The organism is Halomonas sediminis (assembly GCF_044871105.1).
In the GTDB taxonomy this organism is placed as follows: Bacteria; Pseudomonadota; Gammaproteobacteria; order Pseudomonadales; family Halomonadaceae; genus Vreelandella; species Vreelandella zhuhanensis.
The window spans coordinates 1,545,804-1,775,323 of sequence record NZ_CP085246.1; the positions used below are offsets into that span (position 1 = coordinate 1,545,804).

The following is a 229,520-nucleotide window of genomic DNA, read 5'->3' on the forward strand; positions in this document are numbered from 1 at the left end:
AGGTGTATCTCGAGAAGGCCTTCGATGGCTACTCTGATGACAATTCCGGCAGCCCCGGCTGGCGCCCCGAGCAGCCGCTTCCCGTGGCCCGGGAGCTGGGCGGAACCAGCCTGATGTTTCTTTGCCATCCCACCTTGACCGAGGCAGAGATCGACAAGACGTGCGACGTTCTCAAGCGCGTCATGACAGCAGCCGCAATGCGCTCAGAACAGACACCGCAAAAAGAAACATGCTTATCGCGCTAATGGGGGTGCCTGCTTTTCAGGGGCATCCCACTCTTGCTTCTTCATGGAAGAGAAGTCTCCTCCTATGCTCATGACATTACTCAAACCGCTGTTTCGGCTGCCGCGGCGGCAAAAGCGCATGCTGCAGCTGGCGGCGGATAGTCTGCTGATCACCGTCAGCTTCCTGTTGGCGATGCTGCTGCGACTGGACAGTTGGGACTTCGTGACTGAGCCGAGAGTATGGTGGGTGCTGCCGGTGATGATTCCGGTGAGCCTGCTGATCTTCATCCGCCTGGGCTTCTACCGGGCGGTGATCCGCTACATGAGCATGAAGGCGGTGAGGTCCGTGGCGGTCGGGGTCGGGGTGTCAGCACTGATTTTAATGCTGGTCAACTATCTCTTCCAGCTGCCGGTGCCGCGTTCGGTACCGTTCATCTACGCCATGCTGGCATTGCTGACCATCGGCGGGGTACGCTTTGCGTTGCGCGGGCTCTACCTGCGTAACCAGCTGCGTTACAAGACGCGGGTGGTGGTCTATGGGGCCGGTTCGGCGGGACGCCAACTGGTGCAGTCGCTGCGCCATGGCACCGAGTACGACCCGGTGGGTTTCGTGGACGAGGCACCGCACCTGGAGGCGGCCTTCATCCAGGGGCTGAAGGTATATTCGCCCGGCGAGGTCAAACGCCTGATCAAGGACTACGGGGTCAAGAAGGTGCTGTTGGCCATTCCCAGCGCGCCGCGGGCGCGGCGCCGCGAGATCCTGGAGCGCCTGGAGCCGCTGGAAGTGCCGGTGCAGACCATCCCGGGTATGGCCGACGTTGTCTCCGGCCGGGCGCAGATCAACGATTTGCGCGATGTCTCGGTGGAAGACCTGCTGGGCCGTGATCCGGTGCCGCCGGACGCCTCGCTGATGGGTGCTAATATCACCGGCAAGGTGGTGATGGTGACCGGCGCCGGGGGCTCTATCGGCAGCGAGCTGTGCCGCCAGATCCTGCGCCAGCACCCGGCGCAACTGCTGTTGCTGGAGCTTTCCGAGTTCAGCCTCTATCGCATCGAGCAGGAGCTTGGGCAGATCGCCCGCGAAGAGGGCATCGACTGCCCGGTGAAGGCGCTGCTGGGTTCCGTGCAGTATCGCCACCGGGTGCAGAAGATCATGACGGCCTTTTGCGTGCAGACGGTCTACCACGCCGCGGCCTACAAGCATGTGCCGATGGTGGAGCACAATGTGGTGGAGGGGCTGCGTAACAACGTGATGGGCACCATGGAAACGGCCTGGGCGGCGGTGGAGGCCGGCGTGGAGAACTTCGTGCTGGTGTCCACCGACAAGGCGGTGCGGCCCACTAACGTGATGGGGGCCAGCAAGCGCCTGGCCGAGCTGGTGTGCCAGGGGCTGGCCAAGGCCCAGGCGGGCACGCGCTTCAGCATGGTGCGCTTCGGCAACGTGCTGGGCTCCAGTGGTTCGGTGGTGCCACTATTTCGCCGTCAGATTGCCGCCGGCGGCCCGGTCACGGTGACAGACCCTGAGATCACCCGCTACTTCATGACCATCCCCGAGGCCGCCCAGCTGGTGATCCAGGCAGGCGCCATGGCGCGTGGCGGCGATGTGTTCGTGCTCGACATGGGCGAGCCGGTAAAGATCGCCGAGCTGGCCGGCCACCTGATCCGGCTTTCCGGGCTCGAGCCGAGCTACCCGGGCACCGACGACGCCGATCTCAGCAGCGGTGATATCGAGATCCGCTACACCGGCCTGCGCCCCGGCGAGAAGCTCTACGAGGAACTGCTGATCGGCGAGCGCGTGGCGGCCACCCGCCATCCGCGGATCATGACCGCCAGCGAGATCGCGCTGTGCTGGGAAGAGGTGGAGGAGCTGCTGGAGAGCCTGTTCGATGCCTGCCGGTCCTTCGACGCTCCGCGAATTCGCGAGCTTCTTGAACAGGCACCGCTGGGCTATCAGCCGCAGAGCGAACCGGTCGACCTGATATGGGCACAGCAGATCCCGACACAGGCCTCGCAAGGCGATAAGATAACAGCGCTGCACCCCCAACCTGCCTCAACATGTTGAAGTCATCGTTGTTGAGCGTGGGCACCTCCCCACCAATATCGCACGGGTGAAGCCAGCTCCTACGGGGTGGTGGCAGTGGGGGTAGTGGGAGCTCGACTTGTCGGGCGAGCCTTTGGAGGTTGCGTGCATCAGTGGGACGCCAGTTCGTTGAAGAATGCCGGATTATCCTGGAGGGTCGCCAATACCTTGGCCGCCAAGCCGGTGGGATTGCGGCGCTTGGTTTCCCAGCTTTTGATCGTGTCGACGCTGGTTCCCATCGCATTGGCAAACTCGGTCTGAGACACCTGTAGCTTCGCCCGAATGGCCTTCACATCGGCTACCTCGTGCCGCGTGACACGGCTGGCCTGGGCCTTGTCCTGTTTGATGTCGACAGCTTCCTGCAGCGATGTGTGGAGTTCGTCAAAAATGCTCATTGGGAAGCCTCCCCTTTTAACTGGTGGGTCAGGGTTTTCAGTGTAGCCTTTTCGGCAGACGTCAAACTGTCTTTTGCGCTTTTGGGATAGGCCAGTATCAGATAAATGATGTCGGCGGTGGCCAGAAAGTAGATGACCCGAGCGCCGCCCTGTTTTCCTTGATGCCCCAATGCCATGCGGATCTTGCGCAGTCCACCTGTGCCTTGAATCAAATCACCTCTCTCTGGTTGAGCGATGAGGTCACGCTGGAGTTCCTTCAGCTCCTCATCCGTCGCCATGGCCTGGATCTGCCGGGTAAAGGTCGGTGTTTCAATAAATTCAATGGCATGACTCACGTCAGGCGTATCCTTCGGCCAGTGCATAAAATATGTGTACATAGTACATTATGCAGTAACGTACGTCGATAAGGCCAAGTGTCCACCTTCCGAGTGCTGATAGGCATTCATTTTGGATTGTTGACGCAGCAACAAGCGTTGACTGCTCTGCACAAGAGGAAGCAACGGGGCAGGTCAATCCATCATGTCTACCCGTCAACCCCACCCGGCTGATACAAAGTGGGAGGCCGCGGTTTACCGGGCGAGTTCTTGGTGTTTACCCCAGGCGCCTGCGGCGCCAATCGCCGGCTGAAGCCAGCTCCTACGGCGTGGTGGCAGTGGGAGCTCGACTTGTCGGGCGATGGGGTTGTTTCTGCTGTTCAAAATGGAAATACCCACGGCGTCAGAACCAGCACTGCTGTCGAATAGGTCAGGCTGACTGGCAGGCCGATGCCCTGGTGATTGTGACGGATTGGCAAAGCTTCAAGGCACCCGACTTCGACCTGATCCAGAAGAAGCTCAGCCAGCCCACCATTTTCGACGGGCGCAATATGTATGACCCCAAGCGCATGGCGCGCAAAGGCTTTACCTATTACTCTGTGGGGCGCCAAGCGGCATTTCTAGACCCAGCCTAGGGGAAGCATTGAACACTTATTCCTTCATTAAAACTCTCGCCGCCCAGATGCTGATGCCCTTGCCGCTGTGTTTGGGCCTGTTGGTGGTGGGCTTGTTGTTGCGCAATCGCTGGCGGCGCCTGGGAAATGGCTGCGCGCTTTTGGCGCTGCTGCTGTTGGTGTTGTTCAGCTGGGCACCGGTGGCCGATCGCCTCTTGGCACCGTTTGAATCCGCCTACCCGCCACTGCATAGCTGGCCGCAAGGGGAAACGGTAGACGCCGTGATGGTGCTGGGCGGCGGTTACCAGCCGCATCAGCCTTGGGTGGTTACCGGGCAGTTGAGTGACAGTTCCGCCAATCGGCTGTTGGAAGGCTTGAGGCTGTGGCACTTGAACCCTGACGCCCGTCTTATAGTGAGCGGCTCCAGTGGCGATGAGGACGTGGTACCCATGGCCCAGGCCTATGCCAACATTGCTCAGGATATGCAGGTACCGGCCAGTCAGTTGCATGTGCTGGATACGCCCACCGATACCGGTCAAGAGGCGCGCGCCGCCGCTCAATTACTGGGCGAGGGCAGTTCGCTGCTGTTGGTCACCTCTGCCTCGCACATGCCGCGCTCCATGCAGCATTTTCGCCAGGCAGGCTTAACCCCGATCGCCGCGCCGACGCATTATCTCGCCCTGCGCGAATCCGTCAGCTCCCTGGGTTACTGGGTGCCCGCCGCCAGCCATCTGCGCAAAAGCGAACGTGCCATCTACGAGGCGCTAGGCCTGTTGGCGGTACGCTGGGAGTAGCCGAAGATACCGACCCCAACCCCAACCCCAACCCCTCGCGCGATGAATCGCCCTCCCACCAATAAACCCCACCCGGCTGCTACAGGGTGGGAGGCCGGTTTACCGGGCGAGCCCTTGGTTGTTGCCCTTTGCAGCCAACCCCTCGCGCGATGAATCGCCCTCCTACCCCACAGATTCAACCAAGCCAAGTCGGCGCCCTGATGAATAAGCTGGGCTGAAAGCTGTTGCAGTTTAGTAGTCTAAAAACTACAATCCAGTCATGCTTGATATCAAACAGACAGATACCTACCGAAAATGGGAGCGCAAACTCCGTGATCAGCGCGCCAAGGCACTGATTGCCGCGCGTGTTTTCCGTCTGGCTAACGGCCTATCCGGGGACGTCAAGCCTGTTGGACAGGGAGTCAGCGAGCTTCGTATCCATCACGGCCCAGGGTATCGGGTATATTTTAAGCAGCGTGGAAGCGAAATCGTCATTCTTCTGTGCGGTGGCGACAAAAGTACGCAGCAAAGTGACATCGAAACAGCACAGCGTCTTGCGGCAGAATGGGAGGCGTTATGAGCGATAAGATCTATGATTACGACCCGGCAGCGGCCCTTGAAAGTGAAGAAGCAATTGCCGTGTTTCTCGCCGATGCACTGGAAACCGGTGATTCAGCCTACGTGGCCAAGGCGATGGGCGTCGTTGCACGCGCCAAGGGCATGACGGAGCTTGCCCGTGAGACGGGCCTTTCTCGTGAGCAACTTTACCGCTCATTCAGCGAGCAGGGGAACCCCACATTGAAAACCATGCTCGCCGTGACGCGGGCGCTTGGTGTCGACTTGACGGCTCGTCCTCACGAACCCGCTGCTTAAGTTTGGATTACTACCCAGGTGAGGGTGGTGTTGCCCCAGGCGCCTGCGGCGCCAATCGCCGGCTGAAGCCAGCTCCTACGCAAGCAACCCCTCGCGCGATGAATCGCCCTCCCACCCGATAATCAACCTCCCATAGTCAGCCAAGCCGGTGGCGGGTGCCATCCAGGCGCAGGGAGGTATTGACCCGCTAGACGCGCCGCTAGTCAAAGCCACCGTGCAAGCGGTAAATGGGAGCCTTTCGCTCGTGATGGCGATGGTGGGGTTTGCTATGTTGGCCTGCTTGAGGAGAAAGATCATGAGTGAGCAAGATATCCGCTGGCAACAACGGTTTGCCAACTTCAAAAATGCACACGCGCAGCTTGCTAGTGCATTGGCGTTGATGGAACAGCGCTCGCTCAGTGACCTGGAAAAGCAAGGCCTCATTCAGGCATTCAAATTCACCTACGAGCTTGCCTGGAACCTGCTGCGCGATTATCTCATTTGGCAGGGGGCGGCCACCATCGCTGGGTCAAGGGACGCGATTCGTGAGGCGTTCAAGCGTGAGCTGATCAGTGATGGCCATGCCTGGATGGCGATGCTGCAAGATAGAAATCGCACTGTGCACACCTACAACGAAGCCACCGCCAACGAAATTCTGGCGCATCTTAGTCAGCGTTATGCCGCCCTGTTTCGCGAGCTCAGGGAGACGTTCGCTGAATTGAACAGTGAGCAGGCCCAGCAGCTCGGGGAGCCTTGATCATGGCGGCACGGTTTGGTTTGTCACAAGACGATATCGAGAAGCTGTGCGGGGTGTTTGAACGCTATCCCCAGATTCAGCAGGTGGTTGTTTATGGCTCGCGTGCCAAGGGGAACTATCGACCCGGCTCCGATATCGATCTCACCATCATGGGGCATCTGGACTGGCTGACGTTCAATCAGCTGGAAATTGACCTCGACGACCTGCTATTGCCCTACCAGATCGACCTCTCGTTGCACGAGCACATCGACAATGCCGAGTTGAAAGCCCATATCGAGCGTGTAGGGCAGGTGCTGTATTCCTCCGCATCAGGTACGAAATAATAGGGCTGCCGCCGGCAGGAGCCCGACTTGTCGGGCGAACCTTGGATGTTTACCCCAGGCGCCTGCGGCGCCAATCGCCGGCTGAAGCCAGCTCCTACGCAAGCAACCCAAGAACCCTCGCCCATCGGGCGGGAAGTGTCAGAAGCGTGCTATCCTGATCTGACAATTTTTACCGTCGCCAGCTGGAGGTGTGCGATGTATGCGATAGAGTTTGAAGCCGATATCCGAGATGGCGTGGTCAAGATTCCAGATGAATACAAACTGCTGAAAAACGGACATGCCAGAATTGTCGTTTTGTATGACTCATTTGAAGAGAATGAAGTTACCGAGGAGCAGGTGGAAATCGATTTTTCTCGGGTTAAGGCGCCTTCTTTAGCTCACCGGGAGGGGGTAGAGTATCAAAGGAGCCTGAGGGATGAGTGGTAGCTACCTGCTGGACACCAATGTCTTCATCAACGCGATCCGGCATGGGGTTAGGTTGCCTTTGGCGAGCTACTCTTATTCGGTCATCACGGAGCTTGAGCTCTTGTCCTTTCCCGGGTTGCCTTCTGAAGAAGAGGCGTCTATCCGGTCCATACTGAGAAGTATGACGAGAATAGAACTGGGCGATGATATCAAAGATGAAGTTATCCGGGTGCGACGCGGCACTCGGATGAAACTGCCGGATAGCATCATTTCTGCTTCTGCGATTGTTACTTCTGCAACATTGGTAATGGATGATGCCAAGATGGTTTCCCAACATGCTGGGGATGTTGTTTCACTCGACGCGTTGGTAAATCGGTGAAAAAAGACGCCTTGCCCGTGTCTATCTACTTACTTTAAGCCTTTCCAAAAACCATCTGCAAGAAACCCCTCGCGCGATAAATCGCCCTTCCACCAATCAACCCCACCCGGCTGATACAGGGTGGGAGGCCGGTTTACCGGGCGAGTCCTTGGTGTTTACCCCAGGCGCCTGCGGCGCCATCGCCGGCTGAAGCCAGCTCCTACGGGGTTGTGGCAGAGGGTTTGGTAGGAGCCTGACTTGTCGGGCGAGCCCTTGGTGTTTACCCCAGGCGCCTGCGGCGCCAATCGCCGGCTGAAGCCAGCTCCTACGCAAGAAACCCCTCGCGCGATGAATCGCCCTCCCACCCGATAATCAACCTCCCATAGTCAGCCAAGCCGGTGGCGGGTGCCTTGCCGAATGATTTCAATGACCTCCTAGCCCAGATGCGCAAGAAGTGGGAGAAAGTCCGGAAAAAGCTCTCTGGCCATGTTTCGGGATTGTTCATTGAGTTGAATCCGCCTGGTGAGCTAGCCCCGGGTCAGCGCTATAGCGTCAACCTGTTGGCCTTGGTGCCGGTGGCGCACAAGGATTCGCTGAGAGAAGTGCAAGCGGATGTTCAGCGCCTGGAGGATTTGATGAAGGAACTTGGCATGGAGGTCAATGCAGCGGCGAAGGCCGAGGATGACATTTCCTACGCGGTGGTACGCCGTATGACCAAAATGCGCGGCATGCCCCGTACTTTTAGTGCGGGGAAGGATAGCGCGGGCGCCGAAGGCGCCCTATAATACTGGGTGGAATAACAGTTCAAGGTGCTCATGCAACGCCTCCAAGCCTTCAAATACGAGCTGATGCCCAACGGCGAACAGGTGCGCAAAATGCGCCAGTTCGCCGGCATGGCGCGGTTCGTGTTCAACCGAGGACTGGCGTTGCAGAAAGAACGTTACGAGGCGGGAGAAAAGAAACTGGGCTACGCCGCCTTGTGCAAAAAGCTCACCGACTGGCGCAACAGTGCCGAGACACCCTGGCTCAAGGACGGCCCGACCCATCCGCTCCAGCAGTCGCTGAAAGACCTTGAGCGCGCCTACACCAACTTCTTTGCCAAGCGGGCCGACTTCCCACGCTTCAAGAAGAAAGGCCAACGCGACAGCTTCCGCTACCCCGACCCAAAGCAGATCCGGCTCGACCAGGGTAATGGCAGGCTATTTCTGCCCAAGCTGGGCTGGCTGCGCTTCCGCCAGAGCCGCGAGGTGCTGGGCGCGGTGAAGAACGTCACCGTCAGCCAGTCGGGCGGACGCTGGTTCATATCGATCCAGACCGAACGCGAGGTGGAAGTACCGGCGCCCTCGGGCGGCGCGGTCGGCATCGACATGGGCGTGGCGAGATTCGCCACGCTCTCGGATGGAAGCTATCTCGCTCCGCTCAACAGCTTCAAGACGCACCAGGTGGCCCTGCACAAGGCGCAGCGCGCCCTGAGCCGCAAGACAAAATTCAGCAATAACGGGAAGAAAGCCAAGGCCCGCATCCAACGAATACAGGCTCGCATTGCCAACGCCCGCCGCGATTACTTGCACAAGGCTTCCGCCACGATCAGCCAAAACCACGCGCTTGTGGTGCTCGAAGACTTGCAGGTAGGCAACATGTCACGGTCGGCAAAGGGCAGTGTTGAGCAGCCGGGGCGCAACATCCGCGCCAAGTCGGGGCTCAATCGCGCCATTCTCGACCAGGGCTGGTTCGAGTTCCGGCGCCAGCTCGACTACAAACTGGCTTGGCGCGGGGCGCATCTGGTGGTGGTGCCGCCGCGCAACACCAGCCGCACGTGTACCGAGTGCGGGCATGTGGCCGCGGAGAACCGGGGCAGCCAAGCTCGCTTCGCCTGTGTCGAGTGTGGCTTTAAGGCCAATGCCGATCTTGTCGGCGCGATCAATGTGCTAAGGGCAGGGCATGCCCGGTTAGCCTGTGAAGTGAGCGGTGCAGTAAGGCCGCCAGCAGCAGGAACCCACCGAAGCGACTCAGGAAAGCCGTAGGCTGAGCCTGAGCGCCGTAGGAATCCTCTTCCTTTCCGCCCCAGGCGGCAGCTTCCTAAGAAGCTGAGGGAGAGGAGGATGTCAAGTCTATTTCACGCTCAGCGTGCCAGGCGTCGTAGGCCGCCTGGAGGCGCAGCCATAGGCCGGGGCCGTTACCGAATAACTTGCCGAGGCGTGCAGCCATTTCTGGCGATACTGGCTTGCGCGTGGCCAGGATAGCGTGCAAATGCTGGCGTGAGATGCCTAACATTTGCGCAATGGCTTTCTTGCTGTAATTCATATCCTCTAGCATGTCTTCGATCACCTCGCCGGGGTGCGGCGGGCAGCGGTTGGGGTTTTGCTTTGCGGTAATAGACATAGTGATTCCACCCTCTCAGTGGTATTGCTCGTCAATGGTATTGTTCGAAATCAACTTGGTAAACGTTACCGTCCTCAAACTCAAAAGTGAGGCACTTATTTGACTTGGCAGGAGGCCGACTTGTCGGGCGAGCCCTTGATGTTTACCCCAGGCGCCTGCGGCGCCAATCGCCGGCTGAAGCCAGCTCCTACGCAAGAAACCCCTCGCGCGATGAATCGCCCTCCCACCCGATAATCAACCCCCTAGTCAGCCAGGCCGGTGGCGGGTGCCCATGCTACACACCTGAAAAGCACGCTTTGCCAGATCAATGCCAATCGCCGTATGCTTATCGACAATCAAGTTTACTTTTTGTGTATGATTACCTTAAAAGTAAACCATAGGGTGCCATCATGCTGGGTCAACGCATTCATCAGGCGCGCCTCGCCACTGGTCTGACGCTTGAGGCGTTGGGCCAGCAGCTTGGTGTTTCCAAGGCAGCGGTTCAGAAGTACGAGAAGGGGACGGTGACCCCCGACTCTTCGAAACTGCTCAAGATCGCCAAGGCGTGCGGGGTACGCACAGAGTATTTCTTCCGCAAGCAGACGGTACAGCTGACCAACGTCGAGTTTCGCAAGAACCATGCCTTTGGCGTGAAGCGGGCAGAAGCTGTCCAGATCCGTGTGGCGGAAATGGTCGAGAAGCGCATCGCGCTGCTGAATGCCTTTCCCGATTCGCCTATCGCACGATTCTCGGTGCCTGGCTGTGTGCCCGAGCAGATTGTCGAGAAAGAGGCGATCGAGGCGGTCGCAGATGGCGTGCGCCATGCATGGGAGCTGGGCCTGAACCCGATTGGTGATCTGACCGATACCCTCGAAACACTCGGGTTACTGATTCTTACGGTCGACGTGGAGCATAAGGCGTTTTCTGGCATGACGGCCACGGCAGTGGCGGCAGACGGTCAGCAGTATCCGGTCATTGCGGTGTCATCCTACTGGCCTGGCGATCGTCAGCGCTTTACGCTTGCCCATGAGCTGGCCCATGCGCTGTTTGTCGGGCGCGTCGTGGACGCTGTTAGCGAAGAGCAGGCCTGTGACCGCTTTGCCGGCGCGTTTCTGGCGCCTCAAGAGGCGGTTATCCAGGAACTCGGTGAGCAGCGCAATCGTCTAGAGCCGCGTGAGCTTTATCGCTTGAAGCACGAATACGGCCTTTCCATGCGGGGGTGGGTGATTCGTGCCTTGCAGTGCGGTGTTATCCAATACGCTGTTTACCAGTCGCTGATGAAGCTGTTTTCCTCCCGGGGATGGAACCGAAACGAGCCTGGTGACCCACTGGTGACGGAGTCTCCGCAGTTATTTGAACAGCTGGTGTATCGCGCCTTGGCAGAGCAGCTAATCTCGGAGGCCAAAGCCGCTGAGTTACTCGGCATCCCGCGGATGCAGTTCTATCGTGAACGCTGGATGGAGCCGCTGGATGCTGCTGTTAATCAGTGATGCCAATATCATTATCGACCTGGAGGCTGGCGAGATACTGGCTACGCTTTTCAAACTCCCGTATCAGTTCGCGATGCCGGATATCCTCTACGAAGAGGAAATAGAGGAAGGCAGCCCAGACCTGATAAATATGGGCCTCAAGACATTGGTGGTCAGCGGCGAATATGTGAATTACGCAGAAAGGCTTGGTGAGCAATACGGCGATGAGCCGGGCTTCAACGACCGGCTCGCTTTGGCATTGGCCAAGCAGGAGTCTTGCCCGCTTTTGACCGGTGATGGCAACCTTCGCATGCTGGCTGCCAAAGAGGAGGCTGAAGCCAGCTCCTACGCGGTGGTGGCAGTGGGGTGGTAGGAGCCTGACTTGTCGGGCGAGTTCTTGGTGTTTACCCCAGGCGCCTGCGGCGCCAATCGCCGGCTGAAGCCAGCTCCTACGGGTGGCAGTGGGTTTGGTAGGAGCCTGATTTATCGGGCGAACCCTTGATGGTTGCCCTTTGCAGCCAACCCCTCGCGCGATAAATCGCCCTCCTACCAGTCAACCCCACCCGGCTGACGCCAGCGCCTACGGGGTTGTGGCAGTGGGTTTGGTAGGAGCCTGGAGATGCTTTCGACACGCGCCTACGCTAAGCTAAAAATTAAACATTTTTTTAAGCTAGCACCGTTTTCTAATCATTTTTTTTTCGGTTTAATCAAAATTCACCAACAAGGGCAACGATGGCGGATTGGATAGGGTACAGGTGGCTGGCGGCACAATATGGTATTGAGCCGGTGCAGGCTTTCCGTACCGACAGCGCCATTGCGGGTTCACGCTCCACGGTGCATGAGCATGGCTACGTACATGAGTTTTACGCCCCCTTGATGCGTCCTGCGGACAGCCTGCAGGGACACTTAACCTTCGCGCTAAAGCATGAGAGGGTCCATCTCGAGTTCCTGGCACGCCTGTTCACGGTTATCCCCAAACAAGAAATGAACAACTGGGTGTCCTCGGAGCCTTCCGGTCGCTATGCCAGGCGAGCGGGATTCCTCTATGAGTACCTTTCGGATGAGGCGCTGGATTTCCCCGGCGTTAGCGCGGGAAACTACGTTCCGGCCCTGGATGACACCCAGTATCTGACATCGCCTGCGCCCATCAACAATCCCCGCTGGCGGGTGCGCAACAATATGCCGGGTACTCGGGAGTACTGCCCCATTGTGCTACGTACCGAGCGCGTCAGGCAGGCTGAACAGTATGACTGTGCTGAACATCTGGCGCGCATCGAAGCGGAGTTCGGTGACGATCTATTGATGCGAAGCGCCGTCTGGCTGACGGTCAAGGAGAGTCGAGCCAGTTTTGCCATTGAGCACGAGCAGCAACATGCGGATCGCGTTCAGCGATTTGCCGCGGTGCTAGAAAAAGCATGTGGCCGTAGTGAACAGCCCTTATCCAACGAAGAATTGGAGGCCTTACAAAAGCAGATCCTAGGCCCGAGAGCGACGCGCTATGGCATTCGCCGCTCCCCCGTGTTTGTCGGTGAGGTCGAAGGATTCAATGAGGTGGTGCATTATATCGCCCCGCACTGGGACGATGTGCCATCCCTGTTGGATGGGCTGCGGGCATTCACCATACGGACCCAGGGGGCTCCGTCGCTGATCAGGGCAGCCGTGCTATCGTTCGGATTTGTCTATATCCACCCCATGGTGGATGGCAATGGGCGCATCTCGCGATTTCTGATCAATGACGTACTACGTCGCGATCGGTCGGTACCGGAACCCTTTATTCTGCCTGTCTCCGCGACTGTCACGAGCTCGGTCATTAACCGGCGCGGATATGATCAAATATTGGAGCTGTTTTCGCGCCCGTTAATGCAAAGATACGCGGGCGACTGGCGTTTTGGGACCGAACAAGTCGCTGAGGATGGGGTTCGCTATAACTTGGATTTCACTGCCTATTCGGATGCGCTACCAGCTTGGCGGTACCCGGATTTGACGGATCATGTGGAGTACCTTGCTGATGTGGTGCGTATGACTGTCGAGCAGGAGATGCCCAAGGAAGCCAGTTACTTGCGCGATCACCGCAATGCGCGGATACGAGTGAAAAGAGTGGTTGAAGGGCCAGACAGCGATATAGATCGGATCATTCGCTCAGTACGCGAGAGTGGCGGACGTGTCTCCAACAAGCTGTGCAAGGAGTTCCCGGTACTGCGGGACAAGGCGGTGGCCGAGGAGGTAGCCGAGGCGGTGCGCTCCATCTTCGATACATAGAATCCTGAAGGAAGTAGGGCAGGTGTACACCACCCGGCTGATACAAAGTGGGAGGCCGACTTGTCGGGCGATGGATGTTTCCCCAGGCACCTGCGGCGCCAATCGCCGGCTGAAGCCAGCTCCTACGCGGTGGTGGCAGTGGGTTTGGTAGGAGCCTGATTTATCGGGCGAGCCCTTGATGGTTGCCCTTTGCAGCCAACCCCTCGCGCGATAAATCGCCCTCTCACCCGGCAACCTCACCGGCTGATACAGGGCCGGCATGTCGCGCGATAAATCGTCCTCTCATCTATCCTCTTTTTAATTCAAAGGCGTGATCATTATGCGTAAATATTTCGGTACCGATGGGGTGCGCGGGCGGGTCGGGGAATTTCCCATGACCCCGGATTTTGCCATGCGCTTGGGCTGGGCGGCGGGCCAGGTGCTCGGCGCACAGGGCGTCAGCGAAGTGTTGATCGGCAAGGACACCCGCGCCAGTGGCTATATGCTGGAGTCCGCCCTGGAGGCGGGCTTTTCCGCCGCCGGCGTCAACGTTGCCCTGGTGGGGCCCTTGCCCACCCCGGCCATTGCCTATCTGGCCACCACCTTTCGTGCCAATGCCGGCCTGGTGATCAGTGCCTCGCACAACCCCTTTTATGATAACGGCATCAAGCTGTTTGCCCAGTCGGGGCATAAATTGACCGATGCTCAGGAGCAGGAGATCGAGCGCTGGCTGCAGCATGCGCTGGACGAGGGCATGACCTGCGTGAGCTCGGAAAAACTCGGCAAGGCGCGGCGCATCGAGGATGCCGCCGGGCGCTATATCGAGTACTGCAAGTCGCATTTTCCCAGCCGACAGAGCCTCAACGGCCTGAAAATCGTGGTGGATAGCGCCAACGGCGCGGGCTATAAGGTCGGCCCGGCGGTGTATCGCGAGCTCGGCGCCGAGGTGATCAGCCTGCACGATGCGCCCAATGGGGTGAACATCAACCATGAGTGCGGGGCCACGGATCTCACCAGCTTGCGTGCCGCGGTGATCGAAAAACGGGCGGATTTAGGCATTGCCCTGGACGGCGACGCGGATCGCTTGATGATGGTCGACCATACCGGCGCGATAGTGGATGGCGATGAGCTGCTGTTCTTGCTTGCCCGCGAGGCACAGGCGGCAGGCTACACCGGCGGCGTGGTGGGCACCCAGATGAGTAACCTGGGGCTTGAGCAGGCGCTGGCGGAGCGGGGCATTGCGTTCAAGCGCGCCAAGGTCGGCGATCGTTATGTGATGGAGCAGCTCACAGCCACCGGCTGGCGGCTGGGCGGCGAGGGCTCCGGCCACCTGCTGAGCCTGGACCACGCCGCCACCGGCGATGCGATCATTGCCTCCATCCGCGTGCTGGCGGCGCTGCTCGCCCAGGGGACTACCTTGCACCTGGCCAAGCAGGGCATGCGCAAGCTGCCGCAGACCCTGGTGAATGTGCGCTACCAAGCCCAGGAAGGCGTTGACCCGCTCGGCACGCCAGGGGTCAAGGCCGCCATGCAGGCGGTGGAGGCGCGCCTGGGCACCACCGGCCGGGTATTGCTGCGCAAATCCGGCACCGAGCCGTTGATCCGTGTGATGGTCGAAGCCGAAGACGCCGACCAGGCCAACGGCTGCGCCCAGGAAATTGCCGGCGCGCTGGGGTAGGGCGCCCCCCTATAGCCAGCCAAGCCGGTGGGAGGCCGACTTGTCGGGCGAGTCCTTGGGTTATTGCCCTTTGCCGCCAACCCCTCGCGCGATAAATCGCCCTCCCACCAATCAACCCCACCAGGGTGATACAGGGTGGGAGGCCGGTTTACCGGGCGAGCCCTTGGGTTATTGCCCCAGGCGCCTGCGGCGCCAATCGCCGGCTGACGCCAGCGCCTACGGGTGGGGTAGTGACAGAGTTGGTGTTGATCGGCAACATGCCTTATGGTTTAAGGCATGTTGCTGGATGAGGATGGTTTGTGATGGAAGCACTCGATATTGAGCTAGAGGAAGAGGTTGCCCTGCTGATGGGCGGTCGTCGTGGGGTCCGCACTGACGAGCTGATCCGGCAGGGTGTTCCGTTGGCTGCGCTGGAGCGTCTTGCGCAGCACGGCGTAGATGTCGCCCGGCTAGGAATCATCAAGCCCCGCACGCTTAGTCATCGTCGTGCAAAAGGTGAGGCCCTCTCTCCTGAAGAGGGTGACCGACTGTATCGCGCCAGCAAGATCATCCTGCTCGCAGAGGAGATCTTCGGGTCCCAGGAGAAGGCCGCCAAGTGGTTGAAGAAGCCACGGCGGGCGCTGGGCAACCTCAGTGCCCTGCAAGCCATCGCCACCACGCCCGGCTACGCGGCTGCCGAGGAGCTTTTAGAGCAACTGCGTCACGGCTTCGCTGCCTGATGGGGCGGGTATTGTGGCGAATTTCAGAGTTCAAGGATCTTTCTGGTAAATGGAACAATCATTTGGCTGTTACCCGGCTGTTTGGAGATGACTGGCTGAGAAAGGCCGACACACTGCTTATGCGGGTGCCGACGGCGATTGTGCCGCACAACTCCAACTTTCTGTTCAATCCTCTTCACCCTGACGCTGGCCACGTCGAGCTGACTCACTTCGAGTTCCCGGTCGATCCCCGTTTGTTCAGGTCGGCGCGATAACTCGTCCTCCCACCCGATAATCAAATCCCCAGCGGATCTCAAGGCTTTTCCTTTGTTTACCCCCCGTTAGTTTGCCTAACTTAAGCACTTCATCCACTATCCCGGAATATTCTAAGCCTCCTAATATTTTCAGGGGCATTGCTACATGGAGCTATGTGCGTGAGCGATGATTTTACTCAGATGGAAACTCAGCAGACTATCCACGAGCTGATCGCTCAGCAGGCGCCTCTGGAAAAAAGCCTGGAGGCGATTGCTCATTGGATCGGTATCCTTTTTCCCGGTGCCATCGTGGCTTTCATGCGCTTCAATCCCGCTCATCAGTCCTTGAGCCTCTATCCCGGCCAGCGCTTCTCCGAGCGCTATCAGAACCTGCTGCAAGACGTGCCGATCGGCCCTGGTTCGGCCTCCTTTGGCTGCGCGGCCTACCAGCGCCAACTGGTGGTGACCGAGGACATTCGCAGCGACCCTCGCTGGTCAGCGTTTCGCGAGGCCGCCGAGCACGAAGGCCTACGCGCCTGCTGGTCGAGCCCGGTGATGACCGCCAGCGGTGATTTGCTGGGAACCTTCGGCACCTATTATCGCCAGCCCGCCTTGCCTGATGAAGCGAGTCAGCGTCGTTTGCGCCAGGCCGCCGCGCTGGTGGCGCTGGCCATCGTGCGTGATCGCGATACCCTCTGTCATCGCACCTTGTCCGAATGGCACCGCTCGCTGTTCGTGAACCATCCGGACGGCGTCTATGAGTTTGACCTGGAAGGTTGCTTCCAGCGCAGTAATGCCGCCTTGTCGCGCATCTCGGGCTATCCGGAAGAGGCGCTGATTGGCCGGCATTTCAACGACTTCCTTGACCCCGGCTACCGTGAGTTCACCCAGGCCAGTTTTGATATCGCCCGACAAGGCGGTTCGCGCCAATACGAAACCATGGGTAAGCACCGCGATGGCCACGCCTATTATCTGGAAGTCCTGAACTTTCCCGTGTCCATTGATGGCGAGGTTGTCGGGGTCTACGGCATCTGCCGCGATATCACGCGGCGCAAGCAGGCCGAGGCGTCACGGCGCCTGCTGGAGCGAGGTATCCAGGCGACGCCTAACGGGATTGTCATGGCCGATGCCAGCAAGCCCGACATGCCGCTGGTCTATGTCAATGAGGCCTTCTGTACCCTGTCCGGTTACCCGCCGGAGGAAGTCCTGGGCCGCAACTGCCGTTTGCTGCAGGGGCCGGACACCGATGCAGCGTCCGTCGCCACCATCCAGCAGGCCATCGCCAGGTGCGATCGCGTGGATACCACGCTGCTCAACTACCGCAAGAATGGCTCGACCTTCTGGAACCGCCTGTCGCTGAGTCCGGTGCTCGACGACCAGGGCTTCTGCACCCATTACATCGGTACCCAGCAAGACATCACCCAGCATCGCGAACAGAAGGCCCAGCTGGCCTATCAGGCGACCCATGACCTCCTGACCGGCCTGGCTAACCGCACCGAGCTGGATAAGCACCTCTGTGAAGCCTTCGCCCGCGTCCAGCAGGAACAGGGCCTGCTGGTGGTCATGCACCTCGATCTGGACGGTTTCAAGGCGGTCAATGATGGGCTGGGGCATCATGTCGGCAACTTGCTGCTGGTCGCGGTGGCCGAGCGCCTGCAACAGCTGATAGCGCCGGGGCATACGGTGGCGCGTCTGACCGGCGACGAGTTTGCACTGCTGCTTCCCAACCTGGAGAGCATCCAGGCCGGCAAGGCCCTTGCCGAGCGGGTGCTGGAAGCGCTGACCATGCCCGTATGGGTCGCGGACAAGCCCTTGCACATCAGTGCCAGCATTGGCATTGCCTGCAACGACGCCACGCTGGAACAGCCCCATGAGCTGATGCAGCGCGCCGACCTGGCGATGGCCGAGGCCAAGCAGCAGGGTCGCAACACCTGGCACTGGTATCAGGGTGACGTCCAGCGAGTCACCCGGGAATCGGTATTGCTGCGCCAGGAGCTGCATGCCGCGCTGAGCCATGACCAGTTCGAGCTGTTTTACCAGCCCATTGTGGAGGCGGTGAGCGGTCGCATTCGTGGCCTGGAGGCGCTGATCCGCTGGCGGCATCCCGAGAAGGGCTTGGTTTCGCCGATAACGTTCATTCCGCTCGCGGAACAAACCGGTCAGATCATCCCCATAGGGCGCTGGGTGCTACGCCGCGCCTGCCAGGACGCCGCGGCCCTCTACGCGGCGGGCGAGCGGGGGATGCCGGTGGCCGTCAACATCTCATCATTGCAGTTTCGGCGTGACGGCTTTCTGGAGGACGTCCAGCAGGTGCTGACCGACACCGGCCTGCCGCCAGCACTGCTGGAATTTGAGATAACCGAGAGTGTGCTGCTGGACGGGGCCGACCAGGCCATCGAATTGATCAAACAGCTCAAGACCATCGGCATCCAGGTGGCTCTCGACGACTTCGGCACCGGCTTCTCAAGCCTGAGCTATCTGCGTGACCTGCCCATTCATAAGGTCAAGCTGGACCGGGCTTTCATCAAGGATATCCTCACCAACCGCTGCAATGCCGCCATTGTGCAGGGGATTATCACCATGGCGCACCATATGGAGCTGGTGGTGGTCGCCGAGGGCATTGAAGGGCGCGAGCAGCAGGAGGATCTGGTGCGTCGTGAATGCGATCTGCTTCAGGGCTTTCTTTTCGCCAAGCCCATGCCGTTAAAAGACCTGCTGAGCCTGCCCGACTTCCTGCCCCACCCATAACAACCCCCAGCGTCAGCCAATCGGGTAGGAGCCTGACTTGTCGGGCGAGCCCTGGGGTTTGTCCTTTCTGATAATGAAAACTAAGGCTGGGATGGTAGAATGCCGCCCAGCCTTTTTTTTGCTGTTTGGCCATCAACGGTCACTAACCCAATCTCGTTTCATTAATAGGTTCGTATGAATACCTTCCCGTTCTGGCTGACGCCTTATGGCGCATTGGCAATGTCGGCGGCAGTGTTGCAGCACCGCAGCCTCAAATGACATGCTTGAACAATATTTGGGTGTTGCTGTTCGGCGCCCTGTTGATCGGGGTGCCATGGGGCTATGCCGTGATCCCGTTGCTGGCGGGCGGCTCGTTATTGCTCTGGCTGGGCATGCGGCCGAGAAGCATCCGGCGCCTGCAGTGCCTGGACCGGGACGATGCCTGGCTGTGCCTGGCATTGCTTGTTTTTGGTGGCGTATGGCTCGCCGATGTAGGGCGTAGCGGGCACTGGCCGGTGGGCCAGGGCAACCAGGGGGTGATGCTGCCGCTCTGGCCGCTGCTGGCGGCGGCCTTTCTGGCAGGGCTGCGCTTACGGCCCCTGACGCCTGGGGTGTTATGGGCCGCGGTGAGTCTCGGCGCCCTGGGCGCGGGCAGCATTGCACTGTATGAACGCTTGATCATCGGGCATGCCCGGGCCGCCAACGGCATGAATGCGATCCCCTTTGGCAACCTTTCGCTGTTGCTGGGTGGGCTGTCTTTTATCGGCGCCCTCTGGTGCATGCGGGGCGCCAAGATCCAGCATAAAAGCCTGCTGGCGCTTACCCTGGTCGCGGGGCTGGCCGGCATGCTGGGCTCGCTGTTGTCCGGTACCCGCGGGGGCTGGATTGCGGCACCGCTATTGTTGTGGGTGATCTACCGGGCGGCCCGCGAGGTGCTGTCGTTGGCGTGCCTGCATCGGCTGGCGGCGGGGATGCTAGTGCTGCTGATCGCGGTGGTGGTGGTGCCGCAAAGCGGGGTGCGCGATCGCGTGGCGCTGGCGGTGAGCAATGTAGAGGCTTACTGGACCCAGGATGTACGTGGCACCTCGGTGGGGTTGCGCCTGGAAATGTGGCGGGCCGGCGGCAGCTTGTTTGTCGAGCGGCCTTGGCTCGGCTGGGGAGAGGGCGCGCTTGAGGTGGCGAGAGACAAGCTAGTGGCTGAGGGACGATTGCACCCGGGCATCAGCCAGCATGATCAGCTGCACAGCGACCTGATCGATACCGCGGCGCGGCGCGGAAGCCTGGGGCTGCTAAGCCTGTTGCTGCTGTATGGCGTGCCGATCGGGCTGTTCTGGAAACACCTGCGAGCGCCCGGCGCTGGCGCGGAAATACGCTTGCTTGCCGCCGCCGGCATGATGGTGCCGGTGGCGTTCATCGATTTCGGCCTCACCCAGTCCATGCTGCGCGATGCGCGTGGTCTGAGTGGTTATCTGGGCTTGCTGGTCATCTGCTGGACGGTGTTCAGGCAAGCTCAAGTCTCTGCGCCTGACGCCGCCTTGCGCAGGGGATCAGCGACTTGGTTATCGAAGCGCTGCACCGGATAAATCCCTGTCTAGAGACGCGAGATAAAAACCCCATGCCTGTAGCACTGCCTCGCCATTTGGCGATTTTACTGCTGATGACGGTAGCCACGTTGTTTGCTGCCAACCACGTCTCGGCACGGCTGGCCTTTGACGACGGTGCCGGGCTGCTGCTGGCCGTGTTGATGCGCTCCGGGGTGGCCTGCGTGATCTTGGCGACCCTGGTGATCGGGCAAAAAAAGCGCCTGCGACTGCCGGCGGGGACATGGCCATGGCAGCTGGCGGTGGGCTTGCTCATCACGCTGCAGAGTGTTTTTCTCTACTCGGCGGTAGCGCGCCTGCCGGTGGTGATCGCGCTGCTGCTGGTCAACACCTTTCCCATTCAGCTGGCGCTGATCAGCTGGGCGCTGGGCGGGCGGCGTCCGACGCTGCGTCAGTGCTTGTTCATGGGCACCATCCTGATCGGGCTTCTGGTGGTGCTGGATATTCCCACCTGGTTGAAAGAGGCGGAGAGCCTCGGCCCCGCCTGGACGCAAGGTATCGGTCTGGGGCTGGCGGCGGCGTTCTGCTTTGCCAATGCGTTGTGGATCACCGAGCACCGCTTAAGTGCGCTCAGCAGCACCGTGCGCAGCTACCTGACCATGCAGACGGTGTTTATCGCCATCATCATTGCCGGCATGCTGGGCGTTATGCCCGGCGGGCTGGCACTGCCGGCAAGCAGCACCGGCTGGCTGGGGCTGACGTTCTTGGCGCTACTTTACGCCACCGCCTTTTCGACACTGTTTATTTTCGTGCCGCGTCTGGACATGGCGCGCAACGCGCCGGTGATGAACGTTGAGCCGGTGGCATCGCTGCTGCTTGGCTACGTCGTGCTGGGGCAAATGCTCAGCCCCAGCCAGCTTGTCGGCGGCGCCGTGGTGCTTAGCGGCATCGTGATGATGGGGCTTTCAAAAGGTCGCTAATGTAGTGGTATTGGTAGGAAGGGCAACCCCGTAGGAAATGGGGGAACGGGTCCATCCCATTTCCTACCCTGTATCAGCCGGGTGGGGTTGACGGGTGGGAGGGCGATTCATCGCGCGAGGGGTTACCTGCAAAGGGCAAATAACCAAGGGCTCGCCCGACAAGTCGGGCTCCTACCTCATTACCAACCCCCTGGGGATCTTGACCGGGTGGGAGGGCGATTTATCGCGCGAGGGGTTGCTGCAAAGGGCAACCATCAAAAGCTCGCCCGATAAATCAGGCTCCTACCAATCCACAGCCACCCCCCGTAGGAGCTGGCTTCAGCCGGCGATTGGCGCCGTAGGCGCCTGGCCGTTCTGGATCACGAGCGCATGGTTAACGATTGCAGCGCTGACCGTCGCTAGCGGTGCGGCCCCGAAGGGCAATGGTCTATGCTATGAACCAACGTCCATTATCTCGGAGCAAGGCAATGAATCATCCGCAGCTCGATATGCCGCTCATCCGTAAGCGCCTGGAGAACCAGCGCCGGGCGCTGCTCGCTGAGAGTCTCGAGAGCCTGGCGTCTCGGGGGACTGTGATGCTGGATCAAACCGCGGTGGGGCGCCTTTCGCGCATGGATGCCCTCCAGGCCCAGGCCATGGCCGAGGCCGAGGAAGATCGGCGTCAGTTGCAGATCAGGCGCATCGACAATGCCCTTTTACGCATCGACAATGCAGAGTTGGGTGAATGTATCGAATGCGGCGAGTGGATCGGCACCCGCCGCTTGGAAAGCGATCCTACCTTGCTCAAGTGCATCGAGTGCGCAGCCTGAGGTCGTCCGACCGACGTTAGACGTCGATAGGGGTCACGCGGATCGGCAAGCCCTGACGCACGGCGGCGCCGCTGATCGGCTCCAGCCAGGTGCCGTCCACGTTGCGGGTCGGGTCCTTGAAGCCCAGGTCGTTGATGTTGATGCCTGCGCGCAGCCATTCGAGGTCGGGCTGGGACTCGCCGTCGATCACGTGGGGGGTGGCCCCCAGGTCACGGTGGCCGTAGCCGTGCTCGATGCCCAGCGCCCCCGGCATCACCCCCTCGCCGACCAGCGCCAGGGCCACCACGCTGCCGCCGGGACTCTCGATGCGGATGGTGTCGCCATGGGAGATGCCGAAGCGTTCGGCGTCCTGGCGGTGCATCATCACCGGGTTGTAGGGCTTGATCATGCGCAGTCGCTCGAGACCGATGGCGTAGGAGTTCATCAGGTTCGACTTGAACGAGAACGCCAGCAGCGGCCACTCTTCCTCGGTGAATACCTCGCGCATGGCGCGCCCGTCGGCCAGCGGCGGCCGGCCGTGGCAGGGCACGCCGCGGTTGGGCTGGCCACTCTGGGTGTTGATGCTGGTGCCCACCTGCTCGTTGTAGACGCACAGGGTGCGCTTCCAGGCGCTGGTGAGGTTCTGGCCCTTGAAGTGGTCCTTGAAGTCCTCGAAGCGCCCACCGCGGGCGTAGAGGTAGGCCACCGGACCCTGCTCTTCGGGTTTCAGGGTGCGCGCCAGGCGCGGCATCAGCGGTGCCAGGCCGGCATGCTGGATATCGCTCGCGTCGGCGGCGGGCAGTGGCTCGCCCTGCATGGCCACGTTGGCGGCGGCGCGCAGGAAGAAGTCCTCGGCACGGTTGAGCGGGTGCAGCTTGCCCTCGGCATCGGGGATGGCCTCGTCGCCGAAACCGGGCAGGCCCAGGCGCTTGGCGGTGGCGATGAAGAAGCTCTCCATGGAGACCGGCTCGCCTTCCGCGGTCTGCTGCTGGCGCGGTTCCACCACCGGCCAGCAAGCGGTGGTCATCTTGCCCAGATTGCCCTTCCAGGCACCGGTAAAGCCCCACACTTCGTACATCACCGAGTCCGGGACGATATAGTCGGCGTAGCGGTTGGTCTCGTTGAGGAAACCGTCGATGGCCACGAACAGCCCCAGGCGCTTGGGATCCTTGAGCTTCTCGGCGATCAGCGCTTCAAGGCCCGCCTGGCCGTAGATGGGGTTGGCCATGCAGCCGATCACTGCCTTGATCGAGTAGGGGTAGCCGTCCAGCGCCGAGGACAGGTGCTCGGTGAGAATGGGCGGCGCCAGCGAGCGCCAGGGAGCCCGGGCCGGGTAAGGATTCTCGCCGGCGGCCACCTTGCGCTGGTACTCGGAGGACTTCTCGTAGGGGAAACGCGAGCGGGAGAGAAACAGGCCCTGGGGGCCGCGCTTGCCGGGGAAGTTGGCCAGGTCGTAGCGGGGACCTTCGCCGACGCCGTTGAACTGGCCGCCACCCACGGCGCTGCCGCCCTTGCGGTTGTGGTTGCCGGCCAGCACGTTGAGCATCTGCATGCCGAAGGCGGCGTAGAAGCCGTTGCCCGACATCATGCCGCCGTGGGAGTTGGTCACCGCGCGGCGACCGTGGCTGGCGAAGCGCCGCGCCAGGTCGACGATGGTGGCCTCGGGGATGCCACAGTGCTCGGCGTACTCGGCCAAGCCGTGCTCGTTGGCGGCCTCGCGCAGCAGGGTCATGCTGCTCTTGACGCGCACGCTGTTGCCGTCGGCCAGCGCCACCTCGCGGTCGACGAACAGCTCGGCGGCCATCACCTGGGTGCCTTGCACCAGCTCGCCGTCGGCCACCACCATGGGCAGGTCGGCCTCGCTTCCGGCCTCGGCCTGGCCCAGGTCGCTGGCGCGCAGGAAGCGGCCGCGGCGCGGGTGGCCCTCGGTATCGATCACCAAATGGGTGGCGTTGGTGTGGGTCGCCTCACCGGCGGCCTCGGCGGCGGGCTGGCCGGGAAGCTCGAGGAAGTCCTTGGCGTAGCCCGCGTTGTCGAGCAGCCACTGGATCATGCCCATGGCCAGGGCGCTGTCGCTGCCCGGGCGGATCGCCACCCAGCGGTTGTGATCGGCGGCGTGGGAGACTGAGGCGTTGAGTGCCGGGTCGATCACCACGTAATCCAGGCTGCCGGCGGCGCGCGCCTGGGCGATCAGGCGGCCCTGGCGCTTGAAGGGGTTGCCGGCCTGGCTGGGGGCGGTACCTACATAGAGGATGAAGCGGGCGTTCTGGATGTCCGGTTTGGTATGGGCGTTCTTGGCCAGGTCATCCATCACCGCGCCAGAGCCCATGCGATAGGCCAGCCCGCAGTAGGAGCCGTGGTGGCCGTAGTTACGGGTGGCAAAGGCGTTGAAGGTGAAGCGCTTGAGCAGCGCGGAGCGGCCGTAGTCGGTGGCCTCCATTACCATCAGCTGGTTGGCCTTGGGGCCGTACTCGGGGTTCTCCGGGTCGATCAGGGTGTCGTGGTCATGGATGGCGCGTAGCCCATCCACGTTACCTTCGCCGAACAGATCGCCGCCCTCGCAGACCTCCTCGATCAGCTGCTCAAAGGAGACCTTCTGCCACTCGCGGCCGCCGCGACCCCCCACCCGCTTGAGGCAATGGGTCACACGGAAGGGGCTATCGATCTGCGCCATCATGGCGTTGCCGCGGGCGCAGGCGGTGGAACGGTTCTGCTGACCCTGGTCGCCATAGGCGCTCAGCCCGCGCAGCGCATCCACCACCGGGGTGCGCATCGGCAGGTGCTCGTCGGCGGAGAGCGGGTTGTAGGGATTGCCGGAGACGCGCAGCACCTGATCGGTGGCGTTGTCCACGCGCACCCGTACGCCGCACTTGGTGGTGCAGCCGTAGCAGACGGTGAAGGCCACACGCTGGTCGGGGTTGAGGGTCAGCTCGCCACTCTGGGGGTCGACGCTGTATTCCGGCGCCAGGGAGTTGCCGTGAATGCGGTCCTTCGGCTTCTCGCCCGCGCTGCCGGTGACGCCCTTGCCCATCTTGAGCAGCGGGTCGGCGTAGCCGGCGACGAAGGTGGCGGCGCCGCCAGCGGCGACAGCACCTTTCATGAAGCGGCGACGTGATTTGTCTACAGAAGACTTAGCCATGGCTGGGAGTTCCTTCAGAATTTTCCGCAGCGCTCTGGGCGGCGGGGTGTGCAGGGGCGGGGGTTACAGGTGACAGATCGGCAGCACTGCCGCCCTGGCGGGCCTGGCGCCACGGCACGAAGAGGTCGATCAGCAGGATGGCGGCGAGCCACAGGCCGAAGGTGCCGACGATGCCCAGGATGCCGGAGGAGCCGGCGGGGATGCCGTAATGGTGGAAGCCGGCGCTGTGGCGGGCCACGGTCTGCACGTCCATCAGCACCACCCAGCGGAACATCCAGCCCACGTGCAGGGCCACCAGACCGAGCACCCAGGTCCAGGCATAGAGTGCCGGGCGGCGCGGCGCAGGACGACTGAGCAGGTAGAGCACGGCGCCGAACAGGGCCAGGCCGGTCAGGCCGCCCCAGAGGGCGGTGCTGCGCCACTCGGCGCTGCCGCGCACCGATTCCATGGCTGCGGCCACCGAGCCGACGTCGGCGTTGATACCGTCGAGGAACCAGCTGCCGGCGACCAGGCCCGCCACCAGGCAGGCGCCCAGCATCACCTTGAGCATCTGCCTGCTGACCATGGTGCTGCGCTCACCGGCCACCCGGTTGAGCACCAGAATCAGCCCGGCGGCGGCGATAAAGCCGGTGGCCACGAACATCGGCGGCAGCCAGACGGTATTCCACAGCGGGCGGGCCTTGACGATGGCCACCTCGGCACCGGTATAGAGCATGATGCCGGTAGAGAGGGCGAGGGTTCCCAGGCCCACCAGCACCACCAGAGCGCGCGGAGTGGGAGCGTCACCCAGCGACAGCCAGCGGGCAATGAACCCTGCGATGCCGGGCGCCTGGCGATTGGCCTGCAGCGCCGGGCGCCAGGCCAGCCAGGCCAGCACGATCACGCCCACCACATAGAGCGGCAGGATCAGGCTGCCGACGGACATCCAGGAGTGAGTGTTGGCATAGGCGTAGAAGTGCCAGAAGCGCAGCGGCTGGTGCAGGTCGGCGAGCAGCGCCACCGGGGCCACCAGGGTGGTGGTCAGGCAGGCCAGCAGCGCCAGGCGCGCGGTGGGCAGCCACTTCTGCTTGCCGAATACCAGCGCCGGTGCGGCCAGCCACAGGGTGGCGTAGGACAGCGCAATCACGAAGAAGTACTGCACCGCCCAAGGGTACCAGGCGATATCATAGCGCGGGGCGAGCAGCTCAATGGTGGAATTCATAGCCCATCTCCTTGCCGTGGGGATCGAGGACGTCCAGGGCCACCGGCTCGGCCTGGGGACGGGTGACGAAGCGCTCGTCCATGCCGAGGTAGAAGACCTGAGGCATTGTGTTCTTCTCGGGCTGCAGCACCATCAGGGCGTCGCCGTGCTCAGCGATCATGCGGCTGATCTGGCTCTCGGGATCGCGCATGTCGCCAATGATCCGTGCGCCGCCCACGCAGCTCTCCACGCAGGCCGGCAGCAGGCCGGCTTCGAGACGATGGGCGCAGAAGGTGCACTTGTCGGCGGTCTGGGTGCGCTCATTGATGAAGCGGGCATCGTAGGGACAGGCGTTGACGCAATAGGCGCAGCCCACGCAGCGGTCGCTGTCGACCACCACGATGCCGTCCTGGCGCTGGAAGGTGGCCTCCACCGGACACACCGGCACGCAGGGCGGGTTTTCGCAGTGATTGCACAGGCGGGGCAGCATGAAGGTGGCAACCTCGCCGGTCTCCTGGTGCTCCACCTCGTACTGGGCGACGGTGGTGCGGAAACTGCCCAGCGGTGCGGCGTTCTCGATATGGCATGATACGGTGCAGGCTTGGCAGCCGATGCACTGGCGCAGATCGATAAGCATGCCGTAGCGCTTGGTAGGGTCGCCTTCACGGCGGGGCGGCTGCTGATTGATGCCCGCGTTGGCAACGCTCGATAGCGGTACCAGGGCAGCCCCCGCACTCAAGCGAGCCAGCTGGCCGAGAAGGGAGCGGCGAATGGGATCCATGGGGCCTCCGGTGGCCGATGAAGAGAGTGCTCCGCAGTGGTGCGAGCGCATTCGATGCCGGTAGGCTACTCTGCTCAGGACCCTGTAGCTTGACTTGCATCAACTAAACGTTAGCAGGCTTTTAATGTTGGCTTAATCTTCTATTAACTATCTGATTTAAAAATATTTTATCCGATTCTGTGTTCAAAAATATTTTGCCAGGCAGAACAGCTTTCTGTGCACCTGCCATGTCTTCGCTCTCGCGGGTCTAATGATTGTTTAGGACTCGGCTAGTGTCTCTCATCCTGACTTCATCGGCATATGCCAAGCTATGCCGGGAATTGATTTTCGCATCATGGAACAAGGAGAGGGGTATGCGCGTACTGCTCGTCGAAGATGACGCGCCAGTGGCCGCTGGCGTCGAGACCGGCTTGGCCCTGAGCGACTTCGTGGTCGATACCGTCACCACGCTGGTGGCCGCGCGAGGCGCTCTGGCGACGATCGACTATGACGCGGTCGTGCTCGACCGCCGTCTGCCCGACGGCGATGGGCTGACGCTGTTGCAAGAGTGGCGTCGTTCGGGCGTTGCGACGCCGGTGCTGATGCTGACGGCACGAGACGCCGTGGCCAGTCGCATCGAGGGCCTCCAGGGAGGGGCCGACGATTACCTGGTCAAGCCGTTCGATCTGGACGAGTTGACCGCGAGGCTTCAGGCGCTCCTGCGCCGTGCGGCAGGGCAGGTCGACCGCTCCCTTCGTCACGGTAATCTGGCCCTGGACCCTGTCGCTCGCAGTGTCACGCTTGATGGCGTACCGGTGGCACTGGGACGCCGGGAGTTGATGTTGCTGGAGGCACTGATCCGTGCTCGCGGGCGAATCCTGAGTGCCGATCAATTGAAGGATTGCCTCTACAGCATCGATGACGAGATCGAAAGCAATGCGCTCAACGTGCAGATCTATCAGCTGCGGCGCAAGCTTGGGCGCAACGTGATCGAGACGGTCCGAGGCATCGGTTATCGCCTCGGCGCACCGAGTGGCGATACGACATCATGAGCCTGCGTCTGAGACTTGTGGCCACGCTCGGGATGACATTGATGCTGCTGTGGGGAATCACCGCGGCGTGGTCGATGCGCGACCTGTCGAACCAGCTCGAGCACGCGATGGATCAGCGCCTGGCGCAATCGGCGCGCATGGTGGCGAATCTGCTGGATCGCGCCCCGGCGGCTGCATGGAATGGCGAGGAGGGCGGTGTAACGTCGACCATTCCCGCGCTCGAGGGTGTCGCTTGTCGCGTTTCGTCGCTGCGCGGAAAGATGGTGGCCGGCACGCATCCTGAAATGAACGACGTTCTTGCGATTGATGCCGAAGGTTACAGCTATCGCAATCACGCTGGGCAGCGCTGGCGTGTCTACACCCTGGTCGACGATGACAAGCGAATCACCGTGGCGGATCGCCTGCGTGAGCGGGAATCGCTGTTGGCACAGGTGCGCCGTGCCGCCTTCTATCCGTTTCTGCTTGCGCTGATCGGCAGCCTCATCGCCTTGTGGTGGGGCGTGACCCGGGGGCTATCGCCGCTTTCGAAGTTACAACGGCAGCTGAATTCACGCGACCATGACGACCTCTCGGCATTGCCCGTTCGCAGGTTGCCCGGCGAAATTCGGCCGCTGATCGATGGCTTCAACACCTTGCTTGCACGGACTCGGCGGATGCTCGAATTGGAGCAACGTTTCACCGACGATGCCGCTCACGAGCTGCGGACACCGCTGACCGCCATTCGCACCCATCTTCAGATCGCACGACGGGTCGAGGGGAACCAGCACCGGGAAGCAATGCGGCAGGCCGAGGCGGGTGTGGGACGGCTGACGAAAACGCTCGACCAGCTGTTGCTGCTAGCACGGATGGAGAGCGAAGAGATCACCCGGGGAAGTCTCGATCCCACGCCTCTCGAGGAGGCACTGGAAACCGCGATGACCGAAACCGGCAGTCGCGACCGTTGTCGTTACAATGAGAGGGTGAGCCGGATACACATCGCCCTGTCGGGTTCGCTACTGGTGATCACGCTGCGTAATCTGCTCGGGAATGCGGTGCGCCATGGTTTGCCTGGCGCCCCGATCGAGATTGAGGCGCAAGAATCGAATGGCATGGCGGTGATCAACATCATCAACCAGGGGGAAACCATTCAGCCCGAACAGCTTGCCCGCCTGACGGAGCGGTTCCAGCGCGGAAATCACCCCCAGGGTAGTGGCCTGGGGCTCTCCATCGTCGACGCGATCGTCACCCGTGCCGGTGGTCGGGTGACGTTCACGTCCGGCAACGGCATCGGGCTGCGGGTGTCGCTCCAGTTGCCGTCGAGTTGATCCAGTGAGGGGTCAGGGCGCGTCGCTACCCATGACGCGGCGAAGCTTGTCCGGCGTGGGAGCACCCATGACTTTGCGTACCTCGCCATCATCGTCCTGATAAAAGGTCACGGGTGTTGCGTAGAGTTGGCCGTCGCGCATCATCTGGGTGTTTTCGCTGACCCACTGTTCGCTTTGATCGCTGCCCGCGCTGTCCGGTAGGGCGCCGCTGCGAAAGTGCTCGGCGATCGCATCGCCGGGGTTATCTGCGCTGAGAAGCGCTGCTGCTTTTTCGGGGCTGTCTGCCTTGAGAATACCCACCATCAGATGGCGAATCTGAACCTTGCCGCTCTCGACCCAGGGTTGGGCGTCCTCCCAGAATTTGCGGCAGTAAGGGCAGTTGGGGTCACTGAAGGTATAGATCACGCGTGGTGCATCGACATCTCCATCGCGAACCCAGTGATGATCAGCCATCTGCTGCCAAAGCTCGGCGTTCCTGGGGCCGTTGACGAGCTGCTCCAGCCGCTGGGTAGAGACGTCTCGTCCCTGGGCATCGATCAGCGTGCCGACGATGGCATGCTCACCGTCCGTGGTCATATACGCCGCGATGGCCTGGCCGCGCATGCTGGCGGCATAGCCCAGGCCGTCGGGCGCGTCGAATTCACCGTGAATCGTGAAACCTTGCTGCTCCAGCGCTTTAATCGGCGTGGGCCAGTCGTTGTCGGCGGAGGCTGGCAGGCTCGCCGCCAGGGCGATGCCGACACTGAAGGTAGCCATCAAAGCGCGCCGTGGCGTCATGCGGGGATTGCGAATGTACATAGGGGTTGTTTCCGGGGTTGGAAAGATAATGGCTGGAAAGATAATGGCTGGAAAGATTATGGTTGAAAGGTTCATGGTTCGAGACGCTCGAGACTGCGATCGAGCGTGGCGCGGGAAAGCTCACCGAAGTGGGTGTCGATAAGCATGCCATCGGCGTTGTAATAGAGCGTGGTCGGCATGGCCATGGCGCCCACCTCCTGGCCGAAGGCCATGTTCGGGTCGCGATAGACGTGATCGAGTGCCAGAGACTCTCGCTGCATGAAGGTATTGATCGTGCCGACGCTCTCGCCCTGGTTGACGAACACGAACGTTATGTCGTCCCGCTCCTGCTGGGCCTGTTCGAGTATCGGCATCTCGCGACGACAAGGAGGGCACCAGCTGGCCCAGAGATTGATCACCATGGGCTGGTCGGCGTCTTGCAGCACGCCGGGCAAGCTCACCTGGGTACCATCGAGGACGGTCAGCGGTATCGACGGTACGGTCGCCCCTCGAGGGACCATCAGTGCCAGTACACCCGCGGTCAGCGACCAGACCAGAGCGCCTGATATCACGGCGATGCCGAGCGGTCGCCGCTCGCCAGGGTGGCGCCATAGCCGCCAGGCGAGATAGAGCGAGGCGATGGCAAGACCGGCCAGCGGCTCGAAGCCGCCATCGCGGATGTCCAGCCAGGACCAGAAGGTTTCGTAGCTCTCCCAGTATCGGGCGACGAAAACGCCCCGCGCCCCGACCACGCCGATGAGCAGGGCATTGAACAAGCGATCGCCGACACTGAGCTGTCGCCGGCGGCCTAGCCAGGCACCGACGATCAGCGCGACGACCATCGACACAACCAGCAACAGCTGTCCCAGACTCAGGCCGAGCGGGCCGATGGCCAGGCTGCGATCCAGGGGATTCATGAGCGACTCCCATTTGTGTTTTTGCCCGCTCGTTTGGCCTGATCGAAGCGGTCGAGAAAGGTTTCGGCGTTCAGTTCGCCGATGATACGGGCACTGCGACGTTCGTCCCCGTCGGGGCCGAACCACATCAGCGTCGGTGGGCCGACGACGCCAAAGTGCTGCATGATGGCCTGGTCATGAGCATCATAGTCGGTGACATCGATGCTCAGTCGTTGCACATCCTGTAGCTCGGCCTGGACGGTCGGGTCGGTGAAGACTTCCTGCTCGATCACCTCGCAGGAAATGCACCAGTCGGCGGTGAATTCGACAAGCGTCATCCGGCTACTTTCAGCGGCCTGCGCGATACGGGCGTCGAGCATTGCCAGGTCATTGACCTCATCGAACGCGAGCGGCTGGCCGGCGGGCGATACCGTCGAGGCATCGCCCGCCGAGGCGTAGACCGCCAGCGGTCGCCACGGATCATGGGCGCCACCCGCGGCGCCGATCAGTATCAGCGAGCTCCACAGAGCGATGACCGCTGCGCTGGCGGTCGCTACCTGGGGCACCACGCTCGAGGCGTTGGCGCTTCGTGCCAGGGCGCGGAGCGAAACGGCAAAGCCCAGCCCCAGAGCGCCCCAAAGGCCGAGGACGATGGCGTCCGGCACCACGCGAGCGACGAACCAGATCGCCATCCCCAGCAGAACGAAGCCGAAAAAGGCTCTGACGCGAATCATCCAGGCACCCGGCTTGGGCAGCAGGCGACTACCGATGGTGCAGATCAGGATCAGCGGTGCGCCCATCCCGAGGCCAAGCGATAGCAGCGCCGCACCACCCAACCAGGGATTGCCGCTTTCGGCGATGAACAGTAGCGCCCCCGCCAGCGGTGCGGTCATGCAGGGACCCACCAGCAGGGCGGAGAGCACGCCCATCCCGGCAACCCCTTTCAAGCGTCCGCCGCGTTGGCGCACCATCCGGGCATCCAGGCGCTGCCGCAGCATTCTCGGCAGCTCCAGTTCGAACAGGCCGAACATGGCCAGTGCGAGAAAAATGAAAAGCAGCGCAAACAGGCCGATGAACCAGGTGTTCTGGAACAGTATCTGCAGGTTGGCGCCAGCCATGGCGGCGGCAACCCCGAGTGCCGCGTAGGTGGCGGCCATGGGCAGAACGTAGGCGGTAGACAGCACGAAACCGGTCCTCCGCTGACTCTCTCCCGCCTTGCGCTGACCGACGATCAGGCTGGACAGAATCGGGATCATCGGCAGCACGCAGGGGGTGAACGTCAGAAGCAGGCCCATGCCGAAGAAGGCAGCCAGCGCCCAGACCCAGTTACTGCCGGCCAGCTGCGCCGCCAGTTGCTGATCTTCCGCCATCCCTGCTTCTGGATCGGAAACGGGACTCGATGTCGCGGTCGAGACGGGGGTCGTGTTCGTGGTATCGGAAGCCAGGTCGAAGGTCCGCTGCTGCGGCGGATAGCACAGCCCGGCGTCGGCGCACCCCTGCCAGTGGAGGGTTAGCGTGTCGACGTCACCGGGGCGCGTGGTCATGCTCAGCGCCTGACGGTAGACCTCGGAGCGACCGAAATACTCGTCCTCGATGGACTCCCCATCGGGCATGTCCAGCGATAGCTCACGGCCTTCCGTGTCGGCAGAGAAACTGTGGCGGTAGAGGTAGTAACCGGGTTCGATCTGCCAATCGATCGCCAGTTCATTGCCATCCTGAGTCAGCGTTGGCTTGAAGGCCTGATCCGGGGGAAGAAAATCCCCCTGCTGCCCGAAGGGAGCCTGGGCGGTGGCCACTGTGGCAATGCTGAGCATGGCCAGCATCAGTAGCCACCGCACGAGCCCCGTTCGCATGACCCCTTGCATTGGCCGCGTCTTTGGTCGCATTTCCATCACTCCTGATTTGATGCCGGCCAGGTTGGACCATGGGGATGAGCTGAAAATGAAGCTCGCTTGCTATCGCGGGCTCGAAGGTATATTCATAAAACAAATATCGTTATTCTGATGGAATTCGGCTGGCGTTATTCTGGCCTTACGGTCGCGTCATCAACCTATCGCGTCATCAACCTATCGCGAAAGAAATTAAAGCTTAAAATTGAGTATTGTCATGAACAGTAATCTAGTGTCATCAGGTTTAAAGAACAGTGTGATGGCAGTGCGTACTGCAGTAGCGTTAGGAGCCTGTATGTGGCCGTTAGTGGGATATGCAGACGCGGACGCTGTGCCTGAAAACCACCATGTGATTCCGGCCCAGGGCGACCTTATAGGCCAGGATTATCAAGTAATCGCCAATAAAGAAGATACGCTGATCGATATTGCCCGTACGCATAACGTTGGCTATGAGGAGATACGTTCCGCGAACCCCGAGGTGAGTATCTGGATGCCAGGTGAAGGCGTCGCGGTCACAATTCCAAGACGCCATATTTTACCTGACGTAGCGCGAACAGGCATTGTGATTAACGTCGCCGAACTTAGGCTTTATTACTACCCTGAGGTAGGGGAAGGGGAGACGCCGCGGATAGAAACGTATCCGATTGGAATTGGCCGCGAAGGCTATAATACGCCGCTTGGGATCACTGAAACGACCATTCGTTTGGAGCAGCCGGCGTGGTATCCGCCGCAATCGATGCGCCAGGAGGCCGCTGAGCGCGGAGATCCTGCCCCAGCTGTTGTTCCCCCAGGGCCTGATAATCCCCTAGGTGAGCACGCTATCTTATTGGATATTCCGGGCTACTTGATACATGGCACAAACCAGCCTGACGGTATCGGTATGCGCGCCAGTCGCGGCTGCATTCGGATGTACCCTGAGGATATTGGGTCGATATTTGATGACATCCCCAGCGGTACCCAGGTCAATATTATCGATCAAGCGATTAAAGTCGGTGCAGACGAAGACGGTGCTGCTTATGTGCAAGTCTTCAAGACATTTGCTAATGATGAGTCAATCACTGAAACATTAAAGGAAATGCTTGTTTCGCAATCACTTGTTGCAGAGGATGCCTTGGATAAACTCGATGACCAGCGATTAAGCGAACTGTTTGAGCAGCCGGATGAACAAGTAAAATCGTTATCGTCATTATATAAAATACCTAATGGAAACGGTGATGAACCAACTGATGGGTCAGGCATCCTGAAAGACTTTTTAACGCGAATCGAGTGACAGTACGCAGCGGCTAAGCCGCGCGTTTTCTAATAAAATACCCATTATACAAACTGTGAAGTAAGAAGCAGGGCGCAAGAAAGCAACGAAGTTGGCTGCTTTAAAAGGTGCTTTCACGACGTGCTTTCAAGCGTTCGCGCTTCAGGCTTCCAGTGTGCCTGCCGAAAGAATGCGCCATGGCGCTTGAACCGTCGTGCCGAGAATTGCTGCGTTATGTTGCCGCACCACCGGGGGCAGCCAATTCGCCTAAATGCTTTGGCAAGGTATAGTGGCCGCTGTTTTATTCCCTATGCAGATATCCTTATGCTTAAGCGCTTAATACCTGTGGTGATCCTGGCCCTCGGCATCGTCGGCTTTATGGCTTTGCGTTTGACGCGCCCTGAGCCTGCCCCGGCGGTGGCTCAGGAGCGCAGCTGGCCCGTAGAGGCGTTGTCAGTATCGCTCGTCGAGCATGTCCCGTTGCTGCCGCTATTTGGCGAAGTGATGGCACCCGAGATGATCAATTTAGTGGCGCCTATAGAAGCCCGGGTGGCTGCTCGCCCGGTCAGTGACGGGCAGCGAGTTGATGAAGGTGAATTACTGGTGGCGCTTGACGAGGCTGATCTTTTTCCACCGCTGCGCCAGGCCGAAGCAGAGGTGGCGGATCTTGAGGCCCAGCTGGAGAATCAGCGCATCCGCCATGGCAACGATCGCCAGGTATTAGCCCGAGAGCGTGAAATCCTTGCAAGTGCCAATCGTCAGCTGGAACGTAACCGTACGTTGGTGGCGCGGAACCTTACTTCTCAAGCCGATCTTGACGTGGCACGAGACAATGTTGCGCGCGCCCAATTGAATGTGACCAGCCGTGAAAGTGCGGTCGCCGAGTTTCCCTCGCGTCTGGCAAGTCTGGAAGCGCGTCTGGCACGCACTCAGGTGATGCTGGCGACAGCGCAACGCGACCTGGAACGCGGGCGTGCTCATGCACCCTTCGAGGGTAGAGTCACTCGTGTACAAGTAGCGCCCGGGGATCATGTGGCCGCCCGTGCCCCCTTATTGTCACTTTATCCAATTGACGGCTTGGAAATGCGCGCTCGCATCCCCCAGCGCTTTCGAGCGGAAATTGAAGAGCATCTGACGCAAGGCACACCGTTACTGGCCATAGCCGAGAGGGGCGAGCAGCGCTTTGTCCTTGAACGTTTAGCGGGGGAGAGCGACCCGACTGGCATCGAGGCAATCTTCTCGCTGGAAAGCCAAACTCATGGGCTACGCCCCGGGTCCATGGTGACAGTGCAGCTAGAGCGCCCTGCAGTAGCCAATGCGCTGGCGGTTCCCTATGCCGCTCTGCACGGCCCCAACTTACTCTACCGCATTAATGGTGATAATCGACTTGAGCGCCAGCGCGTTGAGCGCCTGGGAGAAATCCAGAGGGATGAAGGTGAGCGTTGGCTATTGGTGCGTGCTGAAGAATTAAATGAGGGTGACCGAGTGATGGCAACCCATTTGCCCAATGCCATGCAGGGACTGCGTGTCGAGGTGACTGATGGGCTGGTGGGCAAAGGGATAAACCCATGAACAAACGTAGAGGCCTGATTAATTTTTTTGTCCACCATAAGGTGGCGGCCAACCTGGTGATGCTGGTGATGTTGTTAGGCGGCGCCTTAGGCATCGCACGCATGAACATCCAGTTTTTCCCTACCTTCGCCCTTGATGTGGTCACTGTGCGTGTGGTGTGGAGCGGGGCCTCTGCTGAAGACATAGAACAGGGCATTACCAATCCTCTTGAGCAGAAGCTTCGCAGTCTCGATGACTTGAAGCGCATGACATCGACTTCGGCTCAGGGCATCGCCAACATTACCCTCGAATTCGTGGAAGACAGCGACCCGGTGCTGACGCTTGATGAGGTTCGCCAGCAGGTCGACAGCTTCACTAATTTACCCGCCACTGCTGAAGCGCCGGAGGTTTCGCGCCAGGCGCGCTATGAACCGGTGGCGCGGTTAATAGTACACGGTGATCTGGCGCCCCATGAGCTGCGCCAGTTAACGCAGCGTTTTGAAGACGAGCTGTTGATGAAGGGTATCGACCGAGTAGAAATTACCGGTCTCCCTGCACAGCAGATCAGTATTGAAGTACCGTCCGAGCGATTGCAGGAACTGGGGCTCTCACTGGAAGAAATTGCCGCTCGGGTTCAGGGGATGTCACGCGATTTACCGGCAGGGTTGCTGGGCCAGCAGGACAGCACGAGAGAGTTGCGCTCACTCGAGCAACACCGTGACGCCCTAGCCTTCGAGGACATGACGGTTCTCAGTAGTGACCGGGTGCAGCTACGTCTGGGTGATATTGCCAGGATTCACCAGGAGCCGCGCGAGAGGCAGGTCGAACTCGCCTATCGCGGTCAGCCGGCGGCCGAGCTGATTTTGCAGCGCGCCGAGACAGGTGACTCACTGGAAGCGGCTCGAACGTTGGACGCTTGGCTGGAAGAAGTGCGTCCAATCCTGCCATCTAACGTTGGGCTTGAGGTTTACGATGAGTCCTGGCAATTAATCGATGAGCGCATCTCGTTGCTATTGGGCAACGGCGCGACCGGCCTGCTGTTGGTGATTATCCTTCTGTATTTCTTTCTTCCAGCGCGCGTGGCGCTGTGGGTAGCCATCGGCATTCCCACGGCCTTTCTCGCATCCTTGGGCGTCTTCTGGGGCATTGGCGGCTCGATCAATATGCTGTCGTTGTTTGCCTTGATCATGGCGCTAGGCGTGATCGTCGACGATGCCATTGTTGTCGGGGAAGACGCTGACGCTCATCACCGTATGGGCGAGGAGTCTCAGTATGCCTCGGCTGGCGCGGCGCGGCGCATGTTATGGCCAGTGGTGGCATCATCACTCACCACGGTCGCCGCCTTTATGCCGCTGTTGATGGTGGGTGGGGTGATCGGCAATATCCTGGGAGATATTCCGGTCATCATGATCTGTGTCCTGATCGCATCGCTGCTGGAGTGCTTTGTCGTGCTGCCCGCGCACCTGCGCAACGCCTTTGCGCCAAGAGAAAAAAATAAGCGACCTGTCCGTGGCATCGCGCGGCTACGTGAAGGTTTCGAAACGCGCTTTGATGACTTCCGCGAAGGGCCGTTCCGGCGTTTCTCGGCGCTGACACTGCGCTACCGTGGCGCCACTCTTGCCAGTGCCTTGGCGATCACGCTGGTCACTGCCGGGCTTCTGGCCGGTGGTCGGCTGGGCTTCAACTTTTTCCCATCGCCTGAGTCTAGCGTGATGTATGCCAATGCCAGTTTCGTCGCGGGTACCGACCGTACGCGTGTGGCTGATTTTGTCGATCATCTGCAATCGACGCTGGAAGAGACGGATCAGGCCATGGGCGGAGGGCTAGTGCGGGTCGCAGTATCCCGTTATGGCGCTACCCAGGAAGGTGGCTCGCCTGGGCGCACGGGTGATGAGGCCGGATCGTTGATGGTGGAGCTGATTTCCCCAGATGCTCGCGACGTGCGCAATGCCGCCTTTATTCGCGCCTGGCGCGAGCGTATACAACCGCCGGCGGGTCTCGATAGCCTCAATATTAACGAGCGTGCCGCTGGCCCACCGGGACGTGATGTCAACGTGCGACTGACGGGGGACGACGCTGAAGCACTGCGCCGTGCCGCCGATACCCTGGGGCAAGCAATGGCAGGCTTGCCAGGGGTGATCAGTACGCAAGACGACATGCCGTGGGGGCGCGAGCAGCTGATCTACCGGGTTAATGCGTTTGGCCAGGTGTTGGGCCTGACCACCGATGCGCTGGGGAGTCAGTTGCGTACCGCCTTCGATGGCCAAGTGGTACAAATCCATCAGTCCGGTGCCGACGAAATAGAGGTAAGAGTGCAGCTGCCTCGGGCGCAGCGCGAGCGTTTGGCAACCCTCTCACGTCTGGCAATAACCTTGCCGGATGGCCGTCAGGTGCCGCTTTCCCAAGTGATGGACTTGGAACATCGTCAAGGCTTTGAAACCTTGCGTCATGCTGACGGTCAGCTGGCCGTGGAAGTCACTGCCGAGATCAATAGCCAGGCCACCTCGGCAGAGCAGGTGCTGGAAAGTCTTTCAGCAGAGCTATTGCCAAACTTGGAGCGTGAGCATTTCCTGAATTATAGCTTTGAGGGACGAGCGGCTGACCAACGAGAAACGTTGGCGGACATGCGTACCGGCTTAGTGATTGGTCTGGGGTTGATGTATGGTGTTCTGACGTGGGTGTTCGCGTCCTGGAGTCTGCCATTGATCGTCATGGCTATCATTCCTTTCTCACTTGTCGGGGCGCTGTTGGGGCATTGGGCGCTGGGTATCGATCTCACTATCTTGTCGCTGTTCGGCCTATTTGGGTTGTCGGGTATTGTGGTAAATAACGCCATCATATTGGTTAGCTTTTATCGGCAGCAACGCAAGCAGGGGCTGGCGATTGATGCCGCACTCAATGAAGCGGTAGTGCAGCGAGTACGGGCAGTGCTGTTAACCTCACTGACAACGATTGGCGGACTCTTGCCCTTGTTATTTGAAACGTCCCTGCAGGCTCAGTTTCTGATTCCCATGGCGACCTCTATCGCCTTCGGCCTGGGTGGTTCTACGCTGCTGGTGCTACTGGTGACACCCGTTCTGCTTTCATGGCTAGAGCATGGCCGCGAATGGTTGGCCCTAAAGCCGGTGCGGGCCGCCTGAGCTTGATCCGGCGGAGCCTGCACAAAAAAGCCACCCCGGAATCACCGGGGTGGCGCCAAGAACGCGAATGCGAGCTTTTTGCTTACTTGGGCAGTTTGGTTTTGCGCAGGTACGGGAAGATTGTCTCGTAGTCGCCGAACTTCGCCGTGGCGTCTTCATTGGAGACAGTCGGCGGAATAATCACGTCCTGTCCTACCGTCCAGTCTGCCGGGGTGGCGATGCCGTGCTGGGTGGTGGTCTGCAGGGCATCCAGGGCACGCAGCACCTCGGCAAAGTTACGGCCAACGCTCATCGGGTAGGTCATCGAGAGCTTGAGCTGCTTGTCCGGACCGATGATGAACACCGAGCGTACCGTGGCGCTGTGAGCCGGTGTACGGCCATCGGGCAGATAGGCTTCTGCCGGCAGCATATTGAAGAGCTTGGAAACCTTGAGGTCTTCATCGGCAATGATCGGGAAGTGGACATCGTTCTTGCAGTAGCTTTCGATGTCATCGATCCAGCGCTTGTGCTCTTCGACACCATCAACGGACACGCCAATCACCTTGGTGCCGCGCTTCTTCCATTCGGCATCCAGTGTCGCGACCGCGGCAAACTCCGTGGTGCAGACCGGGGTGAAGTCCTTGGGGTGTGAGAACAGGATTGCCCAGCTATCGCCAATCCAGTCATGAAAGCGAATCTTGCCTTGGCTGGTATCGGCTTCAAAATCCGGAACAACTTCGTTGATTCGTAGTGACATCATCGACTCCCTCTAAGTGGGTTGAAACCACCTGTATAACACGGGCGCAGCAAGGATTGAACAACACCTGGGCGAAGAAAGCCATGATAGGCAGGGGAGACCCCCACCTACGTGTTTGGCTGGCAACACTTCTTGGCCACATCATGGGATAGGCGTATGTGATCGTCCAACAGCGACCGTCCCGCAGCTATGTCACGAGATAACGCCAATTCCATCAGCTCACCATGCTGGACATTCAGCACCTGACGTACTTCAGGGTTAGGCGGAGCCAGGCGGCGATAGCGATCAAACTGGTCATGCAATTGCTCAACAAAACGCAGCAACCAAGTAGAGCCGCAGGGCGCGAGTAACGCACGATGAAAGCGTAAATGCGCGAATTCCCACTCTTCGACCTGCTGTGGCTGTTCATCGGCGCGCTTGAGCCGATGATGTGCCGCGAGTAGTAGCGATTCCCATTCTGCATCGCCTTTCTGGAATGCCTGAGTCAACGCCATACACTCCAGCTTGGAGCGCAGGTTGGCGATGTCATCCAGCTCTTCCAGATGTATCTCCGGTACCCTGAAGCCGCGCTGGTTTAACTGCTCCAGCAAACCATACGCTGCCAGTCGGTTAAGTGCTTCACGCAACGGGCTCAAACCCACTTGGTAATGGGTTTTCAAGGTGCTAATAGCTAGTTTTTCTCCCGCAGCGAAACGTCCACGAATAAGATCCTTCTTTAAAGCTTCGAAGGCTTGTGTGGAGGCAGTTGCATTCTCTGATTCCGATATCGACATAGTGCGCTACTCACTGATCATAAATGCTTGATGGTCTAGCTAGGTTGACGCTACCCAGATCAAGAGTCATAGTGATAAAAATCGTTTTTTAATATTAAAACGATTTATATCACAACAATCGATCGGATGTCGTATGCTTACGCCCTTCTCTCAGAATAACCCTTATCCCTCCCGCCGTAGTGCCACCTATGCCAAGCGGGGGATGGTCGCTACTTCTCAACCTCTCGCCAGTCAGATCGGACGCGACATGCTTGCTCAGGGCGGAAACGCTGTTGATGCAGCCATAGCCGTCGCCGCCGCCCTGACAGTAGTTGAGCCCACCGGGTGTGGTATCGGTGGGGATGCTTTCGCCTTGGTCTGGATCGCCGCAGAAAATGACGGGAAAGGTAAGCTTCACGGTCTCAATGCCAGCGGTACCGCTCCGGAAAATTTGACGCCCGAAGCCGTCAAGCAGGCCGGGTACGACAACATGCCCCTCTACGGCTGGACCCCAGTTACCGTGCCCGGCACACCCGCTGCTTGGGCGGAACTCTCTAGAAAATTCGGCAAGCTCGATTTTGCTACTCTACTCACACCCGCCATCCGTCTGGCCCATGAGGGCTTCCCAGTTTCACCAGTCATAAGTACTTTGTGGCAGCGAGCAGAGGTGACGTTCCGCCAACATGACCAAGCTTCGATGCAAGCCTGGTTCGATACCTTCACGCCTGAAGGTCACGCACCGCGCCCTGGAGAAATGTTTCGCTGCGAAGCCCAAGCACGTACGCTCAAAGCGCTGGCCGAGACACAATGCGAAAGCTTCTATCGTGGAGACTTAGCCGAGCAGATTGATGCTTTCTCGCAACGCACCGGTGGTTATCTACGCCGCAGTGATCTCGCCGCTTATCAGGCCGAGTGGGTCGAGCCTATTTCTGTTAACTATCGAGGCTATGACGTCTGGGAGATTCCCCCTAACGGACAAGGATTGGTCGCCCTGATGGCGCTTCGCATCCTTGAGTGCTTGGAGATTGATAGCCGGGACAATCCGCATACGCTGCATCAGCAACTCGAAGCCATGAAGCTTGCCTTCATCGATGGTCAGACCCATATCACCCAGCCTGAGTTCATGAGCCATCCGGTTGAAGCCCTGCTTAGCGATGATTATACGCGTACACGTCGCGCTCTGATCGGTGAGCAGGCGCTGGACCCGACTCCTGGCAAACCTACGGGAGGGGGGACCGTCTACTTTTCCACCGCTGATGAAGAGGGGAACATGGTTTCCTTCATTCAGAGCAATTACCACGGGTTTGGCTCTGGCGTGGTAATACCCGAAACCGGTATCGCGATGCAGAACCGCGGTCATAATTTCAGTCTCGACCCGGCGCACGACAACGTGCTCGCCCCTGGTAAGAAAACGTTTCACACCATCATCCCCGGCTTCTTGACCCGCGACGGCATCGGCCTCGGGCCATTCGGTGTCATGGGCGGCTTCATGCAGCCTCAAGGCCATGTGCAGATGATCATGAACTTGGTCGACTTTGGCCTCAACCCTCAGGCTGCTCTGGACGCTCCACGCTGGCAGTGGATGGGAGGTCGCCGCATCGGTATGGAACATAATTTTCCCATACACCTTGTTCGGGAGATGGCGGCTCGTGGCCATGACATTCAATTGGCCCACGACAGTACCGGCTTTGGCCGCGGCCAGATCATTATCCGCGATCCTGATACCGGCATTTATTGCGGCGGTACCGAGCCAAGAACTGACTCCAGCATCGCGGTGCTGTGACCATGCTCAAAACTCAAGGACAGCTTTTTCTCGCCTTCCTGCGCATTGGCCTGCTTGGCTTCGGCGGCGGGCCATCGATGATTCCGCTGGTCTATCAGGAGGTGGTTAAGCGTTACGCCTGGATGAGTGACGAGGAGTTCGCCGATGTTCTGGCCATCGGCAACACCTTGCCGGGCCCGATTGCCACCAAGATGGCCGGTACCATCGGTTACCGGGTGGGGGGGACGATGGGTTGCCTAAACGCCGTTCTTGCCGTGATCGGCCCGGTGATCTTAGCAATGATCGCTCTACTCGGCCTGTTCAGTCGTTATAGCGACCAGCGCTGGATGCAGGGCATGAGCCAAGGTGTAGTGCCGGTGGTGATGGTGATGATGGCTCAACTCACCTGGGACTTTTTCAAGAAAGCCAAGGGCAATCTGGGTTGGATCATCACCCTGTTAATGGGTGCCGTGGCTGGCGTGCTCATCTACTGGCTGGATATTCATCCGGGCATTGTGATCGGGGCGATTCTCATCGCGGCTCTGCTGCGTCCCGAGCATCAGCACAGAAAGGAGATCACTACTAAATGATCTATTGGCATGTCTTTCTGGCCTTCTTCATTCCTAATATCGTTGGCTACGGTGGCGGTCCGGCGATTATTCCGCTCATCGAGAACGAGGTGGTGGGTCGCTACGGCTGGATGACTTCGCAAGCCTTTGCCGAAACCTTGGCTCTAGGCAATGCCCTGCCTAGCCCGATTGCCACCAAGATGGCTGGCTATATCGGTTTTGAAGTGGCGGGTATCTCCGGCGCGCTGATTGCCACCTTTGCCACGGTAGCTCCGTCACTACTGATCATGTTGCTGGCCTTGGGTACGCTTTACCGCTATCGCGATTCGATCAAGGTTAAGTCGATGAGCCAGTGGGTGAGGCCAGTAGTCATGGTCTTGATGGGATATCTCACTTGGTCCTTTCTGGCCGAGAGCATTGAGGGTATGGGTGTTCTACATACCGCAATCATCGGGAGTATCGCCGCCGTACTTCTATTGAAGACTCGCATCCACCCAGCTTTCGTCGTCTGTTTCGGACTCGGTTACGGCGCTTTACTGCTTGGATAGGAGGACGTATCTATGCCTGGCGGTTCGACTTTCATGGCCAATGCCAGTCGGCAATGCAAAATCACGCCGCTGAGCGAGACCCTCATCAGATTTTGCGCGGGATACCCGGTACTTTTAGTGCCGGGAGGGATAGCGCGTCGTGCGCAGCACGACTCGGGGTTCCCCATCCGCGCCTCCTTTAGGCTTGAATCGTGGGTAACGGGTGGTAGCCGTAGCCATCACCACGTTGCAGCAGGGTGCAGTAGCGCCAGGAAATCCCCTGGATCGCACCCTGTTCGGTTTGAATATTGAAACTGCCGGTCTTGCGGATTGCCACGCGACCCGTGTGCGTGCCGGCCTTCTTACCGGTCGGGACAATCGCCCTGACCCTATCGCCGGTCTGAAAGCCCTGTACCTGCTTCTGGCGCATCAGGTAGCCACGCGGAAAACCGTACTTATCGAGCTGGGTGCGCTGATAGCTGCCACGCCCCATGGCCTTGATGACCAGCGTCGGTACTTGCCAACTCTTTAGGAACTCGACGTTTCCAACACAGGCCGCATCCAGGGCGTGGGTCTTGGGAATACCCAGGCGCTGGCGGTTGAACTTGGTGCGACCGCCGCTGCCCACGGCGACCGGCAGGCCGGTGGTTTTCATGGGACCAAACAGCGCCCAACGGGTGGCATTGACGGCAGTGGCATCCCGAAGCGGTAACTTGAGCTGGCGCTCTACGCGCTCAAGGCGAACGGCTGCCGACAAGCCGTTGGCCTTCAACCGTTTCTTGAGTCCCTTGTCGGTAGCGAAAAAGTCGGTAAGCCACTGGCTGTCCTTGGCGGTGTTGCAGTCGTGACAGGCGATGGTCAGGTTGCTCACCCGATCCGAGCCGTCCCGAGATCGGGGCACCACATGCTCAATCTCCAGCGGTGTATCACCGGTGCCGCAGTAGGCGCACGCCCGGCCCCATTTTTCGAGCAGGTATTCGCGCACCTCATAGCCAAGCAAGGTGCCTTGCTGATACTCGACCCCGGAAATCTCGGGGTTTTCCATCTTCTGTAGATTGAAGCGCACCAGCTCCATGCTCAGGTGCGTGACCGGTGCCCAACGGCACAGCTTGTCCACCCAAGCCATGGTGGTATCGACCCGGTGTTGCAAGCTGGGCGGCAGCCAGCCCTTCTTGCGCGTCCGGTTGTCGAAGCGTGGCTTGCGATGGCGCAGGTTCTTGCTGCGACGCCGCCGGCGAAAACCGGCCCGTTGCGCCAGTGCCTGACGAATCTGGAAACCTCGATGCACCAATTGAAACAGGCAAAGCACATGACGTATCGCCGGTGTCTGCTCATCCGTCGCGTTGTCTTCCAGGCGCATCAGCGCCAGGCCGGTTTCCTTGCTGCCCGGATCAGCGGCCAGCAGGGTTGGCTGCAAGGTGCCGTCACTCAGGCAGCGATCCCGCAACCGGATCACAAAAGGGGTCAGGTTCACCACCACCGCCCGACCGCGCTCCAATAGCAGGCGTGCGCGTTTTTCACTGCACGGCATCAATGGCTGCTTGTTCTTTCCCAATACGAAAACCGCCATGCGATCTCCTTCTAAAATAGAACCCTTACGGGCCTGGTGACGCAGGTCTTTCAACCTGTCTCCCCTCGGGAATGTCTGCAACCGGCTCCTGCGTTGCCGCAGCGATCAGAACCTTCGGCGCTTTACCTTTCACCAGCATGATCCTGATCTTCCAGAGCGCCGAACTGAGTGAAGCATTCGGCGGTGGGTCTTAACGACCTATTGCAAACGTAGCGGGTTGATTACCGCTTTCCCTGGTCAACCGGGCTTGTTTTCACAAGCCTCGTCCTTCAGAGGTTGTCGCAAATCTCCTAACGACTCATAACTAAACCGATGCTCAGCGACGTCGAAGGCTGGACGACATCATCACTCACACCCTGGCAGCCGCGATCATTTCCTTTGTTGCTAGGTAAGATAATCCCAGGCATCTCCACAACCGATCCCAGAGACGATGATAAAGGCTCAGCGCTACAGCGCGAGCCAGGTTGTAAGCCAGGGCATGCAAAGCAAACTCGCGTTTGACACCCGCCAGCCCACGGCGCCGGAAGCGAGACAGTCCCTGTTGCTGACGTAGCGCTGAAAAAACTGGCTCGACCATGGCCTTTCGCTGCCGGAATACCGCCTGGGCACCCGGGTGGGTCATGATCTGTTGCAGTGCCAGGCGTGCCTCGTCCTCCGGGTAACGTCTGATTCGGCGCCCCCGGACTGAACGGGTACAAGCGATCCGTTGCGGACAGTCCGCGCAGGTGACACAGGCATAAACCGACTGCTCACGCGAGCGTGCCGAGGCTCGCGTATGACTGATGAGCTGAAGCCGCTGCCCCGCTGGACAGTAGTAAACATCCTGTTCGGCATCGTAAGTGAACAGGTTTTTATGATACAGGCCCTTCGCTTTGTCAGTGGTACTGGGCCTGGGCGGGCAAAGCAGGCTGACATCACGAGCCAGTGTCGCGTTAATAACGCCATCATCAAAATAGCCGGCATCCAGCAGAAGCTCGCGTGGGGTCTTGGGTTCCACGCGCTCGCTCTGATCGATCAGCTCACCGACCACGCGCGTCTCGCTCGTGGGATCAACGGCGTGTGCCACGATGATCCGTGCCTCATTGGCCAGGACGGAGGGCGTATAAGCCGGCGCAAAGCCGCGTCCACGCTTCTGTCGCTGCATGGCGGCCTCTGGCTCCGTCAGGCTGACACGAACCGTATCGGTACGCTTGCCATGGCGCCGTCGTGCCGCGATCCTCGCATCAAGAACCTGTTCACAGGCGTGCGCTCTATCCAGCTGCTGCCGGGTCTCGTCCTGTTGCTCTAGAGGGGTCTGTTGATGGCGTGTCAGGGCGTCACTGACCCGGGTGCGTACCGCCTCCTCCCTGAGCAGACGATAGTGAGAGCAGGCAGCTTCGATCACAGTCCCGTCACCCGCCAGGCATGCGGTGGATGTCGCCGTCCTGGCCAGAACGGTACGTGTCAGCGCTTCGAAAAACTCCTGCGCCAAGGCCTGTTCATGCAGGCAGATAAAACGCCCGATATTGGCATGATCGGGAGCGATGCCTCCGGTCACCCACATGCATCCCAAGTCGACACGTGCCAGCCGTTCCAGCGCCCGCAGTGATGAGACCCCGTGCATTATCCCATAGAGAATCAGCCCCATCATCGCGCGTGGCGCATAGGGTGCACGTCCTGTGGCGGCATAGCGATCCTCGAAGGGTGTCCAGTCTTGGGCATCCAATAGGTCGGCCACCACAAAAGGAGCGCGAATTCCGGCCTGCCTCAGATGCTCTTCAAGCGGTGTCATGCCCAGGAAGATCGCCGTGGCATCACCGTGCAGAAAGCGTCGTCCCGACGAGGTTGCCGTGACGCGAGAGGATGGGGTGGACGAAGCAGGCGACACCTGAAAAAGCGAAAACTGCCTGTCATCAGGCGTGGGCATACATGCGGTCGTCACGGTAAGCTCTCAGGCAAAAGAGAAATCATTTTACGGCTTTATCCCTTTCGCGACACCCTCTTCAGGGCGAGGTAGTTGACGAATGCCGTTTTCAGGGTGGTGACGAAGGCAGAGTTACACAATGCGGTTCATGAGTACTGTTGTGATCATCCGGGGAATGCAGGGCCTGCCAGGCGTCATAAGTGCTGAGAAATATTTGCCCCGTTAATTGATTGATAAACGCTGTTTTCTTGAGTCGATCCATTACCGGGCCCTTTACTTCGGCCAGGTGCAAGGTGGTACCCATATCGTGAAGGCGTGCATTAATGGTTTCCAGGCTTTCCAGAGCTGACGCATCAATGACATTGACGGCCTGGCATGCGATGACTACGTGCCGAAGAGGCGGTTGCCCTGCAGCTATCGCGGTAACGGTGTTTTCCAGGTAGCGGGCATTGGCAAAGTAAAGGCTCTCATCTATTCGCAGAATCACAAGATGCGGGTCGGTTTCCACGGCGTGGCGTTTCACATTACGAAAATGTTCACTGCCCGGAACACGCCCCACCACGGCACTATGCGGACGGCTAGTACGATAAAGATGAAGCGCTAATGAGAGGCTCACGCCGGCTATAATGCCACTCTCGACGCCAATGCCAAGCGTTACGACGATCGTTGCCAGCATGGCGCTAAAATCGCTAAGCGAGTAATGCCAAGTACGCTGGATCGTACCGAAGTCCACCAATGATAAAACGGCGATGATAATCGTGGCAGCTAGGGTGGCGATGGGAAGGTAGGCAATTAAGGGCGTGAAGAAAAGAGTGACCAGCATTATGCCGACAGCTGTGAAGGCCCCAGCAGCAGGCGTTTCTGCACCGGCTTCGAAGTTGACGACTGAACGCGAGAACCCTCCGGTAACCGGCATGCCACCTGTAAAAGACGAAGCGATGTTGGCAGTACCCAAGCCAATCAGCTCCTGGTTCGGATCAATTTGTTGGCGACGTTTCGCTGCCAGCGTTTGTCCTACTGACACGGATTCGACAAACCCGACGATACTGATCAACAGTGCGGCGAGAAACAGCTCTTGCCAGACACCACTATCACCACCGGGCAAGGTGAGTGGCGGAAATCCAGAAGGAATGTCACCGACAACGGCGACGCCCTGATGATCCAAGCCGAATGCCCATGTGATGTAGGTTGTTACCCCAACGGCGAGGATCGGCGCCGCTTTGGTCAGCATATCTGCCACTCGAGCCGCTGTCCCGAGAGAGATAAGTAGTCTTTTTAACCAGCGACGCGTGACATGAAGGAAGGCAAGGACGCTTACACCGATTGCCAGCGTCGGTAAGTTAAGCTGGTTAACATTGGCCGCCATGCTTTGGCCCAAGGCTATTAGCGTGTGTCCGCTTCCTTCGATGCCAAGAATGTGTTTTGTCTGGCTGGCGGCAATGATCAGACCTGATGCGGTGATAAAGCCAGAAATGACCGGATGGCTCAGAAAGTTGGCCAGAAAACCCAGCCTTGCAAGGCCCATCAAGACCAGTATGGCTCCCGATAGCAGCGCCAATATGAGAGCCGCTGCCATGTATTCGGAAGAACCGGGCGTTGCTATGTTACCAATCGCAGCGGCGGTCATGAGTGAGACGACTGCAACAGGGCCTACGGCGAGCGTACGGCTTGTGCCAAACAGGGTATAAATGACTAGCGGCGCGATACTGGCGTAAAGACCCACTTCCGGGGGAAGACCCGCCAGCATCGCGTAGGCCAGTGATTGAGGAATCAACATGACGGTCACGATCAGTGCGGCGAGTAAATCACTGACCAGTGGTTTACGTCCGTAATGCGGCAGCCATTGTAAGATAGGGAAGTAGCGTCTTATTTGCATTGCATGTCTCACACGCTGCGATCGGTTGTGTTTTCTAACCTGTTGCGGTGCCCTTCAAGATCATGCCCGCGGCACGTACCGGATATCTTCGGCACGCGAACGTGAAAGCGCCGCCGTGAAGCGGGCGGCGGATCAAGGGATATCAATCCCAGGCGGCGCCTTCCAGGGCGTCGAGGGGGATTTTCAGGTAGCGGCGACCGTTGGCTTCCGGTTCCGGCAAACGTCCGCCACGGGTATTGATCTGCAACGCATGCAGAATCAGCTTGGGCATCGGCAATTCGCGGTCACGCTCGTTGCGCAGGGCGATGAAGTCGGCTTCATCCATGCCCACCAAGTGCGGATTTTCCGCCTTTTGCTGCTTCACCGTGCTTTCCCACTGCGGCTCGCGGCCATTGGGCATGTAGTCGTGACCGGTGAACAGGCGTGTGTCGTCGGGTAGGCTCAGAATCGCCTGAATGGAGTTCCACAGCGTTTTAGCGTCGCCGCCGGGGAAGTCGGCCCGGGCGGTGCCGAAGTCCGGCTGGAAAATCGTGTCGTGAATAAATGCCGCATCGCCGATCACGTAGGTGATCGATGCCAGCGTATGCCCCGGCGAAAACATTACCCGAGCGTCGAGCTCGCCTACCTTGAACGTATCGCCCTCGGCGAACAGCTGATCCCACTGACGACCATCGGTGGGGAAATCCGGCCAGTGATAGATGCCTTTCCAAAGTTCTTGAACGTCAGTGACGTATTTACCGATTGCGGTGGGCGCACCGGTTTTCTCTTGCAGGTAGTGTGCGGCAGAGAAGTGATCTGCGTGCGGATGGGTGTCCAGAATCCACTGCACCTCAAGGCCTTGTTCTTTGACGTAGGCCAAGAGCTCGTCTGCGTGATGTGTGGCGGTGGCGCCGGATTTCTCATCATAATCCAGTACCGGGTCGATAATCGCGCACTGGCGCGTGGCCGGGTCGCTGACGATGTACTGCACGCTAGAGGTGCGTGGGTCGAAAAACCCGGCAACATCCGGATGATTGGTGGCGGTGCTGCGAGAAAGCGAAAACGTTTGCATGTGTGCCTCCTGAAAATGACACGGGGTAAAACCACAGAGATGAAACTGACCGTGCTGGTCAGTGTACTCATTAAGGATAATGCTGCGCAATTAATATTATAAAGTTAGACCATAAAATTATATAAGAAAAGCTGGTCACAACTATAACTATAATAGCGTGGGTTTATCGGACCCCCTGTTCCACTGCCTTCACTGCTGCGCTTTTGACATGGATCATAGTGATGGTGGTTTAGGGTCTGGTGTCATGGCGTACCGCCCATTAAGATAGTGACTAATTACTATCTTTTGGAAATGCCCATGACTGCCAAACGTAACCTCCCGGCCGAGGCGCGCCGCGAACGCACCGTGGAGACGGTCATCGCTTTATGCGGGGAGGAAGAACCCGCCACATTGACCACCGGGCGCATCGCCCAGCACATGGGCGTCACGCAAGGTGCCTTGTTTCGTCACTTCTCCAGCAAGGCTGCCATCTGGGAGGCGGTGGTGGCCTGGGTGGCCGAGCGGGTAATGGCGCGGGTCAATGACGCCGCCAAGGGCATCGAGGATCCGCTGGCGGCGCTGGAGGCGATGTACCTGGCGCATGTTGCCTTCATTGCCGAACACCCTGGGGTGCCACGGCTGCTGATGGGCCAGCTGCAGCACCCTGGGTCAACGCCCGCCAGCCGCATGGTGCGCAGCTTGATGGGTCGCTATCACCAGCGCTTGTTGTGCCTGCTCGAGGAGGCCCAGCAGCGGGAGCAGCTGCGAGCCGGGCTCGACCTGGATGCGGCGGCGACCCAGTTCATCGGCACGCTCCAGGGGCTGGTGCTGCAATCGCTGATCGCCGGCGATGTGGCGGGTATCGTCGCCCGGGCACCCGCAGCTTTCGACCTCTACCGGCACGGCATCGCCATGAAGGCAGGGGGTGACTCATGCGACCTTTGATGCGGCGGCTGGGGCGGTGGCTGACGGTAGTCGTCGGTGTGGCCGTGGGCGCTGCGCTTCTGGTCCTGTTGGTGATCAACCGCCAGGCTCCCGAGCGCCAGGAAACAGCGGCTTCCGAGACTCCGGTGCGGATCATCGAGGCCCGGCCGTTGGCATTCCGCCTGGAGGCGCGCGGCCACGGGGTGGCGCGTCCCGCCGAGACCTGGCAGGCGGTGGCCAACGTGGCGGGGCGGGTGGTGAAGCGCCACCCGGAGCTGGAGAGCGGCACCCTGCTGCCCGAGGGTACCCTGCTGGTGGCGCTGGACCCCAGCCGCTATGAGCTGGCCATCGCCGAGGCCGAAGCGGAGCTGGCCAGCCTGGCCGGCGAGCTGGCCCAGCTTGAGGCCGAGGAGGAGAATACCGGTCGCCTGCTGGCGCTGGAGAGAGAGGCGCTCGCCCTGGCCGAGCAGGAACTGTCGCGCATCGAGCGCCTGGCCGCTAGCGGCTCGGTCTCCACCTCGCGGCGCGACGAGCAACGGCGCAGCACCCTGGGCCAGCGCCAGGCGGTGACCTCGCTGGAGAACAGCCTGGCGCTTGTACCTGCGCGACGCGAGGTGCTCCAGGCCCAGCGTGAGCGGGCTGCCGTACGCCTGGCCCAGGCCCGGAAGGATCTCGCGGATACCCGTTTCGTGGCACCCTATGACCTGCGTCTGGCGGAGGTGGAGGTGGAGCTTTACCAGTTCATCGGCACCGGGCAGCGGCTGTTCCAGGCCGAAAGTCTGGCCGCCGCCGAGGTGGAGGCGCACATTCCCATTGCCATGATGCGTCGCCTGCTGGGCGCGGTCCTGCCCGATGAACCCTTCGGTCAGGGGCTCGACCTGGATGAGCGCCTGGACTTCTCCGCAGTGGACGCCAAACTGGCGCTGGCGGGGGCGCCGGATGTGGGCTGGTCGGGGGAGCTGGTGCGCGTGGCCAGCGGGCTGGACCCGGCCACCCGTACAGTGCGTGCGGTGGTGAGGGTCGAGCATCCTTACCGCGATGCCCGACCGCCGGATCGTCCTCCGCTGCAGCGCGACATGTATGTACGTGCGCGGCTTACCGCGCCCAGCCCGGAGCTTCAGCTGGTGATACCGGCCAGTGCGGTGCACCAAGGTGAGGTGTGGCTGGTGGATGCCGAGGCGCGCCTCGAGCGGCGCGCAGTGAGCGTGGCCTTCGAACAGCGCGACCTGGCAGTGATCGCGGCGGGCCTTGACCCTGGCGAGCGCCTGGTGGTCGATGACCTGCCCGCGGCAATCGCCGGAATGGCGCTGGCGCCACGTCGCGACGAGGCCCTGGAGGCGCGCATTGCCGATCAGGCGCTGGGTGAAGGACAAAGGGGAGCGCAGCCATGATTCGCTGGTTCGCTGCCCATCCTACCGCGGCCAATCTGCTGCTGGTGCTGCTGCTGGCCGCGGGACTCTTTTCCGCCCCGTCACTCAAGCGCGAGACCTTTCCCGACTATCGCCCCGTGGAGGTGAGCGTCGAGGTGGTCTATCGTGGGGCCAGCGCCGCCGACGTGGAGGACGCCCTGTGCCGGCGCCTGCATGAGGCGGTGAAGGGGGTGGAGTTCCTCGAGGAGTTCATTTGCGTGGCCCAGGACAACCTGGCCAGCGCCACTGCCACCATGCAGGCCGCTGGCGCCCCTCTGCGCTTTCTCAGCGAGATCGACACCGAGGTCAGCGCCATCAGCGAGTTTCCGGCCCGGGCCGAGGCGCCGGTGGTGCGTGAGCTTCACCGCAGCGACCTGGTGGCGGCGGTCGCGGTGTCGGCCGACATGCCCGCGGGCCAGCTCGAGGAGTACGCCCTGCGCCTGGAAGAGCGCATCATGACGCTGCCCGGCGTGGCGGACGTCACCCTGCATGGCATGTCCCAGCGCCAGTGGCAGGTGGAGGTGCCCGGCGAGGTGCTCGGCCAGCATGGCCTCTCGGCCCGCGAGCTGGCACGGCGGATCTCGGCCCAGAGCCTGGACCTGCCGCTGGGCACCCTGGAGACGCCCGAGCGCGATATCCTGCTGCGCTTCACCGACCAGCGTCGCTCGCTTGCGGAGCTTTCGCGCCTGGTGGTGATGTCCGACCCGGCTGGCGGCGAGCTGACTCTGGGCGATATCGCCACCCTGACCGAGACTGGCGAACGCGAGGAAGAGAAGATTCGCTTCAACGGCGAACCGGCGCTGTTGCTGGAAGTGAGCAAGAGCCTGCGCGACGATGCCCTGACGGTGAAGGAGGAACTCGAAGCACTGATCCAGACGGAGTACCACCGCTTCGACGGCAATATCTCGCTGACCCTGACCCAGGACATGACCAGCATCGTCCGCGACCGCCTGCAGATGCTGGTGACCAACGGCCTCATGGGCCTGGCGCTGGTGGGGCTGGTGATGAGCCTGTTCTTCCGCCCGCGCCTGGCGCTATGGGCGGTGCTGGGGCTGCCGGCGGCGTTCATGGGTGCCTTCTTCGTCATGGCAGTATCGGGACTGTCGCTGAACATGATCACCCTGGTGGCCCTGCTCATGGCCATCGGCATCGTCATGGACGATGCTGTGGTCATCGTCGACAATATCGTTGCCCATGCTGATGGAGACGCCACACCCTTGGAGGCGGTGGTGGCAGGCACTCGCCAGGTGCTGCCGGGGGTGCTGTCGTCGTTTCTGACCACTGTGGTGGTGTTCGCGCCGCTGTCGTTCCTCGCCGGTGAAATGGGCGCGGTGCTGGAGGTGCTGCCGGTGGTACTGATCGCCGCCCTGGCGGCGAGCCTCATTGAGGCGTTCTGGATCCTGCCTCATCATCTCAAAGGCAGCGTGAAGCACCTTCCGCAGGGCCATGATTCGCGACTGCGCGCGGCCTTCGACCGCGGCTTCGAGCGTTTCCGCGAGGGCGTAGGGCGGCTGGCCGACCGGGCGATCCGCTTTCGCTATGCGGTGCTGGGGACGGTGCTGGCGGTGATGCTGGGGTCGGCCGGTTTCATGGCCGGTGGCCACGTCGGCAGCGAGGCGATGCCCGACATTGATGGCGATGTGCTGGAGGCGCGCATTCTGATGCCCCAAGGCACCCCCCTTGAGCGCACTGAAATGGTAGCCGCGCAGGTCGAGACGGCGATACGCGAACTTGACGCGCGTTACTCTCCCGAGCAACCGGCGGGGGCGGCGCTGGTCGAGGCGATTCAGGTACGCTTCAATCACAACCTCAGTGCCCGCGAGACAGGACCCCATGTGGCCACGGTCAGCGTCGACCTGCTCACCGCCGAGCAGCGTACCCTGACTCTGGACGTCCTGACCGAGGCCTGGCGCAAGGCGATCGGTGAGGTCGAGGGTCTGCAGCGTCTGATCATACAAGAGCCAGGCTTCGGCCCCGCCGGGGTACCGGTGGCAGTACGCCTGACCGGCGAGAACCTGGACGCCATGAAGGCGGCGGCATTTGAGCTGGCCGAGCAGCTTGAAGGCTACTCGGCGGTCTACAATGTCATGGACGACCAGCGCCTGGGCAAGCCTCAGCGCGCCTACTCCCTGGCGTCGGGCGCCCACGGCCTGGGGCTTACCGCCGAAGAGGTAGCCAGCCAGTTGCGCGCCGCCCTGCTCGGCGAGATCGCCGATACCCAGCGCATCGGCGAGCAGGAGATCGAGGTACTGGTGCGTCAGACCGAGGCCGACCGCGACAGCCTCGATGACCTGGCGGATCAGACGCTGATGCTCCCCGACGGCAGCCGGGTACCGCTCTCGGTGGTGACCGAGGTAGCCGAGCGTCGCGAATGGGCGCGTATCACCCGCATCGATGGACGGCGCACGGTCACGGTGGAGGCCAACGTCGACGCTCGTCAGGCCAGTGCTCAAGCCATCGTCGACGATCTGGTGGGCAGCGGCTGGCTGACCGACTTCAAGGGGCGCCATCCCCAGGTGGAAGTCAGCTTCGAGGGGCAGGTAGCCAGCTCCGCCGAGACAGGAAGCTCAATCGGCCGTGCCCTGCTGATCGGTCTGGTGGGTATCTTCGTGATTCTGTCGTTCCAGTTTCGCAGCTATGTGGAGCCGATGATCGTCATGCTGGCGATCCCGCTGACCTTCATCGGTGCCATCTGGGGGCACGTGATCATGGGCTACTACCTTTCCATGCCCTCGCTCATCGGTGCCGCCGGACTCGCCGGTATCGCGGTCAACGACGCCATCCTGCTGGTCCAGTTCATCAAGGGGAACCGCACAGCGGGAATGGCGGCCGCGGATGCCGCCGGCCAGGCCAGCCGAGACCGCTTCCGCGCCATCCTGATCACCTCGACCACCACCATCGCCGGCCTTTTGCCCTTGCTGCTGGAGACCAGCACCCAGGCGGACGCCATCAAGCCCCTGGTGGTGTCGGTAGTGTTCGGGCTGCTGACCATCACCGTGCTGGTGCTGCTGGTGATCCCGGCGCTCTACGTGCTATTCGACGACTGGGGCTGGACCTCAGAGACTTCGATGCCAACCACTCCCGTGTGAATGGCCATTTGGTGAAAAGCATGGCCTGGTACGACAATGAGTGGGAGTCTCCAGTTGGGGCGGGCAATGGATGCAGTAATCTAACTACATTATTGGTCTGTTTATAAATAGGAGCTGAGATGAGCCAGTCACATGCTTTGCTTGGCGATCCGAAACACGCTATTGATTTAGCGCTTTTTGGGGCGCTTGGCGACCTTGCCATGCGCAAGCTGTTTCCTGCGCTGTATCAACTTGACCGTGAAGGCTTAATGCCTGAAAGCACGCGGATCATGGGACTGGCGCGTCAAGAACACGATACAGCCGCATTTCGCCAACTGGTCAACGGTGCGCTGCAAAAGCGGCTAAAAAAGGAAGAGCAGGACAAGGAGAGCTTGACGCGCTTTTTGAGTCGGCTTGACTACCTAAAGCTTGATTTCACCAACGCCGAGGGCTTCGAGGCAGTGCGCCAGTGGCGCGAGGGTGCCAACCGCCCGATGGTGGTTTACCTCTCAGTGGCAGCGCGTATCTACGGCGATATTTGCCATAACCTGCAGGCCAGTGACAGCCTGGATGACGATACCCGTGTGGTGGTAGAGAAGCCGATCGGCTATGACCTGGCCTCGTCCAAAGAGATTAACGACGCCATCGGTGCCGTTTTCCCCGAGTCACGAATCTACCGCATTGACCACTACCTGGGTAAAGAGACGGTACAGAACCTGATCGCCCTGCGCTTTGCCAACCCGCTCTTTGGCACCCAGTGGAATCAGAACCATATTTCCCATGTTGAGATCACGGTGGCAGAAAAAGTGGGGATCGAAGGGCGCTGGGGCTACTTTGACGAAGCGGGCCAGCTGCGCGATATGGTGCAGAACCATTTGCTCCAGCTGCTCTGTCTTATCGCCATGGACCCACCCTCCAACCTGGATGCCGACGCCATTCGGGATGAGAAAGTAAAAGTCCTCAAAGCGCTGAAGCCCTTTACGGGTGAAGCCTTGGGACGCGACGTGGTGCGTGGTCAGTATATTGCCGGCACCAGCAATGGCCAGGCGGTGCCGGGCTACCTGGAAGAAGAGGGCGCTAACCCCCAGAGCCAGACCGAAACTTTCGTGGCCATGAAAATCGAAGTGACCAACTGGCGTTGGGCAGGCGTGCCGTTCTATCTGCGAACTGGCAAGCGGTTGCCCGAAAAACTGTCACAAATTGTCATCCACTTTCGCCAACAGCCACACTACATCTTCGACCCCGACCAGCGGGGCATTGCGTCTAACAAGCTGATTATTCGCCTGCAGCCAGAGGAAGGCATTGCACTTCAGGTGCTCACCAAAGATAGTGGTCTGGATAAAGGCATGCGCTTACGCCAAGGCCCGCTGCATCTGGATTTCAACAGCGTCTTCCCCAAAGCGCGGATACCGGATGCCTACGAGCGCCTGCTGCTGGAGGTGATGAAAGGCCAGCAGTACCTGTTTGTGCGCCGCGACGAGGTGGAACACGCATGGCGCTGGTGCGATCAGCTGATCGACGGCTGGAAAGCACGCGAAGCCGCGCCGCGCCGCTACCCGGCAGGTTCCTGGGGGCCGGTCGCCTCCATTGCCATGATTACCCAGGATGGCCGCAGCTGGTACGAGGATTATTGATAGGGGTGAAGGATGTCAAATACCATGATTGCTTGGAGATTCACTGATGACAATCGATAAACAGCTACCCTCAATGCGTACTGCCGAGCTAGACAGCATCTGTCTGAAAGCAGAGGTGATACCGGTAATCACCATTGAGCGCATTGAAGATGCCGTACCGCTGGGCCGCGCCTTGGTGGAGGGTGGCTTGACCGTGCTGGAAATCACCCTACGTACCGACTGTGCGCTGGAAGCGATCAAGCGCTTGCGTGAAGCGTTGCCGAGTGCCAGCATCGGCGTTGGCACCGTGCTGACCCCGGCGCAGTATCGCCAGGCCGAGCAGGTGGGGGCCGATTTCGTGGTTACCCCTGGTACCACTGAAGCGCTCTACCGCTACGGCATCGAAAGCCCGGTTCCGATGTTGCCCGGGGTGTCTACCATCTCTGAACTGATGACCGGTTGGCAGTATGGCTACCGTCGCTTCAAATTCTTTCCCGCTGAATCCAGCGGTGGCGTGAAAGCGCTTAAAGCCTTTGGTGCCCCCATTTCGGAAGCACGCTTCTGCCCCACCGGAGGTATCACCGTGGATAACGCCGAGTCTTACCTTTCCCTGCCTAACGTCATGTGTGTCGGCGGCTCCTGGCTAACGCCCAAAGCGATGGTAGATGCAGAGGATTGGGACGGTATTCGTGAACTGGCCCGCCAGGCAGCGGCGCGCTTTCACCACTGAATTCACTTGACCTCCTCGTTTTGCAGGGCCTCGGCGGCGCCCAGCAGGCCCGTCCAGGGTGCGGTGACCACCTGTATCGGGATGGTCCGGGTATAGGCGCTCATGCGTCCCTTGGCGTTGAAAGCCTCGAGGAAGCGGCTCTCGGGCAGCCACTCGAGTAGCCGTGGGAGGATGCCGCCGCACAGGGCGACCCCGCCGCGGGCTCCCATGGTCAGGGCGGCATCGCCGCAGACGTCGCCGAGGATCTTCAGGAATCGCAGCAGGGTATCCCGGGCCACGGGGTCGCCGTCCGCCGCCGCCTGGGTGACCTCGGCCGGGCTGGCATGGCGCGATGGGGCACCCTTCAGCGAGCAGTGGGCCAGGTAGAGGTCGAGCAGCCCCTGGCCGCAGAGGATGCGCTCCACCGAGACACGCCCATAGCGGTTGCGGAAATGCCGCAGCAGGTCCTGCTCGCGCTCGTCGGTGGGTGCGAAGCTTACATGGCCGCCCTCGGTGGGCAGCGGGATCCAGGCGTGGCGCCCGGGATAGAGCCCGGCCACGCCAAGGCCGGTACCCGGGCCGATCACCAGCCGTGCCGCATGGGGAGCCGCCTCGCCGAGCTGTACGTCCACCAGGTCGCTGCCGGCCACATGGGGCACGCCCAGCGCCTGGGCGGTGAAGTCATTGATGGTCTTGAAGAGGCTGAGCCCCAGCGTCTGCCGGACCGCCTCCCGGGAGAAGCTCCAGGGATTGTTGGTCATGCTCACCCGATCGCCGCGGATCGGGCAGGCGAAGGCCAGGCAGGCCTCACGGGGGGCGGCATCGCCTGTCAGCCCGACCCGGCCGAGGTAGTCGCGGAGCGCCTCGATCAGGCCCGGGTAGTCGGCACAGGGAAGGCTCCGGATGTCATGGGGCTCGAAGGTGCCCGACGTCACCAAGGCGAAGCGTGCATTGGTGCCGCCAATATCACCGATCAGGGCGGTAGGCGTCATCAGGCGTCCTCGCCGTGGATCTGGCCCTCCTGGCGCGCCAGGTCGTCGGCCTCGAAGCCACCGAACACCCCGGCACCTTCCTCGCCGCGCATCGCCAGGTGGCGAAAGCCACCAAACAGCTCGCGCCCCAGGCCCACGTGGTAGTGGTCGAGCTCGCCGATGCGCCGCTCGCGCCGGGCCCATTCATGGGCGTCGACCTTGACCTCGAGGCTTCCTCGGTCGGTATCCAGGCGCACGATGTCGCCGTCGCGCAGCTTGGCGAGCGGTCCGCCGTCCAGGGCTTCAGGACTAATGTGAATCGCTGCCGGTACCTTGCCGGAGGCACCGGACATGCGCCCGTCGGTGACCAGCGCCACCTTGTAGCCCCGATCCTGCAACACGCCCAGGAAAGGCGTCAGCTTGTGCAGTTCGGGCATGCCGTTGGCCTTGGGGCCCTGGAAGCGCACCACGGCGATCACGTCGCGGTCAAGCTCACCGGCCTCGAAGGCACCTTTCAGGTCGTTCTGGTCCTCGAAGATCCGGATCGGCGCCTCGACCAGACGGTGCTCGGGCTTGACCGCCGAGACCTTGATCACCCCGCGGCCCAGGTTGCCGTCGACCACGGTGAGACCGCCGGTGGCGGCGAAGGGCGCCTCCACACCACGCAGCACGTCCTCATCGAGGCTCGCCACCGGCCCCTCGCGCCACACCAGGCTGCCCGCCTCCAGGAAGGGCTCTTGGGTGTAGGCGGTCAGGTCGGTGCCGAACACCGTGGGAATATCGCGATGCAGCAGGCCCGCTCCCAGCAGTTCGCGAAACAGGTAGCTCGTGCCGCCGGCGGCCTGGAAGTGATTGATGTCGGCCTGGCCGTTGGGATAGACCTGCATCAGGCTGGGCGTCACCGCCGAAAGGTCGGTGAAGTCGTCCCAGTTCAAGGTAATGCCCGCCGCAGCGGCCATGGCAATCAGGTGCAGGGTGTGGTTGGTCGAGCCGCCGGACGCCAATAGTCCAACGACCGCGTTCACAATGGCACGCTCGTCAATCTGCTTGTAGAAGGGACGGTAGTTGCCGCCGGGCTCGGTGTTGCGAATCGCCTGCTCGGTGGCGTAGCGAGTCAGCGCCTCGCGCATCTCGGTGCCGGGGTTGACGAAGGAGGTGCCGGGAAGGTGCAGGCCCATCACTTCCATCATCAGCTGGTTGGAATTGGCGGTACCGTAGAAGGTACAGGTACCCGGGCTGTGGTAGGACTGCGATTCGGCCTCGAGCAAATCCTCGCGGCCCACCTTGCCTTCGGCGTACAGCTGGCGGATGCGCGCCTTCTCCTTGTTGGGCAGGCCGCTGGGCATCGGGCCCGCCGGTACGAACATGGCCGGCAGGTGGCCAAAGCGTGCCGCGGCGATGAATAGCCCCGGGACGATCTTGTCGCACACGCCGAGATAGAGCGCGGCGTCGAACATGTTGTGGGAGAGGCCCACCGCGGTGGCCATGGCGATGACGTCGCGGGAAAACAGCGACAGCTCCATGCCCGGCTGGCCCTGGGTGACGCCGTCGCACATGGCCGGCACGCCGCCGGCGAACTGGGCGGTGGAGCCCATGGCGCGGGCGGCGGCCTTGATGGTCTCGGGGAAAGTTTCCAGCGGCTGGTGGGCCGAGAGCATGTCGTTGTAGGCCGAGATGATGCCGAGGTTGGCCGAATTCATCAGCTTCAGCGAGTTCTTGTCCGTCTCGCCGCAGGCTGCGAAGCCGTGGGCCAGGTTGCCGCAGGAGAGCTCGCCGCGGTGCACGCCACGGCGGTGCTGGTCGGCCATGCGCCGCTCGTAAAGGGCGCGCCGCTCGGCAGAGCGCTCACGAATGCGTTGGGTAACCTCGGTAACAGTGGTATTTAAGGTGGCGGGTATTGAGCTCGGCATAGAGACCTCTGCGTGGTGGAGACGGTGAGGTAGTATTGTAGTTTTACTACTAATAAGTATGGCGGCAATTGACTTATAAATCGTATAAAAAGGGCGCCACTTGGGCGCCCAACATACATATAGCCTATACAGCTAAAGGTGTGTCAGTGATACCCTTCGCCAACCTTGACCTTGCCGCGGAACACCCAGTATGACCAGGCGGTGTACGCCAGCACCACAGGGATCACAAATATCATCCCAACGAGCAGGAAGAGCTGTGATTCCGGTGCGGAGGCGGCGTCCCAGATAGTATAGTCAGGCGGCACAATGACGGGCCATTTGCTGGCGATGAGACCCAGGTAGGTGAAAATGAAAAGCCCCAGCGCCATTACGAATGGCAAACCCTCTTGCTGGCGCTTAACCGAACGGTAGAGCATGGCGGCGCAGGCCATGGCCAGGATCGGAAAGACCCAGATCAGATGCAGCTGATCGAGCCAGCGAGCGCGGACTTCCAGACTGACAAGGGGCGTCCATAGACTGACAATGCCGAATACCACGAGTACTGCCAGCAGCAGTTTAGGCGCAATGCTGTAGGCCCAGGCTTGTACATGGCCTTCAGACTTGAGAATAAGCCACGTGGCACCCAGTAACGCATAGCCTGCCATCAAGCCTAAGCCGGTAAGAACGCTAAAGGGTGTCAACCAGTCAAGGGCGCCGCCCACGTAGACGAAATCCACCACCGCGAAGCCTTGAATGTATGCGCCGACCACGGCGCCTTGGGCAAAGGCGGCTACCGCTGAGCCCCAGCAGAAGGCGCGGTTCCACCAGTGGCGATTTTTCTTGGATTTAAACCGAAATTCAAAGGAGATGCCGCGGAAAATCAGCCCGGCGAGCATAAGAAAAACGCCGATGTAGAGCGCCGGCAAAAACACCGAGTAGACAAGCGGGAAGGCTCCGAGCAGGCCGGCACCACCGAGTACCAGCCAGGTTTCATTGCCGTCCCATATTGGCGCGATCGAGTTCATCATCACATCACGGGATTCTTCATCCGGGGCGAAGGGATACAGGATCCCCAGTCCCAGATCGAAGCCATCCATGAGCACGTACATGATGATGCCGAAGCCGATAATTGCTGCCCAAATCAAGGTAAGGTCGAGACCCATCATGCGTTAGCTCCCTTTATGTCATCCCCCTCAAGGGGGGTATGGGCCGCTGAGAGCGGACGTTTCGGACGTTCTACTTCATCGCTGTCCTTTTCATCGGACCCCGGGAGCATGCCTTCACCAATGACACGGCCCAGGTAGTAAATCCCGACCACAAACACCACGCCATAAACCGCCATATAGCCAATCAGGGTAAAGAGCGCCATGGCGCCGGTGAGCGAAGGTGTCAACCCCTGAGCATGTGTCATCAGGCCATAAACCAACCACGGCGCTCGACCGGCCTCGGTCACAATCCAGCCGGCGAGAACCGCGAGGAAGGGAGTGCCGATCATTGCCACCAATGTTTTCAGGTACAGCGGGCTTTCAAACACCCGACCTTTCCAGCGCAGCAATAGCCCGGTCAGCGCCACACCGATCATCAAGACACCAATCCCGACCATGACGCGGAACGACCAGAACACAATCGCTACCGGCGGCTGTTGCTCAGGTGCAGCTTCATTGATGCCGGGTACCTCGCCATCGGCGCGGTGGGTCAAGATGATGCTTGCCAGGTCGGGAATGCCGATTTCAAAACGGTTCGTCTGAGTGTCTTGATCGGGTATGGCGAACAGAAGCAGTGGCACATTGGACTGGGTTTCCCAGTTCCCTTCCATGGCCGCGAGCTTGGTAGGCTGATGTTCCAGCGTATTGAGACCATGGAAGTCTCCGATCACCGCCTGAGCCGGCGTCAGCACCAGCAGTAACCATAGGCACATGGAGAGTGCTTTTTTGTTCGCCTCTACATCACGTTGGCGCAGCAGGAACCAAGCGCTCACGCCAGCCACGACGAAGCCACCCGTGAGGAAAGAGGCCATGCCCATGTGAGTGAAACGGTACCAGAACGACGGATTGAAGATCGCTTCTGCCCAAGAGGTGATATGGAAGCGACCGTCGATTAGCTCGTAGCCGGCGGGTGTCTGCATCCAGCTATTGGCCGAGAGAATCCAGAATGAGGAGATAAACGTGCCGATGGCAACCATGATCGCCGCGAACAGGTGAACACCCTCAGGCACTTTGTTGCGCCCAAACAGCAGCACACCCAAGAACGCTGCTTCCAGGAAGAATGCCGTTACTACCTCGTAGCTAAGCACCGGACCTAAAAAGTTAGAGGTGGCCAGGGCAAAGTTGCTCCAGTTCGTGCCGAACTGAAATGACATGACAATGCCCGAGACCACGCCCATGCCGAAGACCACCGCAAATACCTTGGTCCAGAACAGAGCGAGGCGGTCCCATGCGGTGTTTCCGGTTTTATAGAATAATCCGTGTAAGAGGGCGATATAGGATGCCAGGCCAATGGTAAACACTGGGAAAATGGCATGAAAAAGAACTACAAAGGCAAATTGCAGCCTGGATAATAATAGGGGATCCAGCTCCATGATGACCTCCAACGCATGTCGCAAGGAAGAGATAAGCGCATCCAAGAATAAAGCCTTATTAATCAAGCGTATCAGGCATTTATTTTTTAACGGAATATGCTTATTACGTAGATCTATTTTAAACGAAAGGGGTGGGTTTAGTTAATATTTGTTAATGTTTGCGCCATGACGTATTGTCGCAGCCGTGCTGCGGGCGTCCTTCTACCAGTCTCAGGGTATGGGTAATACCGGGTGGGGCAGGAGCACCGTTACTGATGTCATGAACGAGATAGATAACGCTGCGCTCTTTTAGCCAGGCGTCTAAAGAAGCAGACAAGCGTTGTGCGGTGGGCTCATCAACGCTGGCAAATGGTTCGTCCAGGATGACCAGGTCCGGTTGGCATAGATAAAGACGCGCCAATGCGACTCGGCGTGCCTGCCCGCCGGAAAGTCGGCGTCCACCTTCCCCGACCCATGTATCTAACCCGCGGGGCAATGTCTGTGCCCAGGACGTCAGGGCGACGCGTTCAAGCGCCTGCCACAGGGCATCTTCACTGGCGTCTGGATTAGCGAGACGCAGGTTGGTCGCTAAGCTGGCATCCAGAAGTTCGGTTTGCTGCGTGAGCACCGCGACTCGTCGGCGCAGTGCCGCGTCGGGCCAGTCTTCAAGCGGTATGCCGCCAAGAATGATATGCCCTTGAGTGGGTGTAAGTTGCCGGCTGATGAGCATTGCCAGCGTGGATTTTCCCGAGCCGGATGCTCCCACAATTGCCCAGCGTTCGCCGGGTTTGAGCGTTAGTGACAGATTATCTAACGCGGGCAAGAGGGCTGTAGGGTAATGAACGCTAACAGCGTTTAATACCATTTCGTGGGCACTGCCCGGGTCGCTCGTGTCCGTTTCTCGCACCGGCTGACGCTGCGCCTCCAGCTGGTTCAACCTCTCCGCGGCACTTTTGGTCGCCCCAAACCAGGTAAAGGCGGCGGGTAGTGCGCCGAGCGCCTCGTTCATGGCCAGCACCGCCATGGGCAGCATCACCATCACTGCACCGCTGATGCTGCCCGCCTGCCACGCCAGCGCGGCGAGCCATAGCGTCATTAACGTGGCTGCGCTGACGAGCCATCCTTCCAAGGCATTGCCCAGCGCGACCCAGTGCCCCAGGCGCTGCTGGGCATGCTGCAATTGTTGCTCAATGGTGCTCAGCCGTTCACGGTGAATGGCCAAACTTCCGTACGCCTTGAGCTCTGCCAGGCCCTGCAGCTGCTCCATCGTGCGGCTGCGCAACGCCTCGAGCTGGCCGACGTGACGCTCGCTTTCCGTCAGGCCCAGTCGCGCCTGGCCGAGTGTCAGCCATAGCCAGCCAAGCAGGAGCAGTGCCGCGAGCGAACCGCCGGCTAAGGGCACGAACAGTGCCACCCCACCGCTGAGCAGCAGAATCGCAAGCAGCGCAACGGCAGTCGGTGCCAGCAGACGCAGATAGAGGCTATCCAGGGTGTCGATGTCGGCTGTCAGGCGGTTGAGCCAGTCGCTGGCGCGGCGCTGCGCCAGGGCACGGCTATCCAGGCCGGCGAGCACACCAAATAGCTGGGTACGCAGATCGGCGAGCAGGCGCAGTACGGTATCGTGATTATACAGTCGTTCCACATAACGGCTGACGGTCCGGCTAACGGCAAAAAAGCGGATCGCACCGCCAGGAACATACACCTCAAGCGAGGCGGCAACGCCAGCGGCGAGCAACAAACCGGTGAGGCCGGTGGCAGTAATAAACCAGCCTGAGACGGCGAGCAGGCCCAGCGCTGAAAACAGCGTCAGTGCCATCAGCATTGCCCCCAAACCAAGCCGTTTACGCCGTTTGGCGAGGACGGCCAGCCAGGGGCGGAACGTGACGGCCAGAGAATTGAGTTTAGCCATGGGGCACCTCCAGAACGTGGCCGTTGCGGATTTGCCAGTGGCGGTCGGTGAGGGCCATCAAGGCGGGGTGATGGGTGGCGATCACCAGGGTGCGCCCAGCATGACGCAGCGTTTGCAACGCTGCGATCACGTCTTGCTCGGTAGCTTCATCTAGACTGGCGGTAGGCTCATCGAGTAATACCAGTGGCGCTTGAGACAGGAACACCCGCGCCAGTGCCAAACGCTGTGCCTGCCCGCCGGATAGGCCGAAGCCGCGTTCGCCAATGGGGGTGTCGATACCCGCAGGTAGCCGTTTGATCAATTCGCCGAGGTGAGCGCTCTCCAGCGCTTGATGCAGGTCGTCAATGCTGGCTTGGGGCGCGGCCAAGCGCAAGTTATCGGCCAGCGTACCTTGAATCAACAGTGGACGCTGATCCATCCAGGCAAAGCGAAGCGCATCCGCCGGACGGCGCTCGCCGTCACTGGGCGCCACAAAACCTGCGAGCAGCTGTAGCAGGGTGGATTTGCCGCTGCCCGAAGCACCAGTGACGACAACGGTTTCTCCACGTGCCAACTGTTGCGTGACCGGCCCCAGGACAATTCCACGCCCAGGGTGCGTGACACTGGCGCCCTCCAGTTCGATGAGTGTATCGCTGGTATGAGGGGGAGTTACTGTGGTGTGGGCATGCCGGATGAAAAGAGGCTCGTTTAATAGATGGGTCAGGCTATCTGCGGCGCCCAAGGCAGCAGCGCGGTCGTGGTAGCGCTGCGCCAAGTTTCGCAGTGGTTGGAAAAACTCGGGCGCAAGCAGTAGTACCAGTAAGCCACTGAACAGGGTTAGCTCATCGGCGGGGCCATAGTCGATATAGCCTAACAGGCCAAAACCGACATAAATCGCCACTACCGCAATAGCGACCGAAGCAAAAAACTCCAGCACAGCGGAAGAGAGAAATGCTAAACGCAAGGTGCGCATGCTACGGGCACGGTAGCCTTCCGAGGCCGCCCGTACGCTCTGCTCGGCTTGACACGTTTGGCCGAATAGCTGCAGCGTAGTGAGGCTTCGCACGCGATCAATAAAGTGGCCGGAAAGGCGTGCCACTTCAGCGAACTGGTCGCGGTTCAGTTGCTCAGCACCCATGCCTACCAAGGCCATGAACAGCGGAATCATCGGCGCGGAGAGCAGTAAAAACAGGGCGGCTAGCCAGTCTTGCGTCAGTGTTATCATCAACACGCCGAGTGGCAGCAACATGGCAAGCCAGAGCTGTACGCGAAAGTGGGCAAAGTAACCGTCCAGCGCCTCCACTTGCTCGACCAGCTGATAGGATAGCGACGCGGAGTGGTAGCTCGCCAAGCGTACCGGCCCGAGAGCGGCTAGGTGATCAAGCAGGCGTTGGCGTAACTGCTTGCGAATCACCAGTGATGCCCGCTGGCTCAGCGTTTCTTGAGCGTAGGTGAGCAGTCCACGTAGCGGCAATAGTAGCAGCCAGATCACAAACAGCGGCGTGAGGCGCCCAAGCGGCTGTGCATTCACCAACAATGCGCTGGCCAGCCAGGCAAATAGTCCCATTTGCACCCAGGTCAATGCGCTGGCACCCACGCCGCTGATAACCGCCAGCGTTAAACGACGGCGCTGAGTCGCCGCAAGGTCATTCAGTAACCCTTTGGCAGTGAGCGCAGGCATGATAATTCCTTTAGCGATGTATAAGTTTGGTATCGCTATCAAGCCTACGACGAAAGTGACCCATCACCAAGGGGAGTGCGGCAAAGCGACTCGCATTGTGCGTCTCCCGGCCAGGTTAGAACGCTGGCGGTGACTCTTCCTGAAATATTTTTTCCAAGAGAGAGACTTACGTTCTATCTTGGTCAGTGTCCGTCGGCGACCTGCCTTTAAACCGTAAGATAAATTCACTTCAAAGCCATAATGGAGTTGCGATGAAATATTTTGAGAACTTTTTTCTCTGGATGCTGGGACTTTTTTTGCCCGCTTTTGCGTTGGCTCAAGCTCCAAGCCGCATAGGAAACGGCATGATGGATGGAATAATGTCGGGCATGGGCATCATGGCAATCTTTATGATGATTGTCTGGATTCTTCTGATTGTGCTTTTGGTGCTCGGGATATTGGCCCTGATCAAATATTTGCGAGAAAAATAATGAGCCAGAAAAAGCCGCCTATTATTTTGGATAGAAAGAGGGGGGTATAAATCACCACAATGGGGGGAACAGTGACCATGACTCAGGCACCCGCTAGCTTTGAAAAAATATTTTCCGATGAAACCGCCAGTATTGAAAATACAGCGTCCATCCCTCTTTCCATCAGCTTGGTTAGCGACAGCGGTTGCCAGGTTGAAATGGAGTTAAAGCCCGGCCAGGTGATCAATTTTTCCGCAGGCAGCATGGATGCAAATATCATTTTGCATAACGGTGATCCAGCTAACCTGCTGGTGATAAAACCAGGGCCGCCCTCCTGAACCTGTTATCCACGCAAAGCAGAGGAGGCTTGCCCGGCCGGAGACGGTCATGGTGGGCATGGCGCCTGCATCAGGATTCGCGCTTCTCGAACCAGTCCTCGGTGCCGCCCTCGTAGTCGTACACCTGAGTGAAGCCGGCTTCCTCGAGCTTTTTTGCGGCCTTGGGCGAGGCGTCGCAGTCGAAGTTGGCACAGTAGACCACGACCTTGCGATCCTTGCCGCCCGCTACGTCCTCGACCTTCTCGACGAAATCGTCATCCTTTACCGGGATGTTGATCGAGGTGCGGATGTGCTGCTTGTTGAAAGCATCCCGGGGCAGGACGTTGATCAGCACGAAGTCCTCGTGCTCGGTTTCGTTCATGACCTTCAGGTCGTCACGGGTAATGGCTTTCATGAGTACCTCCTGAAAGAGAATTTACAAACTGGAGCCATGGTCTGAAATTGAAACCATGATTCTGAAACATAGCAGCGGGAAGGATATTTGCAATTCAGGGTACGGCGACGGTATCGCGAACTGTACGCTTGATAGCGAAGAGGTCGTCTTACACCATGATTGCCTGGCTTGCGAAAATTGCTTTCCCATGGCGTCGGTGTAAGCATGCGTCATACAATAAAATCCTGACGTCGTGATTGTTGCGGGCATCATTACAACAAGAGGTGTTTTTCTATGCGCCCTTTAGAGAAGCCATCGTTTGACGAATGGCAGGCTAGCCTTTGCGCAGTTTGTGGTAGCTTTGAAACCCATCAAGATGCTAGCCGTCAATTTGTAGGGAATGTTTCCAAGCAAGACCTTGATGGGCTTGAAATTGCCCATATCACAACGAATGTGCAGCGCATGATTCATCGCAGGAGCCATTCGCATAATGATGATCGCTTCTGTTTTCTTGTCTTGCAGCGGGCGGGTACCGCAATTTTCAAGCAGTTTGGGGAAGAGGTCTCTTTGCACTCCGGTCACATGGTGCTGATGGACTCGGGAAGCCCGTTTGAAATTAACCCTCAGGGCCTGTCGGGTCAGGTCTCATTGCATCTGGATCGAGAAAAAGTATGTAGCATCTTGCCTGAGCGTGTGAAGAAATTCGGCAGGTTACAGCTGGGCTCGGTCAGTGGGCGCCTATTGCAGCTTATCGTAGGCCAATTGCTTATGGATACGCAGAAACCCCTGTACCAGGCGGAAGGGAGTTCGTTGCAGGACTCTGTCATACCTTTACTGAGGTCTGCGCTCCAGGGGGGTCATGAAACGCCACCGGTTTATCATCTTGAGGAGCTTTATCAACTGGCGACTCACGAGATTGAAAAGAACCTGCAAAGCCCTAAGCTGGATGCTGAAACCCTGGCGGTTCTCGTGTGCGTTTCCGTGCGAAAGTTGTACCGTTGTTTTGAAAACCAGGGCGAGTCCGTGCACGGTTATATTGTGAAAAGGCGTATCCAGCGTGCTGCGCAGGATCTGATTGACCCGAAACTCAACGTCCGCTCCATATCTGCTGCTGCCTACGAATGGGGGTTTTGCGATCCTTCTCATTTCAGTAAGGCATTCAAGAAAGTTTATGGCTGCAGTCCCAAGGAATATCGTGCCAATTTCCACATGCTACATTAAGTAATCAACGCCTGAAAAATAGCACCACACCAGACCGGCTTTAAAGCCGGTTTTTTAATGCCGCAAGGTTGGTTTTTCTTTGAGTGCAATCAGCACTTCTGCGTCGATTGGCAGGAAAGTACCGGTTTTTGGCAGAGATATACAGGCGCCGCAAGCCCATGCCAAGTACTTTGCATATGAGCCCCCTATTAAAACAATCAAGGAAGGGACGAAATGCAAGCAAGTCATATAAAGCAAATCTTGACAAGGCTGGCGACCAGCGGCTGTGCCTTATCAGTGCTGACAGTCGCCCCGGCTAGTTTCGCCTATGAAATGGCGGACCTGGGCGAATCCACTGTCAATATCAACGTGCAGGCGGTTTATGCTGCCTTTCACAGTGAGCGGGGCTATAACCAGTTCGGCAACACTGAAGATAAAGATTATGACTGGCAAGAGGGTTACCTTGAATACGGGTTTGAGTTGGCTCCCAAATCCTTCGAAAAAGGAGGCGTTTACGCTGAGCTAAGTGCCGTTACTACGGCCACTTGGGGAGATGGGGATGCGGCGGGCTTCACCATGGGGGACGAGAACGAGTCTGACATAGAAGATGCCTATCTGGGGTATCGCCATGATGGGGTCATGCTAGGTGGAAAGCCGTGGAGTCTGGATGTGTCCGCGGGTAGCCAGGTCATTCAGCTAGGGGATGGCTTTCTCATTGCCAGTGATGCCGTCAATTTCGGTAGTGGCCTGGGAGATGATTTCAATCGAGGCGGCGCCTACTATTTGGCTGGCCGCAAAGCTTTTGACCAAACCTTCCTGTTAAAAGCATCGAACGCTACCTGGCAGACCCAGCTGGGCTGGATCGAGTCGGATAACCGTGCCCAGGCCAACACCGAATTGGGAATCATGGCGCTTCAGCACCGCCATGACGCAGGATCGGTCGAATTGACCTATATCCGAGGGTTGGAAGTAGATGAAGCATTCGCGTCACCTACCCAGCTGGAGCGCGACGGCATGGATACTTATAGCCTGCGTTTCGAGCAGTCTCTGGGTAACGACAATACTACGATCCAGGGGGAATATGCCTACCAGACGAAATCCAGCAACGAGAATGCCTGGTATCTCGAGCCTGCCTACACATTTACCGATATGCCTTGGCAGCCGACGCTGACGCTACGTTATAGCCGTTTCTCCGAGGATTGGGATCCGCTTTTCTATGGATTTACCCGTGGCTTCGGCACATGGTTCCAAGGCGAAGTGGCGGCTAATTATGCCGGCCCTTTCAACTCGAACACCGAAGTCTGGCATCTGGGCGCTACCGCGCAGCCCACTGAAACGCTTTCTCTAGGCGCCTTGTACTTTGATTTCGATACGTTGGATACAAGCAACCAGCCTGATATGAGCGGCCAGGAAGTCAATCTCTACGCTGAGTGGTTTCCGAGCCAACATCTTTTCGTGATGCCGCTATTCGGCTGGTACCAGCCCGAGAAATCCGCGTCGCAGGGCGGGGTACAGCTGGGGGATGACGATACCAATGCCTATGCCCAGTTGATAGTCGGTACTTTCTTCTGAAAATCGGAGGTTTTATGAGTGATATGAGTATCGAGCGCCTTTCTGAGGTCGAGGCTTTTCTCAAGCGAGCAAGGGGCTCGTACATCGATGGCAACTTCATTGCCGGGGCTGGGAGAAACGTGGATGTGTTTAACCCAGCCACCGGTGAAACACTAAGCCAGATCAGGCTGGCTGACGAGACGATTGTCGATCGAGCCGTGTCTGTCGCCAAGGCCACATTTGATACCAAAAAATGGCGTGGCATGAAACCCGCTCAGCGTGAGCGAATCCTGCTGAAATTTGCCGATTTGCTTGAGAAGAACAGCGAAGAATTCGCTCAGATCGAGACCCTTAACCAAGGCAAGTCGATCAATATCACCCGCGCACTGGATGTCGGCTATTCGGTGGACTTCATGCGCTACATGGCGGGCTGGACGACCAAGATCGAAGGCAAGACGGTCGATGTTTCGATCGGCATGCCCGAAGGGGCGGAGTTCAACGCCTATACGATCCGTCAACCCGTCGGCGTGGTTGTCGGCATCGTGCCGTGGAATTTTCCGATGATGATCGCGCTATGGAAAATCATGCCGGCATTGGCCACGGGTTGCTCAGTGGTCATTAAACCGGCCTCGGAAACACCCCTCAGTGCACTGCGCCTGGCGGAACTGGCTATCGAAGCGGGCGTACCCAGCGGTGTGTTCAATGTGGTGGTGGGCTCGGGCTCCACCGCTGGTGCTCAGCTCTCGAGTCATCCTGATGTGCGCAAGGTGACATTCACCGGTTCCACGGCGGTGGGTAAGCAGATCGGCCATGCCGCCATCGATCATATGGCGCATTTCGCATTGGAACTGGGGGGCAAGAATCCGATGCTGGTCCTGGAGGATGCTGATCTGGACAAGGCTGTGCAAGGCGCCTTGATGGCCGGCCTGCTCAATCAGGGCCAGGTGTGCGCTGCCGCTTCACGCTTCTATGTGCACCGCAGCATTTATGACAGCTTCTGCCAACGCCTCTACGAAGCCATCTCGCAGATGTCCGTCGGGCCGGGCATGGATCCCACCACTCAGCTCAATCCACTCGTATCCAAGCGCCACCAACAAAGCGTTCTGGGCTATATCGACAAGGCCGAGCAGGAAGGAGCGAGGATTCTTCGTGGCGCTGAAGTGCCTGATGACGGGGGCTATTACGTCTCGCCTATCGTGCTTGCCGATGTGACTCAGGACATGACCGTGGCGCGAGAGGAAATTTTCGGCCCTGTGCTGTCGGTCATCGTTTTCGATGATGTGGATGAGGCACTCAGAATGGTCAATGACAGTGACTTGGGGCTGTCGGCAAGCATCTGGACCAATAATCTTACCCAAGCCATGCGCCTTATTCCTGAAATCGAGGCGGGCACTGTCTGGGTCAATACGCATGTTACGCTGGATTCGAGCCTGCCTTTCGGTGGCTTCAAGCAATCTGGGATTGGGCGTGAGTTCGGAAGAGAAGCCGTGGAATCCTTCACCGAGATCAAATCGGTGTGTATCGCTTACTAGCTGAAGAAGGACAACAATCATGAGCTATGTGCATAAAGGGCTTGGCGCGATCATGGCGTCAGCCAGCCTGTTCGCCATACCGGCAGTCGCCGAGGTCACGCATCCCCTCGACGGCCTTGAAGGTGAAGAGTACCAGGCAGTGACACAGATTCTTCGAGACGAAGGCAGACTCACCGATAGTGGGCGTTTCCCCTTGATCGAACTGGTGGAGCCCGACAAATCGTTTGTGCTCGATTGGGAAGAAGGCGACACCATCCCACGTACCGCGCGCGCCATCGTCAAGGATAAAGGCTCTGCTTATGAAGCGGTCATCGATCTCAACGAAGGCAAAATAGTTTCCTGGAACGAAACCGGCGGCCAAAGCATGCTGCTGTTCGACGAGTTCATTAAAACCATGGATCTGGCACTTGGCCATCCAGACATGGTAGAAGGGCTGCAAGCTCGAGGCCTGACCCCCAACGACGTTTTTTGCTTGCCGCTGACGGCGGGTAATTTCCTGACCGAGGAAGAGCAGGGCGGTCGCCTGATGAAGGTGCCTTGCTACCTGAACCCTGAAGCCTCCAACTTCTATGCTAAACCCATCGAAGGGCTGGTGGCGCTGGTCGACCTCAATGCAATGGAAGTGGTCGAGGTGATCGATACCGGAGCTATTCCCTTGCCCGAAGATCCCTGGGGTTATACCGATGAGGAAATCGACGAGCGTTACGGCTTGCGCGAAGAGTCCAGCCCGGCCGAGCTGACTCAACCGGGGGGGGCGAACTTCACCATTGAGGGAAGCCAGGTTGAATGGGACATATGGCGCTTCAACTACCGTATCGACAAGCGCCCGGGGCTCGTTCTTTCCAATATTGCCGCCAAGGATGACGACGACTGGCGTTCAGTGCTTTATCAGGCGCATCTCTCTGAAGTGTTCGTGCCCTACATGGATCCGGACGAAGGCTGGTACTGGCGCACCTACATGGACAGTGGTGAATATGGCTTTGGTCTATTTCTGACCCCGCTACGGCCAAGGGTCGACTGTCCTGCCCACTCCACCTTCCTGCCCGCCATGGTCCATACGGACACCGGCGAGCCGCTGGAGATTCCCGATGCGATCTGTGTCTTCGAGCGCAGCACCGGTGATCCCATCTGGCGTCACTATGAAATTTTCGCCCAATCCGAGGAAGAGGCCGTGCCTACCGAAGGCCGTCCCTGGACCGAGCTTGTGGTGCGTACCGCTTCCCAGATCGGCAACTATGACTATCTGATCGACTATGTCTTCATGCAGGACGGCCGCATTCGGGTGATGGTCGGCTCGACCGGACTGGACGCCGTAAAAGGGGTCGCCTCGAAGAGTATGAACGACGACACGGCTGAGCAAGATACCACGCACGGAACCCTGATCGCGCCGAATCTCGTTGCGCCGAATCATGATCATTTCTTCAATTTCCGCTTCGACTTCGACATCGACGGCCAGGAAAATACCTTCATGCGCACCGGAATCGTGCCGGCCACGGTAGAGGATGATGCGATTCGTCGGTCCATGTGGACGACTGAAATGTCAGTGCCGGAAACCGAAAAGGAGGCGCAGTACCGCGTCAACCCCAACACACCCGCCATGTATCATGTGACCAATACCAACAAGGAAAGTGGCCTGGGCCACAACCCGGGTTACATGATCCTTCCCAACAATAGCGTCGCTTACAGCCCGCTGGATGTGGTCAACGATGCGCCCGCTATCCGCAATGCCTATATCGACAAGACCTTCTGGGTTACCCCTTACGACAAGGCCCAGCGCTATGCCGGCGGCGAGTACGCCTTCCAGAGCACAGGAGAGGATACCTTGCCGAAATGGGCCGAGGAGGGACGCTCGGTCAAGGATAAGGATATCGTGGTCTGGTATACGATGGGCTTTCATCACATACCCAGAATGGAAGACTGGCCGGTAATGCCGACGATGTGGAAAGGCACGATTCTCTCGCCTTTCAACTTCTTCGACCACAATCCGTCCATCACGGTGCGCACTCCGGAGTAAGGTGTTAGCTAACTGCCTTTTCAGGTAAATCACAAAGCTCTGGCGAAATGCCGGAGCTTTGTGATTAAACAAGCCAAATTTTATTGGTTGAACACCCAATAAAATTTTATACCGTTATATTATTGAGTCTTAAAAACTGTTCAATTTAAAAAATTGTCAACATGACCTACGAGGCAGGTGCCAAATTAGCCGCTGCCACCAAGGTGCGAGTGTAAGAATGTTGCGGATTGGATAGTACCTCCAGGCAATCGCCTTGTTCCACCACCTGACCTTCCTTCAATACCATGATGCGATGGGCCATGGCGCGTATCACTGCCAGGTCATGACTGATGAACAGGTAGCTTAATTGACGACGATGCTGCAGCTCGCGCAATAATGTGACCAGCTGCTTCTGTACGCTGCGATCCAGCGCCGAGGTAGGCTCGTCGAGCACCAGTAATTCAGGCTCGAGAATGATGGCGCGGGCGATGGCAATACGTTGGCGTTGTCCTCCCGAGAATTCGTGAGGATAACGGGCTGCGCAGCTTTCGGGTAATTCGACTTCACGTAATGTCTGGCTGACCCGCTGGGTGATTTCCTGTTTCGAAAGCTTGGGATAATGAAAGCGTAGCCCTTCACTGATAATGTCAAACACCGGCATGCGCGGCGACAGGGCACCATAAGGGTCTTGAAACACCATCTGCAGCCGGTGGCGTTGGCGGCGAAGCTGATTGCCGCTTAGCTGGTCGAGGCGCTCAGCGCCCAACCTGATTTCACCTTGGCTGGTGGTGAGGCGCATCAGCGCCGAGGCCAGGGTAGTCTTGCCCGAACCGGATTCGCCCACGATTCCCAGGGTTTCTCCCGGCGTGATGTAAAGGTCAATGGGTTTGACCGCTTCAAAAGGTGGCGGCTGGCGTCCGAAGAGGCCTTTTCTGGGGCGCTTGAAGCTGATCGCGAGTGCTTTAGCTTCGAGAAGGGGCTGAACACGTGTCACCGGTACCGGACGGCCTTCGGGTTCGGCATCGATCAGCGCTTGGGTATAGGCGCTTTGGGGGCGGGTAAAGACCGCTTCCACCGGGCCGGTTTCTTGCACCTTGCCTTGATACATCACGCAAACCCGGTCGGCATGGCGCCGCACAAGGTTGAGGTCATGGGTGATGAACAGCATGCCCATGCCATAGGCGTCGCGCAGTTCCTTCAACAACGCCAGAATTTCTTGCTGTACCGTTACATCCAGTGCCGTGGTGGGTTCGTCAGCCACCAGCAAATCGGGCTGGTTGGCAATCGCCATGGCGATCATCACCCGCTGACGCTGGCCCCCGGAAAGTTGATGCGGCCAGACATCCAGCAGCTCATCGGGGCGCGGCAGCTTGACCTGAGTAAGCAGTTCGCGCATGCGCTGGCGGGCCTGGTTACCGCGCAAGCCTTGGTGTAAGCGCAAGGTTTCGCCAATCTGTTTACCGATGGTGTGCAAGGGATTGAGCGATGTCATCGGCTCCTGGAAGATAAAGCCGACGCGATTGCCGTGGATTTTCGTCCAGTCCGTATGCTTGAGAGAGTCAAGGTTGGTATCGCCAAGACGCCTATGCCCGGTGACGCGGGCATTGGGCGGCAACAAGTTCATCATTCCTAGAGCGGAAACCGATTTCCCCGAGCCGGATTCCCCTACCAGTGCCAAGGTTTCGCCGGGCTGAATATGCAGCGACAGGTTCTCGACGATGGACGTTCCATTAAAGGCAATGCTCAGGCGTTCGATTTCCAGCAGCGGCTTAGGCATGCGCCTGTTCCTTGTCTTGATCGGGTTGGACGCTATGAATGTGGCGCGGGTCGAAGGCATCACGCAAGCCCTCGCCAATGAATACCAGCAGCGACAACATGATGGCGAGGGTCATGAAGGCGGTAATGCCGAGCCATGGCGCGTGCAGGTTGTTCTTGCCCTGGGCGGCCAGTTCTCCCAATGAAGGCGCACCGGGGGGGAGGCCGAAGCCCAGGAAATCCAGGGCCGTCAGGGTGCCAATCGCCCCGGTAAACAAGAAGGGGATGAACGTGAGGGTCGCTACCATGGCATTGGGCAACACATGACGCCACATGATCAGGCGTGACGGTAGGCCCATGGCCTTGGCGGCGCGCACGTATTCCAGGTTACGTGCGCGCAGGAATTCAGCACGCACGATATCCACCAGACCCAGCCAAGAAAACAGCAGCATAATCCCCAGAAGCCACCAGAAGCCCGGTTGAACGAAACTTGCCAGAATGATCAACAGGAACAGTACCGGCAGGCCCGACCAGATTTCGGTAAAACGCTGGCCGATCAAATCCACTTTGCCGCCGAAATAACCTTGAATGCCGCCGATCAACACGCCCATCACCAGCGAGCCCGCGGTGAGTACCAGGGCGAAGACCACCGACAGCCGAAAGCCGTAGATCACCCTGGCCATTACATCGCGCCCCTGGTCATCGGTGCCCAGCCAGTGGCGGGCATCGGGAGGTGCGGGAGAAGGCCGGGTCATCTGCATGTCCAGCGTCTGATAGGAAAACGGGATTACCGGCCACAAGGCCCAGCCGTGTTCGCTGATCTGTTGTTGTATGAAAGGGTCGAGGTAGTCGGTGCGCGTCGGCAAGAATCCATCGAATTCGGTTTCGGGATAATCCACCAGCAGCGGTACGTACCAGTTTCCCTCGTACTGCATGACGATGGGTTTGTCGTTGGCGATAAGCTCGGCGAATACACTCAGGATAAACAGCACGCCAAACAGCCACAGTGACATATGCGCACGGCGGTTGGCTTTGAACGCTGCCAGGCGGCGCCGGGTAATGGGGGAAAAGCGGTTTGTCAAAATGCCCATCAACTCATGATTCCCGGGTGGCGAAATCGATGCGTGGGTCGACCCACACATAGGTAAGATCGGATATCAGCTTGAGCACAAGGCCGATCAGGGTATACAGGAACAGGGTGCCGAAAATCACCGGATAATCGCGCTGCATCACGGCTTCGAAACCCAGCAACCCCAGCCCGTCCAGCGAGAAAATCACTTCGATCAGCAGCGCCCCGGTGAAAAAGATGCCGATCAAGGCGGCGGGAATCCCGGCGATGATGATCAACATGGCGTTGCGAAACACATGGCCGTAAAGCACGCGACGTTCGCTGGCTCCCTTGGCTCGCGCAGTCAGCACATATTGCTTGTGGATTTCATCCAGGAAGCTGTTCTTGGTCAGCATGGTCAGGGTGGCAAAACTGCCGATGGAAAGGGCGACGACCGGCAAGGTGATGTGCCAGAAATAATCCTTGATCTTGCCCAAGGTGGATAACTGGTCGAAGTTCGGCGAGGTCAGCCCGCGCAGCGGGAACCAGTCAAGATAGGTGCCGCCGGCAAACACCACGATCAGCAAAATGGCGAACAGGAACCCCGGAATGGCATAGCCTACGATGACCAGTCCCGAGGTCCACACATCGAAGCGTGAACCATGGCGCAGTGCCTTGCGTACCCCTAGGGGAATCGAGATCAGATACACCAGCAAGGTGGTCCAGAGCCCCAGCGAGATCGAGACGGGCAGACGTTCCAACATCAGGTCGACCACCGGGCGATCACGAAAGAAACTGGTGCCGAAATCCAGGGTCAAGTAGTCGCCCATCATGCCCAAAAAACGCAGGTGAGCGGGCTGATCGAAGCCGAACTGCTGTTCGAGCTGTTCGATAAAACGTGGGTCGATCCCCCTGGCACCCCGGGATTCATCTTGCACCTGAACTTCCGCACCGCCCATGTCCATGCGCGTGCTGGCCATGGCATCGGCACCTTCAAAGCGGGCCAGCATCTGATCGATCGGCCCCCCCGGGGCTGCCTGAACGATGATGAAGTTCAGCAGCATGATCCCGAACAGGGTGGGGATCATCAACAGCAGACGACGTAAGGTATAACGAGCCACGTAGCATTCCTTTTACGGCTGGGTTGGCGTCGGTGACTCCGACCGCTGTCGCTCAGCGTCTTGTTGGGGATCCACCCACCAGGCATCGAGGTCCATGGCGTACTGGGGGAAGGGTTCGGGGTAGCCGAATTTATCCCATATCGCAATTCGGGTTTCACCGGAATGGTAATGCGGAATCACATAAAATCCCCATCGCAGGACGCGGTCAAGGGCACGGGCTACTTGATGGAGCTCTTCACGGCTGTCCACGGCAATCAATTCTTCTACCAGGGCGTCCACCACCGGGTTTTTCAGGCCCATGCGGTTACGGCTTTGCGGGCTGTCGGCGGCCTCGCTGGTCCAATAGTCACGTTGTTCGTTGCCGGGGTTATTGGATTGAGGGAAATGGCTGATCACCATGTCAAAATCGAAATTCCGCTGGCGGTTGAGGTATTGATTGATATCGACGATACGCAACGATGTTTGCACCCCCAGACGTGCCATGTTGCGAAGCATGGGCTGGACGACCCGTTCAAGGCCGGAATCGTAAAGCAGTACTTCCAGTTCCAGTGGCTGTTGCGTCTCTTGGTTGACCAGCACTCCGTCTTTAATGCGATAACCGGCTTCCTGCAGCAGGCTGAAGGCCAGGCGAAACCGCTCGCGCATGTCGTCGGGGCGTGCCATGGGAAGTGGGCTGGTAAAGACGCGTTCTGAACGATGCTCTTCGGCAATCTGTTCACTAAAAGGGGCGAGCAGGGCGAGTTCTTCGCCACTGGGCAAGCCCTGCGCTTCCATTTGAGAGTTCTCGAAAAAGCTTTCGGTACGCTGGTAGGTCTCGTAGAAGATATTGGTGTTCAACCAGTCAAAATCAAACGTCAGGCTCAGGGCTTCGCGCACGCGGGGGTCGCTGAATTTATCCTTGCGCAGATTGAACACAAAAGCCTGCATCATCGAAGGATTGACGTCGGGCACGGTAAGGCGCTTGACCTTTCCTTCGCGGTAGGCGGGAAAGTCATAGCCGGTTGCCCAGGTGGCGGCACGCGCATCGATACGAAAGTCGGTCAGCCCGGCCTTGAACGCTTCCCAGGCGATGTCGCGGTCGCGGTAATAGTCGAAGACGAGCCGGTCTATGTTGTAGCGGCCGCGATTGACTGGCAGATGTTTGCCCCAGTAATCTTCATCGCGTTGAAAGACGATACGTCGACCGGGATCCACCTCGGCTATTCGATAAGGGCCGGAGCCGGGATGTTGTGCCAGCGTCGGGGCGGTGAAATCGTGCGATTCCCAGTAATGGCGGGGCAGAATGGGTAGCTGGGCGACAATCAAGGGAAGCTCACGGGAGTCGGTGTCGCTGAACGTGAAACGTACCCGGTGGTCATCCAGGGCGACTGCCTTTTCGACCCCGGCATAATAGCTGCTGTAGAAAGGATTGCCTTTGTCGCGCAGTAATTCCAGCGTAAAGACTACATCGTAGGCGGTCACGGGCTCACCATCCTGGAAGCGGGCTTCCGGACGCAAGTCAAACTCGATCCAGCTGCGATCAGGCGCCAGTCGCACACCTTGGGCGAGTAGTCCATACAGGCTGAAAGGCTCGCCGGGATTTTCTACCATCAGCGTATCGTATATCTGAAAAATGCCGGTGGCGGGCGTGCCACGAATAATGAACGGATTGGTTGAATCGAAACTGCCCCCTACCGCGGTGCGTGTCAGGCTGCCCCCTTTGGGCGCTTGCGGATTGACATGCGGAAAGTAAGGGAAATCTTCCGTCAGCGCCGGTTCGTCATAAAGGGAAAGGGCGTGAACGGTTTGTATCGCTTTGCGAGGTACGTCGCTGTGCTCGATGGCTTCCCCCAACGCCATGTTGAGGCTCAAGATAGCCCCCAGGCTCCAGGGCAATAGAGCATGAAAAAATTGCGCAACGCATCGCATAGCGGCTTTCCTTTTAAACGAGGTCAATCACCTCAGCCCTCTGAAAGAGTCAGGAGCTGTCCCGGCTGTATAGTTTCCGGTCGTTCGATGCCATTCAGGCGTACCAGTTCCTGCTGATTGACCTTATAACGCGCCGCAATGGCGGAAAGGCTATCGCCCCGTTGTACCAAATAGGTATTACCATTTTCAGCAATCTGTTGGGTGCCGTTGTTGGTCAATCCGGCGAGCAGCGAAACATCGGCTTGTTCCGGTACCAATAGTATCCGCGCCAGTCGTGGCTGCAAGGTGCCATTAAGCAGGCCGGGGTTCAGCTCGGTCAGTGACGACGGGCTGATTTTCATCAGGCGTGATGCTTCTGCAAGACTCACCGGTTGGCTCAGTCTCACTTGAGTGAAGCCCGGTTGGGTATGAATATCAGGCAGGCTTACCTGGTAGTGAGCGGGGTCGTTGATGATTGCTGCAATCGCATACAACTTGGGCAGATAATGCATGGTTTCGGAGGGAAGCCGCAGGCTCCAGTAATCTTGACCTGGTGCGTGGCGTAGCGCCCGGTTGACCGTGCCGGCGCCGGCATTATAAGCCGCCAGTGAAAGCGTGAGATCGCCTTCATACCATTGGTCGGCTTGCATTTCGATGTAGTCCAGTGCCGCGGAGGTGGCTCTTAAAACGTCAAGTCGCCCATCATAACTGCCATTGCGCACCAAGCCCAGGGCATCGCCGGTTCTCGGCATGAACTGCCATAGGCCGGCGGCGCCACGATGACTGCGAGCGACGGGGTCAAAAGAGCTTTCTACAAAAGGTATCAAGGCCAGTTCGCCCGGCAAGCCGCGCTCAGCGACTTGTTGCGTAATCCATGCGATCCAAGGCCGGGCGCGCTCGGTAATTGCAACAATGTTTTCGGGGCTGGAGCGGTAGTGATCGATCCATTTCTGGACACGCGCTTGGGCTTCGGGAGGCAGAGGTTGCTTCTGCCATTGGAAGGTCTTGCGTAACATGCTCCAGGCATCTTGTTGCTTGAGTTCCAAGGTTTCCCAGAAATTCAGCTGGCGTGGCAAAACACTATTGAATCTTTCGGTTGTAGCTGCCTGGCTGGTGGCCGTGGCCGCTAGCAAGCCTAGCAGCAGCGTACCGCCGGCGCCCACCAAGAGGCGTTGGCGTAAAGTACGGTAGGTCATATAAGAAGATAATCCGTGTCAAAATGACGTTTAAAAGTGGTTTTTCCATTCGCGCAAGGTAGTGAACGTCGCCAGGTTATCGTCAGCTGGACCTTGTGTGCCCGCCGCTTGGCGTACCCCCGATGTTTCGGTGCGCAGGAAAGGGTTGATTTTTAGTTCGCGTCCAATCGTGCTGGGTAATGTGGGGCGTTCCAGCGCTCTGGCTTTACGACACTCTTCAAGCGTCGTCTTGACGTCCTGGTTGTCTGGATCGGCCGCTTGAGCAAACGCCAGGTTTGCCTGGGTGTATTCATGGGCGGCAAATACCAGCGTATCCTGAGGAAGGCGGGCCAGGCGCGTGAGAGCCTGTTGCATCTGTTCGGGTGTGCCTTCGAATAGACGCCCACATCCGGCGCAAAACAGGGTGTCGCCACAAAACAGCAACGGTGGAATGCCGGGGGCAAAAAAACTGATGTGATCGAGAGTATGGCCAGGTGTTGCAATGACATCGAACAAGCGGCCCATGACGCGCACCTCATCCCCGTCACCGACCTGTTCGTCAATGCCGCTAATCTGTGGGTTCTGGGGGCCGATCACGCGAGGCGCGTAGCGCTTGATAAGCTCTGCCAAGCCGCCGGTATGATCGTGGTGGTGATGGGTAATCAAGACGGCCTCGAGGGTGAGCGACTCGCGTTCAAGTAGCTCGATGACCGGTGTTGCTTCGCCTGGATCCACCACGCAAACGCCTTGACTCGAATCCTGTCTTAATAACCAGATATAGTTATCGCTTAGGGCGGGAATCGGTGTCACGCTCAGCATGGGCGAGATCCTTGGAGGCGGTGGATGAACCGTTAGCGGCTTTAGGTGCCAGCCAACACTACGATAAAGTGACTAAAAAACCTTAACTGTGGAGGGAAGCGCTTTTCATGTCAACTTTGACAACGGCGATGGAACTGGCCCAGTGCCTGAAAGATAATAGGCAATACTGGGACTCGGAGACGGGTCGAACTCAGTGGGAAGCGCAGCGTGCCTGCCTGGGGCCGGTGTGCGAAGAGCTTTTTGGGGGGCATAGCCTGGAAATGGGAATGGCAGGGCCGCTTACCACCATGTGCCCGATTCGCCACCCTCTTCGCTGGGCGCCGGTGCTTAGCATGGCCGAGACTGAACAAACCTTGGTGTGCCCGCCGGATGCATTGCCACTCCCCGATCAGTGTCTGGATTTAACCGTGCTTCATCATTGGCTCGAAAACGTGTCCAATGCCCATCACACCCTGCAGGAGGCCGCTCGCGTCACGGCAGATAATGGAAAGCTGGTTATCTTCGGTTTCCATCCTTTTGGCGTGGGACAATTGTCCCGACACCGGCCTTTTCGTCAACCCCAGATTCCCTGGAACGGCACATGGCGTACGCCGGCCGGCCTTCGTGAGTGGCTGGCGTTTGTCGATTTTGAAATAGAACGCGTAGACTATTGCTGCTTTCGTTGGCCAGGAGGCAAGGCAGGCCCTGAATTTTGGGAAACGTTGGGTAGGCGCTATAACTTGCCTATCGGAGAAAGTTACATGATCCAGGCAAGACGTCAGCAACAGCGGGCGTCGATCACGCCGCTGAGGTTCAACCTGAAAGCGCCGGTGCGCAATACGACCCAAGGGGCGACGCGAACAAGTTCCGAAAACCACGGCCGCCATGCGAGTCCCAGCAAGAGGAAGGACAACAATAGTGAGTGAGGTTCTCTATCAAGCCCAGCCGAAGGTCACCATTTATACCGATGGCGCCTGTCGTGGAAATCCGGGCCCCGGGGGATGGGGCGCCGTCCTGTACAGCGGGGAACATGAAAAGACACTGAAAGGCTACGAGCCGCTCACTACGAATAATCGTATGGAGTTGATGGCCGCCATCATGGCGCTACGTGAGCTGAAAAAGCCTTGCAAGGTGCTCTTGTGGACGGATTCGCAGTATCTTCGCCAGGGTATCACCCAGTGGATCGACAATTGGGTCAAGCGTAACTGGATGACCTCCGCGCGACAGCCGGTAAAAAATGCCGAGCTGTGGAAAGCCTTGCAGCAGGAAGCGGCTCGGCACGAGATCGAGTGGCATTGGGTAAAAGGCCATAGTGGCCACGCCGAGAATGAACGCGCCGATGCCCTGGCCAATGCCGCCATTGATGAGCATAACCGGAGAGTTGCCCATGAGGCAGGTAATACTTGACACAGAAACCACCGGCATTGACCCGCGGTCCGGCCATCGTTTGGTGGAAATCGGGGCGGTAGAAATGGTCAATCGGCGCTTCACTGGCCGAACGTATCATCAGTACATCAATCCCCAGCGTGATATCGGCCCGGAAGTGGTGGCGGTGCACGGCATCACCAATGAAAAGGTAGCCAATGAACCGGTATTCGCTGACGTTGCCGAGGCGTTTCTGGATTTCATTCGTGGTGCGGAACTGGTCATTCATAACGCGCCTTTTGACGTAGGCTTCATCGATCATGAGTTTACCCTGCTAAGCCAACGTCCTGGTGCGCCGGCATTAGGCTTGGTAGCGCAGCACTGTGGCGTGCTGGATACCCTCGTCATGGCTCGCCAGAAGCACCCTGGGCAGCGCAATAGCCTGGATGCCTTGTGCAAACGCTATGACATCGATAATGGGCACCGGATCTTGCACGGTGCCCTGTTGGATGCCGAGATTCTCGCCGATGTCTACCTAGCGATGACCGGTGGGCAAACCGCACTGACGCTTGAAGCGAGTACCGCCGCCAAGCAGGGGCCCGTCACCGCAGCCAACCAAGGGCTTGCCATTGAGCGTTTGAGTATTCCTGCCGGGCAGCTTCGCGTGATACGGCCAACGCAGGAAGAGCATGCCGCACATCTGGCTAAATGCGACGCCAGTGGTATTGATTGGCCGAAAACCGAGCTCCGCGATGCTTAAACGCATTATCCCCGCTTTGGAAACGCACGGACGCGTGATCCGGCTTGCCCGAGGGAAGGTCGCCCCCGCTTTTTTGCCGGAAAATGAAAATTTGCCGTTTTCTCCCTTGCAGCCGGCACAGCCATGGGCATCTACGTTGCAACCGTTATGCTACTGGCATGACGAACCTGTTGCGCTGAGTCTGGAAGATGCGCCGGGAGACGACTGGATTGATGGGCGGCGCTGGTTGGCGCAACTGCCCGAATCCTGGTTCGGGTTGGTTTCCACTGCCCTACAGGTCGCTGCCTGGCTGGAAAATCATCGCTTTTGCGGGCGCTGTGGCGAGCCTTCAAACAAGCTGGAGGCGGAATTTGCCATGCATTGCTACGCATGCGGGCATCGTAATTATCCGCGGATTTCCCCTTGTATCATCACCTTGGTGACTTGTGGCGAGGCAATGCTACTGGCACGCAGTCCGCGTTTTCAAGCGGGGCGCTATTCCACGTTGGCGGGTTTTATCGAGCCAGGCGAGGCGGCTGAAGAAGCCGTGCACCGGGAAGTGTACGAAGAAGTGGGGGTATATATTGACCAGGTTCGCTATTACCGTAGCCAGGCATGGCCGTTTCCGCATTCTTTGATGCTGGGCTATTTCGCTGAAGCGACCACACGAAGAATCCGTATTGATGGCGTCGAAATCAGCGATGCTGCCTGGTTTTCCCCTCGACAATTGCCTATTTTACCCCCCATCTTTTCGATTTCCCGGGAATTGATCGAAGTTCATCTCAATCGGTGGGCAGATAATACAGAGCTACAAAAGTAGCCCTGCTCCGCGCAGGGCATGTTTTCGCTTTCAACGACTCTCTCACTCGGAGGGAAAAAGCTGGGTAAGCTGAGTGGCCAGCATGACATTGCCGGTTGCCTTGAGCTTGCCAGTCATGAACGCGGTCATGCCGTTGACATCACCACTCATGATACCTTTGAGCGTGTCGGTGCTAAGGCGCAGGCTGACGGAAGGGTCTTCGTGTTCGCCTTCGTTAATATCCAAGGTACCGTCCTTGACTACCAGATAATGGCTGTCGGCATCGGTAAAATGAAACTGAAAAACCTCGTCCATATTGGTGGCGGCTTGCGGATTGAAGCGAGCTTGCAATTTTTCCAGGGTGTTGGTTGACATCGTTACGCTCTCTATCTGTCTGGTGATTTTAGTGGGGAGCACCGATAGGCGGTGACAGGGACTTGTGCGAGGTTATTTCAAACATTCGTTTCAATCAAGCGCTCTGAGGTAATATCGTTAAGTGAAGCATGCAGTTGCGGCTTTTACACAGGCTCGCCAAAGGAGAAGAGCATGAATGAATGGGCGGTTGATATAGGTACTTTCGTTGTTCAGGTAATTATCGTGGTGATGTTAGTGGGGGGAGGACTATTGCTCCTGCTGCGGTCACGTCATGAATCCAGTGAACAGCTGACATTGCACATCGAAACGCTCAATGATCAGCGTCGCTACCGTCGACGTCGGTTGGCAATCGCAGCTACCTCGCTTTCCCAGCGCAAAAGCTTGATCAAGTCATTTCGCCGGGACGATAAGGCCAAACAAAAAGGCAAAGGCGACGCCGCCAAGGGAGCTGAGCCCGCCAGGGTGTGGGTGCTGGATTTTCATGGTGATCTCAAAGCCTCGGCGACGGGGCATTTTGCCGAAGAAATCTCAGCCGTGCTGGATGTCGCCGAACGCCACGATGAAGTGGTGATACGCCTGGAATCCGGAGGAGGGCTCGTGCACGCCTACGGTTTGGCTGCTGCCCAGATGGATCGCTTACGCGAAGCCGGCCTCAAGACGGTAGTATGTGTGGACAAGGTCGCGGCCAGCGGGGGGTATCTGATGGCATGTACGGCCAGTGAGGTACGTGCTGCTCCCTTTGCGGTGCTGGGCTCAATCGGTGTAGTGGCTCAAGTACCCAATATTCATCGTTTGCTCAAGCGCCATGACATCGATGTGGAATTGCTGACCGCAGGCAAGTACAAGCGTACCTTGACGATCATTGGGGAGAATACCCAAGAAGGCCGGGAAAAGTTTATTGAAGACTTGGAGGATACCCATCGGCTGTTCAAGGAATACGTCGCCAAGCGGCGTCCATCCATGGACATTGAATCGGTGGCAACCGGCGAGATCTGGTATGGAAGCGAAGCGGTGGGTAAGGGTCTGATCGATGCGCTGGGGACCAGCGAAGCTTATCTGGTCGAGCGCATGCAAGCCTCGCGTGTGCTGTCGGTAAAGCTTGAACCACCCAAGACCATGAGCAACCGGCTGGGGCTGGCTATCTCGACCGCAGCAGAGAGCGTATTGCTCAAGGGTATGGGATTGCTGGAGGCGAGCCGTTGGCACAAGCAATGAGCCAAGCTGTTAACCGGCATTGCCTAGGCTAACCTAACGCTGTGCCGGTCTGCATGCGCTATTCCGCCGCATAATGCTGCGCCAATGCCTCCAGGATGGCATTGGCGCTTTGGCTGGTCAGCGAATAAAAGATGGTTTGGGATTCTCGGCGCGTGGTGACCAGACCATCATTGCGCAAGATGGCCAGATGCTGCGAAAGCGCCGACTGGCTCAATGCCAGCTGTTGATTGATCTGGGTGACCGATAATTCCTGGTTCGCCAGTAGGCACAATATCTGTAGACGTTTCTCATTGGCCATTGCCTTGAGCAGGCGAGTCCCCTGAGCAATGGCGTGACCGTCTTGTTGCAGCAGGCGCGAAGCGGCGTTGGTTGAAGAGGGCATGACGATCTCCCAGCCTATGGAATAATGACCCGAGGCATGGCGTAAGTGGTTGAGGAACCAGCGCTTATCGCGTGGATTACGTTTTTATCAATTATGCTTTAATGATCAATAATTTAATCTGCTATGTCCAAGCTATTGTTTAACGATGTATCAATGGTGTGAGTTCTTTTGATGTCGACAATCCTGCTTGGCTACTTGCCCCTTTAGTCGCTTTTTAGCCCATAGTATGAAGGTAAAGCGGCTGTTTTCTTTCTAGACTGTCAACAATCATTGCCATCTGGAAGACAAACTACCCATGAGCCGCTATCAACAAGAATTTACTCGTTCCATTGAGCAGCCAGAAACGTTCTGGGCAGAACAGGCGAAACGCATTCCCTGGTTCACGCCTCCGTCCACCATCCTTTCCTATGATGATCAACAGCATGCTCGCTGGTTTATCGATGGAGAAATGAATATCTGCCATGCGGCTCTGGATCATCATGTCGATCAAGGCCGTGGCGATCAGGCTGCAATCTATTGGGATTCTCCCGTCACCCAAAGCAAGAAGGTCATCAGCTACCGTGAAATGCGCGATCAAGTGGCTTATTTTGCCGGTGCGCTAAAAAATCTGGGCGTTGAAAAAGGTGATCGCGTCATCATTTACATGCCGATGGTGCCTGAGGCGCTGGTGGCCATGTATGCCTGTGCTCGGCTCGGGGCGGTGCATTCGGTGGTGTTCGGCGGTTTTGCGCCGCACGAGCTTGCGGTACGTATTGACGATGCCAAGCCTAAGGTGGTGATAGCGGCTTCCTGTGGGGTTGAAGTCAATAAGGTATTGCCTTACAAGCCAATCATTGACGACGCGATCAAGCAGAGCACCCATCAACCGTCAGCCTGTGTGATCTTTCAACGTGACCAGGGTGTCGCTGAATTGGGACCGAAAGACCATGACTGGACTGAGCTGGTAAAAGCCGCCGACTTTACCGATTGCGTCCCGGTCATGGGTACCGACCCGCTGTACATTCTTTACACCTCGGGCACGACGGGAAAGCCAAAAGGGGTAGTGCGCGATACCGCCGGCTACGCGGTAGCGCTTGCATATTCGATGGAAGCGATCTATGACATGGCGCCCGGTGAGGTCTTTTTTTCCGCGTCGGACGTCGGCTGGGTGGTGGGGCATTCCTATATCGTTTATGCCCCTTTGCTGCGGGGTTGCACCACGGTGGTTTACGAAGGCAAGCCGGTAAAGACCCCGGATGCCGGAGCCTTCTGGCGCTTGATCGAGGAATACAATGTCAAGAGCTTTTTCACCGCACCCACCGCGTTTCGTGCCATCAAGAAAGAAGACCCGGATGCCAAGCTGCTTGAGCAATACGATATCAGTAGCATGAAGGCCCTATACCTGGCGGGTGAGCGATTGGATCCACCGACATTCCATTGGCTGGATGATCTGCTGGATGTGCCGGTCATCGACCATTGGTGGCAAACCGAAACCGGCTGGCCGATTGCCGCCAATCCACGCGGCATCGAAGCCATGCCTACCAAGGCCGGTTCCGCCACGGTGCCGGTACCCGGGTTCAACGTTCAGATCCTCGACCGTGAAGCCGAGCAGGCCGAGCCCATGACCCAGGGCAGTGTGGTGATCAAACAGCCGCTGCCACCCGGTTGCCTGGTCGGTGTGTGGGGAGATCCCCAGCGCTTCCATAGTGCTTACATGGCAGCGTTCCCAGGTTACTACCTGACCGGTGACGGTGGTTTTTTCGATGAAGACGGGTACCTGTTCATCATGGGGCGTACCGATGATGTGATCAACATTGCCGGTCATCGCTTGTCGACCGGTGAAATGGAAGAAGTGGTCGGCGCCCATCCGGCGGTAGCGGAATGCGCGGTAATCGGCATTCATGATGAACTGAAAGGGCAGTTGCCGGTCGGGCTGGTGATTCCCAAGGATGGCTTCGATGGCGATGAGGCGGCGCTGGAAAAGGAACTGATCGCCTTGGTGCGGGATCAGATCGGACCGATTGCCTGCTTCAAGCAAGTGCTGGTGGTCAACCGTCTGCCCAAGACGCGTTCGGGCAAGATTCTGCGTAAATTGCTGCGCAATATCGCCGATGGCAAGGAGTATGGCCTGCCTTCTACCATTGACGACCCGTCGAGCTTGCAGGATGTGCATGACGCCATGCGTGAGCGTGACGTAGGTTCCTCCACCAAGGCGCAGCCCATCTGATTGCTTAAGGCGCGATGTGATTGTTCAAGGTCTACATAGCCTTCGGGCGAGAGTTCTATAGTCTTTTGCGCCAAGCTATCATCTTCTACCCCAAGCCACCTCGGCGCAGGTGGCTTTCTTTCGTCGATTGCTTGCGTATAATGCCAGCGCATCAAGCCGTCTTGGTTGTGTAGCAGTGCAACAAGTCGTCCTGTGTCAGGAGGGTTCCCTCACCCCTCTGTTGTTGTTCAAAAAGGATAACCTGCCATGTTTGTTTTATCTGAAACGCAGCGCCGCCGTTGTCTCGCCCTGATGGTCACCTTCCATATTGTGGTGATCGCAGCGAGTAATTATCTCGTGCAGTTACCTTTCACCTTGTTCGGATTGCATACCACCTGGGGCGCGTTCAGCTTTCCCTTCATTTTTCTGGCCACTGATTTGACCGTGCGGCTGTTTGGCAAGGAAGCCGCACGAGCGACTATCATGCGGGTGATGCTGCCTGCACTGTTGGTCTCTTACGTGGTGTCGGTCGTTTTTCCTCGCGGCAGCTTCGTGGGTATCGAGGCCTTGGGGGAGTGGAATCTTTTCGTGGCACGTATCGCCCTGGCCAGTTTCATGGCCTATGTGCTGGGCCAGCTGCTGGATGTCCAGGTGTTCGATCGCTTGCGCCACTTGGCGTGGTGGGTCGCGCCAGCCTTTTCCACGGTGTTGGGTAATCTTGCGGATACCTTCGCTTTTTTCTCCATGGCCTTTTACAACAGCCCCGATCCGTTCATGGCTGCCAACTGGGTTGAAATCGCCGTGGTGGATTACGTGATTAAACTGGGTATCAGCCTGCTGTTCTTCTTGCCGCTTTACGGCATCTTGTTGGCGTGGCTTTCTCGACGGCTGGTTACGTTGACGGGGAATCAGGATGTTGCGCCGCTTGCAGCTCGCTGACGGGCCATCGTCATAACCCAATGAAAGGAGTCAAGATGTCACGCCAAGACTCAGCGCTTTCCCTGCATTATCTGGATTCAGGGGAGCCGGAAGGAAATACACAGAACTCCTTGCCGTTAGTGGTCGTCCACGGCCTTCTTGGCAGTGCCGACAACTGGCGTTCGCATCTCAAGGTCTGGCAGGCGTCTCGCCGAGTGATCGCGGTTGACCTGCGCAATCACGGTCGTTCGCCGCATGCCAGTGGCATGAGCTACCAGGAGATGAGCGGGGATGTGCTGGTGCTGTTGGATCAGCTAGGGATCGAAAAGGCCCATCTTCTCGGGCACTCCATGGGCGGAAAGGTGGCCATTAGCGTGGCACGGCTGGCACCCCAGCGGGTGGCGTCCTTGCTGGTAGCGGACATTGCTCCGGTAGCTTATTCGCATGGCCATGACAGGGTGTTCGCCGGTTTGCGTCGACTCGAGGCGGGCAAGCCCAAGAATCGTCGCGAAGCGGAAGAGCTTCTGGCCGAGCATGTCGAAGAGCGAGCCGTGCGTCTGTTTCTAGCCACCAATCTGACACGCAATGAGGCGGGCATTCTCACCTTGCGTATTGGTCTTGATGAGATAATGGAGGGTTATCAGGAGCTTATGCAGTTGCCAGCAGGAGATCAGCCCTATGAGGGGCCGACCCTGATACTGCGAGGTGCAAACTCCGATTATGTCACTGACGACATGCTACCGGCGACTCGCGAGATATTGCCCCGCACAAGAGTAGTGACACTCAAGAACGCTGGCCATTGGTTGCATGCCGAACAGCCCGAAGCGTTTCAGGAAGCCGTGCGAGTATTTCTGGCGGCGCAATCTGACAGTGCCTGATTGCGCCGGTTCGATCACGCAAGCTCGACCACGTCGAGTTGATGTTGTTGGCTGTCGCGCAGAAAGCGATTGAGAATACGGTAGCTGTCGACATCAAATTGCGGAGTAGCCACTTGAAGGCGTCTTGCGGCCTCAAGGGTGAGGGCGCTGCCTAGGTAACGCCAGTGTTCCACGACATGCCAACCACCGGTCTTACTGGCAGGGTGATGCTCACCGATGGCAATGCGTCCTTGCCAAGGCCATGCCTGGAGCTGCAAGCGCGCCATGGCCTCCCGGGCACGCCGACTATGCTGGGGTAACGATTCCACGCCGGTGCAAGCGCCGCAACACTTGCCCAGCTGATTGGCAAAACAGCGCCCCCGGCCTTTTTCCAGACCTATCACCTGAGGGCATAACTGCTCCTCATCGACAATTTGTTTCAGCGCGTCGCGGGCTTTCCTGGCGCTGCGGAACAAGCCATACAGTGCCGGGCCTGACACCTGCTTGAGTTGTGTTTCATTGCTTAGTTGTGGCTGAAGCGATTGGGTCGGCCAATACCAACTGTACAGGTTGCCTTGGCGTCGCAACTGACGGTTCATGATGGGCATCAATTCCTTGATCAAGTGGGCTTCACGTAGCTGAGCCCCCAGGTCACCGCTGGCTTCTTCCCATTCGATATGTTGCACCTGCTGCGCCAGGCGCATCTCCTTGTCATTCTGATGATCGCGCTGGAAATGCCCCAGCACCCGGCTGCGTAGATTGACGCTCTTGCCCACGTAAAGCGGCAAGCGATTATGACCGTACAGGAGGTATACGCCGGGTGAGGAGGGGATGTCGTTGAGCAGATCGGGCTTCAGGTGAACGGGCAAGCTTCTATGTTTGCGTTCGGTTTCTAGCAGAGACCCCAGGGTTTCGTCGGGTAGGGTGGCATGCCAGTGTTGCCAGAGTTTCCATAAGGCTTGGGCATCGGCTTCGGCACGGTGACGCGAGGCATGGGGGATTCCATGCTGCTTGAGCAGCGCGCCCAGATTGTGCTCAGGTTGTTGTGGTGCCAGGCGACGTGACAAGCGCAGAGTACAGATCACCTCGGCCCGATAGGCAATACCGGCACGCTTGAATTCGTTACGCAGAAAACTGTGATCAAAGCGTGCATTATGCGCGACTAGCTGAGCCTCGCCGAGCCACTCCTGAAGGGCCGAAGCGATATCGCCAAACGTCGGGGCCTCCGCCAGCAACGCATCGGTAATGCCGGTTAATTCGGCAATAGCGGCAGGGACCCGGCATTCCGGGTAAATCAAGCTGCTCCAGCGGGCCACCTCTCGGCCATCCACGACTTTCAGCGCCGCGATTTCGGTGATTCTATCTCGGGTGCTACGAGTGCCGGTGGTTTCCAGGTCGATAAATACCAAAGGTTCGGTAGCTGGCATTGCTCAAGTATCGCCTCAAGAAAATCAACGTGAATGGGGGTCAATGGCCAGGCGTTCCACCGAATAAGGGGTATCGATCTGGCCTCTTTGATGAAGGAATGCCTCGAAACCGGCATAGCGCCGATAATCCAGAGCGGCCGGGCGCAAAGCCATGCGCCGCAAGATATCATTCCATGCGCCTTGATTGATCTCATTATCCAGGATGGGCTGTGCTTGAATCATCAATTGCCATGCCTCGTCCGGGTGTTCGATTATCCACTGGCTGGCATTTTCCAGCGCCGTCACCAAGTGCGATATGACGTCACGATCACGGTGCATTTTCTCGCTGTTGGCTAACAGAATCAATCCATCATAGTGAGGGATATCGAGTTTTCCCGTACGTAGCACTGTGGTGGCGACGCCGTCGTTGGCCAGCTGGGGTGGGAGAAAGTGAAAGAAACCATCCGCCACGGCATCCACGCGTTGTTCGCGTAAGGCATCGGCCGCATCGTAATGCAGGTTTTCCGGGGGATTTTCGGAAACCAAGGGCGTTTCCGGTATCAGCTGAGAAAGAACCATCTCGCGGCTATCCTGCGTAGCGAAACCGTAGTGCAGTGCAGCAAATTCTTCGCTATTTTCCGGTGGCTGGTCGCCAGCGATGATGACCGCCGTCATGGGGGTTTCAATCAAGGTAGCAATACGCACAAGCGGCGCCCCTTTATGCACCTGCAGGTGCAATTGAGGTTGCCGGCTCAAGGCGAAGTCCACTTCACCGGCGGCCAGTAACTTAGTGGGCACCGACGGATCTGCAGGCGTCGAAAGCGTTACCTGCAGCCCCTGTAAGCTGAAGAGATCACGTGCCTGCGCTATCACGAAGGCGGCATGCTGGGGGCTTAAATACCAGTCGAGCATGATGTCGATCATCTTGACCGGTGGCGGTTCTAATGGGTCTGGTGGGGTAAACGCCATCTCGGGAACTTCAGGTTCTTCCTCAATGGAAGGGGAGAACAGAAAAAAAGGAACCTCGACTTGGCTATCCAGGGTGAGGGGGGCAGCAGGTGCCTCGGCGGGAGTAGCCTCATCGGTTTGCTCGGCTAGCGCTGCCGACAGCGGGTAAGCGAGTGTCGCGACCAGGCTCAGCAGGATAATTCCCAAAGGAAGGCGTCCAGGCATGGGGGCTTGGCTCCAAGGTGGTTGTTACCTTGGAGTGTATCCGCTTGCGAAACGCCCTGACCAGCGCAACATAACACCTTCTTATTAAACCGCTTAACGTCGGCGTCGGTAAATTACGCGGGGCATGCGATAATGACTGCCTCGATGCATAGAGGGATCAGGCGCGATGGAGGCAATCAATACGCTTTTCTTGGTAAGCGGTTTTTTATTGGCGCTCAGCATTCTGGCCAGCCGTTTATCTTCGATCATGGGAGTACCCCTGCTACTGATCTTTCTGGCGCTGGGTATGCTGGCGGGAGAGGAAGGCCTGCTGGGGCTTGAATTCGATGATTACTCCTTAGCGTTTGTCATCGGGCATCTGGCACTGGCCATGATCCTGCTCGATGGTGGATTGCGTACGCGCTTGAAAACTTTCCGTGTAGGCTTCAAACCGGCGCTAACGCTTGCCACGCTTGGGGTGTTCATCACAAGCGGCCTGGTGGGCTTGATTGCCACCTGGATTTTCGATCTCACGCTGATCGAGGGCTTTCTGGTCGGCGCGATTGTAGGCTCCACGGATGCCGCGGCGGTGTTTTCCATGCTCAGCGGCCGCGGGGTCAATCTCAACGAAAGGGTGGGGGCTACCCTTGAAATCGAGTCGGGTACCAACGACCCGATGGCAATTTTTCTGACGGTCATGCTGGTGGAACTCCTAGTGGGTGATATCGGCGGCCCCCTAGAAACGCTCGGTTTTCTGCTCATGCAATTTGGTCTGGGCCTGGTGATCGGCTTGGGTGGCGGTTGGTTAAGTGCCAAGTTATTGCGTTGGCTGGACCTGGCGCCTGGTCTCTATGCCATGCTCGCCTTGGGGTTGGGTTTCAGTGTCTTCGGCCTGACCAGTGTGTTCGGCGGCAGTGGCTTTCTGGCGATATACCTTGCTGGTTTGATGATCGGCAATCAGCCAGGACGTCATCTCAATTTCATTCTTCCGGTACATGATGGCCTGGCCTGGCTGAGTCAAATCGGCCTGTTTCTAGTATTAGGACTTTTGGTGACGCCCAGTGAACTATGGGAATATGCGTTGCCAGCTTCGCTGGTGGCGTTGGCACTGATTTTTGTCGCTCGGCCCTTGGCGGTTCTAATCACCATCAAGCCTTTCTTCAAGTTTCGCTGGCGTGAAACCTTCTTTATTGCCTGGGTGGGGCTGCGCGGCGCAGTGCCTATTGTACTGGCGATATTTCCGCTCATCGGTGGCGTGGAAAACGCTTCGCTCTACTTCAACGTCGCCTTTGCCGTGGTTCTGATGTCGCTGCTGATACAGGGGGGATCGTTAACCTTGGTGGCTCGCTGGTTACGGGTGGAGGTGCCTATCGGCGTAACACCCAATCGACGTGGCCCCTTGGGCATCCTGCCCGAAAATGACTATGAAATGTTCGTCTACGAGGTGGAAAATAAGGACTTGGAAGAAGTGCCGATTCGCTTGCTGAGGTTTCCTTCCGGGGCCTTGATCTCGGCGCTTTTTCGTAACCATGCCATGCTACACCCCAAGGGTAGTACACGCTTGCATGCAGGGGATGTGATTTGTGTGATAGGACGTACGGAAGACTTGCCGGCGCTGAACCGCTTGTTCAATGGCGACTCCAAGCTGAAGCAGGAGCGCGCCTTCTTTGGTACCTTCACGCTTGATGGATCTGCATTGATGCAGGACGTCGCCCAGGCATACGGGCTCACCCTCAGCCCCGGGGAGCACGATATGACCCTGGAGGAGTTTGTCTCGCTTCGAGTCGGTGGTCATCCGGTAGTGGGGGATGATGTTGATTGGCACGGAATTCACTGGGTAGTCAGTGAGATGGAAGGAGGCAAGATCACCCGCGTGGGCCTGCGTCTTTATTAACCCCATTGACTCACGGAAAAATCCTGATAATATATGCACCACCAAGTCGGAGGGATGGCAGAGCGGTTGAATGCACCGGTCTTGAAAACCGGCGTAGGCTAATAACCTACCCAGGGTTCGAATCCCTGTCCCTCCGCCAAGTATTACGATTAAGCCGCTGATTTCAGCGGCTTTTTTTATGTCTGTAAGTTTTTGACCCACACTCTGACCCACACTTTTGAATTGGCCTTCACTGAAACGCATAGGATGGTGTTGGACAGTTTTTCCTACAGCACCGGGTTGGCCAAAGCAAATAAGCTGAACAGCTGCGCCTGGTTGGCTAGTTCCCTGTAGCGATCCTTCGCAACAATCGAAGAGGGTTATTGTCTTTCCTGACCCGCTTCATCTCCAGTGCTTGGCCGGAAGGTGCTACCACCATGATGATGCCCTTTACAAATAGCAGCCGTTTTTAGTGTGCCTTTCAAAACCTTGAAAGTAGTCTCAGCCATTCCTAGATTTTCGGTATGGCTAAAAAGATCGTATCCGATGAACTCTGGTCCCTTGTCGAGCCGCTGCTGCCACCGCCGAAGCCAAGGCCGCGTGGCGGCCGCCCGCCCATCTTCAACCGCGACGCCCTAACAGGCATCCTGTTTGTCCTGCGCTCAGGTATCCCTTGGGAGATGCTGCCGCAGGAGATGGGCTGCGGCTCAGGCGTCACCTGTTGGCGCCGCTTGCGCGACTGGCAGGAGGCCGGTGTCTGGGAGCGTCTACACCAGACGTTACTGGAACATCTTCACCATGCCGATCAGCTCGACAGCCCTTCGTGACTAGGCACGAAACCGCCCAGCAGGCGGTCGATTTCCTTGGCAGGCATCGGACGGTAGAAGAAGAACCCCTGGACGAGGTCGCAATGCATTTCGCGAAGCAATGACAACTGTTCGGCGTTCTCGACGCCCTCGGCCACCACTTCCAATCCCAACCGATGACCGATGAAGATGGCACCCTCCATGATGGCCCTATCCTTCGGCTGTGTGGGAGCGTCGTGGATGAAGGAGCGATCGATCTTCAGGGCGGTGACTGGAAAGTGCTTGAGATAGCTTAGGGAGGAATAACCGGTCCCGAAGTCGTCGATAGCAATGCGAATACCGCGATGATAGAGGCGCCGCAGGTCCTCGAGGACGGTCTCGTCGGCTTCGATCAGGATATTCTCGGTCAATTCGATGCCGATATCCCGCGGACCTAAGCCGTGACGCTGCAGGGAGTCCTCGAAGCTCTTGAGGGCATCGGGACGCACCAGTTGACGACCCGAGACATTGATGTCGATGCGGTGCTCATGAAATCCCTTGGCACGCCATTCCACCTGCTGGCGGCAAGCCTCTTCGATGACCCAGTCGCCCAGACGATGGATCATACCGGAACGCTCGGCCAGCGGGATAAACTCGGCAGGCGAGATCGGCGGGCCCTCGGCAGGCTCCCAGCGTATCAAGGCCTCGAGATTCTCTATTCGCCCACTGGCCGCCGAGACCTGGGGCTGGTAGTGGAGGGAGAATTCACCGTTATCCAGGGCTTCCTCGAGTCGCGCCGAGAGATAGTGCTGGCGAACCAGCTCATCATGGAGCTTCTGTTGGAAGAAACGTACAGCACCCCGACCATCCAGTTTGGCATGATTCTTGGCAACATCGGCATTACGGATCAATTCGCGTGACGATTCACCATTCTCGGGAAAGAGCGCCACACCCAGGCAGGCCGTGACCTGACGCTCCCGACCATCCAGGACGAAAGGTTCCCGAAAGACATTCTGGACATGACGAACGACCCGTCTGACATCGGGGTCCAACTGGACGCCGGGAAAGGCCAGCACGAATTCATCGCTAGAGACACGGGACACCAGGTCAGTGACTCGCTGGCACTCTCTCAGTCGCCGAGTCAGCTCAATGAGCAGGCGATCGCCCTGATCATAGCCAAGGGCATCATTGATCTCGACGAAGTGATCGATGTCCAGGTAGATGGTTGCCAGGCCATTGCCCTGGCGTCGACAGGAATCCAACAGACTGTCCATGTCGACCTCGAAGGTCTGGCGGTTAGGGAGATGGGTGAGCCTGTCGAAACGGGTGGCGAATTCCAGGTCACGGTGGGCGCGCTTTTGGTCGGAAAGATCGACATCTACGCAGAACATCAAGGGTGAGTCGGTATGCTCATTGAGCATCAGATGCTGCGAAAAGACCGATACCAGTTCGCCGGTTTTGTGCTTGAGCTCGAGTTCATCGGCGGGTATATCGACCCCTTCTTTGATCCAGGCACCATGCGCCTGGATCACCTCGTCACGCATGAAGGCAGGAATGATCAGATCTTCCAGTAACTGTCCTTGGGCTTCCTCAGCGGTATAGCCATAGAGACGAGTGCTACCCTCATTCCAGTAAATCACTCGCCGACCGCGATCATAACCCTGAACCGCCACCTTCGGCAGACTCTCCAGCAGGGCGCGGAATCGCTGCTCACTCTCCAGATATTGGCGGCGTACTAACTCGACTTCTTCCCTGCTGGCATCATGCGAATCGATGCCAGCAGTTGAAGGTGTCTTTGACACCTTCAACACGAGCGCACCGGAAAACTCCCTGCGGTTCTCCTTTAGGCGTTCCGGATCTCTGTGATGTCGGGAATCGCTGGCAGTCATGGGATCCACTTAAAAAAACACTGTCAAGAGCCATCATAATGGCAACAATAGGCAATTTGTTGTGATTATCCTACACCTATTTGTAGGAGATAACCTACACATATACGTCATCAATGGTTTGATCCTGTTTTCAAAAAAATCACTCTTTTTTAGTACATTTCTTTGACATATCCTTGCAAATCTTTTCATTTTCCTCCTGTTGACCGCAGTGTTTACAACGGCAACACCGGGCAATTACGCCCAGTTAACAGGAGAATACCAACATGAAACTCGATACTCTCAAGCACGGTTTCGACCTCACCTCCATGCCTGCCGATTCACTCGCCGATTATTGGAATCCGGGAGTGACCGAGGCGCTGAGGCATCAGGATTGGGCGAAAACCGATATTCGGGAGCGAATCGATCTGACCGCCTGGCAGGGGTTTACCGCTGACCTGCCGCGCGATCCCTATGTTAACCAGCGATGGAAGCGGATGTCATGGCTCGCCCTGAATGATCAGGGAGATGTCGAGGATATGGGCCAATGCCCCATGGCCCAGGGGGGGGACTTCAACGACGCGGAAAGCATGGCGGATCGCCTGCGGTACTATGATCCGCTGACTCGGGAATTCATGGTACGCCCCGATGTGAAGGCCTTCGTTCGCGCCTGGGCAAGGCTGTGGAGTATCGGTGCGCACGAACCCATTCTGATGCAGATCACCGGGGTTCGCGGAGAAGGCAACATCGACCCCCTTCAGGGACAGGGAATTCATGCCGATGGCTGCAAGGCCCTAAGCATTCTTGTCATCAATCGGGAAAACGTGGCGGGCGCCGAAAACCACCTCTACTCAGACAAGGCTGTCACGCAACCCTTGGTCGATATCACCCTGAATCCGGGTGATATCCTTCATCTGCGCGATGACCGGCTATTCCACAGTGTCGACGGGATCGAACAGCTTGACAGCGAGGCACCCTTCGAGCGGTTCATCATCATCATCAACAGCCGCTTCGTGGACGACTTCCAGAACCGGATGTTGCGTCGCCACTTCCCGGAAGCGGTTCTCAATGAGAGCTACTGACACTCTCGGTAAACTGAGAGCCTAGCAACACCAACGCCCCCGGAACTCCGGGGGCGTCTTGGTTGTGCGCCTGACTGGCGCTGATCCCGAGGGTGGTGCTGGGGGTGAATCTCCCCTGCACGCCCGGCAAGGGGAAGTGCTAGCCGACGACAAGGGTGTCTCCCGCGAGGGGGAATCTGAAGGAAGCCCGAGGCAAAACGCTGGCTCGACGGGGGCGCCTAGCCGAACAGAAAGCGGATACGAGGCGTCATGGCGGGGTGAGATGGCAACTATCATCAAAGCCCGCTACTTGCACGGAACGCTATGACGTATATCCGACAGGCATAAGCGGGAAGGTCGCACACCTTACCCTGGGAGGTCTGGTGGTCTGCCACCGTGCTACCGGCGTCGAGAGGCGACGGGATGGGCCACCAGACGTCAGCAAAGGCCATAGTAAGTGCCGGTTCACCGCGGCACCAAGGGCCGAACATGAAGAACCGCGGGTAGGCGATGATGTCTCGAGGATCGATCATGAAGACAGACCCTGGCGCTAATACCGTCACTCACCCAGAGGGGCAGGGCCAGTACCCTGAGTCCCGGCCGGTGAGCGTCGAGGCGATCCCGGCGTCGTCATCGAGGACGAAAGCCGAGCCTGCCCCGCTCATGGAGGCTGTCGTAGAGAAAGCCAACATGGCGCGGGCTTACCGAAGGGTGGTCGCCAACAAAGGGGCACCGGGTGCCGACGGCATGACGGTGCAGCAGTTGGCGGATCACTTGAAACAACACTGGTCAACGCTGTGAGCGGCTGCTGGCCGGTGAGTACCACCCCAGCCCAATCCGAGCCGTTGAGATTCCCAAGCCCAAGGGCGGGACGCGACAGCTCGGTATTCCCACGGTCACCGATCCAGCAGGTGTTGTTGCAGGTGCTGACGCCGATCTTCGATCCGGACCTCTCCGAATCGAGCTATGGCTATCGCCCCAAGCGCAGCGTCCAGCAGGCTGTCTCGGCGATGAAGTCCACGTCACTGCCGGGCACCGCTGGGTGGTTGACCTCGATCTGGAAGCCTTCTTCGACCGGGTGAGCCACGAACTGCTGATGGCCCGGGTCGCGCGCCGCTTCCGCGACAAGCGGGTGCTGCGCCTGATTCGTCGCTATCTGGAAGCCGGCATGTTCCAACACGGCCTGGGGCTGAGCCACGCCGATAGGGCACGCCCCAGGGCGGGCCGCTCAGCCCGCTGCTGGCCAATATCCTGCTGGACGACGTGGACAAGGAACTGGAGTGCCGGGGCCACAGCTTCTGCCGCTACGCCGATAACGTGCAGGTGTACGTCAGGAGTCGGCGAGCGGGCGAGCGCGTGATGGCCAGCCTGAGTGATTTTCTCGAGAGCTCGCTCAGATTGACGGTCAACCGCGACAAGAGCGCGGTGGACCGCCCCTGGAACCGAGGGTATCTGGGCTACACGCTGACCCGGCACAAGCTGGCACGGTTAACCATCATCACCAAGGCCAGCCTGCAGCGCCTGATGCAGCGTGTCCGCAAGATCCTCAAGCGTGGCAGAGGGCGCAACATCCGACGAGTGCTCGAAGAACTGGTTCCGGTCCTGCGTGGCTGGGCCAGCTACTTCAGCCTCGTGGATGTGAAACGTCCCTTGGAAGCACTGGGCGGCTGGGTCCGGCCACCGCAGCGCTCCGCATTATATCAGTGTAGCCTAAAATACCGCTCTTGGCCGAAAGCAGATAAAAAAATAACTCAGATGGAGCCACGGCGCTTATCGAAAGAAAGCGCCTTTTTTAGTATCGATTTTTCCCGCTCCAGGAGCTCACAACGGGCTTCCAGTTCCTGGATCCGCTGCTGCTCCGGGGTTAGAGCTTTGGACTTGGGAGTAACCCCGCCACGCTCTTCGGAGAGCTGCTTTACCCATCGCCTCAGGGCGTTTTCGCCGACATTCAAAGAGCGGCAGGCTTCGGTAACCGTGTAGCCTTGATCAAGCACCAGACAGGCGGCTTCCTGCTTGAACTCCGGCGTAAAAGATCGTCGTTTTCTGGTCATCGGACACCTCACTTATGGTGGCAATATTACCACCTACGTTGGTGTCCGGTTTCATTGGACCACTACAGACTGTATTGGACACAATTTCCAGGTAAGTGAACTAAGGGCCACCACGAGGCCCTTTATCTTCGAAAAGTCACGATGCGATGCCATATGTCGCACCGCTTGCTTACCTTGGGGTGTGACATGACCTCGGCCCGAGGTCAGTGCCCCGGGAGGGACTACCATGCCAACGCCCCGTGAACTTTCAGATTTGCTGTTCCATGCCGGCCCGATGGGTACCTGCTGCCGCGAGAATGATGCCTTCGACGAGTACGATCGCATCGCTCGCGATCTAGCCGGGCGCCTGGAGGAGGGAAACACATCCGATGTCGCGTTGCATGAGACGCTTCGCGAGTGGTTCGGTGACGACCTCGTCGAGCGTGTCGACCTGGCGAGTGTGATAAAGGCTCTGGAGCAGCTCAGCTACAGAACGAGAGAATCCTAAGGAGCCAGGCCATGCATGATACCCCGACCCTGCAGGAACGTTTCACCGGCTGTCTGCTCGGGGGCGCCGCGGGCGATGCCCTAGGCGCTCCGGTAGAGTTCATGAGCCGCCAACAGATCTTCAAGCACTTCGGTCCGGAGGGCATCAGCGAGTATTCACCGGCCTTCGGGGGGCTCGGCCGGATCACCGACGATACCCAGATGACGTTGTTCACCGCCGAGGGTCTTTTGCGAGCCGATGTGCGCGGCCGCTTGCGCGGCATATGCCATCCGCCCTCCATCATCGCCCACGCCTACCTACGCTGGCTGGTGACGCAAGGGGGAGAACCGACCGAGGAGATGCGTAGTACCTTGGATTACAGCCTGGAGTCGGCGCCGGGATGGCTGATCCAGCAACGCGATCTGCATCATTGTCGTGCTCCGGGCAATACCTGCCTCTCGGCGCTGCAATCCATGGCGAGCCTGGGGGACAAGGCCGTCAACAACAGCAAGGGCTGCGGCGGGGTGATGCGGGTCGCGCCGGTGGGCCTGTACCTCTGGCCCATGGGCGGCGTCGGGCGCGCCTTCGAGCTGGCATGCGAAGCGGCCGCCATCACCCATGGCCACCCCTCGGGGATCCTGCCTGCCGGTGTGTTGGCGGAAATGATCCTACAGCTTCTCCACGGCGAATCATTACCCAGAGCTCTCGATCTTGCCAGGACAGAGCTGCAGAACCACGACGACCATCTGGAAACGCTCCAGTTTCTCTCCACCGCCATCGAACTGGCTGATTCGGACCTGTCGCCAGAGCAGGCCATCACCTTTCTGGGTGAAGGCTGGGTGGCCGAGGAAGCACTGGCCATCGCCGTCTACTGCGCCCTTGTTGCCGAGGATTTCCGCCATGGCGTGATGCTGGCCGTCAATCACGATGGCGACTCGGACTCCACCGGTGCGATCGCCGGCAACATCCTCGGCGTGATGCACGGGATCAATGCCATCCCGGCCGCCTGGCTGGAACCGCTGGAACTGCGCGAGGTGATCACCGAGATCGCCCAGGACCTGCTGGCGGTGAACGAGTGGCATGTCGACGAGTTCGGTGGCAAGGATGACGACTGGGTATCGGAGAAATACCCGGGATTCTGAGCGCAACCGTCTATTGACAGTGACACGTCAGGTATTGCACTCGGTCATGATTCAGCATTTCGCAGGAGAATCTTCAATGGAACAACCCAAACGACTCCAGGACGCGTTCACCTGGCTTCCTCCGCAGCAAAGGATCGGGCGTTTCGGATTCCCTCTCGCTTGCGGGTCCATCGAGGAAAAAAGACCGGGCTTCTGGCTGGAATTATCGGGAGGAAGAAAAGAGGGCGACCTTTATTTCATCAATGACTCCGAGGATGTTCTTGACTATGTCAAGGCCGAACCGGCGGAATACATGACCGCTGATGAGGACACGCTCACGCTGGAAGCTGAAGGGGTTACCTATCACGATGTTCTTCCCCATGAAGCCGTGAAGATAGACGAGTTTGATGGGGTTTACGATCTAGACATGGTGTTCCAGATTAGTCTGGAAGTGAAGAGCAAGGCACATGGAAAGATGCGTATCCGCACACCATCAGAGAAAGGCTTCATCCCCCGTCAGGAGCTGCTTTGGGATAACGGTGACCCCGGAAAACATTTCGTGGTGGAACAGGCGTCTCACGAGAAGATTGAATAAAGAGGAAACGGTGATTAATCACTTCGTCACCGCAGAAGGACGTTCCAACATCCAGCACAGGAGACTTGCATGTATGACTTAATCGGCGATACCCACGGCTACGCCACCCCGCTGAAACGATTGCTCGAAACTCTCGGTTATCAGGAATCGCAAGGTCTCTGGTCGCATCCCGAGCGCCGGGTGATCTTTCTCGGCGACTTCGTCGATCGCGGCCCCGAGCAGATCGAGACCGTGCGCATCGCCCGAACCATGGTCGAGGCTGGCACGGCCCTGGCGGTGATGGGCAACCACGAGTTCAATGCCGTGGCTTGGGCCAGCGCGGATCCTGAGCGTTCCGGTGACTATCTCCGCCCCCATAGCGACAAGAATCGCAACCAACACCAGGCCTATCTGGACCAAGTGGTGGAGGAAAGCGAGCTTCACCATGAGCATATCGCCTGGTTCAAGACACTACCGCTTTACCTGGATCTCGATGGCCTGCGCGTCGTGCACGCTTGCTGGGATCCCAAGTCTCTCGACGTGTTGGGTGGTTATCTCGATGATCACCAGCGTATCCTGCCGGATGCCTGGCCGGAGCTGACCCGCAAGGGCACCCCCGCCTACGATGCCTTGGAGACCCTGATCAAGGGCCTGGAGATCTCGTTGCCCGCCGGCAACGAGTTTCTCGACAAGGACGGAAACCCTCAGCACAACATTCGTACTCGTTGGTGGGAACTGGATGGCATCACCTACCGCGATCTGGCCATGGTGCCTGCCGACGCCATCCACCAGATCCCCCACGACCCCATTCCCGAAGACGTGATGCCTGGCTATGAGGGCGACAAGCCTCTCTTCGTCGGCCACTACTGGCGTTCCGGCACGCCTGAGCCGTTGACCCGGCACATCGCCTGCCTCGACTACAGCATCGCCGGCCGGGACTTCGAACCCGGCGAGACACCCAAGCTGTGCGCCTACTGCTGGGATGGCGAGCATGAGTTGGATATCAAAAAGTTCGTATGGACGGAGCGCCATGAGTAATCAGCGACAGACATAACGGGACTGGACTCATGGCAGTGGATACCCTTGTAAGCCATATCAGCAAGGAGTTGTTTGATGAAGAAGGTACGGATACCGCTTTTCCCACTTATTATGCCCAGACTGCGGTGCTGAGAAAGGCATCGACGGGCGTGTTGCCAAGGCCGTTTGGGACATGATCCCGGCGATTCATGACCAGCTTGGTACGCCGCAGAACCCAGTGGATTGGTCAGACCCTGATACCTGGATCGTCGAGCGTCTGGAGGGTGAATGTGCGAAATTGGTCTTCGTGGTGTCAGGGTCAGTGGTGCACGCTCGCACGTCGCCCCGGCTACCGTCGCTGGTGTACCCTGACGCCATCACCTCCTCCTCGAAGAGCCGCGCATGACTCAGGCTACCTATTCGCCACTATCCCAGTTTCACCCGCCGATACGTCTGTTCGTAGTTGTAGAGGATCTTGGGATCGTTGGTCATCTCGGCCATGACCTCGAACGCGGGGAGTGCATTCTCCAGGAAGCGATGCTCGAGCAGGCCCAGGATATATACTGTGCTTGGGCTCGGCGCCTTCCTGCGGCACCGCGGCATGACCATCCTGGACGACGATTGTGGCCAAGTACCCCTTTGCCGCGTATTGGGTCGTGAAGGCAAGCAGTACGGCATCCTCGAAGCCCGGTTCATCTCGCAGAGGCAGCCCGTCGAGCTTGATGTCATCGAGACTACGTTTGAAGATCTCAGGGGGTTGCGGCATTGCTTTACCTACGGGGCGTCGGATCTCATATGGCTCTGGCTACCGGGATGGTGGACGAGTGCTGCCGCGCAACATGGGCGTAACCGGTAAGATGAGGTGCTCGGGTTGCATGTCCTTCTGGATCACCTGCTTCATCAGCAGTTCGGTGGCTTTCTGAATCATCATGTCGACGGGCTGCCTGACCGTGGTTAGGGAGTGGCTGGGCCAGGCTGCCATGGGCACGTCGTCGAAGCCGATGATCGAGACGTCGCTTGGCACCTCGAGTGTGAATTCATGACGCAGAACTTCCATGGCAGCGAGTGCCATCAGGTCATTTGCTGCGAAGAGGGCATCTGGAGGCGTGGGTGAGCTGAACATGCGGCGGGTTGCCTGGCAGGCATCCTCGTAGCGATAGTTACCGATTTCGATCACTGGACAGTCCTGGTTCATGGAATCCAGCCCCTCGAGGAAGCCTGCCTCACGCTGCTGGTGGGTTGATGAGTCCGGCAATCCACCTAGGAAGGCAATGCGTTGATGGCCCAGGGATGCTAGGTAGCGTCCGGCCCATAAGCCTCCTTGAACGTTATCACTGCCCACCTGACTGATACCGGCATAGTCCACCGTGCGGTTGATGACGACGACCGGTATGCCGAAGTCGTCCACCAGCCGGGCCTGGCTCTGGTTCATGGTGATGGCCAGCATCAACACACCCTCGACTTGGCTGCGAATAATGTCATCGAGAACAGCGTCGAAGTCACCACTCGGTGGGGCAAAGAACATCAGCAGGTGATATCCCTGTGCCTGAAAGAAGCGTGAGGCCTTCTCCAGCATGGAACTGTAGAAGGGGTTTTCCAGGCTGTAAGTCACCACAGCGATGGTACGACTCGAGCGGGTGATGAGCGAGCGGGCGATCGTATTGGGGCGATAGCCCAACTCGCGCGAGGCGTCCATTACCTTCTTGCGCGTCCCCTCCGAGACCTTGGCGTTGGGAGAATAGGTACGGCTGACAGCAGATTGCGAGACACCGGCCAATCGGGCGACATCACGCGAGGTAACGGATTTTCTTTTCATCGATTCGCTTGTTGTCCGGGTCGAAGGGGTGGCTGGGTCTACGATGGTGAGGAATCGACGTGCTCCTGAGAGCAGAATGCGTCGATCTTCTACACATAGACACGGCTGTTGTCCAGCCCTGACTGCACTTCCGCGTTCCTTAGAAGCCGACCTGATCGGCACCTTTGAGCTGCAGCATCTCGCGCGCCTCGTCGGGGGTCGCCACCTCGAAGGAGAGGCCCTCGAGAATCTCGCGGACCTTGGTTACTTGGCTAGCATTGCTCTCGGCGAGCTTGCCCGGTGCAAGCCACAGGGAGTCCTCGAGACCCACTCGGACATGGCCCCCGATGGCTGCCGCCTGGGCGGCGATGCGCATCTGGCTGCTGCCGGCCCCCAGCACGGACCACTCATATTCATCGCCGAACAGCCGGTTGGCGGTGCGGCGCATGTGCATCACGTCTTCTGGATGGGGACCGATGCCACCCAGGATGCCGAATACGCTCTGTATGAAGATGCGACCCCCGACGATGTCGCGATCCATCAGGTGGCGCAGGCTGTAGAGGTGGCCAATATCGTAGCATTCGCATTCGAAGCGAGTACCGTTCTTGCCGCCGAGCGTCATGGCGGTCTCGATGTCGGCAAAGGTGTTCTTGAACACCAGGTCACGGCTGTTCTCAAGGTGAGCCCGCTCCCATTCGTGCTGGAAACTGTCGTAGCGGTTGAGCATGGGAAACAGGCCGAAGTTGATCGAGCCCATGTTCATCGAGGCGAGTTCCGGTTTGAACTCCATGGCCGGGCGCATGCGCTCCTCCACGGTCATGTGCGGACTGCCGCCAGTGGTGAGGTTGATGACCGCATTGGTGGAGGCCTTGATGCGCGGCAGGAAGCGCTCGAAGACGGCAGGGTCTTGCGTGGGCTTGCCGTTATTGGGATCACGTGCGTGCAAGTGAAGGATCGAGGCACCTGCCTCGGCGGCGGCGATGCCGGCCTCGGCGATCTCTTCCGGGGTGACGGGCAGGTGCGGTGACATGGAGGGAGTGTGAATGGCGCCGGTCACGGCGCAGGTGATGATGACCTTGCGTTGGGTAGCCATGGAAATATCTCTCCTAGTGGGTGTCGGGGATCAGGAAGGGTATAAGCTGCGCTGATGGGCCATCAGCGCCATGAGATGACGGTCGCGCCAGGCTTGCCGGTCAGCGAGGTCATCGGTCGGTAGCCTCTCTCGGCGTTCTCGGTCCAGAGCGGCCAGCGTCATGGGATCCCAGGGATCGTCGTCCCCACGCTGGCGATCGACGTCGCGGTACAGAGGGCCGTAGCGATGGCCATAGTCGACCACGCCGGATGGGGCATTGAGATCGATGGTCTCGAAGGGACCCATGAAGGACCAGCGTAGCCCCAGTCCGTGCTTGACGGTCTTGTCGAGGTCCTCGGCGGAGACGTAGCCGTCACGGAACAGGCGCAGTGCTTCGTTGAGTAGGGCGCCCTGCAGGCGGTTGAGGATGAAGCCCTGGATCTCTTTGCGGACCAGAATCGGCGCCTGCCGAGCCTGCTCCATGAGGTGCATGGTGAGGTTCACCGTTGCCTCGGACGTGGTCGGGGCGGGGGCGACCTCGACCAGCGGGATCAAGTAGGGCGGGTTTACCGGATGCGCGACCAGGCAGCGTTCGGGGTGGCGCAGGTGGTCGGTGAATTGCGAGGCGGCGATCCCGGAGGTGGAACTGGCCAGCACGGTATCCTCGGCCGCCACTGCCTCCAGGTCGGTGTAGATGCACCGCTTCGCCTCGACGTTCTCGGGACCGCACTCCTGGATATATTCTGCGCCTGCCATGGCGCGAGCCAGGTCGCTCTCCGTCTGGATGAGGGATAGTGGGGCTTCCACGTCCTCGATCAGTCCAGCCTGCTGGAGATCATCAAGCGACTGGCGGATAGCCTCCCGGGCCTTGTCCAGGGCACTGGCATCCACGTCATGGAGGGACACGGACATACCGGCCCGGGCGAAGACAATAGCCCAGGCACGGCCGATCAGGCCGGCGCCGACGATGCCTATGCGAGTTGTCATGAGGTGACTCCTTTGCCTGTCACAGAGATTCGACGTTGGCGCAGACGCTCAGCGCCTGACCCGAGATGTTGGCGCCACCCGGCGCCGACAGAAACAGCGCCATAGCGGCGATGTCAGTGGGTTCCACCATGCGTCGCAGAGAGATCTTGGAGAGGTTTTCCTGCTCCATTTCGGCGTAGCTGATCCCGCGCTTGGCGGCGCGATCCTCAATGACCTTCTCGATGCGTGGCCCGCGCACGATGCCGGGCAGGATGGCGTTGACCCGCACTCCCTCAGGGCCGAGTTCGCAGGCTAGGCTCTTGGTCAGGCCGACGACGGCCCATTTGCTGGCTGCGTAGGGGGTGCGATAGGCAAAGCCCAGGCGGCCGGCGACCGAGGCCAGGTTGATCATCAGTCCCAGGCTCTCGCGCAGAAGCGGAGCAGCCCGGTGGGCGACTCGGTACTGACCGTTGAGGTTGATGTCGATTGTGCGGGTCCAGGCGTCGTGGCCGATCTCGTCGATCCCGGCGGTGGGCCCGGCAATACCGGCGTTGTTGACCACCACGTCGAGCCCGCCTAGGGCGGCAGCATCCTGGAAGAGCCGTTCAACATCCGCTTCCTGGCTAACATCCGCCACTGTGTGGGTGATGCCCTCGGGCAGGGCGGCCAAGGCCTGGGTGTCGATATCGCAGACATGCACTCGGGCGCCGGCTTCCTGGAAGGCCTTGGCAATAGCCAAGCCGATGCCATTGGCCCCGGCGGTGATTAGCACTCTAAGGCCGTGGCGTGGCACCAGGCTTTCTATGACGGTCATGGGATTCTCTCCTTGAAGGGACTTACAGCGAAGGTAGCCAAGTGGACAGGAATGGCAGCAGGCTGATGATCAGCAGATTGATGAGTACGATGCCGACGAAGGGCAAGACGGACCAGGTGAGGCGAGCGATACTAATATTGGCAATCTGGGATGCCACGAAGAGATTGAGGCCGACCGGTGGGGTGAACATGCCCATGGCCAGGTTGACTACCATGATGATCCCGAAGTGGACCGGATCGAAGCCGAAGCTGATCGCAATGGGTAATAGAATCGGCACGAAGATCAGGATCGCCGCAGCCGCCTCGATGAACATCCCTGCGAACAACAGCAGGAGGTTGGCCAGAATGATGAACAGCAGTGGGCTGTCTATGGCCGAGATCGCGAACTGGGAGACCATGTCCGGCACCCTCAACCGTTGAAGGATGCGGCCATAGAGCCCTGCAGCGCCTATGATGCTCAGCACGATAGCGCTGGTGACGGCAGATTGCTTGAGAATGCCGACCAGGCTGCTCAGCTTGATTTCCCGATAGATGACGAAGCCGATCATGAAGGAGTAAGCCACCGCGATGACTGCGGCTTCGGTCGGTGTAAAGATACCGCCGTAGATGCCGCCCAGGATGATGACCGGCATGAGGATCGCCAGAATCGCCTTGCGCCCGGCAAGCAAGACATCCTTCCAGGTACTCTTTTCGATACTCCCCCCCAGGCCGTTGGCCTTGGCGAAGAAGTAAGCAAAAATCAGCAGGGTTAGAGTGACCAAGATGCCCGGCAGGATACCCGCGATGAACATGTCTCCCACGGACACATTGGCGGCAATCCCATAGAGAATCAGTGGGATGCTGGGCGGGATGATGACGCCAAGGGCGCCGGAGGCGGCCTGGTTGGCGGCGGTATAGCCTCCAGGGTAGCCCTTGGCCAGCATTGCGGGGATCAGGATGGCGCCGATGGCCGCGGTAGTGGCCGCGCCCGATCCTGAGATGGCCGCGAAGAACAGCGAGGTGACGATGGCCACCATTGCCAGGCCACCTGTCATGCTGCCAACAAGGGTGTTGGAGAAATCGACCAAACGCTGGGAGATACCACCGCTCTGCATCAGAAAACCCGCTAGGATGAAGAAGGGAATCGCCATCAACGGGAATGAATTTACTGATGCGATGAGCTGCTGGGGAACGATCAGCATTGGTGACAGATCACCGTGCCAAACGGTAACGGCAGAGGCTAATCCGAGCGAGAAGGCAATGGGCACGCCGATGACGAATAGCGAAATCAGCAGAAGGAACAAGAGCAGAGCCATGGTCAGTTCACCTCTTGCTTGGGCTGGTTAGGTATGTCGAGTGCCTCATCGAGCAACAGCCCCAGGCTGTTGATCATGATGACCACGCCTCCCGCAGGAATGGCCATGTATGGCCACATCATGGAAATACGAGTACTGGGCGCGGTCTGACTGGCGACCCGGTCCATCAGGTCGTAGCCGTACTTGATCATGATGAAGGCGAATAGGGCGGAACACAGGATGACGGCAATCCGCAGCAGGCGCGCCAGTTTTTTTCCGGCGTGTTCCAGCAATATGTCCACGGATATCAGGGTGCCCTTGCGATAGGCATATCCCACGCCGAGAAAGGTCAACCAGAGCATGGCAAAGCGGGCGATTTCATCGGAGAAGAACAGCGGGCTCCCCACCACGAAACGCGCGAATACCTGCCAGAAGATGAGCACAGTCATCACCAGCAAGAGCCCGGCCAGTATCCAGCCGATCAGGCGGTTGAATTCATCGATGGCTCTGTGGGCAAGCAATAGATAAGACTTCATGGCTGCCTCATGTATAAGAAAGTTGCCCGCAGGAAGCCTTGCCGCCTGCGGGCATCGTGGGCTTAGTACTCGAAGTTGATGGCAGCGTTAACCAAGTCTTCACCGATGGTGGGGGACCAATCCTCAAGGACGGGTTCGACTGCTTCACGGAAAGGGGCGAGGTCTGGATGGGTCACGGTCATGCCTAGTTCCTCGAGTAAACCGAGGTAACGTTGTTCCAGCTCCTGGCTGGCTTCACGCTGAACAGGCAAAGCAATCTGGGCCGCTTCCAGGATGATCGCTTGGTCTTCCTCGCTGAAGGAATTGAAGAGGTCCAGGCCCATCATCAGTGGCGCCGGCGAATAGACGTGCTGTGTCATGTTCAGGTAGTCCTGAACTTCATAGAAGTTAACGTCATAGATGGTAGGTAGGGGGTTTTCCTGGCTATCCATCACACCCTGCTGGAGGGCTGTGTAGACCTCGGTCCAGGCCATGGGCGTCGCATTGGCACCCAGTGCTTCCCAAGTATCGACCTGGACCCGGCTTTCTTGGGTGCGATGGTTAATACCTTCTAGATCACTGGGGTGTTCGATCGGACGCACTGAATTGGTCTCGTGGCGAAAGCCATTCTCCATCCAGGCCAGGAACTTCACGTTCATACCTTCCTCGGCCAGTTGGGCGAGCTGCTCGCCATATTCACTGTCCAGGAAGGCATAGGCATGTTCGTGGTTCTGGAAGACGTAGGGCAGGTCGAAAAGCATGAACTCGTCGACGAAGCCCCCCATCGGGCCGGTGGAGGAGATGCCGGCATCGATGATGCCAAAGCCCATGCCCTCGACGACTTCGCGCTCGGCACCCAAGGCGTTGTCGTAGTGGGGCTCGATGACTAGGCGGCCTTCCGAAAGGCGCTCCAGTTCCGCACCGAACTTGAGTACGCCGACTCCCTGCTGAGACTCGGGTCCCAACGGAAGGCTGAGATTGATAATGCGCTCTGGCTCGGCATGCGCGGTTGCGGATAAGGCCAGGGCGATGGCACCGGCGAGGGCGGAGAGAGTGAAAGTCTTGGTGGAGGGACGCTTCATGCTGAACTCCTGATGTTGTTCCAGCACGTGTGCTGGTTGTGTTGTTGTTGTGAAGTGTGGGTAGGGCACTGCGACTCGAAGGTCGCAGTATTGTTATAAGCTGCAATGCATACGTATGCAAAAAAGGGCTATCGTATGTGTCCTTGTTTACCGCATAACTTATTAATAAAAAAGTAAATATACTTTAGTTTTAGAGATGATTACGTATGCATAAACCTCTGAAAGGAACGTAATGAGTAAGGGAGTATCGCCACTGTCCGGCTACGCAACGGCTGGTTCAAAGCAGTGGTAGTCGTATCGGTTATCCAGGGGTGTCGTCGGGTCTGGATTCATCGAGGTGTGGGTGCCATGCCTTATTGCTTGAATTCAGATCATGAGCACCATTCAATGAGCAGGAGGCGCGCCTCGCCCGCCCAGTGACAGCCAGTTGCTGAATGATTGTGTTCGTGTGATCAGCCGGCTGGCCAAAAGCAACACTGATACCGACCTGAACACCCGCTTTACGGACAAGCGTAAGGCGGCAAAATCACTGGTGTTTCGGATATTCAACGCGAAAAAGGCGACCAAGGATGAGTTCTATCCCGACTTGCTGAAGATCGCACGATTGGTAGTGACGCATGCGGATCATTGACGGGGCGGAAGCTTCCGCATCCTGCCAGAAATGGCTGGACGCGCTGGCGCACTACAGAGATCTGACAGTGCGTGTGATCGAGCATCGCCGAGATGCACGGTAATTCGACGGACATGCACCGTAAGCGTGGCCGCCACCTTGAGCACCTGTTCGCGCTCCCGAGCCTTAGCTCCGGTGCCCTCGTTAAGCCTACGCAATAAGTGTGGGATCCAGGTGTCTCGGCCAGCGAGGCAATCAACGGCGAGTAGATCCGAGCACCGACATGGCCGTGGTAAACCGAGCCACCCTGATGATTGGGAACCTCGATCATTAGCCCATCGATGTCCAGTGTCAGATGCTTGGGGCGCTCACCGCCGTTCAGCGAGGTCAGTCGCCAGACCGCCAACCGCAGCAGGCTCTCATGCCAAGTGCCGTGGTGACCCAGGCACGTCAGCCGCCGCGACAGCATGGATTGAGACGGCCCAGCCAGTACGCTTGTGGGGAGTTGAGGTCGTTGGCCATCGAGGTGATCTTCGTTATCCAAGAGACCAGCAGTGTGAGCAATGTCAATTAACTCAGCTAGATAGATTTTATGGACCGTTTACATATGTAAGGCTGGTTTCCCAGCTTTTCGCGCTTTGCTCTATCGCGTGTCTTACCCCCTCGGCATCACCCGACTGGAAGGCGGCATAGATCGTCTTGTGATCATTGAGGGCAGTTGCCGGCCGTGTTTGCATCGACGTTTCGAGGGCGGCCTCGATTAGCTCCAGCAGCGTCTGGCCGACTCGAATTGTCATTGGGTTGTGGGTGGCATGCAGGATGGCGCGATGGAAGTTGACATCGTGGCGTGATGTCTGCTCGCCGTTGGCGATCGCCTCGGCCATGTCGTCAATAGCCTTCTGGATTCGCCGATGATCCTCATCGGTGGCGTTGGCCATCGCTTGTAGCGTGTAGGCGGGCTCGAACATCAACCGGAATTCAAGTACATCGCGCGTCATGCCACGAGCGAGAATCATACCGAAGGCCATGGGGTCGACCAGTGGCTCACCCGGCTCACGACGGATGATTGTGCCATGGCCACGTCGCACCTCCACGATGCCGATCGCCTGAAGCATCTTGATGGCCTCGCGTACGCTCGATTTGCCGATGCCCAAGCTCTGGGTCAACTCTGTTTCAGAGGGCAGATAATCTCCCGGCTTGAGGTCACCACGAATGAGGGCGGATTTGATCCGCTCCAATATTTGAAAGGCAATGGAGCTGCGTTCGATGGAACCACCGAAGCATTCCGGCTGCTCCGGCGTAGCGGTCGGGTTGGACAAGGTGTTCATAAATGGGGTCTCTTGCTGACGTTCGGCTACGAGAACATGGATCGCTGGCGTGCTGAGCCTGGTCGTTTGTGGCGCGACATCTATGCAATGTGGGCATGAGACAAATGGCGCTTGCATCTCGACATGAGCTGAGTCTAGCATGACTCAAGACGTCAGACATCAGATGTCCTATCAGTGAGCAGTGGATGGGGCGAGAAGAGCGTTGAGATGACTTGCGGTGGTGGCCCATAAGGGCGAGAGCAAACCAGACTTGGTGCTATGCCATGACGAAACGACGCATCATCGTGTTGACCACAGGAGGCACGATAGCCAGCAAGCCTAGCGTGAATGGCCTCAATGTATCTGGGGCCATGTCAGGCGAGTCTTTGCTGGGGAGCGTATCTTTGCCGCAAATGCGAGACGTCGAGATTGAGGTTCGCTCGATACTGCAAAAACCTAGCAATGCCATCAGCCTGGACGATCTGGTCGAGATCAGTCGCCAATGTCAGGCGTTGGAACAGGATCCGGGTGTGATCGGCATCGTCATCACGCATGGTACCGATACGCTGGAAGAGACAGCCCATTTCCTTGATATCACACTATCCCTTCAGTCATGTGCCTTGGTCGTGACCGGCTCGCAACGTGCTCCGCACGAGGAGGGCACTGACGCCTTTCGAAACATCGCCAATGCCATTACCGTTGCCGCAGAGCCCTGTGTGAGAGGCATTGGCGTAACGGTCGTCTTCAACGAGTCCCTGTATGCCGCACGCAGTGTTCGCAAGCTCAACAGTTATCGGGTGAACGGCTTCGGCGCGCCGGATGTTGGCGCGCTGGGGTACGTAGATGGCCAGCGGGTCCATCTCGCTCAGGTTCCGTGGCGTTCAGCGCCACTTCCACTTGGCGAAAGCCTGCCGCGCATTGACATCCTCTCCAGCTATCTTGATGCCAGCCCTCGACTCGTCGAGGCCGCTTTGGCCAGCGGCGCACAGGCGCTGGTGGTGGAAGGCCTTGGCCGTGGGCATGTGCCACCAGCGTGGATGGAGGTCATCGGCGAGGCGACGCGCGGTGGGGTGCCGGTTGTCGTGGTATCTGGCTGCCATGAAGGGCCAGTCAATACTCGCTATGAGTTCCCCGGAAGTCTGGCCAGTCTTCAGGCCCATGGGGCCATAGCCGTCCGCGACTTGAGTGCTCGCAAGGCGCGTCTGACCCTTGCTGTTCTGCTTTCGACTGATAGTCCGGAGGGCATTGCCGCTCGCTTCGAACAAGCGATGTCCTGATCCTGTTGAGTCGGTGTTCCGTTTCGACAGGCCTTTGAATGCCAAGCCAGCGCTTGGCTCCACAACGATAGATAGGTACAAACAATGAACAATAAGTTGACCAAAGTATCACTGGCGGCCGCGATCGCGGCAGTGTCATTGGGGATCAGCCAGGCACAAGCGGCGGACTTCAACTTCACTTTCGCCCACGTCCTGATCGAGGACACACCGAATGGACAGGCGGCGCTGCGTTTCAAGGAAGAAGTCGAGGAAAAGTCGGACGGACGTATCAGCATTGAGGTCCTGCCTGCCGCGCAGGTCGGTGGTGACGTCGAAATCATCGAGCAGATTCAAATGGGGCTGGTCGACATTGGCATCCCGCCAACGGCCACTCTAGGTAACTTCGAACCGCGCATGCAGATCCTGGACCTGCCGTTCCTGTTGCCCAATCACGACACCATGGTCGAGGTACTCGACGGTGACGTTGGGCGTGAGATCCTCGATACGCTCAATGACGACAACATGTATGGCGTTAACTTCTGGGGGGCTGGTTTCCGACATATCACTAACAATGTCCGCCCAATCGAATCCCCGGAGGATCTTGAGGGGATTCGCATGCGGACCATGCAGGCACCCATCATTATCTCGACCTATGAAGAGCTGGGCGCCAATGCGACGGCCATGGCCTTTACCGAGGTCTACAATGGCCTGCAGCAAGGAGTAGTCGAAGGGCAGGAAAACCCGTTGGCCAACATCTATACCATGCGCTTTTATGAGGTGCAGGATTACCTATCTCTCACCAGTCATGCCTATCACGCTTATGCGGCAGTGATTAACAACGATTCATGGAACTCACTGCCCGAAGATCTGCAGGAAGTGATGATCGAGGCATTCGATAACGGACGCCAAGCGTCGCGTGAACTCACGCTTCAGGATGAGGAGCATATTCTTCAGGAAATCGAAGATGAAATTGCGATCAACGAGATCACAGACGAAGCCCGTGAAGACTTCATCGAGGCAAGTATGCCAGTGCATGAAGAGTACAAGGACATCGTGACGGCAGAGCTTCTTCACAAAGTCTACGACATCGTGGGCATCGAGTATTGATCTATGTTAGAAGCGCTCAATAACTTCATTGATCGCTTGGAAAAGTTGGCGATGGTCGCTTTCATGTCGATTGCGACCATCATCACCACGTTCCAGGTCGTCTACCGCTACGGCTTCAATAACTCGCTTTCTTGGGCAGAAGAGGTCGTAATCTACTCCATTGTCTGCATGAGCTTCGTCGGCGCCAGCATGGGTGTTCGCCATGGGGTTCACATCTCGGTGGACGTGCTCAATGCCTTCGCACCACCTGCAGTCAATCGCTGGCTTCATATCCTCACGGGCGTTTTGGGCATCGCTTTCGCCATTGCACTGGCCTATCTGGGATTCAGGCTTTTCTTCAGTACTCTCGAACGCGGAATGTTGTCTCCCGCAATGCGCATGCCCATGGCATGGGTCTACTTTCCCATCGGCTTATCAGGTGTGTTGCTGATCATTCGTTATTGCTGGGTGATCAAAGAGAACTGGCAAAAGCCACCTGCCACGATGGCCGAAGAGCTCGCTGCTGAGAAAGACAAGCTCGTGTGATGGTCGTCCTGTCCACCGCGACTACCTGAGGAAACCTCATGATTACGGCCTTGTTGCCCATCTTCTTTGCTGTATTGCTGTTGGGGCTGCCGATCTTCGCGGCGCTGGCCTTTGCCGTGATACTTGCCATCCAGTTCTTTGGCAACACCGATCCGGTGATCGTGCCCATGCGCATGTTCTCGGGCATGAACAACTTCTCGCTGATGGCGATTCCCTTTTTCATTCTTGCCGCCGAACTGATGCGCATTGGCGGTCTATCAGACCGCCTGATCGATCTCGCCAAGGCGCTCGTCGGCTGGGTGCCCGGCGGACTGGCGGCGGCGACGGTACTGTCCTGTCTGTTCTTCGGTTCCATCTCGGGGTCGAGCCCGGCCACGGTGGTAGCCATCGGGAGTATCATGTTTCCAGCCTTGGTGGCGGCCGGTTATGACAAGCGCTTTGCGATTGGGGTGATTGCCACCGCGGGTACCCTGGGGCCTATCGTGCCGCCCAGTATTGCGCTGATCATCTACGGCTCGGTCACCGGAACTTCGGTGGGGCGCCTTTTCGCCGCCGGACTCCTGCCCGCCATTCTGATTGCTTCGATCCTCATTGCCTATTGCATCGTTTACGCGTCCTTCAAGGGCTATGGTCGCAGCACCTTCCCATCGCTGCGTGAGATCGGTTCGGCGTTCAAGGCGGCGGCTTGGGGATTGGGCTTACCGGTCATCCTGCTGGGCGGGATCTACAGCGGCGTTTTCACACCCACGGAGTCCGCCGCCGTGGCCTGCATATACGGCCTATTCGTCGGGATGGTGGTCTATCGGAAGATTGACGTGAAGAACCTGCTGTCGACGCTGAACAGTGCGGGACTGATGTCGGCGTCCTTGTTGCTGATCACCGCGGGGGCATCAGCCTTCTCTTGGTTGCTGGCGATTACCGGGGCACCGACACAGCTGGCGAGTGAGGTTCTCTCCTGGACCGAAGACCCCATCCAGGTCATGGCGCTGTTCAACGTGGTCATGATCATTGCCGGCTTCTTCCTCGACAGTGCCTCAGCCATCATTGTGCTGTCGCCGCTTCTGCAGCCCATTGCCGCCCAGGTTGGCGTGGACTCGACGCATTTTGGTGTTATCACGCTTATCAACTTCTCGGTCGGCATGATTACTCCGCCTGTGGGCCTTAATCTCTTCGTGGCAATGGCCATCTCCAAGATGACATTGCCGGAGGTGTTCAAGGCATGTCTGCCGTTGATCGGCTTGATGTTGCTGTCGCTGGTGATCATTACTTACGTACCCTGGATCAGTACCTACCTGCCTGATTTGATTTACCGCTGAGGAGTTGACATGACGGAGTTATCGCAACTGCGTGAAATCCTGGATGGTCAGCACTTTTGGGACGATGTCCAGGCGCTGGCGACCATCGGGGCCCTGGAGCCCAAGGGGATTCGACGACTGGCACTCGACGCCCAGGACAATCGTGCTCGTCTGTGGCTCGCTGAGCAGGGTCGCTCATTGGGTTGCGAGGTATTTTTCGATGCCCTAGGCAATCTCTTCTTGCGTCGCGAAGGGCAGGATACCTCCCTGGCCGCGCTGTTGATCGGTAGCCACATGGATAGTCAGCCACTGGCCGGCGCTCATGACGGGGCCTTGGGGGTGCTGGCGGGCCTTGCGGTGTTCAGAACCTTGCAGGAGCAAGACATCAAGCATCGGCGCTCGCTCGAGATCGCCTCCTGGACGAACGAGGAGGGCGCTCGCTTTGCCCCGGGCGCTTCGGGGTCCTCCTGGTTCGCCGGGCAGCGAGAGTATGACGATATCGTTGCCGCCCTGGATGGTGATGGCGTGCGCTTCGGTGATGCTCTTCACGAGTGCCTGACTCTGCTAGAGGGCAATGGCCTTGTGTACCGCCCGGCCCCCTTTGTCCCCTACGCCTTTCTCGAGCTTCACATCGAGCAAGGACCAGTGCTGGAGCAGCTGGGCAAACCGGTGGGGGTCGTCAGCGGGATCCAAGGTGTCAACTGGTATCGCATTGAAATCGAGGGAGTGGCCAATCATGCCGGTACCACACCGCGTCAGGCGCGCCGGGATGCATTCGATGGTGCCCATGAGCTGGTGTCTGCGCTGAAGGTGGCGATACGGGAGCAGGATGATGATCTGCGTTTCACCATCGGCAAGTTTTCCCTATGGCCTGATGCTGTCAATACCATTGCCCAGCGGGCCACCTTTACCATCGATCTGCGCCATCCAACACAAGAGGTACTGGATGTGCTCGACAGTCGGTTCCATGCCCTAGCCGAGCGGAAGTGGAGTGGCTGTGAGGCCACCCTCGAGGTGACATCGCGGGTGGCGCCGGTGGCCTTTCCCGAGCATCTGTTGGCCGTGCTTCGCGAGAGCGCCCACAGTGTCTGCGCAGAGGCACCGGAACTCGTCTCCGGTGCCTTCCATGATGCCATCCATCTGGCCCATGTCTGTCCGACGGCCATGCTGTTCACGCCCTGTCGAGCGGGCATCAGCCATCACCCCGACGAGCATATCGAGCGTCAGGATGCCGACATTGCGGTGCGTGCCTTGGCCGAGGCGGCATCCCGCCTGTTGGGTTAGTCGGCCTGTTGCGGCATTCGATGTGCCTGCTCAACTCCATACCGTACTCATAAGAAGGCCCTGCCATGATGCACACGTCCCCGATCTTTCTTCCGCTGCGAGAACAGCATGACCGGCTGCGCGTTGGCTCGCTGAGTGCTGTCCAGCTTGCCGACGCGGCAATTGACCACCACGCCAGTCGCGGTGACCTTGATCATGCCTACTTGACCTGGAATGGCGAGGCCGCTAGGGAGATGGCCCGCGCAACTGATAGCGTTCTTGCCAGTGGCGGTGACACGGGTCCCCTGATGGGGGTCACGGTATCGATCAAGGATATCTATGCGGTGCCGGGGCTGCCGACCTATGCCGGGTCCGCCCGACGATTGCCGCGACACTGGGAGGAGCCGGGTCCCATGATTTCGGCGCTGCTGCGTCAGTTGCCCAGTGTAATGGGCAAGACCCATTCAGTGGAGTTTGCCTTCGGTGGCCTGGGCACCAATGCCCATTGGGGGGCGCCTCGCAATCCCTGGGATAGAGTCCACCACCGGACACCTGGCGGGTCCAGTGCCGGCGCAGGGGTATCGCTAGTCAACGGGACGGCAGGCCTGGCGCTAGGGACGGACACGGCAGGCTCGGTGCGTGTGCCTGCCGCAATGACCGGCGTGGCAGGCCTCAAGACAACGGTGGGGCGCTGGTCGACGGCGCAGATCGTGCCGCTGTCCGCCACTTTGGACACGCCGGGATTGCTGGCCCGCAGTGTCGACGATCTGGCCTTTGCCTTCGATGCGCTGGACGGTTCGCTGACGGCCCGATCGAGTGGCGTGCCAGCGCGTCCGTCACTTGCCGATCTGACCTTCGGGATACCGGAGGCCTATTTCTGGGAGGACTGCAGCCCGGGCATCGCCGAGTCCGTTCAGGCCGCCATCCGTCAGCTTGAAGCCGCGGGTGCCCGCATCGTAAGCCTGGATCTGCCACGCACGGATGAGGTCTTCACCCTTTTCCAGCAGGGTGGGCTGGCGGCGGTCGAGTTGGCAGCCTTCCTCAAGACCCAGCTACCGGAGGCCATCGACGGTCTGGATCCCAATGTGGCGGCCCGGGTCAAGGCGGCCGATGACATCCCCGGCTGGGAATATGTCCGGCGCTGTGACGTGCTCAAGTCGCTGACGGCAAGTGCCGCTGACTGCCTGACGCGTGTCGATGCCCTGCTGACCCCGACCGTGACGCTGACGCCGCCGACCCTCGAGAGCCTCGAGCCGGAAGGGGCCTATCCCAAGGCCAACATGCAAGCCCTGCGCAATACGGTGGTGGGGAACTTCATGGGCCTCTGCGGGCTGACACTGCCGGTGGGCAAGGACGATGCTGGCATGCCGGTAGGTTTACAGGTGCTGGCCGGACCCTGGCAGGACGCGCGGCTGCTGGCCATCGGCCAGGCTATCGAGGCCGAACTGGGTAACAGCCTTGCCATTCTCGGTGCCCCTCCGGCCCCGTGACATCAGCGTGACACGGTCACGGCATCCGGTGACCCTTCAGCGTGAGAGGAGTGCAGGCATGACCGAGCTCGATGACACCACCATTGACGCCTTCCGGGCCCAGATTACCCGAGGGGAATGTGAGGACCTGGCTTGGTGGCATGCCTGCCAGGCACGGATCGAGGCGCTTGAAGCGGACGTTCAGGCCTGGGAATACCTCATGCCGCCGACGTCGACCGCGATTCTGCCGTGCCCCGGACAGCTGTTGCGCGGTGTTCCGGTGGGCATCAAGGATATCATCGACACCGCTGACATGCCGACCACCTGGGGGACCGGGGGCTATCTCGTCTCGCCGGGGGCTGTTGTGGATGCCGCTGTGGTCACCCTGCTCAAGCATCAGGGGGCCATGCCGCTGGGCAAGACTGTCTCCACCGAATTTGCCTACTTCACGCCTGGCAAGACGCGCAATCCGCAGGATCTCTCACGAACCCCGGGTGGCTCATCCAGTGGCTCGGCGGCCGCTGTAGCGGCCGGTATGGTGCCTCTCGCCCTAGGGACACAGACGGCCGGAAGCATCATTCGTCCGGCGAGTTACTGTGGTGTATTCGGCTTCAAGCCCACCATCAATACGGTGTCCTTCTCGGGAATCAAGGCCTTTGCTCCCTCGATGGATACGCTGGGCTGGTTTGCCCGACACATCGAGGATATCTGCACGACTTTCACGGCCTTGACCCGCTCTGACGTCATCGAGGCACTACCCGATCTCGGCGACATCCGCGTCGGGCTGCGTAACCTGCCGGGTGACAGGCCGCTAGACCCCGATGTAGAGCAGGCTTTGTCCAGTACCGCCAGGCGCCTGGAACAGGCCGGCGCCAAGGTGTTTGCGTTGCCCCTGGATAGTCGTTATGACGATCTCGTCATGCATCACCAAGTGGTGCTGGCCTATGAAGCGGCGCAGACGCTGGCCAGTGAATTTCAACAGCATGGCGAGGATATGGGAGCCAGACTGGTCGAGTTGATCGAGCAGGGCTTGGCGACATCCTATGCCGACTATCGGGCGTCCCTGCTAGCGGCCGAGCAGTGTAAACAGGCACTGTCGAGGGTGTTTGCCGATGAGGTAGATGTGATCCTGGCAGCGAGTGCCCCAGGAGTTGCCCCGGCGGGCCTTCATGCCACCGGGGATCCAGTTTATTGCCGGGCCTGGACGTTGCTCGGGGTGCCGTGCCTCAACCTGCCACTGAGCAAGGGGCAAGACGGACTACCCGTAGGGGTGCAGCTTATCGCTGACCGCTGGCAGGACGAACATCTCCTGTCGATTGCACAAACGCTCATCAATGCACTTGGCATGCAGTGAACGGCTTTCATGGTCTGCTGCGTCTTCTGCGGCAAGCCGTCTATCGGTGTGACAGGGTCCAGGGCCACGAGTGCTGGCAGCGCTTCCTATACATTGCCATTGATAACCACGCAACTGGAATCTAAGGGAAGGTCATGTCGGTCGTATGTATAGCCAGCTGGCGATAAACGGACACATGCGGTATCTCTCGCATAGTGTAAGTGAAGCGGTGGAGGGTGCGGGCTGGTGAATAAACGTTATCGGGTTGTCCCGTTGGATATTAACGTTTTCGACTACAACAAGATTTGAATCACTGAGTTGAAGGTCAACGTTTGAGCGGCACATGAGGCCTTGGGATTGGTACGAGACTAGGTGTTTGGTCCCGGAGTGTAATGGTTTATGCAAGCCAGGCATACCATGGCGCGAAAGCTACTGGCGAGCTTGTCATAGCGCGTAGCGACGCGCCGTAGCTCCTTGAGCCAGGCGAAGCCGCGTTCAATCACGTTTCGCTCCCGGTACTTGGTCATCATGCCACCTCGACTCCGCCCCAGGGCATGGTCTACGGGTTCTTCCTGTTCCCCCTTTTTACCCCCCTCCAGAGGCGGCCCGGGTGGCGCGGATCAATGTCGAATCGATCATCCAGGTGTCCAGGTCCATCAGACCATCCTCGCGATGCTTGAGCTGTAGGCGTGCCAGCACGGCGTCGAAGGTGCCACCATCACGCCACTGACGGAATCGGGCATACACCGTGGTCCAGGGACCATAGCGTTCCAGCAAGTCGCGCCATTTGGCCCCCGAGTACAGGACCCAGAAGATGCCATTCAACACCTGGCGGTCATCCCGCCTGGGCCGGCCCATCTCCTAGGATGGTGAGACGATGTCCTTGATCAGCGCCCAGCTGTGCTCGGAGAGTTCGTAGTGTCCTGCCATACCTCACCTATGCGGCTGTAGCATGGGCAATCTACTTTTCGTAAAAAATCCAGCACGATACAACAAGGTAGGCTATACGAGTATATAAGCGGAGACCCGGAGAAACTGGAATGAGAAAATTTAAACTGATAGCAAGTATTGTAACGGCGATGACCGCCCTCAATCTAACAGCGGCTCACGCTGAGGAGGTGACACCTCTGTTTCCTCTGCCATTTACCCCGGACTTCACCCGAGGGTCTGGCTGGGGAATTGCTCTTGGCTTGGGAGTTGAATACGAAACAGCCTACGCTGGTTCGGACGAATATGAATTTGAACTGGATCCGGCCGGAGCCATCCAATGGAGAAAGAGAAACCACCTTTTCTCTTGGGAAGGGCTGGAACTGTCATGGACGACTCGCCAGAAGGATCAATGGTACATCCAGGTCGACTTGGGTTTCGATGGTGAACGTGAGGAAGGTGATTCTGATGACGGCAGGCTGGACGGCCTTGATGAGAGGGATGATGAGTTTACTGGCACTGGTGAGGTCAGGTATGCCTTTGATGGCGAGTGGCGAAATTATATTGGTACGCGGATTTCTATGGGAGATAGCGATTTCGGTGCGCTGGGGTTCCTTTTGGCCGGGCACCGGTTCGGCTCCCAGCAGGACGGAAGCGGAACAGAAACTATTGTCTATGTCAAGTTTGGTGACAGTAACAACCTGAATAGAGAATTTGGAGTTAGCCCATCAGAAGCCACAACATCCGGACTTGCAGAGACGGATTTAGATAGTGGCTACCGCTCTACCGGCCTTCGACTTGTTGATCGACGCTATTTGAGCGAGCATATTCAAATCGTTTCCGGCCTGGAACTGGAGTATTACAGCAGCGATGTGCGAGATAGCCCCATTGCCCGCGAAGACTTTGCGGCGGAAGTAGAGCTGGCTATGGTCTATCACTTCTAAGCATTGCCACCTAGGTGTGTGGTCCCGAAGAGTAATGGTCTATGCTACGAACTATTATCGTAGGATGATCCATGGCTCAGATTCTTCATAAACGCGCCACGACCACGCACGCCATCCGAACAGACATACAGCGATCGACGGATTCGGTCGCGGCACTAAGTCGTCGCTACGGTCTCAATCCCGAAACCGTGCACAAGTGGCGTGACCGGGATACCGTCGAAGATACCCGGATGGGGCCAAGGCCCCTCGTTCCACGTCACTGACATCGCTGGAAGCCGCCGCCGTCACCTTCCGGCAGAAGACCTTGCTGCCACTTGATGATTGCCTTCATGCCCTTCAGCGAGACATCCTTTCGCTAACCCGGTCGAGTCTGCATCGGCTTTACCAGCGGCATGGCATCAGTCAATTACCGAAGGATAGCGGGCACAAACGCGAGAAGAAGCCATTCAAGCGTTACCCGATCGGTTACCTGCATATCGACATCAGTGAAATTCGGACGGGCGAGGGCAAGGCCTACCTGTTTGTCGCGGTGGACCGAACGTCCAAGTTGCAATGGCAAAAAGAACCTGAGAGGTTTTATGATAATCCTAACCAGTACTTTGCGGGACCAAACACCAGAGAAGGTATCTCGCCGGAGCTCCCTGCTGATTGTACTGCTATGAAAGCTAGATTCTTTCCCAAAAAGCACTTACCTTGTGACACTAGGTCCTTGGGTTATAAATAGAGTTGTCGATTGATGATAATCATTTGCTGTTAGCAGTTTTTTTCATGTCTTTGTTCTCCATCCTAGCCAGAATTTCTTTGGCACTATCGAAAATTTCTTTCTTCCAGTTCTCCGGACTCAACACTTCCACGTTAGCCCCCATGGCCATCAGCCACCAGAGGGTTTGCTGATCATCGGATACCTGGGCTTCCAGGTGTTGCCAAAGGCTATCAGCGACGCCTTGGAATCGGAACGGTAAAGCACTTTCTGCTCGGGGAAAAGAGTGGATGCTGCCCAGATGGCTTGCCCCTTTCGACAATAAAGCGCACCGGCGCTTCTTCGATGTGCCAGTTCATTCCGGCTTGTTGCTGCCAGACGTCCAGCGGTTGGTTGCGGGAAAGCTGTTGCCCCAGGCCATGCCAGGGGGTATCGCCAACGTAGGCCATTTGTTCAACGAGATGTGCCATGAAAATGACTACTTTAAAACACGAAAACGCCGGCGGGTAGCCAGCGCATCAGGTTGGATAAGAAAGAGGGTTAGCCGCCAAGCGGCGAGAGGATCAGGAGGGGAGGCCACTGAGAGCGTCGGCTGACGAAAAGCATAGCCGCACGACAAGCACAGCCAGGGCGTGCCTTCGCCGGGCGGCATCCACTGAGAGAAACAGCGTTGCACGGCAAGAGAGCCCGCTAACCCACCGGTACTTGCGCCCATGACCGCCATAGGTAATTTGGCAAGTGGAAAACGCGAAGCAGGGTCAGGGGTGCCATCAGAGCTGAACGCGCGATAGGCGCCAACGGCTCCACCCATCAGTGCGCCACTGGCAATACCGAGGTGCCGGGCTATCTCGAGGTTGAGCGTGCGTGTGGCTGTGCAGCGTAAACAAGGTGGGGGCATAGAGCGCACTCCTGTGAATGAGAAGGTCCCAGGGGCTGGGGGTCACAGGAGTGATATAGGTCTCAAATAATGTTGAGCACAGTTTCCCCAGTCTGAAATCCGCAGCCCAATCGGGAGCAACAACGACATAGCGACGATCAAACTTTTGCGCAGCCTTGATCGCATTGACGCTCCAGCCAAGCAGGGCGATATAGCCCTTGTTCGGATCCTTGGGGGTCTCGGTTCATTTAACCGAGTCCATTTCTGGATCACGCCAGGCTGCTACCGCTTCGGGTAATTGCTTTTCTGATGTTATCGACATTCGATGTTCACCTTTGCTGGTTAACCCAGACTGATTGCGCCGACATTGGAGCGCACCAGGTGAACTGAGCTGCAGTCAGCGTTATTCTTGTTCAGAGGCGTTTGAGTAAGCCAGCACTAGGGGCTGACGGATCCGGCTCGCCATCGCCTTGCCCCGAGCGCTGGCGACCATTCCCGGCATCGACAGCCGCCTGCAGCGCTATTTCCAAAAGTTCGAGAATGCCCAGCAGGCGCTGGATGCGGTTATCGAGGACCTGAAAGGCGGTCGCGACATGCTGCATCGTGACAACCTCACCCTGAACGATGACCAGCAGGCCCTGCGCGATATCCTGCGCGAGCTGAACCGCCAGATCGCCGCCGATGATCCGCGGCGTCGCTTCCTCGAGGAAGAACTGCTCTTTCCCCTGCGTCAGCGTATCGTCGACCTCCAGCCGCAACTGGCGGTGAGCCAGCAGGGCGTGCTGGCGCTGGAAGTCATCAACGTCACCGTCTCGGCCCTCACCGTGGCGGTCTGTGGCCATGGCCAACCAGCGCTTAGTGCTGGATCGCATCGAAGCCCTCAACACCACCACATCGCAGATGATCGGCGGGACCGCCAAGGCGCTGCGCCAGCAAGGTGTGGATATTCAGAAGCGGGCATCCGGCGCGATGCTCGACGTGCAAGTGCTCGAGGAGGCCTTCGGCGAGGTGATGGGCGCGATCGATGATCTCTCGACCTATCGTCAGGAGGCCCTGCTCCGGCTGGATGAGCAGATCGACCTCCTGGCGACCCTGTCGCAGCAGGGCAATGCGTCCATCGAGCGTCTCCGAGAGGGTAACGAGGCACAACCGCGGAATGGCCGCTTCCGATAAGCCCGCGCCGTGACTCGCGCGGTCTGAGCGCAGTTTCGCGTCGGCGGCAGGGATGTTCTACGCTTGGGAAGAACTCCATGACATGGCCGACCCGAGGAGACCCCGCCATGACCAGCCAGCCCTTTCTTACCGACATCAAGACGATTCGCGACCGTGCCCGCCAGCATATCGAAGACGGTGCCGTCACTGCCGGATACAACGCCGATCGCGAGACGGTGATCCGGCTGCTCAACGAAGTACTGGCCACCGAGATCGTCTGCACGCTGCGTTACAAGCGTCACCAGTACATGGCGACCGGCCTCAGCGCCAAGGTGGCGGCAGACGAGTTTCAGGAGCATGCCAGACAGGAACAACAACACGCCGACTGGGCGGCCGAGCGTATCGTCCAGTTGGGCGGTGAGCCTGATTTCTCGCCAGAAGGCCTGGTGTCGAGGGCACATGCAGAATACGTGCCCGGCGAGAACCTGCGGGACATGATCAAGGAAGACCTGATCGCCGAACGCATCGCCATCGACAGCTATCGTGAAATTGCCGCCTATCTCGGCGACCAGGACCCAACCACACGGCGCATCATCGAGGATATCCTCGCCCAAGAGGAAGAACACGCCGACGACATGCAAGGCCTGCTCGAGGGGCTCGACGCCCTGCAACGCAACAACGCCTGACCGCTGAACTGTATTCGACAGGAAATTGACGCTATGTCCAGCCCTGAGTACAAGCAGAAAGTCGGAAACAGCCTTTGAAAATTCACAATAGGTGTGAATCTTGAATTCCAGGTAGATGAGGCGAGGCTTTTCTTGATCTGGGTCATTTCAGAGTGACTTTGAATTTTTGAGCGCTGCTAACTTAACTTAGATGAATTCACACCTAGGTTAGGGAAGTTACCTTGGCGGCATGGGGTGACGAGCAAGGATACGCTCGATATGGCCAGGAGGCCTTGCCCCATACCTGTTTCCATTGTCCTGTTTTCTAGCCTGCCCGCAGGGCGATTTTTATTTCTAGCTCCTCTCAGCTATTTTCTCCCAACTCTAGAGAACGTTCATGATTGACCAATCCGTTCGCATTGACCTCGCTGATGGGTCTTCCTGGTACTTTCCTTCGGATACCACGTTGAAGGAAAGGGCCGGCCTGGTGCTTTCACATATTCATGCCACGCTCAAAGATATTGAATTGAACTACGATAACGTCCGGCATATAACCGACGACCGACGGCGTCAGTTGCTCAAAAAACTTACCTATGAAATGGACTTTGCTACGGGACTGCTGGAAGAAGCAGCCTGATTCCTTTCTGTTTGTTCTCCTTGATTATCCACCTCAGTCAACCATCAGGCCGTTTCGGATGCTTCGGTGGCATCGCCAGTGACGTGTCGCCATGTCTCATCCGTTCGAAATGCCGCAGTTCTCACGTCCTGCCTTCGGAAATATTGCACTGCACAAAAAACCCTGCTATTGTGCACTGCAACAGAGCGGGAATCTCCCGTTCCATCGCATTCAGAACCCGGAGGTTCTCATCATGACCAACGCATTTGACACCAAGCAGATCACTAATCAGTTCGAATCCATGTTCTCCGGTCCGGCTCGCGCCTACGCCGAGCTTTCCATGAACTATACTGAGAAGCTGGTCAACGCCCAGCAGGACGCTGTCAAGGCTTACTCCGAGACTAGCCTGACGCAGCTGCGCAACCTCATGAACGTCAAGGATGCCGAAGGCCTCCGCGAGTACATGGAAGGCCAGCAGCAAGTCGCCAAGGACCTGACCGAGCGCCTGAAGGGCGATGCCGAGAAGGTCGTGGCCCTGCAGCAGGACTTCGTCAAGGATAGCCAGAAGCTGACCGAAGAGAACGTCAAGCAGACCCAAAAGGCTGCTGAGAGCAACGTCAAGCAGGCGGCTGACACTATCAATACCACCGCCAAGACTGCCAAGTCTGCCTGATCCAGGCGCTGGCCATGCCGGCGCACTGAAAGGGTAATATCAAGGGCCGCCGATCACCGATCGGCGGCCCTTTTATGGGTGCGCCAGGCATGGCGCGCAGCGCCTTGACTGGCGCTGTTCTTGGGGGTGACCCCGGCCCCTACCTGATTCTGTATGTTTTTAACCCACACTTTTGCATTGGCTTCTGTTGAAACGCACAGGATGCCTTTGGACGAATCTCCCTTTTGGGACATCGCAGTCTGTGGCTTTTGCTGCCACCTGAAACTGCTACCAGCTCACTAAAATCGCGTATTTGCTTATGTAGGAATGACAGAAGCCTTCGAGTCCGCTACTGTCGTTATAAGCGTTGCAAGCAAGCCTCTGACGCAGGACGTGGGCTTTTAAGCAATGCCAATTGTTTTCTGTGCATTTAGTTTTAATGGCATATGTAGCTAAACGACCCAAAGCGGCCATCTCGACAAAGGCATCGAGCATCTCGGTCCGTGTTATGCCGCATGCACTATAATTGGTGTTATATTGCCGAATTATACTTAGTATTATGGTTTTTCAGTAGATTTAGGTAGGAGGCGGCGTGCGGCTTAATATTGTTGAACGCGCGAGCGTGCTCAGCCAATATCAGGGCGTGCTGTCTAATGCCTGTTAGCAGTAACATATGCCAGCAAATCAATTGGCGGATCGGAGCAAAAATGAATAAGGCGAAAAATATTTCTGATTGGATAGGGCGTGCTGTTTATGGGCTCATCAGCTTGAGCTTGGGGATTATAAGTCTCACAATGATGGGCGTTGCCTTATGGGATATATGGCTCTCGTTACACGAAAAGACCTTGCTTATTGCAGCCCTTCTTAATGCCATCGGCTTGATCGTGATTGGAATGGCTGTTTTTGATGTGTCCAAATTCTTGTTGGAGGAAGAAGTTTTCAGCAGCAGTGCTACGAAGTCGCCTGAAAAACAGAGGGAGGCTTTATTAAAGTTTCTCGTCATAATTGCCATTGCTATAAGCCTGGAATCCCTAGTGTTCATTTTTGACGCCGGGTCAAAAGACATTACTACGTTGATCTACCCCACTTTCTTGTTAATTGCAGCTATTTTGTTGGTAGTCGGTCTTGGTGTATATCAAAAGTTGACTCGTGATGAAGTCACATAGCCACTATACAAAACGTTATCACGGTTTCTGCTCGAATATTGCCGTAGCATGATTTATTGGTGATAGCACACGCATGGAGACCAAGAACAAATAGATGACAGCTAACAATTGGATCAAGTTGACGTATTCCGCGTTGCTCCATGCGCAACTTACCTGTGGCGTTACATCAGCTCTCGCTGAAATTCCGCTCATGGCCGAAGGGCGCGGAGTAGCTAGGTTTTGTACGAAAAGCCTTATCTGCTAATTTTAGCTATGCAAAAGCAGCATAGGGGAAAGCAATGGTCGGACGTTACGAGATCTCAGATGACGGCTGGGCACAGATTGAAGATATCGTGTCACCCCCTCAAACCATGGGCAGACCCAGGCGTGATGACCGACAAATGCTCAATGGCATCTTCTGGGTATTATGCTCTGGCGCCAAATGGCGTGATTTACCCGAGCGATATGGTCCTTGGTCGACGGTGTATGACCGGTTCCGCAAGTGGCGTGATGACGGCACCTTTGAAGCGGTTCTTTCTCGCTTGCAGCTCAAGTTACGTGAAGATGGGCTTATGGACCTGGACACGTGGATGATCGATGCCACTTCCGTGCGGGCCACACGCGCTGCCGCTGGAGGCGGTAAAAAGGGGGCTCGAAAGAACCGCTAGATCATGCGCTTGGCCGTAGTCGCGGGGGGTTAACGACCGGGGGGTTAACGACCAAAATACATTTGGTTTGTGATCGCCATGGCTGGCCGCTGGCGTTCACGCTGTCTCCTGGTCAAGAGGCAGATTCTCGGCACTTCGTTCCGACATTGGAGAGAATTCATCTACCAGGTAACGTCGGGCGACCACGCAAACGTAGTCGCTATATGGTGGCGGATAAAGGATATGACAGCGATGAGTTGCGTCATTATTGCGACAGACACGGCATGAAACCCGTGATTGCTCAGCGCAACATGCACCGAAGAACACGGCCTGGGCTACCCAGACGGTTCGATCAACCCAAATATCGGCAACGGAATGCGATAGAACGCTGCTTTGGCTGGCTTAAAGAGTTACGCCGCATCGCCACACGCTATGAAAAGCTGGCAAGTAGCTTTAAGGCGATGGTATGCGTGGCATGCATCGACCGTTGCTTGCGAGCCAACTTTTCGTACAAAACCTAGTCTTTGGTCATCACCAACCAGCCCTCAACTGTTTCGGCACCATACTCTTCTTTCCAGGCCTTCAGTGTCTTCTGGTTGCCGCCGCGGGTCTCGACGGTTTCGCCTGTGTTTGGGTTCTTGTAGATCTTCAGCTTGCGCTTGGTACTGCTCGTGCTCTTGGCATTACTGTCAGCGGATTGGGTTGGACTCAGCTGCTTGATGACGTCAGCGGCGGACTTGTCGAATTCGCGCATCAAGTTCTCAAGGTGGTTCTTGAAGTCCATCTCGGTCTTGAGGCGCTCGTCGTTCTTCAGCCTGTCCAGTTCTTCCTCAAGCTGCTTTAGCTGCTGTTCTTTCTGTAAATAGGTATTGAGAATCGACACGGATTATCTCTCATTGGTCAGTGTTCTCGTAGATTATGGTCGCAACACACCAAAGATTAAATCAATACCAACCAAATTCTCTGTGAGGCTTGGTCAAGCTAGGATGGTCCGTTCAGCTTTTATATAACTGCCACAGAAAATATTCGGCGGTGTCAATGACAAGTTACTACACTATCATCTTTATCCCCTGCGAATAGAGGTGCAGTTATGACGGTACTCTCACAGCGGAGCCGGAATGCAGCAGCAGAGTTCGCACTGGTGGAAAACTTTTTCCTCCGTTCAAGCTACGGGGAAGCAAGGAGCGCCGCAGGGGCTTGCGATTTCACCTTCGGTAATCCCCACGAGATGCCACTTGCCGGTCTTGTGGAGACCCTCGCACGGAACCTTCAACCGCAGAATCCGGAGTGGTTTGCCTACAAGATTAGTGAGCACGAGCCGCGGACCTTCATTGCCAAAGCGCTTTCCAGCGAGCTTGGGCTTGATTTCGAGCCCGAGGATATCGCGCTGACGCATGGCGCTTTCGCCGCCATTGCGCTCGCCTTTCGCCTGGTGCTTGACGCAGGCGACGAGGTGGTCATCCCGGTTCCCGGCTGGTTCTGCTACGCCTCGATGCTGAGGGCTGCAGATCTCGTCCCGATCAAAGCCGGCCTGAGCGAACCTGACTTCGACCTTGACCTGGAAGCGATCGATGCTGCCATCACTCCTAATACGCGCATGGTCGTCGTCAACAGCCCTCACAACCCCACTGGCCGGGTGTATCCGCAAGAGCAATTGCAGGCGCTCGCCGATCTACTCGACTCTGCGTCCAACCGTATAGGCGCACGCATCTGGCTGCTCTCGGACGAACCCTACCGACGCATCCGTTTCAACAACGCGCCCTTCGTGAGCCCGGCTGCGCTCTACCCATGGACGTTGATTGACTACAGCTACGGCAAAGTGCTCCTTGCTCCCGGCCAGCGGCTCGGGTACCTGGCGATCTCACCCCGTCTCCCGGCAGAGCAGCGTGCGGAACTGCAGGGTGCGACTTTCTCCGTCCAGATGTCGATGGGTTGGACCTTTCCTAGCGCGCTCATGCAGTATTCGGTAGCTTCTTTGGAGAATGTGTCGATTGATCTTGATGCCCTCGCCGCGAAGCGGGATCTAATGCTCCACTCGCTAGAGCAGTGGGGCTATCAAATGGTTCATCCGGAAGGAACATTCTATCTGTGGGGTGAGGCTCCTGGGGGCGACGCGCTGCGCTTTATAGAAACCCTGGCCGCGCGATCCGTGTTCGTGTTGCCCGGCACTCTCTTTGAGCGGCGACGCCACTTTCGGATCAGCCTGACGGCCAACGTCGAGATGATTGAGCGGGCTTTGCCGATATTTCGGGACGCCGTAGGGTAATGGCTTGTTAGTACTAAGTCACAAATAATTATCGAGAGACAGGGTTATGGTCCGCTGGCGTCTTACCCAGTGATAGTACTGGTAGCCGCGTTCGTCGCTGGCAATAGGGGATAAAGCACAGCTATCGCCGTATTTCAGCTAGGTAGAGAACGGCGGGCCTTGCCCACCCAAGTTCAGCAACAGGATTTTTTAGCTGATGTCGGCGCAACGCGACCAGCAAAGCGTAGGCAGCCATCACCAGCGTGATATGGCGATGCCAGGTTCGTACCTCATATTGATCCAGTCCCCGTTGTGATTTGCTTTTCTGGAAACGGCGTTCGATATTCCACCGGGCCCCAGCTGCCAGCTCGAGGTCTTCGAGTGACGTACCGCAGGGCGCAAAGGTTAAATACGCCGTCATTTCCTGGGGCCGATATCCAGAGAACGTCGTACCAGTACCCCCTCGCTACCAACCCTCGAAAGGCCCAGATTCACCGGCAGAGATACCCCCTCATACTCACGGGGCCCCTGGCTAACCCGCCCCGTCGCTGAACGGGGTCCAGCAGGCCGCCCACTTTACGTTGTTCCAGCCCCTGCCAGACATACGCTTTACGGCTGACTGCTATCACATAGCCTTGACCACGCTCCTCCAGAGTCTACGCAGCTGAAAGAACTCGCCATAAACGGCATCTCCCGTCACCCAGCGGGCCGTGACGCCGCTATACAACGTCCGGTTCAGCATGTGAACGTTCAAGGGGAAGAAGAAAGTTAATACTGCGGTTATTTAAATTTAGGAGTCAAAAACTCCGTGTCACTTTGGTTTTACTCGAGTGTAGGCAGATCTATATCAACTATGCTGAAAGACCGCTTCTGGCCGGATGCCGGTCTTCAGGCTACTCTAATGGAGGAGGCAACTGACGACCCAAAGCGGCCTTCCCAGGAATTTTGAACTGTTAGCCCCCGAGAGAAAATGTGCGATGAACTTGGTTGTTCGTCAGGAGTTATCTTCAGATGCTGCGGCCATCCACGACCTAACGCGCGGTGCGTTCCTCAACGCACCGCACACGGCGCATACCGAACAGTTCATTGTTGATGCCCTGCGTAAGGCTGGTGCCCTTGCCATCTCGCTCGTGGCTGAGCAGGAGGGAGAAGTCGTAGGCCATGTGGCGATATCGCCGGTTTCGATCTCGGATGGTTCTGAGGGCTGGTATGGGCTCGGCCCAATCTCGGTCAAGCCGGAACTTCAAAGAAAAGGCATCGGCAGTCTCCTCATGCAGAGTGCTCTGCGTCTATTGCAGGAGCAGGGCGCGGCGGGCTGTGTATTGGTGGGAGATCCAGCGTATTACTCACGTTACGGCTTCAAGCCTGAATCCAGCTTGATACTGTCTGATGTGCCACCGGAGTATTTTCAGACATTGTCGTTTGGACCATCGTTTCCCAGCGGAGTGGTCACGTTCCATGAGGCGTTTGGTGCACGGGGCTAACAACGGTGTGGAGCCGATGTGGCAAAGCAGCGCAGCTCACCCAGGGCATTATATAAGAATGTGACAAAAGACTGCTCTTGGCCGTGGGTGGAAAAGTGACTGGTTATCAGTTGCTGGGTCACGATCAACAGAATGACTAGACCGTAAAGAAAAGGCACCCAGGACGGAGGAGGCGCCGTCCAGAGGACAGCGAGACTGAGCCCGAAAAGTATGAGACCAATCGACAGTACCTGAAGTGCAAATGCCAGCGTGCCCGCTGTCGGAAACAGAGCGAGCCAGCCCAATAGCAGGGCAGGCAGGAGCAACAGGGTGAGTTGCGTGATCCAGGTCATCATTTTGTCCTTGCTTCTTTTCGCCAAAAAGCTCGACGAGCATGACGAACCTACAGACGAGTCCGGTTACAAGAACGATCATCATTCTGCTGTATTATGCATCGGTAATTGCTCAGGCAAGAACCTCCTCCACCGGGCGGCGCAAGGATCGTGGCGTTTCAGGCCCACGACCGATTCTCACTATCAGATCCGGCCGTCGATTCCCGACACCGAGAAAACGGGCAAACTCCGCGCGTAAGGGTGCCACCTCAACCGGCTGGTTAATAAAGGCCGTTCTTAAATCCAGCGCAGTTGCCTGCAGGGCGAGTCGCTCATAGCAACGGCCCGACTCAATCCAATGGGGTTTGTCGTCGATATCGGAAACCAGTACGGCAATGGCAGATGAGCTCCGTATGTTCCGGCCGTCTTTCCGGTTCTGCTTTTTCGCAGAGAGCCCGAAGCGCATCGCCAGCAATCCAAGCCAGCGAGGCACCGCGGGATTACCCATGGACGGTCCATACAGGCCGTCACTGCTGGTTACTGCCTCTTGCCCGTTAAAGCGAATCCAGGATTCAAGCTCCCGGGCCCATGCAGCGTCGCCAAATTGGGCGGAGTTGCCTTCAGCCACGTAACGGGCTATCTGCTCTTTTTGGTCAGCATCAGTGAACAGCTTGATGGAGACGCCCTCGCTCTGGCCGGCTTTCTCCAGCTGCTGCAACTGCTGGGCGGAGAGTTGCGATCCATCGTATTCCACCCGGCTACACTGCCTTTTGGGAATGGCTTCGAACAAAGGTGACCGAAAGGGGGGCGTTTCCTCAAAATTAATTTGTACACCAAAGGTCGAGGCGTCGTAGGAGCAGTGGCCCTTTAGCCCCGCGGCTTCCGCTGCCAGCAACAGATTCTCGGCGGCACAGCCTAGGCTCGCATAGAGGTGGTGGTCATCGGGATCTACAGCGGGACAACGCCGTGACAGATCTGGAAAAATCCGGATCCGATTCTGTTCCAGTTTGAAGATCCAGGGCTGGGTGTTGTGGCTGGATGCGGCCAGGGTCGCGTACCGCACTAGGTTTCTGTAATCCGGCGCCACTGTTCCAGGCTCAGGGGGCTGCCAGATCTCCCTGACTTTTTCTGAGTAGTCCATCGTGACTTTCTCCTTTAAAGAACGGGGTGAGAATGGCCTCGGTGATCTCGGCTTCCACCCGCATAAAGCTTCCCTCTTGCCCCATCATGCCAATATCTGAATTGATCTGTACGGCGATCGCGATATCGTAATCCGGGTAATACCTGAGCGAAGAAACATAGCCGGGTATCCAGCCCCGGTGGCCACGGACCTCGCCAAATTGTTCCGTTGGCTCGATGACCACACCAAGTCCATAGGTGACCTCCGGGCGGTCTTCGCTCATGGGAGCGCCGGTCATCATGGCTTTGAAACTGGCCTCGGAATGCAGCTGGCCAGACCAGAGGGCCCGACCCCAACGCGCAAGATCGCCAGCGGTGCTGACGAATCCGCCCCCGGCATCCTCCACAGCCGGGTGCCAAACGAGCCGGCCATCTTCATCCATGGTGCGCTCAGGTAACCCGAAAGGGCTCTCTATACTGGTGATACCCGTTGCCAGCCCTGCTATATGACGCTGGTCGGATGGCATGGTTGCCTCCAGATTTAGCGGTTTCAGGAAGTGAATCCTGACGTAATCCGTCCACGGATGGCTCGTCACGGCTTCTAGGACCCGTGCAGCCAGCAGGTATCCGGTATCTGAGTACGCCCAGCCTTTTCCGGGAGCAAACAATGACTCCATGTCCAGTATCAGATTGATCAGATCCTGGGTGTCAGGTGCCTCCGCGCTGGTGCGGGACCGCTGGAATAGTCTCTGGAATGCCGGAAGGTAGACATGGTCGGGCAAACCACCGGTATGGGTCAGCAGGTGACGCAGCGTTAGAGTTTCGTGATTGGGAAGCCGGTAGAACCATTCCTGGTTACCAAGCCAGGTCGATATAGGCGAATCCAAATCAAGCTGACCGTCTTCGGCAGCGCGCAGTATGGCCGCAGCGACGAAGGACTTGCCGATACTGGCGGCCAGCATGCGACTATCTGGCGACATAGGCGTCTCACTGTCCGGATCCGCCATGCCGACGGCCAAGGCATGAGCCGTGTTGCCAGGACCGGCCCAGGCAACTGTCGCCCCCGGGAAACCATGGCACTCCTGCAGGTTCGACAGCACCTGGCGAACTTTGTCTTCGGTGACGCCGGGGGCCAACCCCGACAGCCCTGCGAGAACGATCAATAACCAGACCCGGATCATGTCTAGGCTTTCGAGCGGTTGGTTGGTGGAATCACAGCGGTGGAGGCATATTTATTGGAAAACATCGCCTCCCGCCGAAAAACCAGAATCAACACCGAGACGCCAATCAGAACATAGGTATCGTAGGGCTGGGCATCTGGCCATAGCGGGTTGATAAGCTGGAAGTGGTAAAGCATGGGCCACAGGAGGCTGCCGCCGGTGCGGTTGAAAATGGGCGTCACGATAAGACTCAGGCAGATGTTGCCGATGAAGAAGGGCGCAAAGCCCCACCCGCTATGAACCGCGCCACTGAGGTAGAATGCCGGCAGGTGCCAGAAGCCCCAGACCGCGCCAATCAGAATGGCAGCCCAGACCGGGGCCATGTGGCGCTGGAGCACGGGCAACGCCAGCCCCCGCCAGCCCAGTTCTTCCACGGGTCCAAGGAAAAGCATGATTACCATGACCATCAGGACGGCCATTGTGCCGTCCGAGAAAATCGGCGACAGCAAGGGCGCACCCTTGATGAACGCCCCCAGGAAGAAGACGTTCGGAATACCGAAAATAATGAAAAGCAGCCAGCCGGCGGGAATGCGCCATATTCGTAGACGCTGAAGGAAGTGCTTCAGGCCGGTCGTACCCCGGCGATGAAGGATAACCGCCACGGCGGCGATGGCGGGTGCCCAGACGGCCAGAAAAAACAACGGGTGCGTCCCCGATATCTGTCCCAGAAATCGGACGGCGAAATCGTTGAAGAAAATATAGAAACCCGTGATGCTCCAGGTGATCAGGAACGTCATCAGGACAAACGGGATCAGCGCCTTCAGGTCGATCCCGTCTTGTTCGGGGTGCTCGGGAATCATAGGTTGCCTCACTTTCAGAACTGCCGGCTGATCCTGAAGAACATGGATGGCTGAGTGGTAGTCCCCGGTTCTTTGACGAGCAGGCTGTCGGCGGGCTCGCCGATCAATTCAGCGACCTCCACGGCTAGCTCTGCCACATACACCGGAGACAGGTAATCGATGAGCGCGCCCTCCACATAGACATTACTGAGTGAGGCGTCCGCCGAAAATGTTCGACCCCAACACTTGCTGCCTCGGAGGAACTTACAGAGAACCGTTCGTCATTCCATGCTTTGTCGTTCCATCTAGCCCCACTGCCGATCAAATATAAAGTTTAGGCGCTATACCCATCCCCTTAGCTTTGCTGCAATGTACGGTGCAAAAGCCGTTGCCGCGAGGATGATAGGCCAGATGTTGCCGCTCCTGAATGTATAGGCCTCAAACAAAACGGACCACGACTTGCCTTGCCAGAGCCCAAATGAAAACTCAAAGGCAACCGTGAGTGCGACCCAACCCAACCCAACGAACCAAAACTGCACGGGGCAGCTGATTTGGAGCCAAGGCAGCGATAAGTACGCCACACCCATGATCAAGGCCGAAAGCAGCAACCCGCTAAGCACTAGTGCGGCCGGGGTTCCGAGCTCGGGTATAAGTACAAACTCGCGCAGTGCACCATTGATCACAGCTAAAACGAGGATGCCGATCCAAATCACCAATGTCTTTAAAGCGACTACCGTAAGCATCGATTGCTCCTATAGCGCTTAACAGAGCTTATATAAGTATCAAGAGCGGTTTTTTAGGATTCCCCAAAATGAACGGTTTGTCCTGAAATGATGGCATTACAGATAATAGAAGGGCTTGGGCGTATATGCACACGTTCTGAAAGGCCGCTTTTGGCCGATAACGACGGTCTATGCTAGGCCGTCGTTTGAACACATCAAGCTTCCGTCTGCTCTGCCATTTCCAAAGCATCGTCTACCTCTATCCCAAGATATCTGACGGTGCTTTCCAGCTTCGTGTGACCCAGAAGCAGTTGCACCGCTCTCAAATTTTTCGTGCGACGGTATATCAGCGAAGCTTTGGTGCGACGCATCGTGTGCGTGCCATAGATTGACGCATCTAAGCCCTATTTCGGTGACCCAGGCTTTCACAATACGGGCATATTGCCGCGTAGAAAGATGCTTTGCGCTATTTATTCGGCTGGGAAACAAGAAATCTCCGTTACTGAGCTGAGCAAGCTGTATCCAATCCAAAATAGCGGTACGGGTTTGCTCGGTTATTTCGAACTGTACAGGTCTATGCGTTTTTTGCTGCATCACAATGGCTCGTGGGGATATACATGCACCATGCGCTATATCCCGTATTCGTAAATTGACGAGGTCGCAGCCCCGTAATTTACTATCGATGGCCAGATTAAAGAGAGCGAGGTCTCTCGTATTTTTGGCAAGTTGCAGCCGAACACGGATGGCCCAGATATCTCTAAGACGCAGAGGTGCCTTCTGACCAACCAGCTTGCCTTTATTCCAAGGTGTTAAGGAGATTTCAGTAGAAACGTTCATGGCATGATCCTCCATCGGGTGGAGGTCAAAGAATGGGTCAATTCAAGCTTAACGTGTGCTAAGGCTAGTCAACAGGCGATGTGCGATCCAAAGCGGCTGTCGCTACAAAATCAGAGAGCACATTAGCTCAAGAATCGATGAACACGGAGGGCGGCTGTGGCGCGCGGTTCACCGTTAACGAGAAGATATCCGGTCGGCTATAATGACCGGCCACGTCCAGGGAACGCCGCGATCGAAGGGCCGTTTCGATCTCGATTTCCGCATACAGTATCCCTTTCTCTCGGTTCATGGGTCCTGCCGTGACGTCACCCGTCGGGGCAATGACGACGGCATTGCCCACATTGATCCACTCTTCCGGCGCATAGAGCCTGTTACGCTCGGGAAACGTTTCGGGAATATCACTTCCCTGGATGGCGGTAGCGGTACTGATCACCCAGCAGCCACCCTCCTTGGCGATGTGGCGAAGTGTGGCAAGACAGGTATCGCTCGAGTCCCAGGTCGGATTGATGAAAATCTCCATAGCCTGGGTGTAAAGAGCGTAGCGTGCCAACGGCATGTAACACTCCCAACAGATCAAGCTGCCAATTCGTCCAGCAGGCGTTTCGATCACCTGGAGTCCGCTGCCATCACCCATGCCCCAAACCATGCGTTCGGGGTTGGTTGGCATCAACTTGCGGTGGCAATTGAGAATGCTGCCATCCGGACCGATAAGCACAACGCTGTTGAACAGGGTCGTGCCACTATATCGACTATCGATTTCATTGATACCCACCACCAGGGTCAGGGCATGGCGGGCCGCTGCATCCTGCAATGGCGTTAGATGACCGGCTCTTAGGTCGACAGCGTTATTGCGCAGTTGCGCATGAATTTCACTGGTCAAGGTCATGTCACCCCCCGGTTTGAGTCGCCAGATCCAGGTCGGATAGCCGGGAATATAAGCCTCGGGAAATACCAGAAGAGTCGCTCCTGCCGCAGCCGCCTCGTCGATCATTTCGAGCATTTGCTCGATGGTAGTGTCTCGCTGAAGCATCACTGGAGGTTTCTGAATGACTGCAATCTTCGTTACCATGACGGTGATCCTCAGGCATAGCGCGGATAGTTCAGAGCGCCAACGCAAGGGCGCACACTGATACTAGGATTTTGATCAATAAGAAACAAAAACAGAGATTTATCACGTAAACGGCCTTCAGGCCGGGAGGATGTTCTGGTTAATACGGAAGAGGTTTGTCGGATCGAACTTCTTCTTGAGTGCCACCAGCCGCTCATAGCTCGCACCATAGGCGAAGGCAATGCGGTCGGTTTCATCGCCGGTCAGGAAGTTGACGTAGGCGCCTCCACTGGCATACGGCTGTGATCGGGTGAAGAATTCACGCGCCCAGGCAATACAACGTGCGTCCTCGGCAGCCGTCTCCCAACGGGCATGCACGTTCAGCACGTAGTTGGCATCGCGGTTCGAGTAGGCCATTGCTTCGGGTTGCGATCGGCCCGTTTGACCGCCTATCGTGCCAATAAATATCTCGCACTGTGAAGACGGTAGGGCACCCGCGTACTCGATGATGGCATCGATCGGCCCTTCGTCGAGCGTCGCGAAATTATGAGACTTCCAGTAGTTGCGTGCTCCCGGGGTTAACAGTGGGTCGAAAGCCTGTTGCCAGTCGGTGTAAGGCTGCACACCGATATGCTCGCCGTATGGGGTACCGAACCCTCGCAGCGGCTCGATGTGTTTCTCGCCTTCAACGGGATCGCCTGCGTAGCAAATGGCAAGAGCGACGATCTTTTTCCCGTGGACTGCCTCGGGCAGGAAGGGCAAGGGAGGCGCCTTGCGTGTAACCATCCACACGTTGAGTTCGTCCGGCATTGTCTCGGTGAAACGGGCGAACTGCGTGATGACCGATTTCGCCTGGTCGAAGGGAAAGACGATGAGACCGCACAATACATTCGGGCCTACGGGATGCAATTGGTACTCGAAGCGGGTCACGATACCGAAGTTTCCGCCTCCCCCGCGAAGCCCCCAGAAAAGGTCGTCGTTTTCCGATTCACTGGCGTGCAACTGTCGGCCATCGGCGGTAATCACGTCCATGCCGAGCAGGTTGTCGATGGTCATGCCGTACTTTCGGCTGAGCCAACCGAATCCCCCGCCCAAGGTCAGACCGGCCACACCCGTGGTGGAGTTGATGCCCAGCGGGGTCGCGAGACCATACGCTTGGGCAGCGGCATCGAAGTCCGCGAGCGTACAGCCTGGCTCGACATACCCGCGCTGAAGTTTCTGATCGATGGTTACTTCCTTCATTAACGCGAGGTCGATCATTACGCCATCGTCACAAACAGAATTGCCCGCAATGTTGTGACCACCGCCACGAACGGAGAAAGGCAAGTCGTGTCGGCGTACGAAGTTTAGGGACTGGACAACATCGTCAGGTGACGTGCAGCGGGCAATCATGGAGGGCCTGCGGTCGATCATGGCATTCCAGATCTGTCGCGTTTCCTCGTATTGCATATCCTCTGGAAGAATCACGCTTCCCGAGAAATCGGCCTTTAACTCCTCTATTGCGGTTTGCGAAAGCTGGATCATGACGACCACCGTTACGTATGCTCGGGGACGCGTCGAAGGCGGCGACGGGCGGGAAATTGAGGAAAACGACCCGGCTGGCGATTAACCCCATCCTCACAGCGACCCTTTGGTGGGCATTTCGTCAGTCTACAGTCACAGTATAGGCAGGTCTGTCAATAATCGCGCCGGTTTATGTGGTCGATTATTGAGAATCTTGGCCATCGCTACAGCCAGTCCCGCCGAGGGGTACCACGTCGTCGTGCAGCCCAGCGTACTACGTGCTGACTGAAAGCATTCCGGCACTCCCTCAAAGCAAATGTCCCCGGGCTGAGCAGGTCAGAGCTCTGCGATCCGACCTGCTCACTGGTTTCATTCATCGGCGAACTCGCGCTGCTGCGGACGTTCACCCACTGGCCACATGACATGGGCGTAGGGAGAGTCTGGCCACATCACGTAGGGCCCGTCAGTGTCTGGCATGGTAGGCAGACCTTGCAATAGCGTCGAGTCAGGCACAATGAGCATGACATGGGGACCTTCCACTACCCACTGGTTGTCAGGGGTTGGGGTGCGTGCCGCGGGATCGATATTGCTGGCGCCGCCGTCGGGAGAGTCTCCTGCGAGCATGTAGGATGTGCCAATCTCCGTTACCGGTGGCGCCTCCTCTCCGTTCATAAGGGCCTGCATCCACTTCATGAACTGCTCATCGTGGCACATCGGTCCAGCAAACCCCGGCGGTCCCGGCAGGCAGGTGTAGTTACCGCTACCCTCAAGCACCACCTCACCGGCAAGGTCGATCACTGTCGCGGTCCGCGCGACCTGGGGCGGGGCAGCACTGAGGGCCTCTTCAATGATGGCACGGGTCTCGGCCTGACTGCGCCCCGACTCCGTGCCCAGGGCTGGGTCAGACAGGCCCAGGCTCCCGATGATCATGGCGGATATAGTGGCGCCGCCGAACCGGATCGGATGATTGCTGCTATCTCGTATTGTCAGCATGACTGCTCTCCTGGTTCTGGTGATCAGACTGACGCAACCGTCACCGGTCGCGCGGCCTCACCGGGAAGGTTCGGCATGTTTATTTATAGCACCAGATCAGTCTTGCGGAGTGAGAAAGCAATGAGAATTCCGTGTGGCCTCATACGATGCCCCATACCGGTACGCGGGGTTGGCTCTGGCCGCTAATGTCTCGCCCTATGTTGCTCGGCTTGGATGGGCATTTCCCCTTTCACACATTAGGGCTTACTGATTTTTTATGGAGGATAGTTTTCAGCTTCCACCAGTGTTCATTGTTGAGCATCAGGGCTTGCTTAAAGACTGCTCTTGGCCGAAAGCAGATAAAAATAACTCAGATGGAGCCATGGCGCTTCTCGAAAGAAAGTGTCGTGGCTCTATGTTGTCGTGTCATATAATCACTTAGATCCAGCCCCGCTCCGCAAACGATATATGTCCCTCACTCCCCACCACATGATCAATCACGCGGATGTCCATCAGGCCTAGCAGTCTGTCGGATTAAGGGACGTAAATCGCAGAGGTGATGACCCCACTCTGGTTTCTTCGCGGGATAAGCGGTCATGTGTCGGGAGAGGCGCCTTCACTCTCCACGACATCATCTTGTGCCGCTTCTGGTCATGATATCAGGGTAAGGGGCGCCTTATCCTACCGTCAGGCGGTGCATTCGCTTGATGTTCCAAGCCATGGTCGCTAGCCGCCATTCGCCGTACTGGTAGGCGTTATTGACGACTTGGTGTTGATCGGATGTCAAAGAAACGAAGCGCCGGGCCATGATATACCCCTCTGATGAATCTTCGCTTATTTATGCGCGAAAACTTATACAGAATCACTTATCAGCAATGAGGCAACGGTGGACGCCGGCCAGCGAAGTGACCGTCTTTCTGCAAGGCAGATTGTGAAGCAACGCCTGATAATCAGGTCAGGGCGGTCAGTCGAGGCAGGCCCTTCAGGAGCGTGAACCACCATTTGTCGGCAGCATCACCTGTTGAACAGTTGAGTCACCGCGATCTGTCGAAGAGAGGTGTACGTCGAGCACCTACTTTACCTCACCCATGTAAGCTTCGGCCTTGCCGCGCTTGCGATACAAGGCGGCGTCGGCCCCGAGGTTCTCGGTGAGTCCAGGCACCAGGAGCGAGGTCCAGGTATCGGCATTCTCGGCGGGTCCGGCATTTAGGTGCCAACTACGTTGAAAGATAAGGCCGACGAAGTGTCGATAATTACAAACGATATCGAAACTAGGATTTTCAGCTTAATTTCAGCTTTTACAGCTATGATCAGTGTCGTCAAACGATTTGAAAACATGATCGAAATATGATGTCTCGATCAGTTGCACCACGCTCGGTCTCACCCCTCTCTGCTCTATTGTTACGGGGCATAACATCATAAGACTTGGATCTATGAAGATCGGGCCACCAAGTTGATTCAAGACATCAAGACGAGGGGAGTGACTCCATGGCTCAGCACCTGCACCGACAAGAACATCCATATCACGGTAATCGGAGGAGAAAAACCATACCTCCCCGGAACTAAGCCACCAACGGCCGTGTCGACGGCGTCCCCATGGGCATGCCTTCCCGCGGCGTATTCCAGCAAAGCAAAGGAGATACCAGCATGAAACGCAAATCAATACGGCCATGGCTCAACTCCATGGTGGCGGGTGTGGTGATGGGTGCATCGATCGCCGCGATGGCAGCCGGTAATCGCGCCTTCGTGCCGATGGGCTCGACAGATGCCGTCGGCGTTATCGACCTGGAAAGCTACCAGGTGACGTCCACCATGCCGGATACCCTCAATACACACGGTTCGGCATTAACACCGGACGGTAGGTACCTGGTTGCGGGCAGCCTCACCCCACGCGATATCGAGGAAAGCGTCAGTCGTCCGGAGGACATGGCGGAAGACGAACATGCGGCCCATCACGGTGGGGATGGGAAGGCCCCGACGGATGAGCAGAGCACCGGCCTGCTGTATGTAGTGGATACGACTACCCATTCCATCGTGCGAAAGCTGGAAGTCCCCGGTCCGGTTCACCATGTGCTGGTGACGGCCAATGGCCGCTATGCCGTCTCCACTCATCCCATGGGAGGTGGCATCAGTATCGTTTCGCTGGATTCCGGCCAGCTTGTCGCGACAGTGGCAACCGGACCGGCCCCGAACTACGTCACCGAAACCGAAGGCGGCCAGTCGCTGCTGGTCAGCAACACCGGGAACGGGACGGTCAGCGAGATCGATACCCAGAACTGGTTCGTTGAACGAAACATGCGGGTCGGTGGCAGCCCGGGGCATATGGCCCTATCGCCTGACAATGAGCGGCTCTACGTCAATGATGATTCGGCTGGGCGCGTCGTGGCACTCGATCTGCCTACTGGCAGCGTGGCGGATGAATATGACGTAGGCGAAGCCCCCCATGGCGTCGGCCTGAGCCCGGACGGTCGGACTCTGTACGCGACGAGCCAAGGTGACGACCGGCTCGTGAAGATCACACTCGAGGACGGGACTCGGCAAAGTATCGACCTGGCCCCGGCCCCCTACCATCTGGCGGTGGCTCCAGCTGATGGTCGGTTGCTTGTCACCAGTCGCGAGGAAAGCAAGCTCTGGGTACTCGATCCGATCTCTCTCGACGTCCTGCACACCATTCCACTTGATGGGATAGGCCACCAGATATCTCTGGACCCGCGATAGGATTACAGTCTTGCTACCGATTGTGAAGGACACATGACAGGTAGCACACACCAAGGGGGTCATGGCCACGCCGGACATATGCCTTCTCCGCGGTGGGTGGCGTATTGGTGGCGATCATCCACCGCCAGACTCGCTCGCCGTCCGGCAGAGGAAGATTGCAGCTTCGGCTGGTATCGCGCCGAGATCATCGAGGCGCTGGTCAATGGGAGCTTTCTTCTCGGCCTGGTCTGGAAGGAAAGCCGGGGTGACCTGAATGTCAAGGGAGCCCTATGGCACATTATTTGAGGACGTCATTTTAACCGAGACCGCGGTTCTTACCCTGTCTTTCTGAAGCACGCGTACAGGAACTGTTGGGTCTTGGCTCCTGGTGTCCGGTGGTATTCAAGACTATGGGCGTGGGAAAGCGTGAACTGGGCGGCAAACAGGTGTCGGTAATGTCTGTCGCGGAACAGTTAACATTGATGAGTTCAAGGAGATCACCAGGTATCTGTGACCTGAGGCTCTCGATCCTGCAATAACATTGCGATTGGATCTTGTGCCTACTACCTTGACCTTGGGCTACGCGTAGGTTGTAAGCTCATAATGAGTGTTCACAGCGCCTTTCCCAACTTGAGAGGCGGTGTTTTTGCCATCAGCAAGATGAGGAGAAAAACCATGGTCAAGTACAAGCAGCTAATCGCCATCGCGCTGGCCGCCGGCCTGGGCATCGCTGCCAGCGGTGCCGCTTCCGCTCAGGGAATGCCTCAGGGCGGCCAAGGCGGCATGGGACCCGGCATGATGATGGGCGGCCAAGGCGGCATGGGTCCCGGCATGATGATGGGCGGCCAAGGCGGTATGGGACCCGGCATGATGATGGGCGGCCAAGGCGGCATGGGACCCGGCATGATGATGGGCGGCCAAGGCGGCATGGGACCCGGCATGATGATGGGCGGCCAAGGCGGTATGGGACCCGGCATGATGATGGGCAACATGGCCGAAATACTCGACGAGGAGCAGTTGAGCTCCCTGCGCGAGATGCGCCAGGCGCATCGTTCCACCCAGTTCGAGCGTATGGGCGAGATGATGAACCTACGTGACGACATGATGAGCTTGATGCGGGCGGAACGCCCGGATCCGGAGGAGGTTAAAGCTCTTCATGGCCAGATGGCCACCCTGCGCGGCGAGATGATGGCGGACAAGGTGCGCATGCATAACCAGATGCAGGATCTTCTGACTGACGAACAGCGCGAGCAAATGCAGCGGAGCAACGCCGCGCAGTAATGCCAGGCATAGTGATGCCCGCCGAGCGGCGGGCATCACTATGCCTTGTCACTCCAGGATGTGCTGGATCAATAGCGTCGAGCGCACTGCCGACACACAATAATCCCGTGATGATGAAGATTACTCCATGACCGCCTTGGCTCCTGCCACACCATCGAGATAAACGACTACGCCATTAGGGCCGCATGCCCTTCGAAGCAGAGTGCATAAGAGGAAAACAACGATGAAGCCGATGATAGTGGCGGTAGCGACATTGATGATCTCTGTGGCATCGCATTCAGCGACGAGTCAAATGGGTGGCATGAGAGGAAACAGCATGATGGAGGAGGACCATATGATGGGCGGAGCAGGAAGGGGAGATATTTCCAGGCTTCGTTACCGCTACTTCATGCGCTATGGAATTGACACGACTTACGCTAAGAAATCCAACCCTCTTGACCCCACTCATGATGTTCTTGAGATGGGTGAGCGACTGTACACGAATAATTGCGCGTCATGTCATGGGGAGTCTGGGCCCGCTGCCGATTCGCTAAATCCCAAACCAACGAATATTACAGCCTTTAGCAGGATGCCCATGGCAAGCGATGCTTACTTGTATTGGACCATTGCGGAAGGTGGGGCTCCCGTGGATTCGGCAATGCCAGCTTTTCAGCAGAATTTAGAGGAAGAAGAAATCTGGTCACTCATCACCTACTTGCGAGTGGGATTATGAACATCCTCTTGCCTCTTGATTCGATAACTCAACTAAGTGACTCTGCATAAGTTATGGTATATAAAAACGAAGCTTAACAAGGGAGATGCGCCATGTCTCGACGCTTACGCTTCGTTTCTTTGACATCCGATCAACACCAAGTCATCAATGACGCCTACCAGCACGGTGAAAAGCAAGTTTCAGGACAAGACGGGGAAGGTCGTCAGCCAAGACACGTTGTGTCGCACATTAAAAAAACGGCAACAGTTGTAAGCGGGTACGCCGTTCATTGACGGCACGGCGTGCAAGAAAGATGCCGACGCATTCGCCGTCGTATCCACAGGACTCATAGGCTCCTCTGATAAGGGATGAGATTGCTCTTTCAGTTGACCTTTCCCCTGGTTTAGGTCCGCCTTCAATGTGCCGGCCTGGCCGGTACCGGGAAAGATCCACCTAGATATCGAGCCGTTGCGCGAAGGTTCAGCTCAACATCGTATTCCTTGGCATCCAGGCCCAACGTCCCCGATTCGCTCGCTTTTACCCCGCCATCACAGCCGGTAAGCAGGAATCCTGCGCCCATCATGGCACGAAGCACTGTGCGACGATGGATTTTGGCTTAGCTCATCATTTGCTCCGCAGATATTTGATCAGTGCCAGGATGGCAAGCACCAGTACTACAAACAGAAGAATCCAGATAAACATCATGACGATTCCCATGATGCCCATGCCTGATGTCATCCAGCCATCCATCATGTGGCCGGGTGCCTGGGCCAATGCAAGGAGGGGGAAAAACAGCCCAAGCATCAGGGTAAAAAGATTATTAAAATATTTCATTACAATACCTCGTTGTTTTGGCTTGACCGTGGTAGTCCCACATCTTACTGATAGTAGAAAAGTCGTCTTCCCCGGCTGGGGAAGGCGAGGCGAGCTTCACTTATGAGTTTACAACCTATGGCTGGCCCCCATGTCAAGGTGTGAGATGGATGACAGTATTTTTTGTTGGGTTCAGCCTGTGTTCAGGTTTGTGCGTTACAAGTGAGCCTCCCTGGCTCAACTCAAAGAGGTAATATCATGCGCAAGATACTGCTGGCCTTGGCACTGGGCCTGACCACGACGACTGCTTTCGCTGGCTCTGGGCACGGTGGCTCTCAAGCTGCGGTGAGCGATGCCGACATCGATCGTACCATCCGCGTCGAAGCGGGTGACATGTGGTTCGACTCCGAGAATCTCGACATCGCGCCAGGTGACACCATCAAGTTCGAAATCGTCAACACCGGCAACCTCAAGCATGAATTCGTCATCGGAGATCCCAAGGCACAGGAAGAACATCGCGAAATGATGCAGGCGATGATGGGAGGCGGCCACGCAGATGGCGGCCATGGTGAAAGCGGCAATGGTGGCCATGACATGGCCCAGGGGGCGCAAGGCGGCAACATGCCAGCCGTGACCATCGCGCCGGGCGAGACGGCAGAACTCGTCTGGACTGCCTCTCAAAACGTCGATGACCTGGAGTACGCCTGCAATATCCCGGGGCACTATGAGGCCGGCATGTACGGCAACTTCGATATGCAGGGATGATTCTACCGCATGAAACTGTTGCTTCTCGAAGATGACGACCTGCTCGCGGAGAGTTTGGCCGAAAGTCTGAAAGACAACGGTTACCTTGTCGACCTGGCCACTTCACTGGAAGAGGCCAGGCCGCTCATGGCGACCGAACACTATGAACTCGCGATCCTCGACCTTGGCCTTCCAGACGGTTCCGGGCTGGATCTGCTCAAGCAGTGGCGCAAGCAAGGCCAAGGCTTGCCGGTGCTGATCCTCACCGCGCGCGACACCTGGGCGGACAAGATCGTCGGCCTGGAGGGCGGTGCGGATGACTATCTCACCAAGCCCTTCCACGAGGGTGAGCTTCTCGCACGACTTAAGGCGCTGCTACGCCGTCGCTCCGGCAGTATGTCGCAAGAATTGTTAATCAATGGGGTAAGCCTCGACGAAGCCAACCAGTGCGTCAGCATCGATGGGGGTTCTTGGCAACCGCTGACAGGTACCGAATTTCGATTGCTGCGCTACCTGATGCGCTATCCCGATCGTGTCCACTCGAAGGAGAAACTGATCGATCAGCTCTATGCCCTGGAACAAGATGCGGCCGCGCCGAACCTGGTGGAGGTCTATATCGGTCGCTTGCGGCGCCATCTCGGCAAGTCGATTATCGAGACGCGGCGAGGGCAGGGGTATGTTTTCGTTTCGCGTTGACCAACGCAGCTTGCGCTTCCGGCTGCTGGCCTGGCTATCCGGTATTGCCTTGCTGGTGACGGGGGCGACGTGGCTCCTGCATGGCATCCTGTTGCAGGATCTGGCCCGCGACTTCCTCGGGGAGCGCCTTGAGCGGGAAGCCGAGTATGCGATTGAGCAGTTGCAACAGGAACGCCACGCTGTTCCGGTGGCACTGGACTCGGCGAGTCGAGGCTATCAGATCTTTCACCATCTCTATGTGCTACGTCTCGGTGGCGATACGACTGCGTCGGACCCCCGCTGGCAGAATGCCCTGGCCCCCCTGCTCGATGAGGCAGTCGATGCCCTCGTCGAGGTAAAGGAGGACGAACAACATCTGCTCGTCTACCGACGTCACTTCACTCTAGACGGGGAACCCGGTGTATTGCTAGTGGGTGAGGATTTTTCACGGGTTGAAGCGGGTTTGCAGCAACTTCACTGGTGGGTCGCCGGTATCGCCGCGGGGCTGCTGTTGCTACTGATTACCCTGAACTTGCTGGCGGTCAACCGTGGACTGATACCACTATCTCGACTTCGAGACCAATTGGAGGAACTCCGGTCAGGAGAACTTGAGCGGCTGTCCCTGGAGGTGCCGTCCGAGCTGGACAGCCTGGTCATACAGCTCAACCGCTTCATGGATGAGATCGACAATCGCCTGCAACGCTCCCGCGACTCGGTGGCAAACCTGTCTCACGCTCTCAAGACGCCGCTCTCGGCGGTAACCCAAGTGCTGCGGGGCTCGCGCCCCATCGATGAGGCTCGTCGCCAGAAGCTAGTGCAGCGTCTCGAGGAGATTCACGCCCAACTGGTTGTCGAACTCAGGCGCTCGCGTATCGCCGGCCCCCACGCTGGGCGTATGTCTGATCTGCATCGCGATTGCTCTCGGTTGATGGAGATGTTTCGCGGGATTTATCCGGACAAGCGATTCCATCTGACCCTGCCGGAAGATAGGGACCGACGCGTCCCGATCGAGTCCCAGGATCTCTCCGAGATGCTCGGCATCGTGCTCGACAATGCGGGGAAATGGGCGACCAGCGAGGTGATCTGCCGAGTTACGGTGGATGAAGTGCTCAGGATCACCGTCGAGGATGATGGGCCAGGGGTTGCATCGGAAGACCTGTCTAGCCTTGGCCAGCGAGGCATGCGCCTCGACGAGCGTCAGCCCGGATATGGACTGGGCTTATCGATACTGATGCAACTCATGCCTCGGTATTCAGGGCAGGTAAGGTTCGACAACAGTCCTCTGGGTGGCTTGAAAGTCGAACTGACGATTCCCCTCAATGAATGTTTGATGTGATCGCCCTTGTTCAGCAGTGATTCAGCTTCTTCCGTCAACATGGGCTTCCTAAGACATTGACGGGAGTCACACATGGCAAGATCCAGAGTCATCACGCATCCACTGTCACGTCGTCAGATCCTGAAAGGCGGTGCGGCACTGGGGCTGGGGTCAGCGGCAGCCCTTGGCTTGCGTCCCAGCTGGGCCAGTCCTTGGGGACGGACCAACGTCTATTCCAAAGGAGTCGAGGAAGGTCCCGAGGTGGCGCTTGCCATCCGTCGTGAGTCGATTCCGATCGTGGGTCAGGAGGCCCGTCCGATCAGCATCAACGGTACCAGCCCGGGCCGCTGATTCGCCTCAAAGAAGGCCAGGATGCCATTCTCAAGGTCACCAACTTGATGGAGGAATCGACATCCATCCACTGGCACGGCCTGATCCTACCGCCGGAGATGGACGGCGTTCCGGGGGTAAGCTTCGCCGGGATCGAACCCGGCGAGACTTTTACCTATCGATTCCCCGTTCGCCAGAACGGCACCTACTGGTATCACAGCCATTCCGGCCTGCAGGAGCAGCTCGGCCATGCCGGGCCGCTGATCATCGATGCTGCCGAACGTGAGCCTTTCCGCTACGACCGTGAGCACGTGCTGCTGCTCACCGACTGGACCTTCGAGGAGCCGACGTCGGTCTTCCGCAACCTGAAGACCGCCGAGGGCTATTACAACTTCCAGGAGCGCACCATCGCCGACTTTTTCGCCGATACGCGCGGGAAGGGCTTTGCGGCGACGGCCGAGATGCGCGGCATGTGGGCGAAGATGCGCATGAGCTCGCGCGACATCAGGCAGTACCTATATACCTACCTGCTCAATGGCCACTCGCCCGAGGAGAATTGGACGGCGCTGTTCAAGGCCGGTGAGCAGGTTCGCCTGCGAGTGATCAACGGCTCGGCCATGTCCTATTTCGACGTGCGTATTCCCGGGCTGAAGGCGGCCGATGGCCAACCGGTGCAGCCGGTACCTGTCGATGAGTTCCGCATCGGGGTGGCCGAGACCTATGACGTCCTGGTCACGCCCGAGGACGACTCCGCCTACACCATCTTCGCTGAAGCCATGGACCGCAGCGGGTATGCGCTCGCCACCCTGGCGCCTCGCGAAGGGATGGCCGCGGAAATCCCCGATCGTGGTATGCAGGGCATGGATCCCTCCAACATGCAGGGCATGTCGGGTGAACAGAGCAGAATGAATGCCACCGGCATGCTGGCGGCGGGAGCGTGAGCTGGAACTTCACCTCACTGGCAACATGGAACGCTACATGTGGTCCTTCGACGGCAAGAAGTTCAGCGAGTCAGGGAGGTGACTGGCCCCATTCACTTCACCAAGGACGAGCGCCTGCGACTGATCCTGATCAACGACACCATGATGGAGCACCCCATCCATCTCCATGGCATGTGGATGGAGCTGGAGAACGGCCAGGGCGAGCTCATCCCTCGCAAGCACACCCTGAATGTCAAGCCGGGTGAGCGCGTCTCGGCGCTGATTACCGCCGATACCGAGGGCAGTTGGGCCTTCCATTGTCACCTGTTTTGTCCTGCTGGTTGCGACAACACTTTCCGTTGCCCAGGCAGATGATGGTTACGATGCCCCGGCTGGCTGGCTGGCCGTCACCGGTCGTGGAACACAACAAGGGCATGGCGCTGTTCGACCGGCTCGAGTATGCCGTGCCCGACAAGGGGGAAGAGGCGCTGGTCTGGGACTTCCAGGCCTGGTACGGCGGTGATGTTAATCGCGTCTACCTCAAGTCCGAAGGCGAGAACGTTCAAGGCGACGGTGAGGATGCCGAGTTCGAGTCGCTGGAGCTGCTCTACAGTTGGCTCATCGCCGATTTCTGGGGAGCTTCAGGGCGGCATCGGCTACCAAGGCGGGGTGTTCTCGGATGACCATGCCGAGCGCGGCTACGGAGTAATCGGCCTGCAGGGGGTGATGCCCTATGGGATCGAGACTGACGTGGCGATGCAGGTAAGCGACGAAGGCGACGTCTCGGCGAGCTTCGAGGGGGAGTATGTCCTGCGCCTGACTCAGCGCCTCTATCTTCAGCCACGTACCGAAATTGCCGTGGCCGCGAGTGAAGTCGAGGAATTCGGGGTAGGCGAGGGGCTCAATTCGGTGCGAGTCGGTATGCGCCTGGGTTACGAGGTGACTCGTCGCTTCGCGCCTTACATGGGGCCTACTGGGAAAACAGTACGGGGATACTGCCGACCTCTCGCGTGCCGACGGTGATGCCACCGAAGATACCGGGGTCGTAGCCGGGGTAAGGCTGATGTTCTAATCATCATTGTATTTTTCGATGCTTGCGCCACCGAAAGGTGGCGTTTTTTTACCCCTCTTCGTCATATATTCAGCTCTGTTTCAAGTTGCACCACTATCATGACATTGTCACCAAAAAGGAGAGACCTCTACATGAAACTCAAAGCAATTACATTTGGAATGATAGTGGCAAGTATGTTCTCAATGCCCGTCCTGGCCAACATGGGAGCCAGCGCCCAAGAGCTGTCGGTTCTGGAAAGAGGAACATCCTCTACACAGATCCTGGCGAACGGCCAACCGAAGCGCTTCGAGATCAGCATTGATCAGCCCACTACGTTGAAAGTGTCTAGCATGCATTTCCCGGGGGTATCGAGCCAGGGCAATCAGATCAAAGCGACATTGGATGACGATGCCGGTGCCCGTGTGGCGGAAGCATCCAGCCCGCGAGGCCACTTCCAGCTCAATCAACAGCTGCAACCTGGAAATTACCAGCTGGAAGTCTCGGGAAATCCAGCGATGTCAGGCGCTCAAGACAACAGTAATCGATACGAGCTCCACGTGACATATTAAAATCAGCCAGGAAAAACTCAGTTTTATCATCGGGGCCAGCTTAAAGCTGGCCTTTTTTATGGAGAAACGATTTTTCTCAGCTTGTGGCTGGCCAGAGTAATTATCGCTCTATATTTCTCAGATTTGACCAAGGTCAATTGTTGATCAGCCTGTATTCAGGCTGCGTTCAGGTAGGGAGTCCAGAATGATCATAGCGATGAGATTGAGTCCTTGGTGCCGACCTACGCAGGAGCAAGTCAATGTTAGGCGACTAGGCGCCACGAGGAGAACACCATGATCCCGTACCCACAAATCGATCCAGTGGCATTTTCCCTCGGACCGGTACAGCTTCATTGGTATGGCTTGATGTACGTCGTGGGGCTAACGGTTGCGTGGTGGCTCGGGCGGCGCGCCTCGGTCTGACCCATGATGATGAGGTATGGGCCGTATGCACAAGCATCATGGACATGGCAATAGGCCAGGTAAAGACTGAAATATGCTCTATATTGCACTTTCTGGAGGTTTGTTATGAAACATCGAGAGCACCGGTTGGGAGTCTCAAAAAATACCTTGGTCACTCGGAATTTGGCAATTGAACCTAATGAATCCGAGCACATTGAAGATGCTGTTTATGATATCGACCAGCTGTATGGAATGGATGAGGTGTCATACGAGGAAAAGCATGGGCATATTCGCCTAGCCTATGATGCCACGCGGCTTTGCATTGATGATGTTGAAAAAATCTTGGAATCGCATGGGGTCGATATTAGCTCTAGTCGGTGGAATCGCTTTAAGGAGGAATATTATCGCTTTGTTGATCAAAACATAAAAGATAATGCAAAGAAGGAGCCTTGGAGCTGCCATTGAATGGTAATGAAATCCATGCGGTGAATAACCTTAAATGTGAACGCTACATGAAGCATCATGCAGTCCGCTTACTCCCAGAGCTTCATGTTCCTATTACTTGAATTCAGTCCTATCAATTAGATAGAACTGCTGCCGACCGGCCATTTCAACATTTGGTAATAACGCAAGCAGGGGGTTGAGTTCAAAAATACTGTCAGTCCATCAAACCCCTTGACCTTTGGGTAACCTATAGGTTGTAGGCTCATAGCTGAAGCTACCCCAAGTCAAAAAATAAGGCTTCTCTATCATCAGTAATGGGAGAGGAAATACCATGGTTAAGCACCAGCAAATCCTTGCCATCATTCTGTCCGCCAGTGTGGGTATCGCAGCTACTACTAATGATGGGCGGCTCCGGCATGGGCATGATGCAGCAGGGCTCCCAAGGGCCTGAAGCCGTCGACCATGACGCTCATCACTGAGCTTTTTCCCATTGAGTTTTATTATCAAAAGGAGGCATGGATGAGCGACAAGGCCACTACCATTACCCTGACGGTGCCGGGCATGGGCTCGGATCACTGCGCCGGCATTGTGCGCAAGACCCTTGAGCGTCTCGACGGCATCGAGGATATCAAGACCAATATCGCAAGCCATCGAGTCAGGGTACGTGTCGATGAAGAGGAGGGGCCTGATGGTGATGCCCTCAAGGAGGCCGTGGAGGGTGCAGGCTACGACGTCAAGGCAGTGCACGACGAGCGTGAAGGCGAGGAGGAGGAAGGTGAGGGCAGCCGCATCGAGCAGGATTACCTCGAGCAGGCGAGAAAGCGCCTGATCATCGCCGCCATCCCCACCACCCTGATCATGATCCTGATGATGGTACACATGTTCTGGGTGGCGATTCCGGGATATCTGGCAATCATCGCCGTGCTCGCCTTTCCCGTGGTGTTTCTCTATGGGGGTGCAGCCACCCACAAGGCTTCTTGGCGCTCGTTGAAGAACGGCACCTTCAACATGGATGTACTGATCTCCATGGGCAGCCTTCCGCCTTATGTGCTGGGGCTAATCGGCTTCTTCTACCCCATGACCTCCTTCATCGAGATGGCCGCCACCATCATGACCTTCCATCTGGTGGGGCGCTATCTCGAGGCCATGGCCAAGGGCCGCGCTTCCGAAGCCATCCGCCGCATGATGGACATGAGCGCCAAGACCGCCCGGATCGAGCGCGACGGTGAGGAACGAGAAGTACCGGTGAAGGAGCTTTCCCCCGGTGACATCATGCTCGTACGCCCCGGCGAGAAGATCCCCACCGATGGTGAGGTCGTCGAAGGTGAGAGCCATCTGGACGAGTCCATCGCCACCGGCGAGTCGGTGCCAGTCTACAAGAGCGAAGGCGATGCCGTCATCGGCGCCACCATCAACAAGGAGGGACGCCTCAAGGTGAAAGCCACCAAGGTGGGCGGCGATACCTTCCTTTCTCAGGTGGTGAAGCTGATCGACGAAGCCCAAGGCTCGCGGGTGCCGATTCAGGAATTTGCTGATCGCATGACCGGGCGCTTCGTACCGGCGGTGCTGGTGATAGCCTTGGCTAGCTTTCTGGTCTGGCTGGTCGCGGGCGATGCCCTGCGCCCGGTTCTCGAGTGGGGGGCGACCTTCCTGCCTTGGGTCGATCCTGTGGCACCCACCCCCATCCTTGCGATACTGGCCGCCATTGCGGTGCTGGTTATTGCTTGCCCTTGCGCCCTGGGCCTTGCCACACCCACGGCACTGATGGTGGGATCAGGGATCGGTGCCGAGCGCGGCATCTTGATCCGCTCGGGCGAAGCCATCCAGACCTTCAAGGATATCCAAGTGATCGTCCTTGACAAGACCGGCACTATCACCCGGGGTGAGCCTGAACTTACCGATGTGGTCTCTGCCGAAGGGGTCGAAGAGACGCACCTTCTGACCTTGGCGGCAAGCGTCGAGGATGCCTCGGAGCATCCCATTGCCCGGGCCATCGTCGACGGCGCGCGAGCGCGCGACGTCAAGCCCGAGCGTGTCAGCAGCTTCGAGTCTACCGGCGCCCGGGGCGTCTCGGGCAAGGTGGGCGATGAAAGCGTGCTGATCGGCAACCGCCGCCTGCTGGAGGAAGAAGGCGTGAGCGGCCTGGATAATCTTGAAGAGGCCAAGCAGGAACTCGAGGATCAAGGCCGTACTGTGGTGATCGTCGCTGCAGACGGCAAGGCGATGGGGTTGGTGGCCGTGGCCGACACCATCAAGAAGGAGTCCAAGCAAGCCATCCGTGGCATGCATGACTTGGGTCTGCACGTGGTGATGATCACCGGCGACAATGAACGTGCGGCCCGGGCCGTGGCCGACGAGGTGGGCATCGACGAGGTCCAGGCCGAGGTGCTTCCCGATGGCAAGGTGGACGCCATCAGGAAGCTCCAGGACAAGTACGGCGACCATGTGGCCATGGTGGGCGACGGCATCAACGACGCCCCGGCCCTCAAGCAGGCCAATGTGGGCATTGCCATCGGTGCTGGGGCAGACGTGGCCATCGAGGCGGCGGACGTGACCCTGGTGCGCGGTGAGCTCACTGCCGTGGTGGATGCCATGGAGCTTTCGAAGGCGACCTTCTCGAAGATCGTGCAGAACCTGATCTGGGCCAGCGGCTACAACCTCGCTGCCATTCCTATCGCCGCCACCGGCCTTCTGCATCCCATGATCGGCGTCATCGCCATGACCGCAAGCTCGCTGTCTGTCATCGGCAACTCTCTGCTGCTCAAGCGGCGCTACGCCCGAGCGAAAACGCAAGGAGAGTCGAAATGAACCGTCAGAACTGGTTCATGATTGCATGCCTAGTGCTGATGGGCGTGGCCATGCTCATCGTGCTATGGCGCGGCAATCCCTTCGGCACCAGCACCTGGCTGCTGCTCCTGCCGATGGGGCTTTGCCTGGGAGTGCATCTCTATGTGCATCGCCATGGCCGCGACGAGTGAGACCGAGGCCCTATGATTTTCCATTAAGGGCCTTCGTAATGCCGAGTACTTTTATAGAGGCGGAATACCGCCTCTTTTTCATGGAATGATTACAGGTCTCGAGCTCGGTTAATTTGCTGAGCTAGGCGCATTGCTTCGTGTTCCTCCAACTTTAAGAGCTCGTTAACAAGTTCCCGGGCTTCGGGGATATCGGCTCGTCCTTCAAGGTAGCGATAAAGCGCGATGACCTGATCATGCAGGGAAAAGATTTCCCGGCTGATATCATCGAAGCTCATCTCGGCATAAGGTGAGCTGCATGCCTGGTGCGGGGTGATGGGGACATGTGACAGGTAATCATAGACCCAGGTGTGCAAGGCCTTTGGGTCGGCTTGTTTCTCGAAGTTGGCCACGGTCTGTCCCAAGGTAGCCTCGTGATCCGCTAGATATTCCAATAACCACTTGGCCCGGGCTTCCTCTTGTTGGGTGGCACAGTGCTTCAGGCACTCTGCTAGATAGGCATGCAGCTGCTGAGTCCATTCGATAAGGTCTTGAAAGGTTTGGATCTTCATCCGACGTTCTCCATTGAAAGTTTGCTCTAAGAGTATTTGCTGTGAACCGGCTTCAGCTCGGTTTCTCATTTTACTTGGCAGCCCCCAGCCGTAAAGGCTATGAAACCCCATTTCGGACAGTTTGTCTCGTATGGTGCCAGCAAGGCTCAATATCGAGACAATTGACTCGATTACATATCCTGCTGGATGTTTATCATCAGTGAGACCTGCTATTGATACCAGGCGAAACTCAGCAACGAGATTGCCATTTGGTTGATCAAGCTGACTCATAACCAAAAACTTCGGGGCGACTCAACCGGCCCCTTTGCTACGCTGGTTACACAGCGCGGGCTGACCAACCACGGTGCCAAGTTTTGACAAACCGGCTATAGCTGGAGATCGGCACTACAGATACAGAGGGCATTCTCTTGCACCACACCTATGATTCTCCAGCACAGGCGAAGGCGAAAAAGCTGAACCAGCATTGTGTCTGCGCCACTCTCGATCGGCCAGAAGTGGTTCGCAGTCTAGCCAACCAGCTGGGGGATAATGCGGACGAGATGCTTTCCAGTGCAGCCTGGCATCACTTCTTTTCAGATGCTGCGGTCTTTGTTCCCAGCCAGGATCTGGATCACATGATGGCCATTGCCCGAGCCTTGGAAGCTGCTACCGCGCTTCCCGACTATCGTCGTCGCGTGCTATCCAGAGCTCCTCAGAGCGCCCAAGCCGACCCTGGTCCCATGGGGGCCTTCATGGGCTATGATTTTCACCTCAGCGAGGAGGGGCCCCGCCTCATTGAAGTCAACACCAATGCAGGGGGCGCATTTCTCAATGCTGCGCTCGCACGAGCCCAGCTGCAATGCTGCAGCGGAGCTACTCGGGTGGCCTGGGCCGAAGACTTTGATGCTGCAGTCATCGCCCAGTTCGAGAATGAATGGCGCGCCCAGCGGGGCAGTGGACGGCCCAAAAGCATAGCGATCGTCGATGACCAGCCTACCGAGCAATACCTCTATCCTGAGTTCCGACTGGCACAACAGCTGTTCCGAGATAATGGAATTGACGCCCTCATAGTCTCTCCCTCTGAACTCAGATATGAGTCAGGTGTGTTATACAGCGGCGACAAGCGAATCGACATGGTTTACAACCGCCTGGTGGACTTCGCCTTGGAAGCGCCCGAGCACACCGCCTTGCGCTCGGCTTGGCTGGACGGAGGCGCTGTCATAACCCCAAACCCATTCGCACATGCCCTGTTTGCGGACAAGCGCAATTTAGCAGAATGGTCTGATCCCTCTACCCTTCAGAATTGGGGCTTGAGCCCTGAAAACGTCGAGCTGCTTCGCTGTGGTATTCCGCGCACCGTTAACGTTGCCGCTAGTAATGCGGATGATCTTTGGCAACAGCGGCGGCAATGGTTTTTCAAACCTGTAGCAGGTTATGGCAGCAAGGGCGTTTACCGGGGCAGCAAACTCACCAAACGCACATTTTCCCAGATCCTAGAGAGTGACTATATTGCTCAGGCGTATGTGCCGCCCTCGGAACGTCTGGTTCTGGTCGATGGCGAACGGAAAATGCTCAAGGTAGACGTACGCCTGTATACCTATCGCGGCAATCTGATCCTGGCTGCGGCACGGCTGTATCAAGGGCAAACCACAAATTTTCGTACACCGGGCGGCGGATTCGCACCCATACTCCTTGAACAGAATTGACACAAGACGCCACTATCGGTTCGATGTTTGAGGTTTAGCGTTACGAATAAACTAAGCGGGTGGAACTTGAGACCGCCGACCCTGAGTTTTTAATTTATAAGATGATTGGCTTGTATAGAGAATCTGCGCAAGGGGTCCCAGTGCCGCAAACGTTGCGTTTTGCTTTTCTACCCGGCGCAGCAGGACAGCTGTTTCACGTCTTTGGTAAAAGTCTGTGCACAGAGCTTGAGGCCTTCGACCATGGTCAGGTAGGGAAATAGCTCATTGCCGATGGCCTGCACCGTCATGCGGGCGCGCAGCGCCATCACCGCTGTCTGGATCAGCTCACCAGCTTCCCCCGCTACCACTTGGACTCCCAGCAACTGTCCTGTATCGCGTTCAGCCACCATCTTGATGAAACCAGCGGTGTCGAAATTGACCAGCGCTCGCGGCACGTTCCCCAAGTCGAGCACGCGGGTCTCCACGCTGAAGCCTTGCTTGCTTGCCTCGGCTTCTGTCAGGCCAACGGTGGCGACCTGGGGGTCGGTAAACATCACCGCCGGCATGGCGCTGAGATCAAGGAGCGCTTCTCCGCCCGCCATGTTGACGGCGGCCCGGCTGCCCCCGGCGGCAGCGACATAGACGAACTGCGGCTGATCGGTACAGTCCCCGGCGGCATAGATGTCCGGTACCGATGTTTGTAGGTGCTCATCCACCAGAATCGCGCCACGCGCGGTTTTCACTCCAATGCCCTCCAGATTCAATGCCTCGGTATTGGGTGTCCGTCCGGTAGCTACCAGCAGTTGGTCCACCCGCAATATCCCGGTATCGGTGTCCAGCACGAACGCATGGTTGACGTAGTCCACGCGACTGATTTGGGTCTGCTTCAGCACTTCAATGCTCTCACGGCGAAACGCTGCTTCCATAGCTTCACCGATGGCGGGGTCTTCCTGAGAGAGCAGGCGGCTGCGAGCCAGCACGGTGACCTGGCTACCCAGCCGGGCGAACGCCTGGGCCAGTTCCAGGGCGACAAATCCGGCGCCGATCACGATCATCCGTTTGGGCAAGGCGTCCAGTGCCAGCGCGCTGGTGGAGGTCAGGTACGGCGTATCGGCCAGCCCCGGTATCGGCGGTTCTGCCGGACGAGCGCCGGTGCCGATGAAGGCGCGATCGAAGCGGACGGTCTGCTCGCCGCCTTCATTCAGCTTGACCGCCAGGTTATTGGCATCGACAAACCGGGCCTCACCGTTCAGGACCGTGATGGCCGGATGGTCGCGCAGGATTCTTTCGTACTTGGTGTCACGCAGTTCCTCGACACGCTCCTGCTGTTGCTGGAGTAACTTCGCTTGCTTTACCACCGGAGTCTGGGAGCTCAGCCCCTCATCAAAGGGGCTCTCCTTACGTAGATGCGCAATATGCGCGGCGCGAATCATGATCTTTGAGGGCACACAGCCGGTATTCACGCAGGTGCCGCCGACAGTGCCACGCTCGATCAGAGTGATGCGGGCACCGTGCTCGGCCGCTTTCAGGGCGGCTGCCATGGCCGCGCCGCCGCTGCCGATTACGGCGATGTGCAAGTTCTTGTCATCTTTCATGAGGGAGATTCCTTGAATGGGGTGAGGCGTTGCCACAACAGGCGTCATATTGCTTCTTGCGCCACAGCGCATACAGGATCAGGCCGATAAAGATGGCCAGAGCGGATACCAGTCGGCCGTATCGGGAGAGATAAGAAGACCGGGGTCGGCATGGATAACTAGCCTCGGCAGCACGCCCTTTGTCATGTCACTACGGCCATCTCATGTGATGGCCATCGATCACAAAGGTGTGCCGATGCCGGCCTCCAGGATGATGGTGGGGATGGTGATGAGGCTCCGGCCCCTCCCATCCTTCGTGTTCGTGCCGGTGGTGCTCATCGTGGTAGTGCAGGTGGGTGTGGGTCAGGGAGGCGTGCTCATGCCCGAGGACCATCGGATCATGGGCTCGCCAGACAAGGGTCGCGAGCCCCGTCGCCGCCAGCGCTATCGTCCCCAGCAGGGCGAACGTTCCGGTCAGCCCCAGATGAGCCCCCATCCAACCCGCCAGCGGATAGGTAGCCAGCCAGCAACCGTGTGACAGCGAGAACTGCGCGGCAAATAGTGCCGGCCGGTCCTCCGGCTGGCACGAGCGCTTGAGCAGGCGCCCGGTGGGGGTCATGACGAGCGAGGCGCCGGCCCCCAGTAGCAGCCAAAGCCCGAGCAGCCCGGCGAACCCGGGGTCAAGCAGGCCCAGCGAGAGGCTCAGCGTCATCAGGACGCCGCCCAGTAGCATGATCGGCCGCTCGGGCACCCGATCCAGAATCTTGGGCAGCAGCAAGGCCACCAGCATGGAGCCCCCGCCGGCCGCGGCGAAGGCCAGGGCCACCTCACGCTCGCCCAAGCCCAGGACGGAGCGCACATATACTACGGTGTTGACGATCTGCATGGCCCCAGCGGCCGAGACCGCCAGGTTCAATGCCAGCAGCCCGCGCAGCCGGGGTGTCTTCAGGTAGATCCGCACGCCGTGGGAGACTCGCCGCCAGACGCCGGGTGTTTCTTCTACGGGACGAGGCGAGGGCAGCGTCACCGATACGACCAGGGCGGCCGAGAGCAGGAACGCCAGGGCGTTGAGCAGGAACAGGACGTCGAAGCTCATCACCATCAACAGCGCCGCCGCGGCCACCGGGCTGAGCAGGTTCTCTAGATCATAGGCGAGGCGCGACAATGACAACGCCCGCGTGTACTGCCCCTCGTCTTCGAGGATGTCGGGGATCGTCGCCTGGAAGACCGGCGTGAAGCCTGCCGAGCAAGCGTTGAGCAAAAAGACCAGTACATAGATCTGCCACACCTCGGTGACGAAAGGCAGCGCGCAGACCACGGCCGCACGAAGCAGGTCCAGGCTGACCAGCAAGGCGCGCCGCGGCAAGCGCGCCGCATAGGCGCCGACCAGCGGGGCGATGCCCACGTAAGCCACCATCTTGATCGCCAGGGCCGTGCCCAGCACGACCCCCGCCTGCCCGGCGGCCAGATCATGAGCCAGCAGCGCCAAGGCAACCGTGGTCAGGCCGGTACCGACAAGCGCAATGACCTGGGCTAGAAAGAGATGTCGGTAGACGCGGCGGGCAAGCACGTCGAGCATGGGATCTCCTCAAGAGGTAGTGGTGCCTATAAGGCCTTACAGGTAGCGGGCGATCACCTTGAACTCCTCGATCCGGGCACGCTGCGCCTGGTTCTGAGGGCCAAGGGCTTCCTCTAAGCAGTGATCGATGTGGTCCTGCACCAGGGTCCGCTTGGCCTGCTGAATGGCCTTTTCCACGGCGTGGAGCTGTTGCGCGATGTCCAGGCAGAGACGCCCATCCTCTATCATCTGGGTCACGCTCTGTAGGTGACCCCGAGCGCGATTCAGGCGCTTGATGATATCAGGGTGTGTCTGGTGGGTATGTGATGTCATCTTCTTTTCCTTTATTTTATTCCTATCCCCCTGGAGGGGATGTTAAAGTATCGGCGGCATGTTACCAATGCCTTTTATGCAGGTATTTGCCTATTGTTCTTTTATCCTGGTTTATCTTCCATGCCCAATCAGTGGCGTCAACGTCTGAGCTATTTGATCTTGCTTCTGCTGATCGTTCCCGGCCTGGTTACAACCAGTATCGGCGAGGCGCGTGCCCATGGCCCGCTGAGTGTGGCCGGTGGCGTTGAGACAGTTCATCAGAATAACGTGCAAGACGGACACGTTCATAACCATGAGGATGGTCGCCACCTTCACCACGAGAGTGGTAGCCACTTCCATGAAACAGTCGATCGACTCGCAACAGGCATAACCCTTGAGTCGACGTTCCATAATGACTTGCGAGTCAGTGATCAGCATGGCATTCCGCTGCGCCGCGTCTACCGCCTGGAGAGACCCCCACGGCCGGTCATCGCTGGATGACTGGGGCCGTCCGCTGGACGGCCGACTATTTATGACAGACCCGTGGAGGTTGCATGTTTCCATCCCGAATGAGGAGTGCGCTAGGCCTGCCCGATATGGCCCGATGCCACGCCCTAGTCCTTCTCACATTGCTGGTAATGCTCCTGGGCGCCAGTGGCGATGCTTTTGCCCACGCCGTTGCCGAAGGCGACAAAGGGTATATCCAGGAGATCTATGGGATTCACCTGATCTCGTTCGTCTATCTTGGCGCCAAGCACATGGTGACCGGGTATGACCATATCCTGTTTCTGCTGGGGGTGATCTTCTTCCTCTATCGGATGCAACATATTGCCATCTACGTCAGTCTCTTCGCCATTGGTCATTCCATGACCATGCTGCTTGGGGTTTACTTCAACATCGGCATCAACAGCTACCTCATCGATGCCATCATCGGGCTCTCCATCGTCTACAAGGCGCTGGACAACATCGGCGCCTACCAGCGCTGGTTTGGTTTTCAGCCCAATACCAAGGCGGCAACGCTGGTCTTTGGCCTGTTCCACGGCTTTGGGCTGTCGAGCAAGATCATCGAGTATGAGGTCTCTCCTGACGGATTGGCCCCCAATCTTCTGGCGTTCAACGTCGGGGTAGAGGTCGGCCAGCTGCTGGCTTTAAGTGCCATTCTCATCGTCATGGGCTTCTGGCGACGCACAGCCGGATTTCTGCGCCACGCCTACACCGCCAACATCGCCATGATGTGCACCGGCTTCATGTTGGTCGGCTATCAGCTCACCGGCTATTTCATTACCTAATTCAGGGAGTCAGAGATGTACAATACCGATCTTCCCGCCCGTGCCGACCTGCCGTCTACGGGCAAATTACTGCGTTCCACATTGTTGGCTGCTGTGGTGGCCAGTGTCCTATTAATTACCGTGGTATTGCCTGCAGAGTACGCCATCGATCCTATCGGCGCGGGACGTCTACTGGGGCTGACCGAGATGGGGAAAATCAAGAATCAACTGGCCGAGGAAGCCGAGCTCGACCAGGCCAATGCCGAAGCCACTGCCGATCAGTCGACGTCCACCTCGGACGGCGATGTCAGCCAAGCGACTTCCGTTGTCCAGGAGACGGTGCAGCCCGAGGCCAGTCAAGCACTGGTTGACGCTTCGCCCTTCGAGGAAGCAGCCGCCTGGCGCGATGAGGTGAGCTTCACCCTGATGCCGGGCGAGGGCACCGAGTACAAGCTGACCATGGAGGAAGGCGCCGTCGCGACGTTCGCTTGGGCGTCCAACGGGGGAGCGCTCAATTTCGACACCCACGGTGACGGGAGTGGAAACTTCATCAGTTACGAAAAGGGACGTGGCGTGCCCGAAGACGAGGGCGACCTGGAAGCAGCCTTCACCGGCAACCACGGCTGGTTTTTTCGCAATCGCAATGACAACGACGTAACAGTTTTGTTGCGTGTGGGGGGAGACTATGGGGAGTTGAATAAGGCTCTCTAAAGCATTGGCCCCTAGCGCTTAGAAGAGCGCTAGGGACTTTACTCTTACTATGTAATGGTCCAATGAAACCGGACACGTGACTCCGAATCCTGTTGCGACGTAAGCGAGGTAAACAGTTTTTATCGGATCCATTAACTTAGGTTATTTTCCAGGCGGTACTCCGGCCAGGACTTCGAACTCGGGGAGACACCCAAGCTGTGCGCCTACTGCTGGGATGGCGAGCATGAGTTGGATATCAAAAAGTTCGTATGGACGGAGCGCCATGAGTAATCAGCGACAGGCATAACGGAACTGGACTCATGGCAGTGTGGAAGTCGTAGCTTCTGGTAGAGCAATGTCCTGACTCGCTTGTGGGCGAGCCAGTAAGAAGCCTTGAAATTCGTCACACCCCATATCGCGCAAAGCATCCATCTCCACCTGATCTTCCACCCCTTCAGCAAGGACGCACATGCCGAGTTCATGGCCCAGTGTGATCATGGCGTGGCAGATGGCTCGATTATGTCTATTCCCGGGCAACCCCTGAACGAACTGTCGGTCGAGCTTGAGGCGCTGTGCCGGCAGGTCGCGCAGATAAGCCATTGAGGTGTGGCCGGTACCGAAATCGTCCAGGGCCACCTCGACGCCAAGGCAGTTCAAGGTCTTAATCTGCTCTTGGGCGATGCCTATGTTTTCCATCAAGGTACTTTCGGTGATTTCCACTTCCAGGCTTCCCGGCGGCAGATCATGACGGTGCAAGAGTTCAGTGATGGTGTCGATAAGCGAGCTGTCAATGAAATGCTCTGCACCCAAATTGACGGCAATGCGAAGCGGCCATCCGGCTTCACGCCAGGCAGCGGCCTGAATACAGGCCTGGTTCAGGGCAAGATTGCCTAACGGAATGATCATTCCACTGCTTTCCGCCAAGGGAATGAAATCTCCGGGCGATACCATGCTGCCGCCGGGTTGTGGCCAGCGCATCAACGCCTCGGCACCACAAACCTGGCCGTGGGCATCATGTTGCAATTGGTAGTGGAGAATAAGCTCTTCATTCGCCAAGGCAGCCTTGAGGGCTTGTAAGCGCTGATGGCGCTGGCGTACCGAGGTGTTGAGTTCTTCGATGAAAAAGTGATAGCGCTGACGTAGTTGCCGTGCCCGGTTGGCGGCAAGGTGAGCGTGACGAAGCAGGTCACCAGCGTTATCGGCATCCTCGGGGCCGACAGCAATGCCCGCTACTATCTGACATTCAAGTGTTTGATCTTCAACCGCCATGGGAGCCTGGAGCTGGCTCAGCCATTGACTGGCCTGGCTTGCCAAGTCGTCAGCTTCGGGAGAAAGCGGCAGCAAGACCGCGAAGGTATCCCCATCCAGCCGCGAGGGTGTGGCATTGCTATCGACATGGGTGACAAGCCGCTGTGCCAGTGCACGAAGCACTTGGTCACCTCCCTGATGTCCGAGCATGCCATTGATCAGGCGAAAGTTTTCCAAATCCAGCACGATCACGGCTACCGAGTGCTGGCGAACTCGCGCTTCACACAATGCTTGGGTGATCCGATCATCGAGTACTTGGCGGTTGACAAGTCCGGTAAGGGTATCGAGACGGTTACGCTGTTCGAGCTCGGCTTCATAGCGCTTGCGATCGGTAATGTCGATACCATATACATTAGCGTAATCCGCCTCTGGAATTGGAGTCAGGCTCAGGAGCAGACAACGGCTGTCAAGCCAGAGCTCCTCTTCATGCACACGACCGGTAGCCAAGGCACTATCCACCTTGAGTTGCCAGTGTTGGGGCGCCTGTTTGTTGTCAGCCCACTGGGCGAGCAATAGGGCACTTGCCGGGTTGGCATACAAAAGTTCCCCCATCGCATTCAAGCGCAGTACGGGGTTGCGATTCTCGTCGGGAAAACGGGCGAGGCTGGCCACCCTTGCCTGAGCCTCACGACGTTGCTCAATTTCCTCGCGCAGGAGACGGTTGGCATCCTTGAGCGCCTGAGAACAGCTGGCCATGTGCCTTGAAATGTTGAACCACTCTTTCCATGCCATGGCATTCAATCTCCTTGCCTGGAGGGTGCAGCGTGAAATGTCTGTTCAGCTTAGGCCATACTATTGGAAATATTCGGTCGTTCAAGACATCCACTTGCTGGGTCAGCGTGGCGGTGATCTCGGCCAAGGCTTCCAAGCGGTGATGGATTATTGTCGGCTGCTCGACTTACGTTGTCCGAAAGCTTGTTGACTTCCATTGCCACCACGGCGAGTGCCCTGCTGGCGCGTAGTCTGCGTACGCTGGTAGTAAGAGTTCGCCAGCAGAATGCCTCCGCTCAGTCCATTGCCGAAACCCTGAGGAGCGGGCACGGTGTGGCATCCCGGACGGTCAGCTGCGTATTGCCGGCATCTCGGGCACCTCGGCAGGGGCGATGAACGCTGTGGCACTGGCTGACGGCTTCACCCGCGACGGCCCTGAAGGCGCGCGTGGCGCTTGATCACTTCTGGCAGTGCATGAGCGAAAGCGCAAAGTACAGCCCGCTGAAACGGATGCCGATCGACGTGTTGATGGGCAATTGGGGACTGGAGAACAACCCCCTGTATCACGCCATGGATGTGCCCTCACATATGGCCTCACCCTATCAACTTAATCCGATGAATATTAACCCGCTGCGCGACCTGGTGGAGGAGAGCATCGATTTCGACATGGTACGTAAATGTACCGCGTTCAAGCTATTCATCTCCGCGACCAATGTGGAGACCGGCAAGGTCAAGATATTCCCGCGCAAGGCGCTGACAGCGGACATGGTGATGGCTTCGGCCTGCCTGCCCGATCTCTTTCAGGCGGTCGAGATTGACGGCGTACCCTATTGGGATGGTGGCTACATGGGTAACCCGTCGCTGTTTCCCTTTCACGGCGCGACCGACACCAACGACATCATCCCGGGTTCCACCATGCAGGTTAGTCGAGAGTCAACTGGTCGCTTCACCCTCAGCTTCACCCTCAGCTTCACCTTCGGCTTCGCCAGTTTCTGCCATCATGTAGTAGCCGCTTTCCGTGGCCACATCCGAATAGATGGCATGGACTGCCGAGCCGCCCGCAACCAGGGCGAGAACGGGTACTGCATAGGCAAGCCCCCTAGATAGGTTGTCGAGAAGAGTTTTTCGCTTTTCGTCTGACATAAAGCCTCCTGATCCGAAATATCGGGTTTGTTCTAGTTAGCGGTTAGGCCTGATTGCCTTTGGCCAATAGATAGAGGGCAATCATCACCAGGGTCACCTGAAACATCATGCCGCCAAGTGGGTGAGACGAGGTAGCCATGAAGTGCCACTGTCCCCAGTGCACCATGAAGATGGCACCGAGCAGGATGGGGATCATGCCGAGGGCACCCAGCCGGGTGATGACGTCGCCTAGGCGACTGGCCATCAACCCGCCCAGTACTACAAGCAGGCCGGTGCCGATCTCGCCGAGAGCCACAAGTCCCCCAAGCATCACGGGCAGGCCCATCATGGTGGAAAATTCGCCAACGCCTCCGCCCATGAACTTGTCGATTCCCATGTAGAGAAAGACGCTGGCAAGGCCTAGGCGCAGGAACCAGTGGGCATGACGTTGAACAGGAGAGGCGTCTGCAGGACGTGAAGTGGCGTCATCATTCATGGTGTTGTTTCTCCTTGGTGGTGCCATTGGCTCTAGTTGTTGCACTTGAGTCTTTGTCGTCAAAACTCGAAAGTTCTTACAGCTCCTGATGGTTATTTCTCGAGGAAGCTTTCATTAAGGTAGTTTAGGATTTTGGTGTCTCTCAAGGTCGTTTAGGATTTCGGTGTCGGGGCGTCTCGACTACACTGCCGGGGAGCACTAGCTCTCAATGACGCTGCTTTACTGAGCTAAGTTGGGGAGGTGTGCATTCCGTGCGGCCCGTACCTGAAAGCTATGGCTTTCGGCAGCAAGTCCAGAATAAAATCTGGTGGGGAGTGTGAGGATGGAAGGATTTGGTCACGGTCAAAGCCTTTTGATAGCCGCCTTGTGCGGTTTTCTTCTGCTGGTTGCCATGGTCCGCCACTATGCGCCGCGCTCGGTGCTGCCAGCAGAATCCTGGTTGCTGGTCGTCGGTATCGGCTACGGACTGCTAGCCGCTGAGGCGGCGGCATTTCCAGCCATCCGTCTGAACCCGGAGCTTGTGATCGGCATGCTGCTGCCGGTGCTGGTATTTGCCGAAGGACGGCATCTGCCAATCGGTCTTGTGCTGCGTGCCGCCAGTCCTCTGGCGCTTCTCGTCCTTTTAAGCATGCCCCTTGCCCTGGCTGTCATCGGCCTGCCCATGGCCTGGCTTGCGGACATTCCCTTATGGCACGGCTTGCTGTTTGGGGCGGCCGTGGCGGCTACCGACCCCACCACGGCGGGACCCGTGCTCGGGCGTTTTGATATCCCGAAACGTCTCGAACTGCTGATTCAGGGCGAGTCCATCTTCAATGACGCCATCACCGTCGTGGTGTTCACGGCCCTGGCTGGCGTGGTGATCGGAGCCGGGGACTTCTCACTGGGTGAAATCACCATCGCCACGCTGCGTAGCATGCTGCTGGCGGTGCCCATCGGCCTGCTGACAGGCTGGCTTCTGGGGCTGCTGGTGCGTCACTGGCAGGAACAGAACTGTATGCCGGGGCTGACCCTGACCTTGGCGCTGCCCATCGGTACCTTTCTTCTGAGCGAGCAGCTGTTGCATGCCTCGGGCATCATTGCGGTGGTATTCGCGGCCCTGGCCTTCAGCCACAATCGGCGCCGGGAAACAGAGGAAAAGCGCGAGCTCTATGACGACTTCTGGGAATACCTGGGCGAGCTTGGCTCAAGCGCACTCTACTTTGCCTTGGGGGCCGCCATGGGACCACAGCTGCTGTCGCTGAACTGGCGCCTTGCCCTAGTCATTCCTTTGTTACTCGCAAGCCGGGCCCTGCTGATCTATGCCACGGGTCCGTTGCTTCGCCTGCAGGGTTGCTCGCTGCCGACCAGCTGGCGACATGTGCTGATGCTCGGCGGTCTACGGGGAGCGGTGCCGGCGGCACTGATACTCATGTTGCCCCTTGACTATGCCTACCGCGATGAGTTGCTGGTAATGGGCTTCTCGCTTGTCGCCTACAGCATTGTCGTGCATCCCGTGCTGCTCAAGTATTACCTGGAGAAAGCGACCATTGCTGAACTTCCGGCACCGGAAGTGCCAGCTTCCACCCGACCGGAAGCGGTCATGGCGGACATGTCGCCCTGGCTTTCCAGGCGTCTGGATGCCAGTGCCTGGGGTGCGGCGGCCATTGCCGGCGTGATTGCTGGTGTGGTCTTTCTAGTCCTGGAAATGACCTTGGTGCCTCTTTTTCAGCAGACGAGCCCCTGGGTGCCGGTGCGCATGATGGCCGCGATCGGCCTTGGTGCCGAGATTCTGCAGTCGCCGGCGAACATTGCATTGGATGTGGGCCTTGCTGCCATGGTGGTGCACTTCACCCTGTCATTAATCTATGCCTGGCTGCTTGCCCCCTTTTTGGAGGGCACCAAGCCTTTCACGGCTATGCTTAGGGGTGCTCTGTTCGGGCTTGTGATCTATGCGGTCAACTTCTATCTGTTCACGATTCTCTTTCCTTGGTTCGAGGAAGCGCGCACCTGGCTTACTATTGCGGCACATCTTATCTTCGGTGCCGTGCTTGCCACGAGCTACTGCCACCTGCGTGATGTTGCAGATGGGCGGGCTGCGGATAAGAACCTCGTAGTTGAAGATGGTCCGGATATCGCCGGCAACGATGGGCGTGAAAAGCGGTGACAGGCTGGCGGAGCTTGAGCAACGCAAGTGCGATGACCATCGGCAGAATGTCGGTTTGCGGGTACCTTAGCCTTTCGTGTTCCCTTTGTTGGGTCGAAAAGTTGGCTCAGTAGAAGGCATCGGAGCCACTTGGCTGAATCCGTGCCTTTCAGAGGTTGTCGCAAATCTCCTAACGACTCATAACTAAACCGATGCTCAGCGACGTCGAAGGCTGGACGACATCATCACTCACACCCTGGCAGCCGCGATCATTTCCTTTGTTGCTAGGTAAGATAATCCCAGGCATCTCCACAACCGATCCCAGAGACGATGATAAAGGCTCAGCGCTACAGCGCGAGCCAGGTTGTAAGCCAGGGCATGCAAAGCAAACTCGCGTTTGACACCCGCCAGCCCACGGCGCCGGAAGCGAGACAGTCCCTGTTGCTGACGTAGCGCTGAAAAAACTGGCTCGACCATGGCCTTTCGCTGCCGGAATACCGCCTGGGCACCCGGGTGGGTCATGATCTGTTGCAGTGCCAGGCGTGCCTCGTCCTCCGGGTAACGTCTGATTCGGCGCCCCCGGACTGAACGGGTACAAGCGATCCGTTGCGGACAGTCCGCGCAGGTGACACAGGCATAAACCGACTGCTCACGCGAGCGTGCCGAGGCTCGCGTATGACTGATGAGCTGAAGCCGCTGCCCCGCTGGACAGTAGTAAACATCCTGTTCGGCATCGTAAGTGAACAGGTTTTTATGATACAGGCCCTTCGCTTTGTCAGTGGTACTGGGCCTGGGCGGGCAAAGCAGGCTGACATCACGAGCCAGTGTCGCGTTAATAACGCCATCATCAAAATAGCCGGCATCCAGCAGAAGCTCGCGTGGGGTCTTGGGTTCCACGCGCTCGCTCTGATCGATCAGCTCACCGACCACGCGCGTCTCGCTCGTGGGATCAACGGCGTGTGCCACGATGATCCGTGCCTCATTGGCCAGGACGGAGGGCGTATAAGCCGGCGCAAAGCCGCGTCCACGCTTCTGTCGCTGCATGGCGGCCTCTGGCTCCGTCAGGCTGACACGAACCGTATCGGTACGCTTGCCATGGCGCCGTCGTGCCGCGATCCTCGCATCAAGAACCTGTTCACAGGCGTGCGCTCTATCCAGCTGCTGCCGGGTCTCGTCCTGTTGCTCTAGAGGGGTCTGTTGATGGCGTGTCAGGGCGTCACTGACCCGGGTGCGTACCGCCTCCTCCCTGAGCAGACGATAGTGAGAGCAGGCAGCTTCGATCACAGTCCCGTCACCCGCCAGGCATGCGGTGGATGTCGCCGTCCTGGCCAGAACGGTACGTGTCAGCGCTTCGAAAAACTCCTGCGCCAAGGCCTGTTCATGCAGGCAGATAAAACGCCCGATATTGGCATGATCGGGAGCGATGCCTCCGGTCACCCACATGCATCCCAAGTCGACACGTGCCAGCCGTTCCAGCGCCCGCAGTGATGAGACCCCGTGCATTATCCCATAGAGAATCAGCCCCATCATCGCGCGTGGCGCATAGGGTGCACGTCCTGTGGCGGCATAGCGATCCTCGAAGGGTGTCCAGTCTTGGGCATCCAATAGGTCGGCCACCACAAAAGGAGCGCGAATTCCGGCCTGCCTCAGATGCTCTTCAAGCGGTGTCATGCCCAGGAAGATCGCCGTGGCATCACCGTGCAGAAAGCGTCGTCCCGACGAGGTTGCCGTGACGCGAGAGGATGGGGTGGACGAAGCAGGCGACACCTGAAAAAGCGAAAACTGCCTGTCATCAGGCGTGGGCATACATGCGGTCGTCACGGTAAGCTCTCAGGCAAAAGAGAAATCATTTTACGGCTTTATCCCTTTCGCGACACCCTCTTCAGGCAGAGGAGCATCATCGAGAAATTCAAGAGAGCGCACCGGCATGGCAAACTTGATGCTACGCTTATCCAGCTTCTCCAGTAGCGAGAAATTAATTGCTTGCTGGATATCCATATAGAGGTTGTAGTCCGCGCTCAACACGTAATAGACGACTTCGTACTTCAGAGCGTAGTCATCAAACGTGCGTAAATGAGCCCGGTCGAAACGGGTCTTTTCTACCGCCTCAATGGCTTGTTTGGCCAGTGATGGGACCTCACACGCTTTTTCTACTGGTGTCCGGAAGGAGATGGCCAAACTGAACACCACACGCCGCTCGCTCATTCGGCTGTAATTGTGGATCGTTTGTTGGAGCAGCTTTGTGTTTGAACAAAGGATCTGTTCTCCACTCAAGCTACGGATGCGAGTGGTTTTCATACCAATATATTCAATCGTTCCGGCAATGTCGTTGAATACAATAAAGTGGCCTGTCTTGAACGGTTTATCCACGCCGATAGATGCCGACGCGAACAAATCGCCGAGCAATGTCTGTACCGCAAGGGCTATGGCAATGCCCCCAATCCCCAAACTTGCGACAAAGGCGGTAATATCCACGCCTAGGTTCGCTAGAACCGACAGCAACACAACGGCCCATAGCATGATGCGAAACATCATTGCGACCATGGTCACTGTCAGTTGGTTATCCTGTCCCGCTTTGTCCTTAATGGTTGAATCTTTCCAAAAAGCGATAGCGGCATCGACCCAAAGACCGAACTGTAGCGCGAGAATCAGGAACCATAGATGACTGACTCGAGCTTCCCAGGCGGGATTCAGCTCAACAATAGCCAGGCCGATCTGCAAGGCCATAGCCGCGATAAGCAGGTGGCTTGTGTGCTTGAAGACCTCGGCGCCGTAGTGGCTCCAACGTCCTTTTCCGCTTGAAAGCCAATTGATGACCCGAGCAATGACGGCTCTCATCAATATCCGAAGCGCGACATAGCTGACGGCAGCGATACCTATCACCAAAGCGAAGTTCAGGAAAGCCGGCTGGGAGATCCATGTCTCCCAGGTCCGCCACGACGCCCAATTAAACATACATGATTCCCTTCTTATGCAGCATAAGCCTGACAGTATGGCTAATAAGTTAGATCATGCTTAGCGAGGCAACACCTATGGCCAGTGAATGGCTTGCTCTGCTTTGTATATATATTTTCCTCAATCCGGCTGCTGATGACAGCAACAACAATAGGTAAGGACAGGACTGCCGGCTGGGAACTTGTGCTTTTCAAGACGTCTAGTTCTGACGTACCTGCTTAGCAAGCGCCGGTACCACCTATTTGATCATCAGGAGCCTGGCGGGTACGCTCTTTTTACTAGATGCCTGCCTGTGACAGTTCGACGAGCTGGCTCCACCGAAAAGAGCGAATGGTAGGCGCTAGTGGCTCTGTAACGTTTCGATGTGAGGGTGCTCACCGCTCGGAAGATATCCGAGACCAGGGCTGCAAGCGTCGAATGTGGTGCTGCTTGATCCGACATAGCACTGAGAAGTTGCTCGCGGCTGTAGACGGGCAGCAGAAAAATAAACCTCCTGCACCAGGAAGTATGCTCTGATGCTACAGCAAATTCTGTGCATGGAAGACGGTCCGAACCCCCTGACGTTCCCGAGAGGGTGCCCTGTGACCTCCATGGCCGCCCGGGTGCAGCCAGAGGGAATTTCGTATTACCTTGATCTGGGTGCCAGCGGGATGATCACTAAGCCCTTCGATTCCTTGATGCTGGCAAGCCAAATCAATGCTCTTTGGCAGGTCAGAACGCCATGACCTTGCCACAGGAAGCCCTGGCTACTCCCAAAGCATTCCCCGCGCAGCCGTTGCTGTTTCTGCTCGAGGATGATGCCCTGGAGCTTGTACACCTTGAGCACGCCCTGGCAAAGAGGGGCTACCGGGTGCAGGGCTTCACGCAGTCCATGGCCTTCCGGGAGGCATTGAGCGACCCATACGCCGAGGAGCCGGCCGCGGTGATCATCGATATGATCCTCGAGGATAGCATCCTGCAAGGGACCGAGCTGTTCCGGGAACTCGGCCTCGGCGGAAGCGATGGGATTCCCACCGTGGTGATCTCGATGCGCGACGACCTCGAGGCAAGGCTTGCCGCCCTGCGAGCCGGGGCCTGTCGCTACCTGACCAAGCCAGTGGATTCCGGAAATCTCGCTCAGCTGCTGGATACCCTGAGCGGGCGTCAGCCAGCCACGCCCTACTGCGTCCTGCTGGTGGATGACGATCCTATGCTGCTGGAAAGCCAAACGCTGATACTTGAGCACGCCGGCATGGATGTTTTTTCCCTAGACGAGCCAATGGCGCTGCTCGAGGCCATGGCGCAGTGCGCGCCGGATGTGGTGGTGCTCGATGTGCATATGCCCGAGGTAAGTGGCCCCGAGCTTGCCGCCATCCTGCGCGAACAGGACAACTATCTTGAATTGCCGATCCTATTTCTTTCCACGGAAACCGATTTTCAGCAGCAACTTCAAGCGCTGAACCTCAGCGACGACTTTCTGGTCAAGCCGGTGGTGCCCGAGCACTTCATCGAGGCGGTGACAGTGCGCGCTCGCCGCAGCCGCCAACACGGCGCTATCCGCAAGCGCCTGGAAATCTCATTCTACGAACGCGAGCGCGAACACCTGGCGCTCAATCACCATGCCATCGTCAGTGTTGCCGATGGTCGCGGCCGGATCACCGAGGTCAACGAGCGTTTCTGCAAGCTGAGCGGCTATTCGCGGGAGGAACTTCTGGGACAAAACCACCGCATCGTGAAATCCGACGTTCATCCGCCGGACTTCTATCATCAGCTATGGCAAACCATCAGCAGCGGCCGGGTATGGAAGGGCGAGATCTGCAATCGCGGCAAGGATGGCCACCTCTACTGGGTGGAGTCCACCATTACTCCCTTTCTTGATGATGCAGGCAAACCTTATCAATATGTCTCTATCCGCACCGACATTACCCGACTGAAACAGACAGAGCTGGATCTCAAGGTACACGAGCGCGGACTCACCGCCACCCTAGAAGCCACCCAAGACGGTATCCTGGCGGTCGGGCCCGACCGCCGCGTGCGTTTTGCCAACGACCGCTTCTGCGAGCTCTGGGGGTTTTCTCCGGACCAAGTCGCCAAGGATTCCTCAGAAGGGCAGCTTCTGGAAAAGGCAAGCCGGTTGCTGCGGCAAGGCGAGGGCTTTGCCGCACACGTCGATATGCTCTACCAAAGCCGAGACATCCTCCACGATACCCTCGAACTTATTGATGGCCGCTTTCTCGAGGCCTTTTCCCAGCCGGTGATCGACGATGACGCCATCGGCCGTGTATGGAGCTTTCACGACGTCACTCAGAGCCGGCGCGCCCAGGCCGAGGTGGAGCATCATAAGGAACGCCTGCGTCGCGGTCAGATGTACGCCAACATCGGCACCTGGGAGTGGGATATTCAGAGCGGGGCACTCTACTGGACCGAGCGGGTCGCGCCCCTGTTTGGCTACCGGGAAGAAGAAGTTGAGCCTTCCTACGAGAACTTCATCCAGGCAGTGCACCCCGAGGATCGGGATGCCATGAACGAGGCCATTCGTGCCGCCATCGAGGATGGAGCGCTCTATGAATGCGAGCACCGGGTGGTATGGCCTGATGGCAGTGTGCGCTGGCTGCTTGAGCGCGGGGCTGTGCTGCGTGACGAGAAGGGCGAGCCTCTGCAGATGCTTGGCGTGGTACAGGACATCGATGCGCGCAAGCGTGCCGAACTCGCCCTTGCCGAGCGCGAACGCGAGCTCCTCGAGGCTCAGCACATGGCGCATATCGGCAGTTGGCGACTCGATCTGATGACCGATGAGCGGATCTGGTCGGCGGAGGTCTACTGCATTTTCGGCTACTCTCCACACGACGTCATTCCTTCCACCGAGGTATTGAAAGCGCGCATTCATCAGGAGGATCATGTTCGGCTCGAGGAAAGCCTTGAACGCGCAGGGGAAACTGGCGTGCATGACACGACCTACCGCATCCTGCGCCCGAGCGGAGAGATGCGCCATGTGCACGAGCTGGCTCGGATGGAGCAGAACCAGGAAGGACAGCTTTCGTTGCTGGTCGGCACCATCCAGGACATTACCGAGCGGGTTGAGGCCGATCGGGAGCTACGCGAGAGTCAGGAACGCTTCATCTTTGCCGTGGAAGGTGCCGGCGACGGCGTCTGGGACTGGAATGCCCACAACGGCATCATGCATTTCTCGCGGCTTTACATGGTGATGCTGGGCTACCGGCACCATGAACTGGCTCATCATATCGATACCTGGGCCAAGCTTGTGCATCCGCAAGACCTTTCCCATGCGCAGGATTATTTCGAAGGTCGCTCGAAGAGCTACAGCATCGAGCTGCGTTTGCGTTGCAAGAATGGCCACTACAAGTGGATACTTTGCCGCAACACTATCGTTGCCCGGGACACCGAGGGGCGGCCGAGCCGGGTGATCGGTATCCACAGCGATATCGACGCCCGTAAGCAGGTAGAAACGGCTCTGATCAACGCGCGAGAGGAAGCAGAGCGAGCCAATCGCGCCAAGTCTGAGTTCCTCTCCAGCATGAGCCACGAGCTGCGTACCCCGCTCAATGCCATCATCGGTTTCGGTCAGCTTCTCGAGTACGAGGAAAGCTTCGACGAGGACCAACAGGATAATGTCGCTGAGATTCTCAAGGCCGGACGCCACCTGCTCGTGCTAATCAATGAGGTGCTCGACTTGGCCAAGGTGGAATCAGGGCATCTGGACCTTTCACTGGAGCCTGTCTCGGTGGCCGAGGTGGTGGAGGAATGTCTTGGCTTGGTGCGTGGCCAGGCCACCGAGCGTGGCATTCGGATCAGTACTCAAGGCCTCGAGAATGGCGTGGTGCGGGCTGATCACCTACGGCTCAAGCAGGTGCTGCTCAACCTGCTCTCCAATGCCGTCAAGTACAACCGCGAGCAAGGAAAGATCAAGGTGACGCTCGAAATGTCTGGCGATGATGAGCACCTGCAGATCCGGGTCTCCGATACCGGCAAGGGCATTGCGCCTGAACACCGGATAGCCCTATTTGAGCCTTTTAACCGTTTGGAAGCGGAGGGCAGTCCTATCGAAGGTACCGGCATCGGCCTGACCATCGCTCGCCGTATCACTGAACTCATGGGGGGGCGCCTGGAAGTGGAAAGTGAGCTCGGGGTGGGCAGCTGTTTCTGCATCGAACTGCCTGAAAGCAAGTAACAAGATGAGCAGGTTTGACGCCGACATACGCTGTCTACTCCCTATCGACAAGAGATGGAGGCTCATGTTTTACATGCCTGATATGGATGAGAACTACATCAAGACCAGCGGTATTATCGTCATCGACGACGAGCCCGCCAACCTCAAGCTCATGGGCCGGATGCTCCGCGCCGAGGGTTACCTGAATCTCCAGCTTATCGACGATTCACGGGAGGTGGTGACTCGCTACCGGGAGGTGGGGGCGTCGCTGATCCTGCTCGACATCAATATGCCTCATCTAGACGGTTTTGCGGTGCTTGAACAGCTCCAAGCCCTTGATGATCCTCTTTTGCCGCCGGTCATCATGCTTACCGCCCAGAGCGACCGAGAATTCCTGCTTCATGCCCTGTCTCTCGGTGCGCGGGATTACATCACTAAGCCCTTCAATCGTGCCGAGCTGATGATGCGAGTACGCAGCCAGCTCGAGGTGCATCTGGGAAAGCGCATGATGCACGAGCAGAACGTGGTACTTGAAGAAATGGTGCGTCTGCGCACCGAGGAAGTGAGCCGCACCCGCCTTCAAGTAGTGCGTCGCCTGGGGCTCGCCGCGGAGTATCGCGATGAGGAGACTGGCGAGCACGTTCTGCGCATGAGCCGCAGCTGCGAGTTGATTGCCCGGGAGCTGGGTTGGAGCGAAGATCAGTGCGAGCTGATGCTGCTGGCAAGCCCCATGCACGACATCGGCAAGATCGGCATTCCCGACCGTATCCTGCTCAAACCCGGCAAGTTCGAGCCTGATGAATGGGAAATCATGAAGACCCATGTGACCATCGGTGTGCGCATGCTTGAGGGCGATGACTCGGACCTGTTGCGTCTGGCGCGGGATATCGCCTTGGCCCACCACGAGAAGTGGGACGGCACCGGCTACCCTAACGGCACTGCCGGCGAGGCGATTCCCCTTTCGGGAAGAATTGCCGCCATCAGTGATGTCTTCGATGCCCTGACCTCACCACGCCCTTACAAGCGGGCCTGGCCGTTGGACGAGGCCCTTGCTTTAATCGAGGAAAATCGCGGTAAACACTTCGACCCCGCGGTGGTGGATGCTTTCTTCAAAGTGCTGCCGGAGATTATCGAAGTACACGAACATTACCGTGATCGCAACGAAGTATCTTCTTGAAAGAATTTATAAAAATTTATTAAAGTAAACTTAAGCATTGCCGGTAGCTACTTAACAAGGTGCAGAGAGTGTCGTGAGGGAGGGTGTTGTTGCTAAGGATAGGGCAAACCACATTGCTCATTATTACCACCTACGTTTATCCGGTTACCGAGCCGGATTCAAGACACACTGACCCCCGTCAGCGTGTCCTTGGCATCGTCCTGCCCCTAGTCGAAAAACGTGAATGGGCCACTCAGTGGTCGATCAGCAGTATTTCCGACTCGGCGCTGGATACTTGAGTCTTGCATAATTACCGAACGACGGTGACCGTGCATTCCGCCTGGCGCACAACATTTAGAGCTGTGGAGCCCATAAAAAAGTGGTCAGGAAACCCCGGTCGGTTGGATGAGACGATAATACAATCAATATTGTGCCGCTTGGCAAATTTAACGATCTGATGTGCGGCGTTGCCTTCCACAATGTGAATGTCATAATCATGGTTGCCAATCTTGCGTTGAATGCTTTCCCTGATACGCTGTGCCGTGGTTTCGCGATAATTGTTCGGTAGTGACGGTGCAATATAGGGCGGGATCCGCTCCATAACAGAAATAATCTGTATGGTGCTGTCTTTGTCGCCTAGTTTGCGTGCGACCTCGATTTTCTGCAGGACATTCGAATTGTTGTCGGCTGCAGTGGTGATCAGAATGTTCTTGTACATGGCTTGTGCTCTCGGTGGACTTAGGCGGCGATGCAGTGTCTCCCGTCACGACGCTCGGTCGTGTCGACAAGGGCGGCCGTCATTAAATAGCCGCCCCACATCCGTGTGCCTGGTTTGATGTTTAGCACCCTGCTTCGCTGAACTCGACTAGCGGCTGATTGTAGGTGTTAATGTCGTTACGCTCGCCTTCACGCCAGATGAAGATATTGAACAGGCCGTACAGGATGGCGATAATGGGCGTGATGATGGCGAGGAACGTCCAGCCCATGTAGTCCCACGCGGAAACGTTCAGAACCCCCATGTAGTAGGCGCCTCCCAACCCCCAGGGCACCAGCGGCGAAGTGACGGTGGCCGAGTCTTCACAGGTACGCGAACATACCGATGGCAGGATGTTCAGCTTGCGGTAGGCCGGTACGAACATCCGTCCTGGAATGATGATGGCAATATACTGGCTGGCTGAGAACAGGTTGGTTGCCAGCGATGCAACGACGTGGGTGACAATCAACCCGCGTGAATTGCTCACCAGTTTGCCCATTTTCTCCAATATCACCTCGAGCATACGGGTTTTCTCCAGTAGGCCACCGAGGCTCAAGCCGATGAAACCGAGTGAAATGGTCCACATCATCTCTTGCAGGCCACCACGGCTGAGCAGGCTGTCCACCGCTTCGACACCGGTTTCTGACACATAGCCGTAGTTCATGTAGTTCATCATGCTGCCCAGCGAAACGCCCTGAGTGGCCACGGCAAGTCCTGCCCCCAATAGGCTACCGATGACCATAACGGCCAGTGCATTAACGCGCCGATAGGCCAGAACGACCACCACCAGCGGTGGGATAAACGTTAGCAGACCGACAGAGAAGTTCTCGCGGATACCTTCCAGCAGTTCCGTTGTGCGAGAAATATCAGCCCCTTCGCCTTCAAACTGCATGCCGATGAAGAAGAACAGGATAATGGTAATGATCAGCGCAGGACCGGTGGTATAGAACATCGAACGGATATGGTCGAACAGGTTGGCTTCAGCCACACCAGCTGCGAGGTTGGTGGAGTCCGATACCGGCGAAATCTTGTCACCAAAAATTGCCCCGGAAATTACCGCGCCGGCGGTCATAGGCGGTGGAATATCCAGTCCGCTGCCGATACCGATAAAGGCCACGCCGAAGGTGGCGGCGGTGGTCCATGAGCTGCCTGTTACCAGCGACGCCACGGCGCACACGATCACGGCGGTGAACAGAAAGAGGGACGGGTTGATCAGCTGCAAGCCATAATAGACCAGTGAGGGGATGGTGCCGGAAGCAATCCAGCTGGCCACCAGTACCCCGACCATCATCAGGATCAACATGGGTAGCATGGCAATCTCGCAGCCATATAGAATGCCCTTCTGGATATCCTGCCAGCTGAAGCCGGAGACCAGCGCGATGATGGCACAGACCACGATGGCAAAGATCAGCGAGATATGGGTCACCCAATCTTCACCAAGCAGAAAAATCTGTGCAAACATCATGAAGCATAGAAAGCCGATGCCAATGATGGCTCCCAGAAACGAGGGCCGTTTGTTTTCATCATTCGTTGTTGTTGACATTGTTGTTCTCCGCAAGGAGTTAGTGTTGCTTGCCGCCCTTGGTAAGCGGCGTCCAGGTGTCTTCTATCTGCAATACATCTTCAAGCAGGCTTGGCGGTTAACAGCGTTCCAGAATGATGGCGATTCCTTGCCCACCGCCAATGCAGGCCGCTGCGCAGCCGTAGCGCTGCTGGCGGGCCTCAAGAAGACGGCCAAGCGTACCGGCGAGGCGGATACCCGTTGCACCGAGTGGATGCCCCAGCGCCATGGCCCCGCCCCAGATATTGACGTTAGCCGGGTCAATCACAAGCTCGCCCATGGCATGTAATGGCACGGCGGCGAAGGCTTCGTTGATTTCCCACACCGCGATATCCTGTGGCGTTAACTGTGCCTGTTCGAGGGCGCGCTGAATGGCAGCAGCGGCACCGGCGCCCATCTCTTCAGGCATGACGCCGCAGTCGGCGATAGCCACCACCCGCGCTAATGGGTTTATGCCATGCTGGTGCAGGGCCTGTTCCGACATCAGCAGCGTGGCGGCAGCCCCAGAGGTCAGTGGGGAGCTATTGCCTGCGGTCACCACGCCGCTTTCCATAAATACCGGTTCAAGTCCCGCCAGGCGTTCGGCGCTGGTATCGGCGCGGATATTGCTGTCCTCGCTGACTAGCTCGCCAGTGGCGTTGTTCAGGGCCAGGCGCTCAGCATCAAAATGGCCCGCAGCGTTAGCCGCAGCGGCGCGTTGGTGGGAGCTCAGGGCAAGGGCGTCCATCGCCTCGCGAGAGATACCGGCCGCCTTGGCCAGCCGCTCGGCGGTCAGCCCCATGTTGAGCACCACATCCAGCGCCAGCCAGTCGGCTTTTTGCAGAGTCGGTGGGCTGGTCAGCACGCCTTCCTTGAACAGCGCTGGGCCCATGGGCACGCGGGTCATGTTTTCCACACCGCCTGCCATGCCAACATCGACGGCACCGACCTGAATTTCCCGTGCGGTGTTGCGTAGCGCGGCAAGGCCAGAGCCGCATTGCTGATCAATCTGGCGGGTAGCGCATGCCTGGCCATGGGGGCCTAGTCGCTCAGCAAGCCACAGGGGGTAGCGCCCACCGAAACTCCACTGCTCCTTGACCGGCAGGGCGCAGCCGATACTCAAATCCTCCACCGCCGCGCCGTCGACGCCGCTACGTGCCAGCAGGCCGTCAATCACACTGGCCAGCAGGACATCACTGCGGGTGTCTGCCCAGCGGTCTACGTCGAGCTTGCGAGGATGCGCGCGACTGAAAGCGCTGCGCGCATAGTCGGCGATATAAACATCTCTCATTGTTTTGTCTCCTGGTGTTCTGCCATGCGCGCCCAGCGATGGATGAACAGGGCATAGGTGGTCAGTACGTGGCGGATCGAGTCGATGTCAACGCACTCGTCCACTCCGTGAATGCGCTGGGCGATCGGGCCGTAACAGGTACCGTTGATCTCACCGGAAACATGGAAGGCCCGTAAATCGGTGGTGCAGGTGGAGACATAGTGGGCAGGCGGCTCGCCCAGCAACGCTTCATGGCATTCCGATAGCAACTGAATGCCAGGGGTGTTGAGATCGACCATATGTCCTTCGGAACGAAAGCCGTGGAAGCTCACCCTGGGCGGTGGCGTGGCGTCGTCAAGCTCGGTATGGCGAGCCATCAGGGTATCGCGCACCCGCTGCATGGCATCATCGGGTGACATGCCAGGAGGAAAGGCGACACGTCCTTCAAGAATGGCGTGGGCAGGTACGCTGGAGGCCCAGTTGCCCGCATCCACTCGGCCAACGCTGAGGTTAAATGGATGAGGGTGGTCGACGTAAAACGCCGGCCGTGGCAGGTCGTTCATCTCTGCTTCCAGCGTTTTTAGTGCTGGAAAATATTGCTGCAGGGATTCAATCGCATTGCGTCCAGCGCTTGGGTCAAGCACATGGGCAGGCACGCCATCCAGGCGCATTCGAAACCACAAGACGCCTACCTGTCCGGCATAGATCTGGGCACCGAAAGGTTCCGGAATCAGCACGAAATCACCGCTGTAACCCTGATGCAGACAGGCCAGTGTGCCGTTGCCGGTGCATTCTTCCTCGATGACGGTTTGCAGCGTGAGCGGGAAGTTGATCTCGACCCCCGCTCGACGCACGGCCTTGACCGCCATGGTCATGGCGGCAATACCGGCTTTCATATCGCCGGCCCCGCGGCCATACAGCCAGCCGTCTTTTTGCCAGGGCTCCCAGGGTGGACGCGTCCACATATCGGTGGGTTCGGCGGGCACCACATCGAGATGGCCGTTGAACACCAGATGCGGACCTTGCGCGCCGGGGTTAAGGTTCGAGATGAGATTGTAACGACCAGCGCTGGGCCACTCGGTGGGTGCCCGATGCGGGTGCTCGGCGAAGCCGGGGGCATCGAGTGGAACACGGGTCACCGGCAGGCCAAGGCGTTCAAGATGGCGCTCCATGGTTTCCAGCACCCCTTGCTCCTGTCCGAGCACGCTATAGCCGCGCACCAAGTCACTGGTGAGCTCCAGGGTGTCGTCCATCAAGGCTTCGCAGCAGGCAATAATGCGTTTTTCGGTAGCGTCGAGCATCAGAATCTCCCGAGCCGTGATTCATCAATCAATAGCGTGGCGTCGGTCGCCTCGCGCAGCGCCTCGACGCTCAACCCTTCAGCGATTTCCACGACGTCAAGCCCTTCGGGGGTGACGTCCATCACCGCTTTTTCGGTGATAATGCGTGAAACGCAGCGGCTGGCGGTCAGGGGTAACTGGCAGCGGGAAAGAATTTTGGGATTGCCGTGCTTGTCGTTGTGCGAACACAGCACCACTAGCCGCGCGACTTTCTGAGCAAGCTCCATGGCGCCGCCAATGCCGGGCGAGAACTTGCCGGGGATTTTCCAGTTGGCCAGGTTGCCTTGCTGGTCGACCTCGAAGGCACCCATAAAGGTGACATCGACACGGCTGCGCCGGATCATGGCGAATGAAATGGCGCTGTCGAACACGCTGGCGCCAGCGCGGGTGGTGATGTAAGTACCGCCGGAGTCGATCATGTCGTTATTCGGCTGTTCGCCGCTGTTTAGTAGGCGACAGCCCAGCACGCCGTTTTCGGAATGCACCAACACATCCATGTCGTCGGGCAGGTAGTGGAACAGCCGTGTCGGTAGCCCGATACCAAGATTGACAATCTGGCCATCGATGACTTCACGGGCGGCACGCGTCAACATACGCTGCTGATCAGAGATCATGAGGGCGAATTCCTTGCTGGCTTGAAGCGCGGTCGACCTGCACCACTTGGCTGACAAAGGCGCAGGGGGTGTGAATGGCGTCGATGGGCAGATCGCCGGGTTCGTCGATGCGGTAGGTTTGGGCAATCACCCGGTCGGCGGCCATGGCCATCAAGGGGTTGAAGTTACTTGCCGTTGCGCGATAGATCAGGTTGCCGTAGCGGTCGGCCCGCTCGGCGTGAACCAGCGCGACATCTGCCTGCAAGGCGGCTTCGATCCCCCAAGTCACCCCATCCACGTCGATACTGCGGCGCGTCTCGGCGATCTCGGTGCCCTGGCCGATATCGGTCAGAAAGCCGCCGTGGCCAACGCCTGCGCAGCGGATCTTTTCCGCTAGCAGTCCCTGAGGATGAAAGCTCACTTTGAGGGTTCCGTTATTCATCGCCTCGATAGCAAAGCGATTCAGCCCGAGGTGAGATGTAATCAGATGGGTAACTCGGCCCGCTTCGATCAGCTTGCCAATACCGATACTCGGTTCGTTGGCATCGTTTTTGATCAGCGTCAGGTCGCGCTGGCCGCTAGCGAGCAGGGCGTCGAGCAACGCAAACGGCGTGCCCGGCGAACCAAAGCCGCCGACCATGATGGTGGCGCCATCAGGGATGTCAGCTATGGCTGCTTCAATGTCACATACTTTTTGGTTCAGTAGCGTCATGGCGTGCGGCTCTCCCTAGACAGTTGTGCGGGCGGTGCAGCAGGCGTGGAAAGCGCCTGCTCGAAACGCATCATGGCGCGCTCCAAGCGTTCCAGCAGGGTCTCGACTTCATTGGCTTGAATGGTCAGCGGCGGGCAGACCAAAAAGTGATCGCCGGCTATGCCATCCAGCGTGCGGCGTGGGTAAATCAACAGGCCTTCTTGCTTTGCCAGCGCAGTGATCTGAGCGAAACGGTTCTGCTCGGCAGGGAAGGGTCGGCGCGAGGCGCTATTGGCGGCCAGCTCAACGCCCCATAAAAGGCCTGCGCCGCGAACATGGCCGATCCAGTCGTAGCGATCGGCCAACGCACGAAGCCCGGCTTCCAGCTGCTCACCACGTTGACGGGTGTTTTCCAGCAGGTTGTCGCGCTGGATTGCCTTGATCACCGCAAGACCGGTGGCGCAGGCCAGGGGGTTGCCGGCATAGGTGTGACCGTGCTGGAAGCCACCGCTGGCCATCACGGCCTCGACAATGTGGTTGCGGGCGAGCATGACGCCAATCGGGTAATAGCCAGCCCCCAATCCCTTGGCAGTGACCAGAATGTCAGGCACCAATTGATAATGTTGGCAGGCAAACCAGGTGCCTGTACGGCCCACACCGGTGAGCACTTCATCGGCGATCAGCAGGCAACCGAATTCATCGCACAGGGTGCGAATTCCTTGCAGGTAGCGCTTGCCCAATAGCCGCGCACCGGTGCTGGCACCGCCTATCGGCTCCAGTATAAAGCCGATCAGTGATTCAGGCTCGGCGGCTTCCATGGCGGCACGAGTCTCTGCCAGCACACGGTCCACATGGGTGTCGTCATCGCTATCCTGATGGCGATAGAAATCAGGCCCCGATACCTTGATAGAGGCGTGGGTCATACTAGTAAAAGGGGCTTCCAGGGGCTGATAGCCGGTCATGCCCAGCGCCCCCATGGTGCTGCCGTGGTAAGAGGGGCGCAGCGAAATAAACCGCTGGCGCTGGGGCTGGCCCCGGGCAACAAAATACTGGCGTGCCAGTTTGAGGGCAGATTCCACCGCCTCAGAACCACTGGAGATGAAAAATACCTTGCCCAATTCAGCATCAAACAGCTCGACCAGTTGATGGCCAAGCGCTAGGGCTGGGGCATTTTCAAACTGAGTACGGTAGGTGAAGGCTACCTTATCCATCTGGGCGAGCATGGCGTCACGGATATCTTGGCGGCCGTGGCCGAGGTTGCATGAGATGGCCCCGGAGCAGCCATCCAAATAATCCTTGCCCTGGGTATCCCAGATCATGACGCCATCAGCATGGCTGACTTCCGGCAGGGCAGGACCTATCTGATAGAACAGCGGAGAGTCGGTCATCAAGGTTTCCGTTTTTCGTTGTGGTAACAATCAGCGTCAACGTGAAAATAACGTTGCCCTTGCAGTCTAAGCAGCCCTGGTGTTACATTTCAATATATGATTGTTTATCGATTTTCAATGAGTAAAAGTCATGCCTGAAGTTACCATTAACTCCTTAAAAGCATTGGCAACGTTCAAAACGCTGTTTGAGGTGGGGAGTGCCTCAGGCACTGCACGGCTTTTAGGGATTACTCAATCAGGGGTTAGCCGCTCGCTGGCTCAGTTGGAAGAAAACCTGGGCATTCAGTTGTTTTTGCGTGAAAAGAACCGTCTGATTGCCACACCGGAAGCGCGTGAACTGTATGACGAAATACTGCGTCTGATGGGCAATATTGAAGAGCTGCGCCATAGTGTGCTGGCACTCAAGGAGTTTGGTACGTCACGGCTACGCATTGCGGCCATTCCAGGGCTGAGTTTTGGCTTTGTGCCACGGCTGGTGGCGATGCTGCTGGCGGAAAATACCCATGTCAGTGTCAGTCTGGACATGATGTCCAGCCATGATGTGCAAATCGCAGTGGAGTCCAGCCACGCCGATATCGGCTTTATTACCTTGCCAGCCACCTCTCCGCAGCTTTTTACCGAGACGCTGTTGACTACCGACGCTGTGTGCTTGGTGCCGGAAACGAATCTACTTTCCGAACGTCAAGTCGTCGATGTCAAGGAGCTGCGCGATCAGCATCTGGTAATCAGTAACCAGCCGAGTATCAGCACCAATCCCCTGCTTGAGCTGGTGACGGCTCATGGCGTGAGAATCGCCGGCAAGACCGAAGCGAATATCGGGACAATTACTTCGCTGGTGGCGAACGAAGTGGGTATCGCCGTGATCAACCCGATCACGGCTGAAGACCAATTGACTTATCAGGATCGGGTCAAGATACTGCCCTTTACACCGAGTATCTCGTTCAGCTTTGGTTTGGTTTATCGCGCTGAGTGGCAGCAGTCCAAGGTGCTGGCATTTCTGCGTGACAGCGCCAAAATGCTGTTGGCGGATGGCTACGGTTAGGCCAGCTTCACCCAGTGGCAGCCATGGCCGTGGGCGAAGTAGCCAAAGGTAGGGGTAGGTACCGGCAGTGCTGATGACACAGTCACCGGATTGCGTCGGAAAGCGCTAGCAGGCTATCGGCACCGGCATCCACCAGCATCGCCTCAAGTGGAATCTGCTTCTGTAAGAACGGCATCTTCTTCTCCTTGGGGTCGAGCGGTGCATTAATATGTAGCTCATCTCATATGGGCGGCGTTTGTTCTTCGCACGACGCACGGGCAGAGTGGTTAGGGTTACTGTGTTCTGGATGCTGGGGCAGTGCGCTTGAGCATCACGATGACCACGGCGGCTAAGGTCAGCAACAGGGCGATAAAGACTCGGGGGCTAAGCGGTTCACCCAGCAGCATGATGGCGCTCGACACTCCCACGGTAGGAATGATCAGGGTAGAAATGGTCGCCTGTGCAATTGTCAGCCGATTAACGTTCATGAACCACAGCATCTGCGCCAGGGTGATCGAAAACAGCAGATGATAGCCAAGCGCCAGCCAGGTTGATGTCTGCCAGGCTGATGGCCTGGCCATGGGTTCCAGGGCAATCATCATGATAATCATGGGAATGGCACACAGCACAAACTGCCACCCCGTGATTACCACCGCATGGCTTTCCCAGCCGCCGCGCCGCTTGATTAACACGGTACCCAGCGCCCATGACAGCGCCGCTCCCAGCATGATCAGCGGTCCAATCAGCCCTTGTTGGCTGCCACCGCTCAATGCCGAAGGCCCCAGCAACACCAAAAGACCCACCTGCCCGCATGCAAGCCCCAGCCACTGGCGTTTGGAGATGCGCTGACCGAGCAGCCACCAACCCAGCAGCAGTGCCCAGCAGGGCATGCTGAACGCGATGATGGCGGCTTGCGAGGTCGGCATGTGCAACTGGCCAAACGCGGTGGCCAGGTTGAAACCCAGAATGGTGAACAGGCCTGTTGCCGCCAGCCAAGGCCACTCTTTTGACGAAACGGCTAGCGGCAGGCGCCGCCAACGTGCCCAGGAAAGCAGCAAGACGGCACCGGTGGTGAAGCCGATAGATCTGAGGGTAAACGGGGGGATATCAACCAGAATAAAACGCACCGCGGGCCAGTTGCCGCCCCAGAATAGCCCGATGGTAACGATCAGCAGGATGGTAGATAACTGTCCGCTATCGCGTAGCTGAGCGAAGTGTCGTTCAATCCCGGAAAAGATCATGGTGCCGCATCCGGCAGGACTTTATGGCGATTGAGCAGGGTGTGCGGGTCGAGTGCCTTTTTCAGCGTGCGCATCAGGGCGATTTCGGCCGGCGTGCGCGATACATGTAAATAGCGGCGTTTATCCAGACCGATGCCGTGTTCGGCCGAAACGGAACCTCCCATTGCGGCTAGCGGCGTATAAACGAGCGTTTCTACCGCCAGCTTGGTGTCATCATCGGCGTTGCCGGTGGCGATGGTGACGTGCAGGTTGCCATCACCCAGATGGCCGAAAACGACAACCCTGCCATCCGGCCAACGCTGGATTACCTGCTGCTCCAGGGTGCGAACATAGTGATCCATCTCGGGAATCGGCAAGCTAATATCGAAGGTGAAGCGTGGATTGAGGTGATGCAGCAGGCCTTCGATATCCTCGCGAATCGCCCATAAACGCTCACGCTGATGGTTGGTATTGGCAATCACTGCATCATTGATATGGCCGTTTTCAAAGGCAGTTTCGATGGCGGCTTCAAAACGCTGCGCGGTGGTGTTTTGATCGTTGCCGAGGGTCTCGATCAGCACATAAAAAGCGGCATCGGTGGCCAAAGGCGGGGCATGGCGTCCGCTTTCTTCAGTGAGCAGCGCATAGTGGCTGTGCCACATGACTTCAAATGCCGCCAACTGATCGCCCAGCGTCTTACGCACGAACTGCAGTAACGCGGTCAGGTCGCTGAAGGTCTCGCAGGCGACCATGGCGGTTTGCATGGCCAGTTGCTGAGGCTGCAGCTTGAGCACCGCGCGGGTGACGATGCCCAGCGTGCCCTCGCTGCCGATAAACAGCTGTTTGAGGTCGTAACCGGCATTGTTCTTGAGCATATGGCTCATGGAGCTGACCCGTGTGCCATCTGCCAGCACCGCTTCCAGCCCCAGCACCTGGTCGCGCATCATGCCGTGGCGAATCACCCGTACGCCGCCTGCGTTGGTGGCAATGTTGCCACCAATCGTGCAGGAACCACGCGCGCCCAGATCCAGCGCGAATTGCATGCTAGCCTCGGCGGCCGCTTCCTGCACCCGCTGAAGCGGCGTGCCCGCTTGTACGGTCAAGGTGCTGCTGATCGGGTCGATGGCGTCGATCTGGTTCATCCGTTCCAGCGAAATCGCCAGTTCGTCAGGGCTCGCCACGCCGCCGCGTACAAGCCCCGTCAACCCGCCATGAGTCACGACCGGTTGGCGAGCCCGATGGCAGGCTGTCATCACCCGAGAGAGTTGCTCGGCATCTGCTGGGCGCACAATAGCGCGTGCCCGGCAGGGTGCTGCTTGCATCCAGTCATCGCGGCGGGCGTGCACATCGTCACCCACCAGCAGGTGTTGGTCGCCGACGATAGCGATGATTTCTGTGAATAGTGCATCCATTTAGGGCCTCGCTATCATGATGCGATTTCGGTTGCTTCCGGCCGACCTTCCGGGCGACCGGGAATCGCGTCAAGCAACTGGCGGGTATACGCCTGCTGCGGGGCGAGGAAGATATTGCGTGCAGGGCCTTGTTCGACGATACGGCCATGCTGCATCACGATAATGTGATCACATATCTGGGCGGCTACCCGCAAATCGTGAGTGATGAACAGCAGCGATAAGGAGAACTTCTGTTTGAGGTCTTCCAGCAGCTCCAGAATCTGTGCTTGAATCGAGACGTCCAGCGCGGAGACAGCTTCATCCGCGACAATCAGTTCCGGCTCCAATGCCAGCGCGCGGGCAATGCCAATACGCTGGCGCTGCCCGCCGGAAAATTCATGAGGAAAGCGATCAGCGGTGTTGGCCAGACCTACCAGTTCCAGCAAGTCATCCGCCTGTGCCAGGGCTTTCTGCTTGGGTATCCCGTTGGCAATCGGACCCTGAGCGATCGCCATGCCGACGCGCGTGCGTGGGTTGAGCGAGGCGTAGGGGTCCTGAAAAATCATCTGCACACGCTTGCGTTCGCGGCGCAGTGACTCTCCGTGGAGCGTCATGAAGTCGGTACCGGAAAGACTCATTGTGCCGCTGTCCGGGGTTTCAAGGCGAACAATGCAACGGCCGAGGGTGGATTTTCCCGAGCCGGATTCGCCTACAATGCCGATGGTTTCTCCCTTGACCAGCGAAAACGAGACATCGTTGAGGGCGCGCACTTCACGGGCGGGCTTGAACAAGCCGCCTTTCGAGCGGAACACCTTGTTGAGGTTTTTGACATCAAGCAGCGGGGTGTCGGTTTCAGCGCCCCGTGCTTCCGGCACCACATCGCTGGGTATCGCTTCGATCAAAGCACGCGTGTACTCATGCTGCGGGTTGGCCAGTACATCGCGGGCCTCACCGAGTTCGACAATCTTGCCCTGGCGCATCACGCAAACCCGGGTCGCAATTTCAGCCACCACCCCAAAATCGTGGGTGATAAACATCACCGCCATGCCGTGGCGCTTCTGCAAGTCAATAATCAGGTCCAGAATCTGGGCCTGAGTGGTGACATCCAATGCTGTGGTCGGCTCATCAGCAATCAATAGCTCCGGCTCGAGCGCCAGCGCCATGGCAATCATCACCCGCTGGCGTTGGCCACCGGAAAGCTGGAAAGGGTAAGCGCGAATGGCTTTTTCCGGCTCCGGAAGCCCTACCTCCGTTAACAGTTCAAGGGCCTTGGTAGAGCGCTCTGCGCCACTCAACTGACTGTGGGCTTCGAACACCTCGCTAATCTGGGCACCGACCCGCATCAGCGGGTTCAGTGCGGTCATCGGTTCCTGAAAGATCATGCCGATGCGTAGGCCACGCAGTTCCCGGTGCTGCTTTTCAGTTATGCTTAGCAAATCCTGGCCAGCAAAGATCGCCTTGCCGTCAACTGGGCGTACGCCCTTGGGCAGAAGGCCCATGACCGCGTTGGCGGCCATGGATTTACCAGAACCGGACTCACCCACCACGCAGAGGATTTCCCCGCGTTGTACATCGTAACTGAGATTTTCAACGGCATAGGCTCGGTCAGCCCCCTTGGGTAACGCAATGGTCAAGCCTTGCAAGCTCAGCAAGGGGGTGTCGGTTGTATGATTCATGTTATTCCCCTCGTTCATGAGCGTTCTCGGCTGAGTTTCGGATTGAGTGCATCGTCGAGACCTTCGCCTACCAGGTTAAGGGCCAGTACGGTCAGCAGAATGGCCAGCCCCGGGAAGAAACTCAGCCACCAGGCTTGACGAATCACCGTGCGGGCAGCGCCAATCATGTAACCCCATGACATGACGTTAGGGTCGCCAAGCCCCAGAAATGAAAGGGATGATTCCAGTAGGATGGCGGTCGCCACCATTAATGACGCCATCACGATGATGGGCGACATGGCGTTAGGCAGAATCTGGCGCAGGATGATGGTGCGGTTGCTCTGACCCACCAGGCGCGCCGCCTCGACGTATTCGCGGTGGCGCAACGACATGAATTCGGCGCGCACCAGGCGGGCAACCGGCGGCCAGCTTACCAGCGCGATGGCCAGCACAATCGAGGTCACGCTGGGCTGCATGATGGCCACCAGAACAATCGCCAGCGCAAAGTTGGGAATGATCTGGAAGAACTCAGTGAAACGCATCAAAGCGTCGTCCAGCAAGCCACCGTAATAACCAGCGATAGCCCCCAGCGGCACGCCAATTACCAACGCCACAAAGGTTGATACCAGCCCGATCAGCAGCGACACCCAGGCGCCGTGCATGAGGCCTGCGGCGACGTTGCGGCCCATGGTGTCGGTTCCCATCGGGAAGCCGTCCAATTCCAGCGGCGGCAGGAAGGGGCGCTGCACCATACGCCACGGTGATTCAGGAAACAGCAGCGGTGCGGAGATCGCCATCAGGATAATGATGGTCAGTATGATCAGTCCGACCAAGGCACCACGATTCTGGACGAAGCGGGCAAAAAAATTCATGACGCCTCCTTGATGCGCGGGTCAACCAGGCCATAAACGAGGTCGGTAATGATGTTGAATAAAATGACCAAGGCAGCGGAGAAGAAAAAGATGCCCAGCAGCAGGTTGTAATCGCGTTGCATCAGCGCCTCGAACATCAGACGACCGATGCCCGGCCAAGCGAAGACCGTTTCGGTGAGAATGGCGCCGCCCACCATCTGCCCGGCTTGCAGGCCCGCTAGGGTGATAATCGGTAGCAATGCGTTCCGCAGTATATGCCGGCGTTGAATCACCCCCGACGCCAGGCCTTTGGAACGCGCCGTCTTGACGTAATCCTGCTGACTGGCCTCGAGCATGGAGGTGCGCGTCATGCGGGTGTAAATCGCCATGAAGAACAGAGCCAGGGTAGTGGCGGGAAGAATCAAGTGTTTGCCAATATCCAGCGCCAACGCGAAGCCGGTATATCCGGTGCCTACGGAGGCAAAGCCATAGGCGGGCAGCCAGTCGAGCTGTACCGAAAACAGCACGACCGACATCAGCGCGACCCAGAACAGCGGGGTAGCATAAAACACCAGCGCCAGTGCCATGATTACCGATCCACTCAGTTTTTTGGCCCGTGCCGCGGCCATGGAACCGGCCAGAATACCCAGCCCCAGTGACATTACGAACGCCGTGCCGGTCAGCAGCAGGGTAGCCGGCATGCGGTCCATGATCAGATCAAAAACCGGCATTTGCTGACGGTAGGAATAGCCAAAATCAAGCGTGGCAATGCCTGATATGTAACGCCATAGCTGGACGTAAAGTGGTTGATCCAGCCCGAACTGCTCGCGAAGCTGGCGCAGAAACTCCGGATCGGTGGCGCCCGCTTCACCGGCCATGACGGCCGCTGGATCACCGGGCGCCATTTGAATCAGGAAAAAATTGAAGATGACAATCAGAAATAGAACGATGACGGCTTTCAGAAGCCGCATGATGATCAATCTGGCATAGAGCATGCCATTACCCCCGTGGCGACATGATGCGAGAGTCGGGCGGCGAAGCGCCGCCCAACGTCGTATTACCGGTCAAGCCAGGCGTTTTTGAAGCCGTCGTTAAGACCTATACCTGTGGTGACAAGGTTCTTTACATCACAGCTGTAGATGGTGGGAAAACCGAGTTCGAGCAGCCAACCAACGGGTACTTCGTCGTGAAGAATTCCCTGAACCTCGTGGTAGTACTCTTCACGCTTGTCGTCGGGATACGCGGTAGCCGCCAGATCAAACAGCTCATCAACCCGCTCGTTCTCATAGCCCTCTACGTTGTTCCACGGGGATCCTTTAGCGATATTGCTGGAAATGTAGGTTCGCGAGATACCCAGTGCCGGGTCGCCGTACTGGAAGAGATAGGTAAAGGCAAGATCGTAATCCCATTCCGCTAGACGCTGGTTCCAGCCGCCCACGTCCGTGGCTTGGGTGCGTATGTTGATGCCCACTTCCTGCAAGTTCTGCTTAACAGCTTCAGCCCAACGTACCCAGGTCTCGCCGTAGGGAATTGGCAACAGGCGTACCTCTTCACCGTCGTAGCCCATCTCGTCGAGCAGTTCACGGGCACGTTCCGGGTTGTGGTCATACGGTGGCAGGCTGTCATCCTGGAAACTGGCGTTGGAGCCAAATGCTGACAACGGCACCTTACCCAAGCCGTTCCACAGCACATCGCGGGCAAACTCGCGATCCAGCGCGTACATCACCGCCTGACGGAAGCGCTTGTCGGCCATGGGGCCTTCGCGGTTGTTGATCCACAGCATGGCGAAGGGGCTGAAATACTCGTGGCCTTGCTCGGTGCGGCAGGTGTTATCGAGTTCGCTCAGGCGCGGTATATCGAAGTTCTCGACCGAGTTGGCCGGTAGCACATCCACCGTGCCGTTTTCGTAAGCAATCGCGCGCGACGAGGCATCCGGGATGACGTGCCAGTTGATGCCATCCAGGTACGGTAGCCCTTGCTCGTAGTAATCCTCGTTTTTCACCAGCTGGATAACGCGACCACGATCCCAGCTCTCGAACTTGAACGGACCGGTGCCAATCGGGTGATTGTTGGCTTCGTTGTCGCGGAAATCGGTGTCCTCATAGATGTGCTTAGGCATCATCGGCATGGTGCCCGCTTCAAAGGCCAGCAGGAAAGGACCGAAGGGGTTCTTGAGGGTAAAGACCACGGTGTGATCGTCAGGGGCTTCGATGCTCTCCACGTGGGAAAGAATCGTGCGGGTGCGCGGGTTCATTTCACGCAGATAAACATCGGTGGAGAACACCACATCTGCAGAAGTGAATGGCTTGCCATCGTGCCAGGTCGCGTCTTCGTGAAGATTAAAGGTGTAGATCAGACCGTCATCACTGACCGTCCAGTCATGGGCTAGCTGCGGCATGGGGTTGAGGTCGGTATCGTAACGCAGCAGGCTTTCATAGATATTGCCGGAGACTGTCTGGGTCGGTGCGTTCTGGTGAAGGCCCGCGATGATGCTGGGCGGTTCAGGCTGGATCACGGTGTTGATGATGCCGCCTGAGCGTGGCTCTTCAGCCCAGGCATAAGTTGCCGCCATGGAAGCAGCCGCAATGGCAAGTGTTAAGGTTTTTTTCATGGTCTTCCCCGTACTTATGAATTGTTGGTGGGAAACATTGGCTCAGTGGAGCCGGGTATTAAGGCATCCCTGTCTTATATCAATCGTCTTATCCATTGCGGTTAGCCGCGCGTAGCAGCGTATCACACAGCACTTGTGTGGCGATGGCGCAGTGCGCGGGTTCCACATCTTCTCGCTCGTTGTGGCTGATGCCGTCTCGGCAAGGGATGAACAGCATCGCGGTGGGTGTCACGTAGCTGACATTCACCGCGTCGTGGCCGGCACCGCTCATCATGCTGAAAGGCTGATGACCCAACGCCTCGGCGGCGGTGGAAAGATCCTTTACCAACGTTTCATCAAAGCGGGTGACCGGCATATGCCAAAGCACGCTGATGTTTGCGCTGACGCCCTCGCGTTCGGCGGCGGCTTGCACATGGGCGCGCAGAGTGTCATCGAGTGCCTGCAGCGCACGTTCATCGGTATGGCGCACGTCCACGTACAGGGTCACCGCGCCAGGAATCACATTGCGCGACGGCTCGGCAACCTGAAAATCACCGACAGTCAGGCGCGATGTGCCTTCGGCGTCGTCGAGCACGGTCTTGCGCATGGCTTCCACAAAGCCGGTGGCGGCCATTAGCGGGTCGTGGCGGTATTCCATCGGCGTCGGGCCAGCGTGAGCGGAATCACCAGTAAAGGTGATATCGTACCAGCGCAGCCCTTGTACGCCGCTGACAATACCGACTGGCAAGTTTTTCTTCTCCAGTATCGGGCCCTGTTCGATATGCAGCTCCAGATAGACAGCAAGCGGCAGGTCGTGGCGGGTCAGCGCGCCCCTATGGCCGGATTGATCGAGTGCTTCACCGAGGCAAATACCGTCACGGTCCTGTGCGGCGCGAAAATCCTCAAGCGATAGTCGCTCGGTGTAGACGCCGCTACCGCCCATTGCTGGGGCAAAGCGGCTGCCTTCTTCATTGGTCCAGTTCACCAGCTCCAGCGGCCGCCGAGTGGTAATGCCCTGATCGTGCAGGGTGCGAAATATTTCCAGTCCCGCCAGTACTCCCAGCACGCCATCAAAGCGCCCGCCGAGTGGTTGCGTATCCAGATGGCTGCCGACGGCCACAGGAGAAAGATCGTTCTCCAGCCCGGGGCGGCGAATGAAGAGATTGCCTGCCTGATCGGTGCGCCATTCACAGCCCAGCGCATCGGTCCACTCAAGCAACTGCTGGCGACCGGCCAGATCCTCCTCGCTCAGAGTCAACCGTCGGCTGCCACCGTTGGGTGACGGCCCAATACGGGCCATTTCCATCAGCGATGACCATAAACGTTCGCCGTCGATCTGCGGGGTAGTGGGCGAGCCAGAGCGTTGTGTGGACATGCAACTTTCTCCTTGCTGATCAATGAGTCCGGCGTTGCTGGTGATGGGCAGCTACGCCGCTTTGCTGTAATCTTCTTTAGAATTTGCCGATGATGTTTCTGCCGCCCACGGGAGCTCCCTACGATGAGGTCTGTACATGACACCCTCGACTGGAACCTGCTGCGTACGTTTGTCAGCATTGTTCAGGAGAAAAGCATCAGCCGTGCTGCGCAGCGCCTTAATCTCTCCCAGCCCGCAGTGAGCCTGGCGTTGAAGCGGCTTGAGTCGCATCTTGGGCAGAGCCTCATTGAGCGAGGCAGCCATCGCTTTCGCGTTACGGAAGCCGGAGAGCTGGTCTACCGCGATGCGCTGGAAATCTACGCCAACGTGGCGCGGCTCAGCGTCAAAGTGCGCGATAACGCCCCTGAAGTGGCCGGGCAGATCACTTTGTTTCTGGTCAGCGGTATTCAGTGCAGCTTTCTTGACGACGTGTTGAGACGCTTTCATCAGCAGCATCCACGCATCACTTGCGAGGTGACCGTGCTGTCGAGCCAGAACGTGGTTCAGTCGATGGTGCAGAAAATGGGCACGGTGGGTGTGAGCCTGCTGCCGCATCCGGTGGAAGGATTGAATAGCCAGCTGCTGGTACATCAGCGTTATCGGTTCTTCTGCGGCCGGGCGCATCGTTTCTTCGGTAAGCAGAACCTGTCGCTGCAGGCGCTCAGCCATGAGCCGTTCGTCTCGTTCACCAGTGCTCAGCTGTCCGGTGCCTTGGCTGGCATTGCGCTCTTTCGCGCCAGTACAGGGCTGGTGGGGGATATGGTGGTTACGTCGAGCAGCCTGGAAGAGATCCAGCGCTTCGTGCGCAGCGGTTGGGGCATTGGTTGCCTGCCGGAACACACGGTTCAGGCGGACGTCAAAAATGGCCGGCTTTGGCCGCTTCCGCCCTATGAAGGCATTCCCAATATTGACTTGCATCTGATATGGCACCAGGACTCGCGCTTTTCCCAAGCGGAGCGCGTGTTCTTCGATTTCCTGCACCGTGCGATGGCAGAAGTGCCCATCGAGCAACGGCTGCCGTGAAGCAACCGCTTGATAAATATTCATTCGGCTCACCTGTTATCGTTTTTATGGACGTTTTTATCGACATTGCCGGCGTGTGCTGCTGAGCCTTTAGTATTATTGCGGCCCTTTCTTATTGCTGGCCAGCTTGGCTGACCTGTGACGCATATTTTGAAACTTGTATCAGTCATTTTTTTTAATGTTTCTTACAAGTATCACCCGGTTTTCCATAAGACAATTTTTATATTTTTATTCTTTGTATTAATTTAATTAATGCAAAGACTCTCTTTGTTTTTCCTTGCAAACCGTATTAAAAGATGTGAAACATTAAAAAGAGTTGTCTTTAGCAGAGCGCTTGGCAGGCAGGTTTCTGGATTACTTTGATGGCGCTAACATGCAGATAAATGAAACGAAAATTTAGAAAAAGAACATTAAAAATCGGTAAGAGCAGTTTATTACAATGATAATGGAGCAATGTCATGCTGACTGATCAGGAGCAGAAAATCCTCTCCTGCTGCGATGCACTGTTCGATGAAACTCTTGAGTTAACAGAGAATTTGGTGCGAGCCTACAGCGTGCTCGGACAAGAGCAAAGTGCGCAGGCAGTGATGGATGACTGGTACCGCAAAGAAAATTTCAACGTCACTCATGTGCCGCTGAGAGAGACTGCCTTGTCCTTTGGGGACGATACAGATCATTTGGAAAATACAGCCCATGTAGGCGATAAAGACCAAGCAAATAATAGCGCTGAAAACACGATTGCTGGCCGGCTTAACAGGTCAAATATCTCGTCTTATAGCGCGTCTGCGTCACGCCATAACGTGATAGCAACATTGAATGAAGGGGCAAGCGGGCCTCATCTCGTCTTCAACGGGCATCTCGATGTGGTGCCCGCCGAGCCAAATAAATTGTGGTCGCGCCCCCCGTGGGAGCCCTGGAGAGACGAACACGGCTGGCTCTATGGCCGTGGTGCCGGTGACATGAAAGCCGGTATTGCTGCCATGTGCATGGCGGTCAAAGCGGTCAGGCAGGCGGGCGTCGAGATTCATCACCCCGTAACGCTGCAAACGGTGATCGAGGAAGAGTGCACCGGCCACGGGGCATTGGCCTGCGTGAATGCCGGTCACACCGGCGATTTTGTACTGATACCGGAGCCCTTTGGCGCCCATATCATCTCGGGGCAGGTCGGTGTGCTGTGGTTTCGTATCAACCTGAATGGCGTGCCCGCTCACGTGCTGGACACAAGCGCCGGCACGAATGCAATTGAAGTTGTTATCACCTTGTTCAACGGGTTGAAAGTGCTGGAAACGGAGATCAACGCTGCGCCACGTCATCCGTTGTTCAAGGATATCGACAAGCCCTTCAACCTTAACCTTGGCCGTATTAATGGTGGAGACTGGGCCTCCAGCGTGCCCGCTTACGCCAGCGTCGAGGGGCGTATCGGTTTCCCGCCCGGGATCGCGGTGGACGACATCAAGGCCAGGGTGAAAGCGTGTGTCGAGGATCAGGCAAGTAAGCTGGGGGCGGGCATTTCCAATCTTGAGGTGGTGTTTCACGGCTTCTGCTCAGAGGGCGTGGAAGTCGATCTGGACGATAACGGGGTACGCCTGTTGGGGCAGTGTCATCAGGACCTGACCGGCGAAGCGGCCACCACAAAACCGCTGACCTGCACCACGGATCTGCGCGCATATAAGGTTCATGGTGGCATCAACGGCACCTGTTACGGGCCGATCGCCGAAAACTTTCACGGGGTTGATGAGCGCGTTGATATCGAGTCCATCCGCCACGTGCTGAAAACCTATGCCTTGTTCCTGAGCCGTTGGGGCGCGAGCGCCTCACATGACCGGTAACCTCGTCGTTGCTGGTATCCCAAAATTGCCGTCTGTTATTCTCCAGCGCCGCCGATCAGAGAGGAATTGCCGTGAAGTGCTTTTACCATCCAGAACAGCAACGCCATGCGCCGCTCAGTTTTCTGCTCAGAGGGCGTCAGGCTGCTTCGCCGGAAGGCCCGCTGCGCGCCGAAATGCTGCTAGAAGGGCTTGGGCTGCTGGGTATCGAGACGCTGGCACCGGTGGCCACGTCGCAACTGCACAAACGGTTGTCGCGGGTGCATACCCCGCGCTATCTGACCTTTCTTGAAACCATTTATGAGCGCTGGGCCGCGCTGCCGGATACCGCCGAGATGGTGGCGCCCAACGTGCATCCTTGCGGCCAGGGCTATCATTATCCCCGCCATCCGGTGGGGCAGGCGGGCTGGCACATGCACGATATGGCATGCCCGCTGACCGCCGATACCTACGCCGGCATCATCGCCAGCGCCACCAGTGCTGAAGCCGCGACCGAGGCGGTGCTGGCAGGAGATGGGCAAGCTTATGCGCTGTGCCGGCCGCCGGGGCATCACGCTGGGCCGGACCGCGCGGGCGGCTTCTGTTTTGTGAACAGCTCGGCGCTGGCGGCGGAAATCCTGCGTGAAAAGTACGCACGCGTGGCGATTCTAGATGTTGACCTTCACCACGGTAACGGTACACAGGATGTCTTCTACGCCCGTGGCGATGTGTGGACCGGCTCGGTGCACGCCGATACGGCGGACTTCTATCCGTTCTTCTGGGGCGGAGTGGATGAAATCGGCGAAGGCAATGGGCAGGGTGCCAACGTCAATCAGCCCTTGCCACTGGGCAGTGACGGACCGATGTTCATGCAGGCGCTGGAAAAATTGATCGATGTCATGCAGGCGTTCAAGCCACAGGCGCTGGTAATTGCGCTGGGCCTGGACGCCCACAAGGATGACCCGCTGGCTGGGCTGGCGCTGGAAACAGAAGACTTTGGTCTGCTCGGCAAGCGTCTGGCAGAAATCCCGCTACCCACGGTAGTGGTGCAGGAAGGCGGTTACCCCACCGAGCATCTGGGCCGTAACCTTGCGGCGTTCATGGACGGCTTTATCAAGACGTAACGCTCTATCAAGATATAACGCTTTAAAAGGTACTGGCAATCTGTCGGGCTATAACCTGATGAAATACTCGCCCCCTGCCACCCTCATCGGAACATCAAACGGAAGCACCGCCTGACCACAGGGGAAGGTGTGCCCCTTACCCTGATAGCACGCCCAACAGGGTCAGAAGCGACACATGACCGCTTATCCTGCGAAGAAATCAGAGTGGGGCATTACCACTGCGATTTACGCCCCTTAATCCGACAGACTGCTAGGAGTAATTCCATGAATAACAAACATGCCGGCCAGGTCATCGTTGATTCTCTATCGTTGCATGGCGTCGAGCGCGTCTTTGTGGTGCCAGGAGAAAGCTACCTCGCTGTATTGGACGGTCTGCACGATTCACGCATCGCCACCGTGGTGTGCCGTCACGAAGGCGGAGCGGCCTACATGGCCGAGGCCCACGGAAAGTTCACCGGACAGCCGGGTGTTGCCATGGTGACTCGCGGTCCCGGGGCGGCCAATGCCTTCGTGGCGTTGCACACCGCCTGGCAGGACGCTGTACCCATGGTGCTGTTCGTGGGACTGATTCCAGTGGCTGATCGCATGCGCGAGTCCTTCCAGGAGTTTGATCCCAATGTCTGGTTTGGTACCCAGTGCAAGCGGGTGTTTGTGCTCGACGAGGCGGAACGTGCCTCCGAGGTGGTGGCCGAGGCCTTCTTCGCTGCGCGCTCCGGACGTCCCGGACCTGTAGTGGTGGGCCTGCCCGAGGATGTCATCACCCATGCGGTGAGTGGTCATCTGCATCCGGCGTTACCGGTGGCGGAGGGAGGGATCTCACTCAAGGAGTTGGAAGCGCTCAAGGCTGAGCTGTTGGCAGCCAACAAGCCACTTCTATTCATCGGAGGCCAGCGCTGGACTTTTGAAGCTGCTGCACGCCTGACGCGCTTCGCCGAGCACAACAGCATACCCGTGGTGCATGATTGGCGCGCCGCTGACCGGGTACCTTTTGATTCGCCAGTTAACTGTGGCTCGCTGGGCTACGGCCGCACCGCGATGACGCTTTCCATGTTCGAGGAAGCTGACGTGTTGGTGGCGGTGGGGACTGTGCTCAGCGACGTGACAACCGAGGGTTTCACCGCCCGCCAGGGACATGAGCACACCAATATCCTGATCAATATCGATACCAGCCTACGTGGTCACAGCGGCGCCGTGACACGGCATATCATCGCTAGTCCTGTGGCCTTTGCCGAATCGGTGGCTGATCTACAGCTAGGCCGTGCGGTGGACTGGCAAGATTGGCTTGCCGAAGGGCGTGCTGCCCAAGTGGCGGCTTCGAGCCTCCCGGATCTGAGCACTCTGCCGGCGACGCGCTCTGGCACTGCCCATATGAGCGCAGTGGTGGGGGAGCTGGTCAAACGCCTGCCTGAGGATGCCGTCTACAGTTTCGGTGCCGGCAACCACTGTGTCTGGGCACAACGTTTCCTGCCCACCCGTACCTTTCCCAGCCAGCTGAGCACCCGCAATGGCTCCATGGGCTATAGCGTGCCGGCGGCAGTGGCGGCCTCACTGGAAAGCCCCGAGCGACTATGCGTGGTGGTGGCCGGCGATGGCGAGTTCATGATGAACGGCCAAGAGATAGCGACCGCTGTGCAGCACGGTGCGGCCATGCTGATCCTGGTGATGGATAATGGGCAATACGGCACCATTCGTTCCCACCAGGAGATGCATTTCCCCGAACGTGTCAGTGGCACCCAGCTGGCCAATCCCGATTTCGCCAGCTTGTGCCGTGCCTATGGCGGCCATGGTGAAACGGTGGCGTCGAACGACGAAGCCGCTGGTGCCGTGGAAAGGGCGCTAGTTGCGGTTACCCAAGACTGCGTCCCCGCGTTAATCCACGTGATTACCGACCCGCAGCACGACCTGCCCTGAAGCTAGTTCAACGACAATAAAAGGAATCATGCGATGACTCAGTATGCCGTGACCAACCCAGCCACCGGAGAGGTGGAACAGGTGTTTTCCACCGCCAGCGATGCCGAGGTTCAAGAAACCATTACCCAGGCTCATCATGCCTTCGGCGAGTGGCGCCAAAGCAGTGTGGCTGAGCGTGCCGCTCTTTTGAACCGAGTAGCGGATCTCTACGCCGAACGCCGAGAGGCGCTGGCCAGCATCATCGCCCGCGAAATGGGCAAGCCATTATTCCAGGGTGGGCTAGAGATCGACATTGTGGTGTCCATCTACCGCTACTATGCCGAGAAAGGCCCAGTCTTGCTGGAAGATGAGCCGCTGGATAAGACAGGGGGCGGTAGCGCGATGATCCGCAAAGAGGGGCTTGGAGTACTACTGGGCATCATGCCCTGGAACTTCCCCTATTATCAGGTGGCCCGTTTTGCCGCGCCTAACCTGATGAACGGCAACACGATTGTGCTCAAACATGCGCCTCAGTGCCCTGAATCCGCCGCCGCCATGGCGCAAATCTTCCGTGATGCCGGGGCGGCTGAAGGCCTTTATGTGAATGTTTACGCCAGCAATAAACAGGTCGCTGAGATCATCGCTGACCCGCGCGTACAGGGCGTCTCGCTGACGGGGTCCGAACGCGCCGGCGCGGCAGTCGCCGAAATTGCCGGCCGTCATCTCAAGAAGGTGGTGCTGGAGCTGGGTGGTTCCGATCCCTTTATCGTGCTGGACGACGCTGACCTGGAGCAGGCTGTTCAGCAGGCGTTGATTGGCCGCTTCGGTAACGCCGGCCAAGCCTGCAATGCTGCCAAGCGTATCTTCATCGATCGTGCCGTGTACGATAACTTTCTGAGCGCTTTCAAATCAGCAGTAGAGAAAATCGTCGTGGGAGATCCCATGATCGAGGGTACCTTCATGGGTCCGCTCTCCTCGGAGGCGGCGCTGCATACCCTGGAGGCCCAAGTGAACGATGCCGTGGCCCAAGGTGCCCAGGTGTTGAGTGGCGGCCAGCGTCTGGATGGCCCCGGCGCCTGGTATGCGCCGACCCTGCTCACCGGGGTCACGCCGGAGATGCGGCTGTTTCACGAGGAACTATTCGGTCCGGTGGCGGTGGTATACCCCGTGGATGACGAGGAAGAGGCGGTACGTTTGGCCAACGATTCCGCCTATGGCCTGGGGGCGGTGATCCAGTCACGAGATATTGAACGTGCTAAGCGCCTAGCTGTTCGACTCGAAGCGGGCATGGTGTATATCAATGAGGGGCCGGGCTCATCCGCCGAGCTGCCCTTCGGCGGCGTAAAGCGCTCCGGTTTTGGTCGCGAATTAGGCCGCGACGGCATGGAGGAGTTCGTCAACCGCAAGCTGATTCGCCTTGGCGCCTGAAACGGCACACTTGCCCTTGCCATACGCATGCCCCCGTCTGGAAAACTGAACTGCACCCCGGAAGCTGGACACCCAATCCAACCTTCGGGGTGTTTCTATGAGGAATCGATACGATGTGTGGTTCAAGCTGCGGGTTGTGCAGCAGTCCTTACGTGAAGCCACCAGCCTGCGAGAGGTGGCTCGCCAGCCGCGCCAAATAAACTGGTCTTGGGCCACTGGCAGGGCGGTGTTGAAGGTATTGGATGCGGCTTGCGCTACACACATGCCGGTCAGCAGCAGGGCGCCGATCAGCACTGGCAGGCCAACTGGATGGTGGTTATTACTGCGCATCGTTACCCCCTGTTTCGCTTTCGGCCTCGGAGTAGGAGCGTAGCTAAGGTTACTTCCGTAGTCGGCTACGGAGTCAAGGCGTATGCAGGATAAAGCGAATTCACTGACCATCGGTGGCCTGGCCAAGGCGGCTAACGTGCATATCGAGACGATTCGCTATTACCAGTGACGCGAGCTGTTACCGGAGCCCGAACGTCCTCCCGGTGGCATCCGACGTTACGGTTCGACTGATATCGACAGGTTGATGTTCGTGAAAATGGCGCAACAGTTGGGGTTCAGTCTCAACAAAAAATAAGGGGATAGACGTGTCGCTCGGTAAAACGGGGTGCCTCACTGGCAAGGTCGCTAGAGGGGAGCTTCTTCATTCTCTGTCATGTAAAGACCGGCACGAACCTCCAGTTCCCGCAAGGCTTGTTCGGTCAGTCCCAAGCATTCGAGATAACGCCATAGCGGTAGTCGTAGTGCTGAGCACGACTATCAAACAAGGCTTTTGTGTCCTTGCGTAGGTTGGCTCTCACCAGCTTGTAACGTTCCTTGTACCGTGAAGCCCGTACCGCATCCCGCGCTTTTCGCCAATCCTCCGGCGTGAGCCACTTTATTGCCCACTCGGCCAACTCTTCACTGGTCTTAACCTTCACCAAGTCCCGCCGAGCGTAGTAGCGAGGCTTTTTACCAAGGCGAATCGTCGGTTCTTCATCAAGCTCGTTGGGTTCTTGCAGAAGGCGGTCCCAGAAGTAGGCGATATAGGTAGGCACATCTTGTTGGTCAGGGACGACTCTAATCATGACATCAAGAACCGCCCCGGCCGGGGCGGTACATCCTTATGGTAAAAATCAGGCATAATTTTCGGCGAAGGCCTTGAGGCTGCCTTTCAGGTTTGTTTCGGTGCTCGGAGCACCGATAGAACGGAATTTCCAGCCACCTTCGTGGCGATACACGCAGCCGAGGATCATGCTCACGCTACCGGAAAAGGAAGCGTCATTGGCCACGTCGAATGTCGCGAATACGCCGCCAGCGTTTGTTGCTGCTCCGTCATGAATGCGAATTCCGGCGAAGGGAATACCATCGAATTTTTGCTGATTAAAGGAATTCAGTACCAGCGCCAGCTTGTCCACGTTCGACGGCAGGTTTTCGAGGTTGATCTTGATGATTTCGTTATCGACGCCATCATCACCCCCGGTATCACCCTGACGATCATCGCCGCTGTGCTGAATGGCGCCGCACTTGGATTTCAGTTGCTGAAACCAGACGGTATCCACAAGGTTGCCATGGGTATCAAACAGGCCCACGGAGGCATCCAGGTCCACGGCCACATGCTTTTTGGCGCCGAAAATACCTTTCTTCTCAATCGCACCCCAGTTTGCACCGATTTCGATGTACTTAAGGCCGTCGCCGTTCGCCGTTCTTCTCAAGACTGATGCGCTGACCTTTTGAGAGGCTAATCGCCATGATGTGTATCTCCACGTTGTGTTCAATGATCGTCAGGAGTCCTGACTGAGGGTTAAAGGCTATTGGCTGGGTGCCGCATGCCGCTAAGTGTCCGGGTTCTGAGCTTAGGTGGTGGCTACCAGACCGTTAACACGACTGGCCCATTGCTGGTGGCAGGTCTGTTCCAGCATCTGTCCGCCATGCTTGAAGACGGCCTGATCGCTCTGCATCAACGCCCTCGCCAAGGTGTGCTGACTGGCGATGGCCTGGGCCAAATGCGTCTCGATGACATCGATCTGCGTGGGATGCACACAGGTCTTGGCGTAAAAGCCCCAAGCAATGTCCTGCACGATTTCTCGCGCTAACGTCTCGGGTTCCCCGATCAGATCGCACACCGGGGCTGAAAGCTCGTAACCGGCAGGGCGAAACAGGGTAATTATTCGTTCCAGGGTGGAGCGTAATGGGGTGTCATAAATGGTCTGTCCTGGCTGTCGCTTGAGGCCCAGCGCACCCAGAAGGTCATTGGCACCGATACGCAGCGCAATCACTGGATTGGTCATGCGCTGTAGGGCGGCAAGGGTCAGCATAGCCGTCGTTTCCTGGAACATCATGGACGTTTCCAGTGTCGGCATGATCGGCAAGTCAGGTGCTAGGGCTAAGGCATCAGCCCACTTCGGCGCGGACAGGTGATCAAATTTAGGCAGTACCACACCATCCAACGCGGCCACCACTCGGTCACCGCCCTGTAGTACCTCACGCAATAACGCCGGGGAGCGTGGGCGCATAAATCGCAGGTGAGGTACCGAAGTTGGCGTATCGCGCAATTCCTTCATCAACCGATGCAGGCACCATTCCACTTCCACGGCGGCCACGGCATCTTCGGTGCAAACAATAATGGAGCGGGCGCTACCGCAGCCCTCGGCCAAGATAGTGTCCAAATGCTTATGGGTCGCCGGCACATACAGCGAAGCGCCCAAGGCACCGTAGCGAGGTGTTTTCATGCCACCGCCTTACTATCCGTCAGGGTTTTGATCAACGAACAGGCGTGAAAGGGCATGTCATAACGAATGTGAACCGGGACGATCTTCTCAGCTGCCAGCAACAGCAGGTGTTGAACGTCGGGGTGGTGCTCATCGCGCACGATCAACAAGGCGGGCACGCGGCGCAAAATCACGCGGGTTGCCTCGGCAATGCCGGGTTTAATGTGATTGATATCGGTGACGCCGTAGCGGCTTTTGAGTACGTCCAGCATCTCGCCCATCAATGCCTGTTGCGTGGCGCGACGTTCGTCACTCCGGCCATTTTGAACGGTGATTTCGGCAGGGAAGGCGGCGCTGATTCGCTCGATAAAGGCTTGGGTCTGGTCATGCTCGGCCAGGTCGTCGTAAAGCACGCACCCATGGAAGGCGCCGTCAGGCACTTGATCATTGAGCACCGAGCGTGACACCAGCCCCGATACCGTGGCATTCAAGATGCCCGAGGGAATGGCGTAATCTTTATAGGTAGCGGCCATATCAGCGGTGCCGCCAATGTCGGAGACCACCACCAAGCGTACCGGCAAGGTGCTTTTGCCCAGACGTTCCCGCTGTGCGTTGTAGCGCTCAATTTCTTGGCGAAGCTCGCGGGTAATCACCCCCTTTGCCGTCCAGGCATCAACGAAGAACAGCCGCTCTGGCGCCACGCCTTTTTCATCCAGCAAGTAATCCAGTGCCGCGCTATCAATGCCGCGATCACGAATGATCGACACGCTGTAGTGATGGCATGGCTGGCGCTCATGAGTCACCAAGGCGCGGCGCAGCAGAGCGCCAACCGGCGTACCAGCACGAACCAGGCTAACCAGAGTGATCGGGCTATCCGACTGACCAACGTCTGCCACTATCTGCGCGGAAAGCTCACGGATTTCCCCCGCCAGGCGCTGGGTATAGTGGTTGCACAGACGCTCAAACAGCGCCAGATACTCGGCACTTGGCGGTGCCTCCCGATGAATCATTTCGCTGTAATGCGCTTTACCCGACTGGATGCGCCGTTCCTTTTCTTCAATCGAGACGTAGTCGGCGTCAATCGGTGTCAGGAGAAATTCGCAATCTTCCGGGCGATACGACCCATGAAAAGCCGCCTGGGGGCGATAAGTAGTCATTGGGAAAGCTCCTTGACATGCGTCCATAACTGGCTGTCGGTGGGTGCCATGGCGAAATCACTTACCCCCATAAAACCTAAATCGGAGAGGCTATCCCCCAGGCCGATGACGGTATCCTCCGGTTGGCGCTCGATTAGCTGGCCGAGTACAAAACGGCAGGCCGCCGCTTTGCAGGTGTAGGCAGGGCGAAGCGCGGCATTACGCGCATTGGCGTGAAGGGTCAGCCCATAATCGGCGGCAACCAATACACAGGCAGCGTGCGCCTTGGGACTTAACGTGCCGGAGGCCTTGATCGACAGGTAAACCGGCACCTCCATGTCTTCCAGCACACGGCAGGTCGGGGGGACAGGCTCATCCAGGGCGGCAAAGGCGTACCCCAGCGCCCGCGCGGCGGCTTCTAACGTCTTGCGAGCAGCGGGCAGTTGCGGGGCGATAACGTCATGCCATGCGGAGGCCAAAGCCCCCTCTTGCAATACAAGTGCCCTATGGCTGGCGATCCGGTACTTGCCGGTCAAGGGAAGGGTCACGCGATCAATGGCGTAACTGGTACGCCCTGTCACCGGCACAATGATGTCGGCTCGCTGGATCAGCGCCCAAAGGGCGCGTTGCGTTGAAGTCTGATAGGACAACGGCATCCGTCGCGGCAAGATGGGTACGTGGGGCATCGTCAGGTAAGGACCGCTCGCTGGCAAACAGCGTGTCGTCCAAATCCGTCAGCACGATCAATCGACCTTGGCTCATGCGGGCACCTCGGCAACGTTGCTCTGCTGCAGGGTTTGGTAGCTGTCTTCCAGCGCGGCGCTCAGCATCGGTGCACGAAGCCCATCAAAGGCTAGCATGCCGAGCAACATTGTTCGGGTTGTGTTTGTCTTGACAGTCGAAAAAGGGCTGTCTTCCCTGGCCGGCCCGTATGGTTTTTCGATCACCGGTACCGACATGCCGGTTTCTTTTGAAGGTAACGCCGCGGGCCGCGTGGAAAAGTCGTTAATGCTCTGTGAGGTTTACCAGCGCAACGGGGCTTGGAAGGTCAAGGCGGTCGATCAAGGCTTTGCCGGAGGAATGACCCCTCTTACCCAGCACTTCGGCGTTGATGTGGATGAAAGATTACCTGCGTCAGCGGCGTCTCCTTCTCCCAATAATACGACTCCTTCGTCCTCAACTGCTGAGAAGCACTCACCAATCAACCTCAGCAAGATCACCTTGGAGAAGAAAGGCGATTCTATTTCGCTGGAAAAGAAGTCCTCCGGCTTTGGCCGCATTCACGTCAACCTCAACTGGAATCAACAGGCCGGCACTAACCAGAACACCCGTAAACCAGGGCTAATGGGTTCCTTGTTTGGCGGGGGACAGCGTGGCGGCTCCTCGGGCATCGATCTGGACCTGGGGTGCATGGTCGAATACAAGGATGGGAAAAAAGCAATCGTTCAGGCGCTAGGCAATAACTTCGGTGAGTACGAATGCATGCCTTTTATCGTTCTGGACGGTGACGATCGCACGGGGTCAGCCAATGCCGGGGAGAACCTGTATATCAATGGTCAGCAGTGGGGCGATATCAAACGTGTCATGCTGTTTGCCTTCATCTATGAAGGGGTTCCCAATTGGGCACAAACCAATGGCCATGTGGTGATTAAAGCGCCGGACCAGCCTGACATTGAAATCAAGATGGATGCCTCCGGCAGCGATCAGAGTTTTTGCGTGGTGGCGATGCTGGAAAATCGTAACAACACCCTGGCGATTTCCAAGGAAGTGAATTATTTCCCGTCGCATCTGGAAGCCGACGAACACTATGGATTTGGCTTTCGCTGGAAGAAAGGCAGCAAATAATTGACCTACCTCTGGCGTGATTAGGGAGTTGGCTCTTTTGATCCGCCAACTCCTCGTTCCACTCCTGATTGACTTTGATCAACAGCAATAGGTCCGGATCCTCACGCCGGACCATGGCTAGTACCTCGGCGTAGCAGTCGTTAATGTAGGTGACATTCGCGGTCAGCACTTTCAGGGTCGCCCGGAATTCGTCGGACTGAACATTACTCCAGAAGACCTTCGTATCTTTCGTAGTCGAAAGGCTTCATTTCGCCAATTTCATCTTCATCATATTGCAAGGAGTAAGCAGAATAGCCTGGGCCCCAGCCATATCCGTAACCATAAAAGGGGTAAGCGTAAGGTCCACGACCATAAGCTGTATCGGAGTCGACGATGACGCCTTGAACCTCGCCATCACGCGAGAACAGCATATTGTCGACATAACCATAGCCGATGGCTTCTCCAACCGTTGCATAGTCGTCAAGCAAGTCGGTGAGCTTCCAAATACCCGGGCCGGTGTCAAGATCATCCTCAACTTGCTGCTGGGTCTGGCTGAGATTTTGCGCGGTAATGTAGTCATCAGAAGCAAAGAGTCCATATTCATCGGCATTGTATTCCGTTACAGGAATCATTACGCCGTCTTCGTGCAGCTCAATTTCTTCCCAGGGAACCAGGACATGCGTATCCCCAATATCCCAGAACCCGCCTACCTGGGCGGTGATGGCGACTATCTTATTGTCCTGTGTAATAAGCACATTTTCGACGCTACCGATTTCTTCCTCATTATCCCCAAAGACCTCGGTATCCATTAACTTATCAGCTCTTATACCGCCAGCTTCATAAATATCTTCATAATTCCAGTCACTTAATGGCCTACTACCTCCTCCTGCGCTTGGGCTTGAAACATAACAGTGGAGGCTGTAATAGCTAGCGTGGTGACAGAAATGCTTCGTTTGATTGACATGACAGAACTCCCTTCCTGTATATGTACTTGAAAGCTAGAAGAGAAGGATCTGGTTGTAAAGGAGGCGTATTTGGAGCTGCAGTGAGGCGACTCGACCCATGAAAATCAGGCTATCTCTAGACATGTTGTCGATACTTCCTATGCCAAGGACACTTGAAGATCAGTATTAGTGAAGGACCTCTAGCTGCCTTAGCATGACCTTCAACAGACTTTGTACGATGGTACCAAAAGCGCCACCGATGATAATTCTCATCGCCATGTCTAACACATTGCCTCGAACGGAAAATTCCTTGAACACTTTGAGCATGGTTGTTCCTCCCTACCGAGCATGCTGCGTTTGATCTTCTTCAATCTTTCAGTCCTAACCCGCTCTGAGTAATGTATTCTCAAGTGAAATATCCTGGAGGCTTGGACCCGCGACAAAATGATGACCAAAACTCAAATTTTTCTGCGCGTCACACCGTCTCAGGCTTCGCAGATATTACAACGTTATGCCAAGAATAGGCACATGGAGCAATCCAGAATGGCGTCGGCTGACCTATGGGAAGGTGAGGTCGGCTGGCTTGCATTTCAATGCACTGATCTTGCTGGCCCTCCTACTACATCCGAGCCAGGAACTGCTCGACATGCCAAGGGTGTTGCCGTCTCCTTCTATTGGATGGGAGAGGAGGGCTACACGGATAGGACACCCACCAATGCTCGGTCTGATGTCCTTTATCACGTTTTTCAGGATTCGCTTTTTTCCAAGAAACCACGCTACCAGCGCAGCATGATAGCCCTTGGTAGTGGTGCTTCACAGTTAATGCTGGCTGGCGTCAAGGCAGATCCGTTGGCATGTGCGTTACATTGGTTAAGGCGTGATGAGGATGTCGCCATCCTTCCCAAGCGTAACTGGTGGCCGGAGTGGTTGCGGAAAAAACGGGCTTCTCATTACGGCTTTGTCTGGGCGCGTTGGCTAGAAAGTGAAGGTGAGTCACTGCTGAATTATCATGAAAGGTCTGAATTAATAGAATAATTTTATAGGCGGTGGAGTGACGTTGAAAGTGCACCTGACGCAACGCCGAGCCTGTGCCACCCTTATTTCTTGTTCACATGAAAAAGGGAGTAGGTTATGTATAAGGCATTAGTGGTTTCCAGCAAGTCTTATTTAGACTTTCCACGTAGCCTGGAGTATGACGAGCATCTTGAGGCTGGTGATACAATTGATATCCTGGGCGAAAACATGACGGTTCTCGCTGTGCGGCCTGCAGAAAACGTGGATGCCCATGATTTTATAATTACCGTCGAAGGGCGTTATGACGCCTCACAGGCTTAAAAAGGAGGGCCTTGCCGGATAGATGACCGGCAGGGCCTGCTTGTTTCAAATTCAAGGCTGTTCGGCGCTCGGTCCAAATATTTACTGGCATTTTTCAATTGATTTGTCATTGCCTTAAAGTTATACCGTTATTTTGATTGGCAAACTGTTACAAATAACAGCTAGCTGCGCAGTCACTTTAACGGTTTCTACTGTGCTCATGGCATCGTGGCTCCTGTGAAGGGTGGCTGTCTGTTATCCCAATGAAGTATCGCGAAAATCCCTATTCCCAACAGCAGGTGTGCCGAAGAGAGATTCACCAAGTGAACTATGCTGCTTCTTGGAAACCTTTTTAGGGAGTTGCATGGAAGCACTATGGAAAGCAACCGGTACTGAGGCTGAAAAATACCCTGTGCTAGCGAGCAGTCGAAGGAACTGCCTATCAACCCCTTGGCACAACGTGACTCATCCGGATAAACTTGCGTCGGGAACCATAGACCGGCATTCTTGTCTGTTGTTGAATAACGCTTTTAGGGAGCATACCAACGATGGCTTATCAAGAAACCAATGTAACGCATCGAGCAGGCAGTGGCGTAAATACTGCCAGTACTAGCAAGGTATTGCGCAATACCTATGCGTTACTGGCCATGACCTTGTTGTTCTCGGCAGTCACTGCCGGCGGCGCCATGGCGATGGGTATCGAGCGGATGAATATCTTCGTCTTTTTCATCGGTGCCTACGGCCTGATGTTTCTGGTACATAAAACGGCTAACTCGGCAATGGGTTTGCTCGCCACCTTCGCTTTTACCGGCTTTATGGGGTTCACACTGGGGCCCATTCTGTCCTCTTACCTGACGCTCCCTAACGGGGCGGCTCTGATCATGAACGCGCTTGCCATGACGGGCCTTACTTTCGTGGGCCTCTCCGCTGTAGCATTAGTGACCAAGAAAGACTTCAGTTTCTTGGGAAATTTTCTGATGGCAGGCGCTATCGTACTGATCCTGGCCATGGTTGCCGGATTGGTTTTCAATATTCCTGCGCTCTCTCTGATGGTTTCAGCAGGCTTTGTGCTGTTTGCCTCCGCTGCCATCCTCTACCAAACCAGTGAGCTGGTACATCGTGCGGGCGAAACCAACTACATTCTAGCGACCATCACCTTGTATGTTTCCATCTATAACCTGTTTGTCAGCCTGCTGGCCATTCTGGGTATCATGAGCAACGATTGATCCCAGCAAGATGTGAAAACAGGTAAAATACTAACTGACCCTCGCCGAAAGCAAGGGTCAGTTTTTTTATGCCACGCCCAGTGCTTATGGTGGTATGACATTCGATACGGAATTTTCAGGTGGGCCCTTTATGCATTATGCCTTGCTAGTAATGGGTGCGCCCTACAGCCACCAAGCAGCACATTCCGCACTGCGTTTTGCCCAGGCGATTATTCGTAAAGGGCATCATCTTGACGCCGTATTTTTCTATCATGACGGTGTACACAACGCCTCGACGTTGATGTCTCCCCCCCAGGATGAATTGCATATGCGTAATACTTGGGTCGAGTTGCACGACGCGCATGGCACGCGTCTTGAGGTGTGCATTGCTGCGGCACTTCGCCGGGGGCTGTTGGATGCTCAAGAAGCCAAACGCCATGCCAAGACGGCTCATAGCCTTGAAGCGCCTTTTGAGCTAACCGGCCTGGGGCAATTATTGGAATTGCAGCGTCAGTGCGATCGGTTGATAACCTTTGCGCCATGAAAAAGAGGAAAAACCATGACAGCCGATTTACTGGTGATATTGCGACATGGCCCCTATGGAAGTAGTTGGTTACGTGAAGGCTTGGATGTCAGTCTGGTAGCGGCTGCCTTCGGGCAGAAGGTCAGTCTGATGTTTTTGGGAGAGGGCGTGCTGGCGCTAATGCCGGGCCAAGTGAAAGGTGCACCGGGCCAGAAAGCCACAGCGCCGATCATCGATATGCTGACCATGTATGATATCGACAGGCTTCTAGTTTGTAGAGACGATTTGCAGCGTATGGGGCTGCAGGCCGAAGAGCTGTGTGTGGCTGTTGAGGTTATTTCTGGCGAAAACATAAGCGCCGAGCTTACCCACCATAGCAATGCGCTCAATTTCTAAGAGAGCTTTTGATGATTTTACACATTCTTAATCGTGCCCCAGCGTCAGGTGCAGTGGTCTCCCAGACGTTGAGGGCGGTGAGTGAAGAGGATTGTTTGCTGCTGATTGAAGATGCCGTTCAAGCCATCATGTTTCCTGACTGGGAAGGGTGGCAATTGATGAAAGGCCACATTTATGTGTTGGAAGAAGATGCCCGAGCGCGAGGGCTTGGAGACTTGATTAGTCCTAATGTCAGCTGCATCAATGTAGATGAGTTTGTCGAGCTTACTGAGCGCGCCACTCAATGTATTAGCTGGTTTTAGGCTCAGCCTTACAGTTTAGACGGAGCTTAAATATGTCAAATACAGAAATATACCGTTATCTTGATTTAAAAAAAACTATACCTCTCGATCCCGAAAACTATTTAATCAATATGAAGCAATGGACACCAAAAATTGCTGAAGCATTAGCAGAACAGGAGGGATTAATTCTTGCACCGGAGCACTGGGAAATTATAACGCTTGTTCGAAATTTTTATCAGCATTATGAAATGGCACCTGCCATGCGGCCATTAGTTAAAGCTGTGGCTATGGAACTAGGCGAGGAAAAAGGGCGTTCGATTTATCTGATGCAGCTTTTCCCGGGTAGTCCCGCAAAATGTATTGCCCGTCTTGCGGGACTACCCAAACCAACCAACTGCCTTTGAGCTGAAAATCACCGTTTATTCTAATTCGGTCCTTTTCATTGAAGGGTGAGTCACCGAATGAGCGTGGAGGTTCATGGTGCCGTCATGTTATCAAGCAGTTAAGCTATCTTGGAATGGCCGATACAAAGTTGATAGGAGCACGAACATGGTCATCAGAAATACAGGTTTTTCTGAGCGTCCCCCGAATGAAGAGCAGCCCCGGCAACCGCCTCGGCCGGAAGATGACCCGATGCAACCTGATCCTCCCCCGGATGAGCATCAGCCTCAACAGCCCCCACGCCCAGAAGATGAGCCCAATAAAAAGCGGCCTCGTGATATTCCGCCGTTCCCAAAGCCACCTCTTCCTCCAGGCTGAAGTTCATCGATTTTATGGACCGCTTTTATAAGCTAGGGGCTGTCATGACAGCTTACGTTCACGGGCATAATAGAGCAGCGGCACCACCAGAAGCGTCAGCAGGGTGGAGGCGGCTAGGCCGAAGACCAGCGAGATGGCAAGGCCATTGAAAATGGGGTCGGCGAGTATGAAAAAAGCACCGAGCATGGCCGAGACGGCGGTCAGGGCAATGGGCTTAAGACGCACGGCACCGGCAAACACCACTGCCTCTTCAAGAGAGACGCCCTCGTCGCGCAGCTGGCGGATGAACGTCACAAGCAAGATGGAATTGCGCACAATGATGCCGGCAAGGGCAATCATGCCGATCATGCTGGTGGCGGTGAACTCTCGCTCAAGCAGGGCGTGACCCGGCAGGATGCCGATAAGCGTCAAAGGAATAGGTGCCATGACCACCAAGGGCAGGCTGTAGGAACGAAACTGAGCCACCAGCAACACGAATATCATGAAGACCCCCACACTGTAGGCCAGGCCCATGTCGCGGAAGGTCTCGTAGGTGATCTGCCATTCGCCGTCCCACTTGAGGGCTGGGCGTTCGGGTAGCACCGGCTGACGGATGAATGTCTGCTCCGGGGCGTCGTTTTGGCTTGCAAGTTTTTCCACCGTTCTGAACATGCCGTAGAGGGGCGAGTCGATCTCGCCGGCCATGTCCGCGGTGACATAGGTCAGCGGCAGGAGGTCCTTGTGATGGCGCACCCCTTGCCACTCGGCCTCCCTTATTTCGGCGATGCTTGCAATGGGTACCGGGATGCCGTCGCGGCTGCGCACGGCAAGCGACAGCAGCCTGGCGGGTTGGGCCTTGTCGCCTTCCTCGAGGATCAGGCGAATGGGCACGGCGTACTTGGCCTGCTCATCGTGTAAATAGCTTGCCGCGCTGCCCTCAAGGCTTGCTTGAAGGACCCTGACTACCTGGGCCTGGGAAACGCCCAGACGTGCGGCCTTGTCGCGGTCGACCACCACGTCCCACTTGCGGGTAGGCGCATGCAGCGTGGTGTCGATATCTACCAGGCCTTTCACCGCGTGCATCTGCTCGGCAACCCGGTATGCCAGGGCGGCACGGCGCTCGGGCGTCACCGCGTAGACTTCCGCCACCACCGGCGAGAGTACTGGTGGGCCCGGCGGTACCTCGACGATCTTCACCCTGGCCTCGTAACGTGCGCCGATGGCCTGCAGAGGCTTGCGTAGGGCAAGAGCAATGGCGTGGGAGCTGCGGCTACGCGCGTCCTTGTCGGCAAGGGTGATCTGGATGTCGCCCTGATAGGGCGCCTCACGCAGGTAGTACTGGCGCACCAGGCCGTTGAAGTTGATCGGCGAGGCGGTGCCGGCATAGCTTTGCCAGTGGGCGATCTCGGACACGCTCTCCAGGTGACGGCCCATATCCAGCAGCACCCGCTGGGTCTGCTCCATGGGTGTGTACTCGGGCATGTCCACCACGACCTGCAGCTCGGACTTGTTGTCGAAGGGAAGCATCTTGAGAATCACCACCTGAAACACCGGAAGCGAAATTGCGCCCAGCAGCAGTCCCAGCAGGGTAAGGCCCAGCAGACGCCGTCGCCAAGGGTGCTTACCGAGAAAGGGATCCAGCAGGTTCCCAAAAAGCTGCTTGATGCGCGGGTTCACCCCTTCGGCGGAGTGGCCTTGTTCCGATGCCTCCCGGTCCTTGGCTTGCATGTCTTGGTTCTTAGTGCCCTGATCCTGCGTGTTTCGCTTCTTGGCAAGCAGGCGCAGGGCAAGCCAGGGCGCGACCACAAAGGCCACCAGCTGAGAGATGACCATGCCGGCGGAGGCGTTGATGGGGATAGGGCGCATGTAGGGCCCCATCAGGCCCGTGACGAAGGCCATGGGGATGAGTGCCGCCATGATAGTGAGGCTGGCCATGATGGTGGGCGTGCCGACCTCGTCCACGGCCAGAGGGATGATGCGTCGGGCCGAGCCTTGGCTGTTCTTGAGGCGCCGATTGATGTTTTCGGTGATGACGATGCCATCATCCACCAGGATGCCGATGGAAAATATCAGCGCGAACAGCGAGACCCGGTTAAGGGTAAAGCCCCAGGCCCAGGAAAAAACCAGGGTCAGTAGCAAGGTGATCAACACCGCAGTGCCCACGATCAAGGCCTGGCGCCAGCCCATGGCCGCAAGTACCAGCAGCATCACCGCCAATGTGGCCGAGACCAGATCACGGATCAGGGTCTGGGTCTTGTCGGTTGCGGTCTTGCCGTAATCGCGGGTGACAACCACCTCGATGCCCGGCGGCAGGGTGCGGTTGGTAAGCTCTCCGAGGCGTGCCTCGATGGCGGTGGTGATGTCGATAGCGTTTTCGCCTGTCTTCTTGGCGATGGCAAGTGTCACGGCCGGATAGAGCTTTCCGGGCTCCGCACCCGGCCGGTCAGTGTCACCTGCCGGGCCGAAGCCCATCATCACGCTCTGGTCGGGCACGGTGTCGCCACGACTGATATCAGCGATATCAGAAAGTCTCACGGCGGCATCATCGTACATGCCCACCACAAGGTCGCGCACGTCTGCCACCTCCTCGAGCAGAGTACCGGCTTGAAGCGGCAGCGACATGCCATTCCGAGTCACCCGAGTCTCTCGGCTGCTGATGTTGGCGGCGCGAAGGGCTTCTTGAAGGTCATCAAAGGTCAAGCCAACACCGTTCAGCCTGGCAGGGTCGAGGCGGACATCCACTCGGTCGGGGATACCCCCCACGGTATACACATCCCGGGTGCCCGGAATGCGCTTGAGAGCCACTTCAAGCAGGTGGGCCAGACGGGTGAGTTCTTCGCCGCCGTGACGTTCATTCGGATCGAAGAGGGTCAGGGTCATGATCGGCACGTCGTCGATGCCGCGTGGCTTGATCAAGGGCTGGCGTGTGCCCAGGTCCGGCGGTAACCAGTCTTGGTTCGAGTAGACCTGATTGTAAGTTCTAACCAGGGCCTCCTGCCTTGGCAGACCCACCTCGTATTCGAGGGTGATCACGGCCTGGCCCGACCGCGACATTGAATAGACGTGCTCGATACCCTTGACCTCGCTCAGCACCTGTTCTGCGGGAGTGGCGACCAGGCTTTCCACCTCTGATACCCCGGCACCGGGAAAGGCCACCAGGATGTCCACCATGGTGACCTCGATCTGGGGTTCCTCTTCCTTGGGCGTGATGAGGATGATGAGCAGACCCATCAAAATGGCAATACCCGCCAGAAGCGGGGTCAGCTTCGAATCTTGAAAGACCCGGGCAATGGCACCGGAAGGGCCGACTTTAGGGGAGCCATCTTTCATTGATCGCGGCCGGGCCAGGCCTTGGGGTCGGCGAGAATGCGCTCACCCGCATCGAGCCCTGCAAGCACCTCGAGACGTCCGGCCTCCTCGATGCCCACCCGCACTTGGCGCAATCGCGGCTGGTCTTCTTCATCAAGCACGAAGACGGCGCGGAGCTCGCTTCGCCGGATCAGACTCTCGGCGGGAATCCAAAGGGCCTCGCGACTCGCTACCACGACTGCCACCTTGGCAAGCATGCCCGGAAGCACGCCGGCTCCCGGTGAGTTAAGGCGCAGACGTAGGCGCACAGTATCGCTTCGCGGGTCGGCCTGGGGGTAGATGGTCAGTGTATCGGTTGCTAGCGGCTGCCCTTCGGCAAGGCTGACACGGATGCGCGGGTTTTCTCGCACCCAGGAAAGATGGCGCCGGGGCAGGGCGGCCTCCACCCGAAGTGGCGCCAATGCCAGGGTATCGAAGAGCGGCTGGCCCGGACGCACGGCCTCACCCGGCTCCACGTGACGCCGGGTAAAGACGCCGTCACTCGCGGCATGCACCTGTGTATAGGCGAGTTGCTGCTCGGCCTCGGACACGCTGGCAAGACTACGTTCACGGCGGGCTCGGGCGGCATTCAGCCGGTTGGTGGCTTGGTCGAAGGCCTGTTCCGAGGCGAGATCTCGGTTGCGGATGGCGCGGATGCGCTCGAAGCGCTGGCGGGCATCCACAAGGTTAGCCTCGGCTTCCTCGAGGGCTGCCCGAGCCTGATTTAGACGGGCGCGTTGCTCGGTGTCTTCTAGGCGCAGAATCAGGGTGCCGGCCGTGAAATGGTCATCCACATCGAAGGACAGTCCGGTCACCCGGCCGCTGGTCTGGGCCGAGACGGTGCTGTGCTTGACGGCTTCCACGAGGCCATCCAGCACCAGGGTTTCGTCCAGTGTCTCCCGGGTAACGACGGCCATGGGCAAATCGTCACCGATAGGGCTCGCCATGCCCGGCATGGAAATCAGGAAGCAGGCGAGCAGCACCCGGAAGCGAAGCTTCATGGATTGATCCTCTGTTATCTTATATAAGCATATACCTAGAGTGTAGTCGTAGCCGACTGCTGCTACTGAGGCCTTTGCACTTCAATACTGTATGACCGAGTAAAAAACTGACTTACATCAATTATCAACCGATAACTGGCCAATCCAGCGCGTTCTTTTTACCCGTAATCGCTCTTTGCGCTGCTGTCATTAGTGGCGCCGCGCTTACTAAAAGTCAGCGGTTTTCCACACTAATTGATAAATCTGCTAACTTGAGACAAGTGTCCTAGAGAACACAGGGGGCGCAGAATCTTACCGGGGGTCAACGTGGATGATGTCTTTAAAGACCAAGATCGTTATTTTCTTCCGCGACAGAGCTTCCAGTCGCTTATTGATCAGCTGACCTTGCAGGGTTTTGGTTGTGTCGGCCCCGTCATGCGAGATGGAGCCATTATCTTTGACCGGCTCGATACGGCTAGCCAATTACCGCAGGGAGCCCGCGACCGGCAGGCGCCAGGCTATTATCGGTTGGAAAATGGCGGGGGTCCGCGCTGGTTCTCATGGGCCAACGGGCCCCAGGCGCTGAAGCCCTATCTCTTTCCCTCTCGCGAGGTACTCTGGGAAGGTGCGGTAGACGAGGATGGCGGCCTCAACTTTAAAGAACGAATAATTGAGCCTGAACCCCTGGCCGTATTAGGAGTACGCGCCTGTGACCTGGCAGCGCTTGCGATACATGATGCGCACTTTCTGAAAGGCCCTTCTCCGGATGCCCATTACGCGCGTCGTCGCGAACAACTGTTCATCGTGGCCGTCCATTGTAGCCATCCGGCATCGACCTGCTTTTGTGTGTCTACCGGAGACGGTCCGGCAGCAACCCACGGGTATGATATTGCGCTGGCTGAATTGGATGAAGGCTTCATTATCGATGCGGGCAGCGATCGCGGAAAACTGATTCTGGATCAGCTTCCTTTGTCGGAAGTTGACGAGGTACAGCTTGATCAGGCTCGTCGTGAGCTGGATGCAGCCGTAGCGGTCCAGACGCGCGCGCTGCCCGAGGGGCCCCTTAACCGGATACTTTTCGAGAATCTGGATCACCCCCGCTGGGATGAGGTTGCCGAGCGCTGCCTGGCGTGCGGCAACTGCACCTCCGTGTGCCCAACCTGTTTTTGTGCGAGTGAAAACGAGGTGCCTTCTCTAGACGGTCTGACCAGCGAACACCACCGTGAGTGGAGCTCCTGCTTTACCCAAGGGCATTCCTATATCAGCGGCCACGCTATCCGTCCGGACATCCGTACACGCTACCGCCAGTGGCTTACCCATAAACTCGGCAGCTGGATTGACCAATATGGCCGCAGCGGCTGTGTCGGTTGCGGCCGTTGCATCGCCTGGTGCCCAGTGGGCATTGACCTGACGGAAGAAGCTACGGCGATTTGCAAGGATGCCAGTGATGAGTAATCCCGCTCTGGCTCATGGCGGCCATACTGCCCCCCACGCGCCCCCTACCAACTTCCGCATGCCGATGGTGGCGGAGGTTATCGACCGCGTTCAGGAATCGGACAGGATTTTTACCCTGCGCCTGCGCCTGCGCAATCCGGAGCAGCGGCGGGCATACCGGTTCGCGCCAGGTCAATTCAACATGCTTTACCTGCACGGCGTTGGAGAGGTCGCCATTTCTATCGCCTCCGACCCGGATGAGCCCGAGATTCTCGGACATACCATCAGGGCGACCGGGCGGGTTACCGACGCCATGGCCAGGCTGGATGTCGGGTCGCGGATCGGGCTTCGTGGTCCCTACGGCCAGTCCTGGCCGCTAAAACAAGCCGAGGGTGCCGATGTACTGATAATCACCGGCGGTATCGGTTGCGCACCGGTTGTCGGCGTCATTAATTATGTTCTGATGCGCCGGCAGCGCTACGGAAAACTCACCATTATCCAAGGCGTGAAGCATGCACAAGACCTGATCTGGCGGGAGCGCTACGATTACTGGCGCACCTTCCCCAACACCCAGGTGCTGGTAGCAGCCGATCACGGCGGTCCCCTCTGGCCGTTCCACGTCGGCCCCGTGACCGAGGTATTCGATGACGCCCAAATTGATCCTGACGGCACCACGGTGATGATGTGCGGGCCGGAAGGAATGATGATCGCCGGCACGAAGGAGCTTTTAGAGCGGGGCGTGCCTGAACAATGCCTCTATCTGAGTATGGAGCGCAACATACAGTGCGCGGTGGGGCACTGCGGACACTGTCAATTTGGTGCTCAGTTTCTGTGTCGCCAGGGCCCCATCTTTCAATATCCCGATGTAAAGCCCCTTTTGGGCATCAGGGGGTTTTAATGCAGACAAGTACACCGGGACCCAAGCCCCGCATGGCGGTGCATAAGTTTGCCTCTTGTGACGGCTGCCAACTGACCTTTCTGAACATGGGCGAGACATTATTGCAGCTGGCGGACATGGTCGAACTGGTACATTTTGCAGAGGCCGGGCCCGTGGCTCCTGACGCCGAGGTAGATATTGCCTTTATTGAAGGGTCGGTAACCACAGAGCATGATCTGGAGCGCATCAAGCAGATCCGTTCTCACAGCGGCTTCATCGTTGCCTTTGGCGCCTGTGCCACGGCTGGAGGCATCCAGGCGTTACGCAATTTTGCGGATGCCGGGGAATGGCTCAGTGCGGTTTACGCCACGCCCGAGTATATCGATAGCCTCGCCACCTCCACACCCATGTCGGACCACGTCAAGGTCGACCTGGAAATTTGGGGCTGCCCCCCTAACAGGGACCAGGTACTTGGCGCAATTCGGGCGTGGTTATATGGCACCCTGCCGAAGCAAAGTCAGGACAAGGTTTGCATGGAATGCAAACGCCAACACGCCGTGTGCGTGCTTGTCGCCAAGGGCATGCCATGCATGGGGCCTGTCACCCAGACAGGTTGCGGAGCGCTCTGTCCGAGCTTCGGCCGCGGCTGCTATTCCTGTTATGGGCCCGCAGAAGCGCTTAATACTGCTTCGCTCGCCGGCTGGTTTGAAGGGCTGGGCCTCTTGCCGGAGGACATCACACGTCAATTCCGGCACCTGAACAACAGTGCCCCGGGGTTCCGCGACGCGGCCACAAACATCATATCTACGGATGCCAGCCATGGTCACTAATAAACGGACCGTCGCACTGCATGTTCCGGTTCTGGCCCGGGTCGAGGGCGAAGGGGCTCTGCATCTGCGTATCCGCGATGGTCAAATCGAAGATTTGCACCTGGAGATATACGAACCCCCCCGCCTGTTCGAGAAGTTTCTTGAGGGCCGCTCCTATGAGGAACTGCCGGAGTTGGTGGCGCGGATATGCGGCATCTGCCCGGTTGCCTATCAGATGAGCGCCATCAATGCCGTTGAAAGCCTGTCTGGGACGGATCCCGGGCCCTGGGTGCATGCCATGCGTCGGCTTATGTATTACGGTGAATGGATTCAAAGCCATGCGCTGCATATTCATTTGCTGGCCGCGCCGGATTTCTTCGGCTACGACAGCGCTATCGCCATGGCCAAGGACTATCCGCAGATCGTAAAACGGGGCATGCGCCTGCAGGATCTCGGCAATGCGCTGATTCGCTTGTTGGGCGCAAGATCCGTTCACCCGATCGGTGTCAAGATGGGTGGCTTTCACCGTGCGCCTTCCATGCGTGAGGCGATGGCATTGAAAGTTCAGCTCGAAGATGCCTTGCAGGATGCACAGGATCTTGTTGCATGGACGGCGGGCATTGCGGTTCCGGACCGGAATCAGGACGTGACGCTGCTGTCTCTTGAAGAACCGGGGGACTATCCGATTCTCAAAGGCAAGATTGCTTCCAATCGGGGGCAGTCTTTTGCCGTTTCGGACTTTGAAAGGCACATCGTCGAGCATCAGGTGGCTGGGTCCACCGCTTTGTTCAGCCTGTTCAACGACCAGCCTTATCTGGTCGGGCCGTTGGCCCGTCTAAACCTGAACCTGGACTCTTTACCCGAGTCGGTGCGATCGCTTGCCGTAAACACCGGGATTGACTGGCCTTCCGGCAACATGTTCCACAGCATGACGGCGCGCGCCGTTGAAATCTGCTATGGCATCACCGATGCCATCCGGATTCTGGAAGACTACGGAGAGCCTGGCACGGCGTCGGTCTTGGTCAAGCCCCCCGCCGGTGTCGGGTATGGCGCAACCGAGGCGCCGCGGGGCTTGCTCTGGCATCGATACGAACTGGATGAGAGCGGCTTGATCCGGAACGCGCGTATCGTGCCGCCGACCAGCCAGAATCAGGCTCGCATCGAGCGGGATTTACAGCATTCCCTGATGGCCTTTGGCCTGGACAAGCCGGACAAAGAGCTGCAATTGCACTGTGAACAGGTCATTCGCAACTTCGACCCCTGCATTTCCTGCGCCACGCACTTTCTCCGATTGTCGACGGAGCGCCTATGAGCAAATGGCGGGTGTTGGGCATAGGCTCGCCTTTCGGCGATGACCAACTGGGTTGGCGCCTCGTTTCAGTATTTCAGTCTCTGGACAAGACCACAGAGCCGGGCGGCGGCGCGCAATGCTCGGCGTTGGCTCTCGACAGGCCCGGCAGCGGATTGATCCAGGCGCTGGCAGGAGCCCGGGGAGCCGTGGTGGTTGACGCCCTTCAGAACATGGGACAACCCGGGCGTATCCACCGCCTGATGATGGCCGACCTGACACAGGCTAATGGCTGCTTTTCATCTCACAGCTTCGGCGTGGCCGAGGCACTGGCACTCGCGGATGAACTCGAGCTGCTTCCCCGGCATCTTTTGATTCTAGGCGTCGAAATGTCGGAATCAGCGCTCTGCGAAGATGTTTCGCCAGCGGTTGCTGCAGCCATTCCCGAGCTTTGTGTGCTTATTAACGAAACATTGACCGCATGGCGCAGCCGTTGGCCGGGCCTCAACAGCGAGGTGAAAACATGTGTCTAGGCGTGCCAATGAAAATTGAAACCATGGATGACGGCGTTGCCCGCTGCCAGGCCAGGGGTATTCTTCGTGAAGTGAACCTGATGCTGATGGAAGGTGCGGCTCTGAGCCCCGGGGATTTCGTCATGGTGCATGTGGGTTATGCGATCCAGAAAATCGGCCAGGCAGAAGCCCGCACCTCATGGGAACTCCATGACGAGATGGCGCGGGGCGATAATGCATGAGCTGAGCCTTTGTCGGAGCCTGCTCCGCCAGACTCTGGAGGTGGCAGAACAGCATGGGGCCGTGGCCGTAACCGTTGTGCGTCTGCAGATCGGCCCTTTATCCGGCATCGAACCCGAACTGCTGAAAACCGCTTTTCCCCTGGCAGCGGCCGGTACCATCGCTGAATCAGCAAAACTGAACCTGACGGCAACCTGCATAGAGGTCTATTGCAAAAGCTGCAAAAAAACATGTCGAGCGGCACCCAACCAGCTTTGTTGTACCTCTTGCGGTAGCTGTTCCACCCAATTGGTCGGCGGTGACGAATTGATACTGGAGAGTGTCGAGCTGACCCTCGACGAACCATCCGCGATAAAGTGCCCGTAATTAAAAGGAGCAGATCATGTGCGTAGACTGCGGTTGTGGTAAGCCAACGGGGATTTCCGGACCACAGGAAACAGCGTCCATTTCGCTATTCCAACACCTGCACCAGCAGAATCAGGATCTTGCCGCCCATAATCGCGAGCACTTCAGTTCAGCCGGCACACTGGTACTGAACCTGATGTCTTCACCCGGGGCAGGCAAGACCGCACTGCTGGAAGCCACGCTGCGGACGTTGCAGAAGCACTACCGGTGCGCGGTTCTGGAGGGGGATCTGGAGACCGAGCTGGACGCCCAGCGCATCCGCGCCCTGGATATTCCGGTCGTTCAAATCACCACTGGCAGTGCCTGTCACCTTGATGCCCAACTGGTGCACAAAGCCCTCCATGGCATGGATCTGGCGCAAATTGACCTTCTTTTTATCGAAAATGTCGGCAATCTGGTCTGCCCTGCAAGCTTCGATCTGGGCCAGCATCTGAATGTTGTCCTGCTGTCAGTCACCGAGGGCGACGACAAGCCTGCAAAGTACCCTGTCATGTTCAGAACCGCAGACCTGCTGGTCATCAGCAAACTGGACCTGCTCCCTTATGTGGGTGATTTCCGGGTTGACCGGGCTGAAAACTTTCTTCGCGCCCTCGCCAACCCTGCGCCCATTATATCGCTGTCCGCGCGAAGCAGAGCGGGCCTCGACGAATGGCTTGCATGGCTGCACGCACAAAAAGCCGGATCGTCCGTTGATGAAGCCATGGCGGTTGAGAATGGAGGCGCAGGGTGACCGCTGAAGCCAGGCACTGGCTGGATCTTATTCACGGGCTACCCCTGGATCGCACCCTCAAGATCATGAATGTTTGCGGTGGGCATGAGCGATCCATAAGCCTGGCGGGTCTGCGCACCCTGTTGCCGCGCAAAATCGAGATCATTCCAGGACCGGGATGCCCCGTCTGTATCTGCCCCGAGGAAGATCTTTATCAAGCCATGCGATTAGCACTTGATGAAAAGGTCTTGTTGGTAGCGTTTGGAGACATGCTGCGGGTGCCCGTTAACCTGCCTCGCACACAGCCACGCTCACTCGATGCAGCGCGGGCCGCCGGCGCCGATATTCGACCGATTGCCAGCCCTATGGATGCGGTGGCCATTGCACGGCAACATCCGGAGCGCGACGTCGTTTTTTTTGCAGCGGGGTTTGAGACCACCATGGCACCGGTTGCGGCGCTGCTCGGGCAGAACCTTCCAGATAATCTTTCCCTGCTCATTTCAGGGCGGCTCACCTGGCCCGCTGTAGCAATGCTGCTTGAGTCGGAAAGGTGTGAGTTTGATGCCCTGATTGCGCCCGGCCACGTCGCCACCATTATGGGGGCCGAGGAATGGCAGTTCGTTCCTCAACGTCATGCCTTGCCGGCGGCCGTGGCCGGATTTACCCCCGAATCCCTGCTTGCAGCGATTTATTCATGCCTGCGACAAACCTTGGAGGGCCGTTCCTTTCTCGATAATTGTTATGCGGAAGTTGCGCTCCCGGAGGGCAACCCCACAGCACAACGCTTACTCAAGAACGCCTTTGACGTTGTCGACGCCAACTGGCGTGGCATCGGAACCCTTCCACGCTCCGGGTTCAACCTGAAGGAGGTTCATGTCTCACATGATGCGCGAGATCGCTTTCCCGATCACACTCGGGCGTCGCGGCGTCGTGCCGGAGAGATGCCGCCCGGTTGCGCCTGTGCCAACGTCGTTATGGGACAGATTTATCCCAACCAGTGCCCGCTCTACGGTCGTGGCTGCACGCCGAGAAATCCAGTCGGCCCCTGCATGGTGTCGGACGAAGGTGCTTGCCGGATCTGGTGGGCCAATGGTGTCCGTAGCCAGAGAGAAGCGCCAATATGCCCCGAGTAGAAGAGCAGGGCGCCTGCCGCTGGCTGATAACAGGTCGGGTTCAGGGGGTAGGATTCAGGCCTTTCATCTATCGCCTTGCCAGAGAGCTTGGACTGACTGGCTTTGTCCGAAACCGATCCGGCACAGTGGAGGTCTTGACCGAAGGTGATGCCAGCAGCATCGAGGCTTTTGCGGCGGCAGTGCAACAGCAGGCGCCTTCGCTGGCTCGGCCAACCATCACTTCGCGTGAAAAAATCCCTGCCGAGTTTCATACGGACTTTCGAATCCTTGCAAGTAGCGTCAGCGATGCCGACATTCATATTCCAGCGGATTATTCCGTCTGTGCCTGTTGCTACGAAGAAATGCAGGATTTCTCGAATAGACGCTATCGCTATCCGTTTATCAACTGTACTGAATGCGGCCCGCGCTATAGTCTCATCAAGGCCATGCCTTATGATCGCGCCCAGACGACCATGAGCGAATTTCAGTTATGCGGCGCATGCAGTGCGGAATATGAAAATCCCAATGATCGCCGCTTCCATGCCGAACCACTCGCCTGCGTTGCCTGCGGTCCTGCGCTCTGGTTTAACGAATCAGGGTGCACTGCAGTTCATGGCAATGAGACCGCACTGGCGGAAACCGTGGCTCAGTTAAGGGCCGGTTTGATCATTGCCGTGAAAGGGGTAGGGGGCTATCACCTGATGGTTGATGCACGTAACGAGCGCGCCGTGGCAAGACTCAGGATCCGTAAACACAGGCCCCACAAACCGTTCGCGGTACTGTTTCCTGTGGCGGACAATTTAATCGCGGTACATGATGCCGTAATCGCGGATCAACTGGCACTGTCGGCACTGTCGGCATCGGATAGGCCTATTGTAATTCTGCCCAAACGCCGACAATCAAGGCTGGCGGATTGCATTGCCCCCGGCCTGAGTCAATTGGGCGTCATGTTGCCTTATAGTCCGTTGCACCAACTGCTTTTGCAGGGCGTTGGCGGGGCTCTGGTCACTACCTCCGCCAATATAAGTGGTGAACCCGTGGTGACCGAGCCGGAGGAGGCCGAGACACTGCTGGCAAACGTCGCGGACGGCTTTTTGCATCATAACCGGCCAATTTTGCGTCCGATCGATGACTCGGTGGTTGAACCCTGTGCAACAAGAACCCGAGCCATACGAATAGGCAGAGGGCTTGCGCCACTTGAACTGCAGCTCCCGCGTCCCATTTCCTCTCCCACATTGGCTACCGGCGCCCACCTGAAAAATACCCTGGCTCTGGCCTGGGACAACCGGGTTGTTATATCACCCCACATCGGCGATCTCGATAGTCGGCGTTCCCAGGCAGTTTTTGCTCGCACGGCATCGGAATTACAGAGGCTTTATGACGTGAGGGCAGAGACTGTTATTTGTGACACCCACGACGGTTATGCGAGCACGCGCTGGGCAAAGGGGTGCGGGCTTGCGCTACAACGCGTGGGGCACCACCAGGCGCATGCCTCGGCACTGGTGGGCGAATGGCCCGAGGATACCGGTAGCTGGCTGGTATTTACCTGGGATGGTGTGGGGCTGGGATCTGATGGCACGCTCTGGGGCGGCGAAGCGCTGCTCGGCAAGCCGGGACAATGGCGTCGTGCAGGCTCATTCCGGCCTTTTCGCCTTGCCGGAGGAGACCGCGTCGGCCGCGAGCCTTGGCGCAGCGCCGCGGCGCTGTGCTGGACTGCGGGTTTTGACTGGAACACTTCATCAATGGCCAAAGAAGCTTGGCAGAAGGGGCTTAACTGCCATGAAACCTCTTCTGCCGGCCGTCTCTTCGATGCCGCCGCTGCCATGATTGGATTAACGGAAATGGCGAGTTTTGAGGGCCAGGCACCGATGTGGCTGGAAGCCATTGCCGATCCGGATATCCCGGCGTTGTCCCTGCCATTGCATCGAGACGCTGAAAGAATCTGGCGTACGGACTGGGCGCCGCTGATTCCTTTCCTGATGGATGGCCGGCAAAGCCCTGCTGCACGAGCCGGCCTGTTTCAGGCCAGCATGGCCTTGGCGCTGGTGCAACAGGCGCTCAGGATCCGCGCGGAGCATGGTGAGATCAATATCGGACTGGCGGGAGGTGTCTTCCAGAATCGTCTTCTGGTCGAACAAACCCTGGGACTGCTCGATGAGCAGGGTTTCACGGTCCGGCTCAATGAACAGGTGCCCTGTAACGACGCCGGCATCTCTTTTGGCCAGATAATAGAGGCTCTTTATGGCGACTTCTGAAGAGGGTTTGATCGAGTTATGCCACGGTAACGGCGGTCGGCTGATGCATGAGTTGATTGAGGATATTATCCGTCCTGCCCTGGCTAACCCTATGCTGGATACGCAACTGGATGCGGCTAAGCTTCCTGCCCTTGAAGGGCTACCGGTCATAACCACCGATGGCTTTACGGTTCAGCCTCTTGAATTTCCCGGTGGTGACATTGGCTCGCTTGCAGTGCATGGCACGATAAACGACTTGGCCGTCAGCGGTGCAGTGCCGCTTTACCTGACATTGAACCTGTTTATCGAAGAAGGATTCGAAATAAGCCGTCTGGCAAGGCTGATGAAAAGCTTGGGGCAGGCCGCGGATTCGACTGGCGTTGTCGTCGTTGCCGGTGATACAAAAGTCCTTCCCCGCGGCCAATGCGGGGGTATCTATCTGGCGACGACAGGGATAGGTACCCTGGCCCCCGGCACTAACCTGGGCATGGGTTTTGTTCAGCCGGGAGATAAAGTCCTGGTGAGTGGCCCTATCGGCGATCATGGTACCGCCGTGATGCTGGCCCGCGAGCAGTTCGGCCTGTCAGGTACCTTGCTGTCCGATTCCGCCAGCGTTCTTCCCCTGACGCTCGCTCTACAAGGACTGGATGGCATTCGCTTCATGCGTGACCCTACGCGGGGTGGACTGGCAACCGTTGCCTATGAATTGTGTCGGGCTACTGGCCTTGGGATAAACCTCTGGCAAGAAGCAATTCCGGTAAGCGACCAGGTTCGTGGTGTCTGCGACTTGCTAGGGTACGACCCTTATTATTTGGCTTGTGAGGGCCGCGTGATGGCAATCGTTTCAATGAGCGATGCCCCATCGGCACTCAAACGCTGGCAGGCGTTGCCAGCGGGTTCGCACGCTGCCATCGTCGGTGAAATTCAGTCGAACCATTCCCGGGTCGTATTAACGACAGACTATGGGGGTGAGCGCATTCTGGAAGAACTGGAAGATGATCCATTGCCGCGTATTTGCTAGGTGTAGGTTCCCGGGTGATTGGCTAGCTGATTTTGAGAGAATCTCAGTATTCTACTGCGGTTCTTCAGGTG

214 protein-coding genes, 1 tRNA gene and 11 pseudogenes (2 of these 226 cut by a window edge) are annotated in these 229,520 nt (G+C 57.9%); 130 read left to right on the forward strand and 96 right to left on the reverse strand.

Translation table 11 applies throughout. The features are described from left to right. On the forward strand, window positions 1-245 hold the final stretch of the coding sequence (locus LG290_RS07390) for a DegT/DnrJ/EryC1/StrS family aminotransferase (protein ID WP_499836841.1). It extends 991 nt beyond the left edge of the window; 245 of the gene's 1,236 nt are visible here — the last part of the coding sequence; its start codon lies off the left edge, out of view; its stop codon occupies window positions 243-245. Window positions 246-309: 64 nt separating this feature from the next. Further along, on the forward strand, window positions 310-2,286 hold the full coding sequence (locus LG290_RS07395) for a polysaccharide biosynthesis protein (protein WP_499836842.1): 1,977 nt from the start codon (window positions 310-312) through the stop codon (window positions 2,284-2,286). 128 nt (window positions 2,287-2,414) lie between these two features. Here the strand turns inward: LG290_RS07395 and nadS are convergent, their stop codons facing one another. After that, window positions 2,415-2,699: a NadS family protein gene (nadS, locus tag LG290_RS07400; RefSeq protein ID WP_160418870.1), complete on the reverse strand. Its 285-nt coding sequence runs from the start codon at window positions 2,697-2,699 to the stop codon at window positions 2,415-2,417. Next, window positions 2,696-3,034: a type II toxin-antitoxin system RelE/ParE family toxin gene (locus LG290_RS07405; protein ID WP_499836843.1), complete on the reverse strand. Its 339-nt coding sequence runs from the start codon at window positions 3,032-3,034 to the stop codon at window positions 2,696-2,698. Before LG290_RS07405 ends, nadS begins: the two co-directional genes overlap by 4 nt. A gap of 437 nt (window positions 3,035-3,471) precedes the next feature. Here LG290_RS07405 and LG290_RS07410 point away from each other — a divergent pair, with 437 nt between their 5' ends. From LG290_RS07410 to LG290_RS07455, 10 genes are all read left to right on the forward strand, one after another. Next, on the forward strand, window positions 3,472-3,648 hold the full coding sequence (locus tag LG290_RS07410; protein ID WP_499836844.1) for a hypothetical protein: 177 nt from the start codon (window positions 3,472-3,474) through the stop codon (window positions 3,646-3,648). A gap of 8 nt (window positions 3,649-3,656) precedes the next feature. Next, window positions 3,657-4,421, forward strand: a complete 765-nt coding sequence (gene elyC / locus LG290_RS07415; RefSeq protein ID WP_499836845.1) for an envelope biogenesis factor ElyC — start codon at window positions 3,657-3,659, stop codon at window positions 4,419-4,421. A gap of 259 nt (window positions 4,422-4,680) precedes the next feature. Beyond that, a complete protein-coding gene (locus LG290_RS07420; protein WP_160418866.1) occupies window positions 4,681-4,980 on the forward strand; it encodes a type II toxin-antitoxin system RelE/ParE family toxin in 300 nt (99 codons plus the stop codon). After that, window positions 4,977-5,273 (forward strand): addiction module antidote protein, encoded by a 297-nt coding sequence (locus LG290_RS07425; RefSeq protein ID WP_499836846.1) that lies wholly within the window; start codon window positions 4,977-4,979, stop codon window positions 5,271-5,273. Before LG290_RS07420 ends, LG290_RS07425 begins: the two co-directional genes overlap by 4 nt. Before the next feature lie 295 nt (window positions 5,274-5,568). Further along, window positions 5,569-6,009 carry a nucleotidyltransferase substrate binding protein gene (locus LG290_RS07430; protein WP_499836847.1) on the forward strand — a complete coding sequence of 147 codons (441 nt, stop codon included), beginning with the start codon at window positions 5,569-5,571 and terminating at the stop codon, window positions 6,007-6,009. Between the two features lie 2 nt (window positions 6,010-6,011). Further along, on the forward strand, window positions 6,012-6,332 hold the full coding sequence (locus LG290_RS07435; protein ID WP_160418869.1) for a nucleotidyltransferase domain-containing protein: 321 nt from the start codon (window positions 6,012-6,014) through the stop codon (window positions 6,330-6,332). Between the two features lie 27 nt (window positions 6,333-6,359). Continuing rightward, entirely contained in the window at window positions 6,360-6,758 is a 399-nt protein-coding gene (locus LG290_RS07440; RefSeq protein WP_499836848.1) for a hypothetical protein, read from the forward strand. Further along, window positions 6,748-7,116: a type II toxin-antitoxin system VapC family toxin gene (locus LG290_RS07445; RefSeq protein WP_499836849.1), complete on the forward strand. Its 369-nt coding sequence runs from the start codon at window positions 6,748-6,750 to the stop codon at window positions 7,114-7,116. Before LG290_RS07440 ends, LG290_RS07445 begins: the two co-directional genes overlap by 11 nt. A gap of 389 nt (window positions 7,117-7,505) precedes the next feature. Next, window positions 7,506-7,880 carry a hypothetical protein gene (locus LG290_RS07450; RefSeq protein WP_499836850.1) on the forward strand — a complete coding sequence of 125 codons (375 nt, stop codon included), beginning with the start codon at window positions 7,506-7,508 and terminating at the stop codon, window positions 7,878-7,880. A gap of 30 nt (window positions 7,881-7,910) precedes the next feature. Beyond that, entirely contained in the window at window positions 7,911-9,119 is a 1,209-nt protein-coding gene (locus LG290_RS07455) for an RNA-guided endonuclease InsQ/TnpB family protein (protein WP_499836851.1), read from the forward strand. Between the two features lie 55 nt (window positions 9,120-9,174). Here the strand turns inward: LG290_RS07455 and LG290_RS07460 are convergent, their stop codons facing one another. Next, on the reverse strand, window positions 9,175-9,477 hold the full coding sequence (locus LG290_RS07460) for a HigA family addiction module antitoxin (RefSeq protein WP_160418865.1): 303 nt from the start codon (window positions 9,475-9,477) through the stop codon (window positions 9,175-9,177). Window positions 9,478-9,866: 389 nt separating this feature from the next. On the opposite strand from LG290_RS07460, the gene LG290_RS07465 reads away from it, so the two are divergent. The 10 genes from LG290_RS07465 to LG290_RS07510 all read left to right on the forward strand — a co-directional run bounded on the left by LG290_RS07465 (window position 9,867) and on the right by LG290_RS07510 (window position 21,850). Further along, window positions 9,867-10,946, forward strand: coding sequence for a helix-turn-helix domain-containing protein (locus LG290_RS07465; RefSeq protein WP_499836852.1), 1,080 nt, complete (start codon window positions 9,867-9,869; stop codon window positions 10,944-10,946). Next, window positions 10,927-11,298, forward strand: a complete 372-nt coding sequence (locus LG290_RS07470; RefSeq protein ID WP_499836853.1) for a PIN domain-containing protein — start codon at window positions 10,927-10,929, stop codon at window positions 11,296-11,298. The genes LG290_RS07465 and LG290_RS07470 overlap by 20 nt, the downstream gene beginning before the upstream one ends. A 359-nt stretch (window positions 11,299-11,657) precedes the next feature. Then, window positions 11,658-13,184, forward strand: coding sequence for a Fic family protein (locus LG290_RS07475; RefSeq protein ID WP_499836854.1), 1,527 nt, complete (start codon window positions 11,658-11,660; stop codon window positions 13,182-13,184). 319 nt (window positions 13,185-13,503) lie between these two features. Further along, window positions 13,504-14,841, forward strand: a complete 1,338-nt coding sequence (gene glmM, locus LG290_RS07480; protein ID WP_499836855.1) for a phosphoglucosamine mutase — start codon at window positions 13,504-13,506, stop codon at window positions 14,839-14,841. Between the two features lie 302 nt (window positions 14,842-15,143). After that, window positions 15,144-15,560, forward strand: a complete 417-nt coding sequence (locus LG290_RS07485; protein WP_160418871.1) for an Xre family toxin-antitoxin system antitoxin — start codon at window positions 15,144-15,146, stop codon at window positions 15,558-15,560. Further along, window positions 15,560-15,814 carry an RES family NAD+ phosphorylase gene (locus LG290_RS07490; RefSeq protein ID WP_499836856.1) on the forward strand — a complete coding sequence of 85 codons (255 nt, stop codon included), beginning with the start codon at window positions 15,560-15,562 and terminating at the stop codon, window positions 15,812-15,814. Before LG290_RS07485 ends, LG290_RS07490 begins: the two co-directional genes overlap by 1 nt. 159 nt (window positions 15,815-15,973) lie before the next feature. Continuing rightward, window positions 15,974-18,541, forward strand: a complete 2,568-nt coding sequence (locus LG290_RS07495) for a sensor domain-containing phosphodiesterase (RefSeq protein ID WP_499836857.1) — start codon at window positions 15,974-15,976, stop codon at window positions 18,539-18,541. A 254-nt stretch (window positions 18,542-18,795) separates the two neighbouring features. After that, complete coding sequence (locus LG290_RS07500; protein ID WP_499836858.1) at window positions 18,796-20,103, forward strand: O-antigen ligase family protein; 1,308 nt, start codon at window positions 18,796-18,798, stop codon at window positions 20,101-20,103. A 32-nt stretch (window positions 20,104-20,135) separates the two neighbouring features. Then, a complete protein-coding gene (locus tag LG290_RS07505) occupies window positions 20,136-21,041 on the forward strand; it encodes an EamA family transporter (protein ID WP_499836859.1) in 906 nt (301 codons plus the stop codon). Window positions 21,042-21,508: 467 nt separating this feature from the next. Next, window positions 21,509-21,850, forward strand: a complete 342-nt coding sequence (locus LG290_RS07510) for a TraR/DksA family transcriptional regulator (protein ID WP_160418875.1) — start codon at window positions 21,509-21,511, stop codon at window positions 21,848-21,850. Window positions 21,851-21,866: 16 nt separating this feature from the next. Here the strand turns inward: LG290_RS07510 and LG290_RS07515 are convergent, their stop codons facing one another. The 3 genes from LG290_RS07515 to dsrO are packed head-to-tail and all read right to left on the reverse strand — an operon-like array spanning window position 21,867 to window position 26,929. Beyond that, window positions 21,867-24,968, reverse strand: a complete 3,102-nt coding sequence (locus LG290_RS07515) for a molybdopterin-dependent oxidoreductase (protein ID WP_499836860.1) — start codon at window positions 24,966-24,968, stop codon at window positions 21,867-21,869. Then, a complete protein-coding gene (nrfD, locus tag LG290_RS07520; RefSeq protein WP_499836861.1) occupies window positions 24,961-26,169 on the reverse strand; it encodes an NrfD/PsrC family molybdoenzyme membrane anchor subunit in 1,209 nt (402 codons plus the stop codon). Before nrfD ends, LG290_RS07515 begins: the two co-directional genes overlap by 8 nt. Continuing rightward, a complete protein-coding gene (gene dsrO / locus LG290_RS07525) occupies window positions 26,153-26,929 on the reverse strand; it encodes a sulfate reduction electron transfer complex DsrMKJOP subunit DsrO (RefSeq protein WP_160418878.1) in 777 nt (258 codons plus the stop codon). Before dsrO ends, nrfD begins: the two co-directional genes overlap by 17 nt. A gap of 353 nt (window positions 26,930-27,282) precedes the next feature. On the opposite strand from dsrO, the gene LG290_RS07530 reads away from it, so the two are divergent. Together LG290_RS07530 and LG290_RS07535 are read left to right on the forward strand one after the other, a co-directional pair. After that, entirely contained in the window at window positions 27,283-27,960 is a 678-nt protein-coding gene (locus tag LG290_RS07530; RefSeq protein WP_499837059.1) for a response regulator, read from the forward strand. Window positions 27,961-28,034: 74 nt separating this feature from the next. Then, a complete protein-coding gene (locus LG290_RS07535; RefSeq protein WP_499836862.1) occupies window positions 28,035-29,264 on the forward strand; it encodes an ATP-binding protein in 1,230 nt (409 codons plus the stop codon). A gap of 12 nt (window positions 29,265-29,276) precedes the next feature. On the opposite strand, the gene dsbG is transcribed toward LG290_RS07535, so the two are convergent. The 3 genes from dsbG to dsbD form a co-directional block, all read right to left on the reverse strand. After that, window positions 29,277-30,062 (reverse strand): thiol:disulfide interchange protein DsbG, encoded by a 786-nt coding sequence (gene dsbG / locus LG290_RS07540; RefSeq protein WP_499836863.1) that lies wholly within the window; start codon window positions 30,060-30,062, stop codon window positions 29,277-29,279. A gap of 71 nt (window positions 30,063-30,133) precedes the next feature. Then, window positions 30,134-30,958 carry a TlpA family protein disulfide reductase gene (locus LG290_RS07545; protein WP_499836864.1) on the reverse strand — a complete coding sequence of 275 codons (825 nt, stop codon included), beginning with the start codon at window positions 30,956-30,958 and terminating at the stop codon, window positions 30,134-30,136. After that, the gene (gene dsbD / locus LG290_RS07550) at window positions 30,955-32,823 is read right to left on the reverse strand and encodes a protein-disulfide reductase DsbD (protein WP_499836865.1); all 1,869 of its coding nucleotides are present in this window, start codon (window positions 32,821-32,823) and stop codon (window positions 30,955-30,957) included. The genes LG290_RS07545 and dsbD overlap by 4 nt, the downstream gene beginning before the upstream one ends. A 298-nt stretch (window positions 32,824-33,121) precedes the next feature. Between dsbD and LG290_RS07555 the strand changes: the two genes are divergently transcribed. The 3 genes from LG290_RS07555 to LG290_RS07565 all read left to right on the forward strand — a co-directional run bounded on the left by LG290_RS07555 (window position 33,122) and on the right by LG290_RS07565 (window position 38,766). Beyond that, entirely contained in the window at window positions 33,122-34,096 is a 975-nt protein-coding gene (locus tag LG290_RS07555) for a L,D-transpeptidase family protein (protein WP_499837060.1), read from the forward strand. Between the two features lie 303 nt (window positions 34,097-34,399). After that, the gene (locus tag LG290_RS07560; RefSeq protein WP_499836866.1) at window positions 34,400-35,647 is read left to right on the forward strand and encodes an efflux RND transporter periplasmic adaptor subunit; all 1,248 of its coding nucleotides are present in this window, start codon (window positions 34,400-34,402) and stop codon (window positions 35,645-35,647) included. Beyond that, window positions 35,644-38,766, forward strand: a complete 3,123-nt coding sequence (locus LG290_RS07565) for an efflux RND transporter permease subunit (RefSeq protein ID WP_499836867.1) — start codon at window positions 35,644-35,646, stop codon at window positions 38,764-38,766. The genes LG290_RS07560 and LG290_RS07565 overlap by 4 nt, the downstream gene beginning before the upstream one ends. Window positions 38,767-38,848: 82 nt before the next feature. Here the strand turns inward: LG290_RS07565 and LG290_RS07570 are convergent, their stop codons facing one another. Continuing rightward, window positions 38,849-39,502 (reverse strand): peroxiredoxin, encoded by a 654-nt coding sequence (locus LG290_RS07570; protein WP_160418883.1) that lies wholly within the window; start codon window positions 39,500-39,502, stop codon window positions 38,849-38,851. Between the two features lie 107 nt (window positions 39,503-39,609). Continuing rightward, window positions 39,610-40,275 (reverse strand): GntR family transcriptional regulator, encoded by a 666-nt coding sequence (locus LG290_RS07575; protein WP_160418884.1) that lies wholly within the window; start codon window positions 40,273-40,275, stop codon window positions 39,610-39,612. Window positions 40,276-40,408: 133 nt separating this feature from the next. Here LG290_RS07575 and LG290_RS07580 point away from each other — a divergent pair, with 133 nt between their 5' ends. The 3 genes from LG290_RS07580 to LG290_RS07590 are packed head-to-tail and all read left to right on the forward strand — an operon-like array spanning window position 40,409 to window position 43,133. Continuing rightward, a complete protein-coding gene (locus LG290_RS07580; protein ID WP_499836868.1) occupies window positions 40,409-42,037 on the forward strand; it encodes a gamma-glutamyltransferase family protein in 1,629 nt (542 codons plus the stop codon). A 2-nt stretch (window positions 42,038-42,039) separates the two neighbouring features. Beyond that, window positions 42,040-42,606 (forward strand): chromate transporter, encoded by a 567-nt coding sequence (locus tag LG290_RS07585; RefSeq protein WP_160418886.1) that lies wholly within the window; start codon window positions 42,040-42,042, stop codon window positions 42,604-42,606. Next, entirely contained in the window at window positions 42,603-43,133 is a 531-nt protein-coding gene (locus LG290_RS07590) for a chromate transporter (protein WP_160418887.1), read from the forward strand. Before LG290_RS07585 ends, LG290_RS07590 begins: the two co-directional genes overlap by 4 nt. Window positions 43,134-43,311: 178 nt before the next feature. Here LG290_RS07590 and iscB read toward each other — a convergent pair whose 3' ends face one another. From iscB to LG290_RS07610, 4 genes are all read right to left on the reverse strand, one after another. Beyond that, window positions 43,312-44,682 carry an RNA-guided endonuclease IscB gene (iscB, locus tag LG290_RS07595; protein ID WP_499836869.1) on the reverse strand — a complete coding sequence of 457 codons (1,371 nt, stop codon included), beginning with the start codon at window positions 44,680-44,682 and terminating at the stop codon, window positions 43,312-43,314. Between the two features lie 349 nt (window positions 44,683-45,031). After that, complete coding sequence (locus LG290_RS07600; RefSeq protein WP_499834726.1) at window positions 45,032-46,588, reverse strand: IS1182 family transposase; 1,557 nt, start codon at window positions 46,586-46,588, stop codon at window positions 45,032-45,034. Window positions 46,589-46,694: 106 nt separating this feature from the next. Further along, window positions 46,695-48,461 carry a SulP family inorganic anion transporter gene (locus LG290_RS07605; RefSeq protein ID WP_160418889.1) on the reverse strand — a complete coding sequence of 589 codons (1,767 nt, stop codon included), beginning with the start codon at window positions 48,459-48,461 and terminating at the stop codon, window positions 46,695-46,697. 142 nt (window positions 48,462-48,603) lie between these two features. Then, window positions 48,604-49,512: an MBL fold metallo-hydrolase gene (locus LG290_RS07610; protein WP_160418890.1), complete on the reverse strand. Its 909-nt coding sequence runs from the start codon at window positions 49,510-49,512 to the stop codon at window positions 48,604-48,606. 297 nt (window positions 49,513-49,809) lie between these two features. Here LG290_RS07610 and LG290_RS07615 point away from each other — a divergent pair, with 297 nt between their 5' ends. The 5 genes from LG290_RS07615 (at window position 49,810) to LG290_RS07635 (ending at window position 57,235) form a co-directional block, all read left to right on the forward strand. Beyond that, the gene (locus tag LG290_RS07615) at window positions 49,810-50,436 is read left to right on the forward strand and encodes a TetR/AcrR family transcriptional regulator (protein ID WP_499836870.1); all 627 of its coding nucleotides are present in this window, start codon (window positions 49,810-49,812) and stop codon (window positions 50,434-50,436) included. Then, window positions 50,424-51,806 carry an efflux RND transporter periplasmic adaptor subunit gene (locus tag LG290_RS07620; RefSeq protein WP_499836871.1) on the forward strand — a complete coding sequence of 461 codons (1,383 nt, stop codon included), beginning with the start codon at window positions 50,424-50,426 and terminating at the stop codon, window positions 51,804-51,806. The genes LG290_RS07615 and LG290_RS07620 overlap by 13 nt, the downstream gene beginning before the upstream one ends. After that, window positions 51,803-54,913, forward strand: a complete 3,111-nt coding sequence (locus LG290_RS07625; RefSeq protein WP_499836872.1) for an efflux RND transporter permease subunit — start codon at window positions 51,803-51,805, stop codon at window positions 54,911-54,913. The genes LG290_RS07620 and LG290_RS07625 overlap by 4 nt, the downstream gene beginning before the upstream one ends. Window positions 54,914-55,032: 119 nt before the next feature. After that, window positions 55,033-56,526 carry a glucose-6-phosphate dehydrogenase gene (zwf, locus tag LG290_RS07630; RefSeq protein ID WP_160418894.1) on the forward strand — a complete coding sequence of 498 codons (1,494 nt, stop codon included), beginning with the start codon at window positions 55,033-55,035 and terminating at the stop codon, window positions 56,524-56,526. Window positions 56,527-56,572: 46 nt separating this feature from the next. After that, on the forward strand, window positions 56,573-57,235 hold the full coding sequence (locus LG290_RS07635; protein ID WP_499836873.1) for a bifunctional 4-hydroxy-2-oxoglutarate aldolase/2-dehydro-3-deoxy-phosphogluconate aldolase: 663 nt from the start codon (window positions 56,573-56,575) through the stop codon (window positions 57,233-57,235). Between the two features lie 2 nt (window positions 57,236-57,237). On the opposite strand, the gene glk is transcribed toward LG290_RS07635, so the two are convergent. The 6 genes from glk to cydD form a co-directional block, all read right to left on the reverse strand. Continuing rightward, the gene (glk, locus tag LG290_RS07640) at window positions 57,238-58,206 is read right to left on the reverse strand and encodes a glucokinase (RefSeq protein WP_499836874.1); all 969 of its coding nucleotides are present in this window, start codon (window positions 58,204-58,206) and stop codon (window positions 57,238-57,240) included. Next, entirely contained in the window at window positions 58,206-60,095 is a 1,890-nt protein-coding gene (gene edd, locus LG290_RS07645; RefSeq protein WP_499836875.1) for a phosphogluconate dehydratase, read from the reverse strand. The genes glk and edd overlap by 1 nt, the downstream gene beginning before the upstream one ends. A gap of 143 nt (window positions 60,096-60,238) precedes the next feature. Continuing rightward, window positions 60,239-61,240, reverse strand: coding sequence for a cytochrome d ubiquinol oxidase subunit II (gene cydB / locus LG290_RS07650; protein ID WP_160418898.1), 1,002 nt, complete (start codon window positions 61,238-61,240; stop codon window positions 60,239-60,241). Then, window positions 61,237-62,652 (reverse strand): cytochrome ubiquinol oxidase subunit I, encoded by a 1,416-nt coding sequence (locus LG290_RS07655; protein WP_499837061.1) that lies wholly within the window; start codon window positions 62,650-62,652, stop codon window positions 61,237-61,239. The genes cydB and LG290_RS07655 overlap by 4 nt, the downstream gene beginning before the upstream one ends. Before the next feature lie 151 nt (window positions 62,653-62,803). Next, a complete protein-coding gene (cydC, locus tag LG290_RS07660) occupies window positions 62,804-64,540 on the reverse strand; it encodes a thiol reductant ABC exporter subunit CydC (protein WP_499836876.1) in 1,737 nt (578 codons plus the stop codon). Next, window positions 64,533-66,200: a thiol reductant ABC exporter subunit CydD gene (gene cydD / locus LG290_RS07665; RefSeq protein WP_499836877.1), complete on the reverse strand. Its 1,668-nt coding sequence runs from the start codon at window positions 66,198-66,200 to the stop codon at window positions 64,533-64,535. The genes cydC and cydD overlap by 8 nt, the downstream gene beginning before the upstream one ends. Window positions 66,201-66,451: 251 nt before the next feature. On the opposite strand from cydD, the gene LG290_RS07670 reads away from it, so the two are divergent. Further along, entirely contained in the window at window positions 66,452-66,670 is a 219-nt protein-coding gene (locus LG290_RS07670; RefSeq protein ID WP_499836878.1) for a hypothetical protein, read from the forward strand. Window positions 66,671-66,747: 77 nt separating this feature from the next. Continuing rightward, window positions 66,748-66,987, forward strand: a complete 240-nt coding sequence (locus tag LG290_RS07675) for a hypothetical protein (RefSeq protein WP_499836879.1) — start codon at window positions 66,748-66,750, stop codon at window positions 66,985-66,987. A 70-nt stretch (window positions 66,988-67,057) separates the two neighbouring features. Here the strand turns inward: LG290_RS07675 and LG290_RS07680 are convergent, their stop codons facing one another. Next, the gene (locus LG290_RS07680; protein ID WP_160418904.1) at window positions 67,058-67,381 is read right to left on the reverse strand and encodes a rhodanese-like domain-containing protein; all 324 of its coding nucleotides are present in this window, start codon (window positions 67,379-67,381) and stop codon (window positions 67,058-67,060) included. A gap of 273 nt (window positions 67,382-67,654) precedes the next feature. Between LG290_RS07680 and feaR the strand changes: the two genes are divergently transcribed. From feaR to LG290_RS07700, 4 genes are all read left to right on the forward strand, one after another. Continuing rightward, the gene (feaR, locus tag LG290_RS07685; protein ID WP_499836880.1) at window positions 67,655-68,581 is read left to right on the forward strand and encodes a transcriptional regulator FeaR; all 927 of its coding nucleotides are present in this window, start codon (window positions 67,655-67,657) and stop codon (window positions 68,579-68,581) included. A 213-nt stretch (window positions 68,582-68,794) separates the two neighbouring features. Further along, complete coding sequence (locus LG290_RS07690) at window positions 68,795-70,132, forward strand: alginate export family protein (protein WP_499836881.1); 1,338 nt, start codon at window positions 68,795-68,797, stop codon at window positions 70,130-70,132. A gap of 14 nt (window positions 70,133-70,146) precedes the next feature. Next, a complete protein-coding gene (locus tag LG290_RS07695; protein WP_499836882.1) occupies window positions 70,147-71,643 on the forward strand; it encodes an aldehyde dehydrogenase family protein in 1,497 nt (498 codons plus the stop codon). Window positions 71,644-71,662: 19 nt separating this feature from the next. Then, on the forward strand, window positions 71,663-73,657 hold the full coding sequence (locus LG290_RS07700) for a copper amine oxidase (RefSeq protein WP_499836883.1): 1,995 nt from the start codon (window positions 71,663-71,665) through the stop codon (window positions 73,655-73,657). Between the two features lie 166 nt (window positions 73,658-73,823). On the opposite strand, the gene LG290_RS07705 is transcribed toward LG290_RS07700, so the two are convergent. From LG290_RS07705 to gloB, 6 genes are all read right to left on the reverse strand, one after another. Next, window positions 73,824-75,413 (reverse strand): ABC transporter ATP-binding protein, encoded by a 1,590-nt coding sequence (locus LG290_RS07705; RefSeq protein ID WP_499836884.1) that lies wholly within the window; start codon window positions 75,411-75,413, stop codon window positions 73,824-73,826. Next, window positions 75,406-76,482 carry an ABC transporter permease gene (locus LG290_RS07710; protein WP_499836885.1) on the reverse strand — a complete coding sequence of 359 codons (1,077 nt, stop codon included), beginning with the start codon at window positions 76,480-76,482 and terminating at the stop codon, window positions 75,406-75,408. The genes LG290_RS07705 and LG290_RS07710 overlap by 8 nt, the downstream gene beginning before the upstream one ends. Before the next feature lie 4 nt (window positions 76,483-76,486). Next, window positions 76,487-77,560, reverse strand: coding sequence for a microcin C ABC transporter permease YejB (locus LG290_RS07715; RefSeq protein ID WP_499836886.1), 1,074 nt, complete (start codon window positions 77,558-77,560; stop codon window positions 76,487-76,489). Between the two features lie 12 nt (window positions 77,561-77,572). Next, window positions 77,573-79,399, reverse strand: coding sequence for an extracellular solute-binding protein (locus LG290_RS07720; protein WP_499837062.1), 1,827 nt, complete (start codon window positions 79,397-79,399; stop codon window positions 77,573-77,575). A gap of 101 nt (window positions 79,400-79,500) precedes the next feature. Beyond that, window positions 79,501-80,643: a transglycosylase SLT domain-containing protein gene (locus tag LG290_RS07725; protein ID WP_499836887.1), complete on the reverse strand. Its 1,143-nt coding sequence runs from the start codon at window positions 80,641-80,643 to the stop codon at window positions 79,501-79,503. A gap of 30 nt (window positions 80,644-80,673) precedes the next feature. Further along, a complete protein-coding gene (gene gloB, locus LG290_RS07730) occupies window positions 80,674-81,441 on the reverse strand; it encodes a hydroxyacylglutathione hydrolase (protein ID WP_499836888.1) in 768 nt (255 codons plus the stop codon). Between the two features lie 107 nt (window positions 81,442-81,548). Between gloB and LG290_RS07735 the strand changes: the two genes are divergently transcribed. The 4 genes from LG290_RS07735 to nudC are packed head-to-tail and all read left to right on the forward strand — an operon-like array spanning window position 81,549 to window position 84,344. Continuing rightward, window positions 81,549-82,346 carry a class I SAM-dependent methyltransferase gene (locus LG290_RS07735; RefSeq protein WP_499836889.1) on the forward strand — a complete coding sequence of 266 codons (798 nt, stop codon included), beginning with the start codon at window positions 81,549-81,551 and terminating at the stop codon, window positions 82,344-82,346. Then, window positions 82,339-82,827 (forward strand): ribonuclease HI, encoded by a 489-nt coding sequence (rnhA, locus tag LG290_RS07740; RefSeq protein ID WP_499836890.1) that lies wholly within the window; start codon window positions 82,339-82,341, stop codon window positions 82,825-82,827. Before LG290_RS07735 ends, rnhA begins: the two co-directional genes overlap by 8 nt. After that, window positions 82,808-83,545, forward strand: coding sequence for a DNA polymerase III subunit epsilon (dnaQ, locus tag LG290_RS07745; RefSeq protein ID WP_499836891.1), 738 nt, complete (start codon window positions 82,808-82,810; stop codon window positions 83,543-83,545). The genes rnhA and dnaQ overlap by 20 nt, the downstream gene beginning before the upstream one ends. Then, window positions 83,538-84,344, forward strand: a complete 807-nt coding sequence (nudC, locus tag LG290_RS07750) for an NAD(+) diphosphatase (protein WP_499836892.1) — start codon at window positions 83,538-83,540, stop codon at window positions 84,342-84,344. Before dnaQ ends, nudC begins: the two co-directional genes overlap by 8 nt. Before the next feature lie 42 nt (window positions 84,345-84,386). Here the strand turns inward: nudC and LG290_RS07755 are convergent, their stop codons facing one another. Beyond that, window positions 84,387-84,698 carry an SCP2 sterol-binding domain-containing protein gene (locus LG290_RS07755; protein WP_499836893.1) on the reverse strand — a complete coding sequence of 104 codons (312 nt, stop codon included), beginning with the start codon at window positions 84,696-84,698 and terminating at the stop codon, window positions 84,387-84,389. Between the two features lie 171 nt (window positions 84,699-84,869). Here LG290_RS07755 and sohB point away from each other — a divergent pair, with 171 nt between their 5' ends. Continuing rightward, entirely contained in the window at window positions 84,870-85,913 is a 1,044-nt protein-coding gene (sohB, locus tag LG290_RS07760; protein WP_499836894.1) for a protease SohB, read from the forward strand. A 58-nt stretch (window positions 85,914-85,971) separates the two neighbouring features. Here sohB and LG290_RS07765 read toward each other — a convergent pair whose 3' ends face one another. Beyond that, the gene (locus LG290_RS07765) at window positions 85,972-86,295 is read right to left on the reverse strand and encodes an ArsR/SmtB family transcription factor (RefSeq protein WP_160418939.1); all 324 of its coding nucleotides are present in this window, start codon (window positions 86,293-86,295) and stop codon (window positions 85,972-85,974) included. Between the two features lie 295 nt (window positions 86,296-86,590). On the opposite strand from LG290_RS07765, the gene LG290_RS07770 reads away from it, so the two are divergent. From LG290_RS07770 to LG290_RS07780, 3 genes are all read left to right on the forward strand, one after another. Next, the gene (locus LG290_RS07770) at window positions 86,591-88,501 is read left to right on the forward strand and encodes a propionyl-CoA synthetase (protein ID WP_499836895.1); all 1,911 of its coding nucleotides are present in this window, start codon (window positions 86,591-86,593) and stop codon (window positions 88,499-88,501) included. A 246-nt stretch (window positions 88,502-88,747) separates the two neighbouring features. Then, window positions 88,748-89,419: a 7-cyano-7-deazaguanine/7-aminomethyl-7-deazaguanine transporter gene (locus LG290_RS07775; RefSeq protein ID WP_499836896.1), complete on the forward strand. Its 672-nt coding sequence runs from the start codon at window positions 88,748-88,750 to the stop codon at window positions 89,417-89,419. A gap of 35 nt (window positions 89,420-89,454) precedes the next feature. Beyond that, the gene (locus tag LG290_RS07780) at window positions 89,455-90,276 is read left to right on the forward strand and encodes an alpha/beta fold hydrolase (RefSeq protein WP_499836897.1); all 822 of its coding nucleotides are present in this window, start codon (window positions 89,455-89,457) and stop codon (window positions 90,274-90,276) included. A gap of 14 nt (window positions 90,277-90,290) precedes the next feature. Here LG290_RS07780 and LG290_RS07785 read toward each other — a convergent pair whose 3' ends face one another. Then, window positions 90,291-91,682, reverse strand: coding sequence for a 3'-5' exonuclease family protein (locus LG290_RS07785; protein WP_499836898.1), 1,392 nt, complete (start codon window positions 91,680-91,682; stop codon window positions 90,291-90,293). A gap of 24 nt (window positions 91,683-91,706) precedes the next feature. Continuing rightward, entirely contained in the window at window positions 91,707-92,834 is a 1,128-nt protein-coding gene (locus tag LG290_RS07790) for an ABC transporter substrate-binding protein (protein WP_499836899.1), read from the reverse strand. Window positions 92,835-93,000: 166 nt separating this feature from the next. Here LG290_RS07790 and LG290_RS07795 point away from each other — a divergent pair, with 166 nt between their 5' ends. From LG290_RS07795 to LG290_RS07805, 3 genes and pseudogenes are all read left to right on the forward strand, one after another. Continuing rightward, a complete protein-coding gene (locus LG290_RS07795) occupies window positions 93,001-94,707 on the forward strand; it encodes a potassium/proton antiporter (protein WP_499836900.1) in 1,707 nt (568 codons plus the stop codon). A 48-nt stretch (window positions 94,708-94,755) separates the two neighbouring features. After that, window positions 94,756-94,846: transfer RNA gene (locus LG290_RS07800), tRNA-Ser, on the forward strand. 364 nt (window positions 94,847-95,210) lie between these two features. Beyond that, window positions 95,211-95,501, forward strand: a pseudogene (locus tag LG290_RS07805) (transposase); the annotation flags it as partial. Here LG290_RS07805 and LG290_RS07810 read toward each other — a convergent pair. Further along, window positions 95,492-97,282, reverse strand: coding sequence for a putative bifunctional diguanylate cyclase/phosphodiesterase (locus LG290_RS07810; protein ID WP_499836901.1), 1,791 nt, complete (start codon window positions 97,280-97,282; stop codon window positions 95,492-95,494). The pseudogene LG290_RS07805 and the gene LG290_RS07810 overlap by 10 nt on opposite strands. 341 nt (window positions 97,283-97,623) lie before the next feature. On the opposite strand from LG290_RS07810, the gene LG290_RS07815 reads away from it, so the two are divergent. Then, on the forward strand, window positions 97,624-98,418 hold the full coding sequence (locus LG290_RS07815) for a 2OG-Fe dioxygenase family protein (protein ID WP_499836902.1): 795 nt from the start codon (window positions 97,624-97,626) through the stop codon (window positions 98,416-98,418). Window positions 98,419-98,693: 275 nt separating this feature from the next. Here LG290_RS07815 and LG290_RS07820 read toward each other — a convergent pair whose 3' ends face one another. Then, entirely contained in the window at window positions 98,694-98,930 is a 237-nt protein-coding gene (locus LG290_RS07820; protein WP_499836903.1) for a hypothetical protein, read from the reverse strand. Here LG290_RS07820 and LG290_RS07825 point away from each other — a divergent pair. Next, window positions 98,929-99,198, forward strand: coding sequence for a hypothetical protein (locus LG290_RS07825; protein WP_499836904.1), 270 nt, complete (start codon window positions 98,929-98,931; stop codon window positions 99,196-99,198). The genes LG290_RS07820 and LG290_RS07825 overlap by 2 nt on opposite strands. Before the next feature lie 169 nt (window positions 99,199-99,367). On the opposite strand, the gene LG290_RS07830 is transcribed toward LG290_RS07825, so the two are convergent. Beyond that, window positions 99,368-99,595 (reverse strand): hypothetical protein, encoded by a 228-nt coding sequence (locus LG290_RS07830; protein ID WP_499836905.1) that lies wholly within the window; start codon window positions 99,593-99,595, stop codon window positions 99,368-99,370. Between the two features lie 65 nt (window positions 99,596-99,660). Between LG290_RS07830 and LG290_RS07835 the strand changes: the two are divergent. Further along, window positions 99,661-100,014 (forward strand): annotated as a pseudogene (locus LG290_RS07835) (group II intron maturase-specific domain-containing protein); the annotation flags it as partial. A 170-nt stretch (window positions 100,015-100,184) separates the two neighbouring features. Here LG290_RS07835 and LG290_RS07840 read toward each other — a convergent pair. Further along, window positions 100,185-100,448, reverse strand: a pseudogene (locus LG290_RS07840) (transposase); the annotation flags it as partial. Window positions 100,449-100,674: 226 nt separating this feature from the next. On the opposite strand from LG290_RS07840, the gene LG290_RS07845 reads away from it, so the two are divergent. From LG290_RS07845 to LG290_RS07870, 6 genes are all read left to right on the forward strand, one after another. After that, complete coding sequence (locus tag LG290_RS07845) at window positions 100,675-100,935, forward strand: hypothetical protein (RefSeq protein WP_499836906.1); 261 nt, start codon at window positions 100,675-100,677, stop codon at window positions 100,933-100,935. Between the two features lie 11 nt (window positions 100,936-100,946). Next, complete coding sequence (locus tag LG290_RS07850) at window positions 100,947-102,056, forward strand: ADP-ribosylglycohydrolase family protein (protein ID WP_499836907.1); 1,110 nt, start codon at window positions 100,947-100,949, stop codon at window positions 102,054-102,056. 76 nt (window positions 102,057-102,132) lie between these two features. Continuing rightward, window positions 102,133-102,630 (forward strand): hypothetical protein, encoded by a 498-nt coding sequence (locus LG290_RS07855; protein ID WP_499836908.1) that lies wholly within the window; start codon window positions 102,133-102,135, stop codon window positions 102,628-102,630. 69 nt (window positions 102,631-102,699) lie between these two features. Beyond that, a complete protein-coding gene (locus LG290_RS07860; protein WP_499836909.1) occupies window positions 102,700-103,647 on the forward strand; it encodes a metallophosphoesterase in 948 nt (315 codons plus the stop codon). 29 nt (window positions 103,648-103,676) lie between these two features. Then, window positions 103,677-103,823, forward strand: coding sequence for a hypothetical protein (locus LG290_RS07865; RefSeq protein ID WP_499836910.1), 147 nt, complete (start codon window positions 103,677-103,679; stop codon window positions 103,821-103,823). Window positions 103,824-104,191: 368 nt separating this feature from the next. Continuing rightward, the gene (locus LG290_RS07870; protein ID WP_499836911.1) at window positions 104,192-104,482 is read left to right on the forward strand and encodes a hypothetical protein; all 291 of its coding nucleotides are present in this window, start codon (window positions 104,192-104,194) and stop codon (window positions 104,480-104,482) included. Here the strand turns inward: LG290_RS07870 and LG290_RS07875 are convergent. The 7 genes from LG290_RS07875 to LG290_RS07905 all read right to left on the reverse strand — a co-directional run bounded on the left by LG290_RS07875 (window position 104,432) and on the right by LG290_RS07905 (window position 111,143). Next, window positions 104,432-105,442, reverse strand: a complete 1,011-nt coding sequence (locus LG290_RS07875; RefSeq protein WP_499836912.1) for a LacI family DNA-binding transcriptional regulator — start codon at window positions 105,440-105,442, stop codon at window positions 104,432-104,434. The genes LG290_RS07870 and LG290_RS07875 overlap by 51 nt on opposite strands. Window positions 105,443-105,581: 139 nt before the next feature. Then, complete coding sequence (gene kce / locus LG290_RS07880) at window positions 105,582-106,514, reverse strand: 3,5-dioxohexanoate:acetyl-CoA acetone transferase (RefSeq protein ID WP_499836913.1); 933 nt, start codon at window positions 106,512-106,514, stop codon at window positions 105,582-105,584. A 30-nt stretch (window positions 106,515-106,544) separates the two neighbouring features. Next, window positions 106,545-107,480, reverse strand: a complete 936-nt coding sequence (locus LG290_RS07885; protein ID WP_499836914.1) for a 3-hydroxyacyl-CoA dehydrogenase — start codon at window positions 107,478-107,480, stop codon at window positions 106,545-106,547. A gap of 19 nt (window positions 107,481-107,499) precedes the next feature. After that, a complete protein-coding gene (locus LG290_RS07890) occupies window positions 107,500-108,273 on the reverse strand; it encodes an SDR family oxidoreductase (protein ID WP_499836915.1) in 774 nt (257 codons plus the stop codon). A 22-nt stretch (window positions 108,274-108,295) separates the two neighbouring features. Continuing rightward, window positions 108,296-109,567: a TRAP transporter large permease gene (locus tag LG290_RS07895; protein ID WP_499836916.1), complete on the reverse strand. Its 1,272-nt coding sequence runs from the start codon at window positions 109,565-109,567 to the stop codon at window positions 108,296-108,298. Between the two features lie 2 nt (window positions 109,568-109,569). After that, window positions 109,570-110,082: a TRAP transporter small permease gene (locus LG290_RS07900; protein WP_499836917.1), complete on the reverse strand. Its 513-nt coding sequence runs from the start codon at window positions 110,080-110,082 to the stop codon at window positions 109,570-109,572. 62 nt (window positions 110,083-110,144) lie between these two features. Then, window positions 110,145-111,143 carry a TRAP transporter substrate-binding protein gene (locus tag LG290_RS07905; RefSeq protein WP_499836918.1) on the reverse strand — a complete coding sequence of 333 codons (999 nt, stop codon included), beginning with the start codon at window positions 111,141-111,143 and terminating at the stop codon, window positions 110,145-110,147. Between the two features lie 409 nt (window positions 111,144-111,552). On the opposite strand from LG290_RS07905, the pseudogene LG290_RS07910 reads away from it, so the two are divergent. After that, a pseudogene (locus tag LG290_RS07910) lies at window positions 111,553-111,856 on the forward strand (ISNCY-like element ISMaq5 family transposase); the annotation flags it as partial. On the opposite strand, the pseudogene LG290_RS07915 reads toward LG290_RS07910, so the two are convergent. Together LG290_RS07915 and LG290_RS07920 are read right to left on the reverse strand one after the other, a co-directional pair. Further along, a pseudogene (locus tag LG290_RS07915) lies at window positions 111,771-112,234 on the reverse strand (IS1380 family transposase); the annotation flags it as partial. The pseudogenes LG290_RS07910 and LG290_RS07915 sit on opposite strands and share 86 nt — an antisense overlap. 109 nt (window positions 112,235-112,343) lie before the next feature. After that, window positions 112,344-113,081 carry a FadR/GntR family transcriptional regulator gene (locus LG290_RS07920; RefSeq protein ID WP_499836919.1) on the reverse strand — a complete coding sequence of 246 codons (738 nt, stop codon included), beginning with the start codon at window positions 113,079-113,081 and terminating at the stop codon, window positions 112,344-112,346. Between the two features lie 263 nt (window positions 113,082-113,344). Between LG290_RS07920 and LG290_RS07925 the strand changes: the two genes are divergently transcribed. From LG290_RS07925 to LG290_RS07955, 7 genes are all read left to right on the forward strand, one after another. After that, on the forward strand, window positions 113,345-114,337 hold the full coding sequence (locus tag LG290_RS07925; RefSeq protein WP_499836920.1) for an asparaginase: 993 nt from the start codon (window positions 113,345-113,347) through the stop codon (window positions 114,335-114,337). A gap of 84 nt (window positions 114,338-114,421) precedes the next feature. After that, window positions 114,422-115,423 carry a TRAP transporter substrate-binding protein gene (locus tag LG290_RS07930; RefSeq protein WP_499836921.1) on the forward strand — a complete coding sequence of 334 codons (1,002 nt, stop codon included), beginning with the start codon at window positions 114,422-114,424 and terminating at the stop codon, window positions 115,421-115,423. Window positions 115,424-115,426: 3 nt separating this feature from the next. Beyond that, complete coding sequence (locus tag LG290_RS07935) at window positions 115,427-115,948, forward strand: TRAP transporter small permease (RefSeq protein WP_499836922.1); 522 nt, start codon at window positions 115,427-115,429, stop codon at window positions 115,946-115,948. 38 nt (window positions 115,949-115,986) lie between these two features. Further along, a complete protein-coding gene (locus LG290_RS07940; protein WP_499836923.1) occupies window positions 115,987-117,264 on the forward strand; it encodes a TRAP transporter large permease in 1,278 nt (425 codons plus the stop codon). Window positions 117,265-117,273: 9 nt separating this feature from the next. Further along, on the forward strand, window positions 117,274-118,527 hold the full coding sequence (locus tag LG290_RS07945; protein WP_499836924.1) for a M20 family metallo-hydrolase: 1,254 nt from the start codon (window positions 117,274-117,276) through the stop codon (window positions 118,525-118,527). A gap of 65 nt (window positions 118,528-118,592) precedes the next feature. Then, entirely contained in the window at window positions 118,593-119,996 is a 1,404-nt protein-coding gene (locus tag LG290_RS07950) for an amidase (protein ID WP_499836925.1), read from the forward strand. Window positions 119,997-120,054: 58 nt separating this feature from the next. Next, on the forward strand, window positions 120,055-121,329 hold the full coding sequence (locus LG290_RS07955; RefSeq protein ID WP_499836926.1) for an amidase: 1,275 nt from the start codon (window positions 120,055-120,057) through the stop codon (window positions 121,327-121,329). A gap of 347 nt (window positions 121,330-121,676) precedes the next feature. On the opposite strand, the pseudogene LG290_RS07960 reads toward LG290_RS07955, so the two are convergent. Continuing rightward, a pseudogene (locus LG290_RS07960) lies at window positions 121,677-122,238 on the reverse strand (IS5 family transposase). A gap of 110 nt (window positions 122,239-122,348) precedes the next feature. On the opposite strand from LG290_RS07960, the gene LG290_RS07965 reads away from it, so the two are divergent. Then, entirely contained in the window at window positions 122,349-123,179 is an 831-nt protein-coding gene (locus tag LG290_RS07965; protein WP_499836927.1) for a MipA/OmpV family protein, read from the forward strand. Window positions 123,180-123,250: 71 nt separating this feature from the next. Then, window positions 123,251-123,735: pseudogene (locus LG290_RS07970) on the forward strand (transposase family protein); the annotation flags it as partial. A gap of 187 nt (window positions 123,736-123,922) precedes the next feature. On the opposite strand, the gene LG290_RS07975 reads toward LG290_RS07970, so the two are convergent. From LG290_RS07975 to LG290_RS07990, 4 genes and pseudogenes are all read right to left on the reverse strand, one after another. Continuing rightward, on the reverse strand, window positions 123,923-124,201 hold the full coding sequence (locus LG290_RS07975; protein WP_499836928.1) for a WCX domain-containing protein: 279 nt from the start codon (window positions 124,199-124,201) through the stop codon (window positions 123,923-123,925). After that, window positions 124,113-124,349, reverse strand: a complete 237-nt coding sequence (locus LG290_RS07980) for a hypothetical protein (RefSeq protein WP_499837136.1) — start codon at window positions 124,347-124,349, stop codon at window positions 124,113-124,115. Before LG290_RS07980 ends, LG290_RS07975 begins: the two co-directional genes overlap by 89 nt. Before the next feature lie 8 nt (window positions 124,350-124,357). Further along, a complete protein-coding gene (locus tag LG290_RS07985) occupies window positions 124,358-124,777 on the reverse strand; it encodes a hypothetical protein (protein WP_499837137.1) in 420 nt (139 codons plus the stop codon). 94 nt (window positions 124,778-124,871) lie between these two features. Further along, a pseudogene (locus tag LG290_RS07990) lies at window positions 124,872-125,078 on the reverse strand (carboxylate--amine ligase); the annotation flags it as partial. Window positions 125,079-125,207: 129 nt separating this feature from the next. Here LG290_RS07990 and LG290_RS07995 point away from each other — a divergent pair. From LG290_RS07995 to LG290_RS08020, 6 genes and pseudogenes are all read left to right on the forward strand, one after another. After that, a pseudogene (locus LG290_RS07995) lies at window positions 125,208-125,929 on the forward strand (toxic anion resistance protein); the annotation flags it as partial. 107 nt (window positions 125,930-126,036) lie between these two features. Beyond that, window positions 126,037-126,594, forward strand: coding sequence for a ferritin-like domain-containing protein (locus tag LG290_RS08000; protein WP_160419842.1), 558 nt, complete (start codon window positions 126,037-126,039; stop codon window positions 126,592-126,594). Between the two features lie 376 nt (window positions 126,595-126,970). Further along, window positions 126,971-127,210, forward strand: a complete 240-nt coding sequence (locus tag LG290_RS08005) for a hypothetical protein (RefSeq protein WP_160419843.1) — start codon at window positions 126,971-126,973, stop codon at window positions 127,208-127,210. A 232-nt stretch (window positions 127,211-127,442) separates the two neighbouring features. Then, complete coding sequence (locus LG290_RS08010) at window positions 127,443-127,862, forward strand: phasin family protein (RefSeq protein ID WP_499836929.1); 420 nt, start codon at window positions 127,443-127,445, stop codon at window positions 127,860-127,862. Window positions 127,863-128,548: 686 nt separating this feature from the next. After that, window positions 128,549-129,007, forward strand: coding sequence for a general glycosylation pathway protein (locus LG290_RS08015; RefSeq protein ID WP_227842490.1), 459 nt, complete (start codon window positions 128,549-128,551; stop codon window positions 129,005-129,007). 278 nt (window positions 129,008-129,285) lie between these two features. Continuing rightward, window positions 129,286-130,154 (forward strand): IS5 family transposase gene (locus LG290_RS08020; RefSeq protein WP_499836930.1). Its coding sequence is split into 2 segments (ribosomal slippage): window positions 129,286-129,628 and window positions 129,628-130,154, totalling 870 coding nucleotides; the frame shifts between segments, so codons are not numbered across the junction. On the opposite strand, the gene LG290_RS08025 is transcribed toward LG290_RS08020, so the two are convergent. Further along, window positions 130,151-130,516 carry a histone-like nucleoid-structuring protein, MvaT/MvaU family gene (locus tag LG290_RS08025; protein WP_499836931.1) on the reverse strand — a complete coding sequence of 122 codons (366 nt, stop codon included), beginning with the start codon at window positions 130,514-130,516 and terminating at the stop codon, window positions 130,151-130,153. The two genes, LG290_RS08020 and LG290_RS08025, sit on opposite strands and share 4 nt — an antisense overlap. A gap of 207 nt (window positions 130,517-130,723) precedes the next feature. Between LG290_RS08025 and LG290_RS08030 the strand changes: the two genes are divergently transcribed. Then, on the forward strand, window positions 130,724-131,899 hold the full coding sequence (locus LG290_RS08030; protein ID WP_499836932.1) for an aminotransferase class I/II-fold pyridoxal phosphate-dependent enzyme: 1,176 nt from the start codon (window positions 130,724-130,726) through the stop codon (window positions 131,897-131,899). A gap of 956 nt (window positions 131,900-132,855) precedes the next feature. After that, on the forward strand, window positions 132,856-133,362 hold the full coding sequence (locus LG290_RS08035; protein WP_499836933.1) for a GNAT family N-acetyltransferase: 507 nt from the start codon (window positions 132,856-132,858) through the stop codon (window positions 133,360-133,362). Here the strand turns inward: LG290_RS08035 and LG290_RS08040 are convergent. The 10 genes from LG290_RS08040 to LG290_RS08085 all read right to left on the reverse strand — a co-directional run bounded on the left by LG290_RS08040 (window position 133,359) and on the right by LG290_RS08085 (window position 142,681). After that, window positions 133,359-133,697 (reverse strand): hypothetical protein, encoded by a 339-nt coding sequence (locus LG290_RS08040; RefSeq protein WP_499836934.1) that lies wholly within the window; start codon window positions 133,695-133,697, stop codon window positions 133,359-133,361. The genes LG290_RS08035 and LG290_RS08040 overlap by 4 nt on opposite strands. Window positions 133,698-133,806: 109 nt before the next feature. Then, complete coding sequence (locus tag LG290_RS08045) at window positions 133,807-134,814, reverse strand: Acg family FMN-binding oxidoreductase (RefSeq protein WP_499836935.1); 1,008 nt, start codon at window positions 134,812-134,814, stop codon at window positions 133,807-133,809. After that, window positions 134,771-135,973, reverse strand: coding sequence for a serine hydrolase domain-containing protein (locus tag LG290_RS08050; protein ID WP_499836936.1), 1,203 nt, complete (start codon window positions 135,971-135,973; stop codon window positions 134,771-134,773). Before LG290_RS08050 ends, LG290_RS08045 begins: the two co-directional genes overlap by 44 nt. A gap of 2 nt (window positions 135,974-135,975) precedes the next feature. After that, window positions 135,976-136,812 carry a CPBP family intramembrane glutamic endopeptidase gene (locus tag LG290_RS08055; RefSeq protein ID WP_499836937.1) on the reverse strand — a complete coding sequence of 279 codons (837 nt, stop codon included), beginning with the start codon at window positions 136,810-136,812 and terminating at the stop codon, window positions 135,976-135,978. Window positions 136,813-137,132: 320 nt separating this feature from the next. After that, window positions 137,133-137,534, reverse strand: coding sequence for a hypothetical protein (locus LG290_RS08060; protein ID WP_499836938.1), 402 nt, complete (start codon window positions 137,532-137,534; stop codon window positions 137,133-137,135). 168 nt (window positions 137,535-137,702) lie between these two features. Continuing rightward, entirely contained in the window at window positions 137,703-138,350 is a 648-nt protein-coding gene (locus LG290_RS08065) for a tyrosine-type recombinase/integrase (RefSeq protein WP_499836939.1), read from the reverse strand. A gap of 127 nt (window positions 138,351-138,477) precedes the next feature. After that, window positions 138,478-139,419, reverse strand: a complete 942-nt coding sequence (locus LG290_RS08070; protein WP_499836940.1) for a carbon-nitrogen hydrolase family protein — start codon at window positions 139,417-139,419, stop codon at window positions 138,478-138,480. A gap of 117 nt (window positions 139,420-139,536) precedes the next feature. Then, window positions 139,537-140,922, reverse strand: coding sequence for an FAD-binding oxidoreductase (locus LG290_RS08075; RefSeq protein ID WP_499836941.1), 1,386 nt, complete (start codon window positions 140,920-140,922; stop codon window positions 139,537-139,539). Window positions 140,923-141,270: 348 nt separating this feature from the next. Next, window positions 141,271-141,894, reverse strand: coding sequence for a hypothetical protein (locus tag LG290_RS08080; protein WP_499836942.1), 624 nt, complete (start codon window positions 141,892-141,894; stop codon window positions 141,271-141,273). A 655-nt stretch (window positions 141,895-142,549) separates the two neighbouring features. Next, a complete protein-coding gene (locus LG290_RS08085) occupies window positions 142,550-142,681 on the reverse strand; it encodes a hypothetical protein (RefSeq protein WP_499836943.1) in 132 nt (43 codons plus the stop codon). A gap of 839 nt (window positions 142,682-143,520) precedes the next feature. Between LG290_RS08085 and LG290_RS08090 the strand changes: the two genes are divergently transcribed. The 5 genes from LG290_RS08090 to LG290_RS08110 all read left to right on the forward strand — a co-directional run bounded on the left by LG290_RS08090 (window position 143,521) and on the right by LG290_RS08110 (window position 146,835). Then, on the forward strand, window positions 143,521-144,591 hold the full coding sequence (locus tag LG290_RS08090) for a YncE family protein (RefSeq protein ID WP_499836944.1): 1,071 nt from the start codon (window positions 143,521-143,523) through the stop codon (window positions 144,589-144,591). A 33-nt stretch (window positions 144,592-144,624) separates the two neighbouring features. After that, window positions 144,625-144,876, forward strand: coding sequence for a hypothetical protein (locus LG290_RS08095; RefSeq protein WP_499836945.1), 252 nt, complete (start codon window positions 144,625-144,627; stop codon window positions 144,874-144,876). Between the two features lie 369 nt (window positions 144,877-145,245). Beyond that, on the forward strand, window positions 145,246-145,851 hold the full coding sequence (locus LG290_RS08100) for a Spy/CpxP family protein refolding chaperone (protein ID WP_499836946.1): 606 nt from the start codon (window positions 145,246-145,248) through the stop codon (window positions 145,849-145,851). A 223-nt stretch (window positions 145,852-146,074) separates the two neighbouring features. After that, window positions 146,075-146,563, forward strand: a complete 489-nt coding sequence (locus LG290_RS08105; protein ID WP_499836947.1) for a c-type cytochrome — start codon at window positions 146,075-146,077, stop codon at window positions 146,561-146,563. A 92-nt stretch (window positions 146,564-146,655) separates the two neighbouring features. Further along, complete coding sequence (locus LG290_RS08110) at window positions 146,656-146,835, forward strand: hypothetical protein (RefSeq protein WP_499836948.1); 180 nt, start codon at window positions 146,656-146,658, stop codon at window positions 146,833-146,835. Window positions 146,836-147,166: 331 nt separating this feature from the next. Here the strand turns inward: LG290_RS08110 and LG290_RS08115 are convergent, their stop codons facing one another. Further along, window positions 147,167-147,376 (reverse strand): SHOCT domain-containing protein, encoded by a 210-nt coding sequence (locus LG290_RS08115; RefSeq protein WP_499836949.1) that lies wholly within the window; start codon window positions 147,374-147,376, stop codon window positions 147,167-147,169. A gap of 237 nt (window positions 147,377-147,613) precedes the next feature. Here LG290_RS08115 and LG290_RS08120 point away from each other — a divergent pair, with 237 nt between their 5' ends. From LG290_RS08120 to LG290_RS08170, 11 genes and pseudogenes are all read left to right on the forward strand, one after another. Continuing rightward, window positions 147,614-148,120 (forward strand): cupredoxin domain-containing protein, encoded by a 507-nt coding sequence (locus LG290_RS08120; RefSeq protein WP_499836950.1) that lies wholly within the window; start codon window positions 147,614-147,616, stop codon window positions 148,118-148,120. Between the two features lie 9 nt (window positions 148,121-148,129). After that, entirely contained in the window at window positions 148,130-148,795 is a 666-nt protein-coding gene (locus tag LG290_RS08125) for a response regulator transcription factor (RefSeq protein WP_499836951.1), read from the forward strand. Continuing rightward, on the forward strand, window positions 148,776-150,110 hold the full coding sequence (locus tag LG290_RS08130; protein WP_499836952.1) for a sensor histidine kinase: 1,335 nt from the start codon (window positions 148,776-148,778) through the stop codon (window positions 150,108-150,110). The genes LG290_RS08125 and LG290_RS08130 overlap by 20 nt, the downstream gene beginning before the upstream one ends. A 72-nt stretch (window positions 150,111-150,182) precedes the next feature. Continuing rightward, window positions 150,183-151,714 (forward strand): annotated as a pseudogene (locus LG290_RS08135) (copper resistance system multicopper oxidase). A gap of 8 nt (window positions 151,715-151,722) precedes the next feature. Next, window positions 151,723-152,022, forward strand: coding sequence for a copper resistance protein B (locus LG290_RS08140; RefSeq protein ID WP_499836953.1), 300 nt, complete (start codon window positions 151,723-151,725; stop codon window positions 152,020-152,022). Further along, window positions 152,009-152,362, forward strand: coding sequence for a copper resistance protein B (locus LG290_RS08145; RefSeq protein ID WP_499836954.1), 354 nt, complete (start codon window positions 152,009-152,011; stop codon window positions 152,360-152,362). Before LG290_RS08140 ends, LG290_RS08145 begins: the two co-directional genes overlap by 14 nt. Window positions 152,363-152,542: 180 nt before the next feature. Then, complete coding sequence (locus tag LG290_RS08150; protein ID WP_499836955.1) at window positions 152,543-152,959, forward strand: hypothetical protein; 417 nt, start codon at window positions 152,543-152,545, stop codon at window positions 152,957-152,959. Window positions 152,960-153,232: 273 nt separating this feature from the next. Continuing rightward, a pseudogene (locus tag LG290_RS08155) lies at window positions 153,233-153,349 on the forward strand (prolipoprotein diacylglyceryl transferase family protein); the annotation flags it as partial. 117 nt (window positions 153,350-153,466) lie between these two features. Continuing rightward, window positions 153,467-153,805: a cation transporter gene (locus LG290_RS08160; RefSeq protein WP_499836956.1), complete on the forward strand. Its 339-nt coding sequence runs from the start codon at window positions 153,467-153,469 to the stop codon at window positions 153,803-153,805. Window positions 153,806-154,303: 498 nt separating this feature from the next. Next, window positions 154,304-156,592 carry a heavy metal translocating P-type ATPase gene (locus LG290_RS08165; RefSeq protein WP_499836957.1) on the forward strand — a complete coding sequence of 763 codons (2,289 nt, stop codon included), beginning with the start codon at window positions 154,304-154,306 and terminating at the stop codon, window positions 156,590-156,592. Next, window positions 156,589-156,762, forward strand: a complete 174-nt coding sequence (locus LG290_RS08170; protein ID WP_160418512.1) for a hypothetical protein — start codon at window positions 156,589-156,591, stop codon at window positions 156,760-156,762. The genes LG290_RS08165 and LG290_RS08170 overlap by 4 nt, the downstream gene beginning before the upstream one ends. Window positions 156,763-156,851: 89 nt before the next feature. Here the strand turns inward: LG290_RS08170 and LG290_RS08175 are convergent, their stop codons facing one another. After that, complete coding sequence (locus tag LG290_RS08175) at window positions 156,852-157,580, reverse strand: hypothetical protein (RefSeq protein ID WP_499836958.1); 729 nt, start codon at window positions 157,578-157,580, stop codon at window positions 156,852-156,854. A 344-nt stretch (window positions 157,581-157,924) separates the two neighbouring features. On the opposite strand from LG290_RS08175, the gene LG290_RS08180 reads away from it, so the two are divergent. After that, on the forward strand, window positions 157,925-158,995 hold the full coding sequence (locus tag LG290_RS08180; RefSeq protein ID WP_499836959.1) for an ATP-grasp domain-containing protein: 1,071 nt from the start codon (window positions 157,925-157,927) through the stop codon (window positions 158,993-158,995). A gap of 167 nt (window positions 158,996-159,162) precedes the next feature. Here the strand turns inward: LG290_RS08180 and merA are convergent, their stop codons facing one another. From merA to LG290_RS08195, 3 genes are all read right to left on the reverse strand, one after another. Next, complete coding sequence (merA, locus tag LG290_RS08185) at window positions 159,163-160,569, reverse strand: mercury(II) reductase (RefSeq protein WP_160418513.1); 1,407 nt, start codon at window positions 160,567-160,569, stop codon at window positions 159,163-159,165. Between the two features lie 190 nt (window positions 160,570-160,759). Then, window positions 160,760-162,127: an MFS transporter gene (locus tag LG290_RS08190; protein ID WP_499836960.1), complete on the reverse strand. Its 1,368-nt coding sequence runs from the start codon at window positions 162,125-162,127 to the stop codon at window positions 160,760-160,762. Window positions 162,128-162,163: 36 nt separating this feature from the next. After that, the gene (locus LG290_RS08195) at window positions 162,164-162,439 is read right to left on the reverse strand and encodes a metal-sensing transcriptional repressor (protein WP_499836962.1); all 276 of its coding nucleotides are present in this window, start codon (window positions 162,437-162,439) and stop codon (window positions 162,164-162,166) included. 120 nt (window positions 162,440-162,559) lie between these two features. Here LG290_RS08195 and LG290_RS08200 point away from each other — a divergent pair, with 120 nt between their 5' ends. The 3 genes from LG290_RS08200 to LG290_RS08210 are packed head-to-tail and all read left to right on the forward strand — an operon-like array spanning window position 162,560 to window position 164,397. After that, window positions 162,560-162,919, forward strand: a complete 360-nt coding sequence (locus LG290_RS08200; RefSeq protein ID WP_499836963.1) for a hypothetical protein — start codon at window positions 162,560-162,562, stop codon at window positions 162,917-162,919. 53 nt (window positions 162,920-162,972) lie between these two features. After that, window positions 162,973-163,707 carry a HupE/UreJ family protein gene (locus tag LG290_RS08205; RefSeq protein ID WP_499836964.1) on the forward strand — a complete coding sequence of 245 codons (735 nt, stop codon included), beginning with the start codon at window positions 162,973-162,975 and terminating at the stop codon, window positions 163,705-163,707. A 15-nt stretch (window positions 163,708-163,722) separates the two neighbouring features. Next, window positions 163,723-164,397 carry a hypothetical protein gene (locus LG290_RS08210; protein ID WP_499836965.1) on the forward strand — a complete coding sequence of 225 codons (675 nt, stop codon included), beginning with the start codon at window positions 163,723-163,725 and terminating at the stop codon, window positions 164,395-164,397. 297 nt (window positions 164,398-164,694) lie between these two features. On the opposite strand, the gene LG290_RS08215 is transcribed toward LG290_RS08210, so the two are convergent. Beyond that, window positions 164,695-166,416, reverse strand: coding sequence for a putative bifunctional diguanylate cyclase/phosphodiesterase (locus tag LG290_RS08215; RefSeq protein WP_499836966.1), 1,722 nt, complete (start codon window positions 166,414-166,416; stop codon window positions 164,695-164,697). 426 nt (window positions 166,417-166,842) lie between these two features. Here LG290_RS08215 and LG290_RS08220 point away from each other — a divergent pair, with 426 nt between their 5' ends. Beyond that, window positions 166,843-167,502: a patatin-like phospholipase family protein gene (locus LG290_RS08220; protein WP_499836967.1), complete on the forward strand. Its 660-nt coding sequence runs from the start codon at window positions 166,843-166,845 to the stop codon at window positions 167,500-167,502. A gap of 79 nt (window positions 167,503-167,581) precedes the next feature. Here LG290_RS08220 and LG290_RS08225 read toward each other — a convergent pair whose 3' ends face one another. Then, on the reverse strand, window positions 167,582-168,013 hold the full coding sequence (locus LG290_RS08225) for a DoxX family protein (protein WP_160418522.1): 432 nt from the start codon (window positions 168,011-168,013) through the stop codon (window positions 167,582-167,584). 322 nt (window positions 168,014-168,335) lie between these two features. On the opposite strand from LG290_RS08225, the gene LG290_RS08230 reads away from it, so the two are divergent. Beyond that, entirely contained in the window at window positions 168,336-170,156 is a 1,821-nt protein-coding gene (locus tag LG290_RS08230) for a cation:proton antiporter (protein ID WP_499836968.1), read from the forward strand. 228 nt (window positions 170,157-170,384) lie between these two features. Here the strand turns inward: LG290_RS08230 and LG290_RS08235 are convergent, their stop codons facing one another. Then, the gene (locus LG290_RS08235; protein ID WP_499834726.1) at window positions 170,385-171,941 is read right to left on the reverse strand and encodes an IS1182 family transposase; all 1,557 of its coding nucleotides are present in this window, start codon (window positions 171,939-171,941) and stop codon (window positions 170,385-170,387) included. 45 nt (window positions 171,942-171,986) lie between these two features. After that, entirely contained in the window at window positions 171,987-173,090 is a 1,104-nt protein-coding gene (locus LG290_RS08240; protein ID WP_499836969.1) for a mechanosensitive ion channel family protein, read from the reverse strand. Window positions 173,091-173,605: 515 nt separating this feature from the next. On the opposite strand from LG290_RS08240, the gene LG290_RS08245 reads away from it, so the two are divergent. From LG290_RS08245 to LG290_RS08255, 3 genes are all read left to right on the forward strand, one after another. Then, a complete protein-coding gene (locus LG290_RS08245; RefSeq protein WP_499836970.1) occupies window positions 173,606-173,815 on the forward strand; it encodes a response regulator in 210 nt (69 codons plus the stop codon). Continuing rightward, window positions 173,812-177,258 carry a PAS domain-containing protein gene (locus LG290_RS08250; RefSeq protein ID WP_499836971.1) on the forward strand — a complete coding sequence of 1,149 codons (3,447 nt, stop codon included), beginning with the start codon at window positions 173,812-173,814 and terminating at the stop codon, window positions 177,256-177,258. Before LG290_RS08245 ends, LG290_RS08250 begins: the two co-directional genes overlap by 4 nt. A 73-nt stretch (window positions 177,259-177,331) precedes the next feature. Beyond that, window positions 177,332-178,414, forward strand: a complete 1,083-nt coding sequence (locus tag LG290_RS08255; RefSeq protein WP_499836972.1) for an HD-GYP domain-containing protein — start codon at window positions 177,332-177,334, stop codon at window positions 178,412-178,414. Between the two features lie 289 nt (window positions 178,415-178,703). On the opposite strand, the gene LG290_RS08260 is transcribed toward LG290_RS08255, so the two are convergent. The 7 genes from LG290_RS08260 to LG290_RS08290 form a co-directional block, all read right to left on the reverse strand. Next, window positions 178,704-179,111, reverse strand: a complete 408-nt coding sequence (locus LG290_RS08260; RefSeq protein ID WP_499836973.1) for a universal stress protein — start codon at window positions 179,109-179,111, stop codon at window positions 178,704-178,706. A 121-nt stretch (window positions 179,112-179,232) separates the two neighbouring features. After that, the gene (gene nhaC / locus LG290_RS08265) at window positions 179,233-180,690 is read right to left on the reverse strand and encodes a Na+/H+ antiporter NhaC (protein ID WP_499836974.1); all 1,458 of its coding nucleotides are present in this window, start codon (window positions 180,688-180,690) and stop codon (window positions 179,233-179,235) included. Window positions 180,691-180,787: 97 nt separating this feature from the next. Beyond that, a complete protein-coding gene (locus LG290_RS08270; RefSeq protein WP_499836975.1) occupies window positions 180,788-181,978 on the reverse strand; it encodes an acetyl-CoA C-acyltransferase in 1,191 nt (396 codons plus the stop codon). After that, window positions 181,975-183,258 carry an ArgE/DapE family deacylase gene (locus LG290_RS08275; protein WP_499836976.1) on the reverse strand — a complete coding sequence of 428 codons (1,284 nt, stop codon included), beginning with the start codon at window positions 183,256-183,258 and terminating at the stop codon, window positions 181,975-181,977. Before LG290_RS08275 ends, LG290_RS08270 begins: the two co-directional genes overlap by 4 nt. Beyond that, entirely contained in the window at window positions 183,258-183,911 is a 654-nt protein-coding gene (locus LG290_RS08280) for a 3-oxoacid CoA-transferase subunit B (protein WP_499836977.1), read from the reverse strand. Before LG290_RS08280 ends, LG290_RS08275 begins: the two co-directional genes overlap by 1 nt. After that, window positions 183,901-184,602, reverse strand: coding sequence for a CoA transferase subunit A (locus LG290_RS08285; RefSeq protein WP_499836978.1), 702 nt, complete (start codon window positions 184,600-184,602; stop codon window positions 183,901-183,903). The genes LG290_RS08280 and LG290_RS08285 overlap by 11 nt, the downstream gene beginning before the upstream one ends. Beyond that, window positions 184,599-185,969: an aminotransferase family protein gene (locus tag LG290_RS08290; RefSeq protein WP_499836979.1), complete on the reverse strand. Its 1,371-nt coding sequence runs from the start codon at window positions 185,967-185,969 to the stop codon at window positions 184,599-184,601. Before LG290_RS08290 ends, LG290_RS08285 begins: the two co-directional genes overlap by 4 nt. A 130-nt stretch (window positions 185,970-186,099) precedes the next feature. Between LG290_RS08290 and LG290_RS08295 the strand changes: the two genes are divergently transcribed. After that, window positions 186,100-187,011: a LysR family transcriptional regulator gene (locus LG290_RS08295; protein WP_499836980.1), complete on the forward strand. Its 912-nt coding sequence runs from the start codon at window positions 186,100-186,102 to the stop codon at window positions 187,009-187,011. 272 nt (window positions 187,012-187,283) lie between these two features. On the opposite strand, the gene LG290_RS08300 is transcribed toward LG290_RS08295, so the two are convergent. From LG290_RS08300 to LG290_RS08330, 7 genes are all read right to left on the reverse strand, one after another. Then, window positions 187,284-188,231 carry a DMT family transporter gene (locus LG290_RS08300; protein ID WP_499836981.1) on the reverse strand — a complete coding sequence of 316 codons (948 nt, stop codon included), beginning with the start codon at window positions 188,229-188,231 and terminating at the stop codon, window positions 187,284-187,286. Further along, a complete protein-coding gene (locus LG290_RS08305; RefSeq protein ID WP_499836982.1) occupies window positions 188,228-189,622 on the reverse strand; it encodes an FAD-binding oxidoreductase in 1,395 nt (464 codons plus the stop codon). Before LG290_RS08305 ends, LG290_RS08300 begins: the two co-directional genes overlap by 4 nt. 14 nt (window positions 189,623-189,636) lie before the next feature. Next, window positions 189,637-191,277 (reverse strand): ABC transporter ATP-binding protein, encoded by a 1,641-nt coding sequence (locus LG290_RS08310; protein ID WP_499836983.1) that lies wholly within the window; start codon window positions 191,275-191,277, stop codon window positions 189,637-189,639. Window positions 191,278-191,291: 14 nt separating this feature from the next. After that, complete coding sequence (locus LG290_RS08315) at window positions 191,292-192,128, reverse strand: ABC transporter permease (RefSeq protein ID WP_499836984.1); 837 nt, start codon at window positions 192,126-192,128, stop codon at window positions 191,292-191,294. After that, window positions 192,125-193,102, reverse strand: a complete 978-nt coding sequence (locus LG290_RS08320; RefSeq protein ID WP_114486431.1) for an ABC transporter permease — start codon at window positions 193,100-193,102, stop codon at window positions 192,125-192,127. Before LG290_RS08320 ends, LG290_RS08315 begins: the two co-directional genes overlap by 4 nt. 62 nt (window positions 193,103-193,164) lie before the next feature. Beyond that, window positions 193,165-194,718 carry an ABC transporter substrate-binding protein gene (locus LG290_RS08325; RefSeq protein WP_499836985.1) on the reverse strand — a complete coding sequence of 518 codons (1,554 nt, stop codon included), beginning with the start codon at window positions 194,716-194,718 and terminating at the stop codon, window positions 193,165-193,167. A gap of 88 nt (window positions 194,719-194,806) precedes the next feature. After that, complete coding sequence (locus LG290_RS08330) at window positions 194,807-196,072, reverse strand: Zn-dependent hydrolase (RefSeq protein WP_499836986.1); 1,266 nt, start codon at window positions 196,070-196,072, stop codon at window positions 194,807-194,809. A 123-nt stretch (window positions 196,073-196,195) separates the two neighbouring features. On the opposite strand from LG290_RS08330, the gene LG290_RS08335 reads away from it, so the two are divergent. The 6 genes from LG290_RS08335 (at window position 196,196) to LG290_RS08360 (ending at window position 204,006) form a co-directional block, all read left to right on the forward strand. Further along, window positions 196,196-197,134, forward strand: coding sequence for a LysR family transcriptional regulator (locus tag LG290_RS08335; protein WP_499836987.1), 939 nt, complete (start codon window positions 196,196-196,198; stop codon window positions 197,132-197,134). 458 nt (window positions 197,135-197,592) lie between these two features. Further along, window positions 197,593-198,963: an ArgE/DapE family deacylase gene (locus LG290_RS08340; RefSeq protein WP_499836988.1), complete on the forward strand. Its 1,371-nt coding sequence runs from the start codon at window positions 197,593-197,595 to the stop codon at window positions 198,961-198,963. 71 nt (window positions 198,964-199,034) lie between these two features. Then, entirely contained in the window at window positions 199,035-200,063 is a 1,029-nt protein-coding gene (locus LG290_RS08345) for a histone deacetylase family protein (protein ID WP_499836989.1), read from the forward strand. Window positions 200,064-200,327: 264 nt separating this feature from the next. Beyond that, entirely contained in the window at window positions 200,328-201,974 is a 1,647-nt protein-coding gene (locus LG290_RS08350) for a thiamine pyrophosphate-dependent enzyme (RefSeq protein ID WP_499836990.1), read from the forward strand. 33 nt (window positions 201,975-202,007) lie between these two features. After that, window positions 202,008-203,381, forward strand: coding sequence for an NAD-dependent succinate-semialdehyde dehydrogenase (locus tag LG290_RS08355; protein ID WP_499836992.1), 1,374 nt, complete (start codon window positions 202,008-202,010; stop codon window positions 203,379-203,381). Between the two features lie 538 nt (window positions 203,382-203,919). Then, window positions 203,920-204,006, forward strand: coding sequence for a hypothetical protein (locus LG290_RS08360; RefSeq protein WP_499837063.1), 87 nt, complete (start codon window positions 203,920-203,922; stop codon window positions 204,004-204,006). Between the two features lie 124 nt (window positions 204,007-204,130). On the opposite strand, the gene LG290_RS08365 is transcribed toward LG290_RS08360, so the two are convergent. The 6 genes from LG290_RS08365 to LG290_RS08390 all read right to left on the reverse strand — a co-directional run bounded on the left by LG290_RS08365 (window position 204,131) and on the right by LG290_RS08390 (window position 208,214). Continuing rightward, window positions 204,131-204,496 (reverse strand): hypothetical protein, encoded by a 366-nt coding sequence (locus LG290_RS08365; protein ID WP_499834442.1) that lies wholly within the window; start codon window positions 204,494-204,496, stop codon window positions 204,131-204,133. A 48-nt stretch (window positions 204,497-204,544) separates the two neighbouring features. Then, the gene (locus LG290_RS08370) at window positions 204,545-205,186 is read right to left on the reverse strand and encodes a TerD family protein (protein ID WP_499834443.1); all 642 of its coding nucleotides are present in this window, start codon (window positions 205,184-205,186) and stop codon (window positions 204,545-204,547) included. Between the two features lie 78 nt (window positions 205,187-205,264). After that, complete coding sequence (locus tag LG290_RS08375) at window positions 205,265-206,140, reverse strand: HpcH/HpaI aldolase/citrate lyase family protein (RefSeq protein ID WP_499834444.1); 876 nt, start codon at window positions 206,138-206,140, stop codon at window positions 205,265-205,267. After that, window positions 206,137-207,276, reverse strand: a complete 1,140-nt coding sequence (locus LG290_RS08380) for a cysteine protease StiP family protein (RefSeq protein WP_499834445.1) — start codon at window positions 207,274-207,276, stop codon at window positions 206,137-206,139. Before LG290_RS08380 ends, LG290_RS08375 begins: the two co-directional genes overlap by 4 nt. Further along, complete coding sequence (locus tag LG290_RS08385; RefSeq protein ID WP_499834446.1) at window positions 207,273-207,905, reverse strand: HAD family hydrolase; 633 nt, start codon at window positions 207,903-207,905, stop codon at window positions 207,273-207,275. The genes LG290_RS08380 and LG290_RS08385 overlap by 4 nt, the downstream gene beginning before the upstream one ends. Before the next feature lie 108 nt (window positions 207,906-208,013). After that, window positions 208,014-208,214, reverse strand: a complete 201-nt coding sequence (locus tag LG290_RS08390; RefSeq protein ID WP_499834447.1) for a hypothetical protein — start codon at window positions 208,212-208,214, stop codon at window positions 208,014-208,016. Here LG290_RS08390 and LG290_RS08395 point away from each other — a divergent pair. Beyond that, entirely contained in the window at window positions 208,213-209,100 is an 888-nt protein-coding gene (locus LG290_RS08395) for a TerD family protein (protein ID WP_499834448.1), read from the forward strand. The genes LG290_RS08390 and LG290_RS08395 overlap by 2 nt on opposite strands. Window positions 209,101-209,303: 203 nt before the next feature. On the opposite strand, the gene LG290_RS08400 is transcribed toward LG290_RS08395, so the two are convergent. Both LG290_RS08400 and LG290_RS08405 read right to left on the reverse strand, forming a co-directional pair. After that, on the reverse strand, window positions 209,304-209,888 hold the full coding sequence (locus LG290_RS08400; protein WP_499834449.1) for a PRC-barrel domain-containing protein: 585 nt from the start codon (window positions 209,886-209,888) through the stop codon (window positions 209,304-209,306). 321 nt (window positions 209,889-210,209) lie between these two features. Further along, entirely contained in the window at window positions 210,210-210,350 is a 141-nt protein-coding gene (locus LG290_RS08405) for an MscL family protein (protein WP_499834450.1), read from the reverse strand. Window positions 210,351-210,467: 117 nt separating this feature from the next. Between LG290_RS08405 and LG290_RS08410 the strand changes: the two genes are divergently transcribed. From LG290_RS08410 to LG290_RS08440, 7 genes are all read left to right on the forward strand, one after another. After that, entirely contained in the window at window positions 210,468-211,058 is a 591-nt protein-coding gene (locus LG290_RS08410; protein WP_499834451.1) for a hypothetical protein, read from the forward strand. Window positions 211,059-211,154: 96 nt separating this feature from the next. Then, window positions 211,155-211,358 (forward strand): hypothetical protein, encoded by a 204-nt coding sequence (locus LG290_RS08415; protein ID WP_160418527.1) that lies wholly within the window; start codon window positions 211,155-211,157, stop codon window positions 211,356-211,358. A gap of 527 nt (window positions 211,359-211,885) precedes the next feature. After that, window positions 211,886-212,563: a Bax inhibitor-1/YccA family protein gene (locus LG290_RS08420; protein ID WP_499834452.1), complete on the forward strand. Its 678-nt coding sequence runs from the start codon at window positions 211,886-211,888 to the stop codon at window positions 212,561-212,563. A gap of 130 nt (window positions 212,564-212,693) precedes the next feature. Then, window positions 212,694-213,086 carry a sulfurtransferase complex subunit TusD gene (tusD, locus tag LG290_RS08425; RefSeq protein ID WP_160418529.1) on the forward strand — a complete coding sequence of 131 codons (393 nt, stop codon included), beginning with the start codon at window positions 212,694-212,696 and terminating at the stop codon, window positions 213,084-213,086. Between the two features lie 15 nt (window positions 213,087-213,101). Then, entirely contained in the window at window positions 213,102-213,461 is a 360-nt protein-coding gene (gene tusC / locus LG290_RS08430) for a sulfurtransferase complex subunit TusC (RefSeq protein WP_499834453.1), read from the forward strand. 11 nt (window positions 213,462-213,472) lie between these two features. Continuing rightward, a complete protein-coding gene (gene tusB, locus LG290_RS08435) occupies window positions 213,473-213,763 on the forward strand; it encodes a sulfurtransferase complex subunit TusB (protein WP_160418531.1) in 291 nt (96 codons plus the stop codon). A gap of 32 nt (window positions 213,764-213,795) precedes the next feature. Next, entirely contained in the window at window positions 213,796-214,146 is a 351-nt protein-coding gene (locus tag LG290_RS08440; RefSeq protein WP_499834454.1) for a TusE/DsrC/DsvC family sulfur relay protein, read from the forward strand. Between the two features lie 152 nt (window positions 214,147-214,298). On the opposite strand, the gene LG290_RS08445 is transcribed toward LG290_RS08440, so the two are convergent. From LG290_RS08445 to LG290_RS08455, 3 genes are read right to left on the reverse strand one after another with little or no spacing between them, the layout of a single operon-like run. Next, window positions 214,299-214,508, reverse strand: coding sequence for a hypothetical protein (locus tag LG290_RS08445; RefSeq protein WP_499834455.1), 210 nt, complete (start codon window positions 214,506-214,508; stop codon window positions 214,299-214,301). Window positions 214,509-214,543: 35 nt separating this feature from the next. Further along, a complete protein-coding gene (locus LG290_RS08450) occupies window positions 214,544-217,810 on the reverse strand; it encodes an efflux RND transporter permease subunit (protein ID WP_499834456.1) in 3,267 nt (1,088 codons plus the stop codon). Further along, window positions 217,807-218,829: an efflux RND transporter periplasmic adaptor subunit gene (locus LG290_RS08455; RefSeq protein WP_499834457.1), complete on the reverse strand. Its 1,023-nt coding sequence runs from the start codon at window positions 218,827-218,829 to the stop codon at window positions 217,807-217,809. Before LG290_RS08455 ends, LG290_RS08450 begins: the two co-directional genes overlap by 4 nt. A gap of 306 nt (window positions 218,830-219,135) precedes the next feature. On the opposite strand from LG290_RS08455, the gene LG290_RS08460 reads away from it, so the two are divergent. Genes LG290_RS08460 through hypE form a run of 11 tightly spaced genes read left to right on the forward strand, consistent with a single transcriptional unit; the run spans window position 219,136 to window position 229,449 of the window. Further along, entirely contained in the window at window positions 219,136-220,263 is a 1,128-nt protein-coding gene (locus LG290_RS08460) for a 4Fe-4S dicluster domain-containing protein (RefSeq protein ID WP_499834458.1), read from the forward strand. Beyond that, on the forward strand, window positions 220,256-221,140 hold the full coding sequence (locus LG290_RS08465; RefSeq protein WP_499834459.1) for an FAD/NAD(P)-binding protein: 885 nt from the start codon (window positions 220,256-220,258) through the stop codon (window positions 221,138-221,140). Before LG290_RS08460 ends, LG290_RS08465 begins: the two co-directional genes overlap by 8 nt. Then, window positions 221,140-221,949: an NADH-quinone oxidoreductase subunit B family protein gene (locus LG290_RS08470; RefSeq protein WP_499834460.1), complete on the forward strand. Its 810-nt coding sequence runs from the start codon at window positions 221,140-221,142 to the stop codon at window positions 221,947-221,949. The genes LG290_RS08465 and LG290_RS08470 overlap by 1 nt, the downstream gene beginning before the upstream one ends. Beyond that, window positions 221,939-223,240, forward strand: coding sequence for a Ni/Fe hydrogenase subunit alpha (locus LG290_RS08475; protein WP_499834461.1), 1,302 nt, complete (start codon window positions 221,939-221,941; stop codon window positions 223,238-223,240). Before LG290_RS08470 ends, LG290_RS08475 begins: the two co-directional genes overlap by 11 nt. Continuing rightward, window positions 223,237-223,749: a hydrogenase maturation protease gene (locus LG290_RS08480; protein ID WP_499834462.1), complete on the forward strand. Its 513-nt coding sequence runs from the start codon at window positions 223,237-223,239 to the stop codon at window positions 223,747-223,749. Before LG290_RS08475 ends, LG290_RS08480 begins: the two co-directional genes overlap by 4 nt. Before the next feature lie 8 nt (window positions 223,750-223,757). Further along, entirely contained in the window at window positions 223,758-223,970 is a 213-nt protein-coding gene (locus LG290_RS08485) for a HypC/HybG/HupF family hydrogenase formation chaperone (RefSeq protein WP_499834463.1), read from the forward strand. Further along, a complete protein-coding gene (gene hypA, locus LG290_RS08490) occupies window positions 223,963-224,334 on the forward strand; it encodes a hydrogenase maturation nickel metallochaperone HypA (RefSeq protein WP_499834464.1) in 372 nt (123 codons plus the stop codon). The genes LG290_RS08485 and hypA overlap by 8 nt, the downstream gene beginning before the upstream one ends. Before the next feature lie 16 nt (window positions 224,335-224,350). Further along, window positions 224,351-225,103, forward strand: coding sequence for a hydrogenase nickel incorporation protein HypB (gene hypB, locus LG290_RS08495; protein ID WP_499834465.1), 753 nt, complete (start codon window positions 224,351-224,353; stop codon window positions 225,101-225,103). Further along, window positions 225,100-226,215 (forward strand): hydrogenase formation protein HypD, encoded by a 1,116-nt coding sequence (gene hypD / locus LG290_RS08500; RefSeq protein ID WP_499834466.1) that lies wholly within the window; start codon window positions 225,100-225,102, stop codon window positions 226,213-226,215. The genes hypB and hypD overlap by 4 nt, the downstream gene beginning before the upstream one ends. After that, window positions 226,203-228,449 carry a carbamoyltransferase HypF gene (hypF, locus tag LG290_RS08505; RefSeq protein ID WP_499834467.1) on the forward strand — a complete coding sequence of 749 codons (2,247 nt, stop codon included), beginning with the start codon at window positions 226,203-226,205 and terminating at the stop codon, window positions 228,447-228,449. The genes hypD and hypF overlap by 13 nt, the downstream gene beginning before the upstream one ends. Further along, window positions 228,436-229,449, forward strand: a complete 1,014-nt coding sequence (gene hypE, locus LG290_RS08510) for a hydrogenase expression/formation protein HypE (protein WP_499834468.1) — start codon at window positions 228,436-228,438, stop codon at window positions 229,447-229,449. Before hypF ends, hypE begins: the two co-directional genes overlap by 14 nt. A 51-nt stretch (window positions 229,450-229,500) precedes the next feature. Here hypE and LG290_RS08515 read toward each other — a convergent pair whose 3' ends face one another. Further along, on the reverse strand, window positions 229,501-229,520 hold the end of the coding sequence (locus LG290_RS08515; protein WP_499834469.1) for a histone deacetylase family protein. It continues 937 nt past the right edge of the window; only the last 20 of its 957 coding nucleotides appear in the window; its start codon lies beyond the right edge, outside the window; it ends in the stop codon at window positions 229,501-229,503.

Coding starts and splice junctions, on each gene's coding strand:
- LG290_RS08050 (WP_499836936.1), bottom strand. CDS start 135,973: ATGATCCGGGTCTGGTTATTGATCGTTCTCGCAGGGCTGTCGGGGTTG.
- sohB (WP_499836894.1), top strand. CDS start 84,870: ATGAATGAATGGGCGGTTGATATAGGTACTTTCGTTGTTCAGGTAATT.
- LG290_RS07605 (WP_160418889.1), bottom strand. CDS start 48,461: ATGCAAATAAGACGCTACTTCCCTATCTTACAATGGCTGCCGCATTAC.
- edd (WP_499836875.1), bottom strand. CDS start 60,095: ATGCCGAGCTCAATACCCGCCACCTTAAATACCACTGTTACCGAGGTT.
- LG290_RS07395 (WP_499836842.1), top strand. CDS start 310: ATGCTCATGACATTACTCAAACCGCTGTTTCGGCTGCCGCGGCGGCAA.
- LG290_RS07535 (WP_499836862.1), top strand. CDS start 28,035: ATGCGCGACCTGTCGAACCAGCTCGAGCACGCGATGGATCAGCGCCTG.
- LG290_RS08330 (WP_499836986.1), bottom strand. CDS start 196,072: ATGTCCACACAACGCTCTGGCTCGCCCACTACCCCGCAGATCGACGGC.
- LG290_RS07950 (WP_499836925.1), top strand. CDS start 118,593: ATGATGCACACGTCCCCGATCTTTCTTCCGCTGCGAGAACAGCATGAC.
- LG290_RS07935 (WP_499836922.1), top strand. CDS start 115,427: ATGTTAGAAGCGCTCAATAACTTCATTGATCGCTTGGAAAAGTTGGCG.
- LG290_RS07825 (WP_499836904.1), top strand. CDS start 98,929: ATGAAGACAGACCCTGGCGCTAATACCGTCACTCACCCAGAGGGGCAG.
- LG290_RS07945 (WP_499836924.1), top strand. CDS start 117,274: ATGACGGAGTTATCGCAACTGCGTGAAATCCTGGATGGTCAGCACTTT.
- LG290_RS07815 (WP_499836902.1), top strand. CDS start 97,624: ATGAAACTCGATACTCTCAAGCACGGTTTCGACCTCACCTCCATGCCT.
- LG290_RS07865 (WP_499836910.1), top strand. CDS start 103,677: ATGGCAGTGGATACCCTTGTAAGCCATATCAGCAAGGAGTTGTTTGAT.
- LG290_RS07675 (WP_499836879.1), top strand. CDS start 66,748: ATGACTCAGGCACCCGCTAGCTTTGAAAAAATATTTTCCGATGAAACC.
- LG290_RS08350 (WP_499836990.1), top strand. CDS start 200,328: ATGAATAACAAACATGCCGGCCAGGTCATCGTTGATTCTCTATCGTTG.
- LG290_RS08470 (WP_499834460.1), top strand. CDS start 221,140: ATGCAGACAAGTACACCGGGACCCAAGCCCCGCATGGCGGTGCATAAG.
- LG290_RS07705 (WP_499836884.1), bottom strand. CDS start 75,413: ATGCCTAAGCCGCTGCTGGAAATCGAACGCCTGAGCATTGCCTTTAAT.
- LG290_RS07920 (WP_499836919.1), bottom strand. CDS start 113,081: ATGAACACCTTGTCCAACCCGACCGCTACGCCGGAGCAGCCGGAATGC.
- LG290_RS07690 (WP_499836881.1), top strand. CDS start 68,795: ATGCAAGCAAGTCATATAAAGCAAATCTTGACAAGGCTGGCGACCAGC.
- LG290_RS07490 (WP_499836856.1), top strand. CDS start 15,560: ATGGGGCGGGTATTGTGGCGAATTTCAGAGTTCAAGGATCTTTCTGGT.
- LG290_RS07560 (WP_499836866.1), top strand. CDS start 34,400: ATGCTTAAGCGCTTAATACCTGTGGTGATCCTGGCCCTCGGCATCGTC.
- LG290_RS07930 (WP_499836921.1), top strand. CDS start 114,422: ATGAACAATAAGTTGACCAAAGTATCACTGGCGGCCGCGATCGCGGCA.
- LG290_RS07755 (WP_499836893.1), bottom strand. CDS start 84,698: ATGTCAACCAACACCCTGGAAAAATTGCAAGCTCGCTTCAATCCGCAA.
- LG290_RS07530 (WP_499837059.1), top strand. CDS start 27,283: ATGCGCGTACTGCTCGTCGAAGATGACGCGCCAGTGGCCGCTGGCGTC.
- LG290_RS07710 (WP_499836885.1), bottom strand. CDS start 76,482: ATGGGCATTTTGACAAACCGCTTTTCCCCCATTACCCGGCGCCGCCTG.
- LG290_RS08100 (WP_499836946.1), top strand. CDS start 145,246: ATGGTCAAGTACAAGCAGCTAATCGCCATCGCGCTGGCCGCCGGCCTG.
- LG290_RS08080 (WP_499836942.1), bottom strand. CDS start 141,894: ATGCTGACAATACGAGATAGCAGCAATCATCCGATCCGGTTCGGCGGC.
- dnaQ (WP_499836891.1), top strand. CDS start 82,808: ATGAGGCAGGTAATACTTGACACAGAAACCACCGGCATTGACCCGCGG.
- LG290_RS08165 (WP_499836957.1), top strand. CDS start 154,304: ATGAGCGACAAGGCCACTACCATTACCCTGACGGTGCCGGGCATGGGC.
- cydC (WP_499836876.1), bottom strand. CDS start 64,540: ATGGCTAAACTCAATTCTCTGGCCGTCACGTTCCGCCCCTGGCTGGCC.
- LG290_RS08090 (WP_499836944.1), top strand. CDS start 143,521: ATGAAACGCAAATCAATACGGCCATGGCTCAACTCCATGGTGGCGGGT.
- tusC (WP_499834453.1), top strand. CDS start 213,102: ATGACAGCCGATTTACTGGTGATATTGCGACATGGCCCCTATGGAAGT.
- LG290_RS08420 (WP_499834452.1), top strand. CDS start 211,886: ATGGCTTATCAAGAAACCAATGTAACGCATCGAGCAGGCAGTGGCGTA.
- LG290_RS07620 (WP_499836871.1), top strand. CDS start 50,424: ATGCGACCTTTGATGCGGCGGCTGGGGCGGTGGCTGACGGTAGTCGTC.
- LG290_RS07570 (WP_160418883.1), bottom strand. CDS start 39,502: ATGTCACTACGAATCAACGAAGTTGTTCCGGATTTTGAAGCCGATACC.
- dsbG (WP_499836863.1), bottom strand. CDS start 30,062: ATGTACATTCGCAATCCCCGCATGACGCCACGGCGCGCTTTGATGGCT.
- iscB (WP_499836869.1), bottom strand. CDS start 44,682: ATGGCGGTTTTCGTATTGGGAAAGAACAAGCAGCCATTGATGCCGTGC.
- LG290_RS08305 (WP_499836982.1), bottom strand. CDS start 189,622: ATGGATGCACTATTCACAGAAATCATCGCTATCGTCGGCGACCAACAC.
- LG290_RS08270 (WP_499836975.1), bottom strand. CDS start 181,978: ATGAGAGATGTTTATATCGCCGACTATGCGCGCAGCGCTTTCAGTCGC.
- LG290_RS08125 (WP_499836951.1), top strand. CDS start 148,130: ATGAAACTGTTGCTTCTCGAAGATGACGACCTGCTCGCGGAGAGTTTG.
- merA (WP_160418513.1), bottom strand. CDS start 160,569: ATGAAAGATGACAAGAACTTGCACATCGCCGTAATCGGCAGCGGCGGC.
- LG290_RS08210 (WP_499836965.1), top strand. CDS start 163,723: ATGTACAATACCGATCTTCCCGCCCGTGCCGACCTGCCGTCTACGGGC.
- LG290_RS07580 (WP_499836868.1), top strand. CDS start 40,409: ATGCTTACGCCCTTCTCTCAGAATAACCCTTATCCCTCCCGCCGTAGT.
- LG290_RS07615 (WP_499836870.1), top strand. CDS start 49,810: ATGACTGCCAAACGTAACCTCCCGGCCGAGGCGCGCCGCGAACGCACC.
- LG290_RS07425 (WP_499836846.1), top strand. CDS start 4,977: ATGAGCGATAAGATCTATGATTACGACCCGGCAGCGGCCCTTGAAAGT.
- LG290_RS08450 (WP_499834456.1), bottom strand. CDS start 217,810: ATGAAAGATGGCTCCCCTAAAGTCGGCCCTTCCGGTGCCATTGCCCGG.
- LG290_RS08395 (WP_499834448.1), top strand. CDS start 208,213: ATGCCGGTTTCTTTTGAAGGTAACGCCGCGGGCCGCGTGGAAAAGTCG.
- LG290_RS07985 (WP_499837137.1), bottom strand. CDS start 124,777: ATGCCCCCACCTTGTTTACGCTGCACAGCCACACGCACGCTCAACCTC.
- LG290_RS07735 (WP_499836889.1), top strand. CDS start 81,549: ATGTCAACTTTGACAACGGCGATGGAACTGGCCCAGTGCCTGAAAGAT.
- LG290_RS08475 (WP_499834461.1), top strand. CDS start 221,939: ATGGTCACTAATAAACGGACCGTCGCACTGCATGTTCCGGTTCTGGCC.
- nhaC (WP_499836974.1), bottom strand. CDS start 180,690: ATGTCAACAACAACGAATGATGAAAACAAACGGCCCTCGTTTCTGGGA.
- LG290_RS08180 (WP_499836959.1), top strand. CDS start 157,925: ATGATGGCCATTGCCCGAGCCTTGGAAGCTGCTACCGCGCTTCCCGAC.
- LG290_RS07700 (WP_499836883.1), top strand. CDS start 71,663: ATGAGCTATGTGCATAAAGGGCTTGGCGCGATCATGGCGTCAGCCAGC.
- LG290_RS08375 (WP_499834444.1), bottom strand. CDS start 206,140: ATGAAAACACCTCGCTACGGTGCCTTGGGCGCTTCGCTGTATGTGCCG.
- LG290_RS08130 (WP_499836952.1), top strand. CDS start 148,776: ATGTTTTCGTTTCGCGTTGACCAACGCAGCTTGCGCTTCCGGCTGCTG.
- LG290_RS08390 (WP_499834447.1), bottom strand. CDS start 208,214: ATGTCGGTACCGGTGATCGAAAAACCATACGGGCCGGCCAGGGAAGAC.
- LG290_RS07420 (WP_160418866.1), top strand. CDS start 4,681: ATGCTTGATATCAAACAGACAGATACCTACCGAAAATGGGAGCGCAAA.
- hypA (WP_499834464.1), top strand. CDS start 223,963: ATGCATGAGCTGAGCCTTTGTCGGAGCCTGCTCCGCCAGACTCTGGAG.
- LG290_RS08380 (WP_499834445.1), bottom strand. CDS start 207,276: ATGACTACTTATCGCCCCCAGGCGGCTTTTCATGGGTCGTATCGCCCG.
- LG290_RS08040 (WP_499836934.1), bottom strand. CDS start 133,697: ATGATGACCTGGATCACGCAACTCACCCTGTTGCTCCTGCCTGCCCTG.
- LG290_RS08035 (WP_499836933.1), top strand. CDS start 132,856: ATGAACTTGGTTGTTCGTCAGGAGTTATCTTCAGATGCTGCGGCCATC.
- LG290_RS08030 (WP_499836932.1), top strand. CDS start 130,724: ATGACGGTACTCTCACAGCGGAGCCGGAATGCAGCAGCAGAGTTCGCA.
- LG290_RS07655 (WP_499837061.1), bottom strand. CDS start 62,652: ATGGAGCTGGATCCCCTATTATTATCCAGGCTGCAATTTGCCTTTGTA.
- LG290_RS08410 (WP_499834451.1), top strand. CDS start 210,468: ATGATGACCAAAACTCAAATTTTTCTGCGCGTCACACCGTCTCAGGCT.
- LG290_RS07470 (WP_499836853.1), top strand. CDS start 10,927: ATGCTGCTGTTAATCAGTGATGCCAATATCATTATCGACCTGGAGGCT.
- LG290_RS07850 (WP_499836907.1), top strand. CDS start 100,947: ATGCATGATACCCCGACCCTGCAGGAACGTTTCACCGGCTGTCTGCTC.
- LG290_RS07860 (WP_499836909.1), top strand. CDS start 102,700: ATGTATGACTTAATCGGCGATACCCACGGCTACGCCACCCCGCTGAAA.
- LG290_RS08005 (WP_160419843.1), top strand. CDS start 126,971: ATGATTGACCAATCCGTTCGCATTGACCTCGCTGATGGGTCTTCCTGG.
- LG290_RS07895 (WP_499836916.1), bottom strand. CDS start 109,567: ATGGCTCTGCTCTTGTTCCTTCTGCTGATTTCGCTATTCGTCATCGGC.
- LG290_RS07680 (WP_160418904.1), bottom strand. CDS start 67,381: ATGAAAGCCATTACCCGTGACGACCTGAAGGTCATGAACGAAACCGAG.
- LG290_RS07610 (WP_160418890.1), bottom strand. CDS start 49,512: ATGCAAACGTTTTCGCTTTCTCGCAGCACCGCCACCAATCATCCGGAT.
- nrfD (WP_499836861.1), bottom strand. CDS start 26,169: ATGAATTCCACCATTGAGCTGCTCGCCCCGCGCTATGATATCGCCTGG.
- LG290_RS07770 (WP_499836895.1), top strand. CDS start 86,591: ATGAGCCGCTATCAACAAGAATTTACTCGTTCCATTGAGCAGCCAGAA.
- LG290_RS08480 (WP_499834462.1), top strand. CDS start 223,237: ATGAGCAAATGGCGGGTGTTGGGCATAGGCTCGCCTTTCGGCGATGAC.
- LG290_RS07900 (WP_499836917.1), bottom strand. CDS start 110,082: ATGAAGTCTTATCTATTGCTTGCCCACAGAGCCATCGATGAATTCAAC.
- LG290_RS08205 (WP_499836964.1), top strand. CDS start 162,973: ATGTTTCCATCCCGAATGAGGAGTGCGCTAGGCCTGCCCGATATGGCC.
- nadS (WP_160418870.1), bottom strand. CDS start 2,699: ATGAGCATTTTTGACGAACTCCACACATCGCTGCAGGAAGCTGTCGAC.
- hypB (WP_499834465.1), top strand. CDS start 224,351: ATGTGCGTAGACTGCGGTTGTGGTAAGCCAACGGGGATTTCCGGACCA.
- LG290_RS07430 (WP_499836847.1), top strand. CDS start 5,569: ATGAGTGAGCAAGATATCCGCTGGCAACAACGGTTTGCCAACTTCAAA.
- tusD (WP_160418529.1), top strand. CDS start 212,694: ATGCATTATGCCTTGCTAGTAATGGGTGCGCCCTACAGCCACCAAGCA.
- LG290_RS08355 (WP_499836992.1), top strand. CDS start 202,008: ATGACTCAGTATGCCGTGACCAACCCAGCCACCGGAGAGGTGGAACAG.
- LG290_RS08085 (WP_499836943.1), bottom strand. CDS start 142,681: ATGGCCCGGCGCTTCGTTTCTTTGACATCCGATCAACACCAAGTCGTC.
- LG290_RS07485 (WP_160418871.1), top strand. CDS start 15,144: ATGGAAGCACTCGATATTGAGCTAGAGGAAGAGGTTGCCCTGCTGATG.
- LG290_RS07600 (WP_499834726.1), bottom strand. CDS start 46,588: ATGCCCACGCCTGATGACAGGCAGTTTTCGCTTTTTCAGGTGTCGCCT.
- LG290_RS07780 (WP_499836897.1), top strand. CDS start 89,455: ATGTCACGCCAAGACTCAGCGCTTTCCCTGCATTATCTGGATTCAGGG.
- LG290_RS08055 (WP_499836937.1), bottom strand. CDS start 136,812: ATGATTCCCGAGCACCCCGAACAAGACGGGATCGACCTGAAGGCGCTG.
- dsrO (WP_160418878.1), bottom strand. CDS start 26,929: ATGGATCCCATTCGCCGCTCCCTTCTCGGCCAGCTGGCTCGCTTGAGT.
- LG290_RS07635 (WP_499836873.1), top strand. CDS start 56,573: ATGACAATCGATAAACAGCTACCCTCAATGCGTACTGCCGAGCTAGAC.
- hypF (WP_499834467.1), top strand. CDS start 226,203: ATGCCCCGAGTAGAAGAGCAGGGCGCCTGCCGCTGGCTGATAACAGGT.
- LG290_RS08065 (WP_499836939.1), bottom strand. CDS start 138,350: ATGAACGTTTCTACTGAAATCTCCTTAACACCTTGGAATAAAGGCAAG.
- nudC (WP_499836892.1), top strand. CDS start 83,538: ATGCTTAAACGCATTATCCCCGCTTTGGAAACGCACGGACGCGTGATC.
- gloB (WP_499836888.1), bottom strand. CDS start 81,441: ATGCTGAGCGTGACACCGATTCCCGCCCTAAGCGATAACTATATCTGG.
- LG290_RS08455 (WP_499834457.1), bottom strand. CDS start 218,829: ATGAAGCTTCGCTTCCGGGTGCTGCTCGCCTGCTTCCTGATTTCCATG.
- LG290_RS08045 (WP_499836935.1), bottom strand. CDS start 134,814: ATGGACTACTCAGAAAAAGTCAGGGAGATCTGGCAGCCCCCTGAGCCT.
- LG290_RS07790 (WP_499836899.1), bottom strand. CDS start 92,834: ATGCCTGGACGCCTTCCTTTGGGAATTATCCTGCTGAGCCTGGTCGCG.
- LG290_RS08295 (WP_499836980.1), top strand. CDS start 186,100: ATGCCTGAAGTTACCATTAACTCCTTAAAAGCATTGGCAACGTTCAAA.
- LG290_RS08400 (WP_499834449.1), bottom strand. CDS start 209,888: ATGGATACCGAGGTCTTTGGGGATAATGAGGAAGAAATCGGTAGCGTC.
- LG290_RS08335 (WP_499836987.1), top strand. CDS start 196,196: ATGAGGTCTGTACATGACACCCTCGACTGGAACCTGCTGCGTACGTTT.
- LG290_RS07940 (WP_499836923.1), top strand. CDS start 115,987: ATGATTACGGCCTTGTTGCCCATCTTCTTTGCTGTATTGCTGTTGGGG.
- LG290_RS08320 (WP_114486431.1), bottom strand. CDS start 193,102: ATGCTCTATGCCAGATTGATCATCATGCGGCTTCTGAAAGCCGTCATC.
- cydB (WP_160418898.1), bottom strand. CDS start 61,240: ATGATGGGTCTCGACCTTACCTTGATTTGGGCAGCAATTATCGGCTTC.
- LG290_RS07625 (WP_499836872.1), top strand. CDS start 51,803: ATGATTCGCTGGTTCGCTGCCCATCCTACCGCGGCCAATCTGCTGCTG.
- zwf (WP_160418894.1), top strand. CDS start 55,033: ATGAGCCAGTCACATGCTTTGCTTGGCGATCCGAAACACGCTATTGAT.
- LG290_RS08240 (WP_499836969.1), bottom strand. CDS start 173,090: ATGTTTAATTGGGCGTCGTGGCGGACCTGGGAGACATGGATCTCCCAG.
- LG290_RS07795 (WP_499836900.1), top strand. CDS start 93,001: ATGGAGGCAATCAATACGCTTTTCTTGGTAAGCGGTTTTTTATTGGCG.
- LG290_RS07890 (WP_499836915.1), bottom strand. CDS start 108,273: ATGACCGTCATAGAAAGCCTGGTGCCACGCCACGGCCTTAGAGTGCTA.
- LG290_RS08075 (WP_499836941.1), bottom strand. CDS start 140,922: ATGATCCAGCTTTCGCAAACCGCAATAGAGGAGTTAAAGGCCGATTTC.
- LG290_RS07515 (WP_499836860.1), bottom strand. CDS start 24,968: ATGGCTAAGTCTTCTGTAGACAAATCACGTCGCCGCTTCATGAAAGGT.
- LG290_RS08170 (WP_160418512.1), top strand. CDS start 156,589: ATGAACCGTCAGAACTGGTTCATGATTGCATGCCTAGTGCTGATGGGC.
- LG290_RS08325 (WP_499836985.1), bottom strand. CDS start 194,718: ATGAAAAAAACCTTAACACTTGCCATTGCGGCTGCTTCCATGGCGGCA.
- glmM (WP_499836855.1), top strand. CDS start 13,504: ATGCGTAAATATTTCGGTACCGATGGGGTGCGCGGGCGGGTCGGGGAA.
- LG290_RS07845 (WP_499836906.1), top strand. CDS start 100,675: ATGCCAACGCCCCGTGAACTTTCAGATTTGCTGTTCCATGCCGGCCCG.
- LG290_RS08010 (WP_499836929.1), top strand. CDS start 127,443: ATGACCAACGCATTTGACACCAAGCAGATCACTAATCAGTTCGAATCC.
- LG290_RS07435 (WP_160418869.1), top strand. CDS start 6,012: ATGGCGGCACGGTTTGGTTTGTCACAAGACGATATCGAGAAGCTGTGC.
- LG290_RS08275 (WP_499836976.1), bottom strand. CDS start 183,258: ATGCTCGACGCTACCGAAAAACGCATTATTGCCTGCTGCGAAGCCTTG.
- LG290_RS08000 (WP_160419842.1), top strand. CDS start 126,037: ATGACCAGCCAGCCCTTTCTTACCGACATCAAGACGATTCGCGACCGT.
- LG290_RS08115 (WP_499836949.1), bottom strand. CDS start 147,376: ATGAAATATTTTAATAATCTTTTTACCCTGATGCTTGGGCTGTTTTTC.
- LG290_RS07955 (WP_499836926.1), top strand. CDS start 120,055: ATGACCGAGCTCGATGACACCACCATTGACGCCTTCCGGGCCCAGATT.
- LG290_RS07565 (WP_499836867.1), top strand. CDS start 35,644: ATGAACAAACGTAGAGGCCTGATTAATTTTTTTGTCCACCATAAGGTG.
- LG290_RS08310 (WP_499836983.1), bottom strand. CDS start 191,277: ATGAATCATACAACCGACACCCCCTTGCTGAGCTTGCAAGGCTTGACC.
- LG290_RS08120 (WP_499836950.1), top strand. CDS start 147,614: ATGCGCAAGATACTGCTGGCCTTGGCACTGGGCCTGACCACGACGACT.
- LG290_RS07785 (WP_499836898.1), bottom strand. CDS start 91,682: ATGCCAGCTACCGAACCTTTGGTATTTATCGACCTGGAAACCACCGGC.
- LG290_RS07500 (WP_499836858.1), top strand. CDS start 18,796: ATGACATGCTTGAACAATATTTGGGTGTTGCTGTTCGGCGCCCTGTTG.
- LG290_RS08200 (WP_499836963.1), top strand. CDS start 162,560: ATGCCCAATCAGTGGCGTCAACGTCTGAGCTATTTGATCTTGCTTCTG.
- LG290_RS08440 (WP_499834454.1), top strand. CDS start 213,796: ATGTCAAATACAGAAATATACCGTTATCTTGATTTAAAAAAAACTATA.
- LG290_RS07510 (WP_160418875.1), top strand. CDS start 21,509: ATGAATCATCCGCAGCTCGATATGCCGCTCATCCGTAAGCGCCTGGAG.
- LG290_RS08340 (WP_499836988.1), top strand. CDS start 197,593: ATGCTGACTGATCAGGAGCAGAAAATCCTCTCCTGCTGCGATGCACTG.
- LG290_RS07575 (WP_160418884.1), bottom strand. CDS start 40,275: ATGTCGATATCGGAATCAGAGAATGCAACTGCCTCCACACAAGCCTTC.
- LG290_RS07555 (WP_499837060.1), top strand. CDS start 33,122: ATGTGGCCGTTAGTGGGATATGCAGACGCGGACGCTGTGCCTGAAAAC.
- LG290_RS08175 (WP_499836958.1), bottom strand. CDS start 157,580: ATGAGTCAGCTTGATCAACCAAATGGCAATCTCGTTGCTGAGTTTCGC.
- LG290_RS08070 (WP_499836940.1), bottom strand. CDS start 139,419: ATGGTAACGAAGATTGCAGTCATTCAGAAACCTCCAGTGATGCTTCAG.
- LG290_RS07465 (WP_499836852.1), top strand. CDS start 9,867: ATGCTGGGTCAACGCATTCATCAGGCGCGCCTCGCCACTGGTCTGACG.
- LG290_RS07475 (WP_499836854.1), top strand. CDS start 11,658: ATGGCGGATTGGATAGGGTACAGGTGGCTGGCGGCACAATATGGTATT.
- LG290_RS07925 (WP_499836920.1), top strand. CDS start 113,345: ATGACGAAACGACGCATCATCGTGTTGACCACAGGAGGCACGATAGCC.
- hypE (WP_499834468.1), top strand. CDS start 228,436: ATGGCGACTTCTGAAGAGGGTTTGATCGAGTTATGCCACGGTAACGGC.
- feaR (WP_499836880.1), top strand. CDS start 67,655: ATGCGCCCTTTAGAGAAGCCATCGTTTGACGAATGGCAGGCTAGCCTT.
- LG290_RS08140 (WP_499836953.1), top strand. CDS start 151,723: ATGCCCCGGCTGGCTGGCTGGCCGTCACCGGTCGTGGAACACAACAAG.
- LG290_RS08300 (WP_499836981.1), bottom strand. CDS start 188,231: ATGATCTTTTCCGGGATTGAACGACACTTCGCTCAGCTACGCGATAGC.
- cydD (WP_499836877.1), bottom strand. CDS start 66,200: ATGCCTGCGCTCACTGCCAAAGGGTTACTGAATGACCTTGCGGCGACT.
- LG290_RS08485 (WP_499834463.1), top strand. CDS start 223,758: ATGAAAATTGAAACCATGGATGACGGCGTTGCCCGCTGCCAGGCCAGG.
- LG290_RS07445 (WP_499836849.1), top strand. CDS start 6,748: ATGAGTGGTAGCTACCTGCTGGACACCAATGTCTTCATCAACGCGATC.
- LG290_RS07775 (WP_499836896.1), top strand. CDS start 88,748: ATGTTTGTTTTATCTGAAACGCAGCGCCGCCGTTGTCTCGCCCTGATG.
- LG290_RS07720 (WP_499837062.1), bottom strand. CDS start 79,399: ATGGCGTTGGGGGAAGCCATCGAGCACAGCGACGTACCTCGCAAAGCG.
- LG290_RS07455 (WP_499836851.1), top strand. CDS start 7,911: ATGCAACGCCTCCAAGCCTTCAAATACGAGCTGATGCCCAACGGCGAA.
- LG290_RS08235 (WP_499834726.1), bottom strand. CDS start 171,941: ATGCCCACGCCTGATGACAGGCAGTTTTCGCTTTTTCAGGTGTCGCCT.
- LG290_RS07905 (WP_499836918.1), bottom strand. CDS start 111,143: ATGAAGCGTCCCTCCACCAAGACTTTCACTCTCTCCGCCCTCGCCGGT.
- LG290_RS07875 (WP_499836912.1), bottom strand. CDS start 105,442: ATGAAAAGAAAATCCGTTACCTCGCGTGATGTCGCCCGATTGGCCGGT.
- LG290_RS07965 (WP_499836927.1), top strand. CDS start 122,349: ATGAGAAAATTTAAACTGATAGCAAGTATTGTAACGGCGATGACCGCC.
- dsbD (WP_499836865.1), bottom strand. CDS start 32,823: ATGCGACCAAAGACGCGGCCAATGCAAGGGGTCATGCGAACGGGGCTC.
- LG290_RS08250 (WP_499836971.1), top strand. CDS start 173,812: ATGACCTTGCCACAGGAAGCCCTGGCTACTCCCAAAGCATTCCCCGCG.
- LG290_RS07505 (WP_499836859.1), top strand. CDS start 20,136: ATGCCTGTAGCACTGCCTCGCCATTTGGCGATTTTACTGCTGATGACG.
- LG290_RS08415 (WP_160418527.1), top strand. CDS start 211,155: ATGTATAAGGCATTAGTGGTTTCCAGCAAGTCTTATTTAGACTTTCCA.
- LG290_RS08105 (WP_499836947.1), top strand. CDS start 146,075: ATGAAGCCGATGATAGTGGCGGTAGCGACATTGATGATCTCTGTGGCA.
- LG290_RS08285 (WP_499836978.1), bottom strand. CDS start 184,602: ATGACGCTACTGAACCAAAAAGTATGTGACATTGAAGCAGCCATAGCT.
- LG290_RS07820 (WP_499836903.1), bottom strand. CDS start 98,930: ATGATCGATCCTCGAGACATCATCGCCTACCCGCGGTTCTTCATGTTC.
- kce (WP_499836913.1), bottom strand. CDS start 106,514: ATGGCTACCCAACGCAAGGTCATCATCACCTGCGCCGTGACCGGCGCC.
- LG290_RS07670 (WP_499836878.1), top strand. CDS start 66,452: ATGAAATATTTTGAGAACTTTTTTCTCTGGATGCTGGGACTTTTTTTG.
- LG290_RS07855 (WP_499836908.1), top strand. CDS start 102,133: ATGGAACAACCCAAACGACTCCAGGACGCGTTCACCTGGCTTCCTCCG.
- tusB (WP_160418531.1), top strand. CDS start 213,473: ATGATTTTACACATTCTTAATCGTGCCCCAGCGTCAGGTGCAGTGGTC.
- LG290_RS08110 (WP_499836948.1), top strand. CDS start 146,656: ATGTCTCGACGCTTACGCTTCGTTTCTTTGACATCCGATCAACACCAA.
- LG290_RS08160 (WP_499836956.1), top strand. CDS start 153,467: ATGAAACATCGAGAGCACCGGTTGGGAGTCTCAAAAAATACCTTGGTC.
- LG290_RS08245 (WP_499836970.1), top strand. CDS start 173,606: ATGCTACAGCAAATTCTGTGCATGGAAGACGGTCCGAACCCCCTGACG.
- LG290_RS08215 (WP_499836966.1), bottom strand. CDS start 166,416: ATGGCATGGAAAGAGTGGTTCAACATTTCAAGGCACATGGCCAGCTGT.
- LG290_RS08465 (WP_499834459.1), top strand. CDS start 220,256: ATGAGTAATCCCGCTCTGGCTCATGGCGGCCATACTGCCCCCCACGCG.
- LG290_RS08315 (WP_499836984.1), bottom strand. CDS start 192,128: ATGAATTTTTTTGCCCGCTTCGTCCAGAATCGTGGTGCCTTGGTCGGA.
- LG290_RS08190 (WP_499836960.1), bottom strand. CDS start 162,127: ATGCTCGACGTGCTTGCCCGCCGCGTCTACCGACATCTCTTTCTAGCC.
- LG290_RS08290 (WP_499836979.1), bottom strand. CDS start 185,969: ATGACCGACTCTCCGCTGTTCTATCAGATAGGTCCTGCCCTGCCGGAA.
- LG290_RS07885 (WP_499836914.1), bottom strand. CDS start 107,480: ATGACAACTCGCATAGGCATCGTCGGCGCCGGCCTGATCGGCCGTGCC.
- LG290_RS08225 (WP_160418522.1), bottom strand. CDS start 168,013: ATGAATGATGACGCCACTTCACGTCCTGCAGACGCCTCTCCTGTTCAA.
- LG290_RS07460 (WP_160418865.1), bottom strand. CDS start 9,477: ATGTCTATTACCGCAAAGCAAAACCCCAACCGCTGCCCGCCGCACCCC.
- LG290_RS08150 (WP_499836955.1), top strand. CDS start 152,543: ATGAAACTCAAAGCAATTACATTTGGAATGATAGTGGCAAGTATGTTC.
- LG290_RS08260 (WP_499836973.1), bottom strand. CDS start 179,111: ATGTACAAGAACATTCTGATCACCACTGCAGCCGACAACAATTCGAAT.
- LG290_RS07545 (WP_499836864.1), bottom strand. CDS start 30,958: ATGAATCCCCTGGATCGCAGCCTGGCCATCGGCCCGCTCGGCCTGAGT.
- glk (WP_499836874.1), bottom strand. CDS start 58,206: ATGACGCCTACCGCCCTGATCGGTGATATTGGCGGCACCAATGCACGC.
- LG290_RS08230 (WP_499836968.1), top strand. CDS start 168,336: ATGGAAGGATTTGGTCACGGTCAAAGCCTTTTGATAGCCGCCTTGTGC.
- LG290_RS08365 (WP_499834442.1), bottom strand. CDS start 204,496: ATGATTAGAGTCGTCCCTGACCAACAAGATGTGCCTACCTATATCGCC.
- LG290_RS07590 (WP_160418887.1), top strand. CDS start 42,603: ATGATCTATTGGCATGTCTTTCTGGCCTTCTTCATTCCTAATATCGTT.
- LG290_RS08195 (WP_499836962.1), bottom strand. CDS start 162,439: ATGACATCACATACCCACCAGACACACCCTGATATCATCAAGCGCCTG.
- LG290_RS08015 (WP_227842490.1), top strand. CDS start 128,549: ATGAATAAGGCGAAAAATATTTCTGATTGGATAGGGCGTGCTGTTTAT.
- LG290_RS08280 (WP_499836977.1), bottom strand. CDS start 183,911: ATGATCTCTGATCAGCAGCGTATGTTGACGCGTGCCGCCCGTGAAGTC.
- LG290_RS07725 (WP_499836887.1), bottom strand. CDS start 80,643: ATGACCTACCGTACTTTACGCCAACGCCTCTTGGTGGGCGCCGGCGGT.
- LG290_RS08445 (WP_499834455.1), bottom strand. CDS start 214,508: ATGAACTTCAGCCTGGAGGAAGAGGTGGCTTTGGGAACGGCGGAATAT.
- LG290_RS08095 (WP_499836945.1), top strand. CDS start 144,625: ATGACAGGTAGCACACACCAAGGGGGTCATGGCCACGCCGGACATATG.
- LG290_RS07585 (WP_160418886.1), top strand. CDS start 42,040: ATGCTCAAAACTCAAGGACAGCTTTTTCTCGCCTTCCTGCGCATTGGC.
- LG290_RS08255 (WP_499836972.1), top strand. CDS start 177,332: ATGCCTGATATGGATGAGAACTACATCAAGACCAGCGGTATTATCGTC.
- LG290_RS07695 (WP_499836882.1), top strand. CDS start 70,147: ATGAGTGATATGAGTATCGAGCGCCTTTCTGAGGTCGAGGCTTTTCTC.
- LG290_RS08060 (WP_499836938.1), bottom strand. CDS start 137,534: ATGCTTACGGTAGTCGCTTTAAAGACATTGGTGATTTGGATCGGCATC.
- LG290_RS07765 (WP_160418939.1), bottom strand. CDS start 86,295: ATGCCCTCTTCAACCAACGCCGCTTCGCGCCTGCTGCAACAAGACGGT.
- LG290_RS07980 (WP_499837136.1), bottom strand. CDS start 124,349: ATGGCACATCTCGTTGAACAAATGGCCTACGTTGGCGATACCCCCTGG.
- LG290_RS08405 (WP_499834450.1), bottom strand. CDS start 210,350: ATGCTCAAAGTGTTCAAGGAATTTTCCGTTCGAGGCAATGTGTTAGAC.